The following is a 230,686-nucleotide window of genomic DNA, read 5'->3' on the forward strand; positions in this document are numbered from 1 at the left end:
GGGCAGGACACCCGGCATCAGAAAGGCCTGCACATTGTTGATCCGTTCGCCATTGCGGCGGGTGATCGTGCTTTCAGACGGCTCCATCCGCAAGGCACCCAGCGTGGAGAGTGGCACGGCGGGAAACTGGCCTGTTGCCGCGATCTGGGCCGCACCGGGCGGCAGGATCGGCATATCGCCGATGGCCACGGGATCACTGCGCAGGCCCGCGCCAAGACGGACACGGACCGGCAGTTCTTCGGTCCCTTCAAGCAGCGATCCGCCGGTCACACCTTCCAGCCCCGCCTCCATCTGGCGGGCGATCTGGCCAAGGTCGAGGCCCAAGAGCCGTGCGCGCGCCTCGTCCACGTCCAGCGTCAGTTTGGGCGTGCCGCCCGCCACGCCGGTTCGGACCATCGCCACCGACGATACAGTCGCCAACCGCGCGCGAAGATCGTCACCCACGGCGCGCAGCACGTCGATATCCTGCCCGACAAGGCGCAGTTCCACGGGTGCATTCACCGGTGGCCCTTGGGTCAGGCCACGGATGACGAACCGCGCCTGCAGGAATTGCGGCGGCAGGTCGGTTTGCAGATGCAAAAGCAGCCGCGCCGTTGCATCGGGCGATGCGGTGCGGATCAGCGCCTCGGCAAAGGCGGGGGCCTGATCGCGGCCACCGACCATGTTGTAATAGAACGCAGGCGCGGACCGGCCCACGACCCATGCGACGTCAAGGATGTCCTCTTCGGCGGCCAGCACCGCATCGACCGCGCGCACGACGCGCAGGGTTTCGTCGATGCCGGTGCCGGGGGGCAGGTCGACCTCGATGTGGAACTGGTCACGCTCGACCCCCGGAAAGAACTGCGGGGTCAGGCCGGGCAGTGACAGAAAGCCCAGCACCGGCAGGATCAGCGAGAGCGCGACCGTGCGCCACGGATTGGCCATCGACAGGGCAAGTGTCGCGCGAAACCCGCGCATCAACAGCCCTTCACGCACAGGCGCGCCATCGCCCGGGATCAGCCAGTACCCTGCGATTGCAGGTGTGATCGTGACGGCGACGACAAAGGACCAGCCCAGCATCACGATCACGGCAATCGCGATGGACCCGACGAAATCCCCCGCAGGCCCCGGCAACAGCAACAGCGGCATGAACGACAGGATCGTCGTGACGGTCGAGGCCGCCAGCGGCATCGTCAGCCGCCGCACCGATCCTGCGACGGCCTCCAGCCGCGACAGCCCCGCGCGCAGGCGTTTGCCGACCTCGTCGGTCATGACGATGGCGGCATCGACCAGCAGGCCAAGCGCCACGATCAATCCCGTCACGCTCATCTGGTGGATCGGCACGGCCAGCGCGTTCAGCGTTGCAACCGAGGCCAGCGTGACCACAGGCAGGACCATCGCGACGATCAAGGCGGAACGCACGCCCAAGGTGACAAAAAGCACCGCCACGACCAAGGCCACGCCGACGGCCATGTTCAGCCCCACTTCTGCCAGCCGGTCGGTGGTATAGCCGCTTTGGTCGAACACTGTTTCGATCGCCAGACCCCAGGGCAGGCTTTCCGCCTGTGCGGTCACACTGTCGCGGATGCCCGCCATCCAGCGGTCCACCTGCAACCCGTCGGCCAGCCTAGCAGAGACAAGGATCGCAGGACGCCCCTGAAAGAACGCCGCCTCGGCCACGGGCGCGCGCGGGCCGCGCGTGATGCTGGCCACATCGCCCAGCAGGGTCACGCCGCCTTGGGCATCCTCGCGCAGCACGACCGCGCGCAGACGGTCCAGCGACGTGATCTCGCCGGTGATGCCCAGCACCAGATCGGTCGCCTCGCCGCGCAAGCGGCCCGCCTGCACCTTGGCATCGGCGGCACGGATCGCGGCGGATACCTGATCCGCCGTCATGCCAAAGGCGGCAATCCGGTCAGGGGACAGCGTGACCAGCACTTCTTCCTCGGGCAGGCCGTGCAGATCGACAAGCGACGTGCCCGCCACACGGCGCAGAGCATCCGCCAGCGCTTCGGCCTCGCGCGCGGCGCGGGTCGGGCTGAAGCCGTCGGGCATGCTCAGCGCAAAGATCGCGGCATAGCCGCCCGCATTGTCACTGTTGAACGCAGGTTCTTGCACACCTGCCGGAAAGTCGCGTTGCGCATCGGTGACAGCATCGCGGACCTGCGCCCAGATCTGTTCGATCATCGCGGGGTCGATGGTTTCCACCAGTTCGACCGCGATCACCGACACGCCCGTGCCCGAGGTCGAGGCGACCTCGGCGATTTCGGGGATCGTGCGCAGTTCGGTTTCGATCTTGGCGGTGACCAGCGCCTCGACCCGCGCGGGGTCGGCACCGGGAAAGACGGTGGTGATCGTGGCGAAGATATTGGTGATGGTCGGGTCTTCCTGCCGCCCGATGGACACCAGCGACGACGCGCCCGCCGACAGGATCACCAGAAGGGCCAGCAACACAAGGCGGGGCTGGCGAAAGAACAAGGTATCCATGACGGTCACTCCTGCGGGATGGCGGCAAGCTGAACGATCTGGCCGGGGGCGATGCGATCAGGCGCTTGCGCCACGATCCGTGCGCCGGCGGGCAGCTGGCCGCGCAGATAGACCTGCGCACCATCGCTGTGGATCACCTCGACCGCGGCAGGCAGGGTGCGGTCACCGTCCGGCGTCGTTTCCAGCGCCATAACAGACCAGCTGCCGCGCACGCCTTCGCGCAGGGCGGACAGGGGGGCCCAGAACCCCGGTTCCGGCACGACCTCTGACAGGACCAGCGACAGGGTGTCGCCCATCACGGGGTCAAGTTCGGCAGGCAGATCAAGCACGACAGACCGGCTGCGGGTGCCGGGGTCGAGATCGGGGCGGATCTGGCGGATGATCGTGGCATGCGGGCTGCCACCAATCTCGACCGTGACGCTGTCGCCGGTCTGCAAGCCTGCAGCAAGGTCGGGCGGCAGACCCACGCGCGCCCGTGCGGGGGCGGCATCATACAGCACAAGGGCTGTCTGTCCCGCCGCCACGGTCTGCCCCGGATCGGCCAGACGCGCCCCGATGCGGGCGGCGAAAGGGGCTGTCAGCACGGATTTGTCGATCTGCACATCAACCCCCGCAATCCGCGCGCGTGTTGCGGCCATGCCGGCCTCGGCGCGGGTCAGGGCAAGTCGGGCATCGTCCTGCGCCGCCACCGACCGGAAACCGCGTTCGGTCAGCGCATCGTTGCGCGCCAGCGTCAGGCGGGCCAATTCTGCATCGGCGGCAAGGGCGGCAAGCTCGGCCTCCAGCGCCGCGCGTTGCGGGGCCAGCGCGCTGGTGTCGAGACGCGCGAGAACGGCACCTTGTGGCACGACGTCGCCTTCTTCGACACGCATCTCGGTGACGCGTCCGCCCAGCTCGAACCCCAGATTGATCTGCGCGGCGGCCTCGATCTGGCCGGTGAACCTGCGGGTGACGGTATAGCTGTCGGCGATCTCGACCTGCAGGGCACCCACGATGGTCGGCGGTGCAACCGACACAGCACCGGCATCGCCCTGCGCCGAAATCAGCGCAAAGCCCGCATAGACAGTTGCACCCGCCCCACCGAAGATCACAAGCGTCAGGGCCAGCGTCACAACACGGCGCAAGGAAAACGTCGAAGATCGGGGCATGGCGCGGCTCTCATAAGTTAGCATCACTTACATATGTGAGAATCACTCACTTTGGCAAGAGGTTTTCAACGCAGCCGGAATCGGCGATGGTCAGCTTGAGGCGTGTTGCACCCAGATGTAAGTAATGCTAACTTTTTCACTCCCCTGCGCCACATTGCAGAAAGGCCCATCCGCATGACCGATGACGCACGATCCGCCGCGACGACCGGTGCAGGCGTGCCGCCTAGGGCCGCCTATCATCACGGCGACCTGCGCGCGCAACTGATCGCTGCCGTGCGCGATCTGGTCGAAACGCATGGACCCGACGGTTTTTCCGTTGCCGAAGCCGCACGGCGCGCCGGTGTCAGTTCAGCCGCGCCTTACAAACATTTCAAGGATCGCGACGAAATCCTGCGCGGCGTCGCGGGCGAGGCGATGGACAGGCTCCATGCCGCAATGGCGCAGGCAGCCGAACATCATCCCGCAGGCTCGCTCGAGGCTGTGGCGGCGATCGGTCAGGCCTATGTGGCATTCGCAAGGGCACAGCCGGGCGTGTTCCGGCTGGTGTTCGGCCTGACCGAAGGGCATGAAAACGCCCCTGACTTGCAGGAAAAAGGCGACAATTGCTTTGGCGTGGTGATCGACCAGGTCGCCGCATCGCGGCACCAGCCGATAGATCATCCCGACGTTCTGAACTGCGCCTATATCCTGTGGGCTTTTGTCCATGGTCATTCATTCCTGTCCATCGACATGAAGAACAAGGATGTCGGCCTGGAGATTGACGACGGGGCATTCCTGATGCGCGTGAGCCGCGCTATCCTGACAGGCTAGCGGAAATTCGCACAATGCCTCCGGAACGGGACTGCCTTGGCCGCGTTGTTTCACTGCCAAGACCACGGAAAGGCGGCACAGATGGAACAGCAACGCTGGATCAGACCCGAAACGGTGCTTTTGGCCGCGGGGCTGCTGTTTGTCGCGTATCTGTTGGGCAATGTGCTGCTGCTGGTCTTCGCAGCCGTGATCTTGGCAATCGGCGTTGACGGCGCGGCGCAAACGATCGCGCGTAAAACCGGTGCCGGGCATGGCTGGGCGCTGGCGGGCGTCACAATCGGGATTTTCACCCTGATCGCCGCGGCAATCGGCTTGTCGGCCACTCGGCTTTTCCAGCAATTTCGAGAATTGGCAAATACCGTCATCGGGTCGGCCGAGCAGTTTCAGGCATGGTTGCAGGATATCGGCGTGCTTGATCTGGTCGAGGAGATCGACGGATCGGACGGCAGTCTGTCAGGGGCGGCAGGCAATGTGATCGGGCAGGTGATGACGATGGGCATGTCGGTCGTGGGGGCGATGACGAGCTTTGTGATCCTGATCATCCTCACCTTCTTTCTGGCGATCAATCCGGGGCTTTACCGGGGTGGTCTGGTCCGCCTTGTGCCACCTGCAGGGCGCGCCATGGTCACCGATACTCTGTCAGCCATCGCCCATGCCGTCAGGTGGTGGTTTCTGGGACAGATTATATCGATGATTTTTCTGGGCCTCTCCGTGGGGCTGGGCTTGTTTGTTCTGGGCGTCGACTTGTGGTTCGCGCTGGCTGTGCTGACCGCGCTTTTGACCTTTGTGCCATTCATCGGGCCGCTGGCCGCAACCGTGCCTATCGTCGCTGTAAGCTTTACCGAAAGCACCCAGATCGGGTTGATCGCGCTGGGCGGCTACATCGTCATCCAGAATATCGAAGGCAACATCGTCACACCGATGATCCAGCAAAGGGCCGTCAACCTTGCACCTGCGCTGCTGATTGGGATGCAGGTCCTGCTTGGTGTCGTGTTCGGAGCAATCGGCCTGATCCTGGCCGCGCCGTTCACAGTGGTGGCGATGGTCGCGGTCCAAAAGCTGTGGGTCGAACACACGCTGGGTGAAAAGGTCACCTGATCCGCCGTCACGTCCTGTCGACCAGTCGGCGCAGCAGCGCCAGACCTGCCTGCAGCGTGGCTGCGGCACTATCTGGGTGTCCAGCCTCGACATAAAGACGCAGTTCAGGCGCGTTCCCGGATGGCCGCAGATGCACGATCCGACTGTCTGCACAGATGATCCGTAGCCCGTCCGTCAGATCGATACCGGCTTCGCTAAGATTGAGTGCGGCAAGAAAAGAGGCGCGCTGCTGCGTGTCATGCGTCAGGGCAGCGACCAGCGCCGCAGAGGTGGCAGTCGGCACATGCTGCAACCGGTCGGCGGCGGTGAACCGCGCGGGCTGTGCTGCGACAAGGCGCGACACGGGCGCACCCTTACTGGCAGCCAGTACTGCCAGCATCGGCAGAACCGCGTCGCGTGTCATCAGGGCGGGCATCGGCCCTGCCGGACCCTTGGCGTCAAAGCCCAGCAGAAAGCCGCCGTTCGCCTCATATCCGGCAACCTTGCCGCCCAGCGCCTGCATGCCCGCGATGACATGCGGCGATCCGATCCGTGTGCGCAGCAGTTGCGCGAATCCAAGGCCTTGCACGCCGCTGTTGGACGAAACGGGGGTCACCACATGCTGTGCGCCAAGATAGGCTGCCGTAATCTGGCCCATGATGTCACCCGGAATGATCCGGCCGTTTTCATCCGTCATCAGCGGGCGGTCACCGTCGCCATCGGTGGACAGGATCGCCGCGATGGCGTGATCGCGCGCCCAACCGGCCAGACGGGTCTTGGTGTCGGGATCGACGGCCTCGGTATCGACGGGCACGAAATCGGCGGAAGATCCCAGCACAACCACTTCGACGCCAAGCGCGGCAAGCAGGTCCGCCATCAGGTCGCGCCCGACAGCACTATGCGCAAAAAGCCCGACCCGAAGCCCCGCGAGGGTCGCCCCGAACCCCGCAAGATACCGGTCACGATAGGCGAGACCAACATCGGCCGTGCATGGCACAGGCCCGTCCAGCGGTGGGCGTCCGCAACCCAGATCCGCAAGAATTGCAGCCTCGTGGTCTTTGGTGATCTCTCCTGCGGGGGTGTAGAATTTCAGACCGTTGCGGTCGGCGGGAATGTGGCTGCCGGTGACCATGACAGCCGCCGCCCCTGCCTGCATCGCGCCCAGCGCCAGCGCGGGTGTCGGAACAGCGCCGCAGAATGTGACAGCAAGGCCCGCCGCCTGCCCCGCGCGCACCACGACAGCGGCGATATCCGGTGACGATTGCCGCAGTTCATGGGCCACAAACAGACCCGCCCCCATCGGGCAGGTCGCGGCAAAGGCTGCCACATAATCGCTGACAAGCGCGGGTGTCAGGTCGGTGACAAGGCCGCGCAACCCGCTGGTGCCGAATTGTGGGGGCATGACATCTCCTGCTGCGGTTGTGCCGTTCTAGCGCGTGCCGATATCCGAGGCAATTGAACGAAATGCGCGACAAGAACCATCGTGCTGCCGCATTTCAGCCATGCGGCGGACCGCGCTGTTCACGAATCTGAACATTTCGACAGGACCGATTCCAGGGGGTTTGACGATGTCCGTGCTTGTACCGGTCACATATCTGACCACATCCGACGATTCCGCAATGTCCCGGATCACCGATCTGGAGATCGTCCGCTTTGGCGGGGTGGACAGCCTTGTCGGGATCACCCGTTTCGACGGCAGGCTGCAAAGCTGGGATATTGGCGGCCCCGTCCTGACCGGCGGCGCGCATCTCCAGCTTGAGGGCGGCGATGTCGCAGGCGGCGCGGGAGCAATCGTGACGCTGGACACGGCCACGGGGCCTGTGGTGTTGATCGGTGGTGGCGCGGAGGGTGCTTTCCAGCAGGTCGCCCTGACAGGCGGGCAGTGGCAGGTGACCGGCACGCTGCCGATCTTGGCGGGGTTCCGCCCCGATGTGGTGATGGATCAGGGCGATGCCCAGATCGTCTATGGCGGCCTTGCAGGCGATACCGGCATCGCGGCGTGGCGGTTCAATGCCGATGGCGGCTTCGCAACAGTCTTGCCGGTCACGCACACCGCCGGACCGGTCGTGGCGATGACCCAAGCGGCAGGGTTCGTCTATACCGTTGATGCGACCAATACGCTGGCGGGCTGGCAGGTCGATGCAACCGGCGGGCTGTCACAGATCGCGGCATTGACGCCCGCCACGGGGCTGTAGATTTCTGATCCAACGGCGGTGCAAACGGTCGTCGTGGACGGGGTCAGCTATCTTGTTCTGGCGGCGGCAGGCAGCAGCAGTCTGACCGTGATCGAGGTCGGCGCGCAAGGCGACCTGACGATCCGCGACCATTTGCTTGATACGTTGCACACGCGCTTTGGCGGGGTGGCCGCGCTCGACATCGTGACCGAAGGCGGGCGCAGCTATGTCATCGCGGGGGGCGCGGATGACGGCATATCCATCTTTGCGCTATTGCCGGGCGGGCAGCTTGTGGCACTTGCCCATATCGAGGATACGACAGCCATCGGGCTGGACAATGTCAGCGCTATCGCGGCACGCGGCCGCGCTGACCGGCTGGATATCTTTGTCGCAAGCAGCAGCGAACCGGGGATCACGCAACTGCAGTTCGACATTACGGCAACGGGGATCACAACGACCGCGACGCTGGCGGGCGGGCTTCTGGCGGGCACGCAGGGTGACGACATCCTGCTGGGCGGCGTCGGTGACGACGTGATCCTGGGCGGTGCGGGCAACGACATCCTGCGCGACGGGGCCGGATCGGACGTGCTGACAGGCGGGGCTGGCCGCGATGTTTTTATCCTGTCCGCGGATGGTGAACGGGACACGATCACTGATTTCACCTTGGGCGAGGACCGGCTCGATCTGTCGCTTTGGCCGATGCTGCGCGACATCAGCCAGCTGACGATGACGATCACGCCGACCGGGTTCACCATCCGCTATGGCGACGAAGAGCTGATCGTCCACAGCGCCGATGGCAACCCGATCGATTACCGTCTGTTGACGAACGCGGATGTGCTGGGCGGGATGCGTCTGCCTGCCACGCTGGCCCCCGGCTTTGCCGGACCTGACACGCCCCCGCCTGCCGTGTCGCCCGCGCCGCCCGACATTGTGCCGGATCAGGGTGGCGCTTTCTCGATGCAGGTCGCGATCCGTAGCCTTGTCTCCGACAACATGGCCGACCTGCGCAGCGCATTGCAGGGGCAGCCCGCCCCAGCCCCACCGCAGGACCGCGTGTTCACCGGCGCGGAAGGAAACGATACGCTGATCGGTGGCAACGGTGCCGATCTGCTGCTGGGGCGCGGGGGGAACGATATCCTGATCGGCGGAGCCGGTCCCGATATCCTGATGGGCGGCGCAGGCCATGACGATCTGCGCGGCGGGGACGGGCATGACTTGCTGATCGGCGGCGAGGGCGATGACTGGCTCGACGGCGGCAACGGCAACGACGTGCTGATCGGCGGGGCGGGCGCGGACACGTTCATCTTCAACCGCGGGCACGACCATATCGTTGATTTTGAACAGGGGATCGACCGGATCATCCTTGATGCTCGGTTATGGACAGGGCTGACCTCGGCCCAAGACCTGCTATTCGTCTATGGCCGCCACGAAGATGCGCGCGTCACCATTGATTTCGGCAACGGCGACGTGCTCTGGATCGACGGGGTCACGGATTTTGCCAGGCTCGCTGATGACATAGCCCTGTTCTGACTTCAGTTCGCGACAGCGCGCAACCTGTTGGCCAGTCCGAACACCGTCAGCGCCGGGACCAGCGCGCTTTCGGTGCCATAAATCAGATCACCGTCCTGCACCATGAACTTGCCCGCCGAGAACAGCCCGTCCGCGGTTGTCAGGTCGATGGTAAACACGACCCGTTCCTGCGGTGGGCCGGATACACCATCGCGAACCTCGGCGCGGTCGTATTCACGCAGAATCAGGATACCCTTGGGGTTCGCGGTGCTGGCGGACACACCGCCGATCAGCGCCATGGCCTGCAGCGCGCTGACCTCCGAGGTCGGAAACTCGATTTGCGATTGCAGGCCCGTCGCGCCCAGCGCTAGAAATTTGCGTTCATCCGGCACGATCAGCACACGGTCGCCCCCCTGCACGGCAACATCCAGCCCCGGTTCTTCCAGCAACCGCTTGAGAGCGACGCCATACACCCGCCCACCCCGCGTCAGGCGGACCTGCGGATTGACGTAAGACGGGTTCGCGCCCCCTGCGAGCGACAGAAGATCAAGCAGCCGGAAATTGCGGTCGGGGATCTGATAGATACCCACAGCCCCCACGCCGCCTGTCAGGTTGGCGGAATTGCCGCGCCCCGGTTCCACAACAAGCTGGACCTGTGCGGACGGGATGGTGCGGACCAGTTCTTCCTCGATCCGGGCGCGGGCGGTGTCGGGGGACATGCCTGCGACACCCAACTCACCGATATAGGGGACAAAGATGCGCCCGTTCGCGCTGACCTGCGCCTCTTGCAGCGGGGTCGCGCGCTGACCCGTGCCAGCCAGAAGCGAGTTTTCCTCGGCATCCCAGATCGTCAGCTGGATGGAATCGCCCGGGGCGATCAGCAAGGAGGCCGGTTGTTGCACGGCAGGCAACCACGGCATTTGTGCGACATTGCGGTCGGGCCAGCCCTGAAGCAGGGGCAGGGTCGCGCGGTTGACCTCGTATACGGTAAAGTCATAGGCAGGCGCTTCGCCTTCGGCGGCGATATTGGCATCGGCGGCGGCCAAAACCTCGGACTGGAAACCAGCGCCGCGCGGCAGGCTGCAGCCCGCCAGGGCGAGGCATGCTGATATTGCCAGAATACGCTGAAAAATCAAACCGGCTGCCCCTTGTCAAATCTCAGGGCTATCTACGCAGAAGATACCGCCTGCGACAAGAATAGTCGCGCAAAAGATGAACTGCGGGTGGTCTGCTGGCAACAGGGTGTGGCGGTCAGAAATCGATCGCGATGCCCTTTTTCTCCCAGTCGCCAAAGCGGACAGGCTCCGGCCCGTCCCGCCCGCCCAGTTCGGGTGGCAGGTCGAGTTTCGCGGCCTTGCGGCGTTCGGCGGCCTCTGCCAGCGCGCGCTGGGCGGCGGGGGGCAGGTCCTTGGGGGCGTCGTCGGTCATGGCGCTCTCCTTGTCGGCGGTCATGGTTTGATATACGCCGCCCTCACCCAGCTTCAAGAGTGACCCCATGGACCAATCCGGTTTGCTGCCGCGCCGCAGCGCCCATCACCTGCTGATGCAGATCACGACCGAAGGCCGCCTGATGGCCGAACTGATCGCAGGCGGTGCGCTGGCGCAGCTGGCGCCGGACGACCGTGCGCGCGCGCAACGGCTGGCGACGGATGCGCTGCGCGGGCTGGACCGGGCCGACCGGATGCTGAAACCCTATCTGAAAAAACCGCCCGGCGATCATGTGATGAACGCGCTGCGGCTTGGGCTGATCGAATTGATGCAGGGCGAGGCCGCGCATGGCGTGGTGAACGCCTATGTCGAAATCGTCGCACGCAACAAGCGCACGCAGACGATGAAAGGGCTGGTCAACGCCGTCCTGCGCCGCATCGCCGACGAAGGACCCGAGGCTTGGGCCAAACGCCCCGTGCCGCTGACCCCCGGCTGGCTGCGTCAACCGCTGGTCGCCGCGTGGGGCCGTGATGCTGTGACGGGCATGGAAGCCGCGCATTTCGCAGGCGCGCCGCTTGATCTGACGGCAAAGGGCGATGCGGCCGCCTTGGCCACCGCCTTGGGCGGCGTTGTTCTGCCGACCGGCACGGTGCGGCTGGCGCAGGCGGGGCAAGTCTCGGGTCTTGCAGGCTATGACGCGGGCGACTGGTGGGTGCAGGATGCCGCCGCCGCAATGCCGGTTAAGCTGCTGGGCGATGTGACCGGCATGCGGGTGCTGGACCTCTGCGCCGCCCCCGGTGGCAAGACGTTGCAACTGGCGGCGGGCGGTGCCGATGTCACCGCCGTCGATCTGTCGGAAAAGCGGATGACGCGCCTGACCGAAAATCTTGCGCGTACGGGGCTGGCCGCCACCACGCTGGTCAGCGATGCTTTTGCGATCACGGACGGCGGTTATGACGCCGTCCTGCTGGACGCGCCCTGTTCGGCCACCGGCACGATCCGGCGGCATCCCGACCTGCCCTATGCGAAGGACGGGTCAGAGTTCGGCGCACTGATCGCCCAGCAGGAAACGCTGATTGACCATGCGCTGACCCTGCTGCGCCCCGGTGGGCGGCTGGTCTATTGCACCTGTTCGCTCTTGCCCGACGAAGGCGAGGTGCAGGTGGAAGAAGCGCTCGCCCGCCACCCCGGCCTGCGTGTGGTCCCCCCCGCGATGGCCGGTCTGGACCCCGCATGGATTACCGAAGAAGGCGGGTTGCGTCTGCGCCCCGACTATTGGCCCGATCTGGGCGGCATGGATGGGTTCTATATCGCCGTGCTGACAAAGCCCGCGTGACTTGACCGGCCAGCTTTCCTATGGTCCGCATGAACCGGGCTGACCAGCCTGCAACATTTGGGCCGCAGTCGATGGCAGAACACCTCACTTGGCGGGGCCGTATCGCGGCATTTGTTGACCGGCACCATGCAAAACGGGCCGGCCGCGCAAGCGTGACCACGCATTTCACACAGCCACCCGAACCACGGCACATGGGGCTGCCGGTGCGAGGCCAGCAGCTTGTCGCGGGCGAATTCCTGTTCTGCGGGCTGCGGATCACCGCACCAGACCTAGCAATCTGGGACCTTGCGCCGCAGCGCCCCGATGTGGTGGCCGAGATTCACGGCTGCGACTGGCTGGCCGATCTGGCCGCCCTTGGCGATGAGGCCGCGCGCGCCAAGGCGCAGGTCTGGGTGCAGGACTGGATCACGCGGTTCGGGGCGGGCATCGGGCCGGGTTGGCAGGCGAGCCTGACCGCGCGCCGTCTTTCCCACTGGACCCGCCACAGCGATTTTCTGCTGCGCAAGCAGGACCCCGCCACAAAGGCCGCTTTCATGCAAAGCCTTGCGCGGCAGGCACTGTTCCTGACGCGGCGCTGGGAACGGGACGCGGAGAACATCGGCACCTTGGCGCGCACGATCCATGTCGAGCTGATGCTGGACGGCATGGCAGGACCGGTGGATCAGGTGACCGAGGCACTCGGCGCGGCCTGCCAAGCGCAGATCAATGCACAGGGCGGGATCGCGTCGCGCAACCCTGCAGAGCTTGCGGCGCTGCTGTCGCATCTGGTGGACAGCAGGGACTTGCTGATTGCCTCCGGCCGCGCCGTTCCCGCCGCGGTAACCGATGCCATCGCGCGGATCGTGCCGGTCTTGCGCGGCTTGCGCCATGCGGATGGCGGGCTGGCGCGGTTTCATGGCGGCGGTCGCGGCGCGCAAGGTGCGCTTGATGCGGCACTGGCAGCGGCGGGCGTCAAGACACCGGCCATGGCACCGACAGCGATGGGTTTCGCGCGGCTGACAGCCGGACGCAGCACGCTGATCGTGGATGCCGCCGCACCACCCACGGGGGCCGCATCGCGCGATGCCCATGCCAGCACGCTGGGGTTCGAGCTGACCTCGGGCCGCCGCCCGCTGATCGTGAACTGCGGGTCAGGCGCGCGGTTCGGCGACGACTGGCGCCGCGCGAGCCGTGCCACGCCCAGCCATTCCACGCTGGGGCTCGACGGTGTATCGTCCTCGCATCTGGGGCGCATGGCCGAAGAATGGCTGACCGAAGTGCCCAGCCTCGTGCGGGCCGAAGTCAGCGCCGACAGCGGCGGCCCAAGGCTTGAACTGTCGCACAACGGCTATCAACCGACCCACGGGCTGACCCATGCCCGCCTGCTGCAGATGTCCCGTGACGGGCGCATCTTGACCGGCGAGGACCTGCTGACCACCCTGTCCCCGCAGGACGAGACGCAATTCGACCGCGTTTTCGACCAGAGCCTGCGCGCCGGTGTCCGCTTTGCGATCCGGTTCCACCTGCACCCCGACGTGACCTGCACGCCCAAGGCGGATGGATCGCTTGTCTCGCTCGGGCTGAAATCCGGCGAGATCTGGGTGTTCCAGCACGACGGCGCTGCCCAATTAACGATCAGCCCGTCGGTTTATCTGGAAAATGGGCAATTAAAACCGCATGCGGCGCAACAGGTGGTTTTATCCGGCAGCGCTTTGTCCTATGCGACACGCGTCCGGTGGTCGCTTGCCAAGGCTGATGACACCCCGCTTGCGGTGCGTGATCTGGCCTTTGAAGCCCCGCTTGGCATCGCTGAATGATCTTGAGGACATGATGACCGACCTTGCACCCTTGCGCCGCGCGCTGATTTCCGTTTCCGACAAGACCGGGCTCATTGAACTGGGCCAGGCGCTGGCCGCGCGTGGTGTGGAAATCCTGTCCACCGGCGGCACCGCCAAGGCGCTGCGCGATGCGGGGCTCGAGGTGCGCGATGTGTCCGATTTCACGGGCTTTCCCGAAATGATGGACGGGCGGGTCAAGACGCTGCATCCCGTGGTGCATGGCGGCCTGCTCGCGCGGCGCGATCTGGAAAGCCACCGTGACGCCATGGTCGAACACAACATCGGTCCGATCGACCTTTTGGTCGTGAACCTTTATCCGTTCGAGGAAACCGTTGCCAAAGGCGCCGATTTCGACACCTGCATCGAGAATATCGACATCGGTGGCCCCGCGATGATCCGTTCGGCAGCCAAGAACCATGCGTTTGTCGCCGTGGTGACGGATGTCGAAGACTATGACGTGCTGCTGGCGGATATGGATGCCCATGACGGCCAGACCACGCTGGCGCTGCGCCAGCGGCTCGCCCAGACCGCCTATGCGCGCACCGCTGCTTATGACACGGCTGTCAGCACATGGATGGCCGGAGCTATCGGCGATGCAACGCCGCGCCGCCGGTCGTTCAGCGGCACCTATAAGCAGACCATGCGCTATGGCGAAAACAGCCACCAGTCGGCGGCCTTTTATACCGACGGCACGCATCGCCCCGGTGTGGCAACCGCCGTGCAGCATCAGGGCAAGGAATTGTCCTACAACAACATCAACGACACCGATGCCGCGTTTGAACTGGTGGCGGAATTCGCCCCCGCAGACGGCCCTGCCGTGGCGATCATCAAGCACGCCAACCCTTGCGGCGTGGCGCGTGGGGCGACATTGCTGGAAGCGTATCAGAACGCCTTTGACTGCGACCGCACCAGCGCCTTTGGCGGGATCGTCGCGCTGAACCAGCCGCTGGACGAGGCGACAGCCAAAGCCATCGTCGAGATTTTCACCGAAGTCGTCATCGCCCCCGGTGCGTCCGATGCCGCCAAGGCCGTTTTCGCCAGCAAGAAGAACCTGCGCCTTCTGACCACCGATGGCCTGCCCGATGTGACTGCCCCGATCACCACCTACCGGCAGGTCGCGGGCGGGATGCTGGTGCAGGACAAGGACACTGGCCATGTCGGCATGGATGATCTGAAGGTCGTGACCAAAGTCGCGCCCACCGATGCGCAGATGGCGGACCTTCTGTTCGCATGGAAAGTTGCCAAGCACGTCAAGTCCAACGCCATCGTCTATGTCAAGGACGGCGCGACCGTGGGCGTCGGCGCGGGCCAGATGTCGCGGCTCGATTCCGCCCTGATCGCCGCCAAAAAGGCCGAACGCATGGCCGAGGCGATGGGTCTGCCCCAGCCTCTGACCATCGGATCGGCGGTGGCGTCGGATGCGTTTTTCCCCTTTGCCGATGGCCTGCTGGAAGCCGCCGCCGCCGGTGCGACCTGCGTGATCCAGCCCGGCGGGTCGATGCGCGACGACGAGGTGATTGCCGCCGCCGATGACGCGGGTATCGCGATGGTGTTCACCGGCATGCGCCACTTCCGGCACTAGGAGAGCACCGATGCGTCTGATGTTCTGGACCGGATTCTGGGTCTTTCTGATCGACCAGATCAGCAAATATTTCGTGGTTCACTGGCTGGGCCTGATCAACGAACAGGACGGGATCATCGAGGTCTGGCCGCCTTTCATCGAATTCCGCATGGCATGGAACCGGGGCGTGAATTTCGGCCTTTTCGCAGATTATGACATGCGCTGGGCGCTGATCGCTGTCGCCCTGCTGATCAGCGGCGCGGTGATCTGGTGGCTGAACCGCACAGGCGGGACCAAATGGGTCTATATCGCGGGCGGTTTCATGATCGGCGGAGCCATCGGGAATGTCATCGACCGGATCATCTATGGCGCTGTCGCGGATTTCCTGAACATGTCCTGCTGCGGGATCAACAACCCCTATGCGTTCAACGTCGCCGATATCGCGATCTTTGCGGGGGCCATCGGTCTGGCCTTCTTTGCCGATGACGGCAAGAAAGCTGCGTGACCTTGGCGGCTCCATGCGGTAATCATCTGGGACACTGTCAAGAGGACCACTGATGCGCGCCTTTGTTCTTTCCGGAATTGCCCTTGCGTTGCTGGCGGCATGCAGCAGGAACGAGGGTTCACTGCGTGAGTTCGGGACAACAACCGTTGGTCCCGCTGAGATGTCGCTTGTCGTCGCGAACCCGCTGCAGATGCCGCCAACGCTCGACCTGCCGCCACCGACACCCGGACAGACCAACCGCGCCAACCCGCGGCCGGCCAGCGCGCGCTGACCCTGCCTTCACATCGGCGTATGGCAGCTTGAAGATCGGGCTGCGCGGCGTAGCTTGTAGCGAAACCAACGACACCGCAGGGGGCCTATGACACGCTTTTTCGCCGCACTCGTCCTGACCTTTCTGGCGCTGACCGCCAGTGCCGAAGAGGTCACGACCTACACGCTCGACAATGGCATGGATGTCGTCGTGATCGAGGACCGTCGCGCCCCGGTTGTCGTCCATATGGTCTGGTACAAGGTCGGGTCTGCGGATGAACCCGAAGGTCAATCCGGTGTGGCGCATTTTCTGGAACATCTGATGTTCAAGGGCACCGATATGCTGGCCCCAGGTGAATTTTCACAAGTGGTGGCGGCCAATGGCGGGCGCGACAACGCCTTTACCAGTTTCGACTATACCGCCTATTTCCAGCGCGTCGCCGCCGACCGTCTGGATCTGATGATGCAGATGGAAGCGAACCGGATGACCAATCTGGCGCTGACCCCCGAGGATATCACCACCGAACGTCGCGTTGTGTTGGAAGAACGCGCGCAGGTCACCGACAGCAGCGCCGGTGCGCTGGCACGCGAACAGCTGATGGCCGCGCAATACCAGAACCACCGCTACGGCGTGCCAATCATCGGCTGGCAGCACGAGATCGCGCAGCTCGACATGCCGCAACTGATGGCCTTTTACGAACGCCATTACGCCCCCAACAACGCCATCCTGATCGTCGCCGGTGACGTCGACCCAGAAGATGTGCTGGCGCTGGCGCGCGAACATTATGGCCCGATCCCGGCCAAAGCCGACCTGCCCGAACGGGCGCGCCCGACAGAGCCACCCCAGCGCGCCGAACGCCGGATCACCTATGTCGATCCGCGCGTCAGCCAGCCTTATGTCGTGCGCAGCTACCTTGCACCTGAACGGAACAGCGGCGCGCAGGAAGATGCCGCAGCCCTTGTCTATCTGGCGGAATTGCTGGGCGGGTCGCCCTTTACGTCCGATCTTGGCCGCGCCTTGCAGTTCGACACGCAGACAGCGCTTTACACCAACGCGAGCTATAGCGGCATGTCGCTTGACGAAACGACCTTTTCTTTCATCGTCCTTCCGTCCGAGGACGTCTCCTTGTCCGAGGCCGAAGCCGCAATGGACGAGGTCATCGCAGCCTTCATGGAGAACGAGATCGATCCCGCCCGGATGGAGGCGATCCGCACGCAGCTGCGCGCCTCTGAAATCTACGCGCTTGATGACGCGCAGGGGCTTGCACGGCGCTATGGCATGGCGCTGACGACGGGTCTGACGGTCGCGGATGTGCAGGCTTGGCCCGACATTCTGCAATCGGTGACGCCCGAACAGATCAAGGACGTCGCCACCCGTATATTCGACCGCAACAGGGCCGTGACCGGCTGGGTCGTCGCCACGCAAGAGGAGGCACGCTAATGCTGCGTATCGTCACAATCCTCTGGTTCGCTTTGCTGGCAACCACCGCGCAGGCCGAGATTGACATCAAGCAGGTGATATCCGACGGCGGGATCAACGCCTGGGTCGTCGAAGAACCCAGTATTCCCTTTGTGGCGCTCGAAATCCGGTTTCGCGGCGGCGCATCGCTGGACCTGCCCGGCAAGCGCGGCGCGACCAACCTGATGGCCGCCCTGCTGGAAGAAGGCGCTGCAGACCGCGATGCGCAGGCCTTCCAGACAGAACTCGAACGCCTTGCCGCGCGGTTCAGCTTTCGCGCGACGGACGACACCATCTCGATTTCAGCAGAGTTCCTGACAGAGAACCGCGACGACGCCTTGGCGCTGTTGGAACAGGCCCTGATCGCCCCCCGTTTTGACCAGACAGCCATTGACCGCGTGCGCGCGCAGGTGCTGGCCGGTATCGCCAGCGACGCAGTCAATCCCCGCAGCATCGCCGACGCGGCATTCGATGCCGCGGCCTTTGGCGATCATCCCTACGGGTCGTCACTGGACGGCACGGTCGACAGCGTGACCGCGCTGACCCGTGATGACATCATCGCCGCCCATCGCAACGCGCTGACCCGCGACCGGCTTTATGTGTCTGTCGTGGGCGATGTGACGGTGGATCAGGTCGGGCCGATGCTGGACGCGCTTTTGGGCGATCTGCCCGCCGAAGGACCGCCACCGCCTGCCGATGTGGCCTTTGGTCTTGGTGGCGGGATCACGGTCATCGATTTCGACAATCCGCAATCCTTTGCCCTGTTCGGCCATGCGGGCATGAAACGCGACGACCCCGATTTCTTTGCCGCCTTCATCGTCAACCACGTGCTTGGCGCGGGCGGTTTCGAATCCCGCCTGATGACCGAAGTGCGCGAAAGGCGGGGCCTGACCTACGGGATCGGCAGCTTCCTTGCACCGATGTTCCACGCGGAAATGGTTGTTGGCAGCGTCGCGTCGTCCAACGATACCATTGCCGAGGCGATCGAGGTCACCCGTGCCGAATGGGACCGCATGGCGACCGAAGGACTGACCGAGGCCGAACTTGCCGCCGCCAAAACCTATCTGACTGGCGAATACCCGCTGCGGTTCGACGGCAATGCGTCAATTGCGTCGATCATGGTGGGGATGCAGATGATCGACCTGCCGCCGGATTACGTCATCAACCGCAATGATTACGTCGAAGCCGTGACGCTGGACGACGCCAATCGCGTCGCAGCAGAGCTGTTCCGCGCGGATGACCTGCATTTCGTGGTGGTGGGTCGCCCTGAAGGGCTGGAAAGCACCCAGTAACGCGAAACGCCCCTGTCAGAATCGCGCGGTCATGCTATGGATTGTGGCATGACCGCATCCGCCCCCCAGATAGAGCCCCGTCCGGTAATCCGGCAGCTGGACGAAGCCGCCATCAATCGCATCGCGGCAGGCGAGGTGCTGGAGCGTCCCGCCTCTGCCGTCAAGGAACTGGTGGAAAACAGCATCGACGCCGGTGCGACACGGATCGAGGTGGTGATCGCCGATGGCGGCAAGACCCTGATCCGCGTCAGCGATGACGGCTGCGGCATGGCCGCCGACGATCTGCCGCTCGCGCTGTCGCGCCATGCGACGTCCAAGATCGACGGATCGGACCTTCTCAACATCACCTCTTTCGGGTTTCGTGGCGAGGCGCTCGCCTCGCTCGGCGCGGTTGGCCGCCTGCTCATCACCAGCCGGATCGCGGGCGACAGCGCGCATAGCATTGCCGTGTCGGGCGGACGCATCAGCGACGTGCGCCCTGCCGCGCTGACAGGTGGCACCGTCGTCGAATTGCGCGATATGTTTTACGCCACGCCTGCGCGCCTCAAATTCCTGCGCACCGACAGGGCCGAGGCGCAGGCCGTTGCCGATGTCGTCAAGCGGCTGGCGATGGCCGAACCCTTTGTCACCTTTATCCTGCGCGATGCATCGGATGGCGACACCCGCGTTGTTTTCCGCGCCGATGCACAGACAGGCGATCTGTTCGATGCGCTGCACGGGCGGCTGCAAACCGTGCTGGGCCGCGACTTTGCGGATAACGCCTTGCGGATCGACGCCGAACGCGACGGGTTTCACCTGACCGGCTATGCCGCCTTGCCCACCTATTCGCGCGGGGCGGCCGTGACGCAATTCCTGTTCGTCAACGGCCGTCCTGTGCGCGACAAGATGCTGTTGGGGGCCTTGCGCGCCGCCTATTCGGATGTGCTGTCGCGCGACCGGCACCCGGTGGCCGCACTCTTCGTCGATTGCGACCCAACGCTGGTCGATGTGAACGTGCATCCCGCGAAATCCGAGGTCCGTTTCCGCGACCCCGCCACCGTGCGCGGGCTGATCGTGTCCGGTCTGCGGCACGCGCTCGCAGGCGCAGGCCACCGCGCATCAAGCACTGTGGCCGATGCGACCTTGGGCGCGATGCAACCGCAACACGCCGCACCGCGCGTCTACCAGATGGACCGCCCGAGTTTCAGCGCGCGGTCGCTGACCTTTCAGGCGCAGGCACCGGGCTTTGCCGAAATGCCGTCAGGGCGGATCGAACCGCCCGCGGATGACAGCAGCGCCGACCTGCCTTTGGGCGCGGCGCGCGCGCAGGTGCATGAAAACTACATCATCGCGCAGACCGCCACGGGCATCGTGATCGTCGATGGTCATGCCGCGCATGAACGGCTGGTCTATGAAAAGCTGAAAAGCCAGATGGCCGCTCATGGCGTCGCGGCCCAAGCGCTGCTGATCCCCGAAATCGTCGAACTGTCCGACCACGAAACCGCCGCCTTGCTGGATATCGCGGATGATCTGGCGCGCCTTGGCCTGACCATCGAACCCTTTGGCGGCAATGCCATCGCCGTGCGCGAAACGCCCGCTATTCTGGGGCAGGTCAACGCCGCCGCCATGCTGCGCGATATTCTGGACGAACTGGCCGACCAAGGCGACAGCGCCAGCGTTCAGGCGCGGATCGAGGCGATCCTGAGCCGTGTCGCCTGCCACGGATCGATCCGCACGGGGCGGCGGATGCAGGCGGCTGAAATGAACGCTCTGCTCCGCGAAATGGAAGCGACGCCGCATTCCGGCCAATGCAACCACGGACGGCCCACTTACGTGGAATTGAAACTCTCCGACATCGAAAGACTGTTTGGCCGCACATGATCCAGATCGGTGATACCTCTTACGCGTTCAGCGATCCTGCGGTGCTGGCTGTGCTTGGCGCGCTGGCCACGTTGCTGCTGATCCTGATCCTGCTGGTCACGACCCTGCGCCGCGCGGGCCAATCCGCCGAAACGGTGAATTACGTCGCCCACCACATGGCCCGCATGTCGCAGGACATGATCGGGCTGGCGCAGGGGCAGAACCAACTGGCGGGTAATATCCAGACCGTCAGCGACGCGCAGGCCAATGCGCAGGTCCGCGTGATCCAGACGATGGAGGCGCGATTGGCCGAGGTGCAGGCGCAGGTCGCCGAACGGCTGGCCGATAACGCGCTGAAATCGGCGCATTCGCTGGCGGAAATGAACGAACGGCTGAAAGAAACGCTGACCGGCAGTTCCGAGAAAACCACCAAAAGCCTGACTGAATTGCAAGAACGGCTGGCCACCATCGACCGCGCGCAGACCAATATCGAAAAGCTGTCGGGCGATGTGCTGTCCTTGCAGGATATCCTGTCGAACAAGCAGCGGCGCGGGCTGTTCGGGGAAATCCAGCTGACCGATATTGTGTCCAAGGCGCTGCCCACCGACAGCTTCACCCTGCAGGCGACGCTGTCCAACGGCAAGCGCGCCGATTGTCTGGTGCATTTGCCCAACCCCCCCGGCCCTATCGTGATCGACGCGAAGTTTCCTTTCGAGTCCTACGAGGCGCTGGCACGCGCCGATACACAGGAGCTGCAGAAAATCGCGCTGCGCGATCTGGGCAATGCGGTGCGCAAACATATCAAGGACATATCAGAGCGTTACATCATCGAAGGCGAAACCGCCGATGGCGCCATCATGTTCCTGCCATCCGAGGCGATCTATGCCGAACTCCACGCCCGCCTGCCCGAAGTGGTGCGCGCCGGTTTCGATGCCCGCGTCTGGATCGTGTCGCCCACGACATGCATGGCGACGCTGAACACGATGCGCGCGATTTTGAAGGATGCGCGGATGCGCGAACAGGCGGGTGCCATCCGCAAGGAATTGTCGTTGCTGGGCGCGGATGTGGACAGGCTGGTGACACGCGTCGGCAACCTTGACCGGCATTTCGGTCAGGCGGCCAAGGATCTCGAAGATATCAAGATTTCAGCGGAAAAAGCGGGCAAGCGGGCGAACCGTTTGGACAATTTCGACTTTGCCGAAATCGCGCCGGATGCCGCGCCTGTTCCGATTGCGCCACCAGAAACGTAGGGCGGGGTTCACCCCGCCACCGCGTCAAATCCCGATGAACCGTTGCGCAATGCGCGGCAGCAAGCCGTTGAACCGCAAAGGCGCATCAGTCGCGGCCAGACAGATGCAATCCGCACCCTGTTCGGCCACTGGCGTATGGTTCAGATCCTCGTTCGCGACCTCGATATCGCCCGCGCCGAAACGGTCCGTCTCGTCCACAAAAGCGCCTTGCAGCACCAGCGTCAGTTCCGTGCCACGGTGCCCGTGATCCGGCACCGCCGTACCAGCCGGAATCCGCAGCAGGCGCACGCTGGCACCGCCTTCGGTTTTCAGCACCATCTGACTGACGCCGCCACCGATCTTGCGCCATTTCACGCGGTCCAAATCACCTTTGACGTAGTCACGCAAGGGCGCGGGAAACACACCGCCCGCAGGCGCAGCCTTGGGCTGTTCCGTGCGCGGCGCATCCATGATCCGCGCCATTGCAGCCGCCAGCGCATCCTCGGCCATATCGACGGGGGCGGCGTCCAGCATCACCTCGCCGCCAACTGCCTCGAATTCGGCAAGGGCTGCGCGGCAAGTGTCGCACATGGAGATGTGGGTGGCGACCACCAGATTGAACGCCTCTGGCAATGTGCCGGCGGCATAGCCCATCAACAGGGCATCGGTCAGGTGGTGTTTGATCTTTTTCATCTGCATATCACTTCATTGTGTGGCGCAGGCGTTCCAGCGCCAGCCGTATCCTCGATTTGATCGTCCCGAGCGGGAGGCCGGTTTCGGCGGCAATCTCGCTATGGCTCAACTCGCCGAAATAGGCGCGTTCGATCAGTTTCCTTTGTTCCGCGGGCAAGGCGGCAAGCGCCTGCCCCAGTTGTTCCGTTTCCTGTTGCAGACCCATCGCATCGGCCTGTTCGGGTTCCGCCTCTGGTCCCCAGGGCAAATCCTCGGGCTCGGGCCGTTTTTGTTTGCGCAAAAGGTCGATCCGGCGATTCCGGGCGATGGTGAAGATCCATGTGGACACACTCGCTTTTGTCGGGTCGAACAGATGGGCCTTGTTCCACAGGGTCACCATCACTTCTTGCGCGCATTCTTCGGCCAGATCCGGGCTGGCCCCCGATTTCATGAGAAACGATTTCACACGCGGTGCAAAATAGGCGAACAATTCGGCAAAAGCCGCCTTGTCCTTGGCGTCGCGCACGGCGGCGACCTGTGTCACCCACGCCATGCGTTTGGTCGTTGCCTCTGCCATCACCCGATTTGCCCCCTTGGCGCGAATATCCGCGTTGCCTGTCCTTTTATAGACGGGCATCACGGTGACTGCATCAGCTTTCGCAGGGGCGTGCATCTCGTTCAACATGTGTTTATTACGCCGCGATCCGGCGCTTGGATCAGCGGGTCACAAAGTATTTTGCGTGATCCGTCCCAAACCGCGCTACGTAGTGAAAAGACAAGAAACGACCGGGGTGACGGAGTCAGTATGCTGGTAGAGACAGGGACAACCGCGCCCTTGAAGATTGCGGTGATTGGTGCGGGCATTTCAGGGATGGGTGCGGCGCATGCTCTGGCCAAGGATCATCGGGTTGTGCTGTTCGAGGCTGAGAACCGGCTGGGTGGCCATGCCCGTACACGGATGGCGGGCCGAAATGGCGATCAGCAGGTCGACACTGGTTTCATCGTGTTCAACTATGCCAACTATCCGCATCTGACGGCCCTGTTCGACCATCTCGACGTGCCTGTCGTGAAAAGCAACATGAGCTTTGGCGCGTCTTTCGGCGGGGGCAGGCTGGAATATGGCCTCGCCAGTCTGGATGCGCTGTTTGCCCAGCGCAAGAATGCCGCCAACCCGCGTTTCCTGCGCATGGTCCGCGACATTCTGCATTTCAACAAACACGGGCTTGCGGCCAGTCAGGACCAGAGCCTGACCATCGGCGGGCTGCTGAAAAAACTGCGCCTGTCGGATTATTTCCGCGACCATTACCTGCTGCCGTTTTCGGGCGCGATCTGGTCCACGCCCAAGGAAAAGATCCTCGATTTCCCTGCCCATGCGATGATGACCTTTTTCGACAACCACGCGCTGCTGGGCGCGACGGGCCAGCATCAATGGTACACGGTTGACGGTGGGTCGCAGGCCTATGTCACCCGCCTTGCCGCCGATATGGCGCGCCGCGATGTCGATCTGCGGCTGGGCGCGCCTGTCGATGCGGTCCGCCGCATGGCCGGCTGGGTCGAGGTCAAAGCCAAAGGCGGTGACTGGGAACGGTTTGACGAAGTGGTTTTCGCCAGCCATTCCGACCAGACGCTGGCCATGCTGTCGGATGCCTCGCAGGTCGAACGCGACACGCTGGGTGCCGTGCGGTATCAGCCCAACAGCATCGTGCTGCATTCGGACACATCCATCATGCCCAAGCGCAAACAGGTCTGGTCGTCGTGGATCTATACCGAGGCGACCGATCAGCAGGGTGGCGAAATCGACCTGACCTATTGGATGAACTCGCTCCAGCCTTGGCTGAAGGCCGACACGCTGATGGTCACGCTGAACAGCCGCCGCCCGATCCGCGAGGATCTGATCTGGGACGAGGTGACGCTGCACCATCCGGTCTATGATCTGGCCGCCTTGGCCGCCCAGAAAACCGCCGCCGCGATGAACGGCACGAACCGGACATGGTTCTGCGGCGCATGGATGAAAAACGGTTTCCACGAGGACGGGTTGTCGAGCGCGCTTGATGTGGTGGGCAAGATGACCGCGCCCGACCGCATGGCGATGGCGGCAGAGTGACCGCGCGGGTCGACCATATCGCCGGGGAAACCTATCACGGGCGGCGGGGTGCGACCAAAAACGCGTTCCGCTATTCCATCGACTATGTGCTGCTGGATGCGGAAACCGCGCCCGACGCACCCGCGCTGTTCGCGCGCAATCGCGGCAACCTGATGTCGCTGCAAGACAGTGACCATGGCGGGCCGCCCAAGCAGGGGCGCGGTGCGGCATGGGTCCGCGATGTGTTGACCGCCCATGCGGTTCCGCAACCCGACCGGATCATGCTGCTCGCGCAACCGCGCGTGCTGGGCCATGTGTTCAATCCGGTGTCGTTCTGGCTGTGCTATGACGATGAAACGCTGACCACGATCATTGCCGAGGTCAGCAATACTTTTGGCGACCGCCATTCCTATCTGTGCCGCCATGACGACGGGCGCGCGATCACCAAGGCGGAAACCTTGGCCGCGCAAAAGGTGATGCATGTGTCCCCTTTCCAACCGGTAGAGGGCGGTTATGTGTTCCGCTTTGATGTCCAGCCGGACAGCGTCGGCATCTGGATCGACTATACCCGCGGCAATGGCGGGTTGATCGCTACGCTGACGGGCGCGCGCCGTCCGATCAGCAATGGCAGTATCCTGCGCGCCGTGCTGCGTCGCCCGTTCGGGTCGCGGCGTGTGCTGGCGCTGATCCACTGGCAAGCGGTCAAGCTTTGGTGGAAAGGCGCCACATTCCGGTCACAACCCGCCCCGCCGCAGGACGAGGTCAGCCGGTGAAAGCCCTGACCGACAGGCTCCCGGCTTTCAGCCTCTTTGCGGCGGTCCTGTCGGGGGCCGGTCTGCCGATCTATATCTACGCACCCAAATATTATGCTGACACCTATGGCGTCAGCCTGACAGCATTGGGTGCCGTGCTGTTCGGGCTGCGCCTGTTCGACGTGGTGCAGGACCCCGTTCTGGGCTGGATCAGTGAACGGCTTTCGCGGTTCAAGAAGCTCGCGATCACGCTGACCGCCTTTGCGCTGGCGCTGTCGATGATCGGGCTGTTCGCCGTGGCCCCGCCCATTGCACCGATCTGGTGGTTCGGCCTGACGATCACGGGGCTGTTCACGGCGTTCAGTTTCCTGACCATCAATTTCTACGCCCAAGGGATCAGCAAGGCAGGCACGGCCGACGGTGGCCATGTCAGGCTGGCGGCATGGCGCGAAAGCGGGGCCTTGCTGGGGGTCTGTATTGCCGCTGTCATCCCCACGGTGCTGATCGGTGTGGTGGCCGACCCGTTTGCGGTATTCGCCTTAGGCTTTGCCGTCGTCACGCTGGTTGCCGCATTCTTCATGTGGCCGGAATGGAAAGGCCGTGTGGCGCAGGAACCGTCCCATATCCGCGATATCGTAGCCGACCCCATCGCGCGGCGCTTGCTGATCCTTGCGCTGGTCAATGCCACGCCGCTGGCGGTGTCATCGACGCTATTCCTATTCTACGTAGAAAGCAGGCTGGGCGCGCCCGGCTGGGAAGGTGCGCTGCTGGTGCTGTTCTTTCTGGCGGCGGCGCTTTCGTCACCCGCATGGTCGGCGCTCGCCCGCAGGTTCGGGGAAAAACGGGTTCTGCTCTGCGCCATGACGCTCGCCATTGCGTCGTTCGGCTATACGCTGACTTTATCCACCGGCGATGTGATCCCGTTTGCGATCATCTGCGTATTAAGTGGAGCAACGATCGGGGCAGACCTGACCTTGATGCCCGCGATGTTCGCAAAACGCATGGCCGCGATTTCGCCGACCGGCGGGCAGGGGTTTGGCCTTTGGTCGCTGGTCAACAAGTTCACGCTGGCCTTTGCGGCAGTCGCGCTGCTGCCGTTGCTGGAAAGATCCGGTTTTGTCGCCGGCGCGACCGATTTGCCGGAGGCGGCATTGACGACCCTGACGGTGCTTTACGCATTGGTGCCGTCGCTTTTGAAACTGTTGGCGATCGGTTTGCTGGTCGCCACAAAGCTCGAGGAATGAACGATGTCGTTTGTGACCTACATGATGTTCGGCGCGGCCCTGATGGCGGCGGCCGTCTATGCCAAGACCCGCTATGCGTCGTTCCTCGCGCAGAAATCGGACGATTACACTGACGGCCCGATGTTCGACATCCGCGAGAGGTTCAATGGCCCCATCGTGTGCGAAGGCGTGATCTTTGGCCCGACCGGCAAGGTTTCATCACGGTTCGTCGCTGATTTCCACGCAACGTGGAACGGCAATGTCGGCACGATGGTCGAAAAATTCCACTATGACAGCGGATTGAAGCAGGATCGCTGCTGGACGCTGACCCTGTCAAATGACGGCACGATCAAGGCCGAAGCCCCCGATGTCGTCGGTGCGGGCACCGGAAAGCAGCAAGGTTCTGCCGTTGTGCTGAATTACCGCATAAAACTGGCCAAGGAGGCTGGTGGTCACGCGCTTGATGTTACAGACTGGATGTATCTGACATCAAACGGGTCGATCATGAATCGCAGCCAGTTCCGGAAGTTCGGGATCAAGGTTGCCGAGCTTGTCGCCACAATGCGACCGCGAGATCAGGCCTACGCGGGAGAATGACGTGACCGAATGGCAAGGAAAACGCTACTGGATCGTGGGTGCCAGTGAAGGGTTGGGGCGTGAAGTCGCCTTCAGCCTCAGCCGTGCAGGGGCAGAGGTCGTCGTCTCTGCCCGGACCGAGGACCGCCTGAAAGATCTGGTCGAGGATTTGCCGGGCAAGGCGTCTTACGTGACGGTTGACGTGGCGGACCGCGCATCTGTCGAGGCTGCCGCCGCCGAGGTCGGACAGATCGACGGTGTCGTCTATCTTGCTGGCGTCTACTGGCCGATGAAGGCGCAGGACTGGGACAACGAAAAAGCCGACATGATGGGCGAGGTCAATTTCCTTGGCGCGTCGCGCGTCGTGGGATCGGTCATCAAGGACATGGTCACGCGTGATGCGGGACATATCGTGCTGGTGGGGTCGCTGTCCGGTTTCCGCGGTCTGCCCGGTGCCATCGGCTATTGTTCGTCCAAGGCGGGCATGATGGCGCTGGCGGAGTCGATGCAGGCTGACTTGCGCACGACCGGCGTGCATGTGCAGTTGATCAACCCTGGTTTCATCAAGACGCGCCTGACCGAAAAAAACGATTTCAACATGCCCTTCATCATGTCGCCCCAGGATGCCGCGAAAGAGGTGTTCGAACATATGAACACCGACACGTTCAAGAAAAGCTTTCCCTTGCTGTTTTCCTGGGTGTTCCGCGGATCGCAGTTTATGCCCGACTGGATGTATTACCGGCTATTCGGCGCAAAGTGACCGGCGCATCTGTTGCGCCAGATCAAGGCCGCCTATGGTATCATCGCGCAGGGTCGCACCAAGGGAGGGCCGCAAATGTTACCCATATCAGCAGACAAGGTGGCCGAGGTCATCATTCTTGCGCGTGAACTTGACCGCGCGGAGAACGAATTCGACGGGTTTGTCGACCGGTTGAACGAAGACGAACAAGCAGGCCTTGTCGCCCTGTTCTGGATCGGGCGCGGTACGTTCGAACCCGAAGAGCTTGCAGAGGCCGTGCGCACTGCGATGGCCGAAGCCACGACACCCACAGCGACCTATCTGAAAGGATCGCCGCATCTGGCGGACCATCTGGAAAGCGGGCTGGAGGCTTTGGGCATCGACAGCAGCGAGGTCGAGGACGACCTTTACCGTCCCGTCTGATCCATCGCGCGGTCGAACCACACCTGCGCGCCTGCCCAGACGCCCTTGTCCATCCGGTCCAGCGTCGCCAGATGTGGCAGCAGCTGTTCGGCGAAATCCTCGCTGCTTTCAGCGGGCATCATGCTGGGCAGGTTGTCGATGGCGGTGACGTCCAGAACAGGGCTGTCATGCACGCGCAAGGCCGGGGCGTCCCATGTTGTCGTACGGTCATAGACCTTGATCGGTGAAAAATCGCTGTCGGGATCGCAGGCGATATCACCGATGACGGACAGGCGGCGCGCGGCGACCTTGGCACTGGCAGGCACAAAGACCGGCGTGCCGGGGCGCGCAAGGATGCAGTTGAGGAATATGTCATGCGCCAGCACTTCAGGGAATGGCCCGCCCTGCGCGGTTTCCGCCATGTCCCATTTCGTGACCGGCACCCCCATTGCCTGACACAGATCAGCCGCCCCCGTCCCCACTCGGCCCAGCGCCCCGATGATCAGCGCTGTCGGGCGCGCGGTGCCTAACGCAACCAGACCTTCCTGCAAATCACCCAGCAGATGCGCCGCTGACGGATAGGCGCGCACCGGCCCCGCGATCTGCCCGCGTTGCTGCGCCATCCAGCACAGCAGCGCCACAGCCGCCCCCGCATAGCCCGCCCAATAGCCGAAGGCCGCAACGCGCCGCCCGTCATCATCCGTCAGATATTCGAGGTCCAGCAAAGTGCCCCCGCCCGCGCGGAACCTGTCCAGCAAGACTTGTCCTGCCGGTTGCCCTTTGTAGGCATGGCCGAACATAATGTGGCGATGCCGCAGCGGCGTGCCGTCATCGGGCAGTTCCTTGAGGCCGAAGATCACCGCATCGGCAGGCGCATCCGGCCAACCGAATTCCGGTGCTATGGCACAGCCTGCGGCGGCATAATCGGCGATGGGGATAATCCGCTGGCGGCTCTCCTCGACCGTGACGCGAAAGCCTGCGGCGATCAGGCGCGCGGCCCCTTGCGGCGTCAGGCCGGTGCGTTCTTCATGCGGGCGGCTTTCGGACCGGACCCAAAGGTGGATGCTCATCTAAGGGGCCTTTCAGAAATGGGTCAACGCATGAAGTCGGTCCGCCGTATCCAGATGCGGCACGGCGTTGAAACTGGCCAAAATCGGCCCCTGCGGTATCACATGGATGCGGTGGACCGACGAATTCAGGATCGGCAGCAGGATATGCGCCATCCGCGTCGGATCAAGGTCAAGAAGGTGGCGGATGATCATCCCGATCACGCCGCCAGAGGTCACGCACAGCACGCGGACACCGGGCTGTGCGGCCTCTTGCAGCACACCCGTAACGCGGGATTCAAAGGAAGCGAAGGTTTCCACCCCCATAATCTCAGCGCGGTGCCAGGCTTGCATGACCTGCGGCACATGGGCGGCGAATTCGTCAGGTCCGGGAAACGGCACGCCATGTACATCCTGCAAGGCGCGGCCAAGGTTGAAATAGTCCATCTCGTTCAGGCGCGGGTCGATGACGGCGTTAGAATACCCCAGCCCCGCCGCCGTTTCGCGGTGACGGCGTAGGCTACCGCTGATCACCTTGTCAAAAGGCCGTTCGCGGTCGCGCATGTAATCACCCAGCCACGCGGCCTGCTGATGGCCAAGGTCCGACAAACGGTCGTAACCATCTTCGTCGCGCGCGCTGGAATTGGCCTGCCCGTGCCGGACCAGAATGATTTCGCCCATGTGGATGCTCCTTCGCCCACAGGGTTAAGCGGTGTGGCGGTCATTGACAACGAGTCGGAAGCGGTCGGCAGACCCCGAAATGTTAGCGCAATCGGTAACAGGCGCGCGAGGTGGCAGAAATAATCGCAGATCACGCATTCGGGTTGCTCTGAAACTTGTGATCGACCGCGATACCGCGAGGGGCACCGTCTTTGCCGGGACGCACAGTGCACAGGACAGAACGGTGCGCCATTGCACACAACAACCCACATGCGCAGATTTTCGTGGTGTCAAGCACATGAACCGATCACATTTGTCACCGTTTTCGTGATCTCTCCCGCTCTTTTCTTGGACCGACTTTCAGCCAATCTTGGTCTCACAGCAGCGCAACAACAGGCTCTGCTCCAACACAACCCGGCGCGGCATCCCGCCGCCAACCAACTGAAAAGGAAAGAGTATTATGTCCATTAAAGCATTCGCAATCGCCGCGGTCGCCCTCGCATCCACAGCGTCCGTCGCATCGGCAAACAGCTACTTCGAACTGCCCCGCGCACAGGACGCCACCAGCAACCTCGAGCTGGGGATTGTCCGCGCAGCAGGTGACGGCGTGATCGAGATCTACAGCCGCACAGATGGTGACAAGTCCGTCCTGCTGGGGACCCAGACCGTGCGTGCCGGTGCCAACACAGACGTCCGCGTCAACACAGGCGCACCCGTTCGCAGTGACGTGGTTGCTGTTCTGAAGATCGATGGCGAAATCGTTGCCACCGAAACCTACCGCATCGACCGCTAACACAGGTTCCGACATCTCCCTGTCGCGCTTGGCCGTCTCTGTTTACAGAGGCGGCCTTTTGCTTTTTCGCACCTGCACGGGTTGTTCACCGATTCCGGTTATGGGATTGTCGCCAGCAATCAAGAAAAACCACAGACAGGTCCCCCTTCATGCCCGCTGCCACGCTTTTACGCGATGTCTTTGGCTTTGACGCCTTCCGGCCCGGCCAGCAGGACATCGTCGAGGCTGTCGCCGCAGGGCGCAACACGCTGGCGATCATGCCCACGGGCGGCGGCAAATCCCTTTGTTTCCAGCTGCCCGCGCTGATGCGGCAGGGTGTGACGGTGGTGATTTCCCCGCTGATCGCCCTGATGCGCGATCAGGTGCGCGGCTTGCAGCAGGCGGGTGTGGCGGCCGGTGCGCTGACATCGGGCAATACCGAGGAAGAGACCGAGGCGGTGTGGTCCGCGCTGGAAGCAGGCACGCTGAAACTGCTCTACATGGCCCCCGAACGCCTGTCGGCCGGTGGCACCGTGCAGATGCTGCACCGCGCCGGAGTCAGCCTGATCGCCGTGGACGAGGCCCATTGCGTCAGCCAGTGGGGCCATGATTTCCGCCCCGATTACCTGCGCATCGGTGACTTGCGCGAGGCACTGGATGTCCCGCTCGCAGCCTTTACCGCCACGGCGGATGCCGAAACGCAGGCGGAAATCGTGCAGAAACTGTTCGCAGGCCAGCAGCCCGCGACATTCCTGCACGGCTTCGACCGGCCTAACATCCACCTCGCCTTTGCCGCCAAGGCGAACCCCCGCCAGCAAATTCTGGCCTTTGCCGCCGCGCGCAAAGGGCAGTCAAGCATCGTCTATACCGGCACCCGCGCCAAGACCGAAACCTTGGCGCAGGCCCTGCGCGAGGCGGGGCATCTGGCCTGCCATTACCACGGCGGGATGGAGGCCGAGGACCGCCGCATCGTCGAACGCCGGTTCCAGCAAGAGGACGGCTTGATCGTCTGTGCGACCGTCGCCTTTGGCATGGGCATCGACAAACCCGATATCCGTTGGGTCGCGCATGCCGATCTGCCCAAGTCGATTGAAAGCTATTATCAGGAAATCGGCCGCGCGGGGCGCGACGGAGCGCCTGCGGAAACGCTCACGCTCTTTGGCCCCGACGACATCCGCTATCGCCGCCAGCAGATCGACGAGGGGCTGGCACCCGCCGACCGCCGCGCTGCCGATCATGGTCGCCTGAACGCGCTTCTGGGTCTGGCAGAGGCACTGCATTGCCGCCGCCAGACGCTGTTGTCCTATTTCGGCGAAACCAGTGAACCCTGCGGCCATTGTGACCTGTGCGACAAACCCGCCGAGGTGTTCGATGCCACGACACCCGTGCGCATGGCCCTGTCAGCGGCCTTGCGGACAGAGGAGTATTTCGGCGCGGGCCATCTGATCGACATTCTGCTGGGCCAGCCCACCGACAAGATCAAGGCGCGCGGCCATGACAGCCTGCCGACCTATGGCGTGGGGAAAGACTACGACCGCCGCCAGTGGCAGGCGATCTTCCGGCAGATGATGGGCCATGACCTGCTGCGCCCCGACCGCGACAGGCATGGTGCGCTGCGCATGACCGACCACGCCCGCCCGATCCTGCGCGGCGAGGCGCAAATCATGCTGCGCCGCGACACGATCACCGCCGCCAAAGGCGCGGGGCCAAAGGTGCATACCCTGGTCAGCGAAGACGATGCGCCGCTGCTGTCGGCGCTGAAAGCGAAACGCCGGTTTCTGGCAGAACAAGCCGGTGTGCCCGCCTATATCATCTTCAACGATAAGACCCTGATCGACATGGCCGAAAAACGCCCAGCGACGCTGGACGACATGGCCCAGATCGGCGGGGTCGGTGCGAAAAAACTTGAAAGCTACGGGCGCGCGTTTCTGGAGGTGATCGCGGGAGAGGCAGAAAACTTGCATCCCAGCCGCCGCAAGCTGGCTGGCCGCGACGAAGGGCTGATCTACGACCGCCTGCTCGCCGCGCAAAGCGCGCTGATCCGTGGCCCGCATGGTGCGGACAAGCCGATGACCTGTTCGGCGTCGATGCTGGCGAAGGTCGCGCAATTGCGCAACGCCGACATCACCAGCCTGACGCGGTTGATCGGTGACCGCCACGCCGAACGGTTCGGTGATGCCTTTCTGGAGGTGCTGGACGGCAACGGCGGCTAATGCGGCAAATGGGTCACAATCAGGCACACGCAAAGGCGTTGCGTCGTCTTTTTCATGCAACTCAAGGCACTTTTGCGATTATTCCTTAACGGACACCGTTGAACCTTAAGGAACTGAAATCCCATGAAACTTGGCCTTGTCGGCGCCCTCGGCGCAACCCTTGTCCTGTCCGCTTGCGGCGGATCGAACTCCAGCGAGAATGTGGACGGCAGCGTGACGCTGGATCAGTTGAAAAGCCGCGCTGCGGTGGCGCAGCGAACATTTGACTTTACGGAAGGGGAAGACCGAGAACCAATCCCCGCCCACTTTAGTCAACTTCCTGTCACGGGATCATTCAATTACACAGGTATCGCAGCGGTGATTTCTGGCGTGGCATCCACCGAAGCCGATGACGTGATAACGCTTGCTGCACTTGGCTCATCGACGATGAGAGTAAACTTTGACACTCAAGCCATCACCGGCACCGCCAACAACTTCTTTGAACTAGACAACCCACAAACAGCTTTGATTGGAGAGATTGACGTCATTCAAAATGTTCAGGGACAGCGGATCGATGGATCGTTGGCCTACCAGTTCAATCAGCGCGCCCCTGCCGACAACTTCTATGTTGGTTCAGTCAGCGGAGTTTTGTTCCAGCGCAATGGGCAACAACTGACCATAAGCGAAGACTTCGCAGGTTTCTTCAGCGGGACCGATGCACGTGGTTTCTTGGGCATATCCGACACGCTCATCGTTGACTCGCCCAGTGTTCCCTTCAACAGCGTAGGCCTCCTGATGACGCGCGATAATTGAACGAAGCGTGCGGCGAGTTCTGCCGGCCCGTCAAATAATCTCGTCCTCATCAAACAGCGGCGCTTCTTCCAGTTGCGCGGTGAGGTCGCCTAGCGCGGCCTCGGCCTGACCGGCGGATTTTACGGCGGCAACGTGCAGCAGCGCGTCGCCTTCGTGCACGATGGGCATGACCGCGCGGCCGACGATGATGCCACCATAGGGCGTGCGCACCTCGACCTCGCCACCGCCGAAGGGGTCGGAGATCGCGGCGACCAGATCGCCCACAGCCACCACATCGCCTTCGGCCTTGAACATCCGCAACAACCCGCCCGCAGGCGCGCGCACCCAGTGGCTGTCGGAACAGACCAAAGGCTGCGCCTTGGGTGCGGCGATCCCCGCCTTGGGCAGCAGGCCCACATCTTTCAGCACCCGTAGAATGCCCGCCAGCCCAGCGCGCACGGACATTTCGTCGAACCGCATCCCCTCGCCCGCCTCATAGAGCAGGATATTGACGCCTTTGCGCTTGGCCTCCAGCCGCAGGCTGCCGTCGCGCAGGGCGCTGGTCAGGATCACCGGCGCGCCGAACACGCGGGCAAGGCGCAGGGTTTCGGCATTATTGCCCGACACCCGCACCTGCGGCAGGTTCGTGCGGTGGATCGCGGCGGAATGCAGGTCGATGCCAAGGCTGCAGCGTTCCACGATCTCGGTCATGAAGATATGCGCAAGCCGCGACCCGAGCGATCCATGGGGCGAGCCCGGAAAACACCGGTTCAGATCGCGCCGGTCGGGCAGATAGCGCGAATGATTCAGAAAGCCGAAAGTGTTGACGATCGGCACCACGATCAGCGTACCCGCCACGTTTTTCAGCGTGCCGGTGCGCAAAAGGCGGCGCACGATCTCGACCCCGATCACCTCGTCGCCGTGGATGCCCGCGCTGACGAAGACGGTCGGCCCGTCCTTGCGCCCGTGGATCACATGGGCGGACAGGGTGACGGGCGTGTAATCCGACAGGGTGCTGACCGGAATATTGACTGTCTTGCGCGTGCCTGCCGCGATGTGTTCGCCTGCAATCAGGTAGGCCGCGCGTTTCGTCATCCCTTGCCTTTGGTCTTGGTCGCGTTGGGTTTGGCGTTCTTTTCGATATACTCGATGATCTTGGTGGCGATATCCAGCCCCGTCGCCTTTTCCACGCCTTCAAGGCCGGGGGATGAGTTCACCTCCATCACGACAGGCCCGTGGTTGGACCGCAGCATGTCGACTCCGCAGACGTTCAGCCCCATCGCCTTGGCCGACCGGGTCGCGGTGGACCGTTCCTCGGGCGACAGCTTGATGACCTGCGCCGACCCGCCACGGTGCAGGTTGGAGCGGAATTCGCCTTCGGCACCGGTGCGTTTCATGGCGGCGACGACCTTGCCACCGACCACGATGGCGCGGATGTCGGTGCCGCCCGCTTCCTTGATGAATTCCTGCAACAGGATGTTGACGCCCGCGCCGCGAAACGCCTCGACCACGGATTTCGCGGACCGGTCGGTATCGGCCAGAACGACGCCGATGCCTTGGGTGCCTTCCAGCAGCTTGATGACCACCGGCGCACCGCCTGCGAGTTTCAGCACCTCGTCGGTCTGGCGCGGATCATGGGCAAAGGTCGTGACTGGCAGCCCGATCCCGTCGCGCGCCAGCAGTTGCATGGACCGCAGCTTGTCGCGCGACCGGCCGATGCCGACGCTTTCGTTCAGGGGAAACACGCCCTGCATCTCGAACTGGCGCAGCACGGCCATGCCGTAGAACGTGACCGATGCGCCGATGCGGGGAATGACCGCGTCATAGCCCACCAGCTTTTCGCCGTTGTAATACACCTCGGGCCGGCGCGACGCGATGTTCATGTAGCAGCGCAACGTGTTGATGATGTCGAGCTGGTGCCCCCGCGCCTCGGCCGCTTCTTTCAGACGGCGGTGGGTGTAAAGCTCTGGATTGCGGGCGAGCATGGCGATTTTCATTTTGCGGCGCTTTCAGGTTGCGGCAGAGGACTGACAAGATAGGTATGTCGGGCGTGAACGGCGATGTTTTTATGACGCAAGGCCCGCCGCCCAAGGATCAGCGGAAACTGCATGCTGCCCCTGTCGGTCAGGGATATGTCGATCTTCCACTTGCGTCCGGCCAGAATCATGGGTGTGCGGATGACGATCCGCGTCTCCGGCTGGCCGCTCGTATTGGTGATATCACGCTTTGTGAAGACGGCAAATTCGCAGATGCGCGCCGGACTGCCGGGGATATCGGGGCAGCGGAACCGGACCCATTTCTCGCCCTCTTTGTGAAAGGTCTCGATTTCTTCAGCATGCAGCGCCGTGGTCTTGGCGCCGGTGTCCACCTTGACCGCGAAATCGATCAGCCCAAGCTCGGGCAGGCTGATCCGTTCCTGCCAGCCGATAATCAGCAAAGGATGCGGGGAAGGGTCAGATTGCATAGGATCGGTCCGGTTGTGGCGTCACCCCGACATAGCGCGAACCGCCGCGCCTTGACCAGCGGGGTGCGCGCGCATAGCAAGCCGCCAACGGATAAAGGGCAAGATCATGGCGCGCAGACGCAAGGGACGCGATATTTCAGGCTGGCTGGTGGTGGACAAACCGGCGGGCATCACCTCGACCACGGTGGTCAACCGCGTGCGATGGGCCTTTGACGCGAACAAGGCCGGTCATGCCGGTACGCTCGACCCCGAGGCGACAGGCGTGCTGGCGATCGCCTTGGGCGAGGCGACAAAAACCGTGCCCTACATCACCGACGCGCTGAAGGCCTATGAATTCACCATCCGCTTCGGGCAGGCCACCAACACCGATGACGCCGAGGGCGAAGTGATCGCGACCAGCGACTTGCGCCCCGACGATGCCGCGATTAAGGCGGCGCTGGCGGGCTTCATCGGCGATATCATGCAGGTCCCGCCGCAGTTTTCCGCCGTCAAGGTCGACGGCGAACGCGCCTATGCCAAAGCCCGCGAAGGCGAGGCGATGGACCTAGCCGCCCGCCCTTTGTGGGTCGAGGAACTGCTGCTGGCCGACCGTCCCGACGCCGATCATGCCGTGTTGGAAATGACCTGCGGCAAGGGTGGCTATGTCCGGTCAATCGCCCGCGATCTGGGCGATGTGCTGGGCTGCAAGGCGCATGTGCGGTCCTTGCGCCGGATCTGGTCGGGGCCGTTTCAGGCGACCGACGGGATCACGCTGGACCAGCTGGACGCCATCGCGCGCACGCCGGAACTGGACGCGCGGCTGTTGCCGCTGGAGGTCGGGCTGGCCGATCTGCCCGAGGTCCGCTGCCCTGCAGAAAGCGTCGCACGGCTGCGCAACGGCAATCCGGCAACGGTGATCGCCAGCGGCGTGGAGTATGGCGAGGAAGTCTGGGCCAGCCATGACGGTAAGGCTATCGCCATCGGCAGCTATCGTGGCGGCGAATTGCACCCGACGCGCGTGTTCGTGGCATAGGGTGATGTGACCTGACGCCCGCATGATCCACCGCCAGCATATCTCCGACCATGCCGCATCCTCTGCGACATACTCGGACTGCGAATGCTACCGCTATGAGCTGACACGCATCTGGAACGACAGCGCCCCGCGTCTGGTATTCGTGATGCTGAACCCGTCCAAGGCGACGGAACTGCACAATGACCCTACGGTCGAACGCTGCGAACGCCGCGCCCGCGCCTTGGGCTTCGGGGCGTTTCGGGTGACCAATATCTTTGCATGGCGCGACACCGATCCGCGCGCCTTGCGCCGTGCGGCTGACCCCATCGGCCCCGCCAATGATGCCAGCTTGCGCGCCGCGGCAGATTGGGCCGACCAGATCATCGCCGCCTGGGGCACGCACGGCGCGCATCTGGGGCGCGGCGTGCAGGTGGCGAAATTGTTGCGGCAAACCGGCAGGCCATTGCTGACGCTTGGCTTGACCAAGGACGGGCATCCGCGCCACCCTCTCTACGTCAGCTATGACCAGCACCCAAGGCGATGGAGCGTCCCATGATCCAAGGTTTCACTCCGTCTCGCATTGCCTGCGGCGATGTCACGCTGTCGGTGCATCGCGCGGGCCAAGGCACGCCGCTGATCCTGCTGCACGGCTATCCGCAGAACCACCATTGCTGGGAAAAGGTCGCGCCCGCCTTGGCCGCGCAGTTCGACGTCATCATCCCCGACCTGCGCGGCTATGGCGACAGCGATGCGCCTGCCGATGACGAAGGCCACACGACCTATTCCAAACGTATGATGGCTGCCGATATCGCCGCATTGATGGACGCGCTCGGGATCGACCGCGCGCATGTGCTGGGCCATGACCGTGGCGGGCGGGTCGCTTACCGCTTTGCGCTGGACCATCCCGATCGGATCATCCGGCTGGGCATTATCGAGATCGTGCCAACAGGCGATTTCTGGGCCAGTTGGTCGGCTGATCTGGCGATGAAAGCCTATCACTGGACCTATCTGGCGCAGCCCGCGCCCTTGCCTGAACGGATGATCGGGGCCGATCCTGCGGGATACATCGATTGGACGCTGACCGCATGGACCATGGACAAATCGCTCGTCGTCTTTAGCGACGAAGCCCTTGCCAGCTATCGCGCGCAGGCCGCCGACCCCGCACATCTGCACGCCATGTGCGCCGATTACCGCGCGGGCGCGACATTCGACCGCGCGCTGGACGAGGCCGACAAGGCGGCAGGGCGCACGATCAGCGCCCCTTTGCATTTCCTGTGGGCCAAAGGCGGGTTTCCGGCGCAGACGGGCGATCCCGCAGCGCTCTGGCGCCCGTGGGTGGACCGGATGACCGATGCGTCCTGCACATCGGGCCATTTCGCGATGGAGGAAAACCCGCAGGCCGTGATCGACAGTTTCCTGCCGTTCTTCGGTGCGGATTAACCAAAGCAGCGGAATCCGGAACATTTCGGCAAGGGGCTGTGATAGACACGTTCGGTGGTCGGGTAAGACGCGATTGATGCCGGGGTGTGGCGATGCTGGTTATGATGGGGGTTCTGGGTGTCGCGCTGACCGCGATGCTGTTCGGCGGGTTCGATTCCGATTCCGATGACCAGCCCACCGCGACCGACCATGACGCAGACGCTCCTGACAGCGCGATGATGCCAATCGACGCGATGATCGACCTCAGCGAAAGTGACATGGTGATCTTTGCCGGTGACGGCGACGACCATATCCGCACCGGTGCCGGAAACGACTATCTGGACGGCGGCGACGGGAACGACACCCTCTACGGCGGTGCAGGCAATGACGTGCTGCACGGGGGCCGTGGCGACGATATCCTGTATGGCGGCGACGGGAACGACGAACTCTACGGTCATACCGGAGACGATGTGCTGCATGGCGGCGCGGGCAACGACCTGCTGGTGGGCGGTGACGGCAACGACCAGCTTTTCGGCGGTGACGGCGACGATGTGCTGATGGGTGGCTTGGGCGACGATCTGCTGGTCGGCGGGGCGGGGGCGGATACGCTCTTCGGCGGGGCGGGCAACGACAGGCTGATCGACCGCGATGATCTGGACCGCGATTATCTCAATGGGGGGGCAGGCGATGATTACCTGTCCGGCGGGCCGGGCGATGTGCTGCACGGTGGCACAGGTGCCGACACCTTCAACCTGCGCCCGGGCATGTATGTCACGATCGAGGATTACGACCCCGCCGAGGATATCATCGAAATCGAACATACCGGCGAACCGCCTGTCCTGACGACTGAACGATCCGAGGATGGCACGCTGTTGCTGGCCGATGGCGCACTGATCGCCAAACTGACCAATTTCGCCGAGCCCGATCTGGCGGCGGTCACCTTCCTGCGCGTATAAAACCCTTTTCTTTTGCGCCAAATCCCCTTATGCGCAGCCATCCGCGCGGATTCTGTCCGGGCGGCACCTCCACGGGCCTAGCTGGACGACATCCCGGCCTGCGCCATTCACCCTTTAGACAAGGAGACCCCGATGTCGATTACTGCCGAAGAAAAAACACGGATCATGAAAGAATTCGCAACCAAAGAAGGCGACACCGGTTCGCCCGAAGTGCAAGTTGCGATCCTGTCCAGCCGCATCGCGACGCTGACGGAACACTTCAAGACCCACAAGAAAGACAACCACGGTCGCCGTGGCCTGCTGAAAATGGTCGCCCTGCGCCGCAAGCTTCTGGACTACACCAAGTCCAAGGACGAAGCCCGCTACCAGAGCCTGATCGAACGTCTGGGCCTGCGCCGGTAATCCGCGCCAACGCCTCTGACAGCAGAAACGCCCGCCATCCGGTGGGCGTTTTTTATTGGTTTGCCGTCTGCTGGGCGCTATCCATTGGTTGATGAGATCGGGAGGGCTGCGCCTCATGCGTGCAATGGGGAATGTATTTGCCACGGCGATGCTGGTGCTGTTTGCGCAGCAGGCGGTAGCAGACCCTTACGCCGCCGCTCCCGCACATGATCCGGCTGCGGATTGGTGCACTGAGGAATTACCATACACGCCAGGGCTTGAAACTTATCAACCAGACGGTGCCGTCACACAGGTTGGTCCGTATCTCTTTCGTGTTTGTCAACGTGCTCCGCTGAGTTCCACTCCCGAGCGAAGAGTTATGCGATTCTTCTACAACCCCGAACGCGTCGAGGGGCTGTCGAGTGTGAAGGTGATGTCAGGACTCATCGTTAACAGTTTGGTTAGTTGGGAAAGGCGCGTTGCGCGAATATCCGATTCTTACCGACTTACAGGTGAAGAACGGATCGGTTCAGCCAATTATGGGGTGTATCGATTAATTGGTCCTGACGGTATGATCGGTCGTCCGATGTATGTTTATCTTCCCGACCCAGATAAGGGATCGATTACGCTGCCGTCTCACATGTTTGATTGCACCGAAATGGTAATTTACCCACACCAACTTCGCGGAATTTGCAAAATCCACGTTGGCTACAACGAGATTTATACAAACCTGCTTTTCATGAGCCCTCTTCCAAAGGACTTCCCTATCCCTGTTGATCGTTTCCCGGAGTTTGCGCAGGATGTCTGGCGCACGCTCGAAGCTGCTGATGTGACCAACGACTACAATACGTTGCCTGCTGATGTGCCTTTCCTCGACTGATCCAGCGCTGGTCCGCAAGGTCTTTCGGCAAATGCCTGATTTCCCGGATCAGAACGTGAAATCCGCCGCCACAGGGTAGTGATCGGTCGGCCATTCGCCGTCGAACTTTTCACGCAGCACGAACGGCCCGCCGACAAGCTGCGGGCCACCGGTATAGCCGATATGGTCAATCGCCCCAAAAAGGTTGAGACCCTGATTGAAGTGGAACGTCGCCCCCTGCACGGGCGCGAAGACGATGCCGACCTCCTCCAGCAGCCCGAGGATGGGCGACCCCAGCCGCGCGTTGAAATCCCCCGTCACAAAAACGGCCTCGCCCGCATCGATCGACGGTTTGATCCGTTTCGCGACCAGCGCGATGGATTGTTCGCGGTTCGACAGGCTCGCGAAATCGGTGTGCAGGTTCACGACGCGAAACGGGGTGCCGGTGGCACTATCGCGAAACTCCGCCCACGATGCAAAGGCCGGAAATGACCCGTTGAAGGTCCGAGCATAGATCACATCCGGCGTGTCCGAGAAGAAGAACCAGCCCTGATCCAGTAGTTGCAAACGGTCGGTGCGGTACAGGATCGGCTGGGTCGAGGGGAACTGGTCCACCGGACCGACGGCGGCGGCGGCATAGCCGGGGTTGTTGGCCAAAAGCCAGTCCAGCGTCAGGTTCACGTCGCTTTCGGACCCGCCGCCAAAACTTTCCATTTCCTGAAACGCCATGACATCGGCATCCACCGCCTTGAACGCGAGATCAAGCGGCCCCTTGCGCCGTTGCCAATCGCCCACAGACCACGGGCCGGTTTGCTGCCCCAAGATGATGTAATGCACGTTGTAGGTCGCCAGCCGCAGCGCCTGCGCAGGCGCAGGCGGCACCACGTCAGTGCCGGAATTGCGCACATGCTGGCATCCGGTGATGGCCACCAGAACCAGCATCAGGCCCGCAATGCCCGTTATCAGCTTTTTGAACATGCGTGACCTCTTTTGCGCGACAACACCCCTTACCCTAGGGCCTCTTTCCAAAGAGGCCAATATCCGCTAAGGCCCACCTATCTTTGAGAAGCCCGGCGCCCGCATCCCAGCGCCGATACAAAGAAGATACAGGGATGAGGGGGAATACGCCCCCTACGCAAAATGGGCTGCGGCCCGACTAGGACATGATGATGTTTAACGAAGTGAAAAAATCGATGCAGTGGGGCGAAGAGACGCTCACACTCGAAACCGGCAAGGTCGCCCGTCAGGCTGACGGGTCGGTCATTGCCACGCTGGGCGAAACCAGCGTGATGGCGAACGTGACGTTCGCAAAAGCACAAAAGCCGGGGCAGGACTTCTTTCCGCTGACCGTGCATTACCAAGAGAAATATTATGCCGCCGGCAAAGTGCCAGGCGGCTTTTTCAAGCGCGAAGCGCGTCCCACCGAAAAAGAGACGCTGACATCCCGCCTGATCGACCGCCCGATCCGCCCGCTGTTCGTCCCCGGCTTCAAGAACGAAGTGCTGGTGATGTGTACCGTGCTGAGCTTTGACGGTGTCAACGACCCCGATATGATCGCGATGATCGCGGCTTCTGCTGCGCTGACGATCTCGGGCGCGCCCTTCATGGGGCCAATCGGTGCATGCCGTGTGGGTTTTGTGGATGGCGAATACATCCTGAACCCCGAAATCGACGACATGCACAACCTGCGCACCAAGCCCGAACAGCGGCTTGATCTGGTTGTCGCCGGCACCAAAGACGCCGTGATGATGGTCGAATCCGAAGCCTACGAGTTGACCGAAGAGGAAATGCTGGGTGCTGTGACTTTCGCGCATGAGCAGATCCAGCCTGTCATCGACCTGATCATCGATCTGGCCGAAGATTGCGCCAAGGAACCGTTCGATTTCCAGCCAGAGGATTATTCGGAGCTTTACGCCGCCGTGAAATCCGCAGGCGAGGACAAGATGCGCGCCGCCTATGCGATCACCGACAAGCAGGAACGCACCAGCGCCGTGTCCGCCGCCAAGGCCGATATCGTCGCCGCCCTGACCGAAGACCAGCAGGCCGACAGCAACCTTGGCCCCGCGCTCAAGAAACTGGAATCCGCCGTGCTGCGCGGTGACGTGGTCAAGCATGGCCGCCGCATCGACGGCCGCGCGCTGGACCAGATCCGCCCGATCGTGTCGGAAACCGGTATCCTGCCACGGACCCACGGGTCGGCACTGTTCACACGCGGTGAAACGCAAGGTCTGGTCGTGACCACGCTGGGCACCGGCGATGACGAACAGATGATCGACTCGCTGACCGGCATGTACAAAACCAACTTCATGCTGCACTACAACTTCCCCCCATATTCGGTGGGTGAAGTCGGGCGCGTCGGTTCCCCCGGTCGCCGCGAAATCGGCCATGGCAAGCTGGCTTGGCGTGCCTTGCAGGCGGTTCTGCCTGCGCCGACCGATTTCCCGTACACGATCCGCATCGTGTCCGAGATCACTGAATCCAACGGCTCGTCCTCGATGGCGTCGGTTTGTGGTGGCTCTTTGTCCATGATGGACGCAGGCGTGCCGCTGAAAGCCCCTGTTGCCGGTGTGGCGATGGGTCTGGTGATGGAAGACGACGGGTCCTACGCCGTGCTGTCCGATATCTTGGGTGACGAAGACCACCTTGGCGACATGGACTTCAAGGTTGCAGGCACCGAAAACGGGATCACCTCGCTCCAGATGGATATCAAGATCGCAGGCATCACGCCCGAGATCATGAAAAAAGCACTGGAACAGGCCAAGGCAGGTCGTCTGCATATCCTTGGGGAAATGTCCAAGGCGCTGACCGGCGCGCAGGAATTCAGCATCCACGCGCCCAAGATCGAAACCATGCAGATCCCTGTCGACAAGATCCGTGAAGTCATCGGGTCCGGCGGCAAGGTCATCCGCGAGATCGTGGAAACATCGGGTGCCAAGGTCGATATCAACGATGACGGCGTCATCAAGCTGGCCTCGAACGATGCCGAGGCGATCAAGCGCGCCTATGACATGATCTATTCGATCGTGGCCGAACCCGAAGAAGGCAAGGTCTACAAAGGCACCGTGGTCAAACTGGTCGATTTCGGCGCCTTCGTGAACTTCTTTGGCAAGCGTGACGGTCTGGTCCATGTGTCCCAGATCGAGAACAAGCGCCTGAACCATCCGTCGGATGTGCTGAAAGAAGGTCAGGAAGTCTGGGTCAAACTGCTGGGCTTCGACGACCGCGGCAAAGTCCGTCTGGCGATGAAAATGGTCGATCAGGCCACTGGTCAGGAACTGGCCAAAGAAGAGGCCGCAGAAGAATAACCTTTCTGCAAATGGCAATCTGTCACGCAAACACCCGGCCAATTGGTCGGGTGTTTTGCATTTCTTGGTGTTGTATGAAAGCGACAGCAATCCTCTGAAAGTCCGGCGCCACAATTTTGCGGGATGTCTGTCCCGATTACCCGCCTCATAGTTGCATAAGGTGACGCAGCGTCACCGCAAAAGAGGGATGGCAAGAATGAACAAATCAACGGTTTTTGGCGCGCTGATCGCCTGCTCGACAGCTGCCGCCGTACAGGCGCAAGATTTCAGCGACATTTCAGTCGGCGTCGGCCTGACCAGCTTTGGCTATTCGCTTCAGGGTGAATACGAAATCCAGCCGAACATCGGCGTGCGCGCTATGATCATGGGCGCCCCCGGTCTGAGCGACACCTATGAAGAGGACAATTTTACTGCCGATGGCACCTTGGACCTAGGCGGCTTTGCCGTTCTTGCGGATTACTATCCACTGTCGAATGCATGGCGGTTGTCGGCGGGCCTGTTCCTGTCGAACACGGAACTGAGCGGCACCTTCGAAGACGAAGGCACCGTCTATGAAGGCAAGGTGGCGTTCGAAAACGACATCGCGCCGATGATCACCACGGGTTTCAAATATCCGTTCGGCAGCGGCTGGGCTTTTTCGGGCGATGTCGGCGTGATCGTGTCGTCGCTGGAAATCTCGTCAGACACGACCGACCAAGATGCAATCGACAGTATTGCAGAAGCGAATGCCGACCTGTCGGATGTCCCCGTGTTCCCCTACATCGGCTTTGCTGTCAGCTATTCCTATTAAGCACCATATGCGCAAAGGCCCCGGTCACACGCCAGGGCCTTTGGCGTTTTCAGAGCTTGGTTGTGCGCAGATACGGAAAGACAGTGGTGAAGTCACCGAACTTGGCCTTTGCATCATCGTTGCTGACGGTCGCGGGGATGATCACATCATCGCCCACGTTCCAATTGGCGGGCGTGGCCACACCCTTGCCATTGGCGGTCTGCAAGCCGTCCAATGCACGTAGCACCTCGGCGAAATTGCGGCCTACGTTCATCGGATAGGTCATCGAGAGTTTCAGCTTCTTGTCCGGCCCGATGATGAACACCGCCCGCACGGTCGCGCTGTCCGCAGGTGTCCGCCCGTCGGGCAGATAGGCATCGGCGGGCAGCATGTCGAAGGCTTTGGCCACGACCAGATCCTCATCCGCGATGATCGGGAAACCCGCCTTGGCCCCTGCGAAAGTCTCGATGTCGGTTTTCCACTTCTTGTGGTCCTCGACCCCGTCGACGCTAATGCCCATGACCTTTGTGCCGCGCTTGGCCCATTCATCGGCCAGCTGCGCGACAGCGCCGAATTCGGTCGTGCAGACGGGGGTGAAATCCTTGGGGTGTGAAAACAGGATCGCCCAGCTGTAGCCGATCCAGTCATGCAGCTTGATCGTGCCCTGATCGGTTTGCACGGTCAGGTCGGGGATGGTGTCGTTGATGCGCAGGCCCATTGGGATGCTCCTTCATTTCACGGTTACCCATCCTACATAGGAACGGACGGGCACTTGTGCCACAGCCGCTTGCGCCGGAACGGGGCAGATGCCACACCTTTGGCAAAACGCAGGAGAGAGATCATGATCGAGAAACGCAATTTCTATATCGACGGCGCATGGGTCGCCCCCGCCAAGGCCCGCGACCATGACGTGATCGACCCTTCCACCGAGGAGGTTTGCGCCGTCATCTCCCTTGGCGATCACGCCGATACGAACGCCGCCGTCGCCGCCGCCAGCGCCGCCTTGCCTGCATGGTCGGCCACCGACCCCGCGAAACGCGCAGACTACGTCCGCGGCATTCTGGCCCAATACGAAGCCCGCGCCGAGGAAATGGCACAAGCGATCAGTCTGGAAATGGGTGCGCCCATCGACATGTCCCGCGCCGATCAGGCCCCCTGCCTGCCGTGGCATCTGGAAAACTTCCTGACCGCCTTCGAGCATATCGAATGGATCAGGCCACTTGGCCCGCATGCGCCTAACGACCGGATCGCGCTGGAACCCATCGGCGTCGTCGGGCTGATCACGCCGTGGAACTGGCCAATGAACCAGGTCACGCTCAAGGTGATCCCCGCGCTGTTGGCGGGCTGTACCATCGTGCTGAAACCCTCCGAGGAATCGCCGCTGTCGTCGCTCTTGTTCGCGGAATTCGTGCATGACGCGGGCGTGCCTGCGGGTGTGTTCAACCTTGTGAACGGCGATGGTATGGGGGTCGGCAGCCAGTTGTCGCGCCACGAGGATGTGTCGATGATCAGCTTCACCGGATCGACCCGCGCGGGCAAGGCGATTTCGCTGGCTGCGGCCGAAACGCTCAAGCGGGTGACGCTGGAACTGGGCGGCAAGGGTGCGAACGTGATCTTTGCCGATGCCGACGACAAGGCGGTCAAACGCGGCGTAATCCATTGCATGAACAATTCGGGCCAGTCTTGCAACGCACCGACACGGATGCTGGTCGAGCGGTCGATCTATGATCAGGCCGTCGAAACCGCCGCCGAAGTCGCGAACAGCATCGGCGTTGGCCCGGCCTCTGAACCCGGTCGTCACATCGGGCCTGTCGTCAACCGCAGGCAGTGGGACCAGATCCAGACCATGATTCAGGTCGGCATCGACGAAGGCGCGCGGCTGGTCGCGGGTGGCCCCGGCCTGCCCGAAGGGATGAACCGTGGTTTCTATGTGCGTCCCACGGTTTTTGCCGATGTGAACAACCAGATGCGCATCGCGCGCGAGGAAATCTTTGGCCCCGTTTTGTCGATCATCCCTTTCGACACCGAGGAAGAGGCCATCGCCATCGCCAACGACACGCCCTACGGCCTGACAAACTATGTCCAGTCGCAGGACGGCGCGCGTCGCAACCGTATGGCCCGCGCGCTCAAGGCGGGCATGATCGAGATGAACGGCAAGTCGCGCGGGGCCGGTGCGCCCTTTGGCGGGATGAAGATGTCAGGCCGCGCCCGCGAAGGCGGCGTCTGGGGCATCGAGGAGTTCCTCGAGGTCAAGGCGATCTCCGGCTGGGCCGCAGAATAAGCTCATGTGCATGGGCGCACCAATCAGGTGCGCCCAGCGCTATTTAGTGCGCCGTGGATTCGTCTATTTATCCCCCAACGGATAAGGAGACTCACCATGATCAAGCAAATCAAAGGGCTGCACCACGTCACATCGCTGGCCAGTGGTGCCCGCGAAAACAACGCTTTCTTCACCAACGTCCTTGGCCTGCGCCGCGTCAAGCAGACGGTCAATTTCGACGCGCCGGACGTCTATCACCTGTATTACGGTGACGAGACCGGCAGCGCCGGCACGGTAATGACCTATTTCCCTTTCCCCAATGCCGGACGCGGACGCGCTGGCGCGGGTGAAGTCGGACGCACGTCCTTTGCCATCCCGACAGGCACATCGCAGGCATGGCTGGACAGGCTCGCCACGTTTGAAACCGACGGCGTTTCGCAGGACGTCCGCTTTGGTGAAAAGCGCGTGCTGTTCAATGGCCCCGACGGTGACCAGTTTGCCTTGGTGGAACGTGACGACGACCGCACGCCATGGACGGGCAATGGCGTGGCCGAGGATATCGCGATCCGCGGGTTCCATTCGACTGACATGCGCCTGCGCGATGGTGATGCGAGTGCGGAACTCCTGCGCTTCATGGGCTATGAAAAGCTGGATACTGAGGCAAACGTCACCCGCTTTATCGTGCCCGGAGGCAATGACGCCAACGCGATCGACATCGAGGTAACACCCTCCGCGCCCCGCGCCGCCCAAGGGGCAGGTTCGGTCCACCATATCGCCTTTGCCGTGGACAACCGCGCACGGCAGCTGGAAGTGCGCGAGGCGCTGCTTGACACAGGCTATCAGGTCACGCCTGTCATCGACCGCGACTATTTCTACGCGATCTATTTCCGCACGCCCGGCGGTGTGCTGTTCGAAGTGGCGACAAACGAACCGGGCTTTGCCCGCGACGAGGATACCCAGAACCTTGGTCAGGCGCTGAAACTGCCCAGCCAGCATGAACATTTGCGGTCGCAGCTGGAAAACCTGCTGGAACCGCTGGAATCCTGATATGACCTATCACGCAAAACGCACAAAGGGGGCAGCGGGCGCGCCGCTGTTCCTGACCTTTCACGGCACCGGCGGATCGGAAAGCCAGTTCCATGATTTCGCGGAACAGCTGATCCCCGGCGCGCATGTCACGTCCCCGCGCGGGGACGTGTCCGAACATGGGGCGGCGCGGTATTTCAAGCGCACGGGCGAAGGCGTCTATGACATGGACGATCTGGCTTTGCGCACCCGCGCCATGGCGGATTTCATCAAGGCCGAACAGGCCGCGACCAAACCGTCTCGCACCGTCGGGCTGGGCTATTCCAACGGGGCGAATATCCTTGCCGCCGTGGCAATGCTGGATGCAGGGCTGGTCGATGACCTGATCCTGATGCACCCGCTGATCCCCTTCACCCCCGACCCGCAACCGGGCCTGAAAGGGCGGCGCGTGCTGATCACCGCGGGCGAGAATGATCCGATCTGCCCCGCCGCGCTGACCCATGCGCTAGCGGCGTATTTGACCGCGCAGGGCGCCGATGTGCAGGTGCATTGGCATACGGGCGGCCACGGCATCGCGCAAAGCGAAGTCGCCGCCATCAAGGAATTCCTGACCGCCTGAGGTCAGGATGTGTTGTTAATGAGTATCGCCGCCTGTTTGCGGCCTGTGTGTTAGTCAGTATCGCCGCCTGTTGCGCGGCAATGTGGTCGCGGGGTGCCTAGAACGGGCATTTCGCGGTCACCTTAATCCCCTGACCGCCGTCGGGGTGCCGGAACTGCAATGTCTCGGAATGCAGCATCAGGCGCGGATGGTCGCGCGCGGGGCCTGTCGCATAGAACGGATCACCCAAAATCGGATGGCCCAGCGCCAGCATATGCACGCGCAACTGGTGTGACCGGCCCGTCTTGGGCATCAACCGCACGCGGGTTTCACCGCCACCTGTCCGCACCACGCGCCAGTCGGTGACAGCGGCGCGGCCGTTTTCATGGTCCACCATCTGCAAGGGGCGGTTCGGCCAGTCCACGATCAGCGGCAGATCGACGGTGCCGGTCTTGTCCGCCATCTCGCCCCAGACACGCGCGACATAGGTTTTCTTGGTCTGGCGGTTCTCGAATTGCAGGCCCAGATGGCGCTGGGCATGGGGCGTGAGCGCAAAGATCATCACACCCGACGTGTCGCGGTCCAGCCGATGCACCAGCAGCGCGTCGGGAAACACCCGCTGCACCCGCGCGATGAGGCAATCGGTCAGATCCTCGCCCTTGCCCGGCACGCTCAGCAGGCCGCTGGGTTTATCGACCAGCAGCACCTGATGGTCGTGGTGCAGGATGACAAGCGGGTCCTGGGGCGGGGCGTAATCGCTCACCCTGTGGCCCTTTCGCCAAAGATCGCGGAGCCGATACGCACATGCGTCGCGCCCAATGCGATGGCGCTTTCGAAATCGCCGCTCATGCCCATCGACAGGCCCGCCAGACCGTTGCGCGCGGCCATCTTGGCCAGCAGCGCGAAATGCAAACTCGGTTCCTCGTCCACAGGCGGGATGCACATCAACCCCACGACAGGCAGGTCCAGCGCGCGCGCCTCGGCGACGAAGGCATCGACCTCGGCGGGCATCACGCCTGCCTTTTGCGGCTCTTCGCCCGTGTTCACCTGCACAAACAGGTCGGGGCTTTCGCCCCTTTCCTGCGCCAGCCGCGCCAGCACCTGCGCCAGCTTTGGCCGGTCGAGCGTGTGGATCGCCTGCGCCAGTTCCACCGCAGCCCGCGCCTTGTTGGTCTGCAACGGGCCGATCAGGTGCAGGGCAATGCGATCATAGGTTTCGCGGAATCGCGGCCATTTTCCTGCCGCCTCCTGTACCTTGTTTTCGCCAAAGACTCGGTGCCCCTGATCCAGTACAGCGGCGACACGGGCGTCGGGTTGCACCTTGGACACCGCGATCAGGGTCACGTCCTGCTCGGGGCGGCCCGCGCGGGCGCAGGCGGCGGCGATACGGTCCTGAATATCTGCCAAAGGCATGGAAGGTCCTTCAAAAATAGGGGGCTGACTTGATGCTGTCGAAATAACGCCGTTTTACGGCACTGTCATGCGGCGAAAACATGGTGTGACCTTGATGCATCATTTCCCAGCAAGACGCTTGAAATCATCCGGTTTGACTTGAGTGTCACAGAGGTTGGGCGCAATTAGTCTGCAATGCTAGAGTATCTGGCATTCTTGGGAATGCAAAACACGAGGGAATTATCCAATGAAAAGCATCCTTCTTACAACAACTGCCCTGGTCGCCTTCGCTGGCGCGGCAGCTGCCGAAGGCCACAACGGCGTAAGCTTCAAGGGCACCGCCACTCTGGGTTACAACGACAGCGATCCAGCTGTTGAAGATCAGGGCTTCTACTGGGACGGCCACCTTGACGTGAAACTGTCGCAGGAACTGGACAACGGCGTGACCGCCGGTGTGACCGTTGACTTCGACTTCGCTGACAACAACCTGGGCGAAAACCTGTTCGCAACAGATTACGTTCTGTCGCTGACCACCGCAGACGCTGGCCTGTTCTTCGGCGACATCAAGTTCGCTGCCGAAACACAGTGGACCGCTGCTGGCACGATGACTGCCGACAACTTCTCCGAAGCTGACGGCGAAACCGCACTGCGCGGCGATCTGACCTATGGCGGCATTGACATGTCGTTGTCCGTGGTTATCGCCAACAACGCTGAATTCATCGTCGAGGATGACACCGGCGATGCCTACACACAGCTGTCGGTCGGTGCTTCCGGCGATCTGGGTGCGTTCAGCTTCTCGGTTGCTTACCAGGAAGAGAACGAGTTCACCGGCTACTTCTCCGCTGATGGCCTGGGACAAGGCGACAACGGCGACTTCAACGACAGCGAAGTGTTCGGTGTGTCGGTTGGTACAACCTTCGCTGGCGCAACTGTTCGTCTGGCCTATGCTGACAACAGCGCGACCAACTCGACCGGTGTGTCGGTGTCCTACCCAGTTGGCCCAGTCACTGTGTCGGGTTACTTCGTTGCTGAAGATGCAGGCGATGACTCCTACGGCGTGAAAGCAGTTTACGCAGACGGCCCAATCAGCCTGACCGCAAACTACGAAGACCGTACCGGTTCCTACCGTTACAACGTCGAAGGTTCCTACGACATCGGCAACGGCCTGGTGGCAAAAGCTGGTTACCTGGACCGCGAATCGTGGACCGGCGAAGCGTTCTACGTTGCTGGCGAATACGACCTGGGTGGCGGCGCATCGCTGCTGGTGTCCTATGCTGATGCAGAAGACGCTGACTACGCTGACGACGACGAAATCGGCGCAGACGAGTTCCAGTTCGGGACAACTGTTGAACTGTCGTTCAAGTTCTAATCCAGAACCCTCGACATTCCTAAGCGAGAGCGGCCCTTCGGGGCCGCTCTTTGCGTTTGCGGGTATAGCCATCGCCGCCGCGCCGGATTATGACGGGGCAACGCCTTTTTACCCCCGTGAAAGACCATTGTGATGACCTCCTACTCCCCCGCTGCGATCGAACCGAAATGGCAGGACATCTGGGCCGAGGGCCAGATCTTTGCCGCGCACCGCAGCGCGGACAAACCCAAATACTATGTGCTGGAAATGTTCCCCTATCCATCGGGGCGCATCCACATCGGCCATGTGCGCAACTACACGATGGGCGACGTGATCGCGCGGTACAAGCTCGCGACAGGCCACAACGTGCTGCACCCGATGGGCTGGGACGCATTCGGCATGCCCGCTGAAAACGCGGCGATGGCGTCGGGTGGGCACCCCAAGGACTGGACCTACCAGAACATCGCCGACATGCGCGCGCAGATGAAACCGCTGGGTCTGTCCATCGACTGGTCCCGCGAATTTGCCACCTGCGATCCGGAATATTACGGCCAGCAGCAGGCGCTGTTCATCGACTTTCTGTCCAAGGGCCTGATCTATCGCAAGAAAGCGGTGGTGAACTGGGACCCTGTCGACATGACCGTGCTGGCCAACGAACAGGTGATCGATGGCAAAGGCTGGCGGTCCGGCGCCGAGGTCGAACGCCGCGAACTGGTGCAATGGTTCTTCAAGATCTCCGACTATTCCGAGGAATTGCTGAGCGCGATCGACGGGCTGGACAACTGGCCCGCCAAGGTCAAGCTGATGCAGGCCAACTGGATCGGCAAATCGCGCGGGTTGCAGTTTGCATTTGAACGCACTGATGGCGGCCAGATCGAGGTCTATACCACCCGCCCCGACACGTTGCTGGGCGCGTCCTTCGTCGGCATCTCGCCCGATCATCCGCTGGCGAAAGAGCTGGAAGCCAAGGATGCGAAGGTTGCCGCCTTCTGCGCCGAATGCCGCAAGGGTGGCACCACGGCAGAGGCGATTGAAAAGGCCGAAAAGCTGGGGCTGGATACCGGCCTGACGGTCAAGCACCCGATGGCGGACCAGCCCGACCTGCCCGTCTATATCGCGAATTTCATCCTGATGGATTACGGCACGGGCGCGATTTTCGGCTGTCCTGCCCACGACCAGCGCGATTTCGATTTCGCGACCAAATACGGCTTGCCGATCATCGCGACCTTCCTGCCGGATGCGGATGCGCCCACCGACCTGACCACCGCCTATGTGCCTGCCAAAACCGAAAAGGTGTTCTACACCAAAGGCTTCGCGGGTGACCAGTGGCAGACCGGCGAACAGGCCGTCGACGCCGCCATCACCCATTGCGAGGCAAACGGCATCGGCCAGGGTGTGACCAAATTCCGCCTGCGCGACTGGGGCCTGTCGCGCCAGCGCTATTGGGGCTGCCCCATTCCCATCGTGCATTGCGACGACTGCGGTGCCGTGCCCGAAAAGAAAGAAAACCTGCCCATCGAACTGCCCTATGACGTCACCTTTGACGTGCCGGGCAACCCCTTGGACCGCCACCCGACATGGCGCAACTGCGCCTGCCCCGCCTGTGGTGCGCCCGCACTGCGCGAAACCGACACGATGGACACATTCGTCGATTCGTCGTGGTATTTCGCCCGCTTCACAGCGCCCCATGCACCGACGCCCACCAATATGGACGACGCCGCCTATTGGATGAACGTGGACCAGTATATCGGCGGCATCGAACACGCGATCCTGCATCTGCTCTACAGCCGCTTCTTCGCCCGCGCGATGCAGATCACCGGCCACCTGCCCGACACCGCGATTGAACCGTTCAACGCGCTGTTCACGCAAGGCATGGTGACGCATGAAATCTACATGACCCGCGACGAGGCGGGCCGCCCTGTCTATCACTTCCCGCAGGACGTGAAGAACGGCAAGCTGGCCGATGGTACGGCCGTCGAGGTGATCCCCTCCGCCAAGATGTCGAAATCCAAGAAAAACGTCGTCGATCCCGACGATATCCTTGCCCAATACGGGGCCGATACCGCGCGCTGGTTCGTGCTGTCCGACAGCCCGCCAGAGCGCGACGTGGAATGGACAGCGTCCGGTGCCGATGCGACCTACAGACACCTCGCCCGCGTCCACCGGATCGCGTCCGAGATCGCGGCGGCTGGCGATGAAACCGGCACCGGCGATGACGACCTGTTGCGCGCGATGCACCGCTGTATCCATGACGTCACGATGGGGCTGGAAACCTTCGGCTTCAACGCGGCGATTGCAAAGCTTTACGCCTTTACCAACACGCTGGGCAAATCCACCGCCTCTGCCGCCGTCAAACGGCAGGCGGCACTGGTGCTGGCGCAGCTGATGTCGCCCATGACCCCGCACTTGGCCGAGGAAATCTGGGCCAGCCTTGGCGGTGAAGGCTTGATCACCACCGCCCCTTGGCCTGTCGCCGACCCTGCGATGCTGGTGGACGATCACGTCACCCTGCCCGTGCAGATCAACGGCAAGCGCAAGACCGAGATCGTCGTCGCCGCTGATGCAAGCAAAGAAGCGGTGGAAACCGCCGTGCTGGCGCTGCCGGTGGTGCAAAAGGCGCTGGACGGCGCTAGTGTGAAGAAACTGATCGTGGTGCCCGGACGGATTGTGAACATTGTCATCTAGGACCCCTTCCCGCCGCCTGTTCCTGCTGGGCCTTCTGGCCCTTGGAGGCTGCGGGTTTGCGCCCGTTTACGGCGACGAGAACGTCCTGCGCGGCAAGGTCGCCTTTGACACCCGCGACACCGTGCCGGGATTTCGCCTGCGCGAGAGGCTGGAACAACGGCTGGGGGTCGCGGATGCACCGGTCTATGTGCTGCGCGCGCAGATCACCGACCGGCGGCGCAGTCTGGCGATCACGACATCAGGCGACAACAGGCGCTTTAACGTGATCGGCACCGCAACTTGGGACCTGAGAGATGCCACGACCGGCGACCGGCTTGCCAGTGGCCGCCACGAGACCTTTACCAGCTACGCCGCCACCGGATCGACCACCGCCACCCAAGCCGCCGAAACGGATGCCACCGCCCGCCTGTCCGTGGCGCTGGCGGATATGATCGTCAGCCGCCTGTTGTTGCTGGCACCGGACCTGCCGCGATGAAACTGGCGGGCGATGCTGCCGCCGGATACCTGCGCAAGCCCGATCCGGCCCATGCGGGCCTGCTAATCTTTGGCGCCGACCCGATGCGCGTGGCGACCAAACGCCAGCAGGCGATTGCCGCCCTTGTCGGTCCGCAGGGCGAAGAGGAAATGCGCCTGACGCGCATCAATGCCGCCGATCTGCGCAAGGATGCCGCCCTGCTGGATGATGCGATCAAGGCGCAGGGTTTCTTTCCCGGTCACCGCGTCGCCTTTGTCGAGGATGCGACTGACACGCTGGCCAAGCTGGTCGAGGCAGCCCTTGCCGATTGGCGGCAGGGCGATGCGCAACTGGTCGTCACAGCAGGCCAGCTGACCGCCAAATCGCCCCTGCGCAAGGTGTTCGAAAGCCACCGCAACGCGATGGCGATCGGCATCTATGACGACCCGCCCAGCATGTCCGACATCGCGCGCGCCTTGACCGAGGCAGGGCTCGACCAGCCGGGCCGCGACGTGATGGATGCGCTGTTCGCGCTGGCAAATACGCTGGAGCCGGGCGATTTCCGGCAGACGGTAGAAAAGGTCGGATTGTACAAGCAGGGCGATGCCACGCCTTTGACCATTGCGGATATCATGGCAAACGCCCCCCAATCGGCCGAGGTCGATGTCGACGATGTGCTGGATGTTGTCACTGCCGGTCAGGTCGACCAGCTTGGCCCTGTTCTGCGCGGGTTATACGCCCAAGGCGTGACGCCTGTGACGCTCTGCATCGGGGCGATGCGGCATTTCCGGCGGCTGCATGTCGTGGCATCTGACCCGGGCGGGCCCAGCGCCGGGGTGGCGCGGTTGCGCCCGCCTGTCTTTGGGCCGCGCCGTGACAAGATCGCGCGGCAGGTCAGCCAATGGGGCCGCGACCGTCTGGAAAAGGCGCTGACTGCGCTGACCGACACAGATCTGCAGCTGCGGTCGGCCAGCACGGCACCGCAGGCGGCGCTGATGGAACGCACGCTGATCCGCCTTGCCATGATGGCGCGTCGCTAATGCAAAAAGGCAGACCCGAAGGTCTGCCTTTTCCTGATCCGGCCTTGCGGTCGGGGTCAGAAATTACTCAGCAGCAGCTGCGATCAGCAGAGCGGCCAGAACGCCGACAACGATGAAAGCTGGGTTGATGGACGAACCGGCTGGTGCTGGTGCGGGTGCAACAGCGACAGGTGCTTCCATGGTTGTTGGTGCCAGGCTGCCTGCGTTTGCGGCAACAGCGGAAACGGCGATGACTGCGGATGCAGCGAGTGTAGTTGTAAGGCGCATGTCGGTACTCCAATTAATGCACGGGTGGTGCGTCACGGCGTGACTATCCACATTTCCCCCTTAAATCAGGCCGTTGTGGAAAATCCAAGAGTCTCCAAAACGATCAGAAAACGTCGATTTGCAGGTAGCCTGCGTCGGGTGAGACAGCCTGCAGGCTCCGCACGACCTGTCCTTGCTGATTTACCCAATAAACATTGGTAAATTGAAGCTGATCGCTGACGCATTTCTCTTCAAAGCGGGTCGTATTTTGCGTCACTTCGCCGCGCTCGAACGGGTCTGGACCCATCGAAGCGATGCTACATTGCAACAGTCTTTCCGAAATCTGATCAAGGTTATCCAGAAAGTCGTGCCTGCGTTCGGCCGTTCCGCCGCCTGCACGGATGGCGGCCCATGTTTGTGCAGTCTCGGCACCCATCAGGTCGCGCGGCATCCCCCGCGTGGCGACGACAATGCCGTTTTCCGTCGTGACGCTCAGGTTGGCACTGCCGATCCAGGTTTCGCGGGGCCCGTTGGTTCCAGCCACAACCATCGTGTCCCACCGGCCCAAATCACGGAAATTGACGCGCACGAATTGCCCCGGATTCGCGGCGATCTGTTCCTCAGTCGCCAGCGGCGGCGGTGGCACTGCCACCGGCGTGCGTCCTGCCAAGGTGCTTGCGGCCGTCGCCAGTTGCGCCGCGATGCCGCCCTGCCCCAATGGCCCACAGGACATCAGCCCCAAGGCGGCCAGCACAAGCGCCGATTGCCTGATCACATTCATCGCCAGAACCGCCCCCATGTATCCGTAAGATCTGCCTCGTGTGCGTCGCGCACGACATCGTAAAGCCGCCCGTCCACGCTCAACCGCGCGCCACCGTCGCCCGACCGCGTGCGAATCTGCGTCGCATAAGTCCCCCGCGACGTCCCGCCGCTGAAAAAGTCCTGCGGGATCGAAACGCGCACGCCTTTGTTGTAGGACCCGTCGCCGAAGTCTTCATAGCTGATGTCGGTCTGGGTGACATAGGCTCCGACGCGGATACCGTTGTCGTATTCGCGATCGATCGACAGGGTCGCGCCCCAATCGCCCGCCAGATAACGCCCGACATCCAACTGCGTGTGATACCCGTTGCCAAGGTCGTAATAGGCCGACAGATGCCCTGTCAGCACGTCATAGTCGTATTCGTCAAAGCCCAGCAGCATATCGGTATCGCGCTGCGCGACATAGTTCAGTTCGACCCCAAGACCAAAGGCGCTGTCAGCGGGTTTCCACAGGACCTCGGACGACAGACCACCGAACATGCTTTCCAGATAGCCAAGGCTCACACGGCTATAAAGGTCGGTTCCGGGCCTTCCGTAGTGGTTCAGCGTCAGGGTCTGAAGGACGGGCACGCCGTCATCCCCGTAAAACTGGCTGTCGGTGCGGACATTCTGGATATCGGGCGTGCTGTCAGGGGCGGGGTCACGCTTGTCGGCCTTGAGCACGCTTTGCAGGATGGTCCCCGAAGCAATCAGTTGCGGCGTGATCTGATAGACGCCACGCAGGCTCAACCCCGCAGAGACCGCGATAGACCCGTCACCGCCGAAGGGGTTGATCGTCAGATATGGGCCAAAGCCCCACTGGAACGCATCCTGCTCAGGACGTGCATCAGCCAAGCTATCGGCAGGCCCCGCATCGCCAAAGCCTGTGCTCGCCAGCAAGGTCTCTGCAGCGGCGGGGCGGTTTTCAAGACGCTCGATATCGCTGCGCGCGATGGTGACGGCAGACAGGCCGATGCCACGCGCCTCGGGTTCCAGAATGAAGGTGTCGATGCTGTCGGGCATGACCTGCGTCAGCAACCGCGCGACGCGCCCCATCGCCTGTGCCTGCGACCGGTAGCGCCCGTTGACGTAACGCACCCGCACAGTCGTGTCGGTCATTTCCAGACCTGTCAGCGTCTGGCCTTCCATCTGCAATAGTTGCGCGGTGGCTGCACGCAAGCCCGGTTCCGTCGCGCGGTTCCAGCTTTGGGCGGCCTGCACATCGCGTACCTTGACTGGCGTCGGCGCGGTTTCGCTGCCGCTTCGGCCCGGACGGTTGTTGGCGTTCAGCGAGAATGTCCCCGACACCCCGACACTGCGCCCCGAGAGTGACGCGAACGACAGCTGCACGCTGTCGTTCGGGCGGTAAGTCACGCCAAGGTTATAGGGCGTATCCGTCTCTAATGCAGGGGAAAACGGCTGCTCAGGGTATGCGATCGTGGCATATTCCGCGACCACGCCCCAGCGGTCGTTGATCTGGTAGGTCAAACCACCAAAGGCCGCTGCATCGCCGCGAAACCAGTAATCGGACGCCAGCTGGCCTTCGGGGTCGGCATCGTCAAAGACCGGCCGCGCGCCCAGCCCCGACAGCGGGTTGTCGAACCCGTCACGCGTGGCCATCGCGCCCCATCCAAGGCCCGCCGTCACGGTCAGGTTGTCGCCGATGGTTTTGGTGGCGACCACATATTCCGACGCAAACCGCCCCGGCGTGAAGACATCACGCAAACCAAAGGCCAAGGCCGGCAGATAGGCGGATTCGTCCAGCAGGCGGTAATGCAGATCGAAACTGCGCTCGAATTCGCCATCAAGGATCGTCGATGTGGGGTTCCCATACAGATCGACCACCGAATACCGCGCCGCGAGCGTTGCGCGGTCGGTCAGCTGATAGGTGAAGGTCGCGCGGAAATAGCCTTCCTGATAGGCGAGAGACCCTGCCAGCGTGCCTTCGGCGGGTGATTGTGCGGTGGGCATGTCGATCATGCCCGGCATCCCGTTGAAGCCGTAGTTCAGATCGCTTTGCTGGGCTTGCGCCGCGATGCCCGCCATCAGTGCGATGACCGACGTGGTGGCAAATCTGGCTTTGGTCATGCGGCTGCTCCGTCCCTGTCTTGGCACAGGTCTAACTTGCCCTGCCCGCAAAGCAAACGCCCTTTGCCAAGAAAGTGCTGTGGTGCTGCCCGCCTGGTACAAAAATGCACCCGACAGGCAAATTGCGTTGCAAACGCCTGCCCGACACCGCCTTATGCCCGAAAGCTTGGGGGGAGAGGGCATGTATCAGGTCATAGGTCCGAAAAAGTCACGCGCCTTGCGGGTGCTTTGGGCGCTGGAGGAATTGGGCGCGCCATACGACCACCTGCCCGACATGCCGGGGTCGGATGCGGTCAAGGCGCTGAACCCGTCGGGCAAAGTGCCTGTCCTGATCGCCGAAGGCGCGACGCTGACGGATTCCACCGCGATCATGACCTATCTGGCCGACCGGCACGGCGCGCTGATCCCCGCCCCCGGCACGATCCAGCGCGCGCATCACGACGCGCTGATGCATACTGTGCTGGACGAGATGGACGCGATCCTATGGATGGCGGCGAAGCACAGTTTCATCCTGCCAGAGGCCCAGCGCCTGCCCGCGATCAAGGACAGTTTGCGCTGGGAATGGGCGCGCAGCCTTGACCGTCTGGCACCGCGTATCGCGGGCGATTGCCTGATGGGGGATGAATTCACGATTGCCGATATCCTGTGCGCCCATTGCCTGAACTGGGGCATGGCGATCAAGTTCGACATCGCAACCGATGGTGTGCAATCCTATCAGCAGCGCATGCGCGACCGCCCCGCCTTTCAGCGGCTTTTGGCGTAATCCGCAGCTGCCAGCCCCGCCTGCCGACCTGTCGCCATGCTGGCCGAGATCAAATAACCGCCCGTCGGGGCCTCCCAATCCAGCATTTCACCGGCGCAAAACACGCCGGGGCGGTCGCGCAGCATCAGATCACCGGTCAGCGCGTCGAGCCGGACACCCCCAGCAGTCGAAATCGCCTCGTCCAGCGGGCGGGGGCCTGCGTGCCGGACCTTCAGCGCCTTGATCAGCGGGGCCAGATCATCGGGATAAGGCATCCCGAACTCCGCCAGCAGCGCAAGGCGCACGGGGTCCAGCCGCAGGACCTTGCGCAGGTGGTTGGTGACGCTCGCCTTGCCGCGCGGTTTCGCCAAGGCGCTGCGCACCTGCGCTAGCGTCCAGTCGGGCAGCAGGTCCATGACGAGCGGCGCACCTTCCCGCATCGCGCGCGACAGCGCATAGATGCCGCCGCCTTCGATGCCGCGTGCGGAAATGATGCATTCGCCCCGCGTTGTGACCGCGCCTGCCGTCATCGCCACCGCCTTGACCGGCGCGCCGAGGTGCTTTGCCATATGCGGCGACCAGTCCGCGACAAAGCCCATATTCGCAGGTGCAAAAGGGGTAGTGACATCGGGCAGATGCCGCGTCCAAGCGCCATCCGACCCCAGCCGCGCCCAACTGCCCCCGCCCAGCGCCAGTACAACCGCCTTGGGGTGGATCAGTTGCACGCCTGCGAGCGTATCAAACGCCAGCGCATCGCCCTGCCAGCCGTTCCAGCGCCAGCGCGTCTGCAAGGTCACACCCGCCGCGCCCAACCGCGCCAGCCACGCGCGCAACAAGGGCGAGGCTTTCATGGCAACGGGAAACACCCGCCCAGTTGATCCGGTGAACAGGGGCTGGTCCAGCCCTTCCGCCCAGCGCATCACGTCCTGCGGGCCGAAACCGGCGAGAATAGCACGCAAATTGTCGGGCAGAGGGCCGAAGGCGGCCAGATAGGGGGCCAGATCCTCGTTCTTGGTCAGGTTCAGCCCCGATTTGCCCGCCATCAGGAACTTGCGCCCGACGGATGGCATGGCATCGACCACCGTCACGGACGCGCCCCGTGCGGCGGCAACCTCTGCCGCCATCAGACCGGCAGGGCCTGCGCCAATCACAAGGACATCGGTCATGCGGGGTCGATCATCCGCTTGATGGCGGTCAGATGGGCGGATGATGCCGCACAGACATCCGCCCCCAGAGCGCGGGCTGTTTGCAGCAGCGCGTCATCCGGCACAATCCGGTCGAGCAGGCCCCAGAGAAGCGCGGTCTCCGCGTCGATCTTTTGCCCTGCCATCAGGATCATCTTGGCGCGCGCAGGCCCGATCAGCCGCGCCATGCGGACAGGGTCAGAGGGTTGCGGCAGAAAGCCCAGCTTCATCACCGGATAGAAAAAGCGTGTCTGTGGCACCGCGATACGCAGATCGCAGGCCAGCACCATGCCCAGCGCACCCCCCGCCGCCGTGCCGTTCAAGGCGGCGATGGTCAGACCACGACAGGCGGCCATCGCACCCGAAAGCCGTTCCCAGACCGGATCGGTAGCCAGACCCGCGCGCGCGGCATCCAGATCGGCACCGGCACTGAACACGCGGCCTGTGCCGGTCAGGATCAGTAACTTTGCATCGCGCGCGCCTTCGGCGATATCGGCCAATTCTGTCAGCATCGCAGCCGTCAGCGCCCCCGCTTTGTCCGGCCGGTCGATGGTCACGACAAGGCTGTCACCGTCCCGTTCGGTGCGGATCATGCAAGGCCGACCATCTTGCGGATATCCGCATCGCGCAGGCTGATATCCTGCCCCAGATAGGGGTCCGCCTCTGGCGAACACATCCAGACCAGCGCGCGGGCGGGCCATTCGGGCGGGATATGCACCGACCAGTCCAGCTGGCTGACGGGGCCGATGCCGGATTCCTTGATATCGCGCTGCATCTGGGTCGCGACAGTGCCGGGCGACAGGCCCATGATCCGCAGCCCCTTGGCGCGGCATTCCAGATCGACGGTGCGGGTCAGCATGTAGGCGCCCGCCTTGGACGCGCAATAGGCGGTCCAGCCCTGCACCGGATTATGCGCCGCCCCAGACGAGATGTTCAGGATCGTGCCATGCCCCTGCGCGATCATGCCGGGAACGACCGCGCGCATCCCGTACATCACGCCCTTGAGGTTGATATCCACGGTGCGCGCCCAGTCGTCGGGGTCAAGATCGCCGAAATCGCCCATCGGATCGACGACACCCGCGTTGTTGATCAGCACGTCAAGCCCGCCGAATGTCTTTGCCGTGGCCGCGACGGCCTGTTCGACTTGCACATAGCGGGACACGTCACAGGGAATCGCAAGCGCCCGTTCTCCGATATCGCCTGCAATGCGGGCAATATCGTCGGTTGTGCGTGCAATCAGGGCAACATTCGCCCCGCATTCGGCAAATTCCCGCGCAGTCGCCTCGCCGATGCCGCGGCTGGCACCGGTAATCAGTACGGTTTTGCCGACCAGATCAAACTTTTTCACATCAATCCCTTTCGGTCTGCGCTGCAGATGGGTAACACTTTTGCCGATGCTATCCTTCCTTGGCGCATGTTGAAAGACCATGGCAGGATGGACGAACCCAGAATGGAAGGGATTTTGATGACCTGTAGAACGACTTTGCGTGGTGCTGTCTGTCTTGCGGCGCTGTTCACCGGTAACGCCGCAATCGCCGAAGTGACGGCCCAGCAGGTTTGGGACGACTGGAAGGCACAACTGTCCATGTACGGCCCCGACAGCCTGACCATTGGGTCCGAGGACATGTCCGGCGATACGCTGACCGTGCGCGACATCGCGCTGAACATGACGCAGGAAGAGCTGAACATCAGCGCGAACATGGGCGATATCGTCCTGACCGAACAGGGCGACGGGACCGTCACCGTGACGATGGCCGACAGCTTTCCGATCACCATGACCGATGACGCAGGCGTCGCGGTTACAGTGCTGGTCACCCAGTCGGGTCTGGAAATGACCGCCAGCGGCACAGCGGACGCTATCGACTATGCCGTCAGCGCCGATCGCTATACCGTTGCTCTCGACAGCATCGTCGACGGTGATTTTACCTTTACGGGTGATATCAGCCTGACCGGCAACAATCTGACCGGCACCTATACCACACGGCTGGGCGAGATGCGCGACCTCACCTACGAAGGCGCCTTCGAATCAATCGACATTCTGGTTGATGTGCAGCTTCCCGACGGCGGCGGCGAATACGTCACCGGCGGCGGCAAGATCAGCGGGCTCAGCATGCAGGCCGAGATGGCGATGCCGCTGGATGGCATGATGTTTGATGAAAACAACCAGATCGCCGACGGCACCTCGATCTCTGCTGGGTATACTGTGGACAGCAGCGAATACGTGTTCGACATCAACGCCGATGGCGATCAGGTGTCGGGGTCGTTCAGCTCCGGTGCAGGCACGTTGACGACGCTGGTCAGCGCCGCAAACCTTGCCTATTCCGGCCGCACCACCGATATCGCTGCGACGATCATCTCGAATTCCGCACCTTTCCCGATCGACATCGGTCTTTCGGCCTACGGGTTCAACCTTGAGATGCCCGTTGCCGCATCCGACACGGCACAGCCCTTTGCCTTCGGCTTTGAACTGGCCGACTTGACGGTCAGCGACATGATCTGGTCGCTGGTCGATCCGGCGAGCGTGCTGCCGCGTGATCCCGCGACGATCAAGATCGGTCTGGCCGGCATGGCCCGTCCGCTGTTCGACATGATGGACCCCGCGCAGGAACAGGCGATGATGAACAGCGACATGCCGTTCGAATTGTCCGAAGTCAGGCTGACCGACCTCGATATCTCGGTCGCGGGTGCCAGCGTGACAGGCGACGGTGCTTTCACCTTCGACAACAGCGACATGGTCACCTTCGCGCCACTGCCCCGCCCCGAAGGCGAGGTCAGCGTACAGATCAACGGCCTGAACGGGTTGCTGGACAATCTGGTCACCATGGGCCTGATCCCAGCCGAAGAAATGATGGCACCGCGCATGATGATGGGCATGTTCGCCCGCTCGACCGGCGACGACCAGTTGGAAACCAGTCTCGAAGTGACCGGCGACGGTCAGGTTCTGGCCAACGGTCAGCGCATCCGCTGAACCGGACTGATGTGACAGGCGGCGCGTCGGGACATCGGCGCGCCGTTCGCATGTCGTATCCCAGCCTTGCAGCGCCCCTGCCTGCGCACTAGGTCTCGGACAAGAAAAGGAAGCGCCATGACACAATCCCTGTCCGACCTGACCCACCAGCTGATCGACATCGCTCGCAAGGCTGGCGCCGAAGCCGCCGACGCTATCGCGGTGGACGGCACGTCGCTGTCGATCGACGTGCGGGGTGGTGCGCTAGAACACGCTGAACGGTCGGAAGGGATCGACATCGGCCTGCGGGTGCTGGTAGGCAAACGGCAGGCCTGTGTGTCGTCGTCCGATACCAAGCCCGACACTCTGCGGCAGATGGCCGAACGCGCCGTGGCGATGGCGATGGAAGCCCCCGAAGACCCCCATGCGGGCCTTGCCGATCCCGTGCAACTGGCGCAGGCGACGGACAATGCCGCGCTGCAAATGCACGACCCCGCAGATGAACCAGATCCCGCGATGCTGCAGGACCAAGCCGCCCGCGCTGAGGCGGCGGCACTGCGCAACACAGGGGTTTCGCAGGTGCAATCGGCCTCGGCCGGTTATTCCCGCCGCCGCGTGCATCTGGCAGCGACCAACGGGTTTTCCGCAGGCTACACCCGCACCGACAACGGCCTGTCCTGCGTGGCGATCAGCGGAACCGGCACCGCGATGGAGCGGGACTACGACTATGACAACCGCGTCTTTCGCGCGGACCTGCGCGATGCCGATGCCATCGGCACCCGCGCGGCGGAACGCGCCGTGGAACGCAGCGGCGCGCGCAGGCCCAAGACGGGCGCCTATCCGGTGCTGTTCGACGAACGCATCGCCAGCGCGCTGATCGGCCATCTGCTGCAGGCCACGAATGGCGCCGCCATCGCGCGTGGGTCAAGCTGGCTGCGCGACGCGCTGGGCGCGCAGGTACTGCCCAAGGGGCTGTCGGTGATCGAGGACCCGCACCGCGCGCGTGTGTCGGGTTCGCGCCTTTACGACGCCGAAGGCCTGCCCACCGCATGCCGCGCCATCGTCGATGACGGGGTGCTGACGGGTTGGACGCTGGACCTTGCGACAGGGCGCAAGCTGGGGCTGGACAGCACCGCCAATGCGGCACGGTCCACGGGCGCGCCCCCATCGCCCAGTCTGACGAATATCACCATGACCCAAGGCAGCGCATCGCGCGACGACCTGATCGCGCAGATGGGCACGGGGCTGCTGGTAACCTCGATGATCGGGTCCACGATCAACCCCAACACGGGCGACTATTCGCGCGGGGCGGCAGGGTTCTGGGTTGAAAACGGGGCCATCGCCTATCCGGTCAACGAATGCACGGTCGCGGGCAACCTGCGCGACATGCTGCTGACGCTGATCCCCGCCAATGACGCACAGCTGCATCTGTCGCGCGCGGTCCCGTCGCTCTTGGTCGAAGGTCTGACCCTTGCGGGAGAGTGATCTTACCCTGCTGGTCGCCGCCGCACGCAAGGCGGGGACCATTGCGACAGGCTATTTTGGCCAATCACCACAGGTGACCGACAAACCGGGCGGTGCCGGCCCCGTGACCGAGGCCGATCTGGCCGTCGACCGGATGCTCGCGGATTTCTTGCGCGACAAACGCCCCGACTATGGCTGGCTGTCCGAGGAATCACAGGATGGCCCCGCGCGCCTATCCACCACATGCCAGTTCGTGATCGACCCAATCGATGGCACGCGCGCGTTTATCGACGGGGCGAAGGACTGGTCGCATTCTCTTGCCATCGTGGAAAACGGTGCCGTTGTTGCCGCTGCCGTCTATTTGCCGCTGCATGACCTGATGTTCACCGCCACCGCAGGCGACGGGGCGCGCCTGAACGACGCCCCGATCACGGTCAGCCGGTCGGCGCTGCATGCGGCCACTGTGCTGGGATCAAAGCCGAATTTCGCCCCAGCCCTGTGGAAAGGCGCGACCCCGCCATTCAAACAGGCGTTCCGGTCGTCGCTGGCCTACCGGCTTTGTCTTGTGGCGCAAGGCCGGTTTGACGCAATGCTGACCCTGCGCCCCAGCTGGGAATGGGACATCGCCGCCGGTGCGCTGATCGTGGCCGAGGCACGTGGCACCGTCACCGACCCGCAGGGCCTGCCGCTGGTGTTCAACAACGCGCATCCACAGGTGCCGGGTGTCATCGCGGCAGGGCATGAATTGCACGCCGATATCGCGGCGCGGCTTGAGCCTGCGGCGCCAAACCATTAGGGTCCGCGCAACACACAGCAACCCGAGGATTTCCCGATGACACAGCGCCTGCACCTTGTTTTTGGCGGCGAACTGGTCGATCCGACCAAAAACGCGTTCAAGGATGTGTCCGCTATCGAGATCGTGGGGATGTTCCCGAATTACCAGACCGCCTATAATGCGTGGAAGGCTGCGGCGCAGCGCACGGTGGATGATGCGCATATGCGGTATTTCATCGCCCATATCCACCGCCTGCGGGACGAAGAAACCGCCGCATCTGCAACCGAAGAACTGGGCGTCTGACGACGGACAAAGGGCAGGATCATGGCGCGATCCCTCAAAATCGCGGCCTACATGGCGGGGTTCCGGCGCGGCAGCCCTGACGCGTCCCCGATTCCCTATCCCGAGCGCCCCGAAGGCGCGATTGTCTGGGCGCGGTGCAGCCTGCCCGAACAGGTGACCGCGATTGAAACGCTGCAACGCAAGCTTGCCGATGATGCCGACGTCATCCAGATTATCGCGACAGTCGCAGACTGGGACCCGTCGCTGGCCGGGCGCGCCTTGCCCGAACCCAAGGGCAAGGATGCGATCCGCGCCTTCCTGAAACACTGGCGACCGATGCTGGCCATCTGGGTGCGCGGTGATCTGGATCTGGTGCTGCTTGACGCGATCCAGACAGCCCGCGTGCCCAGCATTCTTGTCGATGCCTCGGGTGACGGGATCGACCATGTCGCGGGCGGCTGGGTGCCGGGGGCGATCAGGTCCTTGCTGTCGACTTTCGACACGGTTCTGGCGGTGGATTCAGCCGCTGCAGAAAAGCTGATCAGTGCGGGCACACCGCAAGCACGCATCGTCGTCACCGGATTGATGGAAGATTGCAGCCCTGTCCTGCCTTGCAACGAGGCCGACCGACGCGACGTGTCGGCCGCCATCGGGACGCGCCCTGTCTGGCTCGCCGCCGCCGCGCGCCCAAACGACTGCAAGGCGCTCTGTCAGGCCCATCTGGAGGCCGGACGCCGCGCGCACCGTCTGTTGCTGGTCATCGTGCCCGACACGCCAGACTGCGCCCTGCAACTGGCCGAGGATATGCGCGGCTTTGGCTTTCACGTTACTTTGCGGTCGGAAAAGCCCGAACCGCCCGAACCGACGCAGGTGTTTATCGTCGATGGCGATCCCGATCTGGGGCTTTGGTACCGGATCGCGCCGGTCACCTATCTTGGCGGCACGCTTTACGGTGGCGGCTGTCGTGATCCGTTCGAACCCGCGGCGCTGGGGTCTGCCGTGCTCTACGGGCCGCATGTCGCCCCCTACCAGCGCCATGCCGCGCGGTTGAACGCCGCTGTCGCATCGCGCCTGATCCGGTCCGCCGACACCCTTGGGTCCACGGTCGAGGCGTTGCTCGCCCCTGACAAGGCCGCGCTGATGGCCCATGCGGCATGGGATGTCACCTCGCGCGGGGCCGATGTCACCAACCAGATCGTGGCACTGATCCGTCAGCGGCTTGAAGACAGGGTGGCCTAGATGCGCGCGCCCGGGTTCTGGTTCACGTCACCGCAAAGCCCTGCGCTTGTCGCGCGTCTGCTGGCACCTTTGGGCTGGCTTTATGCCACGGCAACCGCAAAGCGCCTGCGCAGGCCCGCCAAACTGGACGCGGCGGTGCCGGTCATCTGCATCGGCAACCTGAATGCAGGCGGCACCGGCAAGACGCCCACGACCATCGCGCTGATCGACAGGCTGCGCACGCGGGGGCGCAATCCGCATGTGGTGTCGCGCGGCTATGGCGGGTCGCTGACAGGCCCGGTGCAAGTGAACGAGCGCCGGCACAAGGCCGACCAGACCGGCGACGAACCGTTGTTGTTGGCGGCCTTTGCCCCGACATGGGTCGCGCGCGACCGTGCCGCCGGCGTTGCGGCGGCGCAGGCGGCAGGGGCAGATGTGATCCTGCTGGATGACGGGTTCCAGAACCCCGATGTGTTCAAGGACCTGTCCGTCGTCGTCGTCGATGCCCTGCGCGGTTTCGGCAACGGTCGCGTGATCCCCGCTGGCCCTTTGCGCGAACCCGTGGCGCGCGGTCTGGCGCGGGCGGATCTGCTGTTGTCCATCGGCCCGCCCGAAGCGCAGGACAGGTTTGCCTCTGACTGGCCCGTGGAGCTACCGCATCTTGTGGGCCATCTGGCCCCGCTGCCCACGGGTATGCCATGGCGCGACCTGCGCCTTTTGGCCTTCGCAGGCATCGGGCATCCTGAAAAATTCTTTCGCACACTGCGCGACATGGGCGCCGATGTCGTCCGAGCCGAGGCGCTGGCCGATCACCAGCCGCTGACACCCGCGCTGATCAAACGCCTCCAGATCGAGGCGCAGGTCCAGCGCGCACAGCTTGTCACAACGGAAAAAGACGCCGTGCGATTGCCCGACGCCTTTCGTATGCAGGTGCTGACGCTGCCGGTCCGGCTGCATCTGACGGACTGGTCCGCACTGGATGCAGCCTTTGACAGGCTGGGGCTTTAGCCGATCCGCGCGTCGAGGATATTGGCGAATTCAGGGTAAGCCATGTTGCTGTAAAGCCGCCCGTCGATCACGAAGCTCGGGGTCGAGGTGATCCGGTCACGTTCGGCATTCGTCTGATACCAAGTATAAAGCGCCTCGGCCTTTGCCGCATCCGACAATGCCGCATCAAGTGCTGCGTCATCCAGACCCGCGACCTTGGCCATCCGGCGCAGCTGTTCGACGATCACGACAGGATCGCCGCCTGCCAGCCATGCGCGCTGCTGTTCGTACAGCATGCTGGTGAAGGAAAAGAAGAAATCGGGGTTGTTCTGGCTGCGCGCGATCATTGACGCCCAAAGGCCCGGACGGTCGAAATACACCTCGCGATAGACAAAGCGGATCTTGTCCGTGTCGATATAGTTTTCCTTGATCTGCTTGAACTGGTCGGCGTGGAACGTCGCGCAATGCGGGCAGGTGTATGACGCGTATTCGATGACTTCGACCGCGGCATCGGGATTGCCCAGCACCATTTCCATGACCTCGGGCAAGGTGCCATCGGCGGATTGCGCATTGGCGGCACCGGGCAACAGGCCAGTGACCGGATCGGGACGGCTGGCCAGCCAACCGGCACCGGAAATCAGGGCGGCACCACCGGCGGCGGCCAAAAGCGTTCTGCGTTTCATATCTACCTCTGTTCAGTTCTTCTGTTTCGCAAGGACATGTGTGCCAAGTCTGGCCAAAGCTGCCCGTAAATCGTCGCTGTCTATTTTCTCAGATAGGGCGGTGGCTTTGCAAATCACGTCTGCGCTGGGTTGCGTTACACGTTTCGGCGCTGGCGCAAAGGCCACCCGCCCGTCGGCAAAGCCTGTGGGTGCTGTCTGCGTGATCCGCACCCGCGCGATGGCGCGGTAGCCGTAGCAGGCGTTCACCTTGTCGCGGATCTGGTCCTTTTGCATTTCCAGCATCGGGGCCTGCGCGCCCGTGGTCAGCAAGGTCAGCGTCGCGCCCATGCCGCCGCGTCCGTAGCTGACGTTTACCGGTGTCGCGATTTGCGCGGTGCTGTCGCCCACGACTTCGGCCCAATGCGTTAACAGCCGCGTCACCGCAAAACCGCGCTTTTCGCTGGCGCTGCGGATGCGGGTCTGCACCAGCGCGGCGGCGCGCGAAAAACCATAGGTCGTGCCATTGGGTCGTGGCTGTTTCATAGCTTTGCATTACCTTATGTCTGGCCCAGCGCCAAGCCTGCGCTGCCGCACCCGGGGGAAACCGCCTTGCACGATCTGAGCTCTGCCCTGCTGGACTGGTACGACCGCCACGCCCGCGCCATGCCGTGGCGTGTGCCGCCTGCCGACCGCAAGGCAGGTGTCGCCCCCGACCCCTATGCTGTCTGGCTGTCCGAAGTGATGCTGCAACAAACAACCGTTGCCGCCGTGCGCGATTATCACCGCAAGTTCACGGCCCTTTGGCCCAGCGTGCGTGATCTGGCGGCAGCGGATGATGCCGCCGTCATGGCCGCTTGGGCAAGGCTTGGCTATTATGCGCGCGCGCGCAACCTGCTCAAATGCGCGCGGGTCGTGGTGGCGGATCATGGCGGCACGTTTCCGCGCGATCATGCGACCTTGCTGACGCTGCCCGGCATCGGCCCCTATACGGCGGCGGCGATTGCGGCCATTGCGTTTGATGCGCCCGAAACCGTGGTCGATGGCAATGTGGAACGGGTGATGGCGCGGATGTTCGACATCCACACGCCCTTGCCCGCCGCCAAGCCGGAATTGACCGCGCGCGCCCGCGCGCTGACACCTGCCGTGCGCGCAGGCGATTATGCGCAGGCGGTGATGGACCTTGGCGCCACGATCTGCACGCCGCGTAATCCCGCCTGCGGGATCTGCCCGTGGCGCGCGCCTTGTGCGGCGCGGATCGCAGGCACCGCCGCCGATCTGCCGCGCAAGACGCCCAAGAAAAAGACACCGACGCGGTACGGGATCGCCTATGTCACGCTGCGCGCGGATGGCGCGATCCTTCTGGAAACGCGCCCCGACAGCGGGCTTTTGGGCGGAATGCTGGGCTGGCCGTGCAGCGACTGGGCGGACGACCCCGCACCCGCACCGCCGATCGCGGCTGATTGGACAGCGGTCGCGGCCGAAGCGCGCCACACCTTCACCCATTTTCACCTGCATCTGCGGATCATGCTGGCGCACGTGCCGCTGGACGCGCAGCCCGACCGCGGGCATTTCGTCGCAAGGCCCGATTTCAGCCCTGCGGCCCTGCCCACCGCGATGCGCAAGGTTTACGATTTGGTTGCCGATCTGGTGCAGATTGATTGAGAGCCTGCCACTTTGCAGCTAGAATCACCGGACCACCACGACAAAAGGAATCCACGTCGATGACGCCGTCCGCCGCGCCTGAAACAGGCCCTATCCCTTCGGCCTTGCCGTTCTGGCTGTCGCTGGGGCTGATCCCGCTTGCGGTTTTTGCTGCGACGCAGGGGGGCTGGGCGCTGCTTTTGTTGCCTTTGGCGACATGGTGGCTGTTTTCGGGCCTTGATTACGTTGTCGGGCTGGACAAGGTGAACCCTGACCCCGCAACGCCCGAAAAGGCGCTGTTCTGGCACAAGCTGATCACCCTGCTCTGGACACCGCTGCAACTGGTGACGATCTTTGGCGTGCTGCATTACGTCGTGACGACAGACCATCTGACGCGGGTCGAGGCATGGGCGCTGTTCGCGGGTCTGGGCATCCTGTCGGGGACCATCGGGATCACCTATGCGCATGAGCTGATGCACCAGAAACCGAAACTGGAACGCTGGCTCGCGGACATTCTGCTGGCTTCGGTGTTCTATTCGCATTTCCGGTCCGAACATATGCTGGTGCATCACCGCTATGTCGCGACCCCGCGCGATCCGGTGACGGCGCGCTATGGCGAAAGCTTTTACCGCTTCTTTCCGCGCGTGCTGTATCAGTGCTTTGTCTCCGCACTTGGGGCGGAAAAGGCGATGCTAGCGCGCAAGGACCTGCCCGCGACGCATCTGTCCAACCCGTTCTGGCGCTATCTGGCGCTGCAGGTCCTGTTTGTGGGGCTTGCGGCCTATATCGGTGGGCTGTGGGGCATTTTCCTGTTCGTGACGCAGGCGTTCTGGGCGGTTTTCCAGCTCGAACTGGTGAATTATGTCGAACATTACGGGCTGACGCGCAAACATCTGGGCGACGGCAAATACGAACACGTCAAACCGCGCCATTCGTGGAACGCGTCGCAGCGCGCGTCGAACTGGCTGCTCATCAACCTGCAACGCCATTCCGACCACCATTACAAACCCGACCGGCGGTTCCCGCTGCTGCAGACCTACGCAGAGGATGAAGCCCCGCAGTTGCCCTATGGCTATCCGGTGATGACGATGATGGCGCTGGTGCCACCACTTTGGCGCAAGACGATGCACCCGCGGATCAAGGCCTGGCGCGAGGCGTTTTATCCAGAGATCAAGAACTGGCGGCCGTACAAATATGCACGCAACCCGATGCCTCGGTAGGGCACTCGCGCCCGTTGGGGCAGATCGGGAACCAAAACGCGCCGTATCGGTTTGAAGGACATACCAATGTCACCAAACAGGAGCGCATCCAATGCGGATCAACACCTCTTCACGTGCGATCATGGGCCTTGTCGCGCTTTTGGCGCTGGCCGCCTGTGGCGATAACACCACCGAACGCGCGGCAACCGGTGCCGCCACCGGCGCGGTGGTCGCCGGACCGGCCGGTGCGCTTGTCGGCGGTGCTGTCGGCACAGTGATCGAGTAAAAAAATCCCCGCCATCTTGCGATGACGGGGCAAAGTTAGCGCCAGCGGTCCCTGCCACCATGACAGGGTTCGCCGCAGGCGCCGGCGGTATCAACGTTGGTGAAACTTAGTGTTTCTCCATCTCGGAGCGGATCTGCTGTCGTAGCAGATCAATGGGCACCTTTTGCCCGTCGCGTTTGAATTGCCAATAGGTCCAGCCGTTGCAGCTTGGCGCGCCTTCCAGATAGGCGCCGACCTGATGGATTGATCCTTTGATGTCGTCCCCGATCAGCGTGCCGTCGGCACGGACCTTGGCCTTGTGGCGGCCGTTCATGGACCACAATTCCTCGCCGGGGCGCAGCATGCCGCGTTCGATCAGCACGCCGAAGGCCACACGCGGTTCCGCGCGTTTGGATGTCGTGACCTCCAGCGCCTCGCTGTCGAATTTGCGGGTATTGGCGATGCGTTTTTCCGCAACCTTGCGATAGGCGGCTTCGCGTTCGATCCCGATGAAATCACGGCCCAGCATCTTGGCGACAGCACCCGTGGTGCCCGTGCCGAAGAACGGATCAAGGATCACATCGCCCGGATTTGTCGTGCCCACGATCACGCGGTGCAGCAAGGATTGCGGTTTCTGCGTCGGATGCGCCTTGTCGCCTTGTTCGTCCTTCAACCGCTCGTGGCCGGTGCAAATCGGCAGCACCCAGTCGGACCGCATCTGCACACCTTCGTTCAGCGATTTCAGCGCTTCGTAGTTGAAGGTGTATTTGCTGGCCTCTTCCTTGGACGCCCAGATCAGCGTTTCATGGGCGTTGGTCAGGCGTTTGCCACGGAAATTGGGCATCGGGTTGGATTTGCGCCAGACCACATCATTCAAAATCCAGAACCCTTGGTTCTGCAATTCGGCCCCCATGCGGAACACGTTGTGATAGCTGCCGATCACCCAGATCGCGCCATTGGGTTTCAGCAGGCGGCGGGCGGCGGCCAGCCAGGCCTTGGTGAAACGGTCATAGGCGGCGAAATTGTCGAACTGGTCCCAAGCGTCATCGACGGCGTCAACCTTGGAATTGTCGGGGCGGTGCAGGTCGCCTTTCAACTGCAGGTTATAGGGCGGGTCCGCAAAGATCAGGTCCACCGACCCGGCCGGCAGGCTGTTCATCACAGCGATGCAATCGCCATCAATAATCGTGTTCAGAGGCAGCGCTTGCGCCACCTTCGTCTTTGTCTTGACCGTCATGTTCGCCTCATTGCACCGGCGGATTGCCCGCTCTTTGGTTGGGCCCAATCTGAGTCAGAGACGATTCGCTGTCAAAACCTTTATTGAATCAATCACTTATGATTTGATCTTGATACAAGATATTGTGGACGGGTTTGAACGAACGCCTATGGTGTGGGGTCACACCAAGAGCGGCCAGCGCGGATTTATGGGCGGGCGTCGGATATCCGGCGTTCACGTCCCAGCCATAGCCCGGAAACTGTTGCGCCAAATCCACCATGTGGCGGTCACGCCACACCTTGGCCACGATAGAGGCCGCAGCAATCGACAGCGACCGTGCGTCACCTTTCACGATGGTCTCTGCCGACAGGGTCAGATCGCGTGGAACCATGTTGCCATCGATCAGCACATGGTCGGGTGGTGCGGTCAGCCCCGCAAGCGCGCGCACCATCGCCATATGGGACGCGCGCAGGATGTTGTGGGTGTCGATTTCCGCGACACTGGCCTCTGCGACACTCACCTCGGCGCAGTCCATGATCTGGGCGAACAGCGCCTCGCGCCGGGCAAGGGTCAGCGCTTTGCTGTCGTTCAGCCCCACGGGTAGGCGCGCAGGGTCCAGCACCACCGCTGCCGCAACCACGGGCCCCGCCAGCGGGCCGCGCCCCACCTCATCCACGCCAGCGATCCGCAGATGGCCGCGCAGGCGGGCGGCGTCTTCGAAAGAAAAGTCAGGTAATGTCATGCGCCCAGTGACCCCAGGACCGCGTCCAGCGCAAGAAAAAAGGGGCAGAGCGCCAGACCTGACACCCTGCCCAAAGGTGGCGCGGGAACCGGGGCAGGACACCGCGCTGTGTCGTGTGCCATTCGTGCCGTCAGGCCCGCCTGCGAGACAATATCAAGGGCTGGCCAGATCGCTGTGCAGACGCTAACCATTGATGATATTGAATAGCAGTGCGCCCTCGGATCAGATCGAAACATGAAAATTCTTTCCTTCTCCTTCCTGATCTTTTGTCTGTCCGCAACTTTTGCGCAGGCCGCGTGTTATGCCGATTACAAGGCCAAGCAGGACAATCCCCTGCGGCTGCATTACGGTGTGACCGAAGTCCGCGGCGATTGCAGTGTTGCGACGGCCGAGGCGCAGCTGCGCGACGGTCTTGCCCGCGACGGGTGGCAATTGTTGAATGTGCTCGGGGTCTTTGACGACTCCGGGCTGGAAGAACGAAGGGACAGCGCCGGTGAGTTCTACCTCCGCTACTGAATCGCGCGAAATCGGCAACCGGATCGTGGTGGCAGGCATTGCCGCCATCGTATTGATTCTGGGCATCACGGCTGTTTTGCTGTTCATCAACCTGCCGGATGCCAATGCGTTCAACATGCGGGTCGAACGGCTGTTCGTTGAAAACGACACGCTGACCGGCAATGCGGAAATCAAGCTTCTGGAAATCCTCGCCGGATCGGGCACCGCGTTTTCGGACACGCTGGCGTCCTATCGTTTTGTGATCTTTGTGCTGCTGATCTTTGCAACCGCCCTGCTGGTCGCTGCCGTCGCCTTTCTGGTCATGCTGATCGCGCTGAACCGCCGCATGGGCCGGATCGAACGGCAAGGGATCGAGGTGAATTCCCTGCTGATCAGCCGCGACGAGAAATCGGTCTATCTCAACGATTTCGAGTTCAAGCTGACCGATGCCGCGCTGGAAACCTTGTCCGTGCTGGCCGAGGCGCGCATGGACGACGAGGTGCTTTCGGGGGCGGAAATCGAAGGCGTGATTTCAGGCCGCGACCCGTCCGATTGCGACGAGGCGGCGGGGGCGACCCGCATCAAGCGCCTGCGCGATACTTTGGGCAACCAGCTTGTCAGCGAACTTCTGGTCAAGAATATCGCACGCAAAGGCTATATGCTGGCCATCGACAAGAACGTCATCAAGATGGTCTAGGTCCGGCGCAACGTTTCGCCCGGTGACAGTTTCGGGCTGAGCGTGACGGTGGTTTCATCCTCGGTCGAAAGCCCCAGATTGCGCGCGACGATGATCTGCGCGGCCTTGACGCCAATTTCACGGCGGCAGGCATCCATCGTCGCCAACTGGCGCGGCAGACCGTCCAGCAGCTCCACACCGTTGAACGCGGCCAGCCCGATCTTGTCGGGGATCGCAACACCCTGTTCCAAAAGGTAAAGCAAGCCGCCCGCGCCGATCATATCGTTGGAGTAATACAGGAAATCCAGATCAGGGCTGCGCGCGATCATCTTCGCCGTCATCTCGCGTCCTTTGGCCAATGCGGACCCGCCGGAATAGAATTCCTGATCCGCAATCTCGATCCCCGCCTTGGCAAGCGTGCGGGTGAAGCCTTCGAACCGTTTGCGTGCGCGGTGGTCAAGCGGCATCTTGGTGCCCATGAACCCGATCCGCTTATAGCCCGCGGCAATGATCTCCTCGGCCATCTTGCGACCGGCGCGGCGGTGGGAAATGCCGACGCAGGTGTCGATCGGTTCGCCATCGGTATCCATGATCTCGACCACGGGAATGCCCGCCTGCCGCAGCATCGCACGCGATGCCTCGGAATGTTCCAACCCTGCGATGATGACGCCGGACGGACGCCAAGACAGCATCTCGAACAGGACCTTTTCCTCTTTCTCGGGCAGGTAGTCCGTGACACCTACGACCGGCTGCAGGTCAGTCCCTTCCAGCACTTCGGAAATGCCCGCCAGCACCTCGGGGAAGACCATGTTGCCCAGCGACGGGATGATCACCGCGACAAGGTTTACACGCGACGACGCCAGCGCGCCCGCGATCTTGTTGGGGACATAGCCAAGCCGTTTTGCCGCATCCTGCACCTTCTGGCGGGTGGCGGCACTGACATCGCCCTTGTTCCGGAGGACGCGGCTGACGGTCATTTCACTGACACCCGACGCCTCGGAGACGTCGCGCAGGGTCAGGGGGCGTTTGTGATCGCTGGTCAAAACTAGGTCCTGTGCTGTCGTTTTGCCAAGGTTAGCTGGCCCGAGAGACGTTGACCAGACAAGCAAACGCAGGCATTGAACAAACCGGCGGCCCCGTGGCTCAACAGGATAGAGCAGCCCCCTCCTAAGGGGCAGGTTACAGGTTCGAGTCCTGTCGGGGTCACCAAAAACACCTGTAAAATATGGCGTTTTGTCAGGCGCTTGTGAAAGCGGCTGCAGAAACGCCCGTTTGAATTCCCGGAAAATCGAGTACTGCAGACAGGTTTTCTGTACAAAAGCTGTAAAAGTTGAGGCCGGTTTAGGCCCTTTCGGGGGCCGTCAATGAGCTGGCGCGTAGTGAACGAATGCGCCGACCGCCGCTTCGGCAGTGCTGCGCGCAAGCAGATCATCATGTTCCTTGCCGACAAGGCGAGCGACGACGGCTCGGGCAACTGGTGCTCCAAGGCCACGATCCAGCGCTACACTGGGTTGGGAGAGACCACGGTCAAGCGAACCATGCGCGAGTTCCTGAAGGAAGGTATTCGGGCCGAGACCGGCGCGCGGAATTGCAAGAATGGTTTCACCGTCGTTTACCGGATCGATCTGACAACGGTCGAAGCGCTGGACACTACTTTGGAGCCCGAGGTTGAGACGGGGTCCACAGTGGCCCCCGTCCAGATTGGACGCGGCAGGGGGCCACTGTGCCGAGGTACCAGGGCCATCACGGCCCCAACAATCCTTAAACCACCTACGCGCAAGCGCGAGGCGGTGGCGGATGAAAAAGCTGAGGAGATTTTGGCAGCCCATCCGCCCGACCGATTGCGCGGCAAAGCGGCCTGCCTTGCCCAGATCGAAGAGGCCGTGAAGGAGGGGATCAGGCCGGAGGCCTTGCTGCAAGCGGTCCAAGCCTATGCCACCGAGAGCGCGGGTTTCACACGCCCAAAGGTCTGCTTTTCCGGCAACTGGTTTCGGTCACGGCGCTGGCAGGCTTTGTCGAGATGCAGGCGGAAGACCGCGAAAAGACAGCAACGCTGCAAGGAGATCACCATGCGCGGCCACGATGCCTAAACTATGGATTACTGGCGCTCGGCAGGGACATCAAAGAGGTCAAGCTGGCGGGTCCTGACTGTCGCAGGCGTGCGCTGTCCGTTGAAAAAGAACAGACATGTTATGTTCACTTTTCAGAATGACCTATCCGACGGAAATCATTGGGGCCTTGCATTAAACTACCGTTATGGCAGTGTGATAACACTATCGCGCAACCTGAGATCAATCTCATGCTTTGTATCGGGGCGTCGTTTACGTCACCTGCCCGGGAAGGAGGAGTCTTGCTTTGGTTTGACAGTTCCGCGCGCAGGATTGCGCACCTATTACCCCTATGGCGTGAGGCGGCAAGCACAACGCCTGATGGCGCCGGGCGACTTCCGCCAGAGCTTGCGGCAGAACTTCATCGCCGGATTGTCGGCAGTGTAGTCATGCCCGGTGACCCCGATTATGAGCGAGACCGTAGGCTTGCAAACCCTCGCTTCTCGCACTTTCCGGATGTCATCGTTTATTGCGAGGTCGAATCGGATGTGGCCGAGTGTCTGCGCGTGGCAGCGCTGGCCGAAATGTCTGTTGTGGTCCGATCGGGCGGGCACAGCACGGCGGGGTTCTCGTCGCAACCGGGTTTTCTCATTGACGTCAGCCGGATGAACGATGTCTTTGTCGAACCTGCGGCGCTTCGGGTCTGGGCTGGTCCGGGGACAACTTTTCGCAAGCTGAACGCCAAGATCGCCTCTTTCGGTCTGCATACCCCTGGAGGGGCCTGTCCCGATGTCTGTGTCGGGGGCTATGTGCAGGGCGGCGGCTACGGCTTTACGGCGCGGATCTTCGGCATGAACTGCGATCAGGTAGAAGCGGTCCGGGTGATGCTGGCCGACGGCCGGATCGTCACAGCTGATGTCACGCAAAACTGCGACCTCTTTTGGGCGGTGCGCGGCGGGACAGGCAGCAATTTTGGCGTGCTGATTGATGTGTGCTACCGGCTGTATCAAGGCAACAGCTTTGCCGGGTTCTCGATCACCTGGTCGATTGCGGGCGAGACGGGCCTGCAAAACACGGCGGCGGCGCTGGAATGGCTGCAGGCGAACTTCATGCGGACCGCTCCGGCGGGCCTTGGCTACCAGTTGATCTGGGTGTTCGAGGGGCCGGAGGGCGCGCCGCGCGAGCCGCTTTTGCTCATGCGGGGAATGTATCGTGGCAGCAAGGACGATCTTTCCCGGCTGCTGTCGCCCGTGCTGGCCCGGTCGGGTGCGACGCTTCAGGCGTTGTATGATCCAATGCCCTATACCGATCTGAACTGCGTTCTACTGACACAACCCTATGAAGTACCGCAGTTTCCGCCGAATGTCTCTCCGATGCCGCCCCCCGAGGCAAAGCTGAGCCGCTATCTTGACCGTCCGGTCTCGGCCCGGGAGTGGCTGCCGTTGCTGCGCCATTTCCTGGCCAGCCCAAGCCCTTACACCATCGCCGCGATGGAGATCTATGGCGGGGCAATCGAACGGCCCCTGGTGCCGAATGCCTTCGTGCACCGCGAGGTTGATTGCGATCTCTTCTTTGATGTCTTTTGGCTGACCCCTGCCGAAAAGGCACCGATGCTGGCTTACCTGGACGCTTGGGAAAAACTGGTCGCGCCGATCTGGAGCGGCCGAGTCTATCAGAATTATCCCAGTCCCGAGGATCCTGACTTTGGGCAGCATTATTGGGGGGAGGTTTATCCGGTGCTCCGTTCGGTCAAGACGAAGTATGATCCCACCAACCGTTTCAAGTATCCGCAAAGCATTCCGCCATTAGATCCAGGTGCGGCAGGATCTGACCTACCGGGGCTTTCGGAACCGATCCGGGCCGATGATTGGGCCTGACCCGATTGCCACAGCATCCGGCGAGACCAGCGGGGTCTCGGTCTGGCTTGAAGGGATCGGACTTGGTCTTTATGACGCCGCCTTTGCCCGAGCGGATGTGGATCTAGAGGTACTGCCGCATCTGACCGATGCTGACCTGCGCGAGCTTGGCATTTCGTCCGTTGGGCATCGCAGAAAGGTGCTTGCGAACCTCCCCCTTGCACGGGGGGCAGGTCGGCCTGCCGATGCGGGCGCGGAGTTGCGTTACCTGACAGTGGTTTTTTGCGATTTGGTCGGCTCGACCCGGCTTGCCGCTGGTTTGGGGGCCGAAAGTTTTGCCGATCTACTGGATCGCGTCTATGCTGCTGTGGACCGCGCGGCCGAGGCATTTGGCGGGCAAGTCGCGCAGTACCATGGCGACGGGGCGCTGACCTATTTTGGCTATCCCGAAGCCTTGGAGGATGCGGCGCAACGGGGGGTTCTTGCGGCTTGCAGGATGGTCAAGGCGGTGGCGGACTTGCGGGTGCCGGGAGAGCCGCAGGTTGCTCTGGTCGCGCGGGCAGGTGTGGCAAGCGGTCTTGTCGTCGTCGATGGCCGTCCGGGTATGGGGCCGGACCGGTCGGGGCGCGCCTTTGGGGTGACCGTTAATCTTGCCGCCAGTTTGCAGGGTGTTGCGGCCCCCGGTGCTGTTGTGCTGTCCGAAACAACAGCCGGGCTGGTGCGAGACCATATAACGCTGCAGCCGCTTGGGTCACGGCAGTTAAAGGGTATCGAAACGCCGATTGCACTCTATAAGGCCAGCTGTCCTGGATCGCTCGAGCCGAGCATGGTCATCCGGACCAGACCGGTCCGGGTGCCGCTGTCAGGACGCGCCGCCGAGCGCGCGCTGATCGAGCGTCACTGGGAGCAGGTCTGTGGCGAAGGATTTGCCCATGTCACCGTCCGGGGCGAGCCGGGGATCGGGAAAACGCGTCTTGTCGCGGACTACCTTGATGCGGTGGAATCTAGGGGGCATGTCGTCCAGCGTCTGGCCTGCCATTCCCGCGCATTGGATATTCCGTTCTTCCCGTTTCTCGTTGCGCTTCGGCGCGAAAGCGCCTCGGGTTGCTCTAACTCTTCCAAGATGCTGGACCGGCTTGAAACCGCTGCAGAGGGCGATTGGCATGAACGAAGGCGACGGCGGACCGAGACGATTGCCGCTCTCGCCGAGCATTTTGCGGGCAAGCGCAAACCTGCGGTGCTTTGGCTTGAAGATTTGCAATGGGCCGATCCTTCGACCATCGAGATCCTGACCGCGCTTGTGTCCCGTCGTCCGTCGGGATTACTTGTCATCACCACCACCCGCACACCGGCTGACAGAACGTCCAATGATGCCGAAATCCGGCTTGGCCGGCTTGGCCCAGACGAGACGCGCCAGATTGTTGCCCGCCTGCTGGGTGGTTCTGGTCAGGCTGCCGGTGCGGCTTTGGTCGAGGCCTTGGTCCGAAGGTCCGAAGGGGTGCCGATCTTTGCCGAGGAACTGGCGCTGGATCTGCGCGCCAGACTGGAGGCAGCGGTCCCGTCAGATCAGGCTGATGTGGCGGCCCTTGTCCCATCCAGCCTAGTGCAGTTGCTTCAAGCCCGCATCGGTCGGCTTACGGTCGCGCGTCCGTTGATGCGCATCATCGCCACCCTGGACCGCAGCATCCCAACCTCGGTTCTGCGGGACTTGTGGACTGGGCCGGATCGACTGGAGGCGGCGCTTGATGAACTTGCCGTGGCCGGATTGGCCGAGCTGACCATTGGACAAGGGGAAGAGGAAAACCGGCTGAACATCCGCCACCAGCTTATCGCGGATTGTGCCTATGCCATGATCCTAAAGCGTGACCGGCCGCGCCTGCATTCCGCCAATGCCGATGCACTGGCCGCCCGGCAGGCGCGCGGTATATTGGTTTTGCCCCGCCTTCGGGCGGATCAGCTGGAGCGGGCGGGGCGGCTGCGAGAGGCGGCGGTGTTCTGGGCCGAAGCTGGCCGCGCGGCGGCGGCGCAATCGGCGGATGCCGAGGCGGCAGGACTTTTGCGTCATGCGCTGGACCTGGTGCCACAGCTTGGTCCGGATGACCATGACTGGAGCCGCAAGTTCGAGGCGGACACGCTGCTTGCACTTTATCCGACAATGACGGGCGCCTTCGGCTATTTACCTGCCGGGAACGAACTTTCCGCCCGTCTTTCTGCGATGATCGCAGGGGTGGGGGGGGCGGACAGGGTGCTTGCCGCCTTGTTCGTGCAGTGGATCGATCGGATCGTCCAAGGCGATATCGATGGTGCGCACGAACTGGTCGTTGGGTTGTCGCCGGTCGTGCTGGCCGAGAACCGCGACCTGCATTCGTTGGTGATACATCGTCTTGTGGGTTCGACGCATATGTTTCGGGGTGAGTTTCACGAAGCCCGCTTCCACCTGTCCGCGTTTATTGCAGATTACCGGCCCGCGGACCATGCCGAACCGCTGCGGGCCTTCGGAGCGACCGAAAACCTGTCCACTGTTCTCAGCTGTCTTGCCGCAATGGAGGCCATCACCGGCACGTCCGAGGCAACTGAACAAGCCGTATCCGCTGCTCTTTCGGCGGCCCAAGCGACCGGGCACCCCCACACCCTGTGCCATACACTTGCCTTTGGGGCTGCACTGCCAGCAGCGATCAGGTGTGACTGGGTCGCACTGGCTGCGCATGGCAAACGCCTTTCGGCCATAGCGGATGATCATGAGCTGGGCTTTTGGCGGCACTTTGCGGCGATGATCGATGGTATCGTCATTGCCGCCACAGGAGCGACGAAAGCAGGCCGTCTGCGGTTTGACGAAGGTCACGCCGCGCTGAAGCAAAGGGGGATGCGCTTTATGGGGCCAAGTTTCCGGCTTTGTCTGGCGCAAGCTGATACCGCAGGCCTTGTTCCGGCAGACGTCAAAGATATTTCGGACGAGCTTGCAAAGGGCGAACGCTGGCTTTTGCCGGCTGCACGGGTGCTTGAGGCAGCTATGCTCCGACAGTCATAGGTCAGACAGCAAGGCGTCGACATCGCGGATCACGATCTTGCGCCGGCCACTTTCAAGAGTGCCTTCCGCTGTAAGCCTGGCAATCGCCCGACTTACAGCCTCGCGGTTGGCGCCGACGAAGGTTGCGATCTCGTCATGCGAAGGCGCTTTGCGCAGGACGCCGCCCTGCTTTAGCTCGCCCGTATCTTGGGCAAGTCTCGATAGAAACACCCGGACACGGGATTCGACATCATGCGTCACCAAACCAAAAATGCGCTCGGTCAGGCGCCGGTTGCGGGCGGCAAAGTCACCGGCAAGGGCAAGGGCAAGTTTTGGCTCGGCCTGAAGCCAACGCCGAAAGGCCTCGCCGCCGATCATACCGAGGCGGCTGTCCTCGATGGCTGAAACGGTAATCGAACGCGGCATTCCGTCCAGCGCCGCGATCTCGCCGAAATGGCTGCCGGTGAGGATTTCGGTGAAAGCGATTTCGCGACCGCTTTCCGATACAAGCTGTCCTAGAAGACGTCCCGATAGAACAAAGTAAACTTGGTCAGAGCGTTCGCCTTGCTCAACCACGACCTTACCGGAGCGAAACGTGACGGTCGAAAGCTCGGCGTGAAACCTAGCTTCGACCGCTGGGGAGAGGCCCACAAGCAGGGATAGGCGCACGCTGTCCCGCGGACCGTCGGAGGCAGCGGCGGGGCTGGGGCTCATCGGGCAGTCTCCGCTGGCGGGCATGGGTCTGGCTAGAGGTCTAACGCACTCTTTAAACAAGTCAAGGTAGAACCAATTGCAAGATGGCTCTACCTTGACAGAATGTTCCGGGATCAGCCAAGCTGACGGCCAAGCACATCATCCAGCAGGTAGACCGACGCATTGCGGCGTGCCTCGCGAAGATCGAAGTCGGGACTATGTGCGGCCCGGGTCTGGAACAGGTGAACCAGATCCCGCGCCGAGGCGACAGGCCAGCCCTGCAGATGATCCAGTATCCGGGCCTGCCCCGGCCCATCCTGTTCGGCCCGGACCAACAACAGCGTCGGTGTCGGATCGGGCACGTTCATGCCACCCAAAGGCTGCCGCCGACAGACCGCCACAGCTGCGCCCGCCTCGCCCTCGACAACCTTCGCAACCAGTTCTTTGGCTTGGAGAAGGCCCGAGAGGCGCTGCTGCAGCATCTGTAGACTCAACGCTGGGCCGTTGTGGTCAGAGCGGTAGAGGATCTCGACGGCGCCGTCCGGGCAAAGTGCAAGGAATTCGTTCGGGGCAAAACCGGCATGGGACGCCTGCAATCGTGCCGCAAAGCCCCCGGAAAGGAAGAATGTCCCGCCATGGCCGTTGAGCGTGATAATCGAGGCAATAGCCTGAAAGACTGGGTTCCAGAGTGGTGTCTGCGCCAGACCTGGCCCGCCAATCGCTTGGGCCAGCGTCACGCCGTCCTGCACGACCCGGCGCGACAGGGTGCTCGCCACGTTCTGCAGAACAAGGATCGCGTGGCAGGCTTCGCGGTCGACCTCTTCGATTCCTGCCTGCACTTGGCGCCAGATCGGTTCGACAGTAACCGGATTGGTCAGCTTCGCAGCATCGGCCGCAATCATGGTGTCCAGCGCACCGCAGTAGCTGGGCATGAGGTCAAGGTCGGGAATGGATTCCACCAGCCGGGACAGGGCCCATGCCGCTAAACGCCCGGCGCTGGAGTGCATGCCGACGCCAAGGGCCTTTGCCGCTTTCGGCATTACCGCCTTTGCCCTGACCTCTGCGCCGCGCAGGGCATTTGTCAGCGTCTGATCATTGCTGTCCAGGACCAGTTTCAGCCGGACCAGCCGCTTGGCCAACTTTCTATCCGCAGTTCCGGTCGCCAGCGCCTCGCGGATGATCATCGAAAAGTCGTCGATAAAGTAGGGCAGCATTGGAACCGGGACCCCATTGATCGTGACACCCTGCCGGTCATCAATCTGAACCTCAAGCCAATGCTCTAGAAGCTCAACCGAACTGCGTTTCGAGATCCCGACATCAATCAGTTCGCCGTTCACCCCGACCGGCTGCACGCGGGGTCTGGCAGCCAGCGCAGCAGGTGCGCGACCTGACCCAACAGCAGCGGTGCCGCGGTGCGACTTAGCCGCACGCTGCCGCCGATCATGGCGTTCCGCATCATGCTCGGCAAGCATTGCAAGCTGACTGAAATAGCGGGGCGTTTCGGGCGAGGCTGCGGGTCTGGCCTGTGCGACAAGCTGCAGCGCGTCCAATTCATCTGCGTGCCGTGCAAGCAGTGCGGAATAGCTGAACCGAGACCTGTCAAGAAAAGCGACCACCAGATCGTTCACTTTGGCAAATGCAATATACCATTGGTCCGGCGAAAGGTGGGGGTTGATCAGGATGCCAGTATCCCAGTCGTTCTCGCCACGTTCGGGCGCACCAAGCGCTGTGAACATGGCGCGACCACCCTTCAAGAAAAAGCGGATCACATCGTCCTGAACGTCGAACTCATCCCGCAGGCGCAGGTCAAGAGCCGCCAGAGAGTTCTTCAGCTCGACCACCCTTTCCTCGTGCCAGCCGGTCAGCCATCGCCAGGCGCGTGGGTGCATGGCCTTGGTGGCCTCACCGCTGGCCACACCCTTCGATGCAAGGTCCATTGCGGCGGCCTGATCGCCGCCGATGAAACGATGCATCAGACGGAACAGATAGAAGGGGGTGATGTTGTAAAGGCTGCGCGCCGAGGCCACGGCATTACCAGAGGCGCAGAGCGGGGTCACCAGTTCTGCGTCGATCTCATCGGCGTAGGCCGCGACATTGTTTACATCATCGTGCTGCTGTGCCCAGCGGCGCGCTGCTTGGTCAGCGGGCATTTCAAACATCCCAAGATAGGCGGCGGCGGACCGGACCCCTGCGCCAGAAAAGCCAAGGTCGTCGGCGCTGGTCATGCGGGCGACAAGGTCGGCGGCATCTGCTACGACCTCGGCAAGCTCTTGCAAGGCATCGGCAGGCCTGTCGGCGAGCATCGCGCGCACCAGATCGCTGCGAGCGGCCAGATCCTTCATCTGCTCTTCGATCAGAGGGACTGAGTCGCCGCCAAGCAGGGTCGGCGATCCCGAAGTCAGGGAGAAAAACTGCGTCATTGCACGGAAGCCGTTCTCGCGTGCCTTATCAGGGTCGTTACCGCCGCGCCGTTCGGCCTCGCGGACGACTCCGACATATTCGGTTTCCAGCACAGACATCGGATGAACAGCGAGGGCCGACCAGGCTATGGCAGTCGCCTGTTGCGGGCCGTCAAATACCGGCGCAGGTTTCGGCGGCGGCGGGTTCTGCATGGCGACGGCATTGGCCGCGCGAACGGCAATGCCTTTGAAATAGCGGTCGATCGAGGTGGGTTGGCGCGCCATGGTCGGATCCTTGGGCTGAAGAAGTGAAAGGAAAAAGGCAGGTGGCATAGAGGGCGCCACCTGCCGGAAGGGCGATGATCAGTTCGGTGCGGACTGGACTGTCGCCCCCCAAATCGCGATCAGGCCCGGAGCGAGGGTATAGGTCACGCTGAGCGAGCCATCCTCGTTATGGGTCATCGACTTGGTGTGCGTCGCGTCTGCCGAAGCCGAGAAGAACGGCCAGATGCCGAATTTCGCACTGCTCTTGATCTGCTGGAACTCGGATACAGAGTATCTTGCCGCCGAGGTCACGGTCAGGCTGTAGTCGCTGACCAACAGCAGTTGCGAGACGCGCCGGGCCAGAGAACCGTTAGAGCCGAAGAAGGAATCCCAGTCGCCCATGTTCGACTTCGGATCCCAGATCGCATAATCGCCCTTGGCATTATAGGCGCGGCTGACCAGCGAGCCGTCGTACCAAGCACCGGCATCCGACGCGATTGTGGCGTATTTGTTGATCGTCCCTGTGATCGTGAAATTGCTGGAGGCTGCCATCTGGTTGAGTTCGGTGAACGAGCCGTCCACGCCACCGCTGAAGATGTCGTAGAAGCCCGATGCAGAGCCCGAGACTGTGGTGCCGGTCGAATTGGTGTCCGCAGTGGCCGAGTTGTAGTCGATCTTTGCCGATTGCGCCGAAGTTGCGATGGCATTCTTTGCCACGTCGATCGTGGACGAGTAGATCGGCAGAGTGAAGCTTTGACCTGCGCTGTTGGTAAAGGTCATCAGGTTGGCCGGATCGACATAGTTGGTCAGCGCGACATTGATCGGATCGCTCAGCGTCATGTTGAAAGCGGTGATCGCCGCATTGGTCTGATCGGGGTCAAGGCGCCGGTTGGCCCATTTCTTGAACAGTTCTTCCTGCGACAGATCGCTGGTGTCGGCGTTGCGGTAGACGATCCAGTTCGCATATTGGTCGCCCAGAGCTGCCCGCAGGCCGCTAGTGCTGGTCGGCAGCATCGCATGCAGAAGCTGGTTGTAGGCCGTGGAACGGTGGTTCTTGCCGGAAGGGTCAAAGAAGGCCGTGGTGGACTGCGGCGGAACCGCGTCAGCCATCAGAAAGAGACCGCTGGAATCAGTCGTTTGCAGGCCAAGCGTGCCCTGGGCAAGCTGAAAGGTCTTTGGGTCCATGCCCATGGCACTGGCAACCTGATTGCGCCATCCGGCGTTGAGGTCGTTGATCTGCGCGGCGACACTTTCGGCTGCGAAGTTGATTTCGTCCTTCATGGTGAAATTCCTTTGTTGTGAGTGGGTGCATACCCTAGGTTCAGATGCTCAACCCGAGACAGGTCTCGGTATTGTCAGCCAAACCACTCTCGCCGAGATTGCAGAGCCGTTCAGTGCGCCGGGACACAGACCGGCGGCAAACCGTGGCTGGAGACGACAGGCTACCCTATTCGTCGTCAGCTGCTCACCCGCCTGGTCAATTGCGCGTACGGTGTCCGCCTCGGCGTTCCGCCGCACCCAGCCCATCAGTTCGCCCGCGACAAGCGAGCCGACCGTGACCCCAATCCCTGCACCATTGGTAAAGTCCTGCGCCAGATCAGCCGCCGTATCGGAGGCGGACTGGCTACCGCTGTTGCAGAGGCGGGGTGCATCATCGCAGGAGAGCTTTGCACGGGCCTCAAAGGGTGTAGCCGCTGCCTGCGCAGTAGTATCCTGCTCTGGGGGTTTGGCTCTCGCGGGGGCGAACGCAAGCAGCACCGCCACCAATAGCGCCATCAAGCCGGTCAGGAAGGTCCGGAGCCGCAGGGTCATGCCTCTGGTTGAAAACGGGGGCTGCGCAACACCACCTCACGTATCGAAGCCCATGCCGGATGCGCAGAACGGGCTTGGGTGGCGTTAACCGCTGGCATGGTCGTGGCGGCAGCCCTTTTGTGCGGCAGCGCGTTTTGCGTTGCGCAGCCCGAGATCACAGCAAACGACTACAACAGGTCCGTCCAGTTCATCACACAATACGATGCTGCAGGCTGGCGCGGTATTGCCGACGCACCTGTAATCCTAGATCGCAACGGCCTCAGCTACCGCGCAATCGCTATGCCAGAGTATCAAGTGCCAGAACCAAGAGAGAGATCAAGCAAGGGGCTTCTGATCGGGGTACTCAAACTTTGTCGTCACGCTCCCGTCTTCGTTGATGAACAGCGTGAATGCGTCCCAGTTGCCGCCGGTATGGGCCTTCATTTTGGCATGAAGTTGAGGAACCAAATCCATGACGGGAAACGCCAAAGTGTGATCCAATGCTGCAGAAAAACTTTCGCCGTTTTTTGCATAGTAGAACGTTTCACCGACGCTTTCGCTGCCATCCTCATAACCATGATCATATTCAAATCGGCAGCGGGCGGATGTTGCGTCAGATGGACAACTTCCTTTGACGATCCGATACAGCTTGTCGATGATCAGTCTCTGCTCTTCAATGGGATTGCTCACATCAACCTCCAGCCTCATTTCTAAAGTTCCGAACCCGTGTCTCACCGTTGATGCTATACTCAATCCGGACGCTATCCGGCCTTGGATTGTAAGGATCAGCCCGATTCAAGCGCACAGTCACATTTCCAACATTATCGCCATTTTGAAGTGAACGTGTGATTTCGTTCTCCCAACTTCTATAGGCGCTGTTGTTGAAATTCGAGTTTTGCGGGAACAGGTTGAACCGATCACAGGTGCCGCCATGGCGGCAGGCTTGAATGTGTCCGCCAACGTCACCGGCTATGCCTTCCCGACCCACCGCAGTCTGCCGCCCATCCCGAACGCCAGAACTGTTCACAGGCTGGTATGTAATCTCATCGACATAGCCACCCTCTCCCGTCCTGAACGTCGTGCCGTTGCTCAATTCAACCCTAGTGTTGGCAGGCGGGTTATTCAGAAGTTCAAATTCAGGCGTTCCACGTGTTGCGCGTGACGAATCAACAGTGACTGTTCTATTCGTCGCCAGTTGCTCACCCGCCTGGTCGATCGCGCGCACGGTGTCCGCGTCGGCGTTCCGCCGGACCCAGCCTATCAGTTCGCCCGCGACACGGCTGCCCGGGACGAGCGAGCCGACCGTTACCTCGATCCCAGCACTGATGGCGAAGTCCTGCGCCAGATCAGCCGCCGTATCGCAGGCGGACTGGCTGCCGGCGTTGCAGGCATCAAGCGCGACCCCGAGTTCATAGGCATCGCGGGCCGTCAACACCTTGTCCGTCACCTCCAGCAGACCAATGACGATAGGGATCAGAAACCAGATACCATTGTTCTCTGCCGCGTTTTCTCCGGCATCAGCGCCCACATTGGCGCTGCCACCCGCGGCCGCCGCAGCCAGCCCCCCCGCAAGGCGGGCGAGAGACACGCCGTTTTCCTGCCAGCGGTCAAGATCGGCGCCAATCGCGGCAGGATCAGCCGCTCCCGCACTTGCATAGATCAACGCTGTCAGTTCACCTGCAAAAGCACCGATGGCCCCCGAAGAACAATCCCCCGATCCGACTTGGCCCACTACGCAGCCAAGGGCGGCATGGGCGATCAGCTGTGTCGTCCGGTCGATATCCCCGCCAGCGGCTGCCACCCCGATGTTCTGGGCTACCACTGTGCCGATCACATTGGCGGCGGCGTTTCTGAGATTTCCGGCAAGAGCATCGTCGAAATCCCCGCCCGAAATCGTGACATCCACGGCCGTGTTCACCGTTACGGACAAGGCCTGGACCTGCAGATTATAGGCGATCCGGTCGGACAAGGCTGCTTCGGGGCTGATTTGGGGCCCGATCCCCAGGCTTGCGCTCAGTTCGGAAACAAGGCCGGCACTGACCATGGACGCCACGAGGCCGCGCAAGCTATCGGCTGACCCAAGCTCTCGCAGAACCGCGCCAAGGTCGCCCTGATTGTTGACAAACGAAACCGCAGCCTGGTTCGACAGTGCGGTCAATCCCGCGTCAAAGGCAGCGGTCATTGCAGCGCTTTGCCCGCCAAGCTGTGCGGCCAGGGTCTCGATGCCCGGCCCCAGCGCCCAACTGGTCACCACCGTCACAAGCAATGCGCCTGCTTCGGTCAGGCCCTGGGATTCATAGTCCCATTCCTGGAATGCGGTTTCGGCCTGCTGCCAGCTGACGTTATCCATCTCTTGCAGCTGGCCCATCCACGCCAGACCGGGGCTTGCGGCAAGCTGTGCGATGCCAGCGTCAAAGTCGCCGCCTGTGGACACATATTCCGCGACGACCTGTCCGCCTGCCACGATCTGCAGCCCGCCGTCGGCGGTGATCCGCGTCGGCGTGCGCGTGGTTTCTGAAAATCCTTCGTCTTCAGAGTTCCACCACAGCAGATCTTCTTCGCGCATCTCGGAACGGGCAAAGGCGCTGTCCGCATTGCCCAGCAGCGCGATATCGCCCTGTTCGGCAGCAAGCGTGGTTTGCCCCCCGCTTTGCAGATCCGGCGCCACCAGCGTGAGATCACCCGTCTCGGCGGTGATGGTCAGGTTGCCGCCGCTGGTGATCGTTGTGTCTTGCGTGGTGACGCTTTGCTCCTGTTCCCGGATATTGGTCTCGACGCCGAAGAACCAGCCCGTGTCCACGTCAAAGCGGTAATCGTCCTGCCGGATGTCCTGCACCGAGGAGATCGCGACATCGCCCTCGGCTGTCAGGGCGGCATCGCCGCCGGCGTCAATTTCTGCGCCGGCGATGGTCAGGTCGCGACCCGCAATGATGTCCAGATTGTCGCCCGCCGTGACACCCGCCAGTTCATTCTCGAGCCGGTAGCTCCGGTCATAGCCCTCACGGAACCTGTCTTCGCGCAGGGTCTCGACCTGAGCGGCTTCCAGCGTGATATCGCCACCGGCCTGAAGCGTGGCATTCTGACCCGCCGCGAACCGTCCAGCTTCGGACGTCAGGTCGCCCTCGACGATCACCGACAGATCTCCGGTGGCGGCAATCACCGCCTCATCCTGCAGCCGGTCGGCAAAGCCGTTGCCGGTTTCGTCACGGATCACGGCAACCGAGTTTTCCAGCGTGCCGGCGTCGATGGTCACATCAGCGCCCGTGATCTGGCCCGATACATTGGCCAGCCGACCTTCGGCATCCAGCGTCACATCCCCACCCGACGCGATCTGACCGCCGATGTTGAGCAGATCGCGATCCGTCGCGATCCGCAGGTTTTCCGCCCCCGTCACAGCCCCGGTGTTGATCAGGCTGCCCGCCCCGATATCGACGCGTGCGCCGGCGATCTGCGCACTGGCAAGGCTGACCTCGTCAATCGCCCCCGCGCCGAGGTAAAGCACAGGCACCAGCACTTCTGCGCCGTCGATGGTCCGGGGTTCCAGCCAGATGATGGGGTCGGTCAGGGCCCCGACCTGTTCAGGGCTCAGCGCGATACCGGGCGTCAGTTGCAATGCACCTACCGCGGCGAGCGCGTTGTCATAGAACTGCTGCATCAGGGCGCGCAGGGTCGCAGGGTCTTGGGCCAGACGCTGCCCCGTCAGGGCGAACATCTGGTCCTGGATCAAACGCGCCTCGACATAGGCGTCGCCAAAGCGGCGCATGGTCAGGTTGGCGTCGTAGCCGCCGATCTGCTGCAGGAAATAGTCCGAGGACAAAAACCGGCTGACATCGACGAATTCAGGCCGCGTTTCGATAAGAAAAGGCGCGTTCGGATTGCCCGTCGGCACAAAAAGCGCCGGACGGTTCAGAATTGTACCGGGATTGACCGCCCCGAGTTGGGTCGGCGTAGCAAGGCCACGGTCGCCAGACGAAAGACCGATCTGGTCAACGCCAGAACGCACCGCGTCGTTGCTGACAAAGCCGGAAACATCGGCCGTGACCGCGCCACCTGCCTGGATCGCGGCAAAGACCGCACCATAAGTGACCGTATCCGTCTGTGTATCGGTGCGCGTCAGATAGCGCGTGTTGCGGTCGAAGCAGACCCCCAAGATCCGCAAGGCACAATACCGCTCCGTGTAAAAGGAAACCGTCTGGGTCAGAGTGACCTCGATCAGGTCCTGCCCGGTGTTGGTGACCGTATCCGCGGTCAGGGTCACATCACCGTTGGCCGCGATCTGGCTGAACCGGTTCAGGACCGTATCGGCCTCGATCGTCAGATCACCCCCCGCCAGCATCCGCGACGGCGCATCACTGGACGGGTCGGCCACCTGCCGTGTAACCGTTGTGGTTTCGACCACCCGATAGGTCGAGCCAGGATGACTGACACCGGGGAAGTCAGCCGCCGTGCCCTCGCGCGTTGTGACAGTGACCACTTCGGTAATCGTCGGCGCGGGTTGTTCGTTGGCCACAGAGGCTGCGGCAATCAGCAGGCGACCGGTGATCGCTTCGATATTGGCAGACCGGTTCCGGACTTCGGCGGCGCGTGGCCCCGTCAGCCCGCCAATGGTGATCGCACCCTCGGCGATGATATCTGCAAAGCGGTTTTCCAGCGTACCGTCGAGAGAGAGTGTCAGGTCGCGTCCGGCATAGAACAGACCCTCGTTGACAATATCGCCCGTGCTTTCCACCACAAGCGCACCTTCAGCCGCCCCAAGCGCGCCACTGTTGGTGACATTGGCCCCCGCAACGCGCAGATCGCGCTGGGTTACGACCGTTCCCGTAGCAAGCAGATCGCCCGTGGCCTGCAAAAAGCCTGTGACGCCGGACGCGAGCCGCGCCGTCAGGGTCATATCGCCCGCCGAGGTCAGGCGCACCGGCCCACCAGCCTCCAGATCGCCGCCCAGCGCCATGTCACCGCTAAGGGTTGTGACAGTGGCTTCACCGCCGGTTTCAAAGCCCGCCGTGCTTGTCAGGCTCTCGGCCGCGATGTCCAGATCGGCACCGACGGCATATGCGCCTCCTGTCAGGGCAAGCGCACCTGTCGACATCACATCCAGCGCGCCACCGATGCTGGATGTCGCACCAGTGGCCGACAGCGTTTGCGTGGCGATCCGTGCATCGCCCAGCACCGTCAGCGCCGCACCCGGCGTCGACTGGTCCAACCGGATCGTGTCCGCCGTCAGGGCCAGATCGCCCGCTGCCGCCAGTCGTGCATCTGTTGCGCCAAGGGTCCCTGTCGTGATCGAGAGCGTCCCGTTTCCGGCAAGATCGCCATCCGCGGTCATACCGGCGACAACCAGCGCACCGGCACCCAGATCAACCGTGTCCGCCGTGATGCCCAGACTGCCCGCAGAGGCCAGCGTCGCCCCTGCCGCGATCTCGGCAGATACGCCCGTCAGCTCTATCGCGTCTTGCGAAAAGAGCGAGCGTTCAATCGTCACGCTATCCTGAGCCGAGCGCGCGGTGACGCGTCCCTCGGCCTGGGCGCGGCCCATCACCAGCCGCCCGTCCGCAGTCAGGGTCATCTGCCCTGCATTGGCTGCCATCTCGGCGGGTGCGCGCACGCCAACGCCCTGTTCGGTCGACATGACCGTGATCCGGCCCGCGTAAAGCCCGCCCAAAGCCGTGCTGTCGACGCCAAAAGCGGGGCTGTCGCCATGGTCGCCCGGCAGCAGCTCAACCGCCCCCGTGGTATAGTCGAACCGGTTTGGACCAACAGAAAGCCGGACCTGATCCTCGCCTTGCGCAGCGCCTTCGAACCGGACCTGACGCGACACGATGTCGAACAGGCTGACAGACCCCAGATCGGCCCCGTTCGCCCCGATCAGGACATCGCCGCCTTCGACCCTCAAGCCGGTCAACGCACCATCTGCAATCTCGGGGGTGCCGGTGGTCAGCACCACCCGCGGTGTGCGGATGAAACCGCAGCCGTCGCAAGTGATACCATTGGGGTTGGCGATGATCACATCCGCCGACCGGCCCGCGACCTCGACGATCCCGCGCAGGTCAGAGCGGTTGGCACTGACCACTTCGTTCAGGATCACCCTTGCCGCACCGCTTTGCGCAAGGTTGGCATTGCCTTGCACAACACCGCCCAGCTGGGTTGTCCCGAACGTGCCCGCCTCGTTGTTCAGGATCGCGCCCGAGGTTCCGACGTTGAACTGGTCATAAGTGTTGTGCGACAGCCCCCGCGCATTCGGCGTCGCGATATCCACAAGCGGCACGCCATTCGGCGCGGTCTGGACGCGCAATCCGCCTTGGGCATTGGGGTCGGCCACAATCGGCAAGGATTGCGCGAGGATCGGCTGCGCCGTCATCGCCACGATGGACACCGCCGTCACCGCCTGATGTGCAAAACGCGACAGGCGCTGGGCAAGACCCGTTCTTTTGTGCTGCGACTTCGACTCCATCGTCATCTCTCCTAGAACCCTATCCGCGCCATGACGCTGAACACACCTGCCGGCGCATCCACATTGGACGAGGCGTCAAACACCTCGCTATAGACTGTATCGAGGCTGAACCCGCCTTGTGACGCAAGCGTCGCGCCGACGCTCCATGCGGCCAGATGCCCGCCTGCGATCCCGAAATCGTCCTGTGCGGCAACATATCCCGCATCAAGCCCCAGATACGGCGCCACGCGCCACCCCGCCGCGTCCTGCCACAGGTCGGGCAGGCTAAACGTGTTGGTAATCTGCGCCCCGCGATTGCCGAACAGCACGCCGGTGCGTGTACCGCGCACGCCGCCAAAGCCCCCGACCGACAGCTGTTCGGATCCGAACAGGTTGTCGTCGCTGTACTGCCCGCTGATCCGGCTGTTCAGAACCACCGCCTGCGCGCCCACATCCCATTGCCGCGCCCAGGACAGATCGAAAAGCACAGCGTCATATTCCGCCTTGGGCGATCCGGGCGGCGCTGTGTCATCGTCAAAGGCTGCAAAAGCATCGAGGCCCTGCCGATAGGTCAGGCGTGCCTGCCCCTGCCCACCCAGCACCGGCTGGCTGCGGCTGAGCCACAGGTCAAGAACGCTCAGACGCCGCGATGCGGTGTCGATCGTCGCCCCGAGGATCTGGTTTTCGTTTTCCTTGACCTCCAGCGACACCCCCGCATCCCAGCGCCCCGTTTGGGTCACGGACAACACACGATCCGCCGAGAGCCGCAGGTTCCCCGACTGGCCTGTGCTTTCGATCGGGCCGGTGATCCCGGGAATGTCGGTCACATAATCGGACGCGCTTGCAGCCACGCCAAAAGTCCAGAACCCGTAAGGCACCGACCCCGACAGGCTCAGCGATCGACCGACCGGCACATCCGTGCCAAGAGCCAGCGGCGAGGGTTCCATGCTGCGCTGGGTGCTCAGGGTCCAGACATCGTTCAGGCCAAACAAGTCGTCGTAGGTCAACGCCGCGCCCAGGTTGAAGCGCCCGGTTGTCTCGGACCCGCGATTATCCATGCTTGCGCTTCCCGACCAAGGGCTGCCTTGGGTCACATCGACGGAGAGGACAGTTTCGCCAGCTTCGGCCCCCGGTTCCAGCGCGCTGACGGCATCGCTCGACCGCAGGCGGTTGATCTGTGCCAACCCCTGTTCCAGCTCGCGCAGTTGCAAAGGCGATCCGATGATCCCGGGAAAGGCCGTGCTCGCGCGGCGGGGGGCGGGCGTTCCGTTCTCGCGCAGATTGATGGCTGACAGTTTCCCTTCCACCACCGCGATGGTCAGTGTCCCGTCCGAAAGGTCCTGTTCCGGCAGATAGGCCCGCGCGGCGATGTAACCCGCCTCGACATAGGCCAGTGTCACGGTTTCCAAAAGGTCGTTGAGCCCGCCAAGATCGACGCACCCCATGCGCGCGGACAGTTGCGCTTGCAGGGCGCCCGCATCCAGCAAGGTCACGCCGCGCAAATCTACGCGGTCGACAGCAACGCAGGCCTGCGCATGGACAGGCGATGCCAGAAACACAGCACAAAGCAAGCCGGCGCCAAGGATGTTGCGGCTTGCGGCAGCTCTCGCCTGCCTGTCTGTGGTCAATACATCAAACACGGGCGGCGCGTTCCGTTTCATAGGCCGCCAAGGCGGCGCTGATTCCACGCAGCGAAAACGAGATCCGCACCACTTCCCCCGCGATCAGGCTAAAGGCAGCTTGCGCCTCCAGCCCGCCGCGCAAGTCACGCAGCAGGGCCGTATCGACCGGCATCACCACCCAGCATCCGGCGGCGTCGCAATTGCGGAACCGCGCCTTGCGTTCACCAGCCCCATCAATCCGCAGGGCAAAATCGTCGGGCAGATAGATATCCAGCGGCGTCTGGACGACAAGGACCAACGCGCTGTCTGTGTCGGCAGACGGGGCCAGCGAGACCGACATTACGTCCTGCGCGATATCGCCTGCTACGACCTGCACGCGCTGCCAGACACGGCAACTGTCAGCCTCGGGCGACCCGCAGCTAACCCGCCAGGCGTCAAAAGCCTGCACAGTCAGTGCAGTCTCAGGTTGAGAAATCTCTGCGACGCTGTCCTGTGCTGTTACCGCTTGCTGACCTTGCGCAAGCCCCAACACAGGCAGGAAAGCCAGCCCAAATGCCGCCGCCAGCAGCCCCAGATGACGATGCCGAAACGCAAACCCCAACCGACGAACCCCCGACACCCACCTGTTCACACATCATTTACCCAAAGTGCGGGAAGGGCGCAACCAAAGCGTGCAATCCGCAACGCGGTTTTTCAGTCAGCGACAAGCCGCAGACGTGGTCGCAATCAAGCGATCTACCGCCAAGTTGGCCGGATAGCTGCGATAAAAGGCCAGCGCGAGTCAGTCCTTGGCAACCTCGGGGAAATACAATGATCGGTGCAGCGCTTAACTCGTCTGGCCTACATCAGCCAAGCATGCTCCGGATCGGCGACAAAGCGCCATTTGCGCAGGGGCCCGGCCATTACATTGAGGTAGTACATTTCATACCCGTGCGGCGCCGCACAAGGATGATGCCCGCGTGGAACAAGAACGACATCATGGTTCTTGACGGTCATGGTTTCGTCCAGATCGCCGTCGTCGGTGTAGACACGCTGGACGCCGAAACCCTGGGCTGGGTTCAGACGGTGATAATAGCTTTCTTCCAGATAGGTGATGCGGGGGTAATCATCTTCATCATGACGATGGCTTGGATAACTGGACCAGTTTCCCGCTGGCGTGAACACCTCGGTGACCAAAAGACGGTCGGCCACGTCCGCGTCTTCCATCGCGATGTTGTTGATCCAGCGGGTGTTTGACCCTTCGCCGCGCTGCGTCAGGGTGATGCCGTCAGGCCCAAGGCGTCGCGCAGGATAGTCGCCCCCGCCGGGTGCAAGGCAGATGGCCACGGTGCAATCTGTTGTCGCCGTGACCTCCCAGCTTTGTCCGGGGGGTATGTACAGGCAATGGGGGGCGGTCTTTTCAAACACATCCATCCGGTCGCCCAGAACGCCCCAGTCCTGTCCGGCCGCCTGCACCCGCGCATGCCCTTCGACCATGACAAGGATCGCTTCGCGGTCCTGTGTCAGGCCCGTGGCCGCAGCCCCCGACGCCAGCCGGTAAAGTTCGAACCCCACATAGCGCCAGCCCGCATTCTCAGGTGTAACCGCATGGATCAGCCCGTCGCGGGCCAAGGGTTTGCGCAACAGGTTTGCCATCAGACGGTTCCGCCCAATGAACCTTCAAGCGCGGCCATCTCTTGCCCGCCTGCCATCAGATCCTGAAGCGCCTCTGGCGTGATCTCGCCGCGTGCGGCTGTTCCCAGCGTCTTGCCGCGGTTCAGCACCGTGAACCGGTCGCCCACAGCCATGGCATGGCGCACGTTGTGGGTGATGAAAACGATGCCGATCCCTGTCTTGCGGACGCGGTCGATGGTGGACAGGACATTGGCCGTCTGGCGCACGCCCAGCGCGCTGGTCGGTTCATCCAAGATCAGCACCTTGGCACCGAAATGCACGGCACGCGCGATGGCGACAGTTTGCCGTTCGCCACCCGACAGCGTGCCCACCGCCTGCCCGGGCGAGCGCAAATTGATGCCCATCTTGCGCATCTCTGCCATCGTCACGTCATTGGCGGTCTTGAAATCCATGAATTTGAACGGTCCCACCTTGCGGACCGGTTCGCGCCCCATCCAGAAATTGCGGGTCACGCTCATCAACGGGATCATCGCCAGATCCTGATAGACGGTGGCGATTCCCGCCTCCATCGCGTCGCGCGGGCTGTCAAAATGCATGGCCTTGCCGCCGAACAGGATTTCACCGCCCGTGGGTTTATGCACCCCTGCCATCGTCTTGATGAAGGTCGATTTACCCGCGCCATTGTCGCCCAGCAGACAGTGACATTCACCGGGCCGGATGTCGAAACTGACGCCATTCAGCGCGATCACAGGGCCGAAATGCTTTTCGATATTGCGCATTTCGATGATGGGTTCGGTCGTCATATCAACGCTCTCCCGTAATAATGCGGCGGATGTAGGTGTTCAGGATCACCGCAAACAGCAGGATCACCCCAAGGAACACGCGGAACAGGCTGGATTCGACACCGGCAAAGAACAGCCCTTGCTGCACCACGCCAAAGATCAGCGCGCCAAGTGCCGCCCCGATGACTGACCCATAGCCGCCCGTCAGCAATGCGCCGCCGATGACCACGGCAATGATCGCCTCGAATTCCTTGAGCAGACCACGATCCGCACCTGCCGATCCGAATTCGATCACCTGACAAGTGGCAAAGACGCAGGCGCAAAAGGCGGTGAACATGAACATCTGGATTTTGACACGGTCCACCGGCACGCCGACATAGCGCGCGGCCTGCGCATCGCCGCCCGCGGCGAAGATCCAGTTGCCGAACTGGGTGCGTGTCAGGATGATATGGGCAATCGCGACAAGCCCCAGCGCCCAGATAATCAGCATGGGAATTCCGTCGACGACCGGTTGTCCGGCGCGGGTGCCGCGCGAAAAGACTTCGATCACGCCCAGATCGCCCAACCAGACAAAGAACGCACCCCCGATCTTGCCGCCGAACACCGGAGCAAGCCAGTCGCCCGCTGCGGCCTCGGATATGCCGCCGATGATGGTGCGGCGTTCGATCAGTTGGGGGAAAAAGATGGTAAAGCCGCGCAGGATGAACAGGAACGCCAGCGTGACGATAAAGCTTGGCAGGCCGGTGCGCACGACGATGATGCCGTTCAGCGCACCGATGGCGATACATAGTGCAAAGGTCAGCAGGATCGCGACCCAGACCGGCCAGCCCAGTGTGACCGACATGATCGCGATGGACATGCCGGCAAAGCCGATCATGGACCCGACGCTCAGGTCGAATTCGCCTGCGATCATCAGCATGCAGGCCCCGACGGCGATAATCATGAATTGCGCGGAAACGGTGGACCAGTTCAGCACGCCTTGCGGATTGAACATGCCGCTGTCGCCAGCGAAAACGATGAAAAAGGCGAAGACGGCGATCGTGCCGACAATGGCGCCCAGCTCTGGCCGGATCAGCGCCTTGCGCAGTTTTGATGTTTCCTTGATCCGTTCGTCAACGGTCGCGTCCGTGTTGGACATCGTGAACCCTTCCTGTTTTGCGCAGCAGTCGAAAAAGGCGGGCACTATGCGCAGCGCCCGCCTTGCAGCCTTGATTTAGCGGTATTCGCCAGCCAGATCGGCCACCAGATCCAGCGCATCGGCGGTCACAAAGCCGGGGCCAGAGTTGATGTTGTTGCCGGGCAGCACGCCAAAGCGATGGTAGTTGGTCAGCACCACAACCGGCAGATAGGCCTGCAGGAACGGCTGCTGGTCGATGCCCCACTGGATCACGCCGTCACGGATCGCCTGCACGATATCGCCACCCAGATCGAAGGTGCCAAAGTAGATATCGCCCGCCAGACCCATTTGCTGCAGCGCCAGAATGGTCGGATCAGCCGAGGTCGGCCCGAGCGTCAGAACCGCATCCGTATCGGGATTGGCATTCAGATAGGCCATCACCCGGTTCTGGATTTCCGACGGGTCCTGCCCGCTGTCGATCATCTGGTTGCCCAGATCAATGCCCAGACCATCGGCAAAGCCCTGGCAGCGTTCGGTCGAGGCCGGTTGCGCGATATAGTGGTTCACGCAAAGGAATGACGTTACCCCGTCTCCCGCAGCACGCTGGCCTGCGGCAAAGCCCGCGTCATATTCAGGCTGGCCCACATACATCAGCGCGCCGACTTCGCGCGCCTGTTCTGGGGTGCCAGAGTTGATGATGATGACCTCGATACCGGCATCAACCGCATTGCGGATCGGGCCGGACAGCACGTCGAAATCGGCCAGTGTGGTGATGATCCCGTCAGGTGCGCTGGCGGCGGCCTGTTCGATGATCCGCGCCATATCGGCAAGGTCACCCGTGGGCGGGTTGCGGTATTCGACCGTCACGCCCATCTGTTCGCCACCAAGGGCGAGACCGTTCTTGATGGTATTCCACCAGCTGTCGCTGTCAGGCGCATGGCTGACCAGCACATAGCGTTCACCTTCGGCCATCGCGGCGTTGGCGCCAAGCATCGCGGTCGCGGCAACTGCGGCAACCGTCAATGTTTTCATAGCTGCTTTCATAATGTCCTCCCAAACATGTTGCGGGCGAATCCGGTCCCTCCCATCACGCCCTGCCGAACTGTAGGAGCGATTCATTAAGATTGCAACCGGTTGCAAAATCTGTCGGATAAATGTTTATTTCTGCGATGGAGCGGATGTAATAAAACCGCCCTGCAACAGGTGGAAGGCGGCGGATGTCAGTGACGCTCAAAGAGGTGGCGGTACGCGCGGGTGTATCCCGTTCGGCCGTGTCGCGCACATTCACCGAAGGGGCGTCCGTCTCTGCAAAGACCCGCGCCAAGGTCGAAAAAGCCGCTGTTGAACTGGGATACAGCCCCAATGCGCTGGCATCATCGCTGACGACCGGCCGGACCAAGCTGATCGGGCTGGTGTCCAACAACTTTCACAACCCGCTGTTTCTGGAAGTCTTCGATCTGTTCACGCGCGGTTTGCAGGAACGGGGCCTGCGGCCTTTGCTGGTCAATCTCAGCGCTGAAACCGATCCCGCAAATTCGGTGCGGATGCTGCGGCAATATTCGGTGGACGGGGTGATCGTCGCCTCCTCCACCCTGCCGCCCAGCTTTGCCGAGGCGTTCCGCGATGTGGGCATCCCCGTCGTGCATTCCTTTGGCCGTTATACATCCAGCCCGCATGTGCATGTCGTGGGGATCGACAATATTGCCTGCGGACGCATGGCGGCGGGCGCGCTGATCGCGCGCGGGCACAAGCGCGTGGCCTTTCTGGGCGGTCCGAAAGGGGCCACATCGACCGAAGATCGCGCCAAAGGGTTTCTGGACGCCCTGTCCGCGCATCCCGATATCGCGGTCAGTATCAGCTATGCCGCCGCCTATTCCTTCGACGCAGGCCGTGCCGAGATGATCCGCTTGCTGGAAGGCACCCCTGCCGAGGCCTATTTCGGCGGCGATGACGTGCTGTCCATCGGTGCGCTGTCGGCCATTCAGGATGCAGGGCTGCGCGTGCCGGAGGACATCGGCTTTATCGGGCTGAACGATATGGCGATGGCGCGCTGGCAGAACATCAACCTGACGACGATCCGCCAGCCTGTGGCCGAGATCATCGCCTCGTCCATCGATCTGGTGGTCGGCACGATTGCCGACCCCGACCGTCACCCCGAAACGCGGCTGTTTCCCTGCAGCATCGTCGAACGTGGCACCCTGCGGCCTTTGCCCTAGCGGAACATCGGCGGGCGGGCATCTGTCCACGCGCCGTCCGCCTTGGCCGAGGCAACGCTTGCATAAACCGCCGCCATCGACCGCAAGCCGTCCTCGGCCAAGGGCAGCCCGTCACTGCTGCCACCCCTGATCGCTGCGGCCAGATCGACATAGATATTGGCGACCGCCAGCGGGAACCCTTCGGGATGGGCAATCGCCACGCGGCTGAGGCGCGCGGCATCGGAACACAGCCCGGATTCGCCTTTTTCCATGATCTGGGTGCGTCCGCCGACAGGGGTGTAATAGACCTGATTGGGCTGTTCGGACGCCCAGCGCATCCCGCCGGTTTCACCGAAAATCTGGATATCGAACCCGTGCTGCCGCCCGATCGCGACCGAACTGGTCCACAAACGCCCGACGGTGCCACCTGCCATGCGGAAATTGACCATGGCGTCGTCTTCCAGCACGCGGCTGGCAATGGTCGATGCGAAATCGGCGGATACCTTTTCCACCTCATCGCCGACGATAAAGCTCGCCATATGGAGCGCATGGATGCCGCAATCGGCGAATTGCCCCGATACGCCCGCCATCGCCGGATCATAGCGCCAGCGCACGCGGGGGTTATCCGCATCCGTCGCATCGCCGTGGTGGCCGTGGCTGAAATTGGTGACAACCAGCCTGACCTTGCCGATCTCTCCGGCGCGGACCATCGCGCGCATCTGCCGGACCATCGGATAGGCGGAATAGCAGTAATTCACCGCGCAAATCTTGCCCGCCGCACGGGCGGTGCGCACGATATCCTCGCCCTGTTCCACCGTCATCGTCATCGGCTTTTCGCACAGCACGTGAAAGCCGGCTTCCAGAAACGCCTTGGTAATCTCGTAATGCGTGGCGTTGGGTGTGGCGACGGTGACCAGATCAATCCGGTCCTCGCGCGCTGTCTCGCCCGCCAGCATCTCGTGCCAGTCGCCATAGGCGCGGTCGGGTGCCACCCCAAGGCTTTGCGCATAGGCGCGACCCTTGACGGGGTCCGCATCCAGTGCTGCCGCCGCCAGATTGAAATTGCCATCCGCCTGCGCGCCAAGCCGGTGCGCCGGTCCGATCTGGCTGCCTTCGCCGCCGCCGATCATGCCCCAGTTCAGTTTCATCATTGCCCCCTAGAACCCGATGCTTTGCAGATATTCCCGATTGGCCCGCGCATCCGTGACAGGCGAGACATCCAGCGTCGGGTCGCAATCCTGTTCCACCGTGCACCAGCCGCTGAACCCGTGATCCAGCAGGATCTGCCGCACAGCGGGGAAATCCACATCGCCCTTGCCCAGATTGCAGAAAATGCCCTGCCCGCAAGCCTCGTAGAAACCGGTGCTGTTGGCGATGGCGGCGGCTTTGACCGCAGGGTCGATATCCTTGAAATGCATATAGGAAATCCGGTCGATGTGGCGACGCATGAAGGCCACCGGATCGAAACCCGCATAGGAATGATGGCCCGTGTCAAAACAGATTTTCAGAATATCCTCTGGCACCTCGTCCAGCAGGCGTTCCAGTTCCGGCTCGAAATCGATGAACCCCGCCGCATGGGCATGGATGCCCACGGTCAGGCCGTAGTCCTCGGCCCCCATCCGCGCCACATGCGCGATCCGGTCACGGAACGCGGCCCATTCGGCGGCGTCCATCTGTTCGGCATCCGCCGCACGGCCCGCCGTCGGCGCGCGACGTGGCGAGATGCTGTCGATCAGCACCAGATGCTGCGCACCATGCGCCACCAGCGCCTTGCAGGTGCGCACGGCACCGTCCAGCACATTGTCCCATTGCGCGGGGTCGTGAAAGGCGCGGAACACAACGCCGCCGATCAGCTCCAGCGCGTTTTCGGCCAAGGCATCGGCCAGCAGGGCAGGGTCCTCGGGCATGAAACCCACGGGCCCAAGTTCGATGCCTTTATAGCCCGCCTGCGCACATTCGCGCAGCACGTTGCGCCACGGCGGATTGCGCGGATCATCGGGAAACTCGACGCCCCAGGAACAGGGGGCATTGCCAATGCGGATCGACATGAACGGGACCTTTTCAGTTGGATGGAACAGAATGCCAGCGGCCATCAGCAGCCGAGGCGAAAGCGGTTTCGATCACCTGCGCCACAGCCAGACCGTCGCGGAAGGTGGGCCAGACAGGTTTGCCCGTCTGGATCGCCTGCAAGAAATCGCGGGCTTCGATGATGATCTGGTCCTGATAGCCGGTGCCATGCCCCGGCCCCTGACAGAAGGGCGCGTAATCGGGATGCGCGGGACCGGTCAGGATCTTGGTAAACCCGCGCATGGCCTCTGGCCCCTCGGCGCGATAGAGCCAGACGGCGTTCTGGTCTTCCTGATCGAACCGGATCGCACCTTTGGTGCCGTGGATTTCGTAAGCATAACCCATCTTGCGCCCCGTCGCGGCGCGGCTGAAATACAGATGCCCCATCACACCCGATGCAAAGCGCACCATCATCTGGCCGTGGTCGTCGTTATCCACGGTCACGGGACCTGCGGGACCGGGGCGTGTGCCGTGGATCGTTGCGACCTTGGCCGACAGTTCCGCGATATCGCCCAACAACGCCAGTGCGCAGTTGATCATATGGGGGGCCAGATCGCCCATGCAGCCGCTGGGCCTTCCGAAACACCGCCAGTTGGCGGGGATCGCGGGGTCAGCCAAAAAATCCTCTGTATGTTCGCCGCGAAACCATGTGACCTCACCGATCGCCCCATCCACCAGCAACTGGCGGACGAATTGCGTGGCGGGCGTGCGGACATAGTTGAAGCCGACCATATTGGGCAGGCCGGATGCCTCCGCCGCCGTGACCATCGCCTGTGCATCGGCCAAAGACGCGCCGAGCGGTTTTTCGCAGAACACCGGCTTGCCGGCGGCAAAGGCGGCTTCGGCAATCGCGCGGTGGGTGGTTTGGGGTGATGCGATGATGACCGCCTCGACCTCGGGGTGGGCGACAAGCGCGCGCCAGTCGGCTGCGGCATGGGCAAAACCGTAAGCGGCGCGATAGCGTTCCGAGGATTCGGGCGTCGATCCGGCGATGACGGCCAGCCTTGGGCGCAGCGCCGTGTCGAACACGGCACCCACCGCGGACATTGCGACTGCATGGGCTTTGCCCATGTAACCGCCCCCGACAAGGCCGATCCCGATCTCGGACATGATTCGTGCTCCCCCCGGCATGATCCGGTTGCAACCGGTTGCAAAATTGGTATCCTGAGTCGCAAGGCTGCGCAACATGCAATCCGCGCCGCACCTTGAGGGAGGATCACATGACAGCAACAGGCCCGACCATCCGCCTGACCACCGCACAGGCCATCGTGCGCTATCTGCTGGCGCAATTCATCGAAATCGACGGGGTCGAGACGCGCATTTGCGGCGGTGGTTTTGGTATCTTCGGCCACGGCAACGTGCCCTGTCTGGGCGAGGCGCTGTATCCTGTCCGCGACGACCTGCCGCTTTATCGCGGACAGAACGAACAAAGCATGGGCTTTGCTGCCGCCGCCTATGCCAAATACCATCTGCGGCGGCGTTTCATGTTCTGCACCGCCTCTGCCGGACCGGGAACGGCGAACCTGTTGACGGCAGCAGCCTTGGCCCATGCCAACCGGTTGCCGATGCTGATGCTGTGTGGCGATACGTTTCTCACGCGCCTGCCGGACCCTGTGCTGCAGCAGCTTGAACATTTCGGCAATCCGACCCTTGGGGTGAATGATGCCTTCAAGTCGGTCAGCCGCTATTGGGACCGCATCACCCATCCCGCGCAGATCATCCAGTCGCTGCCTGCGGCCTTGGCCACGATACTGGACCCCGCCGATTGCGGGCCTGCCTTTATCGCGCTGCCGCAGGATGTGCAGGGCTGGGCATATGATTATCCCGAAAGTTTTTTCGCCCGCCGCGTGCACCGCATCCGCAGCCAGATGCCCGACACGCGGGAGGTTGCGGATGCCGCAGCCATGCTCGCCCAATCCAAGCGCCCGATGATCATCGCAGGCGGCGGGGTGCAATATGGCGATGCGGTCGCGGAACTGACCGCCTTTGCCGAAAGCCACGGCATCCCCGTGGTCGAAACCATCGCAGGGCGGGCCAATCTCTTGGCGGATCATCCGCTGAACATCGGCCCGATTGGTGTGACAGGGTCCGACAGCGCCAATGCGATTGCACAGCAGGCGGATGTGATCTTGGCCGTTGGCACCCGCTTGCAGGATTTCACTACTGGATCATGGACCGCCTTTGCCAAAGATGCACAGATCATCGGCCTGAACGTGGGCCGCCATGACGCGATCAAACATATGTCGCTGCCTGTGGTGGGCGATGCAAAAGTCGCCTTGCCTGCGCTGGGCGCGGCCTTGGGTGGCTATCTTGCACCCAAGTCTTGGACCGCAGCGGCGCAGGACCACCGCAAGACATGGGATGTATATGTCGCGGACAACGTCGCCCACGGGAACCGACCCAATTCCTATGCGCAGGCCATCGGCGTCGTGAACGCGCTGTGCAATAAACGCGACCGCGTGGTGACTGCCGCAGGCGGGTTACCTGCCGAGGTTACCGCGAACTGGCGCACGCTGGATATCGGCACCGTTGACGTCGAATTCGGCTTTTCCTGCATGGGCTATGAAATCGCGGGCGGCTGGGGCGCACGCATCGCGCAGGCCGAACAGGAACCCGACAAGGATACGATCGTGCTGGTGGGTGACGGCAGCTATCTGCTGATGAACTCGGATATCTATTCCTCTGTCCTGACGCAGAAAAAACTGATCGTGCTGGTGCTGGACAACGGCGGTTTCGCCGTCATCAACAAGCTGCAGAACAACACCGGACAGGACAGTTTCAACAACCTGATCGCCGATTGCCCGACGATCCCCGCCCCCTTCGCGGTCGATTTCGAAGCGCATGCCCGCGCCATGGGCGCCGATGCCGTGACCGTCGCCAACCCCGCTGAGCTGGGCGAGGCATTCCTGCGCGCAAAAGCCTCACCCAAAACCTGCGTGATCGTGATGCAGGTCGATCCCTATGACGGCTGGACCACCCAAGGCCACGCATGGTGGGAAGTCGGCACACCGCAAGTGTCCGAAACCGCATCCGTCCGCGCCAAACATGCCGAGACCGAGGCTGGCCGCGACCGCCAGCGGCAGGGGGTGTGACATGAAACTCAACGGCAATCGTTTCGTCATCATCGGGCGGGCGGGCATGGATTTCTACCCCGACCCCCCCGGCACCAAAACCGAGGAAGCCACGCGCTTTTTCGCCTGCCTTGGCGGATCATCCGCCAATATCGGCGTGGCGATCAGCAAACTGGGCGGGCATGTCGATCTTGTGACCTGCGTGTCCGACGATGCCATCGGCCGTTTTGCCCTGAACCAGCTCGACCATTACGGCATCGGGCGGGCGCATGTCCGGTCGGTCGGGGGCGAGGCGCGCAATTCGCTGGCCGTCGTGGAAACACGGATCGAGGATCATCAATCGGTGATCTATCGCAACGGCGCTGCCGATTTCCAGATGACCGATGGCGATGTCACTGCCGTGGATTACGCAGCCTATGACGCGCTCATCACCACCGGTACGGTGTTCGCGGCAGAACCGTCGCGCAGCGCCACGTTTCTGGCGTTTGAACTGGCCAAAGCGGCAGGTTTGCCGCTGATCCTTGATATCGACTACCGCCCTTATTCATGGGCTTCGGCGGACGAGGCGGCACAGGTCTATTCCCGCGCCGGAGCGATGTGCGATGTGATCATCGGCAACGACGTGGAATTCGGGTTTATGGCGGGCGATTATAACCGCGGCCTTGATAAGGCCCGCGAACTCGTCGCCAAAGGTGCCAGCCTTGCCGTCTACAAGATGGGCGAAAAGGGCGCCATCACCATCACCCCGCAGGGCGAGGTCACAACCGGCATCTACCGCACCAAGGCGCTGAAACCCACCGGTGCTGGCGACAGTTTTCTGGGCGGCTTTGTCGCGGGGCTGGCGGATGGATTGCCTGTGCGCGACGCCGTGCTGCAAGGCTCTGCTGCTGCGGCGATGGTCGTCGCGCGTGTCGGCTGCGCGCCTGCCATGCCGACACGGGTCGAACTCGATGCGTTCCTGCTCGCCAACGCCGACCGAAAGGACGCCTATGCATATTCCGCCACATGACAACGCCAACCGGCCCATCGTCGACACCGACCACCCGCTGGTGCCTTACGTCTATTTCAACATCATCCGTCTGACGGTCGGGCAGCATTTCGATTACCGCGTGGCGGGCTATGAAACCTGCATCGTGCCCGCGACCGGCACGGTGACGGTGGACAGCGCGGGCCAGACCTTTGCCCATATCGGCAATCGCGGCGCGGATGTCTGGGATGGCGACCCCGAAGGCGTCTATATCCCCACCGACACCGCCGCGCGGATCACCGCGCTGACCGATTGCGAGGTCTTCATCGCAGGCGCGCAATTTGCCGAAACACTGACGCCCTTTGCCGTGCGCGCCGCCGATATCGACCTTGTCCAATATGGCAGCGACGACACCAAGACCCATCGCAAGATCAAGCATATCCTGGGTGCCGCATACCACGACCGCGTGGGCCGCTTGCTGGTGTCGGAACTTTATACCGTGGGCGCTGGCGGCTGGTCGGGCTTTCCCAGCCACAAACACGACACCGACCGCCTGCCGGACGAAACGCGGCATGACGAATGCTACAACTTCCGCTTCAAACCCGATTACGGGTCGGGCCTGCAAATGCTGCAGCGTGTCGATAACGCACCTGGGGATGCCTATCACATCATGAACCGGTCCACCGTGCTGATCGACAAGGGCTATCACCCCTGCTGCGTGCTGCCGGGATACGAGATGTATTATTTCACCATCCTTGGCGGCCAGTCCCAGCGCAGCCTGAAGCAATATTTCCAACCCACACATGCCGCGCAACTGCACACGATTCCCGGCATCATGGACATGGTGGCAAAGTTCAAATGACCCTCAAAACACTGGCAGAGGTCCTGCAACCCGCCATCCGCGACCATTACGCCGTGCCCGGTCTGGTCTGTCTGGGCTGGGAAGACATGCGCGCCTATGTGATGGCCGCCGAGGCCGAACGCGCCCCCGTGATCCTGCAGGCGGGGCCATCCTGCCGCGCGCATACACCACTGCCGGTCTTGGGCGCGATGATGCGCCATCTGGCCGCCAGCGTGGATGTGCCGGTCGTCGTGCATCTGGACCACGGCTATACCTATGATGAATGCCGCGCAGCTTTGGACGCCGGTTTCACCTCGCTGATGTATGACGGATCGCGCAAGCCCTTGGCGCAGAACATTGATGAGACCGCCCGCATCGCGGAACTTGCCCATGCCGCTGGCATCTCTTGCGAGGGCGAGATCGGCTTTGTTGGTTACTCCGGTGGCGAAAATTCCGCCGGCACTGATCCGGCCGAGGCTGCTATATTCGCGCGCGACAGCGGAGTGGATGCGATGGCGATATCCGTCGGCAACGTGCATCTGCAGACCGACCATGAAGGCGGGCTGGACGAGCCCCGCATCCGCGCGATCGAGGCGCTGACCGATGTGCCCTTGGTCATCCACGGCGGATCGGGCGTGCCCTATGCCCAGCGTCTGGCGCTGGCCACCGGATCGCGGATCGCCAAATTCAACATCGGCACCGAATTGCGCATGGCCTTTGGCACAGCGCTGCGCGATGCCGTGAACGCGGACCCCGCGCGCTTTGACCGGGTAACCATATTGAAAGAAACACATGACCCCGTGATGGCCGCCGCACGCGCCGTCATTCGCGGGCTCGGCGCATCGGGGAGAGCGTGAGATGCTGAAAATCGGAATACTCGGCTGTGGCCGCATCGGACAGGTCCATGCCCGCAGCATCAAGGCGCTGGACGGTGCGCAGGTCGTGGCCGTGGCCGATGCCTTGCCTGCAGCGGCAGAGGCGCTGGCGCAAGCCACCGGCGCACAGGTGCGCGATGTTGCGGCGATAATGGAAGCGGATGATATCGACGCCGTGGTGATCGGCACCCCGACCGACACGCATTTCGACCTGATCCAGCGCGCGGCAGCGGCGGGCAAGGCGATTTTCTGTGAAAAGCCGGTCGATATGAGCGTAGACAATATCCGCACCTGTATTGACGTGGTGGGGCAGGCAGGCGTGACCTTCCTGACCGGTTTCAACCGCCGCTTTGACCCCAATTTCGCCGCCCTGCGCGCGCGGATCAAGGCAGGCGATATCGGCGCGGTCGAACTGGTCGCCATCACATCGCGCGATCCCGCCCCGCCGCCTGTGTCCTATATCGCGCGCTCGGGCGGGTTGTTCCGCGACATGATGATCCATGATTTCGATATGGCGCGCTTCCTGATGGGCGAAGACTTCGTGCGCCTGCATGCGATGGGCAGCGCGCTGGTCGATCCTGCAATTGGTGAGGCAGGCGATGTCGATACCGCCGCCGTGATACTGACCACGGCCAGCGGGCGCATCTGCCAGATCTCCAATTCGCGCCGCGCCAGCTACGGCTATGACCAGCGGATCGAAGTGCATGGCGCGCTGGGCATGTTGCGCGCGGAAAACCAGCTGGAATCCACCGTGGAAATCGCAACCGGTGCCGGTTTCCGCCGTGACCCTGCACAGCATTTCTTTCTGGAACGCTACGAGGCGGCCTATCTTGCCGAAATGCGCGCGTTTATCGCGGCGGCGACGAACGGCACGCCTGCCGATCCCGGCATCGTGGACGGGTTGCAGGCGCAGATACTGGCAGATGCGGCGACGTTGTCACGCGAAACGGGGCAGCCGGTGGATTTGCCCGCCGCCTAGTCCTTGCTGTCTGGCCGCCAGTTCAGCACCAGATGCCACGCCAGATAGCCGCCGATGGCCGCGAACAGATAGGCCCAGATCGTGTTGCCAAGGTTCCATTCCACCCCCGCCCAGACAAACGGCGCCGCCACGATCAGATAGCGGCGCCACGCGGGGCGATAAAACGGATGGTTTGGGTCAATCAGGCGCATAGCGTCTTGTCGCAGAGCAGGGCCGCACTGACAAGGTGCGGCCCTGTCACATCACGGGATCTGCCGTTCGGCCAAGGCATTCAGCGCATCATCAAGCGCCTGTGGCGTCCAGCCTTGCAGGACCGCATCGCGCAGGATGTCCTTTTGCGTGCGCGGGGCCAGCCCGCCAACAGGCGGATCACGGTCAAGGTTGGTGGGGAAGGAATAGCCTTCTGCCGTGGCGTTCAATACGGCATCGCGGGCGGCGGGCGGAAGGTCACTCGCGCAGAGTGCCGGAAACACCGCGCGGCACATCGCGCCGCGATCCACGCTTTCCATCGCCCGCCCGAAGGCCGATGACACCTGCAACAGGTTGACCATGCGGTGGATGTCAGTGCTGGAATTGCTACCTGCGGCGTGAAACAGCGCCGGATTGAAAAACAGCGCATCGCCTTTCTGCAGCGGCAGCTGGACGCAATGCGCCTCGAAATGCGCGCGGAAATCGTCGCGCCGCCATGCGGCATAGCCGGGGCGATACAACTGCGAAAACGGCAACAGTTTGGTCGGGCCGGATTCAATCGACATATCGCAATGCGCGATCCCGCCTTGCAGGGTCATCAACGGCGACAGGTCATGCACATGCGCGGGATAGGTGGCGCTGATATCGGCCGTCTGAAAGCCAAGGTGATAGTCGCGATGTGCCTGCTGCGCCTGACCGCCCGGATGCACAAGATTGATCTGCGCAGTCATCTGATAATGCGGGCCTAGCCATGCTTCGCAGGCGGCATCGACAGCGGGACTTGCGAAATAGCGGGTGAACACGTCGGGCGCGGCGATAGCCAGCTTTTGCAAGGAATTCCAGATCCGGTCATTGCTGCCCGCCGCGGCGAAATGATCGGCGGCAGCACCACCCTTGGCGCGTTCGGCGGCGATGATATCCATGTAGGCCGCCGTTGCCGCATCAATCGCCGCGTGATCGGTGCAGGCCTGTTTGAGCACGAACACACCCGCCCCGCGCTGTAAGATCCCCGCCCATTCCGACATCAGCGTCTTGCGGGTTGCGGGGGTGTCCAGATGGCCGGCAAGGGCCGCCATGTCATATACGGGGATGTTCTTGGGCGCCTCACTGGCGTTGGGAATCGTGGACAGATCGACCGTCCGCGCAGTCAGGGCGGCGAAATCCGACAGGTTGCAGGCAGCTTCAAGATAAAAGCCGGTGTCAGGGGGTGTAGCATCAAGGCTCATCGCGTTTTCCTTTGCTTGGTTCACGGGCAGGGTAGCGGCAGCAGGCTTGTGCGCGGCACAAAAACACATCAGAAACACATCAATGACGCATCGCTTTCCGATCAAGGAAATTGCCAGACAGGCAGGGCTGGGCACGGCGACAGTGGACCGTGTGCTGAACAATCGCGCCCATGTCAGCCCGCAAACCCGCAACCGTGTCACCGCCGCCCTGCGCGAACTCAAAGCGCAAGAGGCGCAACTGACCGCCACGGGTCGTCGGGTTATCATTGATGTCATTGCGGAAGCACCGCAGAGATTTTCGCGCGAAATCCGCATCGCGGCAGAGACTGCGGCGCGTGTGTGTCCGGGGGCGGCGGTCCGGCTCCGGTTTCTGTTTCAGGAAATCATGACCGAGGCAGAAACGCTTGCCGCCCTTGCCCGCATCGCCAAACCGGGCAGCGACGGCATCTGCCTCAAGGCGCGTGATACGTTGGCAGTGCGCGGGATGATTGCCGAACTGGCGACAACACGGATTCCGGTGTTTACGCTGGTGACGGATCTTCCCGGCAGCGCGCGGCACAGCTATTTTGGTCTGGACAACGCAGAGGCGGGGCGCACTGCGGCCTATCTGCTGGCGCAGGCACTGCCGGATGACGGTGCCACGATACTGACGTCGCGCAGTCAGGAAAGTTTTCGCGGAGAGACGGACCGCTATACCGCGTTTCAGGATTTGCTGATGACCCTGAAGCCCGCCGCGCGGATCATTGATGCGTCCGGCGGCGCAGGTGTGACTGCGGCGACAAGCGCGCGGTTGAACGACTTGTTGACAGCCCGCACACGGATCGACGGCGTCTATTCGATGGGCGGCGGCAACGCAGCGATTCTGAAGACCATGGCACAACACGGCCAACACCCACGGATTTTTGTCGCTCACGATCTTGATCGTGAAAACACCCAGTTGCTGCGGCAAGGCGCGATCAGCTTCGTCCTGCACCACGATCTAAATCAAGATTTGATCACCCTGCTCAACACCGCAATCAGCGGAAGCAAAAGCGCTACCCAGACATCGGGCGCATCAAGCGATCTGCAAATCGTGACGCCCTACAATTTGCCGCATTTCACATAGTTGCCCCGACCACGGCGGGCTGAATGCAGCGCGCCATATACGGGCAGGTTGATCCCCGGCTGTCTGCCAATTAGCGCGATAGAACAGATACATCCAAAAGTTGTGCGCCGCAGCTATCGCTTAAGGCGGCAAAACGGGTTAGTAACCGCGTGAACCGAACGAAGAAGATGCAAGCGAATGGCCCGATCGATGAAATGGCACGAGCGATGGCTTGCCCGTCTGCCCGCGGATCGTCTGATCACGCGGCTCTTGCTGGAAAGCTTTCACGAACATCGCTGGAAATACTTGGCAGCGTCCGGTGCAATGGTGCTGGTGGCAGCGGCGACGGCGGCGACTGCATGGATGATGGGGCAGATCGTTGATGCGCTATCGACCCCTGAAAACCGCGGTCAGGTCATGGCGGTCGGGGCGGGGGTCGCCCTTGTTTTCGCCTTTCGCGGCATCGCGATGTATGTGCAGGCGGTGCTGATGGCGCGCGCAGGCAACCGGATCGTGGCGCAAAAGCAGATGCAGATCTATCACCGGATGCTGGGGCAGGGGGTCGCGTTCTTCAACAGCAATGCATCATCGGAACTGCTGTTGAAAGTGACGCAAAGCGCGCAATCCGCGCGCGCAATCATCGACACGATTGTTGCGGGGTTCATCCGCGATCTGCTGACGCTGATCGGGCTGGTGGCGGTCATGTTCTATCAACAGCCGGTGCTTTCGCTTGTCAGCCTCGTTGTCGCCCCCATCGTTGTGTACGGGGTGCAACGCATCCTGCGCCTTGTTCAGGACGTCATGAAGCAGGAAATGGCGGGACTGGGCGAGATCATCCGCGTTGTGCAGGAAACCTCGCTTGGGGCGCGGGTCGTCAAGGCCTTTGGACTGGAACCCAGCATGGCCAACCGGATGGAAAGCGCGGTCCGTCAGGTCGAGGACCGCAACAACCGGATCGTGCAGCTGCAATCAGCAACGATGCCCCTGCTGGATATCGTCGCTGGCCTTGCCATCGCATCCATCGTGATCCTGAGCGCTGTCGATATCTTTGGCCGTGCGCCTGGCACACCGGGGCAACTTATGTCCTTTGTCACCGCTTTCCTGATGTCCTACGAGCCTGCCATGCGCCTGTCCAAGATGCGCGTCGTCATCGAAAGCAACATGGTCGGCGTCAAGATGATGTACAGCCTGCTCGACACCAAGCAGACGATGCTGGAAAATCCCGATGCCGTCCCGCTGGTCGAGGGGCCGGGCGCTGTGGAACTTGCTGATGTCAGCTTCGCCTATGGCGAGAATGAAAAGGTCTTACGGTCCGTGAACGTGACCTTTCAGCCGGGCAAGACCACGGCACTTGTCGGGCCGTCGGGCGGCGGCAAATCGACACTGCTGAACCTCATTCTGCGGCTTTATGATCCGACCGAAGGTGTGGTGATGATCGACGGGCAGGACATCCGCACTGCAACATTCGCATCATTGCGCGACAACATCGCCTTTGTCGGGCAGGACACATTCCTGTTCGCGGGTACGGTGATGGACAACCTGCTGCTCGCGCGCGGGAGTGCCACCGAAGAAGAGGCGATCGCCGCCGCGAAAGTCGCCCATGCGCATGAGTTCATCGAAAAACTGGCCATGGGCTATGACACGGTGATCGGCGAAAACGGGTCCTTCCTGTCGGGCGGCCAGCGCCAGCGGCTGTCGATTGCCCGCGCGGTACTGCGACAGGCCCCGATCCTGCTGCTGGACGAGGCGACCAGCGCACTGGACAGCCATTCCGAAGCACTGGTGCGCGATGCGCTCGAATCCATCACCCGCGGCGTGACGACGATCGTGATCGCGCACCGGCTATCGACCGTGATGAATGCTGATGAAATCTGCTATCTCGAAGATGGCCGGATTGTCGAACGCGGCAAGATCGACGACTTGCTCAAGACCGGCGGCAAGTTCAAACAACTTTACGATGTCCAGTTCAAGGGCAAGTAGCAGTCGCCCGAAACGGCGTTAACGAAAATCTTACCAATACCTGCGCTAATAGCACTGTGCCCAGAAAACTGGGTGCGCAATGCTGCCCCTAGGTTAACATCAACTTAAGGTTTTTATGCGCCCTTATAGGTTGTTTACTCTTGGAGTGTTGGTTACCTCTCGTCGGCAACAGTCGAATCTGATGCTCGCCCTGGCGCGAAAGCCATAGTGAAAACACCTGAACAAGAGGCAAAGCCCTGGTATGACGGTTTCCTGCACTTCCCTGACGATCCCGGACCTCATGCTGGTGCAACCCAAACGATTCGGTGACACGCGCGGATACTTCGAAGAAACCTGGAATATGCGTGATCTGGCGCAGGGCGGCATCGACGCTGTTTTCGTGCAGGACAACCACTCGCTGTCGGCGGAAAAAGGCACGTTGCGCGGGTTGCATTATCAGGCACCACCCCATGCACAGGATAAACTGGTCCGCTGCACCCGTGGATCAATCTTCGATGTTGCGGTCGATATCCGCAATGGTTCACCCACCTATGGGCAATGGCTCGGCGTGACCCTGTCGGCCGAAAACGGGCATCAATTGTTCATCCCCAAAGGGTTTCTGCACGGCTTTGTCACGTTGGAGCCTGCGTCGGAGGTGCAATACAAATGCTCCGATTACTATACGCCCGATTGCGACGGATCAGTCCGTTGGGACGGTCTTGGCATTGACTGGCCCCTAACGGGTGACCCTGTCCTGTCGGCAAAGGACGCGGATGCACCAGCCTTTTCCGACTTTGTGTCACCCTTCCACTATGGAAACGCGGCATGAAGCTGCTTGTGACAGGCGGTGCCGGCTTCATCGGCTCGGCGGTCGTGCGCTTGGCCATCGCGCGCGGTCATAACATCGTCAATGTCGATGCGCTGACCTATGCTGCCTGCCTCGAAAACCTCGCCTCTGTGGCGGGATCGCCGCGCTATCGCTTTGAACACGCCGATATCCGCGACCGTCCGGCGCTGGATCGTATCTTCGCCGCGCATCAGCCCGACGCGGTGCTGCATCTGGCCGCGGAATCGCATGTCGACAAGTCGATCGACGCGCCCGCCGATTTCATCGGCACCAACATCACCGGCACGTTCAACCTGCTGGAAGCCGCGCGCGCCTATTGGTCCCGGTCCGGCCAGCCGGCAGCATTCCGGTTTCATCACATCTCGACGGACGAGGTGTTCGGGTCGCTGCCACCCGATCCGTCGGTCAAGTTCACCGAAGACACCGCCTATGATCCGCGCTCGCCCTATGCGGCATCCAAGGCGGCGTCGGATCATTTGGTCAGGGCATGGCACGAAACCTATGGCCTGCCGGTTGTTCTGACGAATTGTTCGAACAATTACGGGCCTTACCATTTTCCAGAAAAGCTGATCCCCGTGGTCATCCTGAACGCTTTGGCGGGTCAGCCCATTCCGGTCTATGGCACCGGCGAAAACATCCGCGACTGGCTGTTTGTCGAAGATCACGCCGACGCACTGCTGACCGTTTTGCAGAACGGTCAGGTCGGACGCAGCTACAACATCGGCGGCAACAACGAGGCGCGCAACATCGACCTCGTGCGGATGATCTGCGCCATTCTGGACGCCAAGCAACCCAAAGCGCGCGGCAGCTATAGCGACCAGATCACTATGGTCGCCGACCGCCCCGGTCATGATGCGCGCTACGCCATTGATGCAACGCGCATGAACACCGAACTGGGCTGGCAGCCTGCGGTAACGCTTGAACAGGGGCTCGATCTGACCGTCCAGTGGTTTTTGGATAACGAAACATGGTGGCGGCCCCTTTTGAAACGCGACGGCGTTGGTGTCCGGCAAGGTGTCAAAGCATGAGGCTGCTGGTAGTCGGCAAGACCGGACAGGTGGCCCGCGAACTGGCCCGACACTGCCCGCCGGATTGCAGCATCCGGTTTCTGGACCGTCATCAGGCGGACCTGTCCGATCCTGCTGCCTGCAAAAATGCAATCATGCAGGCCGATGTCGATGCGGTCATCAACGCCGCCGCATGGACTGCCGTGGATGATGCGGAAACGAGCGAAGTTCTCGCAACGGTGGTGAACGGTGTCGCACCGGGCGAGATGGCGGCAGCCTGCGCACAAAAGGACATCCCCTTCCTCCATATCTCTACGGATTATGTGTTTGACGGCAGTGGCACCCTGCCTTTCGCACCCGACCATCCCACTGCACCGCTATCTGCCTATGGACGGTCCAAGCTGGCAGGCGAAACCGCGATCCGCGCGACCGGGGCGCACCACCTGATCCTGCGGACAAGCTGGGTGTTTTCGGGGCATGGGCGGAACTTTGTCACAACGATGCTCCGGCTTGGGGCGGAACGGGCCGAGCTGAGGGTGATCGCTGACCAGATCGGTGGCCCGACCCCCGCGTCCGACATCGCGCGCGCCCTTTTTGTCGCGGCCCGTGGCATGATCGCGGGCCAACCCGGCGGGACGCATCATTTTTCCGGTGCGCCAGATGTCAGCTGGGCCACGTTCGCCCGCCAAATCATGGCGGACGCCGGATTGCACTGCATGGTGCATGACATCGCATCGTCGGAATACCCGACGCTGGCTGTGCGCCCTTTGAATTCCCGCCTTGAGTGTGCGTCGCTGACCAGTGCCTTCGGCATCCAACGGCCGGACTGGCGGCTTGCCCTCAAGGACATCATTCTCAACCTCGGAGACGATACATGAACCGCAAAGGCATTATCCTGGCAGGCGGGTCCGGCAGCCGCCTCTGGCCGATCACGATGGGCGTCTCCAAGCAGTTGCTGCCGGTCTATGACAAACCCATGATCTACTATCCGCTGTCGGTCCTGATGCTGGGCGGCATCCGCGAAATCGCGATCGTGACCACGCCCGAGGATCAGCCGCAGTTCCAGCGTTTGTTGGGGGACGGGCACCAATGGGGCATGGACTTTACCTGGATCGTCCAGCCGTCGCCGGACGGATTGGCCCAAGCCTATCTGCTGGCGCGCGACTTTCTGGCGGGCGCACCATCGGCCATGATCCTCGGGGACAATATCTTTTTTGGCCACGGCCTGCCCGAGCTTCTGGCATCGGCGGACGAGAGGACAGACTGTGCGACCGTCTTTGGTTACCATGTCAACGACCCTGAACGCTATGGCGTTCTGGATTTCGACGACGAGGGCAATGTAAGATCCATCGTAGAGAAACCGAAAACGGCTCCGTCCAATTTTGCCGTAACGGGGCTTTATTTTCTGGACGGGCGCGCCTCTGAGCTTGCGGCCCAAGTCAAACCCTCGGCCCGCGGCGAGTTGGAGATTACCGATCTGCTGGAATTGTACCGCCAGGAAGGGTCACTGAAAGTCGAACGCATGGGGCGCGGCTTTGCCTGGCTTGATACCGGCACGCACGGGAGCCTTCTTGATGCGGGCAATTTCGTCAGGACCTTGACGCAGCGCCAAGGGCTTCAGGTCGGTTCCCCCGATGAAGTCGCCTTTCATGCCGGATGGATTGATGCCGAACAGCTTTGCTGTCAGGCCGATGTGTTTCACAAGAACGGCTATGGAAAACAGCTCAAGTCACTACTCGACTGACAAGGCGACGCGGGCAGGGCGCGCAATACGCGGCGCATAGTGGGTGAACAGATGGCGGTCAGCCGCCACCATCGCGCGCAACTCGGCCAGCGCTTCGGGATTGTCGCAGGTCAGATCCCCGTTCTCCACAGCCTCTAGGAACCGCATACGCCCGATCTGGAAAAGACGATCGGGGTGCTTTTTGACAAAGCTCGTCCCATACAATTGTTCTGTTGCCCAGCAGAACGATGCATTGAAGCGCCTTGCCTCGACCACACGGGCGATATGATCCAGAACCTTGGCGCGCCAGTCGGCCATGCCGGAATGCGCAAACAGATGCTGGCATTCTGCCTCGAACGAAGGATCCGAATAGGCCGCGTATTTCAATGTTTTGACCAGAAAGGCATCAGGCTGCTGCGCGATATCGTCCAGAAAGGCACTGCGGCGCGACAGGGCACCAACAGTGAACCCTGCGGCCTTCATCGCTTTGGAAAAGCCGATTTCGCCACGTTTGATGGTCATCAGTTTCGAATCGGTCTGGCGATAGCCGTCCCAAAACTGCCTGAATGCATCGCTGTCAAAACAGGCTTGTGGCACCATCGTGACGTAGGATTCGATATGTTCGGCCAGCTTGCGTTTGCGCAGCAAGCGACGGTGATCCTTGGCATATTCGTTCCGCGCCGGCACATGCAACAACAACCCGGTCAGATCAAAAGGCGATGTTTCCAGGTTTTCGATCACGCTGCACCCGGTCCACATCGGAAACCAGATGCTGTCATTCATGAGAATAAGCTTGGTCGGTGAAATGCCCTGATCCTGCAGGAAATGAACCGCGTCACGATAACCGCCAAAGTCGTAGCCGAAATTGGGCCGTTCGATCAGCCGCCAGGCGCGGTTGGTCACCTTGCTGCGTTGGTCCACGGGCAACCCGCCATTGGCCACCACCACAACATTATAGCCTTTTGCGGTCATGTAATCGCAGGTGCGCAAGACCGACGCCGCAAAAGTGCGGGGTTGATACACCAACAACACGCAAAATTTGGGCGACTGCGGGGCACCACAGCCAAAAACAGCCAGCTTTGACGCACGGTTCTGGTCGTGGGCATAACGCAACAGCGGTTCGGCCAGCGATCGAGGGATGTTTTGCACCTGCTCTTTGATCCGGGACAATTCGCGTTTCAGCTTCCAGACAGGCAACAAGACCATTCTCCATTCGATGCGGGCGGACCCGCGAAAAAATTTCTGTATTGGTCCCGGCGTGGTGTCGGGGTCACTGCGAGAATACACCTATAGGTAAAGTATTACTAATAGGTAACCCGGCATCAGCAGTTCTTTGCCATCCTTACGCTAGGTCGCAAAGGAAGCTGGTCTAATTTATTACTTGAAATCAGCAATTTGCCAAAAGTTATCTAAATTGGCCTGCAGGCTTGCCGCATTGTCAACCGCGTGGCGGCATGATCGGGACATCAGCCGCCGGATTTATTTCTATTTATGAATTATAAAGAAATGCCGCATTCCAAGTCCGACTACAATTTAGGGATGTTGTCGGGATTGATGACAAGGATGACCCGAGGGATGCCACTGCGACAGGACTGCCACCGTATCTGTCATGGCAAGGCGGGCCCTTAACTGCGGTCTTTTGCGGGCCTTGACCGGTATCCCTTGCATCGCCGGAGAATCTCTTACAGACCCCCGTGCAGTCCCGAATAGATACATCTTTCAGGTACTTTTCGCCTCAGCGATCAAAGCTGTCTTTCTTGCCAATCGGCAAAAGATAGAGAACAAAGTCGCCCGCGGTCGTGACAAGGCGCATCAACAACGCGGCCAGCAAGACACCCTCGTTCATTCCGGCATAGCCAAGCAGGCTGACCAGCACAGCCTCGCGCACTGCGAGTCCGCCCGGTGCGCCCGGTGTCAGAAAGCCGATCAACCACGCAAGGATCGCCACCGGAATTGCGAGCATCACAAAATGTCCGGCGACCGCAGCCAGAATGATCGCAAAAAGGATCCCTTGCGACAACATGAACCCCGTGCCGCGGATCAACACGAGGATCATCGGTACGCGCCATCGCTTCTGCACGAAGTAGGTCATTGCGGCGACACTTGCGGCAGCGGCGACAGGCAAAATCCAGCCGAATGTCCAGAGCGCAGGCAATGTCGGATACGCGATGTCGATCACCGGCACGACAAGAACAAGCGCAACAATCGCGGCGACCGGCAAGCTGACCAGTTCCAGCAGCGTTGCCATCGCAAGCGAGCGATGCGCGACGCCACGGTCGCGCAGATAAAGGTGTCTCCCGACCAGATGCACGACATTGCCCGGAACGTATTTGGCGATCTGCGTCTGGGTATAAGACAGCAGCAACCGCGCCTGCGGAACGGGATCCTCGACCAACGTACCAATGATGGTGACCCAGTTGTATGCCAACAAAAGCAGCGCTGCGGAATAGGCAAGCGTCAGTAGAACCAGCAAGCCAATCTGCAAAGGCGTCGGCTGCCAAGCGCTGACTTCGCCCCACTGCCGGTAAAGCGCCAATGCCAAAAAGATCAAGGCGGCAATGGTGATGAACTGCCCCGCACGGCGGGCTGCCGTCTTGATCAGGGCAGATTTGTCAGACATGCGGGTCTAGCAGGAGCGTTGTCTTTTCGGGATAGGGCAATGACGGCGTCAGCCCCGGTAGATCGACGGCAGCGAACCTGCTGTCTGCAATGGCCGCCGCGTACCGTATGCGCTTGGAATTGTCGAAAACGATCATGCCCCCTGGGGACAGGCAGTGCTGCGCGACCTGCAGGCAAGCGGCCCGTGCGCGACCGTCGATCACGATCAGATCATAGGTCTGCCCCATCCAGGTGATCGTCGCGACATAATCTTCGAAACTCTCGCCTTCATGGCCTTCCTTCCGAGACTGGTAAAGCGGATCAGCGCTGCATGCGCTGTCCGCAGGGGCAAGGCTTAGCCGGATATGCGGATAAGGGGCGATCCGGCTTTGCATCATAGCGAACCATGACCTGTCGTGTTCAACGCTATGCACAGCAGCGGCACGCCGCGCCAACCAGATGGTGCTTGCGCCGCTGCCATATTCGAACACGGATGCGTCTGGCCGCGTGCGCAGGAATTCATCGACGCGATCTATCGCGCGATAGGTCCACCATGGCACATCCAGCGCAATCATCTGGTCGATATCGTAAATCGCGAAAAGCGACCGTAGCCAGTGATAACCGCGTCTGTCCTGCCGTCGCTCCAGCCAGCCAAGCACGCCGGCCGCCCGCAGAACAGCCCCAAGACCGCGGATCGAAGTCACATAGGCGCGCTTTGCTTTCAGCTTGAAAAGGGCCACACGCTAACCTCTTTGCCGCTCTTGAAACACAGTTTCAGGATCGACGCAGAGTTCGGCAAGGCGCTCGGGCGAAAAATCCTTGGTTGCAAGGCGGCTCAGGCACCGGTCGGCATCCCATGTTTCATAGGTCTGCCCGGCACCTTGCTGATAGCTTTGCTTGTAGGGGATAGCGACCCGACCAGACATGAACACACCAAAAACCACGATGATCAGGCTCATCGACAGGACTCGCGGGATTTTAAGAAGCTCTGGACCAAAACGCTGGATCAGACCGGGCAAGCTCAGCAGGCACAGCGCCATGACAACCGGCCAAACGTCAAAACGGTAACGGAACGCGACTGTCGGATAAGCCAGCATCAAGCCTGCCGCGATTCCGGTGGCGATCAGGACCGGCAAGGCGCGCGGACCACCCGAAAGGCGCGGACGCCCCAGACCAAGGCCGATCACCATCAGCACGATCCAAGCCGGCCAGATAAAAACCATCCCGAACCGCGGCGCCTCGATAAAGCCATAGCCCGAGATCCCCTCTGTCACGCTCCGGTGGAGTGTCGCGATCGCTCCACCCGACGTATCCGCCGAAGTCGGAGGGAAATCAAAAATATACAACGCCGTGTTCGGCAAAACCCGCCAAGGATGAAACCGGCCATGTTCGACAAAAACACGCAGGCGTCCGGTGACGCTGGCATCGTTCCCAAGAAAGACCGGACCGTATTGCACCTGACTGTTGCGATCGGGCATTTCGATCTGGCCGTGTGCGGACGTGGCGGAACCGAAACGCAGGCTGTTGAATTGGAGAAAACTGGCGCCCACCAAGCCCAGAATGACAATGCTAACGAAGACGCGCAGACGCGTACCTTTTGCATTCTCCCACAAGGCCAGCGCGATCATCACCGCCACGCCCGCATAAAGCCCGACTGCCATATGGGGGCGCGCATGCAACAAGACCCCCGCCATCAAGGCTGTCGGGATCAGCACATAGCGCCACGCCAGACCGAAAAGCGCGCAGCGCACCATCAGGTAGACGGCAATCGCCATGGCGGCATAGGCGATGCTGGTCGGCTCGTGGTACAACACCGTATTGGTGGTCAGCAGAAAGCCGGGGCTGGATACCCAGATGGCCACTGCCATCAGCACGACCCAAAGCAAGGGTATCTGACCCATGTATTTGCGGATCACCTGAAACAACGCGAGGTGATAGAACCCCGTACCGACAACAGACCAGAGCCAGATAGAAAAGGCCGCCGTCGGAAAGTCTTCAAGCGCGACAAACGGGTACAGCACGAGACGCGTCAGAAGAGGCGCGATCCCGTGATAAAGAATGGCTGTACCATCGGCGCTGTAATGCCCTTCGAATGTGAGCATGCGCAGCGGCAGATCGAACCGACCGTCCAGCAACCGGTAGAAATAGGCGTTATAGATATCCACACCAAAATAGGGATAGGGCTGCGGCATGATCACGCTGAATGCCAAAAGCGCATAGATCAGCGCGCCCACGGCGGCGCAAATCACTGCGCAGACGCCCATTTTGTCTGTTGTCATTGCTGCGGGTCCCGCGGCTTGGCCGTGGCCTTTTCTGCGGGGTTGTCCTGCGCCATTTCGATGTCATGCAGGCGCCGCAGAACCCGTTCAAGCAGTTGCCGGTTGGTGGCGATCGTATCGCTCAGCAACGCAAGGATGACGGTGATATAGCCCGCCAGCAGGAACACCCCTCCCAGAACCAGCGACTGGATGTTGCCGTCGCCATCGCCTGCCATGAACAAAAACAGGAACCGCACCACCGGCAGCAAACCGATCAGGATCATCACGCCGCCCAAGGTCATAAAGGCGTTGAGCGGCCGGTACATGACATAGCTGCGCAGGATCGTCGCGGCCTGTTTGGACACGAAAGACCATGTCGACCGGAACAGTCGCGATGGCCGGTCTGTCGTGTTCGTGTTGACCAGAACAGATGTGATCGTGAACCCCTTTTGCCCCGCATGGATCAGGGTTTCCGTGGTATAGCTGAACCGCGTCATCACGTTGATCCCAAGAGCTGCCTCGCGCGAATAGGCCCGAAATCCCGAAACCGCGTCGGTGATATCAACATTGGCAAAACTGCTGACGACCGAACTGCCGATCTTTTGTAAAAGCCGCTTCAAGGGCGAAAAGGCCATGTTCTTGCCCGGTTGTCGGTCGCCCAGCACGATATCCGCTTTATTTTCGATGATCGGGCGGACAAGGTCGGCAATACTACCGCTATCGTACTGGTGATCACCGTCGGTGTTGACGATGATATCGGCACCATGACGCAGCGCGTTTTCGATCCCCGCCTGAAAGCTGTAGGCAAGACCACGGTTGGCATGGTTGCGCAGAATATAGGTGACACCCATCTGGCGGGCGATTTCGACCGTGCGGTCGGTCGATCCGTCATCGATGACCTGTGTTTCAATGACACTGACGCCAGGAATACGGGCCGGAATCCCCGCAAGAACCTGCGCGATATTCTCTTCTTCGTTCAGGCAGGGGATTTGTATGATTAATTTCATTCGCTACGCTTCTGAAAGGCCTGCGCCACCGTAGGATGCCGACGGGTCGGGAAAAGGCCGCAGCCGGTCGCCGCCTGCGTTACAACCTCGCCTTGTCTTGCTTTCAGATCAAGTGCTTTTCGCCATAGGGCATCAGTCGTCACCCGAACGGTTGACGTCCCTTACCGCGGTCTGCGCGTGGCCTCAGCCCCGATCCGTCACCGGAGACTGGACCCGCCGCAAGCCGATATTGGCCGCTTGCATCGCCGTTGCGGCGATATCGACGGCGGTCAGACCGGCCTCGGCATACATCACATCGGGGGCGGCGTGGTCGATATAGCGGTCGGGAAGCGTCATCGTACGGACCTGACAGCGCCCGTCCAGCAGCCCGTCATTGGCCAGATCATGCAGCACCATGGCCCCGAAACCACCCTGCGCGCCCTGTTCGACCGTCACCAGCGCCTTGTGGTGGCGCAAAAGCTGGCGGATCAACGCGCGGTCCAGCGGTTTGGCGAAACGCGCATCAGCGATGGTGACACTCAGCCCCTGCGCTTCAAGCTGGCGCGCGGCCTTGCGACATTCGTCCAGATGCGCGCCGAAAGACAGGATCGCAATGTCGCTGCCTTCCTGCACGATCCGGCCCTTGCCGATCTCGATGATCTCGCCGCGTTCGGGCAGTTCCAGCCCCACACCTTCGCCGCGCGGATAGCGAAAGGCGATAGGGCCTGCGTCATAGGCAGCAGCCGTGCGCACCATGTGCATCAGTTCCAGTTCATCCCCTGCGGCCATGACGACCATATTGGGCAAGGCGGCAAGATAGCCGATATCGAACGACCCCGCATGTGTCGGGCCATCGGCCCCGACCAGACCCGCACGGTCGATGGCGAACCGCACCGGCAGGTTCTGCAAAGCCACATCATGCACGATCTGGTCATAGCCGCGTTGCAGGAAGGTCGAATAGATCGCGCAAAACGGTTTCAGACCGCTAGCCGCCATCCCTGCCGCAAAAGTGACGCCATGCTGTTCGGCGATACCCACGTCGAACACGCGGCTGCCGAAACGCTGGCCCATGATATCGACGCCGGTGCCATTGGGCATCGCGGCGGTGACAGCGACGATGCGCGGATCATGCTGCGCCTCGACCGTCAGTGCGGTGCCGAAGACCTTGGTATAGCTGGGCGCATTGGGGCGCGATTTGGCCTGTTCTCCGCTTGCGACATTGAACTTGGCGACGCCGTGATACTTGTCGGCGCTTTGCTCGGCGGGGGCATAGCCTTTGCCTTTTTTGGTGCAGACATGAATCAGCACGGGGCCGGTGGCGCGGGTCTTGGCGGCACGCAGGACCGGCAAAAGCTGGGACATGTCGTGCCCGTCAATCGGGCCGATATAGGAAAAGCCAAGGCTTTCGAACAAGGTGCCCGCATTGCCGGATTGCACGCCCGTCACCAGTTGCCGCGCGCGGCGGGCATGGTCGCGGATCGGACCTGGCAGGACGGATTCGAACCCTTCAGCCATCTTGTGCAGATCCCCCAAGGGCGACGCATAGAGACCTGACAGGTATTTCGACATCGCGCCCACCGGTGGGGCGATGGACATTTCATTATCATTCAGGATCACGAACAGCCGCCGCCCTTCGGACCCCGCGTTGTTCATCGCCTCATAAGCCATGCCCGCGCTGATCGATCCGTCCCCGATGACGGCTATCGCGTCGCCCGTGGGCATACCCAGATCACGGCCCACGGTGAACCCAAGGGCGGCGGAAATCGAGGTGCTGGAATGGGCCGCCCCGAACGGGTCATATTCGCTTTCGGCGCGTTTGGTGAAACCGGACAACCCGCCTTCCTGCCGCAGGGTGCGGATACGGTCGCGACGGCCGGTCAGCACCTTGTGCGGATAGCACTGGTGGCCCACATCAAAGATCAGCTTGTCGCGTGGCGTGTCGAACACGGCGTGAATGGCGACGGTCAGTTCGACTACACCCAGCGACGACCCCAGATGCCCGCCCGTTTCGGAGACGGCGGAAATCACCTCGGCGCGGACATCATTGGCCAGACCGGTCAGGGCGGCGTCTGTCATCCGGCGCAGATCGGCGGGGCCGGCGACAGAGTCGAGAAACGGGGTATGGGGGCGGTTCGTCATGACGTCACCTTTACAATAAAAAAGCGTCGCAAGTGGGGTTAACCGCTTGCGACGCTAGTCTCCTGTAGCCAACAGGAAGGGAACTGGGGCTTGTGACCCCAATGACGGACCGACCAGGGAAGGGTGATCCGACGGCGAAGGATCAGGCAAGGCGTCGCGCTTCGCCTGATCCAATACTGTATCAGTCGACGACAGCTTCCGCGTCGTCGGTGGCGGCTTCGTCCATCACGGGCGCAGCCATAGGCTCTTCCATCGGTGCAGCCCGGTTGATCGGGTCGGGCGTGCTGCGGCTTTCCTCTGGCAAGGCCCGGCCGATCGCGGCGAAAGCCGCGATGAAGAACCAGATCGCCACAACCACAAGCGCTGCATAACCTGCACCTTTGAGCATCAGGAACGTGATGTCCGCGGTCAGCCTGCTCTTGTTGTTCATATCGAGGATGTTGTCTTCTTTCATCGTCTTTCTCCTCAGTTCAGGGGCGCATAGCCGCGGAGTTGTGCCCAGACAAACCAGTTGTCAACGACGGTGCCCGACAGCAGGATCCCGATGCCACCTGTCAGTGGTGTCAGAACCGCGAACCACCACGCCCAACGGTGGATACCTTCCATCGTGGCGTTGAAGCCCATGGTCCAGCGCCAGAACAGGGCGGCCCGTTCGGATGCCGTGCCACGGTCCACGATCTGTTCGATCTCGCGCTCGCCGCCGAAACGGCTGACCGCAAGGATCGTCGCGCCATGCATCGCAAACAGCAGCACCGACCCGTAAAGGAACACGATCGAAAGCGCGTGGAACGGGTTGTAGAACAGGTTGCCGTAAGTGATCGAGAACAGGTTGGTCCAGTCGAGGTGCGAGAAGATCCCGTAAGGCACGGCCTCGCTCCATGATCCCATCAGGATTGGCCGGATCAGACCCAGCACGAAGATCAGCCACAGCAGCGCGGCAAAGGCATAAGCCACATGCAGCCCCATCCCCAGCGCTTTGGCGCGCTGGTAGGTGTGCAGCCACCACGCACAGCACCCGACCAGAAAGAAGAAGCTGGCGATCAGCCACCATCCGCCTTCGGCCAAGGGCGCAAAGCCCAGCCCGTATTGTGGTCCTGGCGGTTCCAGCGACAGCCAGAACAGGTCACGGAAGAACAGACCGGGGCTGTAGCCGACCTCGGCCCAGAAATTCATCCCGATGATGAAGAACCATGCCGCAAAGCCGATGACCGCGATCATCCCGCTTGACCCCAGATGGACAGGCCCGATCTGGGCGTTGCCGAAAAGGCCAAGCAGCGTCGAGAACCGCGTACCCTTGGTGCGTTCGCGCATCGTGTCCGCGTCGGCGACGACCCCCATTTCAGCGGGGCCCTGGACCTGGACTTGCGTGAAGATATTTTGATATTCAGCCATTTTCATACCCTCCTACAGGTCTACCCACCAGGGCAGTTCATAGTACCAGTCCCACCAGACGATCCATTCCTCGAACCAGATGGTGCCCGAGATCACGATACAGACCGCGCTCCAGAAACCGGCCATCAGCGCAAGGAACAGTCCCAGACGGTGAATGCCGAGGGGCCCGATCGAATAGCCGATCAGATCGCGGAAATAGGTGTCTTCGTGGTCAGGCGAGCCGATGGTCTTGCCCTTGCCGGGGTTGACTGCGGACAAAACCAGCGATCCATGCAGCGCCAGCGCCAGCGTCGTGATCCAGAAGAAACTGATCGCGACCATATGGGCCGGGTTGTAATGGAAGTTGCCATACGCATAGCCTACGTTGTTCACCCAATCGAGGTGGCTGAAAATGCCATAGGGAAACGCATGTCCCCAGGCCCCCAGCAGCACCGGCCGGATAATGACCAGCGTGACATAGGCAAAGATCGCAACACCGAAAGCAAAAGGCACATGATAGCCGATGCCCAGTTTGCGGCAGATTTCGACCTCGCGCATCATCCAGCTGAGGAACGCGCCAACCGCGCAGATCGTGATGATCTGCCACAGGCCGCCTTCCAGCAGGGGTGCGGCACCAAGGCCGTATTCAAGCGGTGGCGGATCGATCGAGATCAGCCACGGATTCCATGTCGGGCCTTGGCTGGCCCCGTAAAAAATCAAGATTGTCCCAAGGACGGCGAAAAAGAACGTCGTGACCCCGAAGAAGCCAACATAGAATGGCCCCACCCAAAAGTCGAACAGATCTCCGCCTACCAATGTCCCGCCACGGACCCGGTATTTTCTTTCGAAGCTGAGCTGTGCCATCTTCCTACTCCATATACTACAGGCCCTGCATCCCCGCTCGGGTGCGCCCTGTGATCGTCGATGTCGATGTTTGCCGCGGGCGGATCAAAGTCCCGCCCGTAGCGATGTTATTGAAAGCGCTGATCAACCGCCAAAGGCGCGCTGGAACCAGTTTGTGCTTTCGTTGCTCAGCAGGACGAGGTGAATCATCGCTGCCAGCAGGAACAGGAAAACGCCCTGTGCCACGAAAACGCGGCGCGGGTCGAAAACCAGCCAGATCTTATAGAACTGTGCCATGTGGATATTCCTCTTCTTACCAGTTGAACCAAGGCAGCTTGATGTACGTCAGAATATGCGCGACGACGGCCACGATCGTGAAGATCGTAAACCCGCTCATATAGACTGAGTGCAGCTCTTGCGCTTGCTCATCAGTGAGACCTGTGAAGGACAGGTCGGATTTGTCAGCCATGTTTTGTCTCCAAAATAGAATACTGACGCCGCGCAGCCCCCGCGGCCGGGTTACGACAGAAGCTTGTCCTCTGCCCCAATCCGTCATCCCGGGGGGGAATGACGAATGTCTTGATGTCCTTTGCAGGACAAATGTCGTGCCGCGTCTTCATGCGTTGAAGATATGCGGCGTGATGATGCGCGCCTGGGTCCAGGCCTTGGCGAAAGGCCCCTTTTCGGGCAGTTCCATCCGGCGTGCCGCGAACAGCACCCAGGTCAGGATCGCCAGCGGCAGAGTCGCCACAAAGATCAGCGCGAAATACGCGTAATATTCCCGTTTCGGGGCCGTGTGCCGCGCCCGCGCAATCGGTGCGTCTGTGGTGAAATCGGTCATTTGCGTCCTCCCGAGGATGGTTGCAGTGTTTCGACGGTCTCCAGCACGACCCTGTCGTTACCGGCGTCGAGCGCCGCCCGCTCTGCGGCATCGCGCAGGGACTTGGCGGCGGAAATACGTGTCAGGATCGGGTGCGTTGCCACGATCTCGTCCAGTTTGGCTTGCGCATCGGCATCCCAGGGGAAGTCGCGGCGCAAAGGCGTCAGTGTGGCATCGGTTGCATCCATATCGGTGCCCAGCGGCAGGATGTGGAACAAGGCATCGAACAAGCCATTGCAGACCTCTTGCAGCACATAGGTCGCACCGGCATAGCCCATGAACGGCGTGCCCGTGGCGCGCCGGATGGCGGCACCGGGGAAAGAGGCGGGGATGAACACGGGGCTTGGCCCATGTCCGGCCTTCATTTCGGCCAGATACATCTTTTCGTTGATCGACCCCATGACGATCAGCGGGCGTTTGCTATGCAGCAAGGCGCGCACTTCGTCATTGTTGGTCTTCTTGCCACGGCACCGCGCGACAGCAAAGGCGCAGGGAAAGCCCAGATCGCCTTCAAGATAATGCCGGATTCCGCGCGCATAGGTCTCGTTCGCAACAATGGCGAATTCCGCAGTGGCAAAGAAATCCTGCGTCACCGACCGCCACAAATCCCAGACGGGCTTGATGGTCGAATGCTTCTCGCGCTCGATGAACGGTTCAGGGTCCAGCCCCGTCAATTCGCCCAGCTTGCGCAGGAACTTGGTCGTTGAATCGATCCCGAACGGTGCCTGCAGATAGGGCTTGCCCAGCACCTCGCACAATCCGCGCCCGAATTCGCGGTACATGCAGATATTCACATCCGCATTCACCAGATTGCGCATCTCGGCGACATGGGCGCCCAAAGGCATCACCATATTGACCTCGGCGCCAATCCCTTCGATCAGTCGCCGGATCTCGGCCAGATCGGATGGCATGTTGAACGCGCCATACATCGGCCCGAGGATATTGACGCGCGGCACCTCGTCTGGGGTCCGCTTCTTTTCAGGAGGCATCCGGCCTTTGGTCATGCCGAATTCGGTGAAAATCCAGGTCATCGCGCGGTCGGCGGCTTCCCATTGATCCTCGTCAATCGTGCGCGGCAGGAACCGCTGGATATTGGTGCCTTGCGGGGTCACACCGCCACCGATCATCTCGGCAATCGACCCTGTGACGACCACGGCTGGCAGCGCCGGATCCAGCACCTCCCAAGCGCGTTTCATCGCAGCCTCGGTGCCTTCGCCCATCTCGGTCTCGCCAAGGCCGGTCACGACAATCGGCAATTCATGCGGCGGCAGCCCGTCGGTGTAATGCAGCACCGAGGTCACCGGCAGGTTTTCGCAACCGACAGGCCCGTCGATGACGACCTGCAGCCCTTTGACAGCACAGAACGCATAAACCGCGCCCCAATACCCGCCTGCCCGATCATGATCCATAATCAGCATGACAGGCCCCCCATCTTCCGAGCCCAAATATCCCGGGGGAGCGAAGCGGGGGCAGCGCCCCCTGCGACATATGCCACAAACACCATCATATCATCTGCTCCGCCGCAGCCGCACGCGCCTGCTTGTCGAGCTTTTTCTGATGCATCGCGCGGAAATCGGGGCGCAGGTTGGGCGACCCTTCCCAGACACCGGCAGTATCGCCGTGACCCACGCCTTCGAAAAAGGCCCGCATCGTGTCCATCTTCTCTTTGCCCGCAATCGCAGCATTCACGACCTGCGCCAGCGATCCGGCCCCGGCAGGTCCCATCAGCGGACGCGCGGAAATCAGGTTGGTGAAATAAAGCGCGGGGAGCCCTCGTTCCTTGGCATGCTGCACCACGGGTGTCGTGCCAATCGCCAGATCGGGGTTGATCGCATCCACAGCCGCCAGATCATCCTCGAGAGAGGCACGGTATTTCACCTTCACCCCACGGCTTTCGAGCCATGCGGCATCTTCCGCGGACCACGGTGTCTTTGGACAGGCGGTGCCGACATAGGGCACATCCGCGCCGCTTTCGATCAGCAGACGCGCGACCAGCAGCTCGGACCCTTCGTAACCGGACAAAGTCACGGTGCCTTTGATCTGCGCGCCACCAAGGGCGGCGGTGATCGCAGGCAGGAAGGCGTTTTGCGCCGCAGCCACTTGCGCAGCGGGCACATTATACGCCTCGCCAATCGCAGCCAGCCACGCGGCCGTGCCGTGATAGCCAACAGGGGCGGACCCTACGACCGTGCGGCCAGCGGCCTGAAATTCACGGACCGAGGCGGTATAAAACGGATGGATCGCCGCCACGACACCGCAATCAAGGGCGGCATAAAGCTCGCGCCATTCGCGGGTGGGGACTACAGGACCAGCGGCCAGGCCCATAGGCGCCAGCATCGCGCCGATCATCATCGGATCGGCGGGGAACATCTCGCCCAGCAGGGCAACGCTCGGGCGGTCAGATTTGCCACCGACAGGGCGGGCAACGGGGCCTGCCTTGATCTCTTCACGGGCGTAAGCCAGCATCGCACCGGCCAGAACGTCCTTGGCTTCGGCATGGGTCGGGATGCCAAACCCCGGCACGTCAATGCCGACAATCCGCACGCCGTTGATCTCGCGCGGCAGCAACCGCAGTGGCACACCCGAAGCTGTCGGCACGCACAGGTTCGTCACCACGATCGCGTCATAGCGTTCGGGATCGGCCATATCATGCACGCTTTCGCGGATATCCTCGAACAGCTTGCCGGTGACCAGCGTTTCGGAATTGAACGGCACATAGCCAACCGACCGGCGCGCGCCGTAAAAGTGGGAAACAAACGTGAGGCCGTACACACAACACGCCGAGCCGGACAAAACAGTGGCCACACGTTTCATGCGAAGGCCGACGCGCAAGGACCCGAATGCCGGACACATGGATTGTGGCTGGTCATGTGGTCCTTGCGGATAGTCCTTGGCATATTGGTCGAGAATGTCGGATTTGCCCGCAGCGCGTGCCGCGTCCTTCATCGTGACGCCCGAAGAACAGCCGCCAGCCAAAGCCGTCTGCGCGACCTCGGGGGACGCCGCAACTGCCTCGCCCTCGATGATGCGGACCTGTCCGGCCTCGTCATAACCGACTTCATAGCCTTTGGCGTGGTGATCAAGCGTCATAGTGTTGCGCCTCCTTCACCGGAACGCGGGCGATATCGTCCAGCAACCGCCGGATCTGGTCGGGGCGGGCCTGCGCCAGCATCTGGCGGACCTCATCACGGGTTTGGCGGGATGGCTCAGGCGTCATCGTAAATGACCTCCAGGCTTTCCTTGGGCACGGCGTTCTTGCCGCGCATGTCCATGTCGGTGGCGGGGACCAGTTTGTAATCGCCGCCGGTATCCTTGGCGTCGAAGAGGCCCAGCAATCCGTCCTGATCCAGCGGGGTCGGGCGGACAGGTGGCGCGATACCAACCGCATCGGCGAGGCCTGCAAACATCGGACCCCATTCGCTGTCATAGCTGCCGACGATCTGGTAATTCGCGGATTTCTTGCGCAGATCGTCGTTCTGCGGGATCGCGCAAAGCACGGGGATTTTCACGGCAGCGGCGAAAGCCTGCGCCTCTCCGGTGCCGTCGTCCTTGTTGATGACCAGACCGGCGACGCCGACATTGCCGCCCATCTTGCGGAAATATTCCACGGCAGAGCAGACGTTGTTGGCGACATAAAGCGATTGCAGATCGTTGGACGCGACCAGGATCACCTTTTGCGCCATGTCGCGGGCAATCGGCAGGCCGAAACCGCCACAGACCACGTCGCCGAGGAAATCAAGCAGGACATAATCGAAGTCCCAGTCATGGAACCCCAGCTTTTCGAGCAGTTCAAACCCGTGGATGATCCCGCGTCCACCGCAACCGCGGCCGACCTCCGGCCCGCCAAGCTCCATCGCGAACACGCCGCCACGTTTGAAACAGACATCGCCGATGGCGACTTCTTCGCCCGCCAGTTTCTTCTTGGCGGATGTCTCAATAATCGTCGGGCAGGCCTTGCCGCCGAACAACAGGCTGGTGGTATCGGATTTAGGATCGCAGCCGATCAGCAGCACGCGCTTGCCCATCTCGGCCATCATATGGGACAGATTGGCCAGCGTGAACGACTTGCCGATCCCGCCTTTACCATAGATCGCGATGATCTGGGTTTTCGATGTGGGCGGACCGCTGGGCACTTCGAGGCTTGGTTCCTCATGGGCTTCATCGCGCAGGCGCTGATCGAAATCCTTCAGGTTCGGTATTTCGTCTTTCATGCGGTTCCCCAGTTCAAAATCATCTTCAGGCAGGCCGGATCGCTGAACGCCGTTTCATAGGCGGCGGGCGCGGTTTCGGCGGCTTGTTGGTGCGTGATCAGATCCGCCAGCTGCAACGTGCCGTTTTCGGCGAGCGCACGGGTGGCGGTCATGTCGTCAGCGGTCCATTCCGCGCTGATGCGGAAACGGGCCTCTTTCATAAAGGCGGGCGGAAAGGCGAATTGCAGCGGCGCGGTGTAGAAACCCGCCAGCACAATCTCGCCACCCTTGGCAATGCGCCCGATCCAGTCGTTCAGCAGATCGCCACGGCCGGAGGCATCATAGATGGATGTATAATCGCGGCGCGTGTCGGTGTCGGGTGTCATCACCTCGTACCCCTGCGCGCCGGTCATGCGGACAGGGTCTACTTCCCAGACGGTCGGGGCAGGCGCGCCCGCCGCAATGGTCAGCCGCGCCAGAAGGCGGCCCAGAACGCCATGGCCGATAATCAGATCAGGCACGGATTTGTTCGGCCCCGCCATCGCGTGCCGCGCTGTTGCGGCCAGTGCGAGCAATGCGCCGCCAGCCCCCAGACCACGGTCGATCCGCGTCACACGCGATGCCTTGGTCACGATGGTCTGCGCGGCAGCGCCGAACAGGCCGAACGCGCCTTCATAGCAATTGGCACCGGGGACAAAGACATGCTCACCCACGCGGTAGCCGCTGTCGAGGCCAGCCTCGACCACCTCGCCCGCAGCCTCGTAGCCGGGGATCAGCGGATAGCCCATGCCGGGAAAGGGAGGCATCTCGCCGGACCAGAACAGTTTTTCGGTGCCTGTGGAAATACCCGAATGGCGGATCTGGACGACAACATCATCACGCGCCGGGGGCGTGATTCCCACCGTATCAAGCCCCAGCTTACGGGGTGCTGATAATATGACGGCCCTTGTTTCCACGTATTCTCTCCTGCGGTGTGTCGGGTCGATCTGACCTGACAGCAGCGCGTCCTCTTGAAATGAGTGTATCTTTTTGGCGCACTGTGTCAATTCATTTAGACACCACAGGTGTAAACTTTACCTTACACCTTCAACGACAGAGGTGATGAAGGGGCGCGCGGCCTTTGGCATACGGATGCCGCCGAATCCGGCCTGTTGCAAAAGCGCCGCAATCCGGCCTGCCGACCGCGCGCGCCCCGTGCGCATCGCCATGCAGTAAAGCGCGAAATAGGCATCCCCCGCGCGGTGCGGTGCAGCGCCGCCTGTCATCGGTTCGGAAATCAGGATGCGCCCGCCGGGTGGCAAAGCGGCATAGGCCGAGGCCAGCAAATCCGCCACGGTGTCATCGCTGTGATCGTAAAGCACGCGCACAAGGCTGATCATGTCGGCCCCCTGCGGCAGCGGCTGGTCGCGGAACGACCCCGGCACGATCTGTGCGCGATCTGCCATCCCTGCGGCTGCGAACCTGTCCTGCGCGGCAGGCACGACGGCAGGCAGATCGAACAGGGTCAGCGACAGGCTCGGGTAGGCCGCACCGGCTGCGGCAAGGAATGCACCCGTCCCGCCGCCCACATCCATCAACCGCGCCACACCCCGAAAATCGACCGCCGACAGCGTGTCATCAGCCACCAGCAGTTGGCTGTCGGCCATCAAGCGCGAATATTTGGCGGCACTGCCGGGGTCCGTCGCGGCACCCGCGCCGAACACATAGGGCCAGAAATCGGCCAGTTCCGTGTCCACTTCGCCGCGAAAAAACGCAACCGGATCAGACAGATCGCGGTAAAGCACGTCGTGATGCGCGATCATCCCCGCCAGACCGGGCACCCCCGCAAGTGCGGCGCCCCGCGTCGTCAGCGCGTAAAGGCCGGATTTGCGCTGTTTGAGCAGCCCCAGCGCCACGGCTGCCGACAATAGCACCGCCATGCGGTCAGGTGGCATCCGCCCCTGTTGCGCCAAGGCAGGCAAGGGTAGTTCATGCGCCAGCAACCGCTTGGGAATATCCAGCGCCACCAGCGCATAAAGCACCTGCGAATGGCAGAAACCGGCGACAAGATCGAACATCGCCTCACCCTCGGACCGGACAAACCGGCGGGTCAGGGGAAAGCGTGCAGCCCATTTCTGAAAGGAAGGCGAGGCGACCAGCCGCGTGAAGCGCGACGCGCTTTGGCGGTCTAGGTCAGGCCCGGAAACCGGCACTATCACAGCCGCATCCGTCATTATTCGCCCGGAACGGTGCGCCGGTCACGCGCCCCTGCAGGCACCAGTTTATCGGCATAGGCGCGCACCATCTGGGCCAGGGCCGCCTCGCCCGGACAGGCGGGAATCGATGAAATCGCACCGCCAAGGATGTCGTCGAAGCGTTTCACCGCCCCTTGCACGCCGTAAGCGGCAACCGCATTCGGTCGTCCGTGCAGATCGTCCTGACCGGCAGGCTTGCCCAGTGCCGCCTCATCGCACAGCGCGTCGCGCAGATCGTCTGCGACCTGAAACGCCTCGCCAATCCGCGCGCCAAGTTCGGCCCAGGGTTCGGCCTCTTGCCCTGCGGCCACGGCCCCCATCTGGGTCGCGGCGATGAAGAGCGCCCCCGTTTTCGCTTGATGATAGGCGGACAGATCAATCTGGCTTTCGCTTTCCCAGCCTTGCCCCGCGCAGATGCCGAATGGCATGCCCGTCCGCGTGCCAAGGATATCAAGCAGCGTGATCGCACGCGCAGGCGCATCGCCCGCCGCACGCGCAAGCACATGAAACCCCATGATAATCAGGCTGTCACCCGCCAGCACGGCCAGAGGTTCGGAAAACGCACGGTGCAGCGCGGGCTTGCCACGGCGCATATCGGCATCGTCGAAACAGGGCAGGTCGTCATGTACAAGGCTGGCGCAATGCACCAGTTCCAGCGCCACTGCGGCTGCATTCGTCAGCGCCGGACGGTCGTCGCCGCAGGCCATCGCGACGCTCATCAGGATCGTCGGCCTGATCCGCGCGCCACCCGGTGTCACGGCATAATTCAACGCCGCCGCCAGCTTGGGCGGCGCCATGCCACCCTGTCCCTGCGCGATGGCAGCGGTCATTGTGGCTTCGATCCGGTCAGCGATTTTCATGGCGTGTGTCCTAACTCACTTCCATACTGTCTAATTTAGTTTACATATGTCAATGTAAATCAAACGATACACTCAGGGGCCCGTGCGAAATGACCGCATCCGCCGAAAAGATCGTGATCATCGGCGCGGGAATCGCCGGATTGGCTACAGCCTTGCGCCTTGGCCATGCCGGATACGACGTGACGGTCGTTGACATGCAGGCGGCACCGGGCGGCAAGATGCGGTCCGTGCCATCCGCCGCGGGTCCGGTCGATGCGGGCCCCACCGTGCTGACGATGCGGCATGTATTCGACACGCTGTTCGCCGATGTCGGCGCCGATCTGGCCGATCATGTGACGCTGACGCCGCTGGAAACACTGGCGCGCCATTACTGGGACGACGGCACGCAGCTTGACCTGATGGCAGATGCACAGGCGAGCCTTGCCAATGTGCACGACGCTTTTGGCGCAACGGCGGCGGCGGAATTCGCCAGTTTCTCGGCCCGCGCCAAGCGGCTGTTCGATGCTTTCGATGCGCCGATGATGCGCACCGCGATGCCCGACCAGATCGCTGTGGCGCGCAAAGTGCTGGCCCAGCCGCGCCTGATCGCCGATATGGCGCCGCATCGGACGATGGCAGGGTTGTTGAAATCCAGCTTCAGCGACCCGCGTCTGGCGCAGCTTTTCGGGCGCTATGCCACCTATGTCGGCGGTTCGCCCTATCAATCGCCTGCGATCCTGTCGCTGATCTGGCAGGCCGAGGCGCAGGGCGTCTGGACCGTTGCAGGCGGGATGCAAAAGCTGGCGCAGGCCATTGCGGCATTGGCCGAACGGCATGGCGTGCAGTTCCACCACGACACCCGCGCCCTCCGGATCACCCGCCAAGGCGGGCAGATCAGCGGTGTCGAGACGACCAAGGGCCATTTCGCGGGCAACACCGTGGTTTTCAACGGCGACCCGAGGGCGCTGGCGACCGGTTTGCTAGGCCCGGCCATTGCCGCGGCCGTGCCGGTCACCGGCACCGAACCCCGCAGCCTGTCAGCCTATGTTCATGCGTTTGCAGCCAAGCCGCACGGGGTGGATCTTGCGCATCATACCGTGTTCTTCGGCCACGACCCAAAGGCGGAATTTGCCGCACTGGCCCGCAACCAGATGCCCAGCGACGCCACATTGTACCTATGTGCGCAGGATCATGCGACAGCAGCACCCGACGCCTTGCAACGTTTCGAAATCATCATGAACGCAGCCCCCGTTCTGCGCGACCCCGAACAGGAAAAAGCCCAATGTCAGACACAGATTTTCGCCCGTTTCCGCCAGTTCGGACTGACCTTCAGCCCGACACCGGGGCCGGACAGCCTGACCACGCCGCAGGGGTTCGAGGATCTGTTCCCCGCGAGCCTCGGTTCACTGTACGGGCGCAGCCCGCACGGGCTGACAGCGGCGTTCAAGCGGCCGACGGTGCGCACATCGATGCCGGGGCTTTATCTGGCGGGCGGCGGGGTGCATCCGGGGGCGGGGGTGCCGATGGCGACGCTCTGCGGCCAGCACGCGGCCGCGGCGATCTTGAGCGACCTTGCTTTGCGCTCGACGTCCCGCCCGGAGGCTATGCGTGGTGGTACATCGACGGGATCAGCGCCTGCGGCACCAAGGCCGTCAGCGTCATCGGGTTCATAGGGTCGGTCTTTTCGCCGTGGTATGCATGGTCGGGGCGCGGTGATCCTACCAACCACTGCTGCATCAATGTCGCGACCTACGGCCCCGGCGGGCGGTTCACTATGACAGACCGCGGGCGACAGGCGCTGCGCACCAGCGTCGACACCTTGCAAGTCGGCCCGTCGTCGATGCACTGGAACGGCAAGGCCTTGGTCATTGACATCAACGAAATCAGCGGACCCCCCATAATCAGCCGCGTGCAAGGGCAGATCACCATCACGCCGCGCGCGGTGACATCCGTCGAACTGCCGCTGACGCCCGATGGCGCGCATGTCTGGCGGCCTTTCGCGCCATCCTCGGACATCACGGTCGATCTGGCGGCGAAAGGCTGGCAGTGGACGGGGCACGGCTATTTCGACGCCAATTTTGGCATCCGACCGCTGGAGGACGATTTCAAATTCTGGACATGGGGCCGGTATCCGACCAAGACAGGCGCAACCTGCATCTATGACGCGACACGGCGCGACGGCAGCATGCTGGAAACCGCCATCGCCTTTGGCCAAGACGGCACGGCCCGACAGGTCGGCGCGCCACCGCGCGTGCCGTTCAAATCGTCCGGCTGGCGGATCAGGCGTGAAACCCGTGCCGACCCCGGCGTGGTTCCCAGGCAGGTGCTGGGCATGCTGGACGCGCCGTTCTACTCACGCTCTGCCGTGCAGACCGTGCTGAACGGGGAAGCCGTGACGGGCGTTCACGAAGCGCTGGATCTGGACCGCTACGCATCCCCGCTGATCAAGCCGATGCTGGCGTTCCGCGTGCCACGACGCGCAGGCTGGCCGCAGGGCGATTAAGACGGTTTGCCTAAAACGCTGTGTAATCTGCAACGTCTCTTAACTTGGTGGAAAGGCTTGGTTGGTATCCGTCTTCCGCAAAGGAGAGATACATATGAAACAACTGACTTTCTGGCTGGCGCTTGCGCTGGCCACCGCAACTGCCGGATCAGCACAGGATTTCAAGCCGCAGATGCAGCAATTCGTGACCGATCACGTTATGGCTTGGGCGTCCGATCCCGTGATCGTTGACGCGATCATTGCGCAAAACGCAATCACCGCCAGCTATGATGACGCCAAGATCGCGGAACTCGACGCATTGTGGATGGCGCAGATGGGGATGGCGGGCATTCCACTGATCGACGGTGTGCTGCAGAATCCGACATCCGATTTCCTGCGGCAACGCATGACGGCGTCCGATGGCGCGATTTCCGAAGTTTTCGTGATGGATGCGCGCGGCCTGAATGTCGCCGCTGCCGCAGCGACATCGGACTACTGGCAGGGGGACGAGGCGAAGTTTTCAGAAACCTTCCCCAAAGGGCCAAATGCCATCCATTTCGGCGAGGTCGAACTGGATGAATCCTCGGGTGAAGTGCAGGCTCAGGTCTCTATGTCCATCGTCGACAGCACCGGTGCCGTCGTCGGTGCGATGACGGTCGGGATCAACCTCACATCACTGATGTGACAGGCGTGCGCCGGTCGTTTGCGTTGCGCAGTCATCACCCAGTGTGATGATGTCGCCACCAGCGGCCTGTGCATCTTCGGCATCATGGGTGACCATCAGAACCGGCAAGGCGCGACTGCGCGCCCTGTCGAAAACCATCTCCCGCACCTGCGCGCGCAGGGCGGCGTCCAGTCGCGAAAACGGCTCGTCCAGCAACAGCGCGCAAGGGTCCGACAGCAGCATCCGCATCAGGGCGACGCGCGCCTTTTGCCCACCTGACAAGGTCGCGGGATCACGCGCCGCGAAGCCCTCAAGCCCGACCTCGGCCAAGGCCGCGTCGATCCGCGCCTGCCTGTCTGCACGGGTGCCACCGGGCGGCAGACCAAAGGCAAGGTTCGCCCCGACCGACAGATGCGGAAACAGCAGGTCATCCTGAAACAGGATACCGACACGCCGTTGATGCGCCGCGGCATGGGTGATGTCATGGCCCTCCAACCAGACAGCCCCCGTCGCGGTGAAACCGGCAGGCAACGTGCCGGTGATGAAGGCCAGCAAGGTGGATTTGCCCACACCCGACGGGCCCATGACCGTCAAGACCTCGCCGGGGGCCACTTCGTGATCCACGCGGATCAGCGGCAGGCCACCTTTCAAGATCGTCACGTCGCGCAGCGATAGCCCTTTATGCATGCCGCAGTCCTTTCCTGTTGCGCCAGACCAGCGCCGGTATCAGTAAGGCCAGCGCAAACGGCACCAGCGCCGCCCCCGTCTGCATCAACCCGTAAACCCCGATGGCGCGCCTGTCAGCACCGGAGGCCAGCGCCACCGCCTCGGTCGTCAGGGTCGCGACACGCCCGCCCCCGATCAGCAGCGTCGCAAGATATTGTCCGACCGACACCGCCAACCCCACGGCCAGCGCCGTCAGGATCGGGCGCAGCAGCATGGGCAGGCGCACGCGCCACAGGATGCGGTCAGGGCTGGCGCGCAAGGCAGCCGCGATCACACCCATCCGCGCATCCCAAGCGCGGAACGGATCGGCCAGCGACAAAAACACGTAAGGCAGCACAAACACCAGATGCGCCAGCATCACCGGCACACGGCCCACATCAGCACCAAGGTTGAGCATCAGGGTCTGCAGGCCGGGCAGGAAAGCCGTCTGCGGGATCAGCAAAGGCAGATACAGTAGCCAGACCGCCCGCTGGCTGACGCGGATGTTATGGCGGTATTCAGCCTCCAGACAGCCGATGGTCAGGACCAGCGCCACCAGCGCGACGGTGACGGCGATCAGCGCCGTCTCGCCGAGCGCTTTCAACGTACCGGGGCCGAATCGCGCCCAGTTTCGCAACGTCATCTCGTCAGGCAATGCGTCCGGAAAGCCCCAGAACCCCGCAAAGGACCAGATCGCCATCACCACAAGCCCGAGGAAAACAGCCAGCGCCGACACAGAACCTGCCAGCAAGGCAACCCCCGCCACCGCCGGATCAGCCTTGCCGCGCGCGCCCGAGGAAATCCAGCGCCGCCCAAGCGCTGCGACGGTCATTTCGCCAAGCCGCCAGACCGCCAGAGCGCCGATCACAAGACCAAGCTGCAGCAAGGCACCTGCCGCCGCCTCCAGCCGGAACGACAGGTCGGGATGCGACATCCACTTGACGATCTGCACCGACAGCGACGGCGGGGTGTTCGGCCCAAGGATCACCGCCACATCGACAACCGACATCGCATAGGCCAGCACGACATAGACCGGCGGCCTGATCTGCGCATAGACGCGGGGAAACACGGTCTTGAGCCAGCCCGTGACCCGCCCGTATCCCAGCGCCTGCGCCACCCTGACGCTGCGCTGCGCATCCGCCTGCCCCAAGGCTGCGAGCGTGATGAGCAGCAGGAACGGCACCTCTTTCACGATCAGTCCCGCGGTCATCGCCAGACCCCAGCTGTCCTGCACGATCAGCAGATCGGGCGGCTGGTCCCAGCCAGTCAACCCCGGCGAGGCGAGCCGCGCGAGCCACCCCGACGGCGCAATCAGGAACGCCAGCCCGAACGCCGCTGCCGCATGCGGCACCGCAAGCAGGGGCGACAGCAGCCGCTCCAATGCCCGAAAGGCCCGCGTGCCTGACCAGCCCGCCGTCACCAGCATGACAATGGACAGGGAAATCACCGTCGCAAGAACCCCCGTCCCCACAGACAGCATCACCGCTCGCGGCAATCCGGCCCAGCCGAACAGGTCGCGGAACGGGTCCAGTGACGGCCCCGTCAGCCCCGCCGCTGGCAGATGCCCGAAGGCGGGCAGCACCGTGCCCCAAAGCCCTGCCGCCACCGGCCCCAGCAACGCAAGCAGCGTCAGGGCCGGCAACAGCGGCAACAGGCGACGGCGGGACATCGGCGTTTACTGGGCGACGCCGTAGCGGGCGACCCAATCGTCGCTGATCCGCGTCATCCAGCTTGGGTGCGGTTCGGCCTGCACCGTGCCGAGTTCGGCCGGCGTCAGTGTCGCGATCCCGAGGTCGAGCGCATCGAACAGCGCGCGGTCATCATCCGCCAGCTTGTCCATCGCCAGAACGGTGCCATAGCCAAGGATTGCAGGGTCCTGCGCGCGGGCCTGCGCCTCGGGTGACATCAGGAAGTTTGCGACGACCATGGCACCGGCCTTGGCGCTGGAATTATAGGGGATCGCCACAAAGGACGCGTTGCCGATCGTGCCCTTGTCCAGCACGAAGGTGCGCACTGTGTCAGGCAATTCGTTGTTGGCAATTGCGGTCGAGGCAGCACCGGGGCTGAAGGAGATCGACAGGTCAATCTCTCCATCAGCGATCAGCGGGAACATCGCCGTACCGGTCGCGGGATAGGCGCGCCCTTCGCGCCACAGATGCGGCGTCAGCGCGTCCAGATACGCCCAGAGAGGCTCTGTCACCGCGTCATAGTTTTCATCCGTCGCAGGGTCGGCCAGCACGGAAGGATCAGGCAGAATGTCGATCAGCACCTGTTTGAGGAAGGTCGAGCCCAGAAAATCTGGCGGCTGGGGATAGCTGAACCGCCCCGGATTGGCCTGCGCCCAGTCCAGAAGGGCCTCCATCGACCCAAGACGGTCGGGCATGCGGGCGGTGTCATGCACAAAGACAACCTGTGCCATCGCCCAAGGGCTTTCAAACCCGTCCACCGGCACGGTGAAATCTGTCTGCACGGATTTGTTTTCGAAATCGACCAGCGCCCAGTTGGGCAGTTGTTCGGCATAGGGGCCGAACAGCAGATCGGCCTCTTTCATCGCGGCGAAATTCGCACCGTTGATCCAGATCATGTCGATGGCGCCGCCATCGTCCTGACCGGCCTGCTTTTCGGACAGCACGCGGGTCACGGCATCGGCGGTATCGGTCAGTTTCACATGCTCAAGGGTCACGCCGTAGTCCTCGGCCACGCGCGACCCGACCCAGGCGATGAAATCATTGGTCGTCGTCGATCCGCCCCAGGCGTTCCAGTAAACGGTCTGGCCTTCGGCCTGCGCTGTGACCGCGTCCCAATCGGCGGGGTCGATATCGGCAAGCGCGGGCAAGGGGGCCAGCAAAGCGGCGAGAACGGCAAGATGTTTCATTCGGCGGTGTCCTTTAGTTGACATAGATTCGGGATGCGGCGTGGATACGCAGCAGGGCGGTCAGAAAGCAAAGCGTTCCGAACACCCACGCCAGCGGCGCGAAATAAGTTTCAAACAGGCAGAGCAGGACGAAAAACACGATCGTTTCGGTCCCTTCCAGAATGCCGTTCGAATAGTACAGCGACTTTTGCCCTTGGGCCTCGGTTTTGTGTCCGTGCTTTTCGGCCAGAATGGCAAAGCCCAGAAAGCTGGTGCCATTGAAATAGAACGAGGCCAGCAGGAACGCCCCCGCCGCCCCGTTCGCCACCGGATCAGCCAGCACAAAGGCCAGCGGGATCATCGCGTAGAACAGGAAATCCGCCGCGATATCAAGGTAACCGCCGAAATCGGTCTTGTGCGTCGCGCGCGCGACCGCCCCGTCCAGCCCATCCGCCAGACGGCTGGCCAAGAGCGGCACCAGCGCCAGCACAGGCGCGCCAAAGGCGATCATCAGCGCCGCAACCAGCCCCAGACAAAGCCCGACAAGCGTGACCGCATTGGCCGAGACACCCTGCGCGGCAAGGCCAAACCCGATCCGGTTCAACGGCGGGTCGATGAGCGGGCGAAGGTGGCGGTCAAGCATGTTCTGGTCCTGAAGGTCGCTATCTTGTCCTTGATCGCGCCGCGTCGCGCAATCGCGGTGACAAGAAAGTGAGCGTCCGAAATGCTAGCCCGCTGCGATGCGGGGGCGACCCTGTGCTGTGACCTTGACCTTGGCCTCGATGAACATGGGCTGGCCTTCGACCTCGACCTCGGTGATATCCTGGACAGCATGCAGGGTGATATCCTCCACCCCCGCAGCGCGTGCCGCGGCACTGGCCTGCGCGGACAAGGCATCAACGATTGCCTGCAGCGCGGCATCGCGGCTGGTATAGCTTTGCACATCTCCCGCCAGATGCACCTTGAACGCGCCCGCGCCCGGACTGGTCACCGTGCCGGCCGCCTGCATCTGCACCTGCCCCACAACAGCGCCGATGGCATTGGCGACATCGGCATGGTCCGGCACCAGCATCGTGGTTCCCAGCCTGTCACCGACCGCACCGTAATAGGCGCGCGCCGACGCCCCCAGCCCGATCACCGGCAGAGCCAGCGCGAGGTCGATCCGCAGGGTCCCGCGATGCCGGTCCAACCCCGCCATCGTCAGCGGATGCTGCGCCAATGCCGCAGGGTCGGGCCAGTCGCGCCCATCCTCGGCAAAGGCGGCCTGCAACAGGCAATCGACGGTCTGCGCGGTCAACTGGTCGATAATCATCCGCGCCAGGGCCTGCGCATCCGGCGCGATCTGCTGGCCGCCACCTGTGCGCCTGCGCGCGAACAGCGTCAGCGCTTTGGTTGCGGCGTCGCTGTCCCAGACATCCTGCAACCCCAGCACATGCGACGCATCCGATGGCGTCACCCCCGCCAGCATCACCAGCCCGCGCCCGATCAGCCTGCCCAGCGCGGGGTTCTCCATCCGCGTCTGCACCGCCTGCCCCAGCCGCAAGGGACCATCCGCCAGCCGCTGCGCTACGATCAGTTCGCGCGGATCAAGGCCCTGCGGCAGCGTTTTCCACAAAGGCAGTACGAATTGCCCGCCATCGGACGCAGGCACACCGCTGGCCAGCGCGCGGTCCAGAGCCAGATGCACAAGCTCGGGAAATTGCTTTGCAGCAAGCGCGATGGGCATCAACCGCCGCGGGCCAAGGCGCAGACCGGCGGTCAGCCCTTCGGTCACATGCACCTCGCTGTCGCCGCCCAGACCGGTCGTGCGCATCGCCACCGCCTCGACCATGGTGCGGAACGGGCCGACACGCGCGCCCGCGGGGTCGATCATCGGGCGACCATCGCGCAACAGGCAAACATCGGTTGTCGTGCCACCGATATCGCTGACCAGCGCGTCGGTTTGCTTGGTCAGCCAGCTGGCCCCGGCGATGGATGCGGCAGGACCGCTCAGGATCGTTTCAATCGGTTTTTCGCGCGCGACAGCCGCTGAAACCAGCGCCCCGTCACCGCGCACGACCATCAGACGGGCACTGACCCCACAAGCCGCCAGATGGGTTTCGCAAGCAGTAATCAACCCGTCGATCATCCCGATCAGACGCGCGTTCAGCACCGCCGTCAGCGCCCGCTTGGGCCCGCCCAAGGCCGAGGACAGTTCATGCGAACAGGTCACGGGCAGGCCAGTCAGGTCGCGGATCAGGTCACGCGCCGCGATCTCGTGCGCGGGGTTGCGGGTGGCGAAACTGGCGGCGACGGCAAAGCCGGTGATCCCCGCATCCAGATCAGCCAGCGCCGCCTGCAAACGTGCCAGATCAAGAGGTGCCGCCTCGACCCCCGCATGGCTGTGCCCGCCTGCCAGCGCGATGACCGGATCGCCGCGCAAAGCGTCCTGAAGGCCCGCGCGGGTCAGTTCGGCGGCGTCGAACCCGATGAAGACAAGGGCGATCCGCCCGCCTTGCCCTTCGACCAGCGCATTGGTCGCCAGCGTCGTGGACAAGGACACCATCGCGATATCGCGCGCGGCAACCCCCGCCTTGGCCAAGGCCGCGTCAATCGCCGCGCCCACGCCAAGCGCAAGATCAGGCCGCGAGGTCAGCGCCTTGGCCGACGCCACGACCTGCTGTGCCACGTCATCCAGCACAACCGCATCGGTATAGGTGCCGCCCGTATCGACCCCGAGTAGATAAGCCATCCGGCACCCTTGAAAATCCTGCCCACTCGGTAAACGAAGGAACGGGCGAAATTGCAACGCGGATTATGCGTTTGGCGGTGCAATCTTTACCTTGGCGTAATTCTGACCCAATGTCCGCGAAACCCGCGTGATGGATCAGGATGATGTTGAAGAAAACCCTCGGTCAGGCCCATGAAACGCTCGTGTTCAACCGGCGTGTGCGCGTGCTGGTGGACCATATCGGCGCACTGGTGCCGCAAGGGGCGCAGATGCTGGATGTCGGCACCGGCGACGGGCAGATCGCCAAGATGATCGGTGAAAAACAGGCTGGCGCGGAGGTGCAGGGCATCGACATCATGCTGCGCGAAAAGACGCACATTCCGGTCACCTTGTTCGACGGAATGACCATCCCGTTCGATGACAACAGCGTCGATGTGGTGACCTTTGTCGATGTGCTGCACCATACCGATGATCCCCAACGCCTGATCTCGGAGGCAGCGCGCGTTGCCCGCCGCGCTGTCATCATCAAGGATCACCTGAGCGAGAACAGGCTCGATCACGCGACATTGCGGCTGATGGATTGGGTCGGCAACGCTCCGCATGGCGTCGTGCTGCCCTATAACTATGCGCCGCGCGCCGATTGGAACCGCTGGTTCGCGAAGGCGGGTCTTGCGACCGACGTGTTCGACACCGCGATCCCGCTTTATCCGGCGCCTGCGTCTTGGGTATTCGGACGCAAACTGCACTTCATCGCCCGTCTGGTGCCTGCGTCCTGAAGATGATGTAGCGGCAGATCAGGAAGCTTGCGACAGCCGCAGTGCCTGCCGTCAGCAAAAACAGCAGCGTATCCTGCCAGAAAACCCGCGTGACGAACCGCGTTGTGATGGCGGACACGACGGCAAGACTACCGATCTGCGTGGCGGTGTAGATCCAGATTGCGCCCTTGGCCTGCTGGTCCGCGCGAAATGCGATGCGCCGCTGTGCCCAGAAGGCAGCGGGAATACACAAAAGATAGACCACGACAGAGGTGGGCAGGGGCGGTGCTGCTGCGAACCGGATCAGTCCGGCGGTGATCAGCGCATAGCCAAGGCTGAAACTGCCGCCGACCAGCACGAACCGGACAAAGGCCATCATTGCGGCAGGATCTCGAACACCAGCAGGTCGCCCTGCGGCAATGGCACGGGCCGCAGCCAATTGACCTGCGCGCCAGCCGCTAGCGAGGTTGCGAATTCGCTTTCGTAGATCGTCTGGCTGCACATCAGCAAATACGCTGCACCGGAGGCGCGCAAAAAGGCCGCCATGTCGTCCTCGGCCAGTTGGTAAGGTTGTAGGCTGTTGATCAGGATCCTCGGGTCGACATGATAGCCCGCCGACAACACCGCATGGTGCGTCGCCCAAAGCACCGAAGGCCCAAGGTTCATCGGCGTGATGAACACGCTTGCAGGAACCGCGTCCAGCGCCGTCAGGGCGTCAGGTCCGCGGCATGCCGCCGCGAGGACGGCAGGCGTTCCATCATCATTCGCTGTCAGGGCTTCGATCTGAGAGGCGATCAACGCAGGTGAAATGATCGTCGTGGCCAACACAAGCCAGATGACGGCCGCCTCGGGTGCGCGTGTTTGCAGATAGGTCGTCAGCGCCCGCGCGATCACGACACCACCCAGCATCGGGACGACAGCCGCCGCCATGATCACCGTGCGCATCTGGTAAAGCACCATCAGCAGCCCCAGCAAACACAGCACCCAAAGCACCGTCAGCGGCGCGCGTGGGGCAGTTTCGCGCAGCACTAGCAGGCCGCCCGCACCCACCACCACAATGATCGGCAGGGCGAGGTTCACAAACCCCGAAGGGTTGTTCTGGATGAAACGATGGGCCGGCTGTGCTTCGCTGATGCGGGTCGCGATGAAGGTCTGCAATTCCTCGGGCAAGTCGCCATAAGGCCCCGCCAGACACGGCCCAAGGACAGGCCAGATCACACCGACCCCGAGGATGGTGACCAGCACGGCGGTCGCAAGGCCCGACCATGCCCCAAAACGGGACATGATCGCCGCCAGCAGGCTTGCCGCGACAGCGACACCGATCAACGACAAGGCAGGCAGGCTCAGCCGGTCGCACATGGCGGTGCCGCGCAGGGCGGGGGCGGTCTGACCAAGCCAGAAAACCGCTGCCGCAGCGCCCAGCGCCAGACAGAAGGAAACCAGAAATGCACGGCTTTCCGGCGTAGTGTCCAACAGATGACGGCCAAGCGCGACCGCACCCGCCACGACGATAAAGGGCAACGCCTCCAGCCCGACGGCTAGCGAGAATGCAGCGGCAATCCCCCCGATCAGGCCCGCAGTGACAGGGCGCACAGGCCAGACCAGCGCGAAGGCGACGATCGTCATCATCAGAATCTGGACGTTGTGATGGTCGATGTTCCCGGCGCCAGAATGCAGATGCCCGGTCGTCGGCCAGATCACAGTGATGGCAAGGGCAAAGCACGCCGCCGATGTGCCAAAAACGCGGCGCGTGCCGAAGCCGATGACCAGCAGGGTCAGCACAAAGATCAACGTCGGCCAGATCGTCACCGCAAGCTGTTCCGCCATGTCCATCTGTACCAGCCATGACAGCGGCACGATGATCGCGGCGATCCCCAGATCGACGTAGCGCGACCAGTGCATCACCACCCCATCAGGTGGCAGCAGCCGGTATTGTGTCATGTCGAACCAGCCTTGTCCGTCGATGAAATCACGCACCATGACCAACCGCAGGATGTCGTCATTGTCCATCGTCGCGAAATTGGCGTGCAGACCCGACCCGTCAAACGCCGCCCGCACAAGGATCAAGACAAGGGCAGCGGCCATTGCATAGGGAAACGGATTGCTGCGCATATCGATCAGCGGTCGCCTGTCAGTCATGGTTTTGTCTTCTTGCAAGGATTTCAGACCGCTATCACAGGTGACCAATTGGCAACATACACCGTTGGCGCGGGCAAGGGCGCACGCCACGGCTGTTGCGCAATGGCCACTGCCTGCCATATCGCTGGGGCGGGCCGGATCGCTGACCGGACACCACCACCGGAACGGGGCGCCTTGATGACCGAACTGACCATTCTGATGCCCTGCCTGAACGAGGCCGAGACGCTCGAGACCTGCATCGTCAAGGCTAAGGGCTATCTGGAACGCTCTGGCGTTGATGGCGAGGTGTTGATCGCCGACAACGGGTCCACCGACGGCAGTCAGGACATCGCCCGCCGCCTTGGTGCGCGCGTCGTCGATGTGCCCACCAAAGGCTATGGCGCCGCGCTTATCGCGGGGATCGCGGACGCGAGGGGCCGTTATGTCATCATGGGCGACAGCGATGACAGCTATGACTTCTCGAACCTTGATCCGTTCGTCGCAGAATTGCGCGATGGGGCGGATCTGGTGATGGGCAACCGCTTTCGCGGCGGAATCGCACCCAAGGCGATGCCGCCCCTGCACCGCTATCTGGGCAATCCGGTGCTTTCCACGGTCGGGCGCGTCTTTTACCGCACGCCGGTCGGGGATTTCCACTGCGGGCTGCGCGGGTTCAACCGTGACGCCATCCTTGGCCTGCATCTGAACACGCCGGGGATGGAATTCGCGTCCGAAATGGTCATCAAGGCAACCCTGTCGCGTCTAGACATCCGCGAAGTACCCACGACGCTGAAACCCGACGGCCGTTCGCGCCCGCCGCATCTGCGCAGCTGGCGAGATGGCTGGCTGCATCTGAAGCTGCTGATGACCTTCGCGCCTTACTGGCTGTTCTATTACCCCGGTCTGGTGTTGTTCGCGCTGGGCAGCGTCAGTTTTCTGGCGCTGTTGTTCGGCCCCGTCACCATTGGCGGCGTCAGTTTCGACGTTGCGACATTGATCCTTGCTGCGGCACTGGTCCTGACGGGTTTCCAGATGATCTGCTTTTACGCGCTGTCGCGGATTTTCGCGGTGCGTTTCGCGCTTTTGCCCAGCTCCGCCCGGTTCGAGAGGTTCAAGTCCCGCCTGTCAGTCGACAATGCCTGCATCGCGGGTGGTCTTTTGCTGCTGGTCGCGATCTTTGCCACGCTGGCGGGTGTGTTCAGCTGGGGAGCCACGGGTTTCGGCGATCTGGACGCCAGCCGCATCGTGCGGCCTGCCGCCTTGGCCGTGGTCACAGCCTCGCTCGGGGTGCAAATCATCACGACGGGGTTCCTTGCGTCGATGCTGCAACAACGGATCAACCCCGGCCAGATCGTCTAGCCCCTTGCGGGGGCGCAAGGCTTGGCGGATAGTTCCGGCATGACCGACCACACGCACCTGATGGACGCCATCACCGACCGGCGCGAGGACCTGATCGCGCTGACCCAGGACCTGATCCGCATTCCCACGCTGAACCCGCCCGGCGCGTTTTACCGTGACATCTGCGATTATCTGGACCGGCGGCTGCGCAAATCGGGCTTTGCCACGCAACTCATCCGCGCGCATGGCACACCGGGCGACAGCGACAAATACCCCCGCTGGAACATCGTCGCACGGCGCGAAGGGGCGCGCGCTGGCGATTGCGTGCATTTCAACAGCCATATCGACGTGGTCGAGGTGGGTCATGGCTGGACCCAAGACCCGTTCGGCGGCGCGCTGATCGACGGCAAGATCTATGGCCGCGGCGCCTGCGACATGAAAGGCGGGCTTGCCGCGTCGATCATCGCCGCCGAGGCGTTTATCGCCACCCATCCCGATTTCGCGGGCGCGGTCGAGATTTCCGGCACCGCGGATGAAGAATCAGGCGGCTATGGCGGTGTCGCCTATCTGGCCGAACAGGGGTTCTTCGACCCCGCCCGCGTGCAGCATGTCATCATCCCCGAACCGTTGCATAAGGACCGCGTCTGTCTGGGCCATCGCGGGGGCTGGTGGGCCGAGATCGAGACACATGGCGAAATCGCCCACGGCTCCATGCCGTTTCTGGGCGATTGCGCCGTGCGGCACATGGGGGCGGTGCTGGCTGCGTTCGAGACCACGCTTTACCCCGCAATGGCCGCCCGACGCACCGATATGCCCGTGGTCCCCGATGGCGCGCGGTCCTCCACGATGAACATCAATTCCGTCCACGGCGGCCAGCCCGAATTCGCCGCAGACGACACCAGCCTGCCCGCCCATTGCGTCCCCGATAGCTGCCGCATCGTGATCGACCGCCGCTTTCTGGCGGAGGAAAGCATCGACGAGGTGCGCGGCGAGGTGACAGCCCTGCTCGAGGACATCAAGGCGCAGCGCGACAAGTTCCGCTATGACCTGCGCGAGATCAACATGGTCCTGCCCAGCATGACCGACCGCGACGCCCCCGTGGTGCAGGTGATCGCCGCGCAAATCGAAAAGGTGCTTGGGCGTCCGGCAGAATTCGTCGCCAGCCCCGGCACCTACGACCAGAAACACATCGACCGGATCGGCAAGCTCAAAAACTGCATCGCCTACGGTCCGGGGCTGCTGGAACTGGCGCATAAGCCGGATGAATATATCGGCGTGGACGACATGATCGACAGCGCGCAGGTGATGGCGCGAGGATTGGCGGCGATCACGGGTGTGACGTCGGGGTGAACCCCGACCTACGGGACTTGAATTGCCCATCGACATGGGTGAACACTGTCACCAACAACAGGAGGTCCTCATGCATCATTTCAAACGCCTTGCCGCATCCACCGCCGTCGTGCTTTGCGCCTCCGGTGCGCTGGCGCAAGACAGCATCACCGTCGCGATCCAGTTGGAGCCGCCGAACCTCGACCCGACGAGCGGGGCGGCGCAGGCGATTGACTCGGTGCTCTACGCCAACGTGTTCGAGGGGCTGACCCGTTTCGATGCCGATGGTGCGATCATCCGCGGTCTGGCGCAAAGCTGGGATATTTCCGAGGACGGGCTGACCTACACGTTCAACCTTGCCGCAGGCGTGACCTTTCACGACGGCACCACGATGGACGCCGAGGATGTGAAATTCAGCCTTGACCGTGCCCGCGCCGAGGACAGCACCAACGCGCAAAAGGCCCTGTTCGCCGACATCGCCGAGGTCACCGTGATCGACCCGCTGGTCGTGCAGGTCACGCTGTCGCAGCCCAACGGCATGTTCCTGTTCAACATGGCCTGGGGCGATGCCGTGATCGTGGCGCCTGAAAGCATCGACACCATCGCAACCAACCCTGTCGGCACGGGGCCTTTCACCTTTGCCAACTGGGTGCAGGGTGACCGGCTGGAGCTGACCCGCAACGAGAATTACTGGGGTGCCGCCCCCGCGCTGGAAAGCGCGACCTTCCGCTTCATCTCTGACCCGACCGCCGCCTTTGCGGCGATGATGGCCGAGGATGTGGATGTGTTCGTCGGCTTCCCCGCCCCTGAAAACCTGCCGCAGTTCGAGGCTGATCCCCGCTTTCAAGTGCTGAACGGCAATACCGAAGGCGAAACCATTCTGGCGATGAACAACCAGCGTGAACCCTTCGACAACATCTTGGTGCGCCGTGCTGTCACCCATGCGATTGACCGTCAGGCGATCATCGACGGCGCAATGTTTGGCCAAGGCACGCCCATCGGCACGCATTTCGCGCCGCATAACCCCGATTACGTGGACCTCTTGGCCAATTCGCAATTCGACCCCGACCTGTCGCGCAGCCTGCTGGCCGAGGCCGGCCTGCCGGACGGTTTCACCACGACGCTGAAACTGCCGCCGCCGTCCTATGCCCGTCGCGGGGGTGAAATCATCGCGAGCCAGCTGCGCGAGGTCGGAATCCAGACCGAGATCACGAACCTCGAATGGGCCCAATGGATCGAAGAAGTGTTCACCAACAAGGATTTCGGCCTGAGCATCGTCAGCCATACCGAACCGATGGACATCAACATCTACGCCAATCCGGACTATTATTTCCAATACGACAACGCCGATTTCCGCGCCGTGCTGGAAGAACTGAACGCGACGACCGACCCCGCAGGGCGGTCCGCGCTGCTGGCACAGGCGCAGACGATCATTTCCGAGGATTACGTCAACGCCTACCTGTTCCAGCTGGGTGTCGCGACCGTCGCACGGGCTGAGATTATGGGGCTTTGGGTCAACCAGCCGACCGCTGCGGTCGATCTGACGGGCGTGTCCTGGGGCAATTGAGCGGGCATGATCCGCTTTGCCCTCGGGCGGCTTGCGTCGCTGATCGCCAGCTTGATCGTCGCCTCCATCGTGATTTTCGCGGTGGTCGAGGTGATCCCCGGCGATCCGGCGGCCTTTATGCTGGGGGTGAATGCACGGCCTGACACGATCGCCGCCTTGCGCGCCAAAATGGGGCTGGATGAACCGCTGGTCAGTCGCTACGCGGCTTGGGTCGGTGGCATGCTGCAGGGTGATTTCGGCACCTCATGGACCTACAAGACGCCCGTCGCGACGCTGATCGCGGACCGGATCTGGGTGTCACTGCCGCTGGCCATCTATGCGCTGGCTTTGTCCACGCTGGTGGCCTTTCCGGCGGGCATCTATGCCGCCAGCCGCAGGGGTGGCGCAGGCGACACCGCGATCATGGGAGCCACTCAGCTTGGCGTGGCGATCCCGAATTTCTGGTTCGCCATGATCCTTGTGTTGATCTTCGCGATCAACCTGCGCTGGTTTTCGGCAGGCGGCTTTCCGGGCTGGGCCGATCCGCTGGCCGCACTCAAGGCACTGACCCTGCCTGCCATCGCCCTTGCCCTGCCGCAGGCGGCGATCCTTGCGCGGGTCATGCGATCGTCGCTTCTGGACATGCTGGGCGAGGATTTCATCCGCACCGCCCGCGCCAAAGGGCTGACCCGCAGGCAGGCGCTCTGGCGGCACGCGCTGCGCAATGCGTTGATCCCCGTGCTGACGATCATCGGGTTGCAGTTTTCCTTCCTGCTCGCAGGCGCGATCATTATCGAACAGGTGTTTTTCCTGCCGGGGTTGGGGCGGCTGATCTTTCAGGCGATCAGCGCGCGAGACCTGATCGTGGTGGAAAGCGTGGTGATGCTGCTGGTGTTTACCGTGATCATGGTCAACTTCATCGTCGATCTGACCTATGCAGCCGTCGATCCCCGCCTGCGGGCGCGCGCCTGATGTCGCGCAACCTGATCATCGGCGCGGGCCTGACCGCATTTTTCACCGGACTGGCGGCGCTGTCCTTTCTTTGGACACCTTACAATATCGAAGTGCTGGACATCCCCAACCGCCTGTTGACCCCCGGCGGTGCGCATCTGCTGGGCACCGACCATTTCGGCCGCGATATCCTGTCGATGGTGATGATGGGCGCACGCACCTCGATTGCCGTGGCACTGGTGGCTGTGGGTATCGGGATGGGGCTTGGCGTGCCGCTCGGCCTCTGGGCTGCGGCACGGCGGGGCTCGCTGGTGGATGACCTCATCATGCGCGGCAATGATCTGGTCTTCGCCTTTCCGTCGCTGGTGATCGCGATCCTGATTACCGCCGTGTTCGGCCCCTCTGCCGTGAATGCCATCATCGCCATCGGCATTTTCAACATTCCCGTTTTCGCCCGCCTGACGCGCGGTGCCGCGCTGCCCTTGTGGGAACGCGATTTCATCCGCGCCGCCCGCGTCAGCGGCAAGGGCGCGGCGCGCATCTCGGCCGAACATATCCTGCCCAATATCGCCAATCTGATGATCGTGCAGGGCACGATCCAGTTCAGTCTGGGGATATTGGCCGAGGCCGCTTTGTCCTATATCGGCCTTGGCGCGCAGCCGCCTACGGCCAGTTGGGGACGGATGCTGGCTGATGCGCAGACCTTGGTCAGTATCGCGCCGCATGTGGCCCTGATCCCCGGTTTCGCGATCCTGCTGACGGTGCTGGGGCTGAACCTGCTGGGCGACGGGCTGCGCGACTGGCTTGATCCGCGCCTTCGCGTGATGCGGACATGACCTTGCTTTCGATCAGGGACCTGTCAGTGCAGATCGGCGGCACGTCCGTGCTGCAAGGCATCACTCTGGATATGGCACAGGGCCAGATCACCGCGATCACCGGCGAAAGCGGGTCGGGCAAATCCATGACCGCGCTGGCGATCATGGGGCTGTTGCCGCAGGGGGCGGCGGCGCAGGGGCAAATCCTGCTGGATGGCACCGATATCGTGCAAACGCCCGAACCCGCCCTGTGCCGGATGCGCGGCAATGCGATGGGCATGGTGTTTCAGGAACCGATGACCGCGCTGAACCCTGTGCAGACCATCGGCGCACAGGTGGCCGAAACGATCCTGATCCATGAAAAAGCGACCAAGGCCGAGGCCCATGCCCGCGCCGCCGCCATGCTCGACCGTGTCGGGCTGAAGGTGGCGCCCACGCGCTATCCACACGAATTGTCCGGCGGACAGCGCCAGCGTGTCGTGATTGCGATGGCCATCGCCATGCGCCCCAAGCTCTTGATCGCGGATGAACCGACGACCGCGCTCGATGTCACGACACAGGCGCGCATTCTGGACCTGCTGCAAGGGCTGGTGGATGAATTCGGCATGAGCCTGCTGCTGATTACTCATGATCTGGCCGTGGTGGCCGATGTGGCCGACCGCATCGCCGTGATGCAAAATGGCCGCATCGTCGAGGAAGGCGCGACCCACGACCTGCTGCGCGCCATGCGCCACCCCTATACCCGCGCGCTGTTCGCCGCCTCGACCCATACGGTTGACCTGCCGCCGGTGCCGACAGATGCACCCTTGCTCGCCGTGCGCCATGTGGTGCGCGATTACCCGACCAAGCGGCTGTCGCTGTTCGGCCCGCGCCCGACCTTTCGCGCGCTGGACGATGTGTCGCTGACCATCAACCGTGGCGAACGTGTGGGGCTGGTGGGCGAAAGCGGCTGCGGAAAATCGACACTAACACGGGCGATTTTGGGGTTGGAGCCGGTTCAGAGCGGGGAAATAACCCTTGATGGCGCGCCGGTGTCACACGGCGACCATGCCCTGCGGCGCAAGATGCAGGTCGTGTTTCAGGACCCCTATGGCAGTTTCAACCCCCGTCACCGCGTCGACCGGCTGATCACCGAACCGTTCCATCTGCTCGACAACCCGCCGAAGGGGGCGGCCCGCGATCAGGCCATCGCCAAGGCGCTGACCGATGTCGGCCTGCCGACCGATGCGGCGGGCAAATACATCCACGAATTCTCCGGCGGCCAGCGACAACGCCTTGCCATCGCGCGCGCGCTGATCGTCGAACCCGATCTGATCATCTTTGACGAGGCGGTCTCCGCACTCGACGTATCGGTGCGCGCGCAAGTCCTCGACCTGATCGCCGACCTCTGCCGCAAGCGCCCGCTGGCCTATCTGTTCATCAGCCATGACCTCAGCGTCGTGCGCAGCATCACCGACCGCGTGCTGGTCATGCATGGGGGAAGAATCGTGGAATCAGGCGTAACAGAGACTGTTTTTGCCAATCCGCAACATTCCTACACCCAATCCCTGATCGCCGCCGCCCCCCAATTGCCGGAGCTTGCCCATGCCGCTGACGCCCTTTGACATCCCCACCGCCAGCCACCTGATCGGCGGACATTGGGTGCGCAGCACGGCCACAATCCCCGTGACGGACCCGTCGACCGGCCAGCCCCTGACGCAAATCGCGCGCGGCACAGCGGCGGATATCGATGCGGCTGTCGCTGCGGCCCATACCGCCCGCGCGGGCGACTGGGGCCGGCTGACCGCGCTTGAGCGTGGCCGCATCCTGACCCGCATCGGACAGGCGGTGCTGGCGCAGACCGAAACGCTTGCACAACTCGAGGCGCGCGATGTCGGCAAACCCCTGACCCAAGCGCGCGCGGATGCGGTGGCCTTGGCCCGCTATATGGAATTCTACGGCGGGGCCGCCGACAAGATCATGGGCGAAACCATCCCCTATCTGGACGGCTACACCGTCTATACCCTGCGTGAACCGCATGGCGTGACCGGCCATATCATCCCGTGGAACTACCCGATGCAGATCATCGGGCGATCCGTGGGCGCGGCGTTGGCGATGGGCAATGCCTGCGTGCTGAAACCGGCCGAGGATGCCTGCCTGACCGCCCTTGCCTTTGCCGCCATCGCGCAGGGGGCGGGCCTGCCAGCGGGGGCGCTGAATGTCGTGACAGGGTTGGGGGCTGAGGCAGGTGCCGCACTCGCCAGTCATCCTTGCGTGCAGCACATGTCTTTCACCGGTTCGGTCCGCACGGGCGAGGCGATCCAAGCGGCAGCCGCAAAGAACGTGATCCCCGTCACGCTGGAACTGGGCGGCAAATCGCCCCAGATCGTGTTCGACGACGCCGATCTGGACCGCGCGCTGCCGTTTCTGGTGAATGCGGGCATCCAGAACGCGGGCCAGACCTGTTCGGCGTCCAGCCGCATCCTTGTGCAGCGCGGCGTCTATGATCAGGTCCTCGACCGGATGGCCGCAGCCTACAGCAGCCTGCGGGTCGGGCCTGCGCTGGACGATCTGAACCTTGGCCCGCTGATCTCTGCCCACCAAAAGGACATCGTGACTGGGTTCATCGCCCAAGGTGCCGACCTGACCATCGCAGCACGAGGCCAGATCGTGACCGATGCGGCGGGCCATTACATCGCGCCCGTGCTGTTCGCCGATGTGCCCCCCGATCATGTGCTGGCGCAGGACGAAATCTTTGGCCCCGTGCAGGTGCTGATCCCGTTCGACGACGAGGCCGAGGCGCTGTCCATCGCCAATGGCACCGTCTACGGGCTGGTCGCGTCCGTCTGGACCCGCGACGGTGGCCGCCAGATGCGGCTAGCCAAGGCGCTGCAGGCAGGGCAGGTGTTCATCAACAATTACGGCGCAGGCGGCGGGGTGGAATTACCCTTTGGCGGCGTCGGCAAATCGGGGCATGGCCGCGAAAAGGGGTTCGAGGCGCTTTATGGCTTCTCTACCCTGAAAACCGTGGCCGCATGGCATGGGTGAAAGCATGAGACTGGCAGGCAAGACAGCTTTGGTGACGGGGGCCGGATCAGGATTTGGCGCAGGCATCGCGCGCAAATTTGCGGCGGAAGGGGCAAAGGTCTGGTGCGCCGATATCAACGGCGCGGCAGCCGAGCAGATCGCAGCGGAACTGGGTGCCTCGGCGATTACATGCGATGTGGGTAGCGCGGAATCAGTGTCTAACATGGCGGAAACCGTACTATCCGCCGGACCGCTGGACATTCTGGTCAACAACGCAGGCATCACGCATCTGCCACAGGCGATGGAGGATGTGACCGAGGATGATTTTGACCGCGTGTTCCGTGTGAATATGAAATCGGTCTATCTGACAGCGCGCGCTTTCGTCCCTCATCTCAAGGACCGCCAGACTGGCGCGATCCTCAACGTGGCCTCCACCGCTGGCGTGTCGCCGCGCCCACGGTTGAACTGGTACAACGCCTCCAAAGGCTGGATGATCACCGCGACGAAAACGATGGCGGTGGAACTTGCGCCCTTCGGCATCCGCGTCAATGCGATCAATCCGGTGGCGGGGGAAACGCCCTTGCTGAAATCCTTCATGGGCGAGGATACGCCCGAAATCCGGGCGAAGTTTCTGGCGACAATCCCCCTGGGCCGGTTTTCCACGCCCGAGGATATGGGCAACGCCGCCTGTTTCCTCTGCTCGGACGAGGCCAGCATGATCACAGGTGTCGCAATGGAGGTGGACGGTGGACGCTGCATATAAAACAGGCCCCCGCAATCTGATCACCGACGTGACTGGCCTGCGCGTGGGCAATGCGCAGGACGACCGGATCAAGACAGGCACAACCGTGCTGGTCGCCGATGCGCCCTTTACCGCCAGCGTGCATGTCATGGGCGGTGCACCGGGGACGAAGGAAACCGATCTTCTCGCCCCAGACAAGACAGTGCAACAGGTTGATGCGCTGGTGCTGTCAGGCGGGTCGGCGTTCGGGCTGGATGCCTGTTCGGGTGTGATGGACGGGCTACGCGCGATGGGGCGCGGCTTTGCCATCGGGCCGATGCGGATACCCATCGTGCCGGGGGCGATCATTTTCGATCTGATCAACGGCGGGGCGAAGGATTGGGATGAAAACCCCTACCGGGCGCTTGGTCTTGCGGCCTTGCAAAACGCAGGCATGGATTTCGCGATTGGCACAACAGGTGCGGGCACCGGCGCGCTGGCCGCGATGCAAAAAGGCGGGCTGGGGTCGGCGTCACTGGTCCTGCCCGATGGCACCACGGTCGGCGCATTGGTCGCGGTCAATGCTTTGGGCAGTGTGACAACCCCCGGTGGGCGGCATTTCTGGGCGGCCCCGTTCGAGATGGACGGTGAATTCGGCGGCATTGGCCCTGATCCGCGCGGCGGGTTGATCAGCCCTGAACCCAGCCTGAAAGAACAGGCCATGCAGGTGCAGGCCATGCGCGGCGCGAATACGACCATCGCCATCGTCGCCACCGATGCCCCGCTGACCAAGGTGCAATGCCATCGGCTTGCCGTAACCGCACATGACGGCATGGCCCGCGCCATCGTGCCGTCGCATACGCCTCTGGATGGTGATCTGGTGTTCGGGGTGGCCACTGGCAACGACGGGTCGGTCGATGCGACCGCCTTTCGCAATATCGCGGCGGCAGGTGCGGTTTGCCTCAGCCGCGCCATCGCGCGCGCGGTCTACGAGGCGACAGCGGCAACAGGCGACATCCTGCCCCCGTACCGCCAAGGTTGACCGATCAGCCGTTCGGTGCCTGCGCCCTGTCGAACTGCCCGTAATCGCGGCGCAGGCTGTAGATCGCGGCCTCATCCAAGCCTTCAGCGGCGGCGTGGATGCCCAAAGCATCCTGCGCCGCGCCCAGCGCCGGGTAGGAGGCCAGCGCGATGAACCGGCCTTTGTGATTGACGCTTTCAAAGGCGCGAATCCCCTCCGCCGTTACCGGCGCGGTGCCATAAAGCGCCAGCAGATGCGGCACATCCGCTGCTGCGGTCTCATCCGTGCGGGCGGCTTGCCCAAATTCCTGATGCACGACCCTCGCGCCGACGCGGATACGGTAATCGGCAAAATGCACATTGCGCCCCGCTGTTTGCGATTTGCGATGGTCGCGGTCGGCACGCCAGGCCATGATTGCCTCCTCATCGGCCCAAAGCTGGTGCGACAGGATCAGATCGGGTTCATTCAGCGACAGATACCTGTCGAGAAACATCAACCCCTGATGTCGCGCCAGCACGGGTTTCAGCCGCGCGACATGGGCGAAATAATGGTCCAGATGCCCCGGCAAGGGCCGCATTTCAAAGAACAAGGCGTGCATGGCTGATCTTCCGGTTCCCGCCAGACGGGGCGATTGAACCCGTCGGATCTGGCCTGACGCTGCCGGAAACCGCGCCATAAAGCAAGGCCGGGGCGGTGTGCCCGCAGCACCCTTGCGGCACCGCTGGCACGATCAGCAAAGGTCAGTACGTGGTGCGGCCGTGGTCCTGCGTCACGGTGCCGATCCGGGTCAATTGCCAGATCGCCGACAGTCCGACCAGAATATAGACGATCCGCGCCAGCAGTGCCGCCTGACCGCCAAAGATCGCTGCGACAAGGTCGAATTGAAAGGCACCGACCAGCAGCCAGTTCAGGCCCCCGACGATGACGAGGATGAAGGTGAGGATGTTGAGGGTCCGCATGATGTCTCCTTGGTTACCGAAACTCCAGAACAGGGTCGTCCTTGGTTTGTTCCTGCAAAAGCAGCGGTGCCCCGTTGCCGTCAATCGGCGCGCGTGATGCGGACGGGGGTTGGTGTCGGCTGCGTGGGCCACAACGCCCCTTCAGCATCAGGCAAAACCTGTCCACAGGTCGACAGATGCAAAGCGAACCGGCCGCGTGCGGCCCGCAATTCGCCCTCGGCGGCATCAAGCGGTTGCCACGGACCGGCGAATGTCTCTGGTTCAGCGCGGCGCAGATGCAGCAGGGTGCGGGTCAGGTCGAACTTGGTGCGGTCAAAGGCTGTGCCTGCGGGGCGCCCTTGGGCCAGATGCGCAAGGCGTGTCCAGTCAACCGCAGCGCGGTTGTCGGGGTCGGTCAGGCGGTAACTGCCGATTTCGGTGCCTTGATATATGTCGGGCACGCCGGGCATGAACAGCTTGAGCGCGCATTGCGCGAGCGCAAGGTTGTCCGCCCGCGTCACAAGGTGGGCCAGCGCGCTGTCATCGCCAAAGGCCTGCGCTGACCTGCGGGCAGCATCCAGCACAGGGGTTTCGACATCGGCGGCGGGCGCGGTCCAGAAGGTGTCCTGCTTGGCCTCGCGCATGGCCTTTTCCAGATGGGCCGCCAACCGGTCGGCGAGCGCGCCCGCAGGGGCAGCGGCAAAGGCCGATTGCGCGATATACCAGCGCCACGGTGCGGGCGCATCGGGGACGTGCGACAACAAGGTTTCGGCGAACGCCGGATCATGCGACAGGGCGGCGATGCGCATCCGCGCATCCTCTGACCGTTTGGTGTCGTGGCTGGAAGTCAGCGTCAGCCCGTAAGGCGTCTCAGCCTGCCGTCGCCGCATCGTTGCGTGAAAATCAGCGACGCTCATCGCGGGGGCGTCAGGTTCCGCGCCGACCTCGTTGGCGGACAATAGCGGGGTCCAGCGATAAAACGCGGTATCCTCCTGCGCCTTGGCGATGGCGGCTCCGGTCAGTTGCTGCATCCGCAGGCGCAGTTCGGTGGCGTTCACATCGCACAGCAGCACGGCCAGATCGTCCAGCGCCAAGGCCGCAGGCAGATGCAGCGCCGCACGCGCTGCCGTGGCGCGGATCAGCGCGGCGTCACTGTCCGGCACATCTTCCGCCGTGGCATAACTACGGTAACGCGGAAAGGCGCGCACATAGGCAAGGATTGCCTGCCGCCATGCCCCGCGCCCCCAGTCCAGATGCGCACCCGCGCGCGCGGCCAAATCGGTCAACCGCTCCACCTCGGCCTGCAATTCGACCGTCAGAATCTGCATTTTCGCTTCGTCGCGTATATCGGCGAATGCGGGCCAGCCCTCGGCCAGTTGCGCAGCGCCATCGGGGTCGGTCAGCACGCGGGTGATCGACCGCGCCGCGACATAGCCGGTTTCACCCTGCACAGGCCAATCGGGCAAGGGTTCGTCGCCGGTCAGGATCTTTTCCACCCAGATCGGCGTATCGGGCAACCTGTCGCGCAAGCGCGCCAGATAGGCGGCAGGGTCGGCCAGCCCATCGACGTGATCGACACGCAGGCCGGTCGCGACGCCGCTGTCGATCAGGTCGAAGGTGAGGCAATTCACATCGTCGAACACGGCGCGATCCTCGACCCGCAGCCCGATCAGTCCGGTGACGGTAAAGAAACGGCGGTGGTCGATGGCCGCCGCCTCGGTCTGCCATGCCGTCAGCCGCCAAGGCTGTGCGTCATGCGTTTGGGTGATGCTGCCCTCGGCGGGGACGGCCAGCGGCACCTGCAGACCGGGGGCGCACATCATGTCGCCTTCGACGGTGATCTCGCCCGCCGCCGCCAGTTCATCAAAGGGCGCGCCCAGCCATGGCAGGCGCAGCCGCCCGCCCGACCAGTCGATATCGAAATGGCGGGCATAGCGGCTGTCCTGCCCGTGCCGCAACACATCGGCCAGCCACGGGGTCTGCACCGTGAACGCCATATGGTTCGGCACGATATCAAGGATCAGGCCCAACCCTGCGTCCCGCAACCGCTGCGCCAGAAATTCCAGCCCATCGCGCCCGCCAAGTGCAGGTTCCACCTCGTTCGGGTCGGTCACGTCATAGCCGTGGGTGGACCCCGGTGCCGCCGTAAAGATCGGCGAGAGATACAGATCGGACACGCCCAGATCGCGAAAGTAAGGCACAAGCTCCGCCGCACGGGCGAAATCCGTGCCGTTGCGCAGTTGCAGGCGGTAGGTGGCGGTGGGTAGCTTCATTCGGGCCTCGGTCGGGCTTGGCGCATGATACGCGCGATGCGGGCAAAGGTGGGATGGGTGGCGATATCGGCGATGCTGACAGGCGATCGCGGTTTCCAGTTGGGATAGCCGTCGGTCACGCCGGGCAGGTTGGTGGGCCGCGCCGGTCCGACCAGATCGGCCAGCCGCACCCCAGCTAGCACCGATGGCGTCGCCGCGATGAAACGGTGGGCGGCATCCAGCAGGGTATCGGCATCCGGCTTGCTGACGCCCAGCGCGCGGGCCAGATGCACACGCTCCCAGATGCGATGTTTGCGATGGGTGCTACTTGCGCCCTTGGACACCAGCCCGTTCGTTTCGCGCAGGTCGATGTCGATCCCGTCCCACCAGCCATTCAGCGGCGGCAGGTCATGCGTCGACAGACAGGCCAGTGCCATTTGCGGATAGGTATCGGCAGGGGCGAAACCATCTTCGGACTGTTCGAAATAGACGATCCGGTAGGACAGCACCCCCGCCTGTTCCATCGCCGCGCGAAAGCCATCGGGGACGAACCCAAGGTCCTCGCCGATGACCACGGCCTGATGGGTCTGCGACGCCTCGGCCAGCGCGCGCAGCATGTCGGGCAGGGGAAACCGCAGATGCGCACCATGGGCGGCAGGCGCGCCCTTCGGGATCAGGAACAGCTGCCAGAGCGCCATGGCGTGGTCGATCCGCAGGGCCCCCGCGTCCTGCAACTGCGCTGCGATCACCGCGCGATAGGGGGCGAAATCCGCCTCGCGCAGCGCTGCGGGCGAGGGCGCGGCAAGGTGCCAGTTCTGGCCATCCTCGCTGAACACATCCGGCGGCGCGCCGATGGTCAGGTCCGGCAAGGATACAGCCGTACCCGACCATGTGGCCGATCCATCCAGCGCCTCGCCCACGGCAAGATCGAGGTAAAGACCGACCCGCATGCCGGCGTCTTTCGCGGCCTGCTGTGCGGCGTGAAGCTGTTGCCGTGCGATCCACTGCAGCCAGAGGTGGAACTGCACCTCATGCCCGTTGCTGTGCGCAAATTCGGCAACTGCGGCAGACTGCGGATCGTGGAACGCCGTGGGCCAGTCATTCCAGCCGCCGCCGTGCGCGTGGCTCAGCGCCTCGAACAGGGCATGCTGGTGCAGTGCATCGCCCCCTTGCGCGACGAATGCGTCAAATGCTGGATCGGGACTGCGCCTGTCGAACACCCCGCGCAAGGCCGCCAGTTTCGTACGCGCGACAGCGGTGTAATCGACGGTATCGCCGTCCTCCATCGCGGGCCGGTCAACGCCCAGCAGATCGGGGGCGATGTAAAGCGGGTTCAGGAACCGCCGGTTGGACGGCGAAAACGGCGAGGCGCGTTCGGGCATCGCGGTGAACGGGGCATGGACAGGGTTGATGCCCAGAAAATCCGCACCTTCTGCACCGCAGATGCGCGCCAGGGCCGCCAGATCCGCGAAATCGCCGATCCCCCATGACCTGTCCGACCGCAGTTCGTAAAGCTGGCAGAACACGCCCCAGCCTTTCGCATCAAGCAGGGATTGCGGCAGATGGCAGCACACGTCGGACGGCACCGTCATCCGCCGCGGCGCAGGCGGACCTGCGGGGGCGGCCTTTGGGTCTTGGCCAAGCCCGTCGAGGATCAGGGCGAGCGTCGCGTCCGGCACCTTGCGACCGTCGTAGTCCAGCTTGATGCCGTGATGGCGGGCAAGGCGTCTCATACGATCCAGAACGCGGCGGAATGGGGCGCGCCCGGTGCATCGCCTGTCAGGTGGATGCTTTCGCCGGTCGCGTCGGGCAGTTGGGCCGCCTTCGTCGACAGGTTCGCCCGGACCGACAATGTCCCGCCGCCAAGCCGCCAATCGACGGCAAGACAGCGGTCCGGCGCGTCCAGCCGCGTGCCGCAATCCGGCCCTGTGCCAGGGATCAGCGGCACGATCCGGTCGCGGCGCAGGCGCAGCAGATCACGATACCGCGCAAAGGCCGCGCGACCGGCAGGGGTGTCCAGTTTGGTCCAGTCGATCCGGCTGTCCTGATAGGTCTGCGGGTCGATCGGGTCCGGCACATCCTCGGCGGCAAAACTGTCGAACGCTCCAAACTCGCGCCTGCGCCCTTCGGTGACGGCGCGGCCCAGATCACCCTCGAAACCGGCGAAGAACAGGAACGGGTTCATCTCGTCCCATTCATCGCCCATGAAGATCATCGGCACATGGGGCGACAGCAGCAGCACCGCCTGCATCGCCCGCAAGGCGGGTTCGGGGGCAAGTACCGTCAGCCGTTCGCCCAGCGCACGATTGCCGATCTGGTCGTGGTTTTGCAGAAAGTTGATAAAGACATCAGGCGGGAAATGGCCGGACGGCGATCCTTGGCCGCCCGCGCCTTTGGTGGCATAGCCTTCGGCCATCGCACGCGTCAGGATAGCGGTGGGATGGTCGGCAAAGCCGCCGTAATAGCCAGCGGTCTCGCCCGTCAGCAGCACATGGGCGGCGTTGTGCCAGTCGTCGTTCCATTCGGCTGTCATCAGGGGCACGGCATCGCCCGTCCGTTCATGCAGATGGATGACGTTGCGGTTATCCTCGGTCGTCAGATGGACGGGCCGATCGATTTCGGTACGGATCTCGCGGGCAAGCGAGATCAGGATTTCGGGGTCGCTGTCAGGGTCGCGGACATGGTCGATGGCATCCAGCCGCAGCCCGTCGAAGTTGAAATCGCGCAGCCAGTACAGCGCATTGTCGATAAAGAACCGCCGGACGGGTGCCGCACCATAGGCGATGCCTGCACCCCAAGGTGTCTGCCTGTCGTCGAAGAATGGCGATGCATATGTGTGCAGGTAATTCCCGTCTGGTCCGAAGTGGTTATAGACCACATCGAGCAGCACCATCAGCCCGTGCCCGTGGGCCGCGTCGATCAGCGCGCGCAGGTCGTCGGGCGTGCCATAGGCCGGATGCGGCGCGTAAGGCAAAACGCCGTCATAGCCCCAGCCGCGATCACCACCGAACTGCGCGACAGGCATCAGTTCCAGCGCGGTCACGCCCAGATCGGCCAGATGCGGCAGCTTTGCCATCGCGGCGCGATAGGTGCCTTCGGGGGTAAAGGTGCCGATGTGGCATTCATAGATCACAGCCGCATGCCATGGCAGGTCGGGGCGGTCATGCTGCCAGTCGTAGTCCGACGACGCCACAACGCTGTCGCCATGCACGCTGTCCGCCTGCAGCCGCGATGCGGGGTCGGGCACACGCGACCCGTCGGGCAAGCGGAACGCATATGGGGTGCCTGCCGGTGCCTTGGTCGTCAGATCGAACCATCCGTCGCCTGCGGCCTGCATCACGACCTCTTTGTCGGGCAGGCACAGTTGCACATCGGCCACGTCGGGCGCCCAAAGCCGGAACCGCGTCGCCGCCCCGTCGGGAACAGCGCCCCATGCAGGCAGCCCCGTCATGGAACGGACTCCAGCAAAATCAGCGCGCGGGCGTCGATCTGCATCCGGCTTTCGACCGGATCACCGAAACCCTGCGGATCGGCGCGCGCGTCCTTGGTGCAGACAAGGTGCTGCCAGCGGCCTTCGGGCAGGTGCAGATCGCGCGGGTCGGCTGCGGCATTCATCGCCAGAAACAGGGTGCGGTCGGTGTCCCCGTGAAAGCTGAGCGCCAGCGCCCGTCTGTCGGATTCCTGCCAGGCTTCGGGGTCGATGTCGCCGCCGCGCAGCTTGTGCCAGCGGACATAGCGGTGTTCGGGGTTGTCGTCGGTGGCATGCAGAAACCTTTGCGCCATCAGGATCGGACGCGCGGCACGCAGCGCGATCAGCCCAGCAAGAAAATCGACGAAAGGGTCGTCGACGGTATCCCAGTCGAACCAGTTCATCTCTCCGGGTTGGCAATAGGCGTTGTTGTTGCCGCCCTGCGTGCGCCCGTTCTCATCGCCCATCAGGATCATCGGCGTGCCTTGCGATAGCAGCAGCGTGGCCATCAGGTTGCGCCGCTGCCTGTCGCGCAGCGCGATGATGGCAGGGTCGTCGGTCGGGCCTTCGGCACCGTGGTTCCACGACAGGTTATGCGAATGGCCGTCCTTGTTATCCTCGCCATTGGCATCGTTGTGCTTGTGGTCGTAGGACACCAGATCCGACAGCGTGAAACCGTCATGCGCAGTGATGAAATTGATGGATGTCCACGGGCGGCGGCCATTGTGTTCAAACCGCGAGGCAGAGCCCAGCAGACGGTCGGCCATTTCGGGCGCCTGATCGTGGTCGCCTTTCCAGAAAGCGCGGACAGTATCGCGGTAGGTGTCATTCCATTCGGCCCAGCCCGGGGGGAAATTGCCGACCTGATAGCCGTCATTGCCGGTATCCCAGGGTTCCGCGATCAGCTTGACCTGGCTCAAGACAGGGTCCTGGCGCACAGCGGTCAGGAACGGATTGGCGGGGTCAAAGTAATCGCGCCGCCGCCCCAGCGTGGTGGCCAGATCAAACCGGAACCCGTCAATGTGGCAATCTTCGACCCAATAGCGCAGCGAATCCATGACCATCTGCATGACGCGGCTGTTTTCAAGGTTCAGCGTGTTACCGGTACCGGTCGTATCAAAGCAATAGCGCGGATCGTCGCCCAAAAGGTAATAGGACGCGTTGTCGATGCCCCGGAACGACAGGGTCGGCCCCATCTGGTTGCCTTCGGCGGTGTGGTTGTAGACAACGTCCAAAATCACCTCGATCCCCGCATCGTGCAGGCGGTGGACCATCACGCGGAATTCATCCAGCGCGCCGTGCTGCACCAGATAGCGGTTCGCAGGCGCGAAAAAGCCGGTGGTGTTATAGCCCCACCAGTTGACCAGACCCTTTTCCTGCAAATGCCGGTCGTCGTGGAATGAATGGATCGGCAGCAGTTCCACCGCTGTCACACCCAACCGCTTGAGATGTGCGATCGTGCCCGGATCGGCCAGCCCTTCGAACGTGCCACGCACCGGATTGTTCACATGGGGGGCGCGCATGGTCATGCCGCCGACATGCGCCTCGTAGATGACCGTGCGCTGCCACGGCGTGCGAGGGCGCATATCATCGCCCCAGGTCGCGGCACTGGGGGCGACCACGCATTTGGGCATCAACCGCGCGGAATCGCGGCGGTCAAAGCTCAGATCGCCGCGCCGGTGGCCGACGCGGTAGCCGAACAGCGCATCATGCCAGCGCAGTTCGCCGTGATGCGCGCGCGCATAGGGGTCCAGCAGCAACTTGTTGGGGTTGAACCTGTGCCCTTCTTCCGGCGCATAGGGGCCGTGGACGCGGTAGCCGTATAACTGGCCGGGCCGGACCTCGGGCAAGTACCCATGCCAAATCTGGTGGGTGTTTTCGGGCAGCGGCACGCGCGCGATCTCTCGCGTGCCGGAGGCATTGAACAGGCATAGGTCGACCTTGGTTGCATTGGCCGAAAAGATCGCGAAATTCGTGCCCGCGCCGTCCCAAGTGGCCCCGCGCCGCGACCCGATGCCGGTTTCGACTTTGTAAGTGGATGTCATCATGTGCCTTTGGTGTCAGGGGTCAGGATCAGGGTCGCAAGCGGTGGCAGCGTGATCGATGCTGACACTGGCTGACCGTGCCAGCCTTGGCCGTCCGCCATGATGGAACCCGCATTGCCTGACCCGGTTCCGCCGTAATCGGCGGCATCCGAATTCAGCACCTCGGTCCAGCGTCCCGGCATCGGCAGCCCGAGGCGAAAATCCTCGCGCAGGACAGGGGCCATGTTGCAGATCACCGCGACAGGGGGGTCGCAATCCTGCCCAAGTCTGATGAAGGAAAAGATGTTGTTTACGACGTCACCACCGTCGATCCAGCGAAACCCGTCCTGCGCACAATCCAGCACATGCAGCGCGGGATGGTCGCGATAAGCGGCGTTCAGGTCGCGCACCAGCCGTTGCAACCCCGCATGGCGCGGATCGTCCAGCAGGTGCCAGTCAAGCGACCGGTCATGCGACCATTCGCGCGACTGCCCGAATTCGGACCCCATGAACAACAGCTTCTTGCCCGGATGCGTCCACATCCAGCCCAGATAGGCGCGCAGGTTGGCGAACCGCTGCCAGTCATCGCCCGGCATCTTGTTCAACAGTGAGCCTTTGCCATGGACCACCTCGTCATGGCTGATCGGCAGGACGAAGTTTTCCGAAAAGGCGTAGTGCAGGCCAAAGGTCATCTTGTCGTGGTGCCAGCGCCGGTTGATCGGGTCCTCGGCCATGTATTCCAAGGTGTCGTGCATCCAGCCCATGTTCCATTTGAAATCGAACCCCAGACCGCCCTGATCCACCGGCCGCGACACACCGGGAAAGGCGGTCGATTCCTCGGCGATGGTGATGCCGTGGCTGCGTGCGGCGATCTGCGTGTTCACGTCGCGCAGGAAACTGATCGCTTCGAGGTTTTCGCGCCCGCCCTCGCGGTTGGGCAGCCATTCGCCCGCGTCGCGCGAATAATCGAGATAGAGCATCGATGCCACGGCATCGACACGCAGCGCGTCAATGTGGAACTGGCGCAGCCAGTACAACGCCGAGGACCGCAGGAAATTGGACACTTCACTGCGCCCGAAATTGTAGATCAGCGTGTTCCAGTCCTTGTGGAACCCTTGCCGGGGGTCCTCATGTTCATAAAGGGCTGTGCCATCAAACCGTGCCAGCCCGTGTTCGTCGGACGGGAAATGCGCAGGCACCCAATCCATGATCACCCCGATCCCCGCGCCATGCAGATGATCGACCATCGCCGCAAAATCATCCGGCCCGCCGAAACGTGACGTGGGCGCGAACATGCCAATGGGCTGATAGCCCCAGGACGGGGTATAGGGATGTTCGGACAGCGGCAGGAATTCGACATGGGTAAAGCCCATGTCCCTGACATATTCGGCCAGCATCGGCCCGACTTCGGCATAGGGCAGGATACGGTCGCCATCGCCGCGCCGCCATGACCCCAGATGCACCTCGTAGATGCTGACAGGCTGGTCGCGCAGGTCGCGGCGTGCTTTGGCCATCCAGTCGCCATCGGTCCACGTGCTGTTCGCAGGACCCGTGACGATAGATGCCGTGCCGGGGGCCGGTTCCATCCGGAACGCGACCGGATCAGCCTTGAGCGGCAGCACCTCGCCATAAGCGCCAAGGATCTCGTATTTATAGATCTCGCCCGCGCCGATGCCCGGCACGAACACTTCCCACAACCCGCCACCACGCCGCCGCATCGGGTGGCGGCGCCCGTCCCAAGCGTTGAAATGGCCCACAACGCTGACGCGCCGCGCGTTGGGCGCCCAGACGCCGAAGGCCGTGCCATCGCACCCTTCATGCGTGACCGGATGCGCGCCAAGCCGTGTCCAAAGCTCTTCGTGCCGCCCTTCGGCCAGCAGGTGTTCATCCATGTCGCCCAGAACGGGACCAAACCGATAGGGGTCGTCCTTGTCCCAGACATGATCGCCCGCGCGGCATTGCAGGCGATAGGCAAAGGGTTTGCGCTTTTTCGGGAACGACAGGTGGAACACGCCTTCGGGGTGGATGCGGTCCATCACCCCCAGCGGTTCGCCGTTGCTGTCCAGCACGGTCACGGCACCCGCATCGGGCGCAAAGACGGTGATCGCAGGCGGGCTGCCATGCATCCCCAGAGTGGCGAAGGGGTCGGACAGGCGACCGCGGACGATCGCCTCGACGGTATGGTCATCAGGTCGGGTCATATGGCTTTCGCGATCTTGAGCAGTCCGGCAAGCGGCACGTCGATACGGGCGGGACGAAAGGCGCGTTCGTATTGCACCTCGTAGGCGCATTTGCGCAGCAGATGCAGGTCGAGAAGGGCTTGCTCGAACGCGGCATCAAGCGGGCGCACGGGGGCATCGCCCATCGTGTCGCGCCATGCGTCAAGGAACGCACCGGCGGTGGATTCGTACCACGCATCAAGCTGTGCGGTGGTGCGCGCAGGGTCGGCCCCGGCCTCGGTCCGGCGGTCGAAGGCTGCGGCCAGCGCATAGTCGAAACTGCGCAACATGCCCGCGACATCGCGGAGCGGCGATGATTTCGCCTGCCTTTCGGCCAGACCGCGGGATGGCTCCCCCTCGAAGTCGATGATGACCAGATCATCCTGCGCGACAAGAACCTGCCCCAGATGATAATCGCCATGCACCCGCGATTGCGCGCCCGACAGGGGCAGGGCGGTCACCCTGTCGATCCGGTCAAGGATCGCCGTGCGGTGGGCCACCACATCCTTCGCGATCTCGGCGGCATGGCCGATCAGCTTGGCCGCCTTGAGCATGTCGAGCGTGCGCACCACCTCTGCGCGGGTCTCGTCGACCAGCGCCTTCACGCTGTCCTGCGTCAGCGGTTCGGTGCCAAAAGCACCCGACCCCGACGCCAGCGCCAGATGCATTTGCGCCGTGCGCTGCCCCAGCAAGGTGCCAAGGTTCAGCGCGCCCACGGTCAGGGGCAGTTGCACATCGTCGTGCCCGACCTCGCGCGCTTCCATTTCACGGTCAAGCCAGTCGGTCAGGAATGTCCAGGCGTCACCTTGGTTCGGGACATATTCGGATGCGGCGGCAAGGATGGTTTCGGTGCCATCGTCACCCTGCCACGCGATCGTGCCCAGCAGGCGAGGGGAAGAGTCAAAGTTCTGCGCTTCGGACAGGAACCGCGCCACCTCGATATCGGGCTGCACGCCTTCGCGCACACGGCGGTAAAGCTTCAGAATGATCTGGTCCGAAAAGGCGATCGAGGCATTCGACTGTTCCGCACCCAAAAGCCGCGGTTCACCTGCCGTTTCCGCATCGGGCAGGTCGGTGCTGGTAAAGACCAGTTTGCCACCGTCACAGGCGATCACCCGCTGGTCGCGCATCGCATCAAGCAGGCTGCGCGCCATATCCTCGTCCGAGGCGCCATCCATCAAGGCGCCGACCTTGTTGGCGCGGCGCAGCTTGGCCATGGTCGCGGGCATACGCGGCGTCATGGTGGACGCATCATCATCCCACACCGCCGACAGCGGCATGAAATAGCGCTGCATCTCGCCGCCTGTCGCCACATCGGCAAGGGCGATCATGTGCCGGCCTTGCTTGATCTCGGCCAAGGGGTGCAATGTCACGGCGCTTGCGCCTGCCGATTTTCCGGCAAACCAGCGTTGCAGGCTGATGAATTGCGGCAAGGACCTGTCCAGAAACTGCCGCGCGCTGCGGTCGTTCAAGGCGGTGGACAGATGCCCGTCCGTCGTCGTCAGCGTCACGAAATCGGGCAGGACCTGCGGCAGCGGGGTGTGCCAGTCGGGGGCTTCTTCCTCGGAGGCAAGCAGGAACCAGAAAAACCCGTAGGCAGGCAGCGTCAGCATATAGGGCAGTTCGCCCACCGGCGGGAACGGCGATTGGCCGACCAGTTCCACCGGCACGCGGCCTTCATAGCGGCTCAGGTCGATCTCGACAGCCTGCGGCGCACGGCTGAGGTTCGCCACGCATAACACTGCATCATCGCCATCGCTGCCCGCCTCGACGTTTTTGTTGCGGCGGACATAGGCCAGCACCTTGCGGTTCGCCGGATAGAGCAGGTCAATCTCGCCCCGCCCGAACACGTCATGTTTCTTGCGCACGCTGATCATGCGCCGCACCCAGTTTAGATAGGACGACGGTGATTGCGCCTGCGTTTCGACATTCAGCCCCTGATAGCCGTATTCAGGGTCTTGAATGACCGGCAGATACAACTGCTGCGGCACAGCCCGCGAAAATCCGGCATTGCGGTCGGCGGTCCATTGCATCGGTGTGCGCACCCCGTCGCGGTCGCGCAGATAGATGTTGTCGCCCATCCCGATTTCATCGCCATAATACATGATCGGCGTGCCGGGCATCGACAGCAGCATGGAATTGAGCAGCTCGATCTTGCGCCGGTCGTTGCGCATCAGCGGCGCCAGACGGCGGCGGATACCCATGTTGATCCGCGCGCGGTTATCGGCGGCATAGGTTTCCCACAGATAGTCGCGTTCGCGGTCCGTCACCATTTCCAGCGTGAGTTCGTCATGGTTGCGCAGGAAGATCCCCCACTGGCAATCCTCGGGGATTTCGGGGGTCTGGCGGATGATGTCGGTGATCGCGTGGCGGTCTTCTTGCGCGACGGCCATGTACATGCGCGGCATCAGCGGAAAATGGAAACCCATGTGACATTCGTCGCCATCACCGAAATAGGGGCGGGTGTCTTCGGGCCACTGGTTCGCCTCGGCCAAGAGCATCCGGCCTTCGTAATGCGCGTCCAGATCGGCGCGGATCGCCTTCAGCACCTCGTGGGTTTCAGGCAGGTTTTCGTTGTTGGTCCCGTCGCGTTCGATCAGATAGGGGATTGCGTCGAGCCGCAGGCCGTCCACCCCCATGTCCAGCCAGAAATGCATCACGTCGAGGACTTCCTGCAACACGGCAGGATTGTCGAAGTTCAGGTCGGGCTGGTGGTCGAAAAAGCGGTGCCAGTAGAATTGCTGCGCGACGGGGTCCCATGTCCAGTTGCTGTCATGGGTGTCGTTGAAGATGACGCGCGTCTTGTCCATCCATTTGTTCGGATCGTCCGACCAGACGTAGAAATCACGCTCGGGCGATCCTTTGGGCGCGTTGCGGGCGCGCTGGAACCATGCGTGCTGGTCTGATGTGTGGTTGATGACCAGTTCGGTGATGACCTTGAGCCCACGGCGGTGCGCCTCGTCCACGAAGGCCTGAAAATCCTCGAGCGTGCCGTATTGCGGGTTCACCGCTTTGAATTCGGCGATGTCATAGCCGTCGTCGCGCAAAGGCGACGGATAGAACGGCAAAAGCCAGACCGCCGAGGCGCCCAGCGATTCGATATGGTCAAGGCGCTGCATCAGCCCCTTGAAATCGCCGATGCCGTCGCTGTCGCTGTCCTGATAGGCCTTCACATGGCACTGGTAGATCAGCGCATCCTTGAACCAGTCGGGACGGTCGGCCTTGTTTTCAGCATGTAGCTGGGGTGTGGGGGCGTTCATCGTGCTCCTCCCGGTGCAGTAAGTTTCCAGATGGCATAGGGGCGATCCACAGGGTGAAGCGTCAGGCGGTGGTCGCGCCCGTGCCAGGTAAAGCTGTTGCCTTGGATCAGGTCCTGCACCTCGACCGAGGCGTCATGCGGCAGGCCGAATTGCCATAAAGGCACCTCGAAGCCGAATTCGGCGGGGGCGTGGTGGTCAAGCAGCACATGGAACAGCACCGCCCCGTCCGCATCGCAGCGCGCATATGACAACACGCGGTCGTCATGGGCAGGCACAAAGGCCAGATTGCGCATGTCGCGCATCTGCGGGTGTGTGCGCCGGATGTCGTTGATCAGGCGGATATCGTCACGGATATGGCCGGACGTGTCAGGGTCGCGGTGGCGCAGTTCGTATTTCTCGGAATCAAGGTATTCTTCCTTGCCCGGCATCGGCGCGCCTTCGCAGAATTCGAACCCCGAATAGAGACCCCAGTTGCCCGCCAGCGACGCGGCAAGGATCGCGCGGGTGCGAAACCCCGGACGGCCAGAGGTCTGCAACGGGATCGGGTTGATGTCGGGCGTGTTGACGAAGAAATTGACGCGCATGTAGTCGCGGCACGCGTCCTGCGTCAGTTCGGTCAGATACTCGGTCAGTTCCGCCTTGGTGTTGCGCCATGTGAAATAGCTGTAGCTTTGATTGAACCCGATCTTGGCCAGCCGTTTCATGACCTTGGGGCGGGTGAAGGCCTCTGACAGAAAGATAGCACCTGGATGGGCGCGCCGGACCTCGGCCATCAGCCATTCCCAGAACGGAAACGGCTTGGTGTGCGGGTTATCGACGCGGAATACGGTGACACCGTGGTCGGCCCAGAACAGGAAGATGTCCCGCACGGCATCCCAGAACGGCGCATTGGGGCTGCCGTCATCCAGATAATAGCGGAAATTGACGATATCCTCGTATTTCTTCGGCGGATTTTCGGCATAGGCGATGGTCCCGTCGGGCCGCCATTCGAACCAGTCGGGGTGTTGCTTGATCCACGGATGATCGGGCGAGGCGTTCAGCGCGATATCGAGCGCGATATCCAGCCCTGCCTCGGCTGCCTTGGCGACCAAGCGGTCGAAATCCTCCAGCGTGCCAAGATCGGGATGCACCGCGCTGTGCCCGCCTGCGTCGGACCCGATCGCATAAGGCGATCCGACATCATCCGCATCTGCGGTCAGCGTGTTGTTCTTGCCCTTGCGGTTGGTCAGGCCGATGGGGTGGATCGGCGGGAAATACAGGGTGTCGAACCCCATGTCGGTGACATAATCCAGCTTGGCGATCACATCGTCAAAGGTGCCGTGCTGCCCCGGTGCGCCCATCGAGCGAGGAAAAAGTTCGTACCAGGCGGAGAAGGCGGCGGCCTCTCGGTCCACCCAGACGGGCATATCGGGCGATACGGTCAGGTTGGCGCGCGGTGCGATCCGCGACATCAGCGCCTCGGTCGCGTCTGCGACAAGCGTTTCCTCGCCGCCTGCGCCCTTCAATGCAGCCTTGAGCGCCTTCAGCGCATCCCCGTCCTCTCCCTTCACGCGCAAGGATTTGACCATCTGCCGCGCCTCGGACATCTCGACCGACACCGACTGGCCTGCCACGATCTTTCTGCGGGCATTGCGCAGCAAGGTCGCAAAGGGGTCGCGCCATGCGCGGATCGTGAAACGGGCGGGTCCGATTGCGTGAAACCGGCCTTCGGCAACCCAGCGATCGTTGTCATCGTGGTGCATGGGGACTGTGACGGCGTTATGGCCCGGCGAGGTCAGAACGACCTCGGCCGCGATCATATCGTGGCCATCGGAGAAGATATCCGCCGCAATAAGCGTCGGCCAGTCAGCAACGGTCTTGGCGGCAAAGCGGCCACCCTCCACCGAGGGTTCAATCGCCTCGATCACCAGTCGGGGTAGCATTTTGGCGTCGGCAGCACCGTCAGTAGTAGGAACTTTCGATTTGCCTGCGCGCACCATGCCGGACTCCCTTGCTGCTTGTGGCGCAGATCGTCTGCGGCACCATGCTGATGGGTGGTTGAACAAGGGGGGAGGGCGAATGTTCCAGAATGAAAACCGTGCAGCCGGCCCTTTCCACGCGTCATTTCGGCGCCACGAGCGACCTTGCCTGCGACAGATGGAACCATCCGGCGCGCGGACAGTTACAAGTCTGAGAGATCGGACAGCAGGACCAAGATGACGTAGTACCATGTCCCTCGCATGGCGTTCCCCACGGCTCTATGCCCTCCCAGACTGACTGTCCGGTCGATCATTTCACCATCCGCCCAGCAGGGCAGACCCTCAACGAAACGCGCTTGTAACCTGCCCGCCGGACCATTTTGCATGCCGCGCGGCCGGCGAGCGAAACGAAAGAAACCATCATGAACCAGATCATCTACATCGTCGGCGCTGTCGTCATCGTCATGGCTATCCTCAGCTTCGTCGGCCTTCGTTAATTCCCCTGTTTGCAAGGACCCCAGCAATGACAGTCGCCAATATTCCGCCTCGTCCATCCCAGATCTCACCACCCCAGCATGGGGCGGCCGTGCCGTCCTACATCGACTGGCCCGCCATTTTTGCCGGTGCCGTCTTTGCGCTGGCCGTCTCTTTCGTTCTGATCAGCTTTGGTGGGGGCCTGGGGCTTTCGCTGACCTCGCCCTATGCAAACGAAGGCGTCTCTGCCGCCTGGATCGCCATCGCCGCGGGTATCTGGTTTGCCTGGGTCATGGTCACAGCCTTTGGTGCGGGCGGCTATCTTGCCGGTCGCATGCGCAGCCGCGTCGGTGACGCAACGGCGGACGAAGTATCTGTGCGTGACGGCACGCATGGCCTGATGGTCTGGGCAACGGGCGCCGTGATCAGCATGGTCGTCGCCGCATCCGGCATCAGCGGTATCGCCGGGGCCGGTTCAGCCGCCTTGGGTGCGGGCGCACAAAGCGCAACAGAAGCTGTCGAAGACGCGGTGTCGTCCGATTACTTCGCCAACCTGATGCTGCGCTCGCCCACAGGCGATGCGCCAGCCACGACCATCGACCCCGCAGTCCAAGAGCAGGTGGGCAGCATCATCGCTCGCGCCGCGACGTCTGGCGAGATCGCAGACCGCGACCGTGCCTATCTTGCGCAAGTGATCGCCGCCAACACCGACCTGACACAGCAGGAAGCCAGCGCCCGCGTTGACGAGATCGGTGGCGAAATCGACCAAGCCATCGCCACGGCGCAGGACGCCGTGGAACAAGCCCGCATCGCAGGTGTTGTGTTCGGGTTCATCGCAGCAGCGACCCTGCTGATCGGTGCAGTCGCAGCGTTCTTCGCCGCCATCGCGGGGGGACACCACCGTGACGAAGGCTTGGGATTCGACGCCATCACAGCCCGTCGCGGATAACGCCCGAACGGAAAATGAAAGGATAAGACAATGCCAGCAATCATCGCATGGCTTCTCGGCGCGCCACTGCTCGTCGTGATCATCATCGCACTGCTGTTCTGAAAGCACGCGAAAGCCACCCGACAAAACAAAAGGCTCAGGCAGCGATGCCTGAGCCTTTTTATTTTGGTGAGCCGGTCGGGATCCGAACCCGAGACCTACTGATTAAAAGTCAGTTGCTCTACCAACTGAGCTACCGGCCCACACAGGGCGCTACTTAGAAAGGTGATGCAGCGCGGTCAACCCCCAAATGCCTTCGCCGCTGGATATGTGTCGGGGCATTGTTTATATCGCCGCCATGACACAAACCGATCAGACCTTTCTGCCCTTTCTGCCCTTTCGCAAGATGCACGGGCTTGGCAACGACTTCGTCGTCGTGGACGAGCGCGGGACAACGCCGCGCGTCACGGCAGCGCTTGCCCGCGCGATTGCCGACAGGCACAGGGGCGTCGGGTTCGACCAGCTGGCGGTGATCACTGATACACCCGATGCGGACCTGCATCTGACTTTCTGGAACAGCGATGGCACGACCGCTGCCGCCTGCGGCAATGCGACACGCTGCATCGCGCGGCTGGTCATGGACCAGACCGGACAGCGCGATCTGACGATCACGACTGACCGTGGCACGCTGAAGGCTGTCGATGCAGGGAATGGGCTGACATCGGTCAACATGGGCCAGCCGCAGCTCGATTGGCACGAAATTCCTCTGGCAGAACAGATGGATACACTGCACCTGCCCATCGACGGATCACCCACGGCCACCGGCATGGGCAACCCGCATTGCACGTTCTTCGTCGACGATGCCGAAGCGGTCGACCTTGCCGCGCGCGGCGCGCTGATGGAACATCACCCGCTGTTTCCGCAACGCACCAATGTGCAATTCGCGAGCCTGATCGGCCCAGACCACCTGCGCATGCGCGTCTGGGAACGGGGCGTGGGCGTGACGCTGGCCTCTGGCTCATCCTCCTGTGCCACGGCGGTCGCGGCGGTACGGCGCGGGCTGACAGGGCGCAAAGTGACCATCACGCTTGACGGTGGTGACCTTGCCATCGACTGGCGCGATGACGGGGTCTGGATGACAGGCGCGACCGCCTATGTCTTTGACGGGCAATGGCGGCTGTGATGACCAAAGCACCGATCTTTTCGAATCACGGCTGCCGTCTGAATGCCTATGAAACCGAAGCCATGAAAGAGCTTGCAGCACAGGCAGGCGTGCAGGACGCCGTAATCGTGAACACCTGCGCCGTGACAGCCGAGGCCGTGCGCAAGGCCCGTCAGGACATCCGCAAGCTGCGCCGCGACCATCCGGGTGCACGGATCATCGTGACAGGCTGCGCCGCCCAAACCGAACCCGACACATTCGCGAAAATGGCCGAGGTCGATCTGGTCATCGGCAATACCGAAAAGATGGACCCCGCCACTTGGGCGCGGCTGACGCCAGACCTGATCGGCCAGACCGAACCCGTGCAGGTCGATGACATTATGTCCGTGACCGAAACGGCGGGCCATCTGATCGACGGCTTCGGCACCCGCAGCCGCGCCTATGTGCAGGTGCAAAACGGCTGCGACCATCGTTGCACATTCTGCATCATCCCCTTCGGGCGCGGCAATTCGCGCTCTGTCCCCGCCGGTGTCGTGGTGGACCAGATCAAACGGCTGGTCGATCGCGGCTATGCCGAGGTTGTGCTGACCGGCGTCGACCTGACCAGCTGGGGGGCTGACCTGCCATCAGCCCCGAAACTGGGCGATCTGGTGATGCGAATCCTGAAACTGGTGCCCGACCTGCCGCGCCTGCGGATCAGCTCGATCGATTCGATTGAAGTGGACGACAACCTGCTGGCCGCCATCGCGACCGAACCGCGCCTGATGCCGCATCTGCATCTGTCGCTGCAACATGGCGACGATCTGATCCTGAAGCGGATGAAACGACGCCATCTGCGCGACGATGCGATCCGGTTCTGCGAAACCGCGCGCAGCTTGCGTCCCGACATGACATTCGGCGCCGATATCATTGCGGGCTTTCCCACCGAAACCGAAGAGATGTTCGCCAATTCGCTGGCACTCGTGCGGGACTGCGATCTGACATGGCTGCATGTCTTTCCCTATTCCGCCCGCCCCGGCACGCCAGCCGCCCGCATGCCCGCCGTGAACGGCACCGCGATCAAGGACCGCGCTGCCCGCCTGCGCGCCGCTGGCGATGCGCAGGTCAGCACACATCTCGCCGCCCAGATCGGGCGGACCCATCATATCCTGATGGAAAGCCCCCGCATGGGGCGCACCGAACAATTCACCGAAGTGACCTTTGCCACCGACCAGCCCGAAAGCCGGATCGTCACGGCAACAATCACAGGTTCGGCTGACAATCGCCTGACCGCCTGACATCGTTCGAGCGCGTCAATTCGCACAGAGCGCGATTTGACGTGATCCCCGCCGGAGGCATAGACTCTTTGCAATCCCGCCCCATCCTCTGGACCTTCCGCCGCTGTCCTTTCGCCATGCGCGCAAGGCTGGCGATCCATGCCAGCGGGGTGCAGGTCGAACTGCGTGAAATCCTTCTGCGCGACAAACCGGCGGCGTTTCTGGCCACCTCGCCCAAGGGGACCGTACCTGTCATCGAAACCGGGGGCCGTGTGATCGCCGAAAGCCGCGACATCATGTTCTGGGCCTTGGCGCAGCACGACCCCGAAGGCTGGCTCGATATGCCGCAGGACGGGCATGACCTGATCGACCACTGCGACGGGCCATTCAAGACCGCGCTTGACCATACCAAATATGCCGTGCGCTATCCCGATCTGGACATAGAAACCGAACGCGCCAAGGCGCTCGCGTTCCTGCGCGATCTCGACGCACGTCTGCGCGGGTCGGCGTTCCTGTTCGGACCGCAGGCGCGCATGGCGGATATGGCGATCCTGCCTTTCGTGCGACAGTTCGCGCATATCGACTTCGCGTGGTTCACCGCACAGGACATGCCGGACCTCGCGCGCTGGCTGGACGATTTCAAAAGCTCCGCACGCTTTGCCGCCGTGATGCGGAAATATCCGCCTTGGCAAAACGGGCAGGATCAGGTCTTGTTCGCGTGATCTTCACATAGGTGCCGCCATGAAACTGCTGATGTCCCCCGCTTCCCCCTTTGTGCGCAAGGTCCGTGTGGTCCTGCGCGAACTTGATCTGCTGGATCAGGTAGCAGAGGTGACAGTGACGACGACACCGCTTGCCTCCGATCCCGCTGTGGTCGCGGCGAACCCGACGGGCAAAATCCCCGCGCTCGTGCGCGAGACGGGCCCCGCGATCTATGACAGCCGGGTTATCACACGGTTTCTGGACGATCACGCTGGCGGAACGCTCTATCCGCAGGCCCGGATCTGGGAGGTTCTGACGCTCGAAGCGACGGCAGACGCGATCATGGAAGCTGCCGTGCTGATGACCTACGAGGCACGGCTGCGGCCCGAAGCACAGCAATCATCCGACTGGGTCGAGGCGCAATGGGGTAAGGCCAGCCGCACCATCGCCGCCGTCAACGCCCGCTGGATGAGCCATCTTCACGGCCCGCTCGAGATCGGTCATATCGGGATCGCCTGCGCGTTGTCCTATGTCGATCTGCGTCATGACGCGCGGGGCTGGCGCAATGGCAATGACGCCTTGGCTGCATGGCACGCGGATTTCATGACGCGCGACAGCATGGCCGCCACCGCAGTCTGACGTTCAGAAATTGAAGCTGACGCCGACATTCACTGCATTGGTGAAAATGTCGGTTTCAATCGTGCCGCCGGTGTCAAGATCGCCGGTGTTGGACGTGAACGTGCCCTTGTATTCACCAAAGACGGACCACTGGTCGCTGATCGGATAGCTCGCCCCCGCGATCCATGTCGCGGCGGGGCCAGTCAATTGATAGCCGAACGTTTCCGAGTCCCCGTTCGTCACCTCGACATGGGGAATAGAGATACCGATGCCGCCACCGACATAGGGCGTCACGTCGCCCAGCATATTCGGCCAGCGCCGATAGGCGTTCACCGTCAGCGTGTTCAGCCCGTCGGTGAATTCAAGCACGTCGAAACCTTCGGGCAGTTCGTCGTTCTTGGGGTAGACCTTGTTATGCGCGAAATCGAGGCCAAAGCCGAATGTGGGCGACTGCCACCGCGTCGCACGGATGCCGTAATAGATCGGCGCACTGGCGGACCGGCCTTCCCAGCTTAGCGAGAAATCTGAATCCGGAATGCTGCTGTCATTGCGAATCATGATGTCGGACGCAGGTGCCGATTGCGCGCCGCCATAAAAGCTCAGCTCGACCTGCGCCGCAGCGACGGTCGGTAAAGCAAGAAGGCTGCAGCAAAGTGCAAAGGCGCGTATCATTGTCGAATCCCCAAGGTCAAAGGCACTGCGGACACCTAAAGATAGTCAGAACGACTCACAACAAAACATTAAGTGATCCTTGGCATCTTGTGATGCTGTGCCCACTTGGCCACAAATGATGGCAGATTAATCGAAAAAAAGCGAATTGATGTGATATCGGGCCGTAGTTCGTCCTAGGTCGCGGCAGGCAGATGCCACGTTTGCGTATCCGCAGGGTGGGCTTGAAAGACGTTTTGACCGCCGGTCCACGGCGCTTGACCCTGCGCCCTATTGTCCGCTGGACGCCTGTGGTGAACGGGGATACATAGCGGCGGATTGGACTGGTGGCGACATCGGCCTATTTGATTTATGGGCAATGCGCCCGCCAACGAACCGGAGATGCACCCAGTGTCACAAGTTGAAGAACATCAGGGAACACGCCGCGACTTCCTTTACTATGCCACCGCCGGAGCCGGCGTTGTCGTGACAGGTGCCGCGGTATGGCCTCTAGTCAATCAAATGAACCCATCTGCAGACGTGCTGGCGCTTGCGTCGATCCGCGTGGATGTCAGCGCCGTTGATCCGGGCACGCAGCTGACCGTGCTGTGGCAGGGCAAACCCGTGTTCATTCGCGCGCGCACCGAGCAAGAGATCGCAGAAGCAAATGCTGTCGATATCTCGTCCTTGCCCGACCGTCTTTCGCAGAACGCAAACCTTGATGCTTCTGCAGACGCGAGCGATGCGAACCGTGCGCTGTCCGAAGATGGCGTCTGGCTGGTCCAGATGGGCATCTGCACCCACCTTGGCTGCGTGCCGCTTGGCCAGTCGGGCGATTTCAACGGGTGGTTCTGCCCTTGCCACGGGTCGCATTACGACACTGCCGGCCGCATCCGCCGCGGACCTGCACCGCGCAATCTCGATATTCCCGTCGCGTCCTTTGTGGACGAGACAACCATTCAACTCGGTTAAGGAGAGCGATCCATGGCTGGTATCCCCCACGACCATTACGAACCAAAGTCAAACGGCGAAAAGTGGCTGCATTCACGCCTGCCGATCGTCGGGCTTCTTTATGACACGTTGATGCTGCCGACCCCCCGCAACCTGAACTGGATGTGGATCTGGGGGATCGTGCTGGTCTTTACGCTGGTGATGCAGATTATCACCGGCGTCGTGCTGGTGATGCATTACGTCCCGCATGTGGACATGGCTTTTGCCTCGGTCGAACACATCATGCGTGACGTGAACGGCGGCCATATGATCCGCTATTTCCACCAGAACGGCGCATCCTTGTTCTTTGTCGCCGTTTACGCCCACATTTTCCGCTCGCTGTACTACGGGTCATACAAAGCCCCGCGCGAAGTGACATGGATCATCGGCATGCTGATGTATCTGCTGATGATGGGCACTGCCTTCATGGGTTACGTTCTGCCATGGGGCCAGATGTCGTTCCACGGGACTGCCGTGATCACCGGCCTGTTCGGCGCGATCCCCTTTGTGGGCGAAAGCGTGCAGACATGGCTCTTGGGTGCGACCGCTGTGGGCCAGCCCGCGCTGAACCGCTTCTTTTCGCTGCACTACCTGCTGCCCTTCATCTTGCTGGGCCTGACGATCGTGCACATCTGGGCGTTCCACACCACCGGCAACAACAACCCGACAGGCGTCGAAGTCCGCCGCACGTCGAAAGAAGACGCCGAAAAGGACACGCTGCCGTTCTGGCCCTATTTCGTGATCAAGGACCTGTTTGCGCTGGCGGTCATCCTTGCCGTCTTCGTGGCGATCGTCGGATTTATGCCGAACTATCTGGGCCACCCCGACAATTACATCCCTGCGAACCCGCTGGCGACACCGGCGCATATCGTGCCTGAATGGTATTTCCTGCCATTCTACGCGATCCTGCGCGCCTTTGACGGTGACGTCTGGCTCGTGATTTTCACCCAGTGGGTCACCTTCGGCATCATCGACGCAAAGTTCTTTGGGGTTCTGGCGATGTTCGGCGCAATCGTCGTGATGGCGCTGGCTCCGTGGCTGGACACTTCGACCGTCCGTTCCGGTCGGTACCGCCCGATGTTCAAGTGGTGGTTCTGGCTACTGGTCGTCGACTTCTTTGTCCTGATGTGGGCAGGGGCCATGCCGGCAGAGGGTATCTATCCGTATATCGCGCTGGTCGGTTCGGTCTACTGGTTCGCCTATTTCCTGGTGATCCTGCCGCTGCTTGGCGTCATTGAAAAGCCGCTGACACCACCTGCGACGATCGAGGAAGACTACAACGCGCATTACGCGCCGAAAAGCGGCAGCGCGCCTGTCGTCAATCCGGCCGAGTGAGGAAGACCAATGAATATGCTCCGTAACGCCACACTCGCCGCCGCCGCAGCGCTTGCCCTGACATCAGGGCAGGCACTGGCAGCGGGCGCAAAGATCGAAGTGACCGACTATGCCTTCTCGTTCGAGGGTCCGTTTGGCCAGTTCGACCAGATGCAGCTTCAGCGCGGTCTTCAGGTCTATACAGAGGTCTGCGCGGCCTGCCATGGCCTGCAGTATCTGTCCTTCCGCAACCTGTCGGACGCAGGCGGTCCAGGCCTGCCCGAAGACCAGATGCGCGCCTATGCCGAATTCTACGAAGTCTTCGATCAGGCCCTGTTCGATGGCGAAGGCGATTTCCGCCCCGCCACCCCGGCCGACAAGTTTCCGATGTCGAACCTGTCGACCGCACCAGACCTGACGCTGATGGCCAAAGCACGCGCTGGCTTCTCTGGTCCCTATGGCACGGGCATGGCCCAGTTGTTCCAAGGCATGGGCGGCGCGGAATATATCGCGTCGTTGATGACCGGTTATGTCGAAGAACCTGAATGCGCCCTCGAAGGCGATCCGATGGACGGCTATTATAACATCGCCTTTGCCGCCGGTGGTTTCCCCGACAGCTGCAAATACCCCAATGGCGACCACATGGTTCCGGGCAGCTGGATCAGCATGGCACCCCCGCTTTATGGCGACGACGTGTTTTACGAGGATGGCAGCCCCACCGATCTTGAAGCCGTTTCAAAGGACGTCGCTGCGTTCCTGATGTGGACCGCCGAACCCAAGATGATGGCGCGCAAGCAGGCTGGTCTGACAGGCGTCATTTTCCTGACGTTGCTGTCGGTTCTGCTCTATCTGACCAACAAGCGCCTTTGGGCACCCTACAAGAACAAAAAGTCGTAACACCGGCTTGTCCCGACATAAAAGGCTCGCCTCTCTGGCGGGCCTTTTTCGTTCAGCCCAAATAGGCGGCCAGCGCCTCTGATGGTCTGTCGAAGAATGCTGATACAGTGACTGGGGCCGTCACAATTCCATCAGCGACCAAAGACGCCTCATCCGCAATGCGCCGTGCATCATCAGGATCATGGGTGACCATCAGAACCGACCGTCCGCCAGCGCCCAGCGTCGCGCGCACCAGATCAAGCATGTCATCCTTCATCGCCGGCCCAAGAGCGGCGAAAGGTTCGTCCAGCAACACCACAGGCCGGTCCGCCAGCAATACACGCGCCAGTGCCGCACGGCTTTGCTGACCGCCTGACAGGGCCGCCGGTTTGCGACTGCCCAACCCTTCCAGCCCGACTGACGACAAAGCGCGCTCGACTGCCGCACGTTCGTCGGCAGTCAGCCGCAGTGACGGGCGCAACCCAAGGCCCGCATTCTGCGCAATGTTCAGATGGGGAAACAGGTTGTTATCCTGAAAGACCGCACTGATCGGGCGCGCGCCGGGGGCGAGCGCGGTCAGGTCCGTATCCTGCCACAAAACCCGCCCCGCCGCAGGCTCCAGAAACCCTGACAAGGCTGCAAGCAAGGTTGATTTGCCCGCGCCCGAAGGACCGATCAGCGCCGTGATCTTGCCCGCGCCAAATGTCACATCGGCAGTCAGGCGAAAATCGTCCTGTTGCAACACCAGTTTGTCACAGATCAGCATTGCCGCGCCCCCCTCGGTCGCAGATCCAGAACGCCGCAAAGCTGAGCGCCAGCAACAGCAGCGCAGCACCTGCCGCGGCCTCCATCCGGTAAGCCCCCATCAGGCGGTACATGGCCAGCGGCAACGTCTGCTCCGCCTCGCCCGCGAACAGCGTGATGACGCCAAGGTCGCCCATCGACAAGGCTGCGGCAAGCCCCGCGCCGAACCCCAAAGGGCGGCGGATGCGCGGCAGCACGACGATGCGCACCCAGCCCCAGCGCGACAGGCCCAGACTGGCCCCCAAACGCCCGAAATCGCGGTCGATCCCGTCCACAGCCTGCCCGATGGCCCGCAGCGCAAAGGGCAGTGCAAGTGTCGCGTTCACCAGCACGGTGATCGGCAGCGCCAGACGCGCGGGATTGATGAACTGATAGACCAGCAGAAACGCCCCCGTCCCCACGACCAGACCAGAGGCTGCAAGCGGCAGCACGCCGACCACGGCCACCACCCGCCCGCCGCGTAGTGCCAGCGCCAGCGCCATACAGATGCACAGCAACGCAGAAAAAACCGCAACAGTCACGGACCGTCCCGCGGCAAGCCAGATGCTTGTCGGCAAGCCCATCAGTCCCGGCACACCGCGCCAGATCACCATCGCCAAAGGCGTGAACAGGAAAATGGCGACCAGAGCGATCATCAGATAATCCAGCGCAGGCCAGCGCAGGTCCCAGCGCTGCACAACGCGGTCAAGCCCTGCACCCATCGCGTCCAGGCTGGTCAGGCGCCAGACGACGACAGCCGCCACAGCGCACAGCCCGAACTGGACACAGGCCAGCAAGGCCGCGCGCCCCAGATCGAAATCGAACCGGAGCGCCTGATAGATCGCCAGCTCGACCGTCGTGGCGCGCGGACCGCCGCCCAGCGTCAGCGCCACCGCGAAACTGGTCAGGCAGATCAGGAAAATCACAAGGAAAACCCCCGGCACGACAGCCCGCAGCATCGGCCATTCCAGCAACCGCCCCACTGGCGCGTTCAGCGACGCGGCCAGGCGGAACCGTTCCGCAGGGATCGACAGCCAGCCTTGCAGGATCAACCGGATCGCCAGTGGCAGGTTAAAAAACACATGCGCCAGCACGACGCCATGAAAGCCGAAAATTGTGATCGCCGGCAGGCCCAGCCATGCAAGGCCACTGTTCACCACGCCCGCGCGCCCGAACACGGCGAGCAATCCGATTACCGCGACTACAACCGGCAACAGGAACGGCGCGCCCATCAGCGTAATCAGCGCCGACCGCCCCCGAAACCGCCGTCGCGCAAGCGCGCGCGCGACGGGAATGGCCAGCAGCACGCTCAGCCCCGCAGACACCATCGCCTGCATGACAGTAAACTGGATTGCCGCCCAATCAGCAGGCGACAGCCCGCGCTGCCATTGGGCACGCCAGCCGACAGCGGCCAGCGTGCCAATGGTCAGCACCAGCACCAGCGCCGCCGCAGCGGCACCGGGCCAGCGCGGGGCTATTGCGACAGCGCGTTGCGCCATTCGTCCAGCGCCACGTCACGGATCGCTGCGGCATCCTCGGGGGACAGCAGCAGAGCGGTTTCAGGGACGGTCAGCGTCTCGAACCCTGCGGGCAGGCCACCCTCGGGTACCACAGCAGGATACATCCAGTTGGTCGTGGGGATGATGGACTGGAACGCATCGGACACCATAAAGGCCAGAAACTGGTCCGCAAGTTCCGGCTGGTCGGTGCCAGCGACCTTGGCCGCGACCTCGACCTGCATGTAATGCCCTTCGTCAAAAGCCCATGCGACCTTGCTGTCATCCTCTTCCGCGATCAGGTGATAGGCGGGCGAGGTGGTATAGGACAGGACGGCGTCGGCTTCGCCCTCAAGAAACAGCCCGTAAGCTTCGGACCAGCCGGGGGTGACGGTGACGATGTTATCCGCAAGATCGGCCCACAGCTCAGCGGCACTATCAGGATAGGCCGTCTTGACCCACATCAGCAGACCCAGACCGGGAGTGGATGACCGCGGGTCCTGAATGACGATCCGGATGTCGCTGTCGGCCAAGGCGCGCAGGGATGTCGGGGCAGCCTCACCCGCATTGCCGACAAAGGCGAAATAACCCCAGTCGAACGGCAGGAAATCGGGATCGTCCCACGTGATCGGCAGGTCAAGGGCGGCATCAACGCCATGCGGTGCGAACAGGCCCGTGGCGCGCGCAGCGGCGATCAGGTTGGTGTCGAGGCCCAGCACGATATCAGCCTCGGTCTGTGGCCCTTCCAACTGCAAACGTGCGAGCAGGGCAGCGCCGTCGCCCGTGCCAATAAACTGCAATTCGCAGCCGCAGGTTTCCTCGAAAGCGGCCTTGATCGCGGGGCCGGGGCCCCATTCGCTGACAAAACTGTCGTAGGTCATCACTTGCAGCACGGGGGTCTGCGCGACTGTGCCGCTGGCACAAAGCGCAAATCCCGCGACAAGTGGCAGATAAATGGATTTTTGCATTCTATCCTCCAAATGCATCGGGCGGATTGGGGGATAGCGGAATTGCCATACCTTCCCTCCGCCGGTCCTAACCGGTTCAGGTTCAACGGGTCTGCTTGCGCATCTCAGCCAGTAAAGGCACCCCGAGGTGGGGCGGAAGCTAGGGTGGAACAGGGCCGGGTGCAAGGGAAACCTCTTGAGCCTGTCCCCCCCGCCCGTTAGACCGTTGCCAAACAGGGGTTTGCCATGTCCATCAACAGTTTCGGTCATTTGTTCCGGTTCACCACGTGGGGCGAAAGCCATGGGCCAGCCTTGGGTGCCACGGTCGATGGCTGCCCACCGGGTGTCCCGCTGGAACCTGCGATGATCCAGCAATGGCTGGACAAACGCCGCCCCGGTCTGAACAAGAACACCACCCAGCGGAATGAACCCGATGCGGTCGAAATCCTGTCGGGTGTTTACGAGGGGCGGACGACCGGCACCCCGATCCAGTTGATGATCCGCAACACCGACCAGCGGTCCAAAGATTACGGCGATATCCTGAACACGTTCCGCCCGGGTCATGCCGATATCACCTATCACCAGAAATACGGATTGCGCGATCCGCGCGGCGGCGGGCGGTCATCGGCGCGTGAAACCGCGTCGCGTGTCGCTGCTGGCGGTGTCGCGCGCGAGGCGATCAAGCTGATTGCGCCGAATGTGCAGATCAAAGGCTACATGACCCAGATGGGCACCAAACAAATCGACCGCGCGCGGATGGATTGGGATGAAATCGACCGCAACGATTTTTTCTGCCCCGATGCGCAGGCCGCAGCGGAATGGAACGACTATCTGACGTGGCTGCGCAAGGACGATCATAACTCGGTCGGGGCGATCATCGAGGTGGTGGCGCGCGGTGTGCCTGCGGGCATCGGCGCGCCGGTTTATGCCAAGTTAGACACTGATCTGGCCGCTGCGATGATGTCGATCAACGCCGTCAAAGGTGTCGAAATCGGCGAAGGCATGGCCGCTGCCGCGCTGACAGGCCGCGATAACGCGGACGAGATTTTTATGGGGCCGAACGGGCCGGAATATTCATCCAATCATTCGGGCGGCATCCTTGGCGGGATCAGCACGGGGCAGGATATCGTCGTACGGTTCGCGGTGAAACCGACATCGTCCATTCTGTCCCCGCGCAAGTCGATCATGATGGACGGCAGTCCGACCGAAGTCATCACCAAAGGCCGCCACGACCCCTGCGTCGGCATCCGCGCCGTGCCGGTGGGCGAGGCGATGATGGCCTGCGTGATCCTCGACCACCTGCTTTTAGATCGCGGTCAGACGGGCGGCGTGCGCGGTGTGATCGGCGCGGGCTGACGCGACAACTGCACCGCCAGAATACCGGCGGCGATAATCACAACGCCCAGCACATCCAGCGGCCCGATCTTTTCGCCCAGTAGCACAGCCGCGACTGCCACACCCAGAAACGGGTTGAGGAAGTGGAAGGTTGACGCCTTGACCGCGCCGATCCGGCCCACCAGCAGGAACCAGACCAGCGTCGCCGCCAGCCCCGGCACCAGCACGGTGTAGATGAAGGCGACGATCAACTGCCAGTTCCATGTGACGACCAGCGTTTCCAGCGCCACGGCAGGAATGAACAGCAGCGCACTGCCGACAAGCATCTGCAGCCCCACGATCATCAGCACATTGCCACCCGACGACGCCCCCAGAACCGCAAGCGTCGCGACCGTCAGGGACATCACGCCAATCACACACAGGATCAGGCCGAACAAATCGATGCCGCCCTGCAGCCGTGCGCCCATGATAAGAACGACACCCAACAGCCCCGCCATCAGCCCGATGATCCCCAAAGGCCGGACCGTGTTGCCAAACACGACCCAGCCCACCAGCGCGACCAGCAGCGGCATGGTGGAGGCAATGATCGCCGCCAATGATGCGGGAATGGTCTGCATCGCCACGAAATTCAGGCCCAGATACAGGGCATTCTGGCACAGCCCGAAGATCAGCACGCCGGTCCATTGCCGCCGTGTGAGCCGCGCGGACTGGCCCAGCCACCATGCGATGGCCACGCCGATCAGACCGGAAATCAGGAACCGCAGCGCCAGTGCCGACAAAGGCGGCGCATATTCGACGATGACCCGCGCCGAGGTAAAGGCCGAGGACCACATGAACGCGAAGGCAAGGCCCATCAGAACCGCTTTGATATCCATGTCACCTCACGCAAAAAGGGCCGCCTGTTCGGGCGACCCTTTCCTGATTTCGCATCCGGCACAAGGCCCGATAGCTTAGCCGTTGACGCTGTCTTTCAGCGCCTTTGCGATCGTCACTTTGACAACCTTGTCGGCTTCTTTCTTGATCTGCTCGCCGGTGGCGGGGTTGCGCACCATCCGCTCTGGACGCTCGCGGCAATAGATCTTGCCAACGCCGGGCAGAGTGACGGCACCGCCGCCAGCCACTTCGGATGTGATGATGCCGGTCACGGCATCCAGCGCTGCACCGGCAGCTTTTTTGTCCATGCCTGTCTGATCGGCAATTGCAGCAACCAGCTGCGCTTTGGTCATTGGTTTCGTCGCCATTTTACTGGTCTCCCTCATTCGCCCCATCTGTAGGGCCTATTCCCCGCCCATATAACGGTATGTTGTGGCACACCACAACGAATAGCGGCTCCTGACAAGGCAAAAACGCACTTTTCCGCCGTTTTTTATGGGGTCAGAGAAAGGCTGTCTCCTCGAAACTGCGCAATTTGCGGCTGTGGATGCGTTCCAGCGGCATTTCGCGCAGCAATTCCATGGCGCGGATACCGATCATCAGATGTGCTGCGACCTGTGTCTTATAGAATTCCGACGCCATGCCGGGGAGTTTCAACTCGCCATGCAGCGGTTTGTCGGACACGCAAAGGAGGGTGCCATAGGGGACGCGGAACCGGAAACCGTTGGCGGCGATGGTGGCGCTTTCCATGTCCAGCGCAATGGCGCGTGATTGCGACAGACGCTGCACCGGCCCTGCCTGTTCGCGCAATTCCCAGTTGCGGTTGTCGATGGTCGCCACGGTGCCAGTGCGCATGATGCGCTTGAGCTCATACCCTTCGAGCTGCGTCACATCGGCCACGGCGGTTTGCAGCGCGATCTGGATTTCGGCCAGCGCAGGGATCGGCACCCAGACGGGCAAGTCGTCGTCCAGCACGTGATCTTCGCGCAGGTACGCATGGGCCAGCACAAAATCACCGAGGCGCTGCGAATTGCGCAGGCCTGCGCAATGGCCAACCATCAGCCAGGCATGCGGGCGCAGCACGGCGATATGGTCGGTCGCGGTTTTCGCATTGGAGGGACCGACGCCGATATTGACCAGCGTGATCCCCGCACCCTTTGCCCGCTTGAGATGATAGGTCGGCATCTGGGGCAGCTTCGCAGGCACCGGCAGCGGGGCATCATGCGCCGTGATCTCGACATTGCCCGTGCTGACGAAACTCGTGTAGCCGCTGGCGGGATCGGCCAGCATCTTGCGGGCAAAAGCCTCGAATTCCTCGACATAGAACTGGTAGTTGGTGAACAGAACGTGGTTCTGGAAATGCTCTGGTGCGGTGGCGGTGTAATGCGTCAGTCGTGCCAGCGAATAGTCGATCCGCTGCGCTGTAAACGGCGCCAAGGGGCGCGCCCCGTCGGGATAGGTGAAACCAGCCCCGTTCACGATGGCATCATGCGTCGTGCTCAGGTCCGGCACGTCGAAATTGTCGCGCAGGTTGAATTCCATCGACCCGTCCTGCGGCACCGTCACACCGGCATCGTTGGCCACCGCGAAATGCACGGGGATCACGGTATCGGACGTGCCGATCACCACGGGCACACCGTGGCTTTTCAGCAAAAGGTCGATCTGCTGTTCCAGATAGCTTTGGAACAGGTCAGGGCGCGTGACGGTCGTGGCATAGGTGCCGGGTTCGGCGACATGGCCAAAGGACAAGCGGCTGTCGGTTTTGGAATGCACCGTCGTCGTCAGCCGGATTTCGGGATAGAAGGCGCGGAAACGCCCGTCAGGCTGGCCATCGCGCAGGGCGGCGACGAAATTCTCGGACAGGAACCGCACGGAGGCGGTATAGAGTTCGTTCAGGCGCGCCACGGCCTTTTTCGGATCGGTAAAGGCCTTGGCCTGCGGCAGATCAGGTGTCCGGATGACAACCTTTTGCGGAGCGTTCATGTATTTTCCTCGAACAGATCGGTAATTTCGAATTTTGTCACATCGACCAAGCCCAGATCAGAAATCCGCAACGCGGGTATGACAACAAGCGCCAGCAACGAATGCTGCATATAGGCATTGTTGAGCGTGCAACCGCAGGCGGCCATCGCGGCGACCATGGCATCGGCTTTAGCGGCGACTTCTGCCGCTGGACTATCGGACATGAGGCCCGCGATGGGCAGTTCCACCAGCGCCAGTTCGGCATCGTCTTTCCAGACGGTCACGCCGCCGCCGACCTCGCCTAACCGGTTCGCAGCCTTGGCCATCAACGCGCGGTCGGTGCCGACAACAATCATATGGTGGCTGTCATGCGCCACGGTCGACGCAATGGCCATCCGCCCGGTATAGCCGAAACCCGAGACAAAGCCGTTCACCACCTTGCCCGTCGCGCGGTGCCGTTCAACCAATGCGATCTGGTAGGTGTCGCCTTGCCCGCAGGCGACGCCATCGACAACAGGCAGTTCAGCGGACAACGCCTCGGTCGGGGCCTGATTTTCGACGACGCCGATCACCTTGGCGACGACGCTGTTGGCCCCTTTGGGCGCATGAACGGCGAAATCGGCGTGATCCAGCACCTTGCCCATCCGCACGGTCTGGCGCGCATCATCGGGCCAGTTGTAATGCGGGCAATCGACCGTGATCTTGCCGTTCAGCGCCACGGTCTTGCCGCGTGCGATCACATGCTCGATGGGCAGGGTGACAAGGTCAGATGTCAGGATCACATCGGCGCGGCGTCCGGGGGTGATCGACCCAAGTTCTCGTTCCAGCCCGAAATGGGTCGCGGTGTTGATCGTCGCCATTTGCAAGGCGATCAGCGGGTCGCAGCCGCAGGCGATGGCATGGCGCACGACGCGGTTCATATGGCCGTCGTTCACCAAGGTCCCTGAATGGCAATCATCCGTGCACAGGATGAAATTGCGCGGATCCAACCCCTTTTGCGTCACCGCCGTGATCTGGCTTTCGACGTCATACCACGCCGACCCCAGCCGCATCATTGATCGCATCCCGTTGCGGGTGCGGGCCAACGCGTCAGCCTCTGCCGTGCCTTCGTGGTCGTCAGCGGCGCCGCCTGCGACATAGGCGCTGAAGGCCACGCCTTTATCGGGGCTGGCATAATGGCCGCCCACGGTCTTGCCTGCGCGCATCGTGGCGGCCATTTCGGCCAGCATCTGCGGATCGCCATTCACGACACCCGGAAAATTCATCATCTCGCCCAGACCGATGATGCCGGGCCACGCCATCGCTTCGGCCACGTCATCGGCGCTGATCTCGAAACCCGTGGTTTCGAGACCGGGGGCGGAGGGCGCGCAGGACGGCATCTGGGTAAAGATGTTGACGGGCTGCATCAGTGCCTCGTCATGCATCATCCGCACGCCGCGCAGGCCAAGCACATTGGCAATCTCGTGCGGGTCGGTGAACATGGTCGTTGTGCCATGCGGGATCACGGCGGCTGCGAATTCAGCGGGGGTCAGCATGCCGCTTTCGATATGCATGTGACCATCGCAAAGGCCCGGGATCAGGTAACGGCCAGCCGCCTCGATGATTTCAGTGTCAGGGCCGATGCAATGGCTGGCGTCAGGGCCGATATAGGCGAAACGTCCAGCGGCGATGGCGACCTGCCAGTCCAGCACCTCGCGCGTCTGGACATTGACCAGTTTGCCGCCACGAATGACGCAATCCGCAGGCATCCGCCCCGCAGCGACGGCCACCAATTGCGGAGCAACCTCCGCCCAAGATTTGATGTGATTTTCCATCCCCAAAATTGACACCGATTCCGGCGGTGTTCAAGGGGGGTCAGATCGCGCTGAGGTCGAGCGGCTTTTCGTTGGGATTAAGCCGCACCATCGCGATGCTAAGCGCGGTCGCGATCGTCACCCAAAGCAGATAGGGCACGAAGGCCAGACCCGCCCAGAAATCCAGCTGGAAATGCGTGATCGTGCAGCCCAGCACGGCCAGCCAGAGCCCCGCGATGATCGGCAGCGATCCTTTCAGGCGACGCAGGCCGAAGAATACCGGCGTCCACAGCGCGTTAAACGCGATCTGGATCGCCCAGAACGCCATCGCATAGGCGTTGCCATCGATGACGGCCACGCGCGCGCCTGCGAAAGAGATCAGCAGATAGATCGAGGTCCATGCGACCGGAAAAGCCCAGTCAGGCGGCACCCATGTCGGCTTGTTCAGGCTTTTGTACCACGCGCCTGTCGGAAACATCGCACCCGTCGATCCGGCGGCGAAAGTCGCAGCCAGAAACAGGAAGAACAGAAGATAGTCCATCAGGGGCCCTTTCGCGGTACCCCCGATACCTAGGCGCGATGGCCGGTGTTTCCAACCCCTGCTTCGCGGTTGCGCAAATCGGCCAGCACATCAAGCACGGCGAGGGACCGGCTTTGGCTGGGTTTGGACCGACTTACGGCATCGACAAGAAAGGCCACCTCGTCCAAAGGACGCGCGTAAATGATGGGCGACTTTGGCGTTACAACTGACCACGCCGTGCGCAGCGCGGATTGCCCGACCCAGCCCATTTTCTGCGCCACGGACGTCCGCGCGCGCATCGTGATGCTGTCATAGCCGTTCTGCCGGACCTGTCTGCCGATGCCCGCATAGATCAGCCGCGCGGCCCAGATACCGGTGCGCGCCTTGACGGGCAGGGTATTGATGCCGGATTCGGACCGCAGATAAAGCCTGTCCGCCTCGGCCAGCAACCGTTTGACCATGCCGCGCAAAGCCGTGTCGGGCAGCGGGTCGCGGGTAAAGTTCAGCGGGTCGATGTCCGCCTCGGCCAGCCAATCGAGCGGCAGATAGATCCGGCCCATCCGCGCATCTTCGCCCACATCGCGCGCGATATTGGTCAGCTGCATCGCGACACCCAGATCGCAGGCGCGGGCCAGCGCATCGGGGTCGCGCACCCGCATCAGCACGCACATCATCGCACCCACGGCACTGGCCACACGCGCGGAATAGGCGCGCACACCGGACAAGCTGTCATAGCGGTATTCGGCTGCGTCCCATGCCAGCCCTTCCAGCAAGGCATCGGGCAAGGCGCGCGGCATGTCGAATTCTTCGATAATCGCGGCAAAGGCGCGGTCTTCGGGTGCGTTGCGCGGGCGGCCGGCATAGGCAAGGTCCAGCCGTTCCTGCAACCGCAGCACGGCACCGGCCTGCTGGGTGCCTTCGTCGACCTCGTCATCGGCCAGACGGCAAAAGGCATAAAGCGCCAGCGCGGGATCGCGGACCGAGGAGGGCAGCAGGCGCGAGGCCGCGTGAAACGACAACGACCCGTGGCGGATCGCGTTTTCGCAATGCGCCAGATCGTCGGGCCGGATCATTCTGCCGCCACCTTCAACGCGGCGCCGGGCGCGGCGTCGGGGACCAGCTTCGCCAGCACCTCGGCGCTGGAAATAACACCCGGCACTCCGGCACCGGGATGCGTGCCTGCGCCGACAAGAAACAGGCCCTTGGCCTCTTCGCTGATGTTGTGGGGGCGGAAATAGGCGGATTGCAGGATGCGCGGTTCGATCGAAAACCCCGATCCGTTCGGCGACAGATACCGGTCGCGGAAATCCTCGGGCGTCAGGATCATTTCGGTGCTGATGCGCTCTGCAAAACCGGGGATGGTCTTTTCCACTTCGGCCATGACCTTGGCCTTGTAGATGTCGCGTTCCTTTTGCCAGTCCACCGGATTGTCGAAACCAAGATGCGGCACAGGTGAAAGGACATAGAACGTATCATCCCCCTTGGGCGCGACGCTGGGGTCGGTGATACCGGGGCGGTGAATATAGAGGCTCATGTCGTCGGACAATTTGCCTTTGATGAAAATGTCACGCAGCAGACCTTCATAACGGGGGGCGTTGGTGATCGTGTGATGGCCCACGTCGGGCCACATCTGCGCCGTGCCTTTGGTCCCGAAATACCAGACGAACAGACCCATCGACCAGCGGCGCGATTTCAGCTTGGCATCGGTCCAGCGTTTGCGCGGATGGTTGCGCAACAGGCGCTGATAGGTATGGCCCGCGTCCGCATTGCTGACGACCAGCGGCGCATGGAGCACGGTGCCATCAGTCAGGCGCACGCCCTTCGCAGCCCCGTCTTCGATCAGCACCTCGTCGACTTCGGCATTCTGGCGGACAGTGCCGCCTTGCCCCTTGATGACCTTGACCATCGCATGGGCAATCGCCTGCACGCCGCCCATCGCGTAATGCACGCCATAAGTTTTTTCGAGATAGGCGACGAGCGAATAGATCGACGTCACCTTGCGCGGATCGCCCCCGATAAACAACGGATGGAACGACAAAGCCATGCGCAGGCGGGCATCCTTGACCCGCGCCTTGGCCAGCCCGAGGATCGACCGGTCCGCGCGCAGCCGCGCGAATTCGGGCAGGACCTTGACCGTGTCCATGATGCGGTTCATCGGCTTGGCGACCATGCCTTCGAACCCGACCTTGTAGCAGGCCTCGCTGTCTTTCAGGAATCGCTTGTAGCCTGCCACGTCATTGGGGCTGAGGCGGGCAACCTCGGCCAGCATGGCATCGGTGTCCTGCCGCGCGGTGAATGTCGATCCGTCGGGCCAGCGCACCTCGTAGAACGGGTCCATCGGGCGCAGGCTGATGTCCTTGTGGAAATCACGTCCGCAGTCCCGCCACAGGTTTTCATAGACCTGCGGCACGGTGATGATCGTCGGACCCAGATCGAAACGGTGCCCGTCCTGCGTGACGGACGACCCCCGCCCACCGGGGCTGTCGAGCCGGTCCAGAACGGTGACGGCATAGCCCTTGGCGCCCAGTCGCATCGCGGCAGCAAGGCCACCAAGCCCCGCGCCAATCACGATTGCAGCATTTGAATCGGTGTGGTCAGATGTAAACATGAATCTACAGTAGATGTGTAAACCAAAGTTGACAAATATTATTCGCGCACCCTTTCAAAAAGATGGGTGCTATGTCAGACTAAGTTGACACAAACGCAGGCCCGCCCTTGACCCAGATCGTGACATTGTCGTTTTTCCGCTTTGCCGGGCCATTGGCGCGGGCTTGGGCGCTGGTGATGATGGGCGGCGCGCGGTTGCCATTGTCGCGCACGCCTGACATCGGATTCTGGAAGCTGTGCGGGTCAGGCACCGGCGAAGGGTTCACACCTGTTCCGAACACTGCCGTCTATGCGATCCTTGCGACATGGCCCGACATCGCAACCGCCAAGGCGCGCACCAGCACAGGCGTTTTCGCCCGCTATATGGGCCGCGCGGCGGAACACTGGACGGTCTTTCTGCAAACCCAATCAGCCCGCGGGCAATGGTCGGGCAAGGAACCCTTCACGCCAGACGCAACCGCCACGCCCGGTCCTTTGGCCGCGCTGACGCGCGCGACGATCAAGCCACGCATCCTTGCGCGGTTCTGGGGGCGGGTGCCCAACATTTCCGCCAAGATCGGCGCGGACAGCAATGTGATGTTCAAGATCGGCATTGGTGAAGTGCCGATGCTGCATCAGGTCACGTTCTCGATCTGGCCGTCAGAGGCCGCGATGGCTGCTTTCGCCCGCACCGGCCCGCATGCCGAAGCGATCCGCGCCGTGCGTGACGAAGGCTGGTTCAGCGAAGAACTCTACGCCCGTTTCGCCGTGCATTCCGATGCCGGCACGTGGAACGGCATCTCCCCCCTTGCCAGACCAGAGGCCGCATGAAACAGCCCTTCCCCTTTTCCGCCATCGTCGGTCAGGACGAGATGAAACAGGCCATGATCCTGACCGCCATCGACCCGTCCATCGGTGGTGTGCTAGTGTTCGGCGACCGTGGCACCGGCAAATCGACCGCCGTGCGCGCGCTGGCCGCCTTGCTGCCGCCGATCATGGCGGTACAGGGCTGCCCCGTGAACAGCGCCAAACCCGCCGATGTGCCCGATTGGGCTGTGTTAGAGACAAAAACGCTGGTCGAAATGCCCACCCCCGTTGTCGATCTGCCGCTTGGCGCGACCGAGGACCGTGTGACCGGTGCGCTCGATATCGAAAAGGCGCTGACCAAGGGCGAGAAGGCATTTCAACCCGGTCTGCTGGCGCGCGCCAATCGCGGATATCTTTATATCGACGAGGTGAACCTGCTGGAAGATCACATCGTCGATCTGCTGCTGGACGTGGCGCAATCGGGCGAAAACGTGGTGGAACGCGAAGGTCTGTCGATCCGTCACGCCGCACGTTTCGTGCTCGTCGGCTCCGGCAACCCCGAGGAAGGCGAATTGCGCCCGCAGCTGCTGGACCGTTTCGGCCTGTCGGTCGAGGTGGCATCACCCAAGGATATCGCCACGCGGGTAGAGGTGATCAAACGCCGCGATGCGTTCGACAACGACAACACCGCCTTCATGCTGCGCTGGCAGGCCGAGGATGCAGCGATCCGCGACCGGATCTTGACGGCAAGAAAGGCTCTGACACGGCTAAAAACGCCCGAAAAGACGCTGCATGATGTGGCCGAATTGTGCCTTGCGCTGGGGTCCGATGGTTTGCGCGGCGAACTGACCTTGCTGAAAGCTGCCCGCGCCTATGCCGCGTGGCGCAATGACACCGCGCTGACCCGTGCGCATGTCAAGGATATGGCGCCGATGGCCCTGCGCCACCGCCTGCGCCGCGATCCTCTGGACGAGGCGGGCAGCGGCACGCGGGTTGCGCGGATTGTGGAAGAAACCCTTGGCTGAGGCCGTCTGGCACCGCGCCATCCTTGCGATGCAGTTGCTGGCGATTGACCCCGCGCTGGGCGGCATAGCGGTACGCGCACGGTCCGGGCCAGTGCGCGACAGGCTGGTCGGTCTGCTGGACTGGTTGCCGCAGCCGCAACACCGCATCCATCCCGCGATTTCCGACGAGGCGCTGTTTGGCGGGCTGGACCTGTCAGCGACACTGGCCAAAGGCCGGTTTGTGCAGGAACAGGGTCTGTTATCGCGCCCCGGCACGGTGATCCTGACGATGGCGGAACGGGCGGCGACGCAACTGGCCGCACGTCTGGCGATGGTGCTGGATGCCGGCACCACCCACCGGCTGATCGCGCTCGACGAAGGCGCTGAACCGGACGAGGCGCTGAACCCGAAACTGGCGGAGCGGCTGGCCTTTGCCGCCGACCTGTCGGAGGTCAGCGTGACCGAGGCCACCCTGCCCGAGCCTTTCGACCCCGCCGCCGCGATCACCCATCTGCGGCAAGTGGCTGTCCCCGATGATCTGTGTGAACAACTGACACGGATCGCCGCGCAATTCGGCATCGACAGCCTGCGCGCGCCACTGTTTGCATTGCGCGCTGCCAAGGCCCATGCCGCCTTGCGCGGCAAGATGACCGTCGATGCAGATGATGTCGAAGTCGCCTGCCTGCTGGTTTTCGCCCATCGCGCCACGCAGATGCCGGGCAGCGACGAACAGGAACAGGACGCCCCCGAACCTGACCAGACCGACAGCGACGATCAGGATCAGACCGACACGCTCGACCTGCCGGACGAATTGCTGCTGGAGGCGATCAAGGCGCTGTTGCCCGACAACCTGCTCGACCGGATCGCTGCGCAAAAGGCGCGACAAGGCAAGGGCAGCGGCAGCGGGGCCGCGCGCAAGGGCAACCGGCGCGGCAGGCCGATGCCGTCGCGCGCAGGTCGATTGGGCGATGGCGCGCGGATTGATATTGTCGCTACCCTACGCGCCGCAGCACCTTGGCAGACGATCCGCAAACAGGCGACAGGGCGCGACGGGCTGCAAGTGCGCAGCGACGATATCCGCGTCAAACGGTTCGAGGAAAAATCCGACCGCCTGCTGGTATTCACCGTCGATGCCTCTGGGTCTTCCGCGCTGTCGCGGCTGGCCGAGGCGAAAGGCGCAATCGAGCTGCTTCTGGCGCAAGCCTATGCGCGGCGCGACCACGTGGCACTGGTGTCGTTTCGCGGGACGCAGGCCGAGGTGCTGCTGCCGCCCACACGGTCGCTGGTGCAGACAAAACGCCGCCTTGCCGCCTTGCCGGGGGGCGGTGGCACACCACTTGCGGCGGGCATCGTGGCCGCACTGGAGCAGGCCATCGCCGCCACGCGCAAAGGGCTGACGCCGACTATCGTGATCCTGACGGACGGGCGCGCGAACGTGGCGCTAGATGGTGCGGGCAACCGCATGCAGGCCGCCGCCGATGCCCAGCGCATGGCGCAGGCGGTGCGCGCCCAAAAGATCGACGCGCTGGTGATCGACACAGGCAACAGACCGGAACCGGCTCTGTCCGCGCTGGCGCAGACCTTGGGCGCGATCTATCTGCCCTTGCCGCGCGCAGATGCGGCGCGCCTGTCGGCGGGCGTTGCCACCGCCTTGGGCGACTGATGCGCTGGCCCCCGCGCGACTGGCCGCTGTCAGACCATTCCCGCCAGATCCTGCACCGCCCGCACCGCTGGCACGTGCAAGAGGCGGGCAGTGGCCCGCTGATCCTGCTGATCCACGGCGCAGGCGGGGCCACGCAAAGTTTCCGGCATCTGTTCCCGATCCTGATGCAGACGCATCACGTCGTGGCCATCGACCTGCCCGGTCAGGGGTTCACCCAGATGGGCGCGCGGCAACGCTGCGGGCTGGACCACATGGCCGAGGATATCCTGTCGCTCTGCCGCGCCCAAGGCTGGGACCCTGCGATCATCGTCGGCCATTCGGCTGGCGGCGCGATTGCCCTGCGGCTGTGGGAACTGGGTCTGCGGCCCGCCGAAATCGTGCTGGTCAACGCCGCACTCAGCAATTTCAAGGGTGTCGCGGGTTTGCTGTTTCCCGCCATGGCCAAAGCTCTTGCCGCGACCCCGTTCAGTGCCAGCCTTGTCACCGCCACCAGCAGCCGCAGCACGATCCAGTCGCTGATAAAGGGCACCGGATCGTATCTGGATGATGCGGGTGTCGATCTCTATCTGCGGCTGCTGAGTGACCGTGGGCATGTCGACGGAACATTGGCGATGATGGCGCAATGGTCGCTCGACGGGTTGCTGGCGCGTTTGCCGCAGATCATGGTGCCGGTGCATCTGATCGTCGGGCTGAACGACAAGGCCGTGCCGCCCTCAGTCTGTCGCGATGCGGCGCAACGGCTGCCGCAGGCGCGCCTGACAGAACTGGCGGGGCTGGGCCATTTGGCGCATGAAGAAAACGCAGCGCTGATCGCAAAGCTGGTGACAAGCCAATAAAAAAGGCTGCCAGGTTTCCCTGACAGCCTTTTTGATACTGCGAGGCGGTACGTTACTGCGTCACTGTCTCTTCTGCGCCAGCTTCCAGATCGGAGAATGTGGCGAGATAGGCATAAAGATCATAGGCATCCTGTTCGGCACGCACCTGATAGGCCATCCGGCCACGGGCGCGACGGTCGTCCAGCTTTTCACGCAGCCAGCCGGTCGGGTCCTGAACGTAGCCCACGAAATTCTCTTCGTTCCAGACTTCGCCAGCTTCGCCGAGAGCCACCAGCCCATCGCTATAGTTGAAATCTTCGGCAGACCCGATCGCGCGGCCGACCAGGGCATACTGGTTCGGACCCGTACGCGAGTTGCGGCCGGCCAGAACGTTGCCTGCATCGTCAGCAACAATGTGGCATGCCACGCACTGACGGTTGAACTGCTCTTCCCCGTTGGCGGCATCGCCAATGGTTGGAGTAAGATCTTGTGCGAATGCCGGCGCCGCCAGTACGGCGAACGCAGCGGCGATTGTGAACTTCTTCATGATCGTATTCCTTTCGATCTGATTCTGTGACCGTTGCCCCAGTCGATCCTCAATGTAATGCATCCTGTGCATCGGTCCACCCCCGCATACAAAAGAAATCGTGTAGTTTTTATGCGACGGCATGCGCAAGCGCGCATTGTTTCCACAATACCCGCAGCGCATTGACAAGATGGTCGATATCTTCGTCCGAATGCAGCGGCGATGGGGTAAAACGCAGCCTTTCCGTGCCTTTGGGCACCGTGGGATAGTTGATCGGCTGCACATAGATGTCCCATTCGCGCATCAGGTAATCCGCCAGCATCCGTGTCTTGACCGGGTCCTTGATCAGAACCGGCACGATATGGCTGTCGTTATGCATATGCGGAATGCCTGCACGGTCGAGCGCGGCACGCAAACGCGCGACCTGACGGCGCTGGCGGGCGCGTTCCATCTCGGATTCCTTGAGATATGCGATCGATGTGCGTGCAGCCGCAGCAATTGCTGGCGGCAGAGCCGTAGTAAAGATGAACCCCGACGCAAAGCTGCGGATGAAATCGCACAGCGCAGTCGATCCGGTAATGTAGCCGCCCACCACGCCAAAGGCCTTGCCCAAGGTGCCTTCGATCAGGGTGATGCGGTCCATCAGACCTTCACGCTCGGCAACGCCGCCACCGCGCGGGCCGTACATGCCGACAGCATGCACTTCGTCCAGATAGGTCATGGCACCGTATTTTTCGCAGACTTCGACGATCTGGCGAATGGGCGCGATATCGCCATCCATCGAATAGACGCTTTCGAAGGCGACGATCTTGGGGACATCGGCGGGCAGGGCGCGCAGCTTCATTTCCAGATCGTGGTAATCGTTATGCTTCCAGATCACCTTCTGCGCGCGCGAATGGCGGATGCCTTCGATCATCGACGCATGGTTGCCCGCATCCGACAGGATCACGCAGTTCTCCAACCGGCTGCCCAGAGTGGACAGCGCCGCCCAGTTCGACACATAGCCCGAGGTGAACAAAAGCGCTGACTCTTTGCCATGCAGGTCGGCCAGTTCGCGTTCCAGCAGCAGATGGTCATGGTTGGTGCCGCTGATATTGCGGGTGCCGCCCGAACCGGTGCCGGTGCGCTGGACTGCTTCGCACATCGCGCCGATCACAGCGGGATGCTGGCCCATGCCCAGATAATCATTGGAACACCACACCGTCACATCGCGCACGCCACCGTCCACAGCATGGCTGGCCGCGCGGGGAAACTTGCCACACTGGCGTTCCAGTTCCGCGAAATAGCGGTAATTGCCATCGGCCTTCAGTTGATCCAGCTGCGCATTAAAAAGGGCGTCAAAATCCATCGGTCTTATCTTTCTTCTTTGGGCATCGTTTTGGGCGCAGGCAACATCCAGCGCCAGAGTTTCGCATCGGGCAATGGAATGACCATCAGCCAGTGTTCGAGAAGGGCAAGTGCGGTCAGGGCGGTCAGCAGACCATAGCCGACGACCGTCGCATCGGACCCCGCAAACCACAACCGCTCGGTGCACAGTGCCAGCAACGCGGTCAGCGCCGTAATCGCAGCAGGAAAGGCCAGCGTGACAGGGCCGCGCCGGAAATAGCTTTTCAGATGGATCAGGCGCAGCGGCACGAATTCCATATTGATCCGCGGCACGCCGAAAAACAGGTTCAGCTTGGCGAATATGCGCGCCAGATAGAGGATTAGGTAAGTCGCCAGTGCCATCTGGTTCTCTGCCCCGCCAGAGGCCAGAACCAGCCCGAGCAGACCGACGGTCAGCAGCAATTCGTGATGGGCGACAGTCGCGAAGGCACGAAAGAAACGTGGCTTTCCTGACATTCCGGGCAGGCAGTCGTTACGCATCGGGCCAGTGACGACACCCGCCAAAAACGCAAGCTCGATCCAGCCCCAGATCGCCAGCGCGCCCAGAAACCCCAGATAGACGCCTGCCACATCGGCGCGCATCAGCGACGCTGCGACCGCCCAGACACCGGCCACCAGCAGCGGCAAACCGGCGATCACCGTCTCCAGATGCCGACCGCTACGGTCCGCCTTGCGCACGGCCAGCAGGATAACCCCCGTGGAAAACCACCACAGAAAGATCGCCGCGATGATGGCTGTCACCGCGCCGGTCATGTTTCATCTTCCGAGCACAAATATCCCGGAGGTGTGGAGGCAGCGCCTCCACCGGTTTTCAGGATGAAAACCGCCCGCGCCATCAATAGGCCGGTGCCATGCGCGGGCTGTCGGGCACTTCGCTTTTGACGACAGGGATCGTCAGCAAGGACACAAAGGCCGTCGCCGCCCTGGCCGATCCGGCCATGCGCTTGACCCAGCCGCCAACGCCGCCCTGTTTGCGCCCCTGTGCGATCTGCACATTGGCGTCCTGCATCCGGTTCAGCGCGGGAATCCAGCGGGGATGGTCGATATCCAGCACCATCGGGAATACCTGCCTTGAGATGTCCGATGTCTTGCGGAACACTTCCTGCCCGTACCACGCCGGATCAACGCCCAGCGCCTTGTGGAACTCGGGGCGCTGGTGGTCGCGCACCCACATGGTCGAAAACACCGCCGTCAGGAAGAACTTGATCCAGAGCTTGTTCATCCGGCTTTCGGTCAGCGCGGGGTCGGTTTTCAACAGCAGGGCGAACGCCTCGCCATGCGAAAACTCGTCATTGCACCATTCGCGGAACCATTTGAAAATCGGGTGGAACCGGTATTCCGGATGCGCCTCGAGGTGGCGATAGATCGTGATATAGCGCGCATAGCCGATCTTTTCGGACAGATAGGTCGCGTAATAGATGAACTTGGGCCGGAAATAGGTGTATTTCTTGGCCTGCGTCAGAAAACCGAGATTCACGGCAATGCCTGCCTCGCGCAGCGCGTCGTTGATGAAACCGGCATGGCGCGCCTCGTCACGGGCCATCAGCTGGAACAGCTCTGTGATGTCCTTGTTCGATCCGCGGCGTTTCATTTCCTTGTAAAGCACGCAACCGGAAAATTCCGCCGTGCAGCTTGAGATCAGGAAGTCGATGAACTCCGCCTTCAGCTTGGGTTCCATCCCGTCCCAATCGACATGGTCCCAGTCTTCGTTCTTGCGAAAATGGCCTTTGTTGGGATCGGCCTTCATCTGGCCGATCAGCACGTCCCAGTCTTCGCGCACAGGGGTCACGTCGATCGCGTCCATTTCGGCAAAATCGGTCGTGTAGAACCGCGGCGTCAGCAGCGTGTTCGACATCGCAACCTTGGTCGCTTCTTCATTCGTCAGCGGCGGCAAGGCCTCTTGCGCGGCAATCGCTTCTTCGGCGGTGGCGGCATTGGATGAATGCATGTTCATGACAGCACCTCGTCGCTGAAGGAGAATTCACACAGTTCCATGAATTCGAAATCGCCCGTCGCGCGGGTCCAGAGCTGTTCGATCTTGCTGGCACGCGTGATGATCGCGGTGCGCTTTTCCTCGATCAATTCACCAAAGGCGGCCATGATTTCCGGCCCCTGCACCTGCACGGTGTCACCCGGATAGATGACAGCGCCGTTGTCCAGCCGGACATGCGCCGACAGTTCCTCGAACCGGTGCGAAATGGTCACCGTGCAAGGCGCGGTTTCCGTCTCTCTCAAAAATAGTCCCATGTGAGTTCCCTTTCACATCATCGCGCGCAGGGGGCTAGCCTGCCCGCAGTTTCAATCCAGCAGCTTGGCAAAGGCTGCCACGTTATCGGCGCCATAGCCAATCAGTTCGGTCGCCATACCCGTGGTTGGGTCAAGAATGGCAACATTGCCGTTGTCGCGCCGCACGACCTGCAGGGGCGGCGTGCCGGTCACACCGTTCACAAGGCGTTCGCGGTCGATCACGCGGCCCATGACGCCCAGAAAACCTGCCATGTCATCGGATGACCGCGCCAGCAGGGTGCCATCAAGACTGGTGACCGTATAAATCCCGCTTTTGTCACCGGTGATGATGACATCGATGCTTTGCACGACGGGGGCCTGTTGCACGACGGCGACCAGCGGCTTGTCGGTGATCTTGGCATAGGCGACCAGACCGACCGCCGCGATCATCAGCGCGAACATCGCCCGCGCGACAAAGGGCGGCACGAGGATCGTTTCAGGATGCTTCATCGTATTGGGGGAATGTGCCATGACATTTACTCCGCTGCGACGGCAGATGCGCCGGTTTCGGTGGTGACACGGGTGACTTGCGGCGCGGAAATGCGGGTTTCCGCAGCCTCCGCAAACAGCTTGGCGACATTGGCGGCATCGGGGATGCAGCGCAGCGCAGGCTGGGTGCGGGTCATGTACCAAGGCCGGATATGCGGCCAGGTCATCAGATAGGAAACGCGGCTGTCTCCGATCAGCTCGAATGCCAAGGTGCCGGTGCCTTTGGGCCGCAGGTCCAGCTTGGCGGTGCCGATCCATGTGTAGGGCAGGTTCAGCGTCATGGTCAGCGCCGCACCGATCCGCATCGCGACGCGCTTGTTGGTCAGCGTGTAGATCGTGGCGCGCGCCTGCACATAGGCGACCAGATACAGCAGGCCGCAGGCAATCAGGCCGCTGATGACGAATGGCAAGCCATGCATCACCGCGATCTGCATCGGAAAATCGGCGGAAGACGCGCCAATGCGCCACACCGTCAGCAGCGCGAAATAGCCTGCCACCCAGCGCACCGACAAGGCTTCGCGCGCCAGTGCTTTGTGGTCGGGCGATCCCTGCCAGATGATATATTCATCGGCGGGCAGCTTTTCGGGCAGGCCGGGGATCGGTTCTACTGCGAAATCGTCGTGGCTCATTGTCGTGTTCCCTTGGGTTGGAGGGCCCCGGTGGCGAGCCGGGGCCGGTAGCGGTTCAGACTTGCGGCTCAAGACGTGCGGCAGACGCATAAAGCGTGCCGCCGGCGTAGTAGCCCATGATCTTTTCTTCCTCGAGAAGGGTGACGACATCCGGTGACTTGGTCACAGGAACGCCATCCCAGTTATGCGCAAAAAGCGACCGGACGACGACGCGATTGCCCTTGATCCGTGACATGTTGATCGGGATCAGGCGGGTCTTGCCGCTGCCTTCGGGGTTCAGATCGACGGTCAGGAAACGCACCAGCGATTCCGGCACATCGACCCACATGTCGGTCACACGGCCGACAACCTCGCCATCACCGCCGACGACGACCTTGCCGCGCGGATCGGTGCCTGCCGACAGGCGGAATTCAGGCAGTTGCGACATCGGACGGATCTTGGCGTGGCCGTGCGCGTCCAGTTCCGGCACGTCACGACGTGGCGCCCAGGATGCCGGACCAACGCCATCCATCATCGGATCGCCGGTCGGGATGTAAGGCGATCCCGCCGCGCGCGACGATTGCACCAGCGCCAGATCGTCACGATCACCGCGCTGACCGCTTGGCAGAGCCAGTTCACCGCGACCGTCGCGCAGGTGGAATGTCTTGTCGGAAGGGACCGGAAACGGACCCTGGTTCGGGGCAGGCTTTCCTTCTTCGTCCAGAAGCGGATAGCCTTCGCGCATGTTTTCGGTCTGCAGGTAATAGATCAGACCCGCAAAGAAGATCCAGAAAAGCCAGATTGCTGCGCTCGCCAGATCGAAGTTGCCAAAGAATGTAGTTCCAACCATGTTGTGGTCCTTTCGGGATCAGGTCGGGAAATCGGCCAATTCCAGCTTGGCAGACCCCCGTTGTGTTATCGGCCGCAACCGCACAAGCGGCCCCAGCACGATCAGTGTGATGAACAAAAGGGCGATTTCGGTGTGATAGACGACCGAATACCCCGTGGCAGGCGTGGCGAGCGCCTCTCCCAGTATGCCGTTCCCAGCGGCGTGGTTTACAAGGTCACGCGTGGTGCCCCCGATAAAGATGGACAGCCCCGCGCCGGTGGCTTGCGCAGCCCCCCATGCACCAAGAGCCAGACCGCGACCGGCGCGCCCGATCGTCGGCATGGTCATCGCGGCGGTCAGGGTGGACACCCCGAACAGGCCCGACCCCAGACCAATCAGACCTGCGCCGACATAGAACATCAGATGCGAGTCCATCGGCGCGGCAAAAATCACGGCAGTAAAGGCGACGACGCCGATCAGAATGCCGCGCGCGCACATGCGGTAAGGGTCAAGCCCTTTCGCCAGCCAACGCGCTGCAAAGGCAAAGCCGACCAGTGCGCCGCAGGCCCACATCGCCGTAAGCATCGTGGTAGCGGAGACAGACAAACCGAGGATTTCACCGCCGTAAGGTTCCAGCAGCACATCCTGCATATTGAACGCCATCGTGCCGATGAACACGACCGCCAGCAGACGGCCCGCATCGCCGCCCTTGGCCAGATCGGTCCAAGCTTCGCGGAACGTCGGGCCGGGCGCTTCACGCTGCGCCTTAGTCATCGGCGTGACACGTTCCTGTTTCCAAAGGGCGATCAGGTTCAACAGCAGCGTCACAACCGCTGTGCCCTGTACGACCTGCACCAGACGCAGGGCGCTGTAATCGCGCAACAAGGCGCCGATGATAAGGGCCGCAACCGCCATGCCGACAAGGTTCATGACATAAAGGAGGGCAACGACCTTGGGGCGTGTTTCCTCGGTCGCGCGGTCGGCGGCCAGCGCCAGACCAGCGGTCTGGGTCATGTGCATCCCGATACCGGTCAGCAGAAACGCAAGGCCCGCGCCGACATAGCCCGCCCAATCCGCGTCCAGCGTCCGATCCCCCGACAGCACCAGCAGCGCCATCGGCATGATCGCAAGCCCGCCGAACTGCCACATCGTCCCGAACCACAGGTAAGGGATACGTTTCCACCCGATAGCAGAGCGGTAGTTGTCGGATTTGAATCCCACCAGCGCGCGGAACGGGGCCACCAGCACCGGAATAGCGATCATCATCGCCACAAGGGTCGAGGCGATGTTCAACTCCACGATCATCACCCGGTTCAGCGTGCCGAGCAGCATCACAGCCGCCATGCCCACCGACACCTGAAACAGCGACAGGCGCAACAACTGGCCCAGCGGCAGGTCGTCACTGACCGCATCGCTGAAGGGCAAGAGGTTGACCGAAATCCGCTTAAGTGATGATGCCTTGAAAATCATCTGCGCGCCCCTTCAAAGACCAACGCGTTCGAGATGTAGAATCCCGATTTGACCCGCTCGACATCGCGCAGCGCCCCTTTGACGCCGCCTTTGCGCAGGGCATCGGCGACGCCAGCGGTCGTGTGCGGGATCATCACGGGGCTGCGGTCGGCGGCGGGGAACAGCTTGCCCATGCGCCACATCAGCATCAGCGCGGGTGTGCGCGGGGCAAGGGTAAAGACAAACTTGCCGTTGATCCGGGGTGCAGCGCGGTCCAGCAGCGCCGCGATATCGGGGGCGGTGTAATAGATCAGAGAATCCATCGCCAAGGCGTGGTCGAACGTGCCAGTGGTCGCGTCCAGCATATCGCCCGCGACCCAGGTGATCGTGCCGGGCAGACCGGCTGGCATCCGCTTTGCGCCGATTTCGACCAGTGCGGGGGATATATCCACCGCCACCACATCCGCCCCGCGCTGCGCCAGTTCCACCGCCATAGCACCCGTGCCGCAACCCGCATCAAGGATCCGCGCGCCGCGCAGATCGTCGGGCAGTTGCGACAGCATCAGCGCACGCATCCGGTCGCGGCCCGCGCGCACGGTCGCCCGCACGCCCGACACCGGCGCGTCGGACGTCAGCCGTTCCCAGACCTTGGTCGCGGTGCGGTCGAAGTAATGTTCGACCCGGTCACGTGTGGCGGCGTATTGCGTCATCAGTCAAACCCGAGCAGTTCAAAGATTTCACGATCCGGCAACGGTGCGGGCGCCAGCGCCTCGGTCCCGTTCCAGAGCGTTTCGGCAAGGCGGATATATTCGGCGCGCACCATGACCACGTCCTGGTCATCGGGCATTTCGAACAGAGTCTTCTTTTTCAGGCGGCTGCGGCGGATCGCATCCAGATCGGGCATATGCGCGATGCGGTTGAAACCGACCGTGGCGCAATAGCGGTCCACCTCGTCTGTCGCCTTGGAGCGGTTGGCGACGCAGCCCGCCAGACGCACCTTGTAGTTGGCGGATTTCGCCTGCACGGCGGCAATGATCCGGTTCATCGCATAGATGCTGTCGAAATCATTGGCGGTGACGATCAGCGCGCGGTCGGCATGTTGCAACGGGGCCGCAAAACCACCGCAGACCACATCGCCCAGCACGTCGAAGATCACGACATCGGTGTCTTCCAGCAGGTGATGCTGTTTGAGCAGTTTCACCGTCTGGCCGACGACATAACCGCCGCAGCCGGTGCCAGCGGGGGGGCCGCCCGCCTCGACGCATTTGACGCCATTATAGCCTTCGAAGATGAAATCTTCAGGGCGCAGTTCCTCGGCGTGGAAATCGACTTCTTTTAGGATGTCGATCACGGTGGGGACCAGCGTGCCGGTCAGCGTGAAGGTACTGTCATGCTTCGGATCGCAGCCGATCTGCAACACGCGCTTGCCAAGCTTGGAAAAGGCCGCCGACAGGTTCGACGATGTGGTCGATTTGCCGATGCCGCCCTTGCCGTAAACGGCAAACACCTTTGCGCCTTCGATCTTGGCGTCGTCGTCCTGATGGACCTGCACCGATCCTTCGCCGTCTTGACCGCGCAGGTTGGGGATTTCGTCTCTGGGGCTCATGGGAGCCTCCTTTCCGTTATATTCATTGCGAAAGGGGTCATTCTGCGGCGATCCCTTCCATGCGATCTTCCAAGGCGTCGGCTGCGTTTTGCAGGGCCGCCAGCGTTGCGGCATCGGGTGCCCAATATTTGCGGTCCGATGCTTCGAGCAGGCGGTTGGCCATCCGCATCGAGGCTTGCGGGTTCAGCGCCGCCAGCCGTTCGCGCATGGTCTCGTCCAGCACGAAAGTTTCCGACAGGCGCTGGTAGACCCAGGGTTCCACCTCGCCGGTCGTGGCGGACCAGCCCATCGTGTTGGTGACATGCGCTTCGATCTGGCGGACACCTTCGTGGCCGTGTTTCAGCAAACCTTCATAGAATTTCGGGTTCAGACTGCGGCTGCGGGTTTCCAGTGCGACCTGATCCTGCAGGGTCCGCACCTTGGCGGAACCGCGCGTCTGGTCACCGATGTAGACGGGGGCAGACACGCCGCCCTTGGCACGTTTCACGGCGCGGGAAATGCCGCCCAGCGTGTCGAAATAATGGTCCACCGTTGTGACGCCCAGTTCGACGGATTCGAGGTTCTGATAGGCCAGATCCACATCCTTCAGCGCCTTTTGCAGCAGTCCGGGGTTTTGCGTGGCCTTGCCGTTGACACCGTAGGCAAAGGATTTCCGCGCCTCATAAGCATCGGCCAGTTCATCCTCATCGCCAAAGGCAGAGCTGTCGACCAACTGGTTGACGTTGGAGCCGTAGGCACCTTCGGCATTCGAGAACACGCGCAGCGCCGCGGTTTCCAGATCGCAGTTCATTTCACGCGCATAGGTCAGCGCATGGGCGCGGATGAAGTTCTGGTCCAGCGGTTCGTCGGCTTGGGCGCATTTCAGCGCAGCCTCGGCCAGCATGCGGGTTTGCAGTGGAAGCAGGTCACGGAAGATGCCCGACAGCGTCATCACCACGTCGATACGCGGACGACCCAGCTTTTCCAGCGGCACCAGATCGGCCCCCGCCAGACGGCCGAAATTGTCGAAACGGGGGATCGTGCCCATAAGCGCCATCGCCTGCCCGATGGGTCCGCCATCGGATTTGATGTTATCGGACCCCCAGAGCACCAACGCCACGGTGCGCGGGAAGGTGGGGTGGGTTTCCAGCAGCAGATCGGCCTGCTTGCGGCCTTCGGAAATGGCAAAGGCGGTCGGCATGCGGAACGGGTCGAAGGCGTGGATATTGCGGCCTGTCGGCACGATGGACGGCGACCGGATCAAATCACCACCCGGCACAGGCGCGATGAAATGGCCCGACAGCGCGCGCATCAGCGCGGGCAGTTCGTGGTCTTCTTTCAGCAGTTCGGCGGCACGGTCGGCGGCTTCACCCGCTGGCATCAGGCGGATCATGTCAGCACGGGCGGCGGCGGACATGGGCTGGCCCACGACATGGAAACCTTCGGTGATCAGCGACCCTTCGGTTTCCAAGAGTTTCAGCCACAGCGTGTCGATATTGCGCGCGTTCATATCAACCGCATTCGCCTGATCGCGGATCAGCTGTTCCAGATCGTCGCGCTGGCTGTCTTCGGCGGGCATTTCGCGCCAACGCTTGAGGCTGTCCTTGAGGTCGATCAGGCCTTTGTACAGGCCCGCCGTCGTCAACGGCGGCGTCAGGTGGGTGATCGTGATCGCGTTCGACCGGCGCTTGGCCAATGACGCCTCGGACGGGTTGTTGGCGGCGTAAAGGTAGACATTCGGCATCTCGCCGATCAACCGGTCCGGCCAGTCGCGTGCGCCAAGGCCCGCTTGCTTGCCCGGCATGAATTCCAGCGCGCCGTGCATGCCGAAATGCAGCACGACATCGGCGCTGAATGTGTTGCGCAGGTAGCTGTAGAAAGTAACGAAAGCATGGGTCGGCGCGAAACCGCGTTCGAACAGCAGGCGCATCGGGTCGCCTTCGTAACCAAAGGCGGGCTGGACGCCGACAAAGACGTTGCCGAAATGGTGGCCCAGAACGAACACGCCGCGCCCGTCGGATTGCACCTTGCCGGGGGCGGGGCCCCAAGCAGCCTCGACCTCGGGTAGATGCCGCGATGTGCGCACGATGGTATCGGCATCGACATGGGCCGCGACATTCGCCTGCTGGCCGTATTGCTGGGCATTGCCTTGCAGGATCATCGCGCGCAAATGGTCGACGGTTTCGGGGGCTTCCAGCGCGTAACCTTCGGATTTCATCCGGTGCAACGTGTTGAACAGGCTCTCGAACACGGCGAGATAGGCAGCGGTGCCGACAGCGCCCGCATTGGGCGGAAAGCCGAACAGGACGATGGCGACCTTTTTGTCGGCGTTATCCTTGCGTCGCAGCACGGCCAGACGGCGGGTTTTTTCGGCCAGACTTTCGATGCGTTCGGGGCAAGGGGCCATGGCCTTGCAATCGGATTGCAGCGCGCATTTATGCGCACAGCCGTCGCAACCGTCAGGGCCGTGGCGTCCGGCGAACACGGTCGGGTTGGTCGCACCGTCGATTTCAGGCAGGGCGACGAGCATCGTGGTTTCAATCGGGCCAAGGCCCTGCGCTGATCCGGCCCACTGGCCAAGCGTCTGGAATTCCAAAGGCTGCGCCGAGATGTAAGGCACATCGAGTTTCGACAAAAGCGCCACAGCCGCATCGCTGTCGTTATAGGCAGGCCCGCCGATCAGCGAAAAGCCGGTCAGCGACACCATCGCATCGACGCGGCCTTGGAAGAATTGTTCGATGGCGGGACGCCCATCCAGCCCACCGGCAAAGGCGGGGATGACGCGCAGGCCCTTGGCCTCGAACGCGCGGATCACGGCGTCGTAATGCGCGCAATCGGAGGACAGGATATAAGACCGCAGCATCAGGATGCCCACGGTCGCCACAGGGGCTGCAGGCTTCGGCAGATCGGCCAGATTGGTGCTGATGTGATGGCCGGGCAGGTCGGGGTGGTAAACGCCGACATCAGGGTATTCGATGGGGGCCGCGATCTTGACCGGCTTCCAGTCCTGCCCTTTGGCGTAGCGCGACACCAGCATGCGGACCATCTGTTCGATATTGTCGTCCGACCCGCCCAGCCAGTATTGCATCGACAAGAACCAGTTGCGCAGATCCTGGCTTTTGCCAGGGATCAGGCGGAGGATCTTGGGCAGGCGGCGCAGGGTTTTCATCTGGCTTTCGCCGGATTTGCTGGCCTTGGCGGTGGGTTTCAACCGCTTGAGTAGGCCCATGAGGCCGCTGGCGGGCTTGGACATGTCCAGATCGCCCATTTTCGTCAGTTTGACGATATCGCTGTCGGCGATGATGTTGATCATAGCGTCGCAGTTCGGGCGGCGCGCGATCAAGTCGGGCAGGATCGCGGCGGTGTGGGCTTCGAGGAACAGAAGGTTCGTGACGATGATATTGGCCGTCGCGATGGATTGTTTGGCGTCGATCAGCGCGGCAGGATTTTCGCCCCATTCGGCGGCGGCGTGGATGGTGATATCCAGCCCCGGAAAGGCCGCTGTCAGCTTGTCGCTGGCGCGCATCGCGGGGCCTGCGGAATGCGAATCCAGCGTCAGGATGACGAAACGATACGCGCTATGATCGACGTTATCGCGCATAATGTGCCTTTGCTTCATACAGCGTATCAAGGCTGATCTGGTGCAGACCCTTTTGCGTCGCATAGGTTTCGGTGTTGCGCCGCGCCTTGCCCCGCACGAAGAACGGGATTTTCTTCAGTTCTTTTTCGGCGTCAGCCAGCCAGATGATCTTGTCGTCCTGCGGTGCGGGGGCTTCTTCGGCGACGGCTTCGACCTTGGCTTTGGCCTTGCCGCCGTGGTGGCTGGCACCCGCGTCGTCGTGGAATTCGAAATCGTCGCGGAACATGGTCAGCAGGTGTTCTTCCAGACCCATGACCAGCGGATGGATTAGCGTATCGAAGATGACATTAGCACCCTCGAACCCGACCTGCGGCGAATAGCGGGCGGGGAAATCCTGCACATGGACGGGCGCGGAGATCACGGCGCAGGGGATGCCCAGACGTTTGCCGATATGGCGTTCCATCTGCGTGCCCAGGATCATTTCGGGGCTGAGCGCCTCGATAGCGGCCTCGACCTCCAGATAATCGTCGGTGATCAGCGCTTCCAAACCGTAGGCTTTGGCCAAAGCACGGACAGGCCGCGCCATTTCGCGGTTGTAGCAGCCGATGCCGACCACCTCGAACCCCATTTCATCGCGCGCGATGCGGGCGTGGGCTGCGACATGGGTGCCGTCGCCAAAGATGAACACGCGCTTGCCGGTCAGATAGGTGCTGTCCACCGACCGCGACCACCAAGGCAAGCGCAGGCGGCTTTCGTCGATCAGGACGGGTTTGCCGATGATGTCGCCGACTTCAGCAATGAAATCGCGGGTGGCACCGACGCCAATCGGGACGATTTTCGTAAACGGCTGGTTGTGGTTCTTTTCCAGCCAGCGCGCGGCGGCTTCGCCCGTTTCGGGCGACAAAAGCACGTTGAAATGCGCGGCGGGCAGGCGGGCGATGTCAGATGGCGTCGCACCCAAGGGGGCCACGACATTCACCTGCACGCCAAGGTCGGACAGCAACCCTGTCAGTTCTTCCACATCGTCGCGGGCACGAAAGCCAAGGGCCGTTGGCCCAAGGATATTGCAGGTCACCCGTGCAGTGCGGTCCTGCGGTTTGGCCAGCGCCTTGACGATCTGGTAGAATGTTTCATCCGCGCCGAAGTTTTCCTTGCGGCTGTAGCTGGGCAGTTCCAGCGGGATGACGGGAATGGACAGGCCCATCGTTTCCGACAGGCCTGCGGGATCATCCTGAATCAGTTCGGCGGTGCAGGACGCACCGACGATGATCGCCTCGGGCTGGAACCGGTCGACGGCATCCTGACAGGATTTCTTGAACAAGGTGGCAGTATCGGCGCCCAGATCGCGCGCCTGAAAGGTGGTATAGCTGACGGGCGGGCGGTGGTTGCGCCGTTCGATCATGGTGAACAAAAGGTCGGCATATGTGTCGCCCTGCGGGGCGTGTAGAACGTAATGCAGACCCTTCATCGCCGTAGCGACGCGCATCGCGCCGACATGGGGCGGGCCTTCATATGTCCAGACGGTCAGCTTCATTCGGCGGCCTCCAGATGCAGGACAGCCTTGCGGCGCAGCGGGCGCGAGAAGAGACCGGCCAGATCGCCCGCCTGTTCGTAGAAATGCACCGGCGTAAAGACGAGTTCGATGGCCCATTTGGTCGACAGGCCCTCGGCCTCCAGCGGGTTGGCAAGGCCAAGACCGCAGACGGTCAGGTCAGGCCGCGCGGCACGGGCGCGGTCGAGTTGTTTGTCGACATCCTGCCCTTCGGAAATCTGCGGTCCAGCGGGCAAAAGATCGAGGTCGGGACCATGCAGCGCATCGTGGATATAGGGGCTGCCCACCTCGATCGCGGTCATGCCGCATTCGCGGGTCAGGAAACGCGCGAGCGGGATTTCGAGCTGGCTGTCAGGGAAGAAGAACACGGACTTGCCGCGCAGCACTTCGGCGGCTTGGGCAATTGCCTTGCGGGCACGGGCACGGGGGGCGGCTGTGACGGCCTCGAACGTTTCTTCGCTGACGCCGAATTCGGTGGCGATCACGCGCAGCCAGGCGGTGGTGCCTTCGTCGCCAAAGGGGAAAGGCGCCGCCAGATGGCGCGCGCCGCGGCGTTCGAGGGCTGAGTGGGTTTCGCCAAGGAAAGGCTGCACCAGCGCAAAAACGGTATTGGGGCCGACAGCGGTGGTGTCGTCGATCCGGCGAGCGGGCAGCAGGCGGACGGGGCCGACGCCCATATCGGCCAGAAGCGACAGCATCTGGTCTTCGACCACATCGGGCAGGGCACCGACGACCAGCAATTCGCGCGCCTCGGTCGATTTCAGCACGGGGACCATGCAGGCAAGGCAGGCGTCTTCGCCCTCGGTGAAAGTCGTCTCGATGCCTGAGCCGGAGTAATTCAGCACCCGCACATGGGGGGCGTGGATCTGGGACAGGCGTTCAGCAGCCTTGGCGAGGTCGATCTTGATGACCTCGGACGGGCAGGAGCCGACAAGGAACAACTGCCGGATGTCGGGGCGACGTTCCAGCAGGCGGGCGACCTCGCGGTCGATTTCGGTCTGCGCGTCCTTCATCCCCGCCAGATCGGTTTCTTCAAGGATCGCAGTGCCGAATCGGGGTTCGGCGAAAATCATCACGCCAGCCGCCGATTGCAGCAGATGGGCACAGGTGCGCGATCCGACGACCAGAAAGAACGCATCCTGCATCTTGCGATGCAACCAGATGATTCCCGTCAGGCCGCAAAAGACTTCACGCTGGCCGCGTTCCTTGAGGACAGGGGCCGTGCGGCAACCGCCGTTGGAAGGGGTCAGGGCGTTCATGTGCGACCCTCCGCATCAAGGCGGGCCATGCGCAGTTTCCACAGAAACTGGCCTGCGTTGATGACATAGGCGGCATAGGCGGCAAGGGCCACATACATCAGCGATACGGGGTCCATCGCACCCGTCAGCAGCGCGACCATGTACCAGCTGTGCAGCGCGATCACGCCAAAGCTGAACACGTCTTCCCAAAAGAACGCAGGCGCGAAAAGGTATTGACCGAAAACGACTTTTTCCCAGATCGCACCCGTGACCATGATGATGATCAGGAAGACGGTCTTGATCACGATGGAGATTGTTGCCGCTTCGTAGCCTGCGCCGGTTGCCAGATAGCGCAACACCAATCCAAGCGAGATCAGGAAGACCACGAATTGCACCGGGGCCAGTATCCCCTGCACCATCGTCCAACGGGTGCCATCACGCCGCGCCCGCTCTGCATCGGAATACAGCCGACGGGTCGCGGGGCGACCCGATGTGGCGGCATTTCCCGGCGCGGTGCTTGTGACTGACATGAGGCCTCCAGATACTGACTGTGCCCAGATTAAGGGCGTTCCATGGCATGTGTCAACTTTAACTTACACCTATATCGCGGCATGTGTAAGTTCGCCGCACCACCCCTGAAAGGGCATATTGTCATTAACAAAACAGTATCTTAGCAGAACATGTCGAAGACTGTTTTCTGTTGGTGTCAATTTACTTTGACATTAGGCCCTGCAGGGCCGACAATGCCATATACTGTTGATGTGCGCTGATGCGGGTCAAAGGTCGGGAGCGGGCATGGCTGATCGCCGGAACATAGACGTCATGGCAGAAACTGTCCCTCGTCGGCGTGCGGACTCCGTGGCGCAGACCGCAGGCACCGGGTTGACGCTGGTGCCCTTCACAGCGCGCCAACTGGACCCGCAGATCATGGCCTCCATGCGCGCCGCCGCCTTGGCCGTGAACCGCGAGGATTGCACCGCCGTCCTGCAAAACGCGCTTCAGGCTGGCATCGCCCGCGATGACATTGCGGATTTCTATATCCCCGCACTGGCCCGCGACCTTGGTGACGACTGGTGCTCTGACGGGCTGAGCTTTGCTTCGGTGACGATTGCGGTCTCGCGGCTGCAGGCGATGCTGCGCGAACTGGGGCCTGAATGGGCGGGCGACCAGTCGGCCAATCCGGCGGCACCGTCGATCTTGCTGATTGTCGGACCGGACGTCTATCACACTCTGGGTGCGATGGTGCTGAGCGGGCAGTTACGCCGCAAAGGGCTGTCGGTCCGGCTGATGCTGGGTGCAGAGCCGCACGAGCTTGCACAAAAATTGTCTAAAACCAGCTATGATGCTGTGTTCATTTCATCTTCTTCCGGCGAAAGCCTTGAATCGCTGCGACGTATTGTCTACGTCATTCGCACGTCGTCGAAGACATCGACGCCTGTTGTGATAGGCGGAACCATCCTCGAAGTCGAAAATCGGTATGACGTCACGGCTTTGACGGGTGCGGACCATGCAACAAATGTGCCAAGCGAGGCGTTAGAGCTTTGCGGCCTGACCACAAAATATCTGACCATCGCGCCACCGCCGCGCGAGGTCTAGGTCATGCACAACACGCTGCCCAAAGGGACATTGCCATGACCTCGCGTGGGGCGAAATTCTGGAAAAGCGGGGCGATCCCGCTTGTCGCACCCGAAATCCTTGGGGATATCATCGCGGATGTGGCCGATCTGGCCATTGTCATTTCCGAGGATTGCAAGGTTCTGTCGGTCATCGTCAATCCGAACCATCCGTCGTTTCTGGTGCTCGAGCATTGGGAAGGCAAGGATATCCGCGATTCTCTGGCTGTCGAAAGCCTGCCGAAATTCGAAAGCCGGCTGGCAGAGTTTCTGGCTGGCAACGCCGATGTCCGCCCCGTGGAGTTGAACCATTCGCGCGACGTCAGCGACTGGGATTCGCCTGTCCGCTACAGTTTTCACCGCATCGCCCCCAATGGCGCCGTGCTGATGCTGGGCCGCGATCTGCGCGCGATTTCCGAAATGCAGCAACAACTGATCAAGGCGCAGCTTGCGCTGGAACGCGATTACGAGGTGCAGCGCGAATTCGACACACGTTTCCGCGTGCTCTTGGGCAGTATGGCCGAACCTGTGCTGTTTGTTTCCGTCCACAGCGGCGAGATCACCGAAGCAAATGCCGCCGCAACGACCCTGCTGGACCGTTCGCGCGATGACTTGATCGGCAACCCGTTGATGAGCTGCTTTGAGACCCGCAAACGCGGCGATCTGGTCGAGGCGCTGACGACGCTGGCAATTTCGGAACGTGCGGACGGTCTAAAGATCGAATTGCGCGGCAAATCCAAAATGGTCCAGCTTGCGCCGACGCTATTCCGTGCGGCGGGTGAACGGATCCTGCTGTGCCGGATCGTGCCCGACGATGACAACAGTCTCAAGGCGGACAACCTTGCCCGCAATATGCAGGACCTTTATGTCAGCGGGCCAGAAGCCATTGTTTTCGCGTCTGAAAACGGCGATGTGCTGTCCGCGAACGATGCCTTCCTTGACCTGATTGATGTCGCCCATGACATCAACGTGCGCGGGCGCAGCCTTGCCGATTACCTGCAACGCGGCAGTGTCGATCTGAAGGTGATGACCGAAAACGCGACCCGTGCAGGCCGGATGCGGATTTATGCGACACGGATCGCCGGACAGTACGGCAGCCCCCGGTCAGTCGAGATTTCGGTGACCAAGCTGCACGCTGGCACCCATTCGGTTTTTGCCTTCGTGATGCGCGATTCCAACCATGCCGACACCAGCCGTGGCGCGATGCTGCCCAGCAACGACGAAAGCATGCGCTCGGTGGTCGAACTGGTGGGCAGCGCCACGCTCAAGGAAATCGTGGCCGAAACCACCAATGTCGTCGAAAAGATGTGTATCGAAACCGCGGTGGCGCTGACCATGAACAACCGCGTCGCCGCGGCCGAAATGCTTGGCCTGTCGCGCCAGTCGCTTTACGTCAAACTGCGCAAGTTCGATTTGCTGACGCGGGAACCCGACGACGGTCAGTGATTGCTGTGATCGGTCATGTCGCTGATATCCTCGACATAGAAGACAACTGGCACTTCTCCTGCGTTTTCAAAGACAAGCACGGCGTCAAACGTTTCGCCAACCTCGAACGGATCACCGTTCAGGCCCATGAACATCACATGCAATCCGCCGGGCGCGAAGGTCACGGTTTCGCCTGCGGGAATGTCGACCGCGTCGACGTGCACCATCCGTGCGATATCACCGTCCATCTGGGTCGTGTGGATCATCACGCGCGGAAAATCGGCCGTGACCCCGATCAGACGGTCCGGTTGGGTGCCTGTGTTCACGATCTGGAAATATCCCGCGCCTGCTTGTGCCGTCGGCGCCGTGGCTCCGGCTGCGGGGTGAATGATCTGTAAACCACCAACGGTGTAGTCATGCGCAAACAGCGTGGTCGGTAGCAGAAGCGCGGCAATTATGAGGTTCTTCATCAAGCTCTCCTTTGCGGGGTGCCTTACCGCGGCAAGGCACGCCCGACAAGAACAGCTAGCGCGGGCTGCGCTTGGCCAAGATACGCTGCAAGGTCCGCCGATGCATGGACAACCGCCGCGCGGTTTCTGACACGTTGCGGTCGCACAGTTCATAGACCCGCTGGATATGTTCCCAACGCACGCGGTCCGCGCTCATCGGGTTTTCGGGGGGCGGCGGCAGGGTGTCTGTCAGCGCCAGCAGGGCATTGGTCACGTCGGTCGCATCCGCAGGCTTTGCCAGATAATCCGTCGCACCGATCTTGACGGCGGCAACAGCGGTCGCAATCGCGCCGTAGCCTGTCAGCACGACAATCCGGCTTTCCGGACGGCGCGCGCGCAGAACCTCGACCACATCCAGACCGTTGCCATCCTCCAGACGCAGATCGACGACGGCATAGGCAGGCGGGCGCGCCGTGGCGATCGCCTTGCCTGCCGCGACAGACCCGGCCATTTCAACCTCGAACCCGCGCTTTTCCATGGCCTTGGCCAATCGTTTCAGAAAAGCATCGTCATCATCAACCAAAAGCAGCGATTTGTCGTCGCCAAGGTCCAATGGCTCGGTCATCATGCGTGTCATCCTTGATCTTGCTGCCTAATATCTAGGCCGCGCCAGCACCCCGTCAACGGCGCAGCGCCGATCGCCGATTGGTCGCATTGCTTGCAACGCGGGCAAGCATTATCACGGCGCTTTCAGGTGCAAGGTCGCTGCCGATGTCGATGTCCGAATTCCAGATGTTCCACGACCAGGAACGCAGCAACTGGGTGCGGTTGCGCACGCTGGTCACGCTGCGCTGGTTCGCGGCGGCGGGTCAGGCGGTTGCTGCCATCGTCGCGGCCAAAATCTATCAGTTGGAATTCCAGTACGGGCTGGTCGGCATCGTCATCGCAAGCTCGGTTCTTGCGAACCTGCTGTCGCGCTACAGCAACCCCGAAAACAAACGGTTGTCCGAACGCGAAGCGACGCTGTGGCTGTTTTTCGACCTCATGCAGCTTGGCGTGCTGCTATTTTTGACGGGCGGGCTGAACAACCCTTTCGCTCTTTTGTTGCTGGCCCCCGTCACCATTGCGGCAACGGTGCTGCACCTGCGCAGCACGGTGTTTCTGGGTGTGACGGCGATTTGCCTGATCAGCCTGATCAGCAACTACAGCATGCCTTTGCAACTGGCCGATGGCCGCCTTCTGGTTCTGCCCGGTCTGTTCCAGTTCGGGTTCTGGCTGGCGCTAGTGATCGGCGTTGTGTTTCTCGCGATCTATGCCCGTCAGGTCACCAACGAGATGCACGCCATGGGCGAGGCTTTGCTGGCGACCCAGCTTGCGCTGTCGCGCGAACAAAAGCTGACCGATCTGGGCGGTGTCGTCGCCGCCGCCGCGCACGAACTTGGCACGCCTTTGGCGACGATCAAACTGGTCAGCACCGAACTGATGGAAGAGCTGGAGAACCACCCCGAACTGCTGGAAGACGCGAACCTGATCCGAACGCAAGCGGACAGGTGCCGCGACATCCTGCATTCGATGGGACGCGTGGGCAAGGACGACCTGCATCTGCGGCAGGCCCCCTTGGAAACCGTGGTGCGCGAAGCGGCTGAACCGCATCTGAGCCGTGGCAAGATGGTCACGTTCGAGATCGCGCCCGAACAGGGTGCGACCCAGACCCAACCTGTCATCAACCGCAGGCCCGAAATCATCCACGGTCTGCGCAACCTGATCCAGAACGCCGTCGATTTTTCGCAAAGCGAGGTCTGGATCGAGATGACATGGTCCGACAGCGCGATCAGCATCCGCATTTCCGACGACGGCAGCGGCTTTCCGCAATCCGTGATCGGGCGCATCGGCGACCCTTATGTCCGGCGGCGCAGGCTGGCAGAGGATGGCAACCGCAGGCCCGGTTACGAAGGCATGGGGCTGGGGTTGTTCATCGCCAAGACCTTGCTGGAACGGTCGGGTGCGCAACTGACCTTTGCCAACAGCCGCAGGCACGGCCATGCAAGCTGGACAGGACAAGCGACGGGCGGCGCGATCGTCGATGTGGTCTGGCCACGCGAAAAGGTGGCGATGGATTCCAAGGGAACTGCGCCTGCTCTGGGGCAGAATGTGCCGATCAGGCCATGGCCGTGATTTTGGCCGTGGCACCTTTGGCTTAACCACTGATTAACTTTACTCGGCGACGGTCCTGCTCTGAACAGGCTAGGACCACAAGACGATGTCGATGATTCTCTTGACCATCGCTGCTATGGCGATTGCGGCGGCACTTGGCGCGACGCTTGCAACGCATCGACAGAACACGTCGTCCGACCCGCTGCACGATCAGGCTGTCGCGCTTCCGATGGGGCCGGTGTTTCTGTTCGATGGCGATGACCTGATCGACACGACGCCCGATGCGCAGCAGTTGATCGCGCCATTCAACCTGATGCCCGACCGCGACGCCATGATCCATGCGCTTGGTGCGCAGTTTCCCGATCTTGCGACGCATCTGCAATCCACGCAGCGAACACCTTGCCGCCTTGCTCATCAAAGCCACGACAGCCTTTGGATCGACCTCGATTGGCCGAACGGGCAGTTGCGTGTCACGGTGGGTGGCACGTTGCCCGGCGACGGGACAGGCGCACAGGGTCAATTCGCGCTTAACCAGCAGATGGCCGAACTGGACCTGTTGCGCGAAATCATCCGGCAGGCTCCGCAACTGATCTGGCGGACGGACGATGATGGAACCGTGGTCTGGGCCAACAAATCCTATCTGGATTTCTGCGCGCGGATCCATCTTGATGCCCAACCTGCGGCCGGACCAAAGCGGATTTTCGAAGATGGGTCATCAAACCGCCGCGTGGTCGTGCCCGGCATGCGCGGCGGCGCGGAGCATTGGTTCGACATCGTGTCGGTGTCACAAGGCGCCTCTACCTTGCATTTCGCGACAGATGCCAACGGCGCTGTGCGTGCGGAACAGGAACGCCGCACCTTTGTGCAGACAATGGGCAAGACCTTTGCCGACCTGTCCGTCGGGCTTGCCATTTTCGACAAGCAGCGCAAACTGGCGACGTTCAATCCCGCATTGCTCGACATGACACGGCTGGGGTTCGCGTTTCTTAGCACCCGCCCGACGATCGACACGGTGCTCGACCGCCTGCGCGAAACCCGCATCCTGCCCGAACCCAAGAATTACGCATCATGGCGCGACCAGTTCACCGCCGTGGAAAACGCCGCCAAGAACGGCACCTACAGCGAAATCTGGAACCTGCCCGACGGACAAGCCTTTCGCGTAACAGGGCGGCCACACCCCGACGGCGCCTTTGCGTTTTTGTTCGAGGATATCACCGCCGATCTGTCCCTGACCCGCCGGTTCCGTTCGGACATCGAAACCGGACAGGCCGTGCTGGACGCGTTGACCGACGGGATCGCCGTGTTCACGGTGGCCGGAACGCTCGTGATGTTCAACCGCGCTTATGCGTCCCTTTGGGGCGGGCAAGCGGAGTCGGGGCTGGAACACCGCGCCGTTGCGACAGAGATCATCGCGTGGCATGCCTCTTGCGCCCCTGCGACAGACTGGACGGAGCTGCACCAGTTCATCCAGCAGACAGGCCCGCGTGACGCGTGGTCGGATGATGCGCTGCTGGCCGATGGACGCATGTTGCGCTGTCAGGCGACACCGATTGCAGGCGGCATGACGATGGTGCGGTTCACGCTGGCCCCGCGCAACCTGCCGGTTTTGCGCAAGCTGACCCAGCCCGATCCTGCGATCCGCGCGATCAAGCGCTGATTTGGACTTGCGGGCGATGGCACAGGCCATAGAGTCCCGCCATGACCGCCACAGCCCGACAAATCAGCCTTGCCGATGAAGCGGCGACCACCCGCTTTGCCGCGGCGATGGCCGCAGTGCTGCGCCCCGGCGATACAATCCTACTGCAAGGGCCCATCGGTGCGGGGAAATCCGCATTTGCCCGCGGCGTGATCCGCGCCCGCCTGAACCGGATGGAGGATGTGCCATCCCCCACCTTCACGCTGGTCCAGACCTATGACGCGCCCGACGGCGACATCTGGCATTGCGATCTGTATCGCCTGACCGACCCGTCTGAAGTGCTGGAGCTGGGCCTTGATGAAGCGTTCCAGACCGCGATCTGCCTGATCGAATGGCCCGACAGGCTGGGCCCTGATGCACCCGATACGGCGCTGACACTGACCTTTGCCGCGCGTGCGGACGACCACCTTGTGACGTTTGAGGCGCCACCCGCGTGGCAGGATCGTCTGGCAGGCCTGCATGTCTGACCGCGACCACGCCATCGCAACCTTTCTGGCGCAGACAGGGCATGACGGCTGGCAACAGCAGCCTGTCGCCGCCGATGCATCGGGCCGCCGTTATCTACGGCTGGCGGATGGTGCGGAATCCCTCATCCTGATGGATGCCCCACCCGAGGCAGGCGAAAACGTCACACCCTTTGTTGAAATCGCCATGTTTCTTGCGGATGAGGGACTGCACTCGCCCGCGATACTGGCGCAGGACAGGCAGGCGGGGCTGCTTTTGCTGTCCGACCTTGGCCCCAACAGCGTGGCGCAATGGCTGGACCGGCACCCGGGCGACGCACTGCAGCTCTACCGCGCCAGTGTCGATGTGCTGGTCCATCTGGCCACGGTGACGCCTCCCAAGCTCGCGCAGCTGACGCCCGCCGTCGCAGGCGAGATGGTGGCGATCACCGGCACGCATTACGCCCAGCGCCCCGTGCCAGATCTTGTCGCCGCCGTGACCCGCGCGATGGCCGAGTTGGCTCCCACCCCCGACAGGCTGGCGCTGCGCGATTATCACGCGGAAAACCTGATTTGGCGGCCAGAACGGGACGGGCTGGCAAGGGTCGGTCTGCTGGATTTTCAGGACGCTTTCGTCGCACCGCTTGGCTATGATCTGGCGTCGCTGCTGCGCGACGCACGGCGCGACGTCGCGGGCGACGTCTGCAGCGCGATGGTCGCGGATTTCATGGCCGCAACCGGAGCTGGCGCGGATTTTCCTGCGCAACTGGCCTGTCTGGGCGCACAGCGGAACCTGCGGATTTTGGGCGTCTTTGCACGGCTGGCCACCGAGAAGGGCAAGACCCGCTATATCCCGATGATCCCGCGCGTCTGGGCGCAGTTGCAAAAGGACCTCGCACATCCCGCGCTGGCCGATCTGCGCGCCGTGGTGGCTGACCTGCTGCCGCCACCGGACGCGGCCTTGCTGGCAAGGTTGCGGCGATGAGGTTTCCGGCGCTTTTGTTCGCGGCGGGGTTGGGGACCCGCATGGGCGATCTGGTCAAGGACCGGCCCAAGCCGCTGGTGCCGGTCGCAGGCAAGCCGTTGATCGACCATGCGCTGGCGCTGACGGACGTGCCAGAGGTCGGGACAAAGGTGGTGAACCTGCATTATCACGCCGACATGTTGCGCCATCATCTAGCTGGGCAAGAAATCCTGTTTTCCGATGAAACCGACCTCTTGCGCGAAACCGGGGGCGGCTTGCGCCACGCGCTGCCGCTTTTGGGTGCTGGTCCCGTCATCACGATGAACACCGATGCTGTCTGGCGCGGGCCGAACCCCATTGCGCAACTGACCGCTGCGTGGCGCGACGGGATGGAGGCGCTTTTGCTGATCGTTCCGCGCGACCGCGTCCACGGGCACAAAGGCGCGGGCGATTTCACCCGCGACGCGGATGGCCGCCTGCACCGCGCATCGGATGCGATCTATACCGGCGTGCAGATCATCCGCACCGAGACGTTAGCCGATGTCGCACAAGACGCCTTTTCGCTGAACCTGATCTGGGACGGGATGGCGGCGCGCGGCGGGCTTTATGGCGTGGTTTATGATGGCCGATGGTGCGATGTGGGGCAACCCTCCAGTATTCCGCTGGCCGAGGCCATGCTGCATGTTTGACCCAAGCCCCACCCCGCGCATTTTCGTCGAACCCTGCGGGGTCGATTACGCCAAGGGCCTTGTCGCGGGGCTGATGGCGCGGGCGGAAGGTATGAAACCCGAGGATTTTGCGCGCGTCGAGATTTACGTCAACACCGCCCGCATGCAGCGGCGCATCCGCGCGATGTTCGATGCAGGGCCTGCACTGCTGTTGCCGCGCATCCGGCTGGTGACGGACCTTGCCCGCGACCCGATCTCAAAGGATGTGCCCCCTGCCGTGGCCCCTTTGCAGCGCCGTCTGGAACTGTCGCAACTGGTTGCGCAGCTCTTGGGAAGCGAACCCGATCTGGCCCCGCGTGCCGCGCTTTACGATCTGTCCGACAGTCTGGCCAGCCTGATGGATGAAATGCAGGGCGAAGGCGTCAGCCCCGATGCCATCGCCGCGCTTGATGTCAGCGACCAGTCCGGCCATTGGGCGCGCGCGCAGAAATTCCTGACGATCATCGCGCAATTCTTCGACACCACCGGCCAGCCCGATACGGAAGCCCGCCAAAGGCTGGTGATCGAAACGCTGGCCGCGCGTTGGGCGGACGCGCCCCCTGATCATCCGGTGATCGTGGCGGGGTCCACCGGGTCGCGCGGGGCGACCGCGCTGTTCATGCAGGCGGTGGCGAAACTGCCGCAAGGAGCGATCGTACTGCCGGGCTATGATACCGACCTGCCCGATACGGTCTGGTCCGCGATGGATGACGGGCTGACGCATGAGGATCATCCGCAATACCGGTTCAAACGGCTGATGGACCTGATCGGCTTTGCCCCTGCCGATGTCGCGCGCTGGTCCGACCTTGCGCCGCAGCGCCCCGCGCGCAACAGGCTGGTGTCGCTGTCGCTGCGGCCGGCGCCCGTCACCAGCCAGTGGCTACAAGAAGGCCCCGAATTGGGAGATCTGATCGCCGCGACCGAAGGGCTGACCCTGCTGGAAGCCGCATCGCCGCGCGCCGAGGCAGAGGCCATCGCGCTGCGCCTGCGCCAAGCGGTAGATGAAGGGATCACCGCCGCCCTGATCTCGCCCGACCGGATGCTGACGCGGCAGGTGACCGCAGCGCTTGACCGGTGGGACATCAAGCCCGACGACAGCGCTGGTGTGCCCTTGCAACTGTCCCCGCCGGGGCGGTTGTTGCGGCATGTAGCGGACCTGTTCGGCACGCAATTGACGGGCGAGGCTTTGCTGACATTGCTCAAGCATCCCCTGTGCCATTCAGGCGATGCCCAGCGCGGCGATCACCTGCGCCTGACGCATGATCTGGAACTGCACCTGCGCCGCTACGGGCCGCCGTTCCCGACGGCCGAAACGCTGCTGCAATGGGCGGGCGCGCGTGCGGACCGGCAGCCGTGGGCAGAGTGGGTGGCAGGGCTGATCTCGGGCCTTGATGGCGGGGGCGACAAACATCTGGCCGACCATCTGGACGCGCATCTGACGCTGGCGGAAACCTTTTGCGCCGGTCCCGCCTTGTCCGGTGCCGGTGGCCTGTGGGCCGAGGCGGCAGGCCGCGAGGCGCAGCGCATCTGCACCGATCTGCGCACCCATGCCAGTTCCGGTGGCACCATGTCGCCCCGCGATTATGCAGCTTTGTTCGGCAAGATCCTGTCAGGCGGCGTCGTGCGCGACCGCGATGCAGGCCATCCGCAAATCCTGATCTGGGGCACGCTCGAGGCGCGGGTGCAGGGTGCCGATCTGACCATCCTTGGCGGCATGAACGACGGTGTCTGGCCAGAGGCCCCAGCACCCGACCCGTGGCTGAACCGGATGATGCGCGCGCAGGCGGGGCTGCTTTTGCCCGAACGCCGCGTGGGTCTGTCGGCGCATGATTACCAGCAGGCCGTGGCCGGGCGCGAGGTCTGGATCACCCGCGCCAAACGGTCCTCGGACGCGGAAACCATCCCGTCGCGCTGGGTCAACCGGCTGACGAACCTGCTGGGCGGCTTGCCTGCGCAAAACGGTGACACGGCGCTGAAAGACATGCGCGCGCGTGGCGATGACTGGCTTGCAAAAGCAGCCAAGCTTGCCGCACCCATGGGTGAAACGGCAAAGGCCAGACGCCCCGCGCCCTGCCCGCCGGTCGCGTCACGGCCCGACCAGTTTTCCGTCACGCAGATCAAGACGCTGATCCGCGACCCCTATGCGATCTATGCGCGCAAGGTGCTGCGGCTGGACCCTCTCGACCCGCTGACGCCCAGCGCGGATGCGCCGCTGCGCGGGGTGATCATCCACGGGATACTTGAGGATTTCATCAGGCAAAACCATGCACCCGATGATCTGGACGCCTTGCTGGATATCGCCGCACGGCAGTTCACCGCAAAATGCCCGTGGCCCACAAACCGCGCGCAATGGATGGCGCGGTTCGCACAGGCGGCGGTGGCGTTCTGCGCCGCCGAGGTGGACCGGCACGCCCTGTCCGACACGCGTCTGGTCGAGGAGAAAGGCAAGCTTTTGATCCCTGCCGTGGGCGTGACGCTGACCTGCAAAGCCGACCGGATCGACCTGACGCCGGACGGCACGGCGATCCTTTACGATTACAAGACCGGCACGATGCCGACCAAACCGCAGCAGGAGAAGTTCGACAAGCAACTGCTGCTGGAGGTGGCGATGGTCGAAAACGGTGGCTTTGCAGGTGTGGGCCCTGTGCAGGTCGCGGATGCGCTGTTCATCAGCATCAAGGCCGATGGCAAAACCGTACCCGCCCCGATGAAGGACAGCCCGACCGACGTGACCATGGCGGGCATGATCGCACTTTTGCAACACTGGCAGCGGCCTGACAGCGGCTATACCGCCCGCTATGCGCTGTTTTCCAAGAACGATGCCGGCAGCTATGACCACCTGTCCCGCTTTGGCGAATGGGACACCAGCGACCCCGCGCACCCCGAGGTGCTGACATGATCCGCGATGCAGCCACCCAGCGCCAGGTTGATGCCGCCAATCCGCGGATCTCGACTTGGCTTGCGGCCAATGCGGGATCGGGCAAGACCCGAGTGCTGACCGACCGCGTGGCGCGTCTGCTGCTGGAGGATGTGTCGCCGCAGAATATCCTATGCCTGACCTATACCAAAGCCGCCGCCGCCGAAATGCAGAACCGCCTGTTCAAGCGTCTCGGCGCTTGGGCGATGATGCCCGATGATGCGTTGCGCAGCGATCTGCGCGGCCTTGGCGTGGACCGGTCCATCGACGCCGATCAGCTGCGCGCTGCGCGCACCCTGTTTGCACGGGCCATCGAAACGCCGGGTGGGCTGAAAATCCAGACGATCCATTCCTTCTGCGCCGGTGTGCTGCGCCGCTTCCCGCTAGAGGCGGGCGTCAGCCCTCAATTCCGCGAGATGGAGGACCGCGCAGCCCAGCTTTTGCGTGCCGATGTGATGGACCAGCTGGTGCAAGGCGAAGCCGCGGATGCCGTCCAAGGGATGCTGCGCCATTTCACCGGCGATGATCTGGCGAAACTGACCGCCGAGGTGGCGCGCCACAAGGCGGCGTTTGAACAAAACACCCAACGCGCCGACATTTGCCGCACGCTTGCCATTGACCCGTCAATGACAGCGGAAAGCCTCGTCTCGCGCGTGCTGGATGCGGATGCCATTGTGGCCATCCGCCAGCTCCAGCAGATCTGCGCCACAGGCAGCGTGACGGACCAGAAGGCCGCGCACAAACTGCGCGCCGTCGCTACCGATGGCGTAGCAAGGTTGTCTGACCTGCAAGTGCTGGAAGGGATTTTCCTGTTCGGAGAGACGGCAAAAGACCCATTTGGCCCCAAGATCGGCAGTTTCCCGACCAAGGCTTTGCGCGCAGCCCACCCCGAGCTGATCGCGGATATCGACATCCTGATGGAACTGGTCGCTGGGGCGCGTCAGGACCGGATGGCGCTTGCCGCGTTGGACCGCACCCTCGCCCTATACGCCTTTGGCCGCGCTTTCGTGCCAGCCTACGAGGCGCGCAAGCTGGCGATGGGGGCGCTGGATTTCGACGATCTGATCAGCAAGGCGCGCGCGCTTTTGACCGATCCGGCCGTTGCGCAATGGGTGTTGTTCCGGCTCGATGGCGGGATCGACCATGTGCTGGTGGACGAAGCCCAAGACACCAGCCCCGCGCAATGGGACGTGGTCGAAACGCTGACGCAGGAATTTGCCACCGGCGCAGGGTCGCGGCCCAACCGCGAACGCACGGTGTTCGTCGTGGGCGACAAGAAACAGTCGATCTATTCGTTCCAAGGGGCCGATCCCGCCGCCTTTGACAAGATGAAGGCGCATTTCCGCGCGGCGCACGATGCGATCGGGAAGGGGTTTGCTGTCACATCGCTCGACCATTCGTTCCGGTCGTCGCAGGCGATCCTGTCGGTGGTCGATGCCACGTTCACGGGCGAACAGGCGGCGGGGATGGACGACAGCCTGACCCATATCGCGTTCAAGGACCGCATGCCGGGGCGCGTCGATCTGTGGCCCGTGATCGAAGCCGCCAAGACCGAGGATAACCGCCCCTGGTATCAGCCTGTCGACCAGCCCGGCGAGGCTGACCACAATGTCCAGATGGCCCAGCGCATCGCGGACCAGATCAGCCATATGATCGCGCATGAAACCATCCCCGTGGAGGACGGCAATTCCGGCACCTACACGCGCCGCAGGATCACGGCAGGGGATTTC

The 230,686-nt window shown here is 62.5% G+C and carries 206 protein-coding genes, 2 tRNA genes and 1 riboswitch (2 of these 209 only partly in view); of the genes, 100 read left to right on the forward strand and 108 right to left on the reverse strand.

What is annotated here, in order from left to right:
- Both VCK47_RS09185 and VCK47_RS09190 read right to left on the reverse strand, forming a co-directional pair.
- On the reverse strand, positions 1-2,466 hold the 5' portion of the coding sequence (locus VCK47_RS09185) for an efflux RND transporter permease subunit (RefSeq protein WP_322890794.1). The gene continues 642 nt to the left of window position 1, outside the view; the window shows 2,466 of its 3,108 coding nt (coding positions 1-2,466); the start codon lies at positions 2,464-2,466; its stop codon lies beyond the left edge, outside the window.
- Positions 2,467-2,471: 5 nt separating this feature from the next.
- On the reverse strand, positions 2,472-3,614 hold the full coding sequence (locus VCK47_RS09190) for an efflux RND transporter periplasmic adaptor subunit (RefSeq protein ID WP_322890795.1): 1,143 nt from the start codon (positions 3,612-3,614) through the stop codon (positions 2,472-2,474).
- Between the two features lie 174 nt (positions 3,615-3,788).
- Between VCK47_RS09190 and VCK47_RS09195 the strand changes: the two genes are divergently transcribed.
- Positions 3,789-4,424 (forward strand): TetR/AcrR family transcriptional regulator, encoded by a 636-nt coding sequence (locus VCK47_RS09195; protein WP_322890796.1) that lies wholly within the window; start codon positions 3,789-3,791, stop codon positions 4,422-4,424.
- Positions 4,425-4,505: 81 nt separating this feature from the next.
- Positions 4,506-5,522 carry an AI-2E family transporter gene (locus VCK47_RS09200; RefSeq protein ID WP_322890797.1) on the forward strand — a complete coding sequence of 339 codons (1,017 nt, stop codon included), beginning with the start codon at positions 4,506-4,508 and terminating at the stop codon, positions 5,520-5,522.
- A gap of 7 nt (positions 5,523-5,529) precedes the next feature.
- On the opposite strand, the gene VCK47_RS09205 is transcribed toward VCK47_RS09200, so the two are convergent.
- Positions 5,530-6,903, reverse strand: a complete 1,374-nt coding sequence (locus VCK47_RS09205; protein ID WP_322890798.1) for a phosphomannomutase — start codon at positions 6,901-6,903, stop codon at positions 5,530-5,532.
- 166 nt (positions 6,904-7,069) lie between these two features.
- On the opposite strand from VCK47_RS09205, the gene VCK47_RS09210 reads away from it, so the two are divergent.
- Both VCK47_RS09210 and VCK47_RS09215 read left to right on the forward strand, forming a co-directional pair.
- Positions 7,070-7,696, forward strand: a complete 627-nt coding sequence (locus tag VCK47_RS09210) for a hypothetical protein (protein ID WP_322890799.1) — start codon at positions 7,070-7,072, stop codon at positions 7,694-7,696.
- Positions 7,697-7,714: 18 nt separating this feature from the next.
- The gene (locus VCK47_RS09215; RefSeq protein WP_322890800.1) at positions 7,715-9,205 is read left to right on the forward strand and encodes a calcium-binding protein; all 1,491 of its coding nucleotides are present in this window, start codon (positions 7,715-7,717) and stop codon (positions 9,203-9,205) included.
- 2 nt (positions 9,206-9,207) lie between these two features.
- On the opposite strand, the gene VCK47_RS09220 is transcribed toward VCK47_RS09215, so the two are convergent.
- Complete coding sequence (locus tag VCK47_RS09220; RefSeq protein ID WP_322890801.1) at positions 9,208-10,320, reverse strand: polysaccharide biosynthesis/export family protein; 1,113 nt, start codon at positions 10,318-10,320, stop codon at positions 9,208-9,210.
- 115 nt (positions 10,321-10,435) lie between these two features.
- A complete protein-coding gene (locus VCK47_RS09225) occupies positions 10,436-10,612 on the reverse strand; it encodes a DUF1674 domain-containing protein (protein WP_043699939.1) in 177 nt (58 codons plus the stop codon).
- 67 nt (positions 10,613-10,679) lie between these two features.
- Here VCK47_RS09225 and VCK47_RS09230 point away from each other — a divergent pair, with 67 nt between their 5' ends.
- The 9 genes from VCK47_RS09230 (at position 10,680) to VCK47_RS09270 (ending at position 21,920) form a co-directional block, all read left to right on the forward strand.
- Positions 10,680-11,948, forward strand: coding sequence for an RsmB/NOP family class I SAM-dependent RNA methyltransferase (locus tag VCK47_RS09230; protein WP_322890802.1), 1,269 nt, complete (start codon positions 10,680-10,682; stop codon positions 11,946-11,948).
- A gap of 152 nt (positions 11,949-12,100) precedes the next feature.
- On the forward strand, positions 12,101-13,744 hold the full coding sequence (locus tag VCK47_RS09235) for a heparinase II/III family protein (RefSeq protein WP_322890803.1): 1,644 nt from the start codon (positions 12,101-12,103) through the stop codon (positions 13,742-13,744).
- Positions 13,745-13,757: 13 nt separating this feature from the next.
- Positions 13,758-15,347: a bifunctional phosphoribosylaminoimidazolecarboxamide formyltransferase/IMP cyclohydrolase gene (gene purH, locus VCK47_RS09240; RefSeq protein WP_322890804.1), complete on the forward strand. Its 1,590-nt coding sequence runs from the start codon at positions 13,758-13,760 to the stop codon at positions 15,345-15,347.
- Positions 15,348-15,357: 10 nt separating this feature from the next.
- The gene (lspA, locus tag VCK47_RS09245) at positions 15,358-15,831 is read left to right on the forward strand and encodes a signal peptidase II (protein WP_322890805.1); all 474 of its coding nucleotides are present in this window, start codon (positions 15,358-15,360) and stop codon (positions 15,829-15,831) included.
- 52 nt (positions 15,832-15,883) lie between these two features.
- Complete coding sequence (locus tag VCK47_RS09250) at positions 15,884-16,102, forward strand: DUF3035 domain-containing protein (RefSeq protein ID WP_322890806.1); 219 nt, start codon at positions 15,884-15,886, stop codon at positions 16,100-16,102.
- An 87-nt stretch (positions 16,103-16,189) separates the two neighbouring features.
- The gene (locus tag VCK47_RS09255) at positions 16,190-17,521 is read left to right on the forward strand and encodes a pitrilysin family protein (RefSeq protein WP_322890807.1); all 1,332 of its coding nucleotides are present in this window, start codon (positions 16,190-16,192) and stop codon (positions 17,519-17,521) included.
- Positions 17,521-18,831 carry a pitrilysin family protein gene (locus VCK47_RS09260; RefSeq protein WP_322890808.1) on the forward strand — a complete coding sequence of 437 codons (1,311 nt, stop codon included), beginning with the start codon at positions 17,521-17,523 and terminating at the stop codon, positions 18,829-18,831. Before VCK47_RS09255 ends, VCK47_RS09260 begins: the two co-directional genes overlap by 1 nt.
- A 36-nt stretch (positions 18,832-18,867) precedes the next feature.
- Positions 18,868-20,691 carry a DNA mismatch repair endonuclease MutL gene (mutL, locus tag VCK47_RS09265; RefSeq protein WP_416236665.1) on the forward strand — a complete coding sequence of 608 codons (1,824 nt, stop codon included), beginning with the start codon at positions 18,868-18,870 and terminating at the stop codon, positions 20,689-20,691.
- Entirely contained in the window at positions 20,688-21,920 is a 1,233-nt protein-coding gene (locus tag VCK47_RS09270) for a DNA recombination protein RmuC (protein ID WP_322890810.1), read from the forward strand. The genes mutL and VCK47_RS09270 overlap by 4 nt, the downstream gene beginning before the upstream one ends.
- Before the next feature lie 24 nt (positions 21,921-21,944).
- Here VCK47_RS09270 and VCK47_RS09275 read toward each other — a convergent pair whose 3' ends face one another.
- Both VCK47_RS09275 and VCK47_RS09280 read right to left on the reverse strand, forming a co-directional pair.
- Positions 21,945-22,592, reverse strand: a complete 648-nt coding sequence (locus VCK47_RS09275; RefSeq protein WP_322890811.1) for a ChrR family anti-sigma-E factor — start codon at positions 22,590-22,592, stop codon at positions 21,945-21,947.
- Positions 22,593-22,599: 7 nt separating this feature from the next.
- Positions 22,600-23,124, reverse strand: coding sequence for a sigma-70 family RNA polymerase sigma factor (locus VCK47_RS09280; protein WP_416236672.1), 525 nt, complete (start codon positions 23,122-23,124; stop codon positions 22,600-22,602).
- 252 nt (positions 23,125-23,376) lie between these two features.
- Here VCK47_RS09280 and VCK47_RS09285 point away from each other — a divergent pair, with 252 nt between their 5' ends.
- The 6 genes from VCK47_RS09285 (at position 23,377) to VCK47_RS09310 (ending at position 28,367) form a co-directional block, all read left to right on the forward strand.
- The gene (locus VCK47_RS09285) at positions 23,377-24,675 is read left to right on the forward strand and encodes an NAD(P)/FAD-dependent oxidoreductase (RefSeq protein ID WP_322890812.1); all 1,299 of its coding nucleotides are present in this window, start codon (positions 23,377-23,379) and stop codon (positions 24,673-24,675) included.
- On the forward strand, positions 24,672-25,427 hold the full coding sequence (locus tag VCK47_RS09290) for a DUF1365 domain-containing protein (protein WP_322890813.1): 756 nt from the start codon (positions 24,672-24,674) through the stop codon (positions 25,425-25,427). The genes VCK47_RS09285 and VCK47_RS09290 overlap by 4 nt, the downstream gene beginning before the upstream one ends.
- The gene (locus VCK47_RS09295; RefSeq protein ID WP_322890814.1) at positions 25,424-26,650 is read left to right on the forward strand and encodes an MFS transporter; all 1,227 of its coding nucleotides are present in this window, start codon (positions 25,424-25,426) and stop codon (positions 26,648-26,650) included. Before VCK47_RS09290 ends, VCK47_RS09295 begins: the two co-directional genes overlap by 4 nt.
- 3 nt (positions 26,651-26,653) lie before the next feature.
- Positions 26,654-27,226, forward strand: a complete 573-nt coding sequence (locus VCK47_RS09300) for a DUF3833 family protein (RefSeq protein WP_322890815.1) — start codon at positions 26,654-26,656, stop codon at positions 27,224-27,226.
- Position 27,227: 1 nt separating this feature from the next.
- Entirely contained in the window at positions 27,228-27,965 is a 738-nt protein-coding gene (locus VCK47_RS09305; RefSeq protein WP_322890816.1) for an SDR family NAD(P)-dependent oxidoreductase, read from the forward strand.
- Positions 27,966-28,040: 75 nt separating this feature from the next.
- On the forward strand, positions 28,041-28,367 hold the full coding sequence (locus VCK47_RS09310; protein WP_322890817.1) for a DUF3775 domain-containing protein: 327 nt from the start codon (positions 28,041-28,043) through the stop codon (positions 28,365-28,367).
- On the opposite strand, the gene VCK47_RS09315 is transcribed toward VCK47_RS09310, so the two are convergent.
- Together VCK47_RS09315 and VCK47_RS09320 are read right to left on the reverse strand one after the other, a co-directional pair.
- Positions 28,352-29,416, reverse strand: a complete 1,065-nt coding sequence (locus VCK47_RS09315; RefSeq protein WP_322890818.1) for a saccharopine dehydrogenase — start codon at positions 29,414-29,416, stop codon at positions 28,352-28,354. The two genes, VCK47_RS09310 and VCK47_RS09315, sit on opposite strands and share 16 nt — an antisense overlap.
- Positions 29,417-29,428: 12 nt before the next feature.
- Positions 29,429-30,073, reverse strand: a complete 645-nt coding sequence (locus tag VCK47_RS09320) for a histidine phosphatase family protein (RefSeq protein ID WP_322890819.1) — start codon at positions 30,071-30,073, stop codon at positions 29,429-29,431.
- A 439-nt stretch (positions 30,074-30,512) separates the two neighbouring features.
- Here VCK47_RS09320 and VCK47_RS09325 point away from each other — a divergent pair, with 439 nt between their 5' ends.
- From VCK47_RS09325 to VCK47_RS09335, 3 genes are all read left to right on the forward strand, one after another.
- Positions 30,513-30,845 carry a hypothetical protein gene (locus VCK47_RS09325; protein WP_322890820.1) on the forward strand — a complete coding sequence of 111 codons (333 nt, stop codon included), beginning with the start codon at positions 30,513-30,515 and terminating at the stop codon, positions 30,843-30,845.
- A 149-nt stretch (positions 30,846-30,994) separates the two neighbouring features.
- Positions 30,995-33,037: a DNA helicase RecQ gene (gene recQ / locus VCK47_RS09330; protein ID WP_322890821.1), complete on the forward strand. Its 2,043-nt coding sequence runs from the start codon at positions 30,995-30,997 to the stop codon at positions 33,035-33,037.
- A 123-nt stretch (positions 33,038-33,160) separates the two neighbouring features.
- Positions 33,161-33,829 (forward strand): hypothetical protein, encoded by a 669-nt coding sequence (locus tag VCK47_RS09335; RefSeq protein WP_322890822.1) that lies wholly within the window; start codon positions 33,161-33,163, stop codon positions 33,827-33,829.
- Between the two features lie 30 nt (positions 33,830-33,859).
- Here the strand turns inward: VCK47_RS09335 and VCK47_RS09340 are convergent, their stop codons facing one another.
- Genes VCK47_RS09340 through VCK47_RS09350 form a run of 3 tightly spaced genes read right to left on the reverse strand, consistent with a single transcriptional unit; the run spans position 33,860 to position 36,272 of the window.
- Positions 33,860-34,903 (reverse strand): succinylglutamate desuccinylase/aspartoacylase family protein, encoded by a 1,044-nt coding sequence (locus VCK47_RS09340; RefSeq protein WP_322890823.1) that lies wholly within the window; start codon positions 34,901-34,903, stop codon positions 33,860-33,862.
- On the reverse strand, positions 34,900-35,805 hold the full coding sequence (rimK, locus tag VCK47_RS09345) for a 30S ribosomal protein S6--L-glutamate ligase (protein ID WP_322890824.1): 906 nt from the start codon (positions 35,803-35,805) through the stop codon (positions 34,900-34,902). The genes VCK47_RS09340 and rimK overlap by 4 nt, the downstream gene beginning before the upstream one ends.
- Entirely contained in the window at positions 35,802-36,272 is a 471-nt protein-coding gene (locus tag VCK47_RS09350; protein ID WP_322890825.1) for an ATP-dependent zinc protease, read from the reverse strand. The genes rimK and VCK47_RS09350 overlap by 4 nt, the downstream gene beginning before the upstream one ends.
- 106 nt (positions 36,273-36,378) lie before the next feature.
- Between VCK47_RS09350 and truB the strand changes: the two genes are divergently transcribed.
- From truB to VCK47_RS09380, 6 genes are all read left to right on the forward strand, one after another.
- Positions 36,379-37,284, forward strand: coding sequence for a tRNA pseudouridine(55) synthase TruB (truB, locus tag VCK47_RS09355; protein WP_322890826.1), 906 nt, complete (start codon positions 36,379-36,381; stop codon positions 37,282-37,284).
- Between the two features lie 22 nt (positions 37,285-37,306).
- Complete coding sequence (locus VCK47_RS09360; RefSeq protein WP_322890827.1) at positions 37,307-37,819, forward strand: DUF1643 domain-containing protein; 513 nt, start codon at positions 37,307-37,309, stop codon at positions 37,817-37,819.
- Positions 37,816-38,703, forward strand: coding sequence for an alpha/beta hydrolase (locus VCK47_RS09365; RefSeq protein WP_322890828.1), 888 nt, complete (start codon positions 37,816-37,818; stop codon positions 38,701-38,703). The genes VCK47_RS09360 and VCK47_RS09365 overlap by 4 nt, the downstream gene beginning before the upstream one ends.
- A 92-nt stretch (positions 38,704-38,795) precedes the next feature.
- The gene (locus VCK47_RS09370) at positions 38,796-39,638 is read left to right on the forward strand and encodes a calcium-binding protein (protein ID WP_322890829.1); all 843 of its coding nucleotides are present in this window, start codon (positions 38,796-38,798) and stop codon (positions 39,636-39,638) included.
- 132 nt (positions 39,639-39,770) lie between these two features.
- Complete coding sequence (gene rpsO, locus VCK47_RS09375) at positions 39,771-40,040, forward strand: 30S ribosomal protein S15 (protein ID WP_019955803.1); 270 nt, start codon at positions 39,771-39,773, stop codon at positions 40,038-40,040.
- Positions 40,041-40,155: 115 nt separating this feature from the next.
- Entirely contained in the window at positions 40,156-40,899 is a 744-nt protein-coding gene (locus tag VCK47_RS09380) for a hypothetical protein (RefSeq protein ID WP_322890830.1), read from the forward strand.
- Between the two features lie 48 nt (positions 40,900-40,947).
- Here the strand turns inward: VCK47_RS09380 and VCK47_RS09385 are convergent, their stop codons facing one another.
- Positions 40,948-41,856, reverse strand: coding sequence for an endonuclease/exonuclease/phosphatase family protein (locus tag VCK47_RS09385; protein WP_322890831.1), 909 nt, complete (start codon positions 41,854-41,856; stop codon positions 40,948-40,950).
- A gap of 191 nt (positions 41,857-42,047) precedes the next feature.
- Here VCK47_RS09385 and pnp point away from each other — a divergent pair, with 191 nt between their 5' ends.
- Together pnp and VCK47_RS09395 are read left to right on the forward strand one after the other, a co-directional pair.
- Positions 42,048-44,183 carry a polyribonucleotide nucleotidyltransferase gene (pnp, locus tag VCK47_RS09390; RefSeq protein WP_322890832.1) on the forward strand — a complete coding sequence of 712 codons (2,136 nt, stop codon included), beginning with the start codon at positions 42,048-42,050 and terminating at the stop codon, positions 44,181-44,183.
- Positions 44,184-44,379: 196 nt separating this feature from the next.
- Positions 44,380-44,973 (forward strand): hypothetical protein, encoded by a 594-nt coding sequence (locus VCK47_RS09395; RefSeq protein ID WP_322890833.1) that lies wholly within the window; start codon positions 44,380-44,382, stop codon positions 44,971-44,973.
- A 49-nt stretch (positions 44,974-45,022) separates the two neighbouring features.
- Here the strand turns inward: VCK47_RS09395 and VCK47_RS09400 are convergent, their stop codons facing one another.
- Positions 45,023-45,670 (reverse strand): peroxiredoxin, encoded by a 648-nt coding sequence (locus VCK47_RS09400; protein WP_322890834.1) that lies wholly within the window; start codon positions 45,668-45,670, stop codon positions 45,023-45,025.
- A 123-nt stretch (positions 45,671-45,793) separates the two neighbouring features.
- Here VCK47_RS09400 and VCK47_RS09405 point away from each other — a divergent pair, with 123 nt between their 5' ends.
- The 3 genes from VCK47_RS09405 to VCK47_RS09415 all read left to right on the forward strand — a co-directional run bounded on the left by VCK47_RS09405 (position 45,794) and on the right by VCK47_RS09415 (position 48,857).
- The gene (locus VCK47_RS09405; RefSeq protein ID WP_322890835.1) at positions 45,794-47,233 is read left to right on the forward strand and encodes an aldehyde dehydrogenase family protein; all 1,440 of its coding nucleotides are present in this window, start codon (positions 45,794-45,796) and stop codon (positions 47,231-47,233) included.
- A gap of 96 nt (positions 47,234-47,329) precedes the next feature.
- Positions 47,330-48,259 carry a VOC family protein gene (locus VCK47_RS09410; protein WP_322890836.1) on the forward strand — a complete coding sequence of 310 codons (930 nt, stop codon included), beginning with the start codon at positions 47,330-47,332 and terminating at the stop codon, positions 48,257-48,259.
- Between the two features lies 1 nt (position 48,260).
- A complete protein-coding gene (locus VCK47_RS09415; RefSeq protein WP_322890837.1) occupies positions 48,261-48,857 on the forward strand; it encodes an alpha/beta hydrolase in 597 nt (198 codons plus the stop codon).
- 97 nt (positions 48,858-48,954) lie between these two features.
- Here VCK47_RS09415 and VCK47_RS09420 read toward each other — a convergent pair whose 3' ends face one another.
- Both VCK47_RS09420 and VCK47_RS09425 read right to left on the reverse strand, forming a co-directional pair.
- The gene (locus VCK47_RS09420; RefSeq protein WP_322890838.1) at positions 48,955-49,599 is read right to left on the reverse strand and encodes a pseudouridine synthase; all 645 of its coding nucleotides are present in this window, start codon (positions 49,597-49,599) and stop codon (positions 48,955-48,957) included.
- Positions 49,596-50,249, reverse strand: coding sequence for a YggS family pyridoxal phosphate-dependent enzyme (locus VCK47_RS09425; protein ID WP_322890839.1), 654 nt, complete (start codon positions 50,247-50,249; stop codon positions 49,596-49,598). The genes VCK47_RS09420 and VCK47_RS09425 overlap by 4 nt, the downstream gene beginning before the upstream one ends.
- A 226-nt stretch (positions 50,250-50,475) precedes the next feature.
- On the opposite strand from VCK47_RS09425, the gene VCK47_RS09430 reads away from it, so the two are divergent.
- The 4 genes from VCK47_RS09430 to holA all read left to right on the forward strand — a co-directional run bounded on the left by VCK47_RS09430 (position 50,476) and on the right by holA (position 55,755).
- Positions 50,476-51,597 carry a porin gene (locus tag VCK47_RS09430; protein ID WP_322890840.1) on the forward strand — a complete coding sequence of 374 codons (1,122 nt, stop codon included), beginning with the start codon at positions 50,476-50,478 and terminating at the stop codon, positions 51,595-51,597.
- A gap of 132 nt (positions 51,598-51,729) precedes the next feature.
- Positions 51,730-54,261, forward strand: coding sequence for a leucine--tRNA ligase (leuS, locus tag VCK47_RS09435; RefSeq protein WP_322890841.1), 2,532 nt, complete (start codon positions 51,730-51,732; stop codon positions 54,259-54,261).
- A complete protein-coding gene (gene lptE, locus VCK47_RS09440; protein WP_322890842.1) occupies positions 54,251-54,736 on the forward strand; it encodes an LPS assembly lipoprotein LptE in 486 nt (161 codons plus the stop codon). The genes leuS and lptE overlap by 11 nt, the downstream gene beginning before the upstream one ends.
- A complete protein-coding gene (holA, locus tag VCK47_RS09445) occupies positions 54,733-55,755 on the forward strand; it encodes a DNA polymerase III subunit delta (RefSeq protein WP_322890843.1) in 1,023 nt (340 codons plus the stop codon). Before lptE ends, holA begins: the two co-directional genes overlap by 4 nt.
- Positions 55,756-55,818: 63 nt before the next feature.
- Here the strand turns inward: holA and VCK47_RS09450 are convergent, their stop codons facing one another.
- The 3 genes from VCK47_RS09450 to VCK47_RS09460 form a co-directional block, all read right to left on the reverse strand.
- A complete protein-coding gene (locus VCK47_RS09450) occupies positions 55,819-56,022 on the reverse strand; it encodes a hypothetical protein (RefSeq protein WP_322890844.1) in 204 nt (67 codons plus the stop codon).
- A 103-nt stretch (positions 56,023-56,125) separates the two neighbouring features.
- Entirely contained in the window at positions 56,126-56,653 is a 528-nt protein-coding gene (locus VCK47_RS09455; RefSeq protein ID WP_322890845.1) for a YjbF family lipoprotein, read from the reverse strand.
- Positions 56,654-56,778: 125 nt separating this feature from the next.
- Positions 56,779-58,887: a YjbH domain-containing protein gene (locus VCK47_RS09460; protein WP_322890846.1), complete on the reverse strand. Its 2,109-nt coding sequence runs from the start codon at positions 58,885-58,887 to the stop codon at positions 56,779-56,781.
- Positions 58,888-59,068: 181 nt separating this feature from the next.
- On the opposite strand from VCK47_RS09460, the gene VCK47_RS09465 reads away from it, so the two are divergent.
- A complete protein-coding gene (locus VCK47_RS09465; RefSeq protein WP_322890847.1) occupies positions 59,069-59,650 on the forward strand; it encodes a glutathione S-transferase family protein in 582 nt (193 codons plus the stop codon).
- Here the strand turns inward: VCK47_RS09465 and VCK47_RS09470 are convergent.
- The 3 genes from VCK47_RS09470 to VCK47_RS09480 are packed head-to-tail and all read right to left on the reverse strand — an operon-like array spanning position 59,632 to position 62,161.
- Positions 59,632-60,795 (reverse strand): TIGR03862 family flavoprotein, encoded by a 1,164-nt coding sequence (locus VCK47_RS09470; RefSeq protein WP_322890848.1) that lies wholly within the window; start codon positions 60,793-60,795, stop codon positions 59,632-59,634. The genes VCK47_RS09465 and VCK47_RS09470 overlap by 19 nt on opposite strands.
- Positions 60,792-61,406, reverse strand: coding sequence for an enoyl-CoA hydratase/isomerase family protein (locus tag VCK47_RS09475; protein WP_322890849.1), 615 nt, complete (start codon positions 61,404-61,406; stop codon positions 60,792-60,794). Before VCK47_RS09475 ends, VCK47_RS09470 begins: the two co-directional genes overlap by 4 nt.
- Positions 61,403-62,161, reverse strand: a complete 759-nt coding sequence (locus VCK47_RS09480) for an SDR family oxidoreductase (protein ID WP_322890850.1) — start codon at positions 62,159-62,161, stop codon at positions 61,403-61,405. The genes VCK47_RS09475 and VCK47_RS09480 overlap by 4 nt, the downstream gene beginning before the upstream one ends.
- A gap of 117 nt (positions 62,162-62,278) precedes the next feature.
- Here VCK47_RS09480 and VCK47_RS09485 point away from each other — a divergent pair, with 117 nt between their 5' ends.
- From VCK47_RS09485 to lpxK, 6 genes are all read left to right on the forward strand, one after another.
- Entirely contained in the window at positions 62,279-63,781 is a 1,503-nt protein-coding gene (locus tag VCK47_RS09485) for a DUF2125 domain-containing protein (protein ID WP_322890851.1), read from the forward strand.
- 117 nt (positions 63,782-63,898) lie between these two features.
- Positions 63,899-65,245, forward strand: a complete 1,347-nt coding sequence (locus tag VCK47_RS09490; RefSeq protein WP_322890852.1) for a TldD/PmbA family protein — start codon at positions 63,899-63,901, stop codon at positions 65,243-65,245.
- On the forward strand, positions 65,232-66,020 hold the full coding sequence (locus tag VCK47_RS09495; RefSeq protein ID WP_322890853.1) for a 3'(2'),5'-bisphosphate nucleotidase CysQ: 789 nt from the start codon (positions 65,232-65,234) through the stop codon (positions 66,018-66,020). The genes VCK47_RS09490 and VCK47_RS09495 overlap by 14 nt, the downstream gene beginning before the upstream one ends.
- Before the next feature lie 36 nt (positions 66,021-66,056).
- Positions 66,057-66,302, forward strand: a complete 246-nt coding sequence (locus VCK47_RS09500; protein WP_322890854.1) for a DUF4170 domain-containing protein — start codon at positions 66,057-66,059, stop codon at positions 66,300-66,302.
- A 21-nt stretch (positions 66,303-66,323) separates the two neighbouring features.
- Positions 66,324-67,520 (forward strand): 3-deoxy-D-manno-octulosonic acid transferase, encoded by a 1,197-nt coding sequence (locus tag VCK47_RS09505; protein ID WP_322890855.1) that lies wholly within the window; start codon positions 66,324-66,326, stop codon positions 67,518-67,520.
- Complete coding sequence (gene lpxK, locus VCK47_RS09510) at positions 67,521-68,507, forward strand: tetraacyldisaccharide 4'-kinase (protein ID WP_322890856.1); 987 nt, start codon at positions 67,521-67,523, stop codon at positions 68,505-68,507. It begins immediately after the preceding gene.
- Here the strand turns inward: lpxK and VCK47_RS09515 are convergent.
- Together VCK47_RS09515 and VCK47_RS09520 are read right to left on the reverse strand one after the other, a co-directional pair.
- Complete coding sequence (locus tag VCK47_RS09515; RefSeq protein ID WP_322890857.1) at positions 68,504-69,169, reverse strand: thioredoxin domain-containing protein; 666 nt, start codon at positions 69,167-69,169, stop codon at positions 68,504-68,506. The two genes, lpxK and VCK47_RS09515, sit on opposite strands and share 4 nt — an antisense overlap.
- A 12-nt stretch (positions 69,170-69,181) precedes the next feature.
- Positions 69,182-69,691: a DUF721 domain-containing protein gene (locus tag VCK47_RS09520; RefSeq protein WP_322890858.1), complete on the reverse strand. Its 510-nt coding sequence runs from the start codon at positions 69,689-69,691 to the stop codon at positions 69,182-69,184.
- A gap of 120 nt (positions 69,692-69,811) precedes the next feature.
- On the opposite strand from VCK47_RS09520, the gene VCK47_RS09525 reads away from it, so the two are divergent.
- From VCK47_RS09525 to VCK47_RS09535, 3 genes are all read left to right on the forward strand, one after another.
- A complete protein-coding gene (locus VCK47_RS09525; protein ID WP_322891266.1) occupies positions 69,812-70,810 on the forward strand; it encodes an A/G-specific adenine glycosylase in 999 nt (332 codons plus the stop codon).
- 59 nt (positions 70,811-70,869) lie between these two features.
- The gene (locus VCK47_RS09530) at positions 70,870-72,009 is read left to right on the forward strand and encodes an alkane 1-monooxygenase (protein ID WP_322890859.1); all 1,140 of its coding nucleotides are present in this window, start codon (positions 70,870-70,872) and stop codon (positions 72,007-72,009) included.
- A gap of 91 nt (positions 72,010-72,100) precedes the next feature.
- Positions 72,101-72,274 (forward strand): hypothetical protein, encoded by a 174-nt coding sequence (locus VCK47_RS09535; protein ID WP_322890860.1) that lies wholly within the window; start codon positions 72,101-72,103, stop codon positions 72,272-72,274.
- A 106-nt stretch (positions 72,275-72,380) separates the two neighbouring features.
- On the opposite strand, the gene VCK47_RS09540 is transcribed toward VCK47_RS09535, so the two are convergent.
- Both VCK47_RS09540 and VCK47_RS09545 read right to left on the reverse strand, forming a co-directional pair.
- Positions 72,381-73,490, reverse strand: a complete 1,110-nt coding sequence (locus tag VCK47_RS09540) for a site-specific DNA-methyltransferase (protein WP_322890861.1) — start codon at positions 73,488-73,490, stop codon at positions 72,381-72,383.
- Between the two features lie 88 nt (positions 73,491-73,578).
- Complete coding sequence (locus VCK47_RS09545; RefSeq protein WP_322890862.1) at positions 73,579-74,211, reverse strand: ribonuclease HII; 633 nt, start codon at positions 74,209-74,211, stop codon at positions 73,579-73,581.
- 234 nt (positions 74,212-74,445) lie between these two features.
- On the opposite strand from VCK47_RS09545, the gene VCK47_RS09550 reads away from it, so the two are divergent.
- Both VCK47_RS09550 and VCK47_RS09555 read left to right on the forward strand, forming a co-directional pair.
- Positions 74,446-74,727: a hypothetical protein gene (locus VCK47_RS09550; RefSeq protein ID WP_322890863.1), complete on the forward strand. Its 282-nt coding sequence runs from the start codon at positions 74,446-74,448 to the stop codon at positions 74,725-74,727.
- Positions 74,728-74,752: 25 nt separating this feature from the next.
- On the forward strand, positions 74,753-75,403 hold the full coding sequence (locus tag VCK47_RS09555) for a helix-turn-helix domain-containing protein (protein ID WP_322891267.1): 651 nt from the start codon (positions 74,753-74,755) through the stop codon (positions 75,401-75,403).
- On the opposite strand, the gene VCK47_RS09560 is transcribed toward VCK47_RS09555, so the two are convergent.
- Positions 75,400-76,425: a LacI family DNA-binding transcriptional regulator gene (locus VCK47_RS09560; protein ID WP_322890864.1), complete on the reverse strand. Its 1,026-nt coding sequence runs from the start codon at positions 76,423-76,425 to the stop codon at positions 75,400-75,402. The genes VCK47_RS09555 and VCK47_RS09560 overlap by 4 nt on opposite strands.
- Before the next feature lie 89 nt (positions 76,426-76,514).
- Here VCK47_RS09560 and VCK47_RS09565 point away from each other — a divergent pair.
- From VCK47_RS09565 to VCK47_RS09580, 4 genes are all read left to right on the forward strand, one after another.
- Positions 76,515-76,591, forward strand: a tRNA-Arg gene (locus VCK47_RS09565).
- Positions 76,592-76,746: 155 nt separating this feature from the next.
- Positions 76,747-77,472, forward strand: coding sequence for a hypothetical protein (locus VCK47_RS09570; RefSeq protein ID WP_322890865.1), 726 nt, complete (start codon positions 76,747-76,749; stop codon positions 77,470-77,472).
- 260 nt (positions 77,473-77,732) lie between these two features.
- Entirely contained in the window at positions 77,733-79,307 is a 1,575-nt protein-coding gene (locus VCK47_RS09575; protein ID WP_322892279.1) for an FAD-binding oxidoreductase, read from the forward strand.
- Entirely contained in the window at positions 79,294-82,314 is a 3,021-nt protein-coding gene (locus tag VCK47_RS09580; protein ID WP_322890867.1) for an AAA family ATPase, read from the forward strand. The genes VCK47_RS09575 and VCK47_RS09580 overlap by 14 nt, the downstream gene beginning before the upstream one ends.
- Here VCK47_RS09580 and VCK47_RS09585 read toward each other — a convergent pair.
- The 12 genes from VCK47_RS09585 to VCK47_RS09640 form a co-directional block, all read right to left on the reverse strand.
- Entirely contained in the window at positions 82,309-83,007 is a 699-nt protein-coding gene (locus tag VCK47_RS09585) for a Crp/Fnr family transcriptional regulator (RefSeq protein WP_322890868.1), read from the reverse strand. The two genes, VCK47_RS09580 and VCK47_RS09585, sit on opposite strands and share 6 nt — an antisense overlap.
- Before the next feature lie 113 nt (positions 83,008-83,120).
- Positions 83,121-85,670, reverse strand: coding sequence for a hypothetical protein (locus tag VCK47_RS09590; protein WP_322890869.1), 2,550 nt, complete (start codon positions 85,668-85,670; stop codon positions 83,121-83,123).
- A gap of 78 nt (positions 85,671-85,748) precedes the next feature.
- Complete coding sequence (locus tag VCK47_RS09595) at positions 85,749-86,930, reverse strand: hypothetical protein (protein ID WP_322890870.1); 1,182 nt, start codon at positions 86,928-86,930, stop codon at positions 85,749-85,751.
- A 48-nt stretch (positions 86,931-86,978) separates the two neighbouring features.
- Entirely contained in the window at positions 86,979-87,461 is a 483-nt protein-coding gene (locus tag VCK47_RS09600; RefSeq protein ID WP_322890871.1) for a hypothetical protein, read from the reverse strand.
- A 315-nt stretch (positions 87,462-87,776) separates the two neighbouring features.
- Positions 87,777-88,130 (reverse strand): hypothetical protein, encoded by a 354-nt coding sequence (locus tag VCK47_RS09605; protein ID WP_322890872.1) that lies wholly within the window; start codon positions 88,128-88,130, stop codon positions 87,777-87,779.
- Between the two features lies 1 nt (position 88,131).
- Positions 88,132-93,891, reverse strand: coding sequence for a DUF637 domain-containing protein (locus VCK47_RS09610; RefSeq protein ID WP_322890873.1), 5,760 nt, complete (start codon positions 93,889-93,891; stop codon positions 88,132-88,134).
- 11 nt (positions 93,892-93,902) lie between these two features.
- Positions 93,903-95,510 carry a ShlB/FhaC/HecB family hemolysin secretion/activation protein gene (locus tag VCK47_RS09615; RefSeq protein ID WP_322890874.1) on the reverse strand — a complete coding sequence of 536 codons (1,608 nt, stop codon included), beginning with the start codon at positions 95,508-95,510 and terminating at the stop codon, positions 93,903-93,905.
- Complete coding sequence (locus tag VCK47_RS09620) at positions 95,503-96,093, reverse strand: invasion associated locus B family protein (protein ID WP_322890875.1); 591 nt, start codon at positions 96,091-96,093, stop codon at positions 95,503-95,505. The genes VCK47_RS09615 and VCK47_RS09620 overlap by 8 nt, the downstream gene beginning before the upstream one ends.
- 239 nt (positions 96,094-96,332) lie before the next feature.
- Entirely contained in the window at positions 96,333-97,127 is a 795-nt protein-coding gene (gene iolB, locus VCK47_RS09625) for a 5-deoxy-glucuronate isomerase (protein ID WP_322890876.1), read from the reverse strand.
- Positions 97,127-97,909 carry an ATP-binding cassette domain-containing protein gene (locus VCK47_RS09630; protein WP_322890877.1) on the reverse strand — a complete coding sequence of 261 codons (783 nt, stop codon included), beginning with the start codon at positions 97,907-97,909 and terminating at the stop codon, positions 97,127-97,129. Before VCK47_RS09630 ends, iolB begins: the two co-directional genes overlap by 1 nt.
- A 1-nt stretch (position 97,910) precedes the next feature.
- Complete coding sequence (locus VCK47_RS09635; RefSeq protein WP_322890878.1) at positions 97,911-99,026, reverse strand: ABC transporter permease; 1,116 nt, start codon at positions 99,024-99,026, stop codon at positions 97,911-97,913.
- Between the two features lie 75 nt (positions 99,027-99,101).
- On the reverse strand, positions 99,102-100,049 hold the full coding sequence (locus tag VCK47_RS09640; protein WP_416236666.1) for a sugar ABC transporter substrate-binding protein: 948 nt from the start codon (positions 100,047-100,049) through the stop codon (positions 99,102-99,104).
- 173 nt (positions 100,050-100,222) lie between these two features.
- Between VCK47_RS09640 and VCK47_RS09645 the strand changes: the two genes are divergently transcribed.
- On the forward strand, positions 100,223-101,221 hold the full coding sequence (locus tag VCK47_RS09645) for a LacI family DNA-binding transcriptional regulator (RefSeq protein ID WP_322890880.1): 999 nt from the start codon (positions 100,223-100,225) through the stop codon (positions 101,219-101,221).
- Here the strand turns inward: VCK47_RS09645 and VCK47_RS09650 are convergent.
- From VCK47_RS09650 to VCK47_RS09660, 3 genes are read right to left on the reverse strand one after another with little or no spacing between them, the layout of a single operon-like run.
- The gene (locus tag VCK47_RS09650; protein ID WP_322890881.1) at positions 101,218-102,351 is read right to left on the reverse strand and encodes a Gfo/Idh/MocA family oxidoreductase; all 1,134 of its coding nucleotides are present in this window, start codon (positions 102,349-102,351) and stop codon (positions 101,218-101,220) included. The two genes, VCK47_RS09645 and VCK47_RS09650, sit on opposite strands and share 4 nt — an antisense overlap.
- A gap of 6 nt (positions 102,352-102,357) precedes the next feature.
- Positions 102,358-103,248, reverse strand: coding sequence for a sugar phosphate isomerase/epimerase family protein (locus VCK47_RS09655; protein ID WP_322890882.1), 891 nt, complete (start codon positions 103,246-103,248; stop codon positions 102,358-102,360).
- Positions 103,249-103,261: 13 nt separating this feature from the next.
- Positions 103,262-104,377, reverse strand: coding sequence for a Gfo/Idh/MocA family oxidoreductase (locus VCK47_RS09660; protein WP_322890883.1), 1,116 nt, complete (start codon positions 104,375-104,377; stop codon positions 103,262-103,264).
- Positions 104,378-104,487: 110 nt separating this feature from the next.
- On the opposite strand from VCK47_RS09660, the gene iolD reads away from it, so the two are divergent.
- Genes iolD through iolG form a run of 5 tightly spaced genes read left to right on the forward strand, consistent with a single transcriptional unit; the run spans position 104,488 to position 110,000 of the window.
- Complete coding sequence (gene iolD / locus VCK47_RS09665) at positions 104,488-106,359, forward strand: 3D-(3,5/4)-trihydroxycyclohexane-1,2-dione acylhydrolase (decyclizing) (RefSeq protein ID WP_322890884.1); 1,872 nt, start codon at positions 104,488-104,490, stop codon at positions 106,357-106,359.
- Position 106,360: 1 nt separating this feature from the next.
- Positions 106,361-107,347 carry a 5-dehydro-2-deoxygluconokinase gene (gene iolC / locus VCK47_RS09670; protein WP_322890885.1) on the forward strand — a complete coding sequence of 329 codons (987 nt, stop codon included), beginning with the start codon at positions 106,361-106,363 and terminating at the stop codon, positions 107,345-107,347.
- On the forward strand, positions 107,328-108,167 hold the full coding sequence (locus VCK47_RS09675) for a 5-deoxy-glucuronate isomerase (RefSeq protein ID WP_322890886.1): 840 nt from the start codon (positions 107,328-107,330) through the stop codon (positions 108,165-108,167). Before iolC ends, VCK47_RS09675 begins: the two co-directional genes overlap by 20 nt.
- Complete coding sequence (locus VCK47_RS09680) at positions 108,164-109,003, forward strand: class II fructose-bisphosphate aldolase (protein ID WP_322890887.1); 840 nt, start codon at positions 108,164-108,166, stop codon at positions 109,001-109,003. The genes VCK47_RS09675 and VCK47_RS09680 overlap by 4 nt, the downstream gene beginning before the upstream one ends.
- A gap of 1 nt (position 109,004) precedes the next feature.
- Positions 109,005-110,000 carry an inositol 2-dehydrogenase gene (iolG, locus tag VCK47_RS09685; RefSeq protein WP_322890888.1) on the forward strand — a complete coding sequence of 332 codons (996 nt, stop codon included), beginning with the start codon at positions 109,005-109,007 and terminating at the stop codon, positions 109,998-110,000.
- On the opposite strand, the gene VCK47_RS09690 is transcribed toward iolG, so the two are convergent.
- Positions 109,997-110,191: a hypothetical protein gene (locus tag VCK47_RS09690; RefSeq protein WP_322890889.1), complete on the reverse strand. Its 195-nt coding sequence runs from the start codon at positions 110,189-110,191 to the stop codon at positions 109,997-109,999. The two genes, iolG and VCK47_RS09690, sit on opposite strands and share 4 nt — an antisense overlap.
- A 51-nt stretch (positions 110,192-110,242) precedes the next feature.
- Positions 110,243-111,415: a phytanoyl-CoA dioxygenase family protein gene (locus tag VCK47_RS09695; protein WP_322890890.1), complete on the reverse strand. Its 1,173-nt coding sequence runs from the start codon at positions 111,413-111,415 to the stop codon at positions 110,243-110,245.
- 82 nt (positions 111,416-111,497) lie between these two features.
- Between VCK47_RS09695 and VCK47_RS09700 the strand changes: the two genes are divergently transcribed.
- The 6 genes from VCK47_RS09700 (at position 111,498) to rfbA (ending at position 118,056) form a co-directional block, all read left to right on the forward strand.
- Entirely contained in the window at positions 111,498-112,520 is a 1,023-nt protein-coding gene (locus VCK47_RS09700; RefSeq protein ID WP_322890891.1) for a LacI family DNA-binding transcriptional regulator, read from the forward strand.
- A 177-nt stretch (positions 112,521-112,697) separates the two neighbouring features.
- Positions 112,698-114,479 carry an ABC transporter ATP-binding protein gene (locus VCK47_RS09705; RefSeq protein WP_322890892.1) on the forward strand — a complete coding sequence of 594 codons (1,782 nt, stop codon included), beginning with the start codon at positions 112,698-112,700 and terminating at the stop codon, positions 114,477-114,479.
- Between the two features lie 241 nt (positions 114,480-114,720).
- Positions 114,721-115,287, forward strand: coding sequence for a dTDP-4-dehydrorhamnose 3,5-epimerase (gene rfbC, locus VCK47_RS09710; protein ID WP_322890893.1), 567 nt, complete (start codon positions 114,721-114,723; stop codon positions 115,285-115,287).
- The gene (rfbB, locus tag VCK47_RS09715) at positions 115,284-116,333 is read left to right on the forward strand and encodes a dTDP-glucose 4,6-dehydratase (RefSeq protein ID WP_322890894.1); all 1,050 of its coding nucleotides are present in this window, start codon (positions 115,284-115,286) and stop codon (positions 116,331-116,333) included. The genes rfbC and rfbB overlap by 4 nt, the downstream gene beginning before the upstream one ends.
- Positions 116,330-117,190 carry a dTDP-4-dehydrorhamnose reductase gene (gene rfbD / locus VCK47_RS09720; protein ID WP_322890895.1) on the forward strand — a complete coding sequence of 287 codons (861 nt, stop codon included), beginning with the start codon at positions 116,330-116,332 and terminating at the stop codon, positions 117,188-117,190. Before rfbB ends, rfbD begins: the two co-directional genes overlap by 4 nt.
- Entirely contained in the window at positions 117,187-118,056 is an 870-nt protein-coding gene (gene rfbA / locus VCK47_RS09725) for a glucose-1-phosphate thymidylyltransferase RfbA (RefSeq protein ID WP_322890896.1), read from the forward strand. The genes rfbD and rfbA overlap by 4 nt, the downstream gene beginning before the upstream one ends.
- On the opposite strand, the gene VCK47_RS09730 is transcribed toward rfbA, so the two are convergent.
- The 19 genes from VCK47_RS09730 to VCK47_RS09820 all read right to left on the reverse strand — a co-directional run bounded on the left by VCK47_RS09730 (position 118,045) and on the right by VCK47_RS09820 (position 136,394).
- Positions 118,045-119,235 (reverse strand): rhamnan synthesis F family protein, encoded by a 1,191-nt coding sequence (locus VCK47_RS09730; RefSeq protein ID WP_322890897.1) that lies wholly within the window; start codon positions 119,233-119,235, stop codon positions 118,045-118,047. The two genes, rfbA and VCK47_RS09730, sit on opposite strands and share 12 nt — an antisense overlap.
- A gap of 535 nt (positions 119,236-119,770) precedes the next feature.
- Positions 119,771-120,655: a hypothetical protein gene (locus VCK47_RS09735; protein ID WP_322890898.1), complete on the reverse strand. Its 885-nt coding sequence runs from the start codon at positions 120,653-120,655 to the stop codon at positions 119,771-119,773.
- Positions 120,648-121,373, reverse strand: a complete 726-nt coding sequence (locus tag VCK47_RS09740) for a class I SAM-dependent methyltransferase (RefSeq protein ID WP_322890899.1) — start codon at positions 121,371-121,373, stop codon at positions 120,648-120,650. The genes VCK47_RS09735 and VCK47_RS09740 overlap by 8 nt, the downstream gene beginning before the upstream one ends.
- A 3-nt stretch (positions 121,374-121,376) precedes the next feature.
- Positions 121,377-122,912: a hypothetical protein gene (locus VCK47_RS09745; protein WP_322890900.1), complete on the reverse strand. Its 1,536-nt coding sequence runs from the start codon at positions 122,910-122,912 to the stop codon at positions 121,377-121,379.
- The gene (locus VCK47_RS09750) at positions 122,909-123,898 is read right to left on the reverse strand and encodes a glycosyltransferase family 2 protein (RefSeq protein WP_322890901.1); all 990 of its coding nucleotides are present in this window, start codon (positions 123,896-123,898) and stop codon (positions 122,909-122,911) included. Before VCK47_RS09750 ends, VCK47_RS09745 begins: the two co-directional genes overlap by 4 nt.
- A 183-nt stretch (positions 123,899-124,081) precedes the next feature.
- Entirely contained in the window at positions 124,082-126,016 is a 1,935-nt protein-coding gene (gene dxs / locus VCK47_RS09755; RefSeq protein ID WP_322890902.1) for a 1-deoxy-D-xylulose-5-phosphate synthase, read from the reverse strand.
- 181 nt (positions 126,017-126,197) lie between these two features.
- Positions 126,198-126,470 (reverse strand): RC-LH1 core complex protein PufX, encoded by a 273-nt coding sequence (gene pufX / locus VCK47_RS09760; protein WP_322890903.1) that lies wholly within the window; start codon positions 126,468-126,470, stop codon positions 126,198-126,200.
- An 11-nt stretch (positions 126,471-126,481) separates the two neighbouring features.
- Complete coding sequence (gene pufM, locus VCK47_RS09765) at positions 126,482-127,408, reverse strand: photosynthetic reaction center subunit M (RefSeq protein ID WP_322890904.1); 927 nt, start codon at positions 127,406-127,408, stop codon at positions 126,482-126,484.
- A gap of 12 nt (positions 127,409-127,420) precedes the next feature.
- Positions 127,421-128,251: a photosynthetic reaction center subunit L gene (gene pufL, locus VCK47_RS09770; RefSeq protein ID WP_322890905.1), complete on the reverse strand. Its 831-nt coding sequence runs from the start codon at positions 128,249-128,251 to the stop codon at positions 127,421-127,423.
- 123 nt (positions 128,252-128,374) lie between these two features.
- Positions 128,375-128,527: a light-harvesting antenna LH1, alpha subunit gene (gene pufA, locus VCK47_RS09775; RefSeq protein ID WP_322890906.1), complete on the reverse strand. Its 153-nt coding sequence runs from the start codon at positions 128,525-128,527 to the stop codon at positions 128,375-128,377.
- Between the two features lie 16 nt (positions 128,528-128,543).
- A complete protein-coding gene (gene pufB, locus VCK47_RS09780; protein WP_007206413.1) occupies positions 128,544-128,699 on the reverse strand; it encodes a light-harvesting antenna LH1, beta subunit in 156 nt (51 codons plus the stop codon).
- 147 nt (positions 128,700-128,846) lie between these two features.
- Complete coding sequence (gene pufQ / locus VCK47_RS09785; RefSeq protein WP_322890907.1) at positions 128,847-129,071, reverse strand: cytochrome PufQ; 225 nt, start codon at positions 129,069-129,071, stop codon at positions 128,847-128,849.
- Positions 129,068-130,528, reverse strand: a complete 1,461-nt coding sequence (gene bchZ, locus VCK47_RS09790) for a chlorophyllide a reductase subunit Z (protein WP_322890908.1) — start codon at positions 130,526-130,528, stop codon at positions 129,068-129,070. The genes pufQ and bchZ overlap by 4 nt, the downstream gene beginning before the upstream one ends.
- An 85-nt stretch (positions 130,529-130,613) precedes the next feature.
- Positions 130,614-132,200, reverse strand: a complete 1,587-nt coding sequence (gene bchY / locus VCK47_RS09795; protein WP_322890909.1) for a chlorophyllide a reductase subunit Y — start codon at positions 132,198-132,200, stop codon at positions 130,614-130,616.
- Positions 132,190-132,327, reverse strand: coding sequence for a hypothetical protein (locus VCK47_RS09800; RefSeq protein WP_322890910.1), 138 nt, complete (start codon positions 132,325-132,327; stop codon positions 132,190-132,192). The genes bchY and VCK47_RS09800 overlap by 11 nt, the downstream gene beginning before the upstream one ends.
- Positions 132,317-133,321, reverse strand: a complete 1,005-nt coding sequence (locus VCK47_RS09805; RefSeq protein ID WP_322890911.1) for a chlorophyllide a reductase iron protein subunit X — start codon at positions 133,319-133,321, stop codon at positions 132,317-132,319. The genes VCK47_RS09800 and VCK47_RS09805 overlap by 11 nt, the downstream gene beginning before the upstream one ends.
- Positions 133,318-134,256 carry a chlorophyll synthesis pathway protein BchC gene (bchC, locus tag VCK47_RS09810; RefSeq protein ID WP_322890912.1) on the reverse strand — a complete coding sequence of 313 codons (939 nt, stop codon included), beginning with the start codon at positions 134,254-134,256 and terminating at the stop codon, positions 133,318-133,320. Before bchC ends, VCK47_RS09805 begins: the two co-directional genes overlap by 4 nt.
- Before the next feature lie 117 nt (positions 134,257-134,373).
- Entirely contained in the window at positions 134,374-135,513 is a 1,140-nt protein-coding gene (locus tag VCK47_RS09815; protein WP_322890913.1) for a methyltransferase, read from the reverse strand.
- Complete coding sequence (locus VCK47_RS09820; protein WP_322890914.1) at positions 135,513-136,394, reverse strand: polyprenyl synthetase family protein; 882 nt, start codon at positions 136,392-136,394, stop codon at positions 135,513-135,515. Before VCK47_RS09820 ends, VCK47_RS09815 begins: the two co-directional genes overlap by 1 nt.
- A gap of 89 nt (positions 136,395-136,483) precedes the next feature.
- On the opposite strand from VCK47_RS09820, the gene crtD reads away from it, so the two are divergent.
- From crtD to VCK47_RS09835, 3 genes are all read left to right on the forward strand, one after another.
- Positions 136,484-138,046, forward strand: coding sequence for a 1-hydroxycarotenoid 3,4-desaturase CrtD (gene crtD, locus VCK47_RS09825; protein ID WP_322890915.1), 1,563 nt, complete (start codon positions 136,484-136,486; stop codon positions 138,044-138,046).
- The gene (crtC, locus tag VCK47_RS09830; RefSeq protein ID WP_416236673.1) at positions 138,001-138,876 is read left to right on the forward strand and encodes a carotenoid 1,2-hydratase; all 876 of its coding nucleotides are present in this window, start codon (positions 138,001-138,003) and stop codon (positions 138,874-138,876) included. The genes crtD and crtC overlap by 46 nt, the downstream gene beginning before the upstream one ends.
- Positions 138,877-138,970: 94 nt before the next feature.
- On the forward strand, positions 138,971-139,540 hold the full coding sequence (locus VCK47_RS09835) for a PDC sensor domain-containing protein (RefSeq protein WP_322890917.1): 570 nt from the start codon (positions 138,971-138,973) through the stop codon (positions 139,538-139,540).
- On the opposite strand, the gene VCK47_RS09840 is transcribed toward VCK47_RS09835, so the two are convergent.
- The 5 genes from VCK47_RS09840 to VCK47_RS09860 form a co-directional block, all read right to left on the reverse strand.
- The gene (locus VCK47_RS09840) at positions 139,529-140,206 is read right to left on the reverse strand and encodes an ATP-binding cassette domain-containing protein (RefSeq protein WP_322890918.1); all 678 of its coding nucleotides are present in this window, start codon (positions 140,204-140,206) and stop codon (positions 139,529-139,531) included. The two genes, VCK47_RS09835 and VCK47_RS09840, sit on opposite strands and share 12 nt — an antisense overlap.
- Positions 140,199-141,893, reverse strand: a complete 1,695-nt coding sequence (locus VCK47_RS09845) for an ABC transporter permease (RefSeq protein WP_322890919.1) — start codon at positions 141,891-141,893, stop codon at positions 140,199-140,201. The genes VCK47_RS09840 and VCK47_RS09845 overlap by 8 nt, the downstream gene beginning before the upstream one ends.
- Before the next feature lie 6 nt (positions 141,894-141,899).
- The gene (locus VCK47_RS09850; RefSeq protein ID WP_322890920.1) at positions 141,900-143,099 is read right to left on the reverse strand and encodes an ABC transporter substrate-binding protein; all 1,200 of its coding nucleotides are present in this window, start codon (positions 143,097-143,099) and stop codon (positions 141,900-141,902) included.
- Between the two features lie 13 nt (positions 143,100-143,112).
- Positions 143,113-143,721, reverse strand: a complete 609-nt coding sequence (locus VCK47_RS09855) for a CDP-alcohol phosphatidyltransferase family protein (protein WP_322890921.1) — start codon at positions 143,719-143,721, stop codon at positions 143,113-143,115.
- An 84-nt stretch (positions 143,722-143,805) separates the two neighbouring features.
- Positions 143,806-145,809, reverse strand: a complete 2,004-nt coding sequence (locus tag VCK47_RS09860; RefSeq protein WP_322890922.1) for a hydantoinase/oxoprolinase family protein — start codon at positions 145,807-145,809, stop codon at positions 143,806-143,808.
- A 143-nt stretch (positions 145,810-145,952) separates the two neighbouring features.
- Here VCK47_RS09860 and VCK47_RS09865 point away from each other — a divergent pair, with 143 nt between their 5' ends.
- The gene (locus VCK47_RS09865; protein WP_322890923.1) at positions 145,953-146,564 is read left to right on the forward strand and encodes a class I SAM-dependent methyltransferase; all 612 of its coding nucleotides are present in this window, start codon (positions 145,953-145,955) and stop codon (positions 146,562-146,564) included.
- On the opposite strand, the gene VCK47_RS09870 is transcribed toward VCK47_RS09865, so the two are convergent.
- Together VCK47_RS09870 and VCK47_RS09875 are read right to left on the reverse strand one after the other, a co-directional pair.
- Entirely contained in the window at positions 146,536-146,922 is a 387-nt protein-coding gene (locus VCK47_RS09870; protein ID WP_322890924.1) for a GtrA family protein, read from the reverse strand. The genes VCK47_RS09865 and VCK47_RS09870 overlap by 29 nt on opposite strands.
- Positions 146,919-148,682, reverse strand: a complete 1,764-nt coding sequence (locus VCK47_RS09875; RefSeq protein WP_322890925.1) for a hypothetical protein — start codon at positions 148,680-148,682, stop codon at positions 146,919-146,921. Before VCK47_RS09875 ends, VCK47_RS09870 begins: the two co-directional genes overlap by 4 nt.
- A 48-nt stretch (positions 148,683-148,730) precedes the next feature.
- Here VCK47_RS09875 and VCK47_RS09880 point away from each other — a divergent pair, with 48 nt between their 5' ends.
- The 9 genes from VCK47_RS09880 (at position 148,731) to VCK47_RS09920 (ending at position 159,409) form a co-directional block, all read left to right on the forward strand.
- The gene (locus tag VCK47_RS09880; RefSeq protein ID WP_322890926.1) at positions 148,731-150,020 is read left to right on the forward strand and encodes a glycosyltransferase family 2 protein; all 1,290 of its coding nucleotides are present in this window, start codon (positions 148,731-148,733) and stop codon (positions 150,018-150,020) included.
- A 39-nt stretch (positions 150,021-150,059) separates the two neighbouring features.
- Positions 150,060-151,349: an acetylornithine deacetylase/succinyl-diaminopimelate desuccinylase family protein gene (locus VCK47_RS09885; protein ID WP_322890927.1), complete on the forward strand. Its 1,290-nt coding sequence runs from the start codon at positions 150,060-150,062 to the stop codon at positions 151,347-151,349.
- Between the two features lie 70 nt (positions 151,350-151,419).
- Positions 151,420-152,895: an ABC transporter substrate-binding protein gene (locus VCK47_RS09890; RefSeq protein ID WP_322890928.1), complete on the forward strand. Its 1,476-nt coding sequence runs from the start codon at positions 151,420-151,422 to the stop codon at positions 152,893-152,895.
- Between the two features lie 6 nt (positions 152,896-152,901).
- Complete coding sequence (locus VCK47_RS09895; RefSeq protein WP_322890929.1) at positions 152,902-153,846, forward strand: ABC transporter permease; 945 nt, start codon at positions 152,902-152,904, stop codon at positions 153,844-153,846.
- Complete coding sequence (locus tag VCK47_RS09900; protein ID WP_322890930.1) at positions 153,846-154,661, forward strand: ABC transporter permease; 816 nt, start codon at positions 153,846-153,848, stop codon at positions 154,659-154,661. The genes VCK47_RS09895 and VCK47_RS09900 overlap by 1 nt, the downstream gene beginning before the upstream one ends.
- On the forward strand, positions 154,658-156,244 hold the full coding sequence (locus tag VCK47_RS09905) for a dipeptide ABC transporter ATP-binding protein (protein ID WP_322890931.1): 1,587 nt from the start codon (positions 154,658-154,660) through the stop codon (positions 156,242-156,244). Before VCK47_RS09900 ends, VCK47_RS09905 begins: the two co-directional genes overlap by 4 nt.
- On the forward strand, positions 156,225-157,667 hold the full coding sequence (locus VCK47_RS09910; protein WP_322890932.1) for an aldehyde dehydrogenase family protein: 1,443 nt from the start codon (positions 156,225-156,227) through the stop codon (positions 157,665-157,667). Before VCK47_RS09905 ends, VCK47_RS09910 begins: the two co-directional genes overlap by 20 nt.
- A 4-nt stretch (positions 157,668-157,671) precedes the next feature.
- On the forward strand, positions 157,672-158,409 hold the full coding sequence (locus VCK47_RS09915) for an SDR family oxidoreductase (RefSeq protein WP_322890933.1): 738 nt from the start codon (positions 157,672-157,674) through the stop codon (positions 158,407-158,409).
- A complete protein-coding gene (locus VCK47_RS09920; protein ID WP_322890934.1) occupies positions 158,393-159,409 on the forward strand; it encodes a P1 family peptidase in 1,017 nt (338 codons plus the stop codon). Before VCK47_RS09915 ends, VCK47_RS09920 begins: the two co-directional genes overlap by 17 nt.
- A gap of 4 nt (positions 159,410-159,413) precedes the next feature.
- Here the strand turns inward: VCK47_RS09920 and VCK47_RS09925 are convergent, their stop codons facing one another.
- The 9 genes from VCK47_RS09925 to VCK47_RS09965 all read right to left on the reverse strand — a co-directional run bounded on the left by VCK47_RS09925 (position 159,414) and on the right by VCK47_RS09965 (position 175,472).
- Complete coding sequence (locus VCK47_RS09925; protein WP_322890935.1) at positions 159,414-159,986, reverse strand: antibiotic biosynthesis monooxygenase family protein; 573 nt, start codon at positions 159,984-159,986, stop codon at positions 159,414-159,416.
- A gap of 142 nt (positions 159,987-160,128) precedes the next feature.
- A complete protein-coding gene (locus VCK47_RS09930) occupies positions 160,129-160,347 on the reverse strand; it encodes a DUF378 domain-containing protein (protein WP_322890936.1) in 219 nt (72 codons plus the stop codon).
- Between the two features lie 80 nt (positions 160,348-160,427).
- Entirely contained in the window at positions 160,428-162,599 is a 2,172-nt protein-coding gene (treY, locus tag VCK47_RS09935; RefSeq protein WP_322890937.1) for a malto-oligosyltrehalose synthase, read from the reverse strand.
- On the reverse strand, positions 162,596-164,311 hold the full coding sequence (malQ, locus tag VCK47_RS09940; protein ID WP_322890938.1) for a 4-alpha-glucanotransferase: 1,716 nt from the start codon (positions 164,309-164,311) through the stop codon (positions 162,596-162,598). Before malQ ends, treY begins: the two co-directional genes overlap by 4 nt.
- Positions 164,308-166,029, reverse strand: a complete 1,722-nt coding sequence (gene treZ, locus VCK47_RS09945) for a malto-oligosyltrehalose trehalohydrolase (protein WP_322890939.1) — start codon at positions 166,027-166,029, stop codon at positions 164,308-164,310. The genes malQ and treZ overlap by 4 nt, the downstream gene beginning before the upstream one ends.
- On the reverse strand, positions 166,026-168,092 hold the full coding sequence (gene glgX, locus VCK47_RS09950) for a glycogen debranching protein GlgX (protein ID WP_322890940.1): 2,067 nt from the start codon (positions 168,090-168,092) through the stop codon (positions 166,026-166,028). Before glgX ends, treZ begins: the two co-directional genes overlap by 4 nt.
- Positions 168,092-170,272, reverse strand: a complete 2,181-nt coding sequence (gene glgB / locus VCK47_RS09955; protein WP_322890941.1) for a 1,4-alpha-glucan branching protein GlgB — start codon at positions 170,270-170,272, stop codon at positions 168,092-168,094. The genes glgX and glgB overlap by 1 nt, the downstream gene beginning before the upstream one ends.
- Entirely contained in the window at positions 170,269-173,550 is a 3,282-nt protein-coding gene (treS, locus tag VCK47_RS09960) for a maltose alpha-D-glucosyltransferase (RefSeq protein WP_322890942.1), read from the reverse strand. The genes glgB and treS overlap by 4 nt, the downstream gene beginning before the upstream one ends.
- Positions 173,547-175,472 carry an alpha-1,4-glucan--maltose-1-phosphate maltosyltransferase gene (locus VCK47_RS09965; protein WP_322891268.1) on the reverse strand — a complete coding sequence of 642 codons (1,926 nt, stop codon included), beginning with the start codon at positions 175,470-175,472 and terminating at the stop codon, positions 173,547-173,549. The genes treS and VCK47_RS09965 overlap by 4 nt, the downstream gene beginning before the upstream one ends.
- Before the next feature lie 559 nt (positions 175,473-176,031).
- On the opposite strand from VCK47_RS09965, the gene VCK47_RS09970 reads away from it, so the two are divergent.
- Positions 176,032-176,931: a DUF1542 domain-containing protein gene (locus VCK47_RS09970; RefSeq protein WP_322890943.1), complete on the forward strand. Its 900-nt coding sequence runs from the start codon at positions 176,032-176,034 to the stop codon at positions 176,929-176,931.
- 166 nt (positions 176,932-177,097) lie between these two features.
- On the opposite strand, the gene VCK47_RS09975 is transcribed toward VCK47_RS09970, so the two are convergent.
- A tRNA-Lys gene (locus VCK47_RS09975) sits at positions 177,098-177,173 on the reverse strand.
- A gap of 95 nt (positions 177,174-177,268) precedes the next feature.
- Between VCK47_RS09975 and dapF the strand changes: the two genes are divergently transcribed.
- The 4 genes from dapF to VCK47_RS09995 all read left to right on the forward strand — a co-directional run bounded on the left by dapF (position 177,269) and on the right by VCK47_RS09995 (position 180,669).
- Entirely contained in the window at positions 177,269-178,093 is an 825-nt protein-coding gene (gene dapF, locus VCK47_RS09980) for a diaminopimelate epimerase (RefSeq protein WP_322890944.1), read from the forward strand.
- Complete coding sequence (gene mtaB, locus VCK47_RS09985; RefSeq protein WP_322890945.1) at positions 178,093-179,349, forward strand: tRNA (N(6)-L-threonylcarbamoyladenosine(37)-C(2))-methylthiotransferase MtaB; 1,257 nt, start codon at positions 178,093-178,095, stop codon at positions 179,347-179,349. Before dapF ends, mtaB begins: the two co-directional genes overlap by 1 nt.
- A gap of 68 nt (positions 179,350-179,417) precedes the next feature.
- A complete protein-coding gene (locus VCK47_RS09990) occupies positions 179,418-180,050 on the forward strand; it encodes a glutathione S-transferase (RefSeq protein WP_322890946.1) in 633 nt (210 codons plus the stop codon).
- Between the two features lie 19 nt (positions 180,051-180,069).
- The gene (locus VCK47_RS09995) at positions 180,070-180,669 is read left to right on the forward strand and encodes a glutathione S-transferase (RefSeq protein WP_322890947.1); all 600 of its coding nucleotides are present in this window, start codon (positions 180,070-180,072) and stop codon (positions 180,667-180,669) included.
- 3 nt (positions 180,670-180,672) lie between these two features.
- Here VCK47_RS09995 and VCK47_RS10000 read toward each other — a convergent pair whose 3' ends face one another.
- Positions 180,673-181,320 (reverse strand): outer membrane protein, encoded by a 648-nt coding sequence (locus VCK47_RS10000; protein WP_322890948.1) that lies wholly within the window; start codon positions 181,318-181,320, stop codon positions 180,673-180,675.
- Between the two features lie 387 nt (positions 181,321-181,707).
- Between VCK47_RS10000 and petA the strand changes: the two genes are divergently transcribed.
- From petA to VCK47_RS10015, 3 genes are read left to right on the forward strand one after another with little or no spacing between them, the layout of a single operon-like run.
- On the forward strand, positions 181,708-182,268 hold the full coding sequence (gene petA, locus VCK47_RS10005) for a ubiquinol-cytochrome c reductase iron-sulfur subunit (RefSeq protein WP_322890949.1): 561 nt from the start codon (positions 181,708-181,710) through the stop codon (positions 182,266-182,268).
- Between the two features lie 12 nt (positions 182,269-182,280).
- Positions 182,281-183,621 (forward strand): cytochrome b, encoded by a 1,341-nt coding sequence (locus VCK47_RS10010; RefSeq protein WP_322890950.1) that lies wholly within the window; start codon positions 182,281-182,283, stop codon positions 183,619-183,621.
- Positions 183,622-183,630: 9 nt separating this feature from the next.
- Positions 183,631-184,497 carry a cytochrome c1 gene (locus VCK47_RS10015; RefSeq protein ID WP_322890951.1) on the forward strand — a complete coding sequence of 289 codons (867 nt, stop codon included), beginning with the start codon at positions 183,631-183,633 and terminating at the stop codon, positions 184,495-184,497.
- Positions 184,498-184,549: 52 nt separating this feature from the next.
- On the opposite strand, the gene VCK47_RS10020 is transcribed toward VCK47_RS10015, so the two are convergent.
- The 3 genes from VCK47_RS10020 to thiB are packed head-to-tail and all read right to left on the reverse strand — an operon-like array spanning position 184,550 to position 187,723.
- Positions 184,550-185,242, reverse strand: coding sequence for an ATP-binding cassette domain-containing protein (locus VCK47_RS10020; protein WP_322890952.1), 693 nt, complete (start codon positions 185,240-185,242; stop codon positions 184,550-184,552).
- The gene (locus VCK47_RS10025) at positions 185,229-186,758 is read right to left on the reverse strand and encodes a thiamine/thiamine pyrophosphate ABC transporter permease ThiP (RefSeq protein WP_322890953.1); all 1,530 of its coding nucleotides are present in this window, start codon (positions 186,756-186,758) and stop codon (positions 185,229-185,231) included. Before VCK47_RS10025 ends, VCK47_RS10020 begins: the two co-directional genes overlap by 14 nt.
- Complete coding sequence (gene thiB / locus VCK47_RS10030) at positions 186,734-187,723, reverse strand: thiamine ABC transporter substrate binding subunit (protein ID WP_322890954.1); 990 nt, start codon at positions 187,721-187,723, stop codon at positions 186,734-186,736. The genes VCK47_RS10025 and thiB overlap by 25 nt, the downstream gene beginning before the upstream one ends.
- Positions 187,724-187,759: 36 nt before the next feature.
- Positions 187,760-187,858: riboswitch (TPP riboswitch) on the reverse strand.
- 90 nt (positions 187,859-187,948) lie between these two features.
- Between thiB and aroC the strand changes: the two genes are divergently transcribed.
- Positions 187,949-189,058, forward strand: a complete 1,110-nt coding sequence (gene aroC / locus VCK47_RS10035) for a chorismate synthase (protein WP_322890955.1) — start codon at positions 187,949-187,951, stop codon at positions 189,056-189,058.
- Here the strand turns inward: aroC and VCK47_RS10040 are convergent.
- The 7 genes from VCK47_RS10040 to VCK47_RS10070 form a co-directional block, all read right to left on the reverse strand.
- The gene (locus VCK47_RS10040) at positions 189,019-189,912 is read right to left on the reverse strand and encodes a DMT family transporter (protein WP_322890956.1); all 894 of its coding nucleotides are present in this window, start codon (positions 189,910-189,912) and stop codon (positions 189,019-189,021) included. The genes aroC and VCK47_RS10040 overlap by 40 nt on opposite strands.
- 75 nt (positions 189,913-189,987) lie before the next feature.
- Positions 189,988-190,278 carry an HU family DNA-binding protein gene (locus VCK47_RS10045; RefSeq protein WP_007206370.1) on the reverse strand — a complete coding sequence of 97 codons (291 nt, stop codon included), beginning with the start codon at positions 190,276-190,278 and terminating at the stop codon, positions 189,988-189,990.
- 133 nt (positions 190,279-190,411) lie between these two features.
- On the reverse strand, positions 190,412-191,893 hold the full coding sequence (locus tag VCK47_RS10050; protein WP_322890957.1) for an AMP nucleosidase: 1,482 nt from the start codon (positions 191,891-191,893) through the stop codon (positions 190,412-190,414).
- Complete coding sequence (locus VCK47_RS10055) at positions 191,890-193,686, reverse strand: adenine deaminase (RefSeq protein ID WP_322890958.1); 1,797 nt, start codon at positions 193,684-193,686, stop codon at positions 191,890-191,892. Before VCK47_RS10055 ends, VCK47_RS10050 begins: the two co-directional genes overlap by 4 nt.
- Positions 193,687-193,726: 40 nt before the next feature.
- Positions 193,727-194,206: a tryptophan-rich sensory protein TspO gene (tspO, locus tag VCK47_RS10060; RefSeq protein ID WP_322890959.1), complete on the reverse strand. Its 480-nt coding sequence runs from the start codon at positions 194,204-194,206 to the stop codon at positions 193,727-193,729.
- A gap of 29 nt (positions 194,207-194,235) precedes the next feature.
- Positions 194,236-195,258, reverse strand: a complete 1,023-nt coding sequence (gene crtB, locus VCK47_RS10065) for a 15-cis-phytoene synthase (protein WP_322890960.1) — start codon at positions 195,256-195,258, stop codon at positions 194,236-194,238.
- Complete coding sequence (locus VCK47_RS10070; RefSeq protein WP_322890961.1) at positions 195,255-196,793, reverse strand: phytoene desaturase; 1,539 nt, start codon at positions 196,791-196,793, stop codon at positions 195,255-195,257. The genes crtB and VCK47_RS10070 overlap by 4 nt, the downstream gene beginning before the upstream one ends.
- Positions 196,794-196,900: 107 nt before the next feature.
- Here VCK47_RS10070 and crtA point away from each other — a divergent pair, with 107 nt between their 5' ends.
- The 4 genes from crtA to bchO are packed head-to-tail and all read left to right on the forward strand — an operon-like array spanning position 196,901 to position 201,081.
- Positions 196,901-197,602: a spheroidene monooxygenase gene (gene crtA / locus VCK47_RS10075; RefSeq protein WP_322890962.1), complete on the forward strand. Its 702-nt coding sequence runs from the start codon at positions 196,901-196,903 to the stop codon at positions 197,600-197,602.
- Positions 197,599-198,603, forward strand: a complete 1,005-nt coding sequence (gene bchI, locus VCK47_RS10080) for a magnesium chelatase ATPase subunit I (RefSeq protein WP_322890963.1) — start codon at positions 197,599-197,601, stop codon at positions 198,601-198,603. Before crtA ends, bchI begins: the two co-directional genes overlap by 4 nt.
- A 28-nt stretch (positions 198,604-198,631) precedes the next feature.
- A complete protein-coding gene (locus tag VCK47_RS10085; RefSeq protein WP_322891269.1) occupies positions 198,632-200,245 on the forward strand; it encodes a magnesium chelatase subunit D in 1,614 nt (537 codons plus the stop codon).
- Positions 200,245-201,081 (forward strand): alpha/beta fold hydrolase BchO, encoded by an 837-nt coding sequence (gene bchO, locus VCK47_RS10090; protein ID WP_322890964.1) that lies wholly within the window; start codon positions 200,245-200,247, stop codon positions 201,079-201,081. The genes VCK47_RS10085 and bchO overlap by 1 nt, the downstream gene beginning before the upstream one ends.
- A 52-nt stretch (positions 201,082-201,133) precedes the next feature.
- Here bchO and VCK47_RS10095 read toward each other — a convergent pair whose 3' ends face one another.
- From VCK47_RS10095 to bchF, 15 genes are all read right to left on the reverse strand, one after another.
- The gene (locus tag VCK47_RS10095) at positions 201,134-201,607 is read right to left on the reverse strand and encodes a cytochrome C (RefSeq protein WP_322890965.1); all 474 of its coding nucleotides are present in this window, start codon (positions 201,605-201,607) and stop codon (positions 201,134-201,136) included.
- A gap of 109 nt (positions 201,608-201,716) precedes the next feature.
- On the reverse strand, positions 201,717-202,934 hold the full coding sequence (hemA, locus tag VCK47_RS10100; RefSeq protein ID WP_322890966.1) for a 5-aminolevulinate synthase: 1,218 nt from the start codon (positions 202,932-202,934) through the stop codon (positions 201,717-201,719).
- 5 nt (positions 202,935-202,939) lie between these two features.
- Entirely contained in the window at positions 202,940-203,725 is a 786-nt protein-coding gene (puhE, locus tag VCK47_RS10105) for a putative photosynthetic complex assembly protein PuhE (protein ID WP_322890967.1), read from the reverse strand.
- An 82-nt stretch (positions 203,726-203,807) separates the two neighbouring features.
- Positions 203,808-204,926: a magnesium-protoporphyrin IX monomethyl ester (oxidative) cyclase gene (gene acsF, locus VCK47_RS10110; RefSeq protein WP_322890968.1), complete on the reverse strand. Its 1,119-nt coding sequence runs from the start codon at positions 204,924-204,926 to the stop codon at positions 203,808-203,810.
- A complete protein-coding gene (locus tag VCK47_RS10115; protein WP_322890969.1) occupies positions 204,923-205,219 on the reverse strand; it encodes a hypothetical protein in 297 nt (98 codons plus the stop codon). Before VCK47_RS10115 ends, acsF begins: the two co-directional genes overlap by 4 nt.
- A 51-nt stretch (positions 205,220-205,270) precedes the next feature.
- On the reverse strand, positions 205,271-205,729 hold the full coding sequence (gene puhC, locus VCK47_RS10120; protein WP_322890970.1) for a photosynthetic complex assembly protein PuhC: 459 nt from the start codon (positions 205,727-205,729) through the stop codon (positions 205,271-205,273).
- A 5-nt stretch (positions 205,730-205,734) separates the two neighbouring features.
- On the reverse strand, positions 205,735-206,376 hold the full coding sequence (gene puhB, locus VCK47_RS10125; protein ID WP_322890971.1) for a photosynthetic complex putative assembly protein PuhB: 642 nt from the start codon (positions 206,374-206,376) through the stop codon (positions 205,735-205,737).
- Between the two features lie 55 nt (positions 206,377-206,431).
- On the reverse strand, positions 206,432-207,205 hold the full coding sequence (puhA, locus tag VCK47_RS10130) for a photosynthetic reaction center subunit H (protein WP_322890972.1): 774 nt from the start codon (positions 207,203-207,205) through the stop codon (positions 206,432-206,434).
- A gap of 18 nt (positions 207,206-207,223) precedes the next feature.
- Entirely contained in the window at positions 207,224-208,654 is a 1,431-nt protein-coding gene (locus VCK47_RS10135; protein WP_322890973.1) for a PucC family protein, read from the reverse strand.
- The gene (gene bchM / locus VCK47_RS10140; RefSeq protein WP_322890974.1) at positions 208,651-209,343 is read right to left on the reverse strand and encodes a magnesium protoporphyrin IX methyltransferase; all 693 of its coding nucleotides are present in this window, start codon (positions 209,341-209,343) and stop codon (positions 208,651-208,653) included. The genes VCK47_RS10135 and bchM overlap by 4 nt, the downstream gene beginning before the upstream one ends.
- On the reverse strand, positions 209,343-210,239 hold the full coding sequence (gene bchL / locus VCK47_RS10145; protein WP_322890975.1) for a ferredoxin:protochlorophyllide reductase (ATP-dependent) iron-sulfur ATP-binding protein: 897 nt from the start codon (positions 210,237-210,239) through the stop codon (positions 209,343-209,345). Before bchL ends, bchM begins: the two co-directional genes overlap by 1 nt.
- Before the next feature lie 37 nt (positions 210,240-210,276).
- The gene (locus VCK47_RS10150) at positions 210,277-213,819 is read right to left on the reverse strand and encodes a magnesium chelatase subunit H (RefSeq protein ID WP_322890976.1); all 3,543 of its coding nucleotides are present in this window, start codon (positions 213,817-213,819) and stop codon (positions 210,277-210,279) included.
- The gene (gene bchB, locus VCK47_RS10155) at positions 213,809-215,332 is read right to left on the reverse strand and encodes a ferredoxin:protochlorophyllide reductase (ATP-dependent) subunit B (RefSeq protein ID WP_322890977.1); all 1,524 of its coding nucleotides are present in this window, start codon (positions 215,330-215,332) and stop codon (positions 213,809-213,811) included. The genes VCK47_RS10150 and bchB overlap by 11 nt, the downstream gene beginning before the upstream one ends.
- Complete coding sequence (locus VCK47_RS10160; protein ID WP_322890978.1) at positions 215,329-216,609, reverse strand: ferredoxin:protochlorophyllide reductase (ATP-dependent) subunit N; 1,281 nt, start codon at positions 216,607-216,609, stop codon at positions 215,329-215,331. The genes bchB and VCK47_RS10160 overlap by 4 nt, the downstream gene beginning before the upstream one ends.
- On the reverse strand, positions 216,606-217,118 hold the full coding sequence (gene bchF, locus VCK47_RS10165; RefSeq protein WP_322890979.1) for a 2-vinyl bacteriochlorophyllide hydratase: 513 nt from the start codon (positions 217,116-217,118) through the stop codon (positions 216,606-216,608). Before bchF ends, VCK47_RS10160 begins: the two co-directional genes overlap by 4 nt.
- 328 nt (positions 217,119-217,446) lie before the next feature.
- Here bchF and VCK47_RS10170 point away from each other — a divergent pair, with 328 nt between their 5' ends.
- Positions 217,447-218,184 (forward strand): cobalamin-dependent protein, encoded by a 738-nt coding sequence (locus VCK47_RS10170; RefSeq protein ID WP_322890980.1) that lies wholly within the window; start codon positions 217,447-217,449, stop codon positions 218,182-218,184.
- Positions 218,185-218,219: 35 nt separating this feature from the next.
- Positions 218,220-219,647, forward strand: coding sequence for a transcriptional regulator PpsR (ppsR, locus tag VCK47_RS10175; protein WP_322890981.1), 1,428 nt, complete (start codon positions 218,220-218,222; stop codon positions 219,645-219,647).
- Here the strand turns inward: ppsR and VCK47_RS10180 are convergent.
- Both VCK47_RS10180 and VCK47_RS10185 read right to left on the reverse strand, forming a co-directional pair.
- Positions 219,641-220,096 carry a copper chaperone PCu(A)C gene (locus VCK47_RS10180; protein ID WP_322890982.1) on the reverse strand — a complete coding sequence of 152 codons (456 nt, stop codon included), beginning with the start codon at positions 220,094-220,096 and terminating at the stop codon, positions 219,641-219,643. The genes ppsR and VCK47_RS10180 overlap by 7 nt on opposite strands.
- A gap of 55 nt (positions 220,097-220,151) precedes the next feature.
- Entirely contained in the window at positions 220,152-220,712 is a 561-nt protein-coding gene (locus VCK47_RS10185) for an ActR/PrrA/RegA family redox response regulator transcription factor (protein WP_416236667.1), read from the reverse strand.
- Positions 220,713-220,846: 134 nt separating this feature from the next.
- On the opposite strand from VCK47_RS10185, the gene regB reads away from it, so the two are divergent.
- The 7 genes from regB to addA all read left to right on the forward strand — a co-directional run.
- The gene (regB, locus tag VCK47_RS10190; RefSeq protein ID WP_322890983.1) at positions 220,847-222,250 is read left to right on the forward strand and encodes a sensor histidine kinase RegB; all 1,404 of its coding nucleotides are present in this window, start codon (positions 220,847-220,849) and stop codon (positions 222,248-222,250) included.
- An 85-nt stretch (positions 222,251-222,335) separates the two neighbouring features.
- Positions 222,336-223,886 (forward strand): PAS-domain containing protein, encoded by a 1,551-nt coding sequence (locus VCK47_RS10195; protein ID WP_322890984.1) that lies wholly within the window; start codon positions 222,336-222,338, stop codon positions 223,884-223,886.
- Positions 223,887-223,927: 41 nt separating this feature from the next.
- On the forward strand, positions 223,928-224,392 hold the full coding sequence (gene tsaE, locus VCK47_RS10200; protein WP_322890985.1) for a tRNA (adenosine(37)-N6)-threonylcarbamoyltransferase complex ATPase subunit type 1 TsaE: 465 nt from the start codon (positions 223,928-223,930) through the stop codon (positions 224,390-224,392).
- On the forward strand, positions 224,385-225,353 hold the full coding sequence (locus tag VCK47_RS10205) for an aminoglycoside phosphotransferase family protein (protein ID WP_322890986.1): 969 nt from the start codon (positions 224,385-224,387) through the stop codon (positions 225,351-225,353). Before tsaE ends, VCK47_RS10205 begins: the two co-directional genes overlap by 8 nt.
- Positions 225,350-226,021 carry a nucleotidyltransferase family protein gene (locus VCK47_RS10210; protein WP_322890987.1) on the forward strand — a complete coding sequence of 224 codons (672 nt, stop codon included), beginning with the start codon at positions 225,350-225,352 and terminating at the stop codon, positions 226,019-226,021. The genes VCK47_RS10205 and VCK47_RS10210 overlap by 4 nt, the downstream gene beginning before the upstream one ends.
- Complete coding sequence (addB, locus tag VCK47_RS10215) at positions 226,014-228,938, forward strand: double-strand break repair protein AddB (protein ID WP_322890988.1); 2,925 nt, start codon at positions 226,014-226,016, stop codon at positions 228,936-228,938. The genes VCK47_RS10210 and addB overlap by 8 nt, the downstream gene beginning before the upstream one ends.
- Positions 228,935-230,686, forward strand: the 5' portion of a protein-coding gene (addA, locus tag VCK47_RS10220) for a double-strand break repair helicase AddA (protein WP_322890989.1). 1,590 nt of this gene lie beyond the right edge of the window; 1,752 of the gene's 3,342 nt are visible here — the first part of the coding sequence; it begins with the start codon at positions 228,935-228,937; the stop codon falls past the right edge of the window. The genes addB and addA overlap by 4 nt, the downstream gene beginning before the upstream one ends.

The organism is Yoonia sp. 72 (assembly GCF_034652275.1).
GTDB lineage: Bacteria > Pseudomonadota > Alphaproteobacteria > Rhodobacterales > Rhodobacteraceae > Yoonia.

Bases quoted from the DNA above. Each gene is read 5' to 3' on its own strand.
- VCK47_RS09190 (WP_322890795.1), bottom strand. From the start codon at position 3,614: ATGCCCCGATCTTCGACGTTTTCCTTGCGCCGTGTTGTGACGCTGGCC.
- VCK47_RS09195 (WP_322890796.1), top strand. From the start codon at position 3,789: ATGACCGATGACGCACGATCCGCCGCGACGACCGGTGCAGGCGTGCCG.
- VCK47_RS09200 (WP_322890797.1), top strand. From the start codon at position 4,506: ATGGAACAGCAACGCTGGATCAGACCCGAAACGGTGCTTTTGGCCGCG.
- VCK47_RS09205 (WP_322890798.1), bottom strand. From the start codon at position 6,903: ATGCCCCCACAATTCGGCACCAGCGGGTTGCGCGGCCTTGTCACCGAC.
- VCK47_RS09210 (WP_322890799.1), top strand. From the start codon at position 7,070: ATGTCCGTGCTTGTACCGGTCACATATCTGACCACATCCGACGATTCC.
- VCK47_RS09225 (WP_043699939.1), bottom strand. From the start codon at position 10,612: ATGACCGACGACGCCCCCAAGGACCTGCCCCCCGCCGCCCAGCGCGCG.
- VCK47_RS09230 (WP_322890802.1), top strand. From the start codon at position 10,680: ATGGACCAATCCGGTTTGCTGCCGCGCCGCAGCGCCCATCACCTGCTG.
- purH (WP_322890804.1), top strand. From the start codon at position 13,758: ATGACCGACCTTGCACCCTTGCGCCGCGCGCTGATTTCCGTTTCCGAC.
- lspA (WP_322890805.1), top strand. From the start codon at position 15,358: ATGCGTCTGATGTTCTGGACCGGATTCTGGGTCTTTCTGATCGACCAG.
- VCK47_RS09250 (WP_322890806.1), top strand. From the start codon at position 15,884: ATGCGCGCCTTTGTTCTTTCCGGAATTGCCCTTGCGTTGCTGGCGGCA.
- VCK47_RS09255 (WP_322890807.1), top strand. From the start codon at position 16,190: ATGACACGCTTTTTCGCCGCACTCGTCCTGACCTTTCTGGCGCTGACC.
- VCK47_RS09260 (WP_322890808.1), top strand. From the start codon at position 17,521: ATGCTGCGTATCGTCACAATCCTCTGGTTCGCTTTGCTGGCAACCACC.
- mutL (WP_416236665.1), top strand. From the start codon at position 18,868: ATGGATTGTGGCATGACCGCATCCGCCCCCCAGATAGAGCCCCGTCCG.
- VCK47_RS09270 (WP_322890810.1), top strand. From the start codon at position 20,688: ATGATCCAGATCGGTGATACCTCTTACGCGTTCAGCGATCCTGCGGTG.
- VCK47_RS09275 (WP_322890811.1), bottom strand. From the start codon at position 22,592: ATGAAAAAGATCAAACACCACCTGACCGATGCCCTGTTGATGGGCTAT.
- VCK47_RS09280 (WP_416236672.1), bottom strand. From the start codon at position 23,124: ATGGCGTGGGTGACACAGGTCGCCGCCGTGCGCGACGCCAAGGACAAG.
- VCK47_RS09285 (WP_322890812.1), top strand. From the start codon at position 23,377: ATGCTGGTAGAGACAGGGACAACCGCGCCCTTGAAGATTGCGGTGATT.
- VCK47_RS09300 (WP_322890815.1), top strand. From the start codon at position 26,654: ATGTCGTTTGTGACCTACATGATGTTCGGCGCGGCCCTGATGGCGGCG.
- VCK47_RS09310 (WP_322890817.1), top strand. From the start codon at position 28,041: ATGTTACCCATATCAGCAGACAAGGTGGCCGAGGTCATCATTCTTGCG.
- VCK47_RS09315 (WP_322890818.1), bottom strand. From the start codon at position 29,416: ATGAGCATCCACCTTTGGGTCCGGTCCGAAAGCCGCCCGCATGAAGAA.
- VCK47_RS09320 (WP_322890819.1), bottom strand. From the start codon at position 30,073: ATGGGCGAAATCATTCTGGTCCGGCACGGGCAGGCCAATTCCAGCGCG.
- VCK47_RS09325 (WP_322890820.1), top strand. From the start codon at position 30,513: ATGTCCATTAAAGCATTCGCAATCGCCGCGGTCGCCCTCGCATCCACA.
- recQ (WP_322890821.1), top strand. From the start codon at position 30,995: ATGCCCGCTGCCACGCTTTTACGCGATGTCTTTGGCTTTGACGCCTTC.
- VCK47_RS09335 (WP_322890822.1), top strand. From the start codon at position 33,161: ATGAAACTTGGCCTTGTCGGCGCCCTCGGCGCAACCCTTGTCCTGTCC.
- VCK47_RS09340 (WP_322890823.1), bottom strand. From the start codon at position 34,903: ATGACGAAACGCGCGGCCTACCTGATTGCAGGCGAACACATCGCGGCA.
- rimK (WP_322890824.1), bottom strand. From the start codon at position 35,805: ATGAAAATCGCCATGCTCGCCCGCAATCCAGAGCTTTACACCCACCGC.
- VCK47_RS09350 (WP_322890825.1), bottom strand. From the start codon at position 36,272: ATGCAATCTGACCCTTCCCCGCATCCTTTGCTGATTATCGGCTGGCAG.
- truB (WP_322890826.1), top strand. From the start codon at position 36,379: ATGGCGCGCAGACGCAAGGGACGCGATATTTCAGGCTGGCTGGTGGTG.
- VCK47_RS09360 (WP_322890827.1), top strand. From the start codon at position 37,307: ATGATCCACCGCCAGCATATCTCCGACCATGCCGCATCCTCTGCGACA.
- VCK47_RS09365 (WP_322890828.1), top strand. From the start codon at position 37,816: ATGATCCAAGGTTTCACTCCGTCTCGCATTGCCTGCGGCGATGTCACG.
- VCK47_RS09370 (WP_322890829.1), top strand. From the start codon at position 38,796: ATGCTGGTTATGATGGGGGTTCTGGGTGTCGCGCTGACCGCGATGCTG.
- rpsO (WP_019955803.1), top strand. From the start codon at position 39,771: ATGTCGATTACTGCCGAAGAAAAAACACGGATCATGAAAGAATTCGCA.
- VCK47_RS09380 (WP_322890830.1), top strand. From the start codon at position 40,156: ATGCGTGCAATGGGGAATGTATTTGCCACGGCGATGCTGGTGCTGTTT.
- VCK47_RS09385 (WP_322890831.1), bottom strand. From the start codon at position 41,856: ATGTTCAAAAAGCTGATAACGGGCATTGCGGGCCTGATGCTGGTTCTG.
- pnp (WP_322890832.1), top strand. From the start codon at position 42,048: ATGTTTAACGAAGTGAAAAAATCGATGCAGTGGGGCGAAGAGACGCTC.
- VCK47_RS09395 (WP_322890833.1), top strand. From the start codon at position 44,380: ATGAACAAATCAACGGTTTTTGGCGCGCTGATCGCCTGCTCGACAGCT.
- VCK47_RS09400 (WP_322890834.1), bottom strand. From the start codon at position 45,670: ATGGGCCTGCGCATCAACGACACCATCCCCGACCTGACCGTGCAAACC.
- VCK47_RS09405 (WP_322890835.1), top strand. From the start codon at position 45,794: ATGATCGAGAAACGCAATTTCTATATCGACGGCGCATGGGTCGCCCCC.
- VCK47_RS09410 (WP_322890836.1), top strand. From the start codon at position 47,330: ATGATCAAGCAAATCAAAGGGCTGCACCACGTCACATCGCTGGCCAGT.
- VCK47_RS09415 (WP_322890837.1), top strand. From the start codon at position 48,261: ATGACCTATCACGCAAAACGCACAAAGGGGGCAGCGGGCGCGCCGCTG.
- VCK47_RS09425 (WP_322890839.1), bottom strand. From the start codon at position 50,249: ATGCCTTTGGCAGATATTCAGGACCGTATCGCCGCCGCCTGCGCCCGC.
- VCK47_RS09430 (WP_322890840.1), top strand. From the start codon at position 50,476: ATGAAAAGCATCCTTCTTACAACAACTGCCCTGGTCGCCTTCGCTGGC.
- leuS (WP_322890841.1), top strand. From the start codon at position 51,730: ATGACCTCCTACTCCCCCGCTGCGATCGAACCGAAATGGCAGGACATC.
- holA (WP_322890843.1), top strand. From the start codon at position 54,733: ATGAAACTGGCGGGCGATGCTGCCGCCGGATACCTGCGCAAGCCCGAT.
- VCK47_RS09450 (WP_322890844.1), bottom strand. From the start codon at position 56,022: ATGCGCCTTACAACTACACTCGCTGCATCCGCAGTCATCGCCGTTTCC.
- VCK47_RS09460 (WP_322890846.1), bottom strand. From the start codon at position 58,887: ATGACCAAAGCCAGATTTGCCACCACGTCGGTCATCGCACTGATGGCG.
- VCK47_RS09465 (WP_322890847.1), top strand. From the start codon at position 59,069: ATGTATCAGGTCATAGGTCCGAAAAAGTCACGCGCCTTGCGGGTGCTT.
- VCK47_RS09470 (WP_322890848.1), bottom strand. From the start codon at position 60,795: ATGACCGATGTCCTTGTGATTGGCGCAGGCCCTGCCGGTCTGATGGCG.
- VCK47_RS09475 (WP_322890849.1), bottom strand. From the start codon at position 61,406: ATGATCCGCACCGAACGGGACGGTGACAGCCTTGTCGTGACCATCGAC.
- VCK47_RS09485 (WP_322890851.1), top strand. From the start codon at position 62,279: ATGACCTGTAGAACGACTTTGCGTGGTGCTGTCTGTCTTGCGGCGCTG.
- VCK47_RS09490 (WP_322890852.1), top strand. From the start codon at position 63,899: ATGACACAATCCCTGTCCGACCTGACCCACCAGCTGATCGACATCGCT.
- VCK47_RS09500 (WP_322890854.1), top strand. From the start codon at position 66,057: ATGACACAGCGCCTGCACCTTGTTTTTGGCGGCGAACTGGTCGATCCG.
- VCK47_RS09505 (WP_322890855.1), top strand. From the start codon at position 66,324: ATGGCGCGATCCCTCAAAATCGCGGCCTACATGGCGGGGTTCCGGCGC.
- lpxK (WP_322890856.1), top strand. From the start codon at position 67,521: ATGCGCGCGCCCGGGTTCTGGTTCACGTCACCGCAAAGCCCTGCGCTT.
- VCK47_RS09515 (WP_322890857.1), bottom strand. From the start codon at position 69,169: ATGAAACGCAGAACGCTTTTGGCCGCCGCCGGTGGTGCCGCCCTGATT.
- VCK47_RS09520 (WP_322890858.1), bottom strand. From the start codon at position 69,691: ATGAAACAGCCACGACCCAATGGCACGACCTATGGTTTTTCGCGCGCC.
- VCK47_RS09525 (WP_322891266.1), top strand. From the start codon at position 69,812: ATGCCGTGGCGTGTGCCGCCTGCCGACCGCAAGGCAGGTGTCGCCCCC.
- VCK47_RS09530 (WP_322890859.1), top strand. From the start codon at position 70,870: ATGACGCCGTCCGCCGCGCCTGAAACAGGCCCTATCCCTTCGGCCTTG.
- VCK47_RS09535 (WP_322890860.1), top strand. From the start codon at position 72,101: ATGCGGATCAACACCTCTTCACGTGCGATCATGGGCCTTGTCGCGCTT.
- VCK47_RS09540 (WP_322890861.1), bottom strand. From the start codon at position 73,490: ATGACGGTCAAGACAAAGACGAAGGTGGCGCAAGCGCTGCCTCTGAAC.
- VCK47_RS09545 (WP_322890862.1), bottom strand. From the start codon at position 74,211: ATGACATTACCTGACTTTTCTTTCGAAGACGCCGCCCGCCTGCGCGGC.
- VCK47_RS09550 (WP_322890863.1), top strand. From the start codon at position 74,446: ATGAAAATTCTTTCCTTCTCCTTCCTGATCTTTTGTCTGTCCGCAACT.
- VCK47_RS09570 (WP_322890865.1), top strand. From the start codon at position 76,747: ATGAGCTGGCGCGTAGTGAACGAATGCGCCGACCGCCGCTTCGGCAGT.
- VCK47_RS09580 (WP_322890867.1), top strand. From the start codon at position 79,294: ATGATTGGGCCTGACCCGATTGCCACAGCATCCGGCGAGACCAGCGGG.
- VCK47_RS09585 (WP_322890868.1), bottom strand. From the start codon at position 83,007: ATGAGCCCCAGCCCCGCCGCTGCCTCCGACGGTCCGCGGGACAGCGTG.
- VCK47_RS09590 (WP_322890869.1), bottom strand. From the start codon at position 85,670: ATGGCGCGCCAACCCACCTCGATCGACCGCTATTTCAAAGGCATTGCC.
- VCK47_RS09595 (WP_322890870.1), bottom strand. From the start codon at position 86,930: ATGAAGGACGAAATCAACTTCGCAGCCGAAAGTGTCGCCGCGCAGATC.
- VCK47_RS09600 (WP_322890871.1), bottom strand. From the start codon at position 87,461: ATGACCCTGCGGCTCCGGACCTTCCTGACCGGCTTGATGGCGCTATTG.
- VCK47_RS09610 (WP_322890873.1), bottom strand. From the start codon at position 93,891: ATGGAGTCGAAGTCGCAGCACAAAAGAACGGGTCTTGCCCAGCGCCTG.
- iolB (WP_322890876.1), bottom strand. From the start codon at position 97,127: ATGGCAAACCTGTTGCGCAAACCCTTGGCCCGCGACGGGCTGATCCAT.
- VCK47_RS09630 (WP_322890877.1), bottom strand. From the start codon at position 97,909: ATGACGACCGAACCCATCATCGAAATGCGCAATATCGAAAAGCATTTC.
- VCK47_RS09635 (WP_322890878.1), bottom strand. From the start codon at position 99,026: ATGTCCAACACGGACGCGACCGTTGACGAACGGATCAAGGAAACATCA.
- VCK47_RS09640 (WP_416236666.1), bottom strand. From the start codon at position 100,049: ATGAAAGCAGCTATGAAAACATTGACGGTTGCCGCAGTTGCCGCGACC.
- VCK47_RS09645 (WP_322890880.1), top strand. From the start codon at position 100,223: ATGTCAGTGACGCTCAAAGAGGTGGCGGTACGCGCGGGTGTATCCCGT.
- VCK47_RS09650 (WP_322890881.1), bottom strand. From the start codon at position 102,351: ATGATGAAACTGAACTGGGGCATGATCGGCGGCGGCGAAGGCAGCCAG.
- VCK47_RS09655 (WP_322890882.1), bottom strand. From the start codon at position 103,248: ATGTCGATCCGCATTGGCAATGCCCCCTGTTCCTGGGGCGTCGAGTTT.
- VCK47_RS09660 (WP_322890883.1), bottom strand. From the start codon at position 104,377: ATGTCCGAGATCGGGATCGGCCTTGTCGGGGGCGGTTACATGGGCAAA.
- iolD (WP_322890884.1), top strand. From the start codon at position 104,488: ATGACAGCAACAGGCCCGACCATCCGCCTGACCACCGCACAGGCCATC.
- iolC (WP_322890885.1), top strand. From the start codon at position 106,361: ATGAAACTCAACGGCAATCGTTTCGTCATCATCGGGCGGGCGGGCATG.
- VCK47_RS09675 (WP_322890886.1), top strand. From the start codon at position 107,328: ATGCATATTCCGCCACATGACAACGCCAACCGGCCCATCGTCGACACC.
- VCK47_RS09680 (WP_322890887.1), top strand. From the start codon at position 108,164: ATGACCCTCAAAACACTGGCAGAGGTCCTGCAACCCGCCATCCGCGAC.
- iolG (WP_322890888.1), top strand. From the start codon at position 109,005: ATGCTGAAAATCGGAATACTCGGCTGTGGCCGCATCGGACAGGTCCAT.
- VCK47_RS09690 (WP_322890889.1), bottom strand. From the start codon at position 110,191: ATGCGCCTGATTGACCCAAACCATCCGTTTTATCGCCCCGCGTGGCGC.
- VCK47_RS09695 (WP_322890890.1), bottom strand. From the start codon at position 111,415: ATGAGCCTTGATGCTACACCCCCTGACACCGGCTTTTATCTTGAAGCT.
- VCK47_RS09700 (WP_322890891.1), top strand. From the start codon at position 111,498: ATGACGCATCGCTTTCCGATCAAGGAAATTGCCAGACAGGCAGGGCTG.
- VCK47_RS09705 (WP_322890892.1), top strand. From the start codon at position 112,698: ATGGCCCGATCGATGAAATGGCACGAGCGATGGCTTGCCCGTCTGCCC.
- rfbC (WP_322890893.1), top strand. From the start codon at position 114,721: ATGACGGTTTCCTGCACTTCCCTGACGATCCCGGACCTCATGCTGGTG.
- rfbB (WP_322890894.1), top strand. From the start codon at position 115,284: ATGAAGCTGCTTGTGACAGGCGGTGCCGGCTTCATCGGCTCGGCGGTC.
- rfbD (WP_322890895.1), top strand. From the start codon at position 116,330: ATGAGGCTGCTGGTAGTCGGCAAGACCGGACAGGTGGCCCGCGAACTG.
- rfbA (WP_322890896.1), top strand. From the start codon at position 117,187: ATGAACCGCAAAGGCATTATCCTGGCAGGCGGGTCCGGCAGCCGCCTC.
- VCK47_RS09735 (WP_322890898.1), bottom strand. From the start codon at position 120,655: ATGTCTGACAAATCTGCCCTGATCAAGACGGCAGCCCGCCGTGCGGGG.
- VCK47_RS09745 (WP_322890900.1), bottom strand. From the start codon at position 122,912: ATGACAACAGACAAAATGGGCGTCTGCGCAGTGATTTGCGCCGCCGTG.
- VCK47_RS09750 (WP_322890901.1), bottom strand. From the start codon at position 123,898: ATGAAATTAATCATACAAATCCCCTGCCTGAACGAAGAAGAGAATATC.
- dxs (WP_322890902.1), bottom strand. From the start codon at position 126,016: ATGACGAACCGCCCCCATACCCCGTTTCTCGACTCTGTCGCCGGCCCC.
- pufX (WP_322890903.1), bottom strand. From the start codon at position 126,470: ATGAAAGAAGACAACATCCTCGATATGAACAACAAGAGCAGGCTGACC.
- pufM (WP_322890904.1), bottom strand. From the start codon at position 127,408: ATGGCTGAATATCAAAATATCTTCACGCAAGTCCAGGTCCAGGGCCCC.
- pufL (WP_322890905.1), bottom strand. From the start codon at position 128,251: ATGGCACAGCTCAGCTTCGAAAGAAAATACCGGGTCCGTGGCGGGACA.
- pufA (WP_322890906.1), bottom strand. From the start codon at position 128,527: ATGGCACAGTTCTATAAGATCTGGCTGGTTTTCGACCCGCGCCGCGTT.
- pufB (WP_007206413.1), bottom strand. From the start codon at position 128,699: ATGGCTGACAAATCCGACCTGTCCTTCACAGGTCTCACTGATGAGCAA.
- pufQ (WP_322890907.1), bottom strand. From the start codon at position 129,071: ATGACCGATTTCACCACAGACGCACCGATTGCGCGGGCGCGGCACACG.
- bchZ (WP_322890908.1), bottom strand. From the start codon at position 130,528: ATGCTGATTATGGATCATGATCGGGCAGGCGGGTATTGGGGCGCGGTT.
- bchY (WP_322890909.1), bottom strand. From the start codon at position 132,200: ATGACGCTTGATCACCACGCCAAAGGCTATGAAGTCGGTTATGACGAG.
- VCK47_RS09800 (WP_322890910.1), bottom strand. From the start codon at position 132,327: ATGACGCCTGAGCCATCCCGCCAAACCCGTGATGAGGTCCGCCAGATG.
- VCK47_RS09805 (WP_322890911.1), bottom strand. From the start codon at position 133,321: ATGAAAGACGAAATACCGAACCTGAAGGATTTCGATCAGCGCCTGCGC.
- VCK47_RS09815 (WP_322890913.1), bottom strand. From the start codon at position 135,513: ATGACGGATGCGGCTGTGATAGTGCCGGTTTCCGGGCCTGACCTAGAC.
- VCK47_RS09820 (WP_322890914.1), bottom strand. From the start codon at position 136,394: ATGAAAATCGCTGACCGGATCGAAGCCACAATGACCGCTGCCATCGCG.
- crtD (WP_322890915.1), top strand. From the start codon at position 136,484: ATGACCGCATCCGCCGAAAAGATCGTGATCATCGGCGCGGGAATCGCC.
- VCK47_RS09835 (WP_322890917.1), top strand. From the start codon at position 138,971: ATGAAACAACTGACTTTCTGGCTGGCGCTTGCGCTGGCCACCGCAACT.
- VCK47_RS09840 (WP_322890918.1), bottom strand. From the start codon at position 140,206: ATGCATAAAGGGCTATCGCTGCGCGACGTGACGATCTTGAAAGGTGGC.
- VCK47_RS09845 (WP_322890919.1), bottom strand. From the start codon at position 141,893: ATGTCCCGCCGTCGCCTGTTGCCGCTGTTGCCGGCCCTGACGCTGCTT.
- VCK47_RS09850 (WP_322890920.1), bottom strand. From the start codon at position 143,099: ATGAAACATCTTGCCGTTCTCGCCGCTTTGCTGGCCCCCTTGCCCGCG.
- VCK47_RS09855 (WP_322890921.1), bottom strand. From the start codon at position 143,721: ATGCTTGACCGCCACCTTCGCCCGCTCATCGACCCGCCGTTGAACCGG.
- VCK47_RS09860 (WP_322890922.1), bottom strand. From the start codon at position 145,809: ATGGCTTATCTACTCGGGGTCGATACGGGCGGCACCTATACCGATGCG.
- VCK47_RS09865 (WP_322890923.1), top strand. From the start codon at position 145,953: ATGTTGAAGAAAACCCTCGGTCAGGCCCATGAAACGCTCGTGTTCAAC.
- VCK47_RS09870 (WP_322890924.1), bottom strand. From the start codon at position 146,922: ATGATGGCCTTTGTCCGGTTCGTGCTGGTCGGCGGCAGTTTCAGCCTT.
- VCK47_RS09875 (WP_322890925.1), bottom strand. From the start codon at position 148,682: ATGACTGACAGGCGACCGCTGATCGATATGCGCAGCAATCCGTTTCCC.
- VCK47_RS09885 (WP_322890927.1), top strand. From the start codon at position 150,060: ATGACCGACCACACGCACCTGATGGACGCCATCACCGACCGGCGCGAG.
- VCK47_RS09890 (WP_322890928.1), top strand. From the start codon at position 151,420: ATGCATCATTTCAAACGCCTTGCCGCATCCACCGCCGTCGTGCTTTGC.
- VCK47_RS09895 (WP_322890929.1), top strand. From the start codon at position 152,902: ATGATCCGCTTTGCCCTCGGGCGGCTTGCGTCGCTGATCGCCAGCTTG.
- VCK47_RS09900 (WP_322890930.1), top strand. From the start codon at position 153,846: ATGTCGCGCAACCTGATCATCGGCGCGGGCCTGACCGCATTTTTCACC.
- VCK47_RS09905 (WP_322890931.1), top strand. From the start codon at position 154,658: ATGACCTTGCTTTCGATCAGGGACCTGTCAGTGCAGATCGGCGGCACG.
- VCK47_RS09910 (WP_322890932.1), top strand. From the start codon at position 156,225: ATGCCGCTGACGCCCTTTGACATCCCCACCGCCAGCCACCTGATCGGC.
- VCK47_RS09915 (WP_322890933.1), top strand. From the start codon at position 157,672: ATGAGACTGGCAGGCAAGACAGCTTTGGTGACGGGGGCCGGATCAGGA.
- VCK47_RS09925 (WP_322890935.1), bottom strand. From the start codon at position 159,986: ATGCACGCCTTGTTCTTTGAAATGCGGCCCTTGCCGGGGCATCTGGAC.
- VCK47_RS09930 (WP_322890936.1), bottom strand. From the start codon at position 160,347: ATGCGGACCCTCAACATCCTCACCTTCATCCTCGTCATCGTCGGGGGC.
- treY (WP_322890937.1), bottom strand. From the start codon at position 162,599: ATGAAGCTACCCACCGCCACCTACCGCCTGCAACTGCGCAACGGCACG.
- malQ (WP_322890938.1), bottom strand. From the start codon at position 164,311: ATGAGACGCCTTGCCCGCCATCACGGCATCAAGCTGGACTACGACGGT.
- treZ (WP_322890939.1), bottom strand. From the start codon at position 166,029: ATGACGGGGCTGCCTGCATGGGGCGCTGTTCCCGACGGGGCGGCGACG.
- glgX (WP_322890940.1), bottom strand. From the start codon at position 168,092: ATGACATCCACTTACAAAGTCGAAACCGGCATCGGGTCGCGGCGCGGG.
- glgB (WP_322890941.1), bottom strand. From the start codon at position 170,272: ATGACCCGACCTGATGACCATACCGTCGAGGCGATCGTCCGCGGTCGC.
- treS (WP_322890942.1), bottom strand. From the start codon at position 173,550: ATGAACGCCCCCACACCCCAGCTACATGCTGAAAACAAGGCCGACCGT.
- VCK47_RS09965 (WP_322891268.1), bottom strand. From the start codon at position 175,472: ATGCTACCCCGACTGGTGATCGAGGCGATTGAACCCTCGGTGGAGGGT.
- VCK47_RS09970 (WP_322890943.1), top strand. From the start codon at position 176,032: ATGACAGTCGCCAATATTCCGCCTCGTCCATCCCAGATCTCACCACCC.
- dapF (WP_322890944.1), top strand. From the start codon at position 177,269: ATGACACAAACCGATCAGACCTTTCTGCCCTTTCTGCCCTTTCGCAAG.
- mtaB (WP_322890945.1), top strand. From the start codon at position 178,093: ATGACCAAAGCACCGATCTTTTCGAATCACGGCTGCCGTCTGAATGCC.
- VCK47_RS09995 (WP_322890947.1), top strand. From the start codon at position 180,070: ATGAAACTGCTGATGTCCCCCGCTTCCCCCTTTGTGCGCAAGGTCCGT.
- VCK47_RS10000 (WP_322890948.1), bottom strand. From the start codon at position 181,320: ATGATACGCGCCTTTGCACTTTGCTGCAGCCTTCTTGCTTTACCGACC.
- VCK47_RS10010 (WP_322890950.1), top strand. From the start codon at position 182,281: ATGGCTGGTATCCCCCACGACCATTACGAACCAAAGTCAAACGGCGAA.
- VCK47_RS10015 (WP_322890951.1), top strand. From the start codon at position 183,631: ATGAATATGCTCCGTAACGCCACACTCGCCGCCGCCGCAGCGCTTGCC.
- VCK47_RS10020 (WP_322890952.1), bottom strand. From the start codon at position 185,242: ATGCTGATCTGTGACAAACTGGTGTTGCAACAGGACGATTTTCGCCTG.
- VCK47_RS10025 (WP_322890953.1), bottom strand. From the start codon at position 186,758: ATGGCGCAACGCGCTGTCGCAATAGCCCCGCGCTGGCCCGGTGCCGCT.
- thiB (WP_322890954.1), bottom strand. From the start codon at position 187,723: ATGCAAAAATCCATTTATCTGCCACTTGTCGCGGGATTTGCGCTTTGT.
- aroC (WP_322890955.1), top strand. From the start codon at position 187,949: ATGTCCATCAACAGTTTCGGTCATTTGTTCCGGTTCACCACGTGGGGC.
- VCK47_RS10040 (WP_322890956.1), bottom strand. From the start codon at position 189,912: ATGGATATCAAAGCGGTTCTGATGGGCCTTGCCTTCGCGTTCATGTGG.
- VCK47_RS10045 (WP_007206370.1), bottom strand. From the start codon at position 190,278: ATGGCGACGAAACCAATGACCAAAGCGCAGCTGGTTGCTGCAATTGCC.
- VCK47_RS10050 (WP_322890957.1), bottom strand. From the start codon at position 191,893: ATGAACGCTCCGCAAAAGGTTGTCATCCGGACACCTGATCTGCCGCAG.
- VCK47_RS10055 (WP_322890958.1), bottom strand. From the start codon at position 193,686: ATGGAAAATCACATCAAATCTTGGGCGGAGGTTGCTCCGCAATTGGTG.
- tspO (WP_322890959.1), bottom strand. From the start codon at position 194,206: ATGGACTATCTTCTGTTCTTCCTGTTTCTGGCTGCGACTTTCGCCGCC.
- crtB (WP_322890960.1), bottom strand. From the start codon at position 195,258: ATGATCCGGCCCGACGATCTGGCGCATTGCGAAAACGCGATCCGCCAC.
- VCK47_RS10070 (WP_322890961.1), bottom strand. From the start codon at position 196,793: ATGTTTACATCTGACCACACCGATTCAAATGCTGCAATCGTGATTGGC.
- bchI (WP_322890963.1), top strand. From the start codon at position 197,599: ATGAAACAGCCCTTCCCCTTTTCCGCCATCGTCGGTCAGGACGAGATG.
- VCK47_RS10085 (WP_322891269.1), top strand. From the start codon at position 198,632: ATGCAGTTGCTGGCGATTGACCCCGCGCTGGGCGGCATAGCGGTACGC.
- bchO (WP_322890964.1), top strand. From the start codon at position 200,245: ATGCGCTGGCCCCCGCGCGACTGGCCGCTGTCAGACCATTCCCGCCAG.
- VCK47_RS10095 (WP_322890965.1), bottom strand. From the start codon at position 201,607: ATGAAGAAGTTCACAATCGCCGCTGCGTTCGCCGTACTGGCGGCGCCG.
- hemA (WP_322890966.1), bottom strand. From the start codon at position 202,934: ATGGATTTTGACGCCCTTTTTAATGCGCAGCTGGATCAACTGAAGGCC.
- puhE (WP_322890967.1), bottom strand. From the start codon at position 203,725: ATGACCGGCGCGGTGACAGCCATCATCGCGGCGATCTTTCTGTGGTGG.
- acsF (WP_322890968.1), bottom strand. From the start codon at position 204,926: ATGAACATGCATTCATCCAATGCCGCCACCGCCGAAGAAGCGATTGCC.
- VCK47_RS10115 (WP_322890969.1), bottom strand. From the start codon at position 205,219: ATGGGACTATTTTTGAGAGAGACGGAAACCGCGCCTTGCACGGTGACC.
- puhC (WP_322890970.1), bottom strand. From the start codon at position 205,729: ATGGCACATTCCCCCAATACGATGAAGCATCCTGAAACGATCCTCGTG.
- puhB (WP_322890971.1), bottom strand. From the start codon at position 206,376: ATGAGCCACGACGATTTCGCAGTAGAACCGATCCCCGGCCTGCCCGAA.
- puhA (WP_322890972.1), bottom strand. From the start codon at position 207,205: ATGGTTGGAACTACATTCTTTGGCAACTTCGATCTGGCGAGCGCAGCA.
- VCK47_RS10135 (WP_322890973.1), bottom strand. From the start codon at position 208,654: ATGATTTTCAAGGCATCATCACTTAAGCGGATTTCGGTCAACCTCTTG.
- bchM (WP_322890974.1), bottom strand. From the start codon at position 209,343: ATGACGCAATACGCCGCCACACGTGACCGGGTCGAACATTACTTCGAC.
- bchL (WP_322890975.1), bottom strand. From the start codon at position 210,239: ATGAGCCCCAGAGACGAAATCCCCAACCTGCGCGGTCAAGACGGCGAA.
- VCK47_RS10150 (WP_322890976.1), bottom strand. From the start codon at position 213,819: ATGCGCGATAACGTCGATCATAGCGCGTATCGTTTCGTCATCCTGACG.
- bchB (WP_322890977.1), bottom strand. From the start codon at position 215,332: ATGAAGCTGACCGTCTGGACATATGAAGGCCCGCCCCATGTCGGCGCG.
- VCK47_RS10160 (WP_322890978.1), bottom strand. From the start codon at position 216,609: ATGAACGCCCTGACCCCTTCCAACGGCGGTTGCCGCACGGCCCCTGTC.
- bchF (WP_322890979.1), bottom strand. From the start codon at position 217,118: ATGTCAGTCACAAGCACCGCGCCGGGAAATGCCGCCACATCGGGTCGC.
- ppsR (WP_322890981.1), top strand. From the start codon at position 218,220: ATGACCTCGCGTGGGGCGAAATTCTGGAAAAGCGGGGCGATCCCGCTT.
- VCK47_RS10180 (WP_322890982.1), bottom strand. From the start codon at position 220,096: ATGAAGAACCTCATAATTGCCGCGCTTCTGCTACCGACCACGCTGTTT.
- VCK47_RS10185 (WP_416236667.1), bottom strand. From the start codon at position 220,712: ATGACACGCATGATGACCGAGCCATTGGACCTTGGCGACGACAAATCG.
- regB (WP_322890983.1), top strand. From the start codon at position 220,847: ATGTCGATGTCCGAATTCCAGATGTTCCACGACCAGGAACGCAGCAAC.
- VCK47_RS10195 (WP_322890984.1), top strand. From the start codon at position 222,336: ATGTCGATGATTCTCTTGACCATCGCTGCTATGGCGATTGCGGCGGCA.
- tsaE (WP_322890985.1), top strand. From the start codon at position 223,928: ATGACCGCCACAGCCCGACAAATCAGCCTTGCCGATGAAGCGGCGACC.
- VCK47_RS10205 (WP_322890986.1), top strand. From the start codon at position 224,385: ATGTCTGACCGCGACCACGCCATCGCAACCTTTCTGGCGCAGACAGGG.
- VCK47_RS10210 (WP_322890987.1), top strand. From the start codon at position 225,350: ATGAGGTTTCCGGCGCTTTTGTTCGCGGCGGGGTTGGGGACCCGCATG.
- addB (WP_322890988.1), top strand. From the start codon at position 226,014: ATGTTTGACCCAAGCCCCACCCCGCGCATTTTCGTCGAACCCTGCGGG.